Source organism: Bacillus sp. FSL L8-0528 (assembly GCF_038593085.1).
Classification (GTDB): domain Bacteria; phylum Bacillota; class Bacilli; order Bacillales; family Bacillaceae; genus Bacillus; species Bacillus paralicheniformis.
The window spans coordinates 1,144,297-1,371,048 of sequence record NZ_CP151961.1 but is presented as its reverse complement, the minus strand read 5'-3'; the positions used below and the strand labels follow the sequence as shown (position 1 = coordinate 1,371,048).

Below are 226,752 nucleotides of genomic sequence, written 5' to 3'. Positions count from 1 at the left end.
TTCCAAATAAGGAATAATTGACACTTGATCGCCAGGCATAAGCATTCCGCCGGTATCATCGATGCTGACAATTTCACCGGACAGCTCGTGTCCGAGCACTCTTGGATAAGAGAAAAACGGCTGTTTTCCGCAATAAGCGTGAAAATCCGTCCCGCAAATTCCGATTCGTTTGATGCGGACCAATGCTTCCCCATCCTTAAGTTCCGGCATATTCACATCCGTCATTTTAAAATGATAAGGCTTTTCACACACAATCTGCTTCATGTATCGGCCTCCCCTTTATCGCATGGTTTAGACACCGGCATAAGCCGTAAACCCGCCATCCACCGGCACTGTTATACCGGTAACAAATCCGGACATCTTCTCATCCGCCAGCCAAAGCAGCGTCCCCAGCAAATCTTCCGGGCTGCCGAAACGCTTCATCGGGGTGTGAGAGATGATCTTCTTTGCTCTATCGGTAAATTCGCCGTTTTGATCAAGAAGAAGCCGTTCATTTTGATTGGTTAGGAAAAACCCCGGGGCAATGGCATTGACCCTGATCCCCGTTTCGGCCAGATAGACGGCCAGCCATTTCGTAAAATTGTCGATGCCCGCTTTCGCCGCGCTGTAAGCAGGCACTTTCGTCATCGGGGTTTGGGCGCTCATTGAAGAAATATTGATCACGGATGCCCCTTTTTGGTTCAGCATCATTTTTGCAAATTGCTGTGTTGGAATGAAAGAACCGAGGAAGTTTAAATTGAGAACAGAACCGACATCATCGCAGTTCAGATCAAATAATGTCTTGATGTTGTCCTGGAAGAGGTGCGCGGAGCTGAATGTTTCATCTGATGTCGTACCATTGGGGTGATTGCCGCCGGCCCCGTTCACCAATAGATCACAGTTGCCGAATCGGTCGGCCACAACGCGCTTCGCCCGTTCAACGCTTCGTTGATTGATAACATCACACTCAACGGCAATCGCTGCGCCGCCGGCTTTTCGAATAGCTTCGGCCACAAGTTCTCCTTTTTCAACGGTTCGATTAAGAATGGCAACTTTCATACCCTGCCGGCCGAGCTCTCTCGCCATCGCGCCGCAAAGCACCCCGCTGCCGCCTGTGATGACCGCAGTTTTCCCCGCTAAATTTTCATGGATTTCAAGCATTGTGAAGCCTCCCGTTTTTCTCTATTAAGCGAATCCCATATGCCCCATAAATACATGATACCGAGCGCCCTGTCATACAGACCGTAGCCGGGCCTGCACTTTTCATCCCAGATGTGGCGGCCGTGATCCGGACGCACATAGCCTGAAAAACCTGTTTCATGATAGGCTTTGACAATCCCGCAAATGTCAACGGTGCCATCTTTTGTTCTGTGCGATGTTTCGATAAAATCGCCGTTTTCGTAGACTTTGACGTTGCGGATATGGGCAAATGGAATCCGGTCAGCATACGCATGGATCATGGCGGAAAGATCGTTTTCGGGATTGGCCCCCAATGAACCGCTGCACAGTGTCACGCCATTAGCCGGATGATCGACAAGCTGAAGCAGCCTTCCGATGCTTTCTCCTGAAGTCATGATGCGCGGGAGTCCGAAAACCGGCCACGGCGGATCATCGGGATGGATCGCCATTGTGATTCCGCAGCGTGCGGCGGTTGGAATGATGTGTTCAAGAAAATAGTGAAGATGGCTCCAAAGATCCTCCTCCGTCACATTTTGATAGGCTTCAAACAGCCTTGTCAGATGCTCCAGCCGCTCCGGTTCCCAGCCCGGCATCGTGAATTCGGGGTGATTGGCGATTTGATCGACAAGCGCAAAAGGGTCGATTGTGTGCACCTTTGCGTGCTCATAAAACAGAGCGGTGGAACCGTCTGGAGCCTTTTTGTATAAATCGGTCCGCAGCCAGTCAAATACAGGCATAAAATTGTAGCAGATCACCTTTACGCCGGCTTTGGCCAAATTTTCAATCGTTCGCTTGTATTTTTCAATATACAGATCTCTCGTCGGCAGCCCGAGCTTAATATCCTCATGTATGTTAACGCTTTCAACAACTTCAATGTGAAAACCGTGCTGTTCACACTGCCGCTTCACTTCTAAAATTTCTTCCAATGGCCATTCTTCACCTGGCGGCTGATGATGAAGCGCCCAAACGATCCCCTCTACACCGGGAATCTGCCTGATCTGCTCAAGGGTGACGGAGTCGTTTCCTTCTCCATACCATCTGAAAACCATTTTCATCACACTTCCTCCTCACCGATTCAATAAGATAAAATAATCTTTGTGACCTGATGGGGACAGTTTTTCGCTTTTTTCAACGCCTCTTCTATTTCCGTAAAAGGCATGATCTCAGTCACAAAAGACCGGGCTATTTCAGGGTTTTCATTCAAAAATTGAATGACGCCGGGAAATTGATTGACGCTGTGTTTAGTCCCGTAAATTTCAATGTCTTTCTTTGTGAGAAGAAGGCCCGGAATCGTCACATTCTCCCCCGTTAAGCCGACAATGACAATGCGCCCGGCGGCAGCTGCCAAACTGATTGATTGCTCAATCGTCGCAGGAATCCCGGCCGCTTCGAACACAATCCCCGCTCCTTCTCCGTCTGTCAGCTTCAGAATCATTTGCTCGGCATCCTCTTCACCAGGCTGTATAACGGCATCCGCACCGAATGCCTCGGCAAGCTCAAGCCTTTCCCGTACGGGATCAACAGCGATTACACGGACGTCAAAGCGCTTTTTAAGCTGTGCCAAAATCGTTAACCCGATCGGACCCATTCCCAATATGACAATCGTTTCTCCTGTTTGAATATCCGCCCGCCGAACCGCCTGCGCTCCGATTGAAAACGGCTCGCACAACGCGGCGGTCGCAAAATCCATTTGCTCAGGAATCGGATGGACATGCGTTTCCGGGACAATGATAAAATCAGCGAACCCTCCTCTGCGAACCGATCCGATCATATCGATGTTCACACAGGCGTTTGTCCTCCCTTTCCGACAAGGGTAGCAGCCTCCGCACGGAATAGCCGGTTCAATTACGACCCGTTCGCCCGCGGATCGCTCCCTCACCCCGGCCCCCGTTTTTTCAATGATGCCTGCGAGCTCATGGCCAAAAATCTGAGGGTACTGTGCATATGGATTTGAGCCGTCGTAAAAATGCACATCACTGCCGCAAATCCCGGCGGCCTTTACCTTGACAAGGACTTCGCCGCTGGCCGGTTCGGGACGCGGTATGTCGTGAAATTCAATCGAATAAGGCTTCGTCATCACCGCAGCTTTCACATCACCACTCCTTTTAAAGCGCTTACTTTTTGAAATAACCGGGAAACTCATCAATGAGCATCTGTTTATCGACGATCACCAGCTGCAAATGCTCTTCAGCAATTTTCTTGGCTTTCGCCTTCTGTTTTGTTCGAATCGCTTCTGTTAATGCTGCGTGCTGCTGATGAATGTTGTTCCAGTTAAAATCGGCGGCAAGCCTTAAAAAACGGATTCTTTGGAAGGGAACGTTCATCTGCTGAATCGCAGCCCAAACATTCGCTTTTCCGCAGCCTTCAAAAATCGTCTGATGAAAAGCTTCATCCAATTCAAACAAACTTTCATAGTTTTTCTGTGTGATCGATAATTCCTGCATCTTCACATTCTGCTCCAACTTAAACATAGCTTCCTCCGGAAAGTCTTCACACGCCAGTTCAGCTACAGCCTTTTCCAGGTTTTCCCGCATAAACCTCGCTTCCTCCACCAGATCAAGATCAATCAGCGATACGCGGGTTCCTTTCTGCGGATAGACTTCGAGAAGCCCTTCTCTCGACAGCTGCAAAAAAGCCTCTCTGACCGGAGTGCGGCTGACTTCATACCGTTCTGAAATCTCTTTTTCCGATATCAGCTCACCCGGCACAAGCCGAAACTTCATGATCTCTTCCTTCAGCATCTGATAGATTTGGTCTCTGACAGAACGCGGGTTTAATTGTTTCATTGTCATGACTCTCACCTCCTCTCTGCCATACTACCATACAAGTATGGTTGTGGGGTAGCTGTTTTTTGAAAATTTTAAAAATATAAAGGAACTTTCATAAGTTCCTTTATTTCAAGAGAGCCAGCATTTTCGCTTTTGTCTTCGGGCCGTATATCCCGTCCGCCCCCAAACCGTACATCAGCTGAAAACGTTTCACCGCGTTTGCCGTCTTCACTCCGTAGTATCCGTCGATCCCATGATTTTTGGCCCCTTTATCAGGGTAATAATAAAGAGCGGCAAGGGCTGTCTGAATTTGTGTGACAGCCGTTCCTTTCATCAGCGGGCTTTTCACCTTATAAATGCCGTCGGGAAGAGTCCATGTCTTGCTCTTGCCGCCCGCTGACGCTTCAGCGGCTGCGAGGGCTTTTTCGGTTGCCGGGCCGTAAATGCCGTCGGCTTTAATTCCCGCTTTCTTTTGTAAAGAAACAACCGCTTGCACCGTCTCGTCTCCGTAGCTTCCGTCCGCCCCGTATTTTGGCAGCGAAAAACCGGCCGCGATCAAGCGTGTTTGCAGCTTTTTCACATGAGCGCCTGACATTCCTTTTTTGAGGATAATGCCCGACGATGAACTTGTCTGGCTGGTGGAGGCAGCCGATACGGAAACGGTTTTCCTCCCCAAAAGGGAATCTACTCTTTTACGGAAAGCCGACAATTGGCCGGCATCTCTCACCCACGGGGTTGGACAGCTTTTGTTGGTGACATCGTAATGGCGGACAATCCGATCTGCGGACAAACCGTATGTCTTGCACAAATCCGCTACAAGCTCCGCCGCATTGCGAATCGTCTCTTCATGGATGGTACCGTCTTTTTCCACGCACATTTCGACCCCGAGCGCCGTAGTATTGGCATTCGGCTTCAGGAAGCTGACATAGCAGCGGTTTTGATCATGCGCATGATAAGCGACTTCCTGATCGGGGATAATATGCTGCGCCTCATGGCGGTCGACAAAATAGTGAGCCGACGCATAACGCTTGTCAGTTATGCAGGTGCCATTGAAATAATTGCGCTCATTCAAAGCCGAAGCCCCGGGCGTCGCCGTCCAATGCATGACAATGCCTTTGACTGCCGCACGCTTCAGCCCGGGACGGGTGTATTGATTGACTTTTACAAAGTTCTTGATGACTTTGACCAAACTTCATCATTCCTTTTCACATTCAATTCAGGAAGCCGCCTCAAAGACAGCTTCATTTCGTTAAACCTTTGTTCTGTAAAACTTCTTTTTGCATTTTCCCTTTGCTTGTCACATAGTTGTTCTTATACCAGGCAATCAGCGATGCAACGATCGTAAAAGCCGCAGACCCGGCCGAATAGAGGGCATCCGCCAATGTATGAATCTGATCTTCGGCGATCGGCAAAACCGGCTTTCCAAACATGATCAGCGTCTGATTGACCAGCGCAATAAAAAGAAGCACCGTCCTGACGACCGTGCCTTTGTCCATATGTTTCATAATCGTGTCCTCCCTTATTTCTGCAATAAATTATAAAAAACAGCGATCGCTCCGCCGATGATGCCGGTGCTGACCGCTGTAATGATCGCGCCTGTGATGCTGCGCTTGATCCAAGTTGTATTCTCTTCGATTTTGTTCAGCTTTTCGTTAATCGAGATGATTTGCTGATCGTGGCGGTCTGATGTTCGTTCGAGTGTGCTGACGCGCTGTTCGAGTGATTTTTGATCAGCCTTCATTTCCTGAACTTCTTTTTGGAATATATCCAGTTCTGGTGCTTCCGGCATCTTAATTCCCTCTTTCATTTTATTCAAATCATTTTTTAAAAATCTATGCGGCTTTAAAACTAAATCCAAAACTGATGTACTCATTTGGATTTACTGTATTCGAGCAGTTTTCGATCACGACATTACCATCAACACTCACTTGTAAGCGATGATACTGCGGAGTATTGGACATGCCAAGTTGAGATGCTACACCTACAAACTGAAAGGCGCGTGATGGCCGATAACCTTTCGGCAACACGAATGCAGGAATATTAAAACCAATCTTTCCTTTTGCAATTGCACCTTCAACAAATACCGTACCTGTGGCATCTTTTGTATAACGGGCTTTAGTGCTGTCCGCATAGTTAACCCATTCATTTAAAAGCGTTGGAAAGTGCCAAGTTAATTTTGTCAGCTTTGCCTCAAGACTCTCCACGGAAACTAATTCTGTCCAGTCAGTCCAGTTGCCCCCGGATATTGTTTTCCGATAGGTTCTATTTGCATTATCAAACGCGATCGCTTGACCATAGTTACCTAAAGCGTTGCAAGTCCAAATGCCTCGAACGGCCGCGCCTGGTCCGTTTGATGCTCCTGAAGCTGCCGTAAAATGTACCAGCCCGGTATACTGTGGGAGAACCGTTTGAAAGTCATCTTCAGCGCTTATATATACCTTTGCTTGTCCATTGTCCCCGGTAATATTAAAAATCTGACTTCCGTTCCATTTATCCCTTTCATCCTCAGTAACATGCCGTGTTTGATCGTTATGATGCAGGTCAAATTCATCTTTTGTGGCCTGCCTTTTGTTGATCACTTCCCCCAGGCCGACCTGGGATTTTGTTACACCATGGGGGTTATCCTTTTTCGAAATGTGCCTATCTGTATAGGCAGTTGAACGTTGTTCAGCTTCGGCGGCAAACTGTGCAATCGACTCATCATTTGTATTCAGCCGGTCGATAACCTGATTAAACAAATCGGCATGGGCTCTGTCCGACGTGCTGAAAGGCCTCGGTTTTTGGATATCCAATTTATATTAACCTCCCTCTATGAAAAAGTAATCTATTGATTTTGCTGCGCAGCCCTGAACTTAAATCCGAAAGTAATAAACTCGTTTGGATTTACGGTATTTGAACAGGATTGAATGCATACCCTTCCGTCAGTATCGATCAGTGTCCGGTGATTTTGCGGTGTTGACCCCGTACCTATGCTTGATGCAACACCAATAAAGTACATCGCTTGAATTGGGCGGAACCCCTCAGGCAGCGTAAACACAGGAATATCAAAACCTATCGTCCCGCCCGTTATTGCTCCAACGATTTCTACTTCACCAAGAACGTTTTTACAAAACCGGACTTTGTGTGACCCATACTGTTTCCATCCATTTGTCAACGTTGGGGTCTGCCAATCAACGTTTGAATCGGCGTTTGTGACTACTCTTTTCCATCCTCGAAACTGTCCATCTGTATGAACGGTTCCATTCCATAAAGTATTATCATAGCTCCGCCACGCATGGATGGTCTTTCTTCCGGCACCGGTTTCAATTACATCGTAATTGAACCAGGAGTCGTTGTTTTCTACAGGGTTGTTTTGAACAACATGGCCCATAGCATAATAAAAACCTGTCGGCAGCGTTAATAAATCCGTTCCATCCGGCAGTTTTGTGCGCGTTCCATTACTATCTGTAATTTTATATAACTGTGCATTGTTCCATTTTTCCCGTTCATCTTCATTCACATGGAGATTTGTATTTCGTTCATGAGCATCAACCTTGGCTTGCGCACCATTAGTCGTTTCCTGGGTCTGCCAAGGCGTCCACGTGGTTGAATCGGATTTTCTGAATCTAAAATACGACTGTGTCCCTTTGTACGATTCATAAGCTGCTTGAACCAAGGTATTGCCGAAACTCATCACAAGCAAAAATATCCGATTTGATGAAGGTGGTGAGTTGATTCCTTCATTATAGATGAGATACATGCCTGTCTCTGTCAAAGTGTTAAAATCTGTTGTTTCTGAACTGCCTCTGTAAAAGACTTTTCCGTTATTTTCGGTTAATTTATATAACTGCCCCGCGCTCCATTTTTCCCGTTCTTTGTCGGTGATGTGAATCGAATGGTCTCCGGCATGCTCATCAGTATACGTTTTAGCCTTTTCTTCAGCTTCCTCAGCCCGCTTTGCAATCCGTTCATCATTCACATTCAGCTGATCTATCGCTTCGTTAAACAAGTCGGCATGGGCGCGGTCTGTTGTTGCAAAGCGTCTCGGTTTTTGGATGTCCACCTTGTTTCAGCTCCTTTAATAAATGTCGTCGATTTCGAAGACGAACTCGATGTCGCCGTCTTTTTGCTTGTCTGTCATCGTTCTGACCGCTGTGAATTTTCCGGCTTCATCAACAAGGGCGAGCTCGTTGATCGTTTCTCCTGCCAGTTCGCTTTCTCTCAATGTGCATGTATAGCGGACTTTCGCCGGTTCCATGAAGACAAAGCCGTCGATGTCCTTTTGCAGGAGTTCGTTTTTCAGCGCTTGTTCGTTGCCCTGTAGCGCGATCGGTTCGCCCTTATCGTTTGTACCTCCGTTTCCGAAAGCCATCTTTGTGATTTTGGTGAGCTTGCCGCCCTCAGCCCGTGCTTTTGCCATTTGCTGTCTTGCATAAAGCGTTGTCACTGTTAATTGTTGTGCCATTTTGATTTCTCCTTTACAATGCGATTTTTTGTGCTGCTGCTGCCAGCTGCTTCGTTCCGTCGAGCAAAAATGCGCCGTTTAGCTTCCACCACTTCTCCCTCATTTCAAGCGCGCCTGCTTGCTTAAATTCATGCTCGCATTTGCAGCTGATTTTGAAGGATTGGATCTGTTTGTTTTGATTGGTAATGCCGGTTTTCATGCCTGCTTTTGTTTGCTGTTTCCTCCGGTTTTCAGCGGCCGCCTTTATCGTCAAGCACGAGGCGGACCGGATGTATTGCCGCTTCTTGTGGCACAGTGTGATCTGCTGTTTAAACCTGCGGGGCAGACCGTCGATTTCTCGAAAACCGTTCAAGTAGAATGAATCATCAAGCAGATACTGTCCGTCCAAATAAACCGGGATCGTACCGAAAAAACCGTTTTTGCTTCTTAAAACGAGCCTGTTATGAACGCTTTTCGGCGGCCGGCATTCATAATGAAACCCGCCCCGGAATGTATAAGCCAAATGGGCGGGCTTCATATGATTGACGGTTTCAATGATCGAAGGTATAAACTGCAGATCTTCACCGTTTACGCTCAGCAAAAAATGATACCGTCCGGCCGTCAGTCTGACGGATGCGGACGGCTGTTTTAAAAAAGCATTGACCGCTCGCTCGATCGAGCGGCTTGTAATCGGCGGAATATTGGACATCTTGGTTAACAGACGTGCCCTTCGAATATCAACACCGTCTGAAGCCTCACGTCTGACATTCAAAATCTTTTCCCACCTGTCCAGCCCCCATGTGGCCGTTGTGACGAAAAGCTGGTCCGTCATATCGAAAATCTCTTGATTTTGTTTCTCAAATTCGGGTGCCTCGGCCGTTAAAATGTCTTGGATCTCCCGGATTTCCGTCAAGTATGGCGGCAGATGAAAAGCCATTTCATCAATCTTGCTCAATGATGGTCACCTGCCCCAGCTTTGGAATTTCCGTTTCTGTCAACTGCAGATTTTTCGCTTCCCCGTTGATGAAGACTTCCGAATAGTCGCTGACAGAGGACGATTCATAGATCATGTTGTTGATCTGCGAGAGACGGATGACGCTTTCTTTAAAGGCCATTTCTTTAAACAACTCTGTGATTTTTTCTGCAATTTCCTGTTTGGCTTCATCGATCGTCCGGCCTGATTCAGGAATGATTTTTGCAGATATGCTCACGTCTTTCCACACCGCGCTTTCAACCGCGGTATAAGCTCCGATCGGCGCCATACCTTCCCCTTTGCCCGGATCGGGATCGATATACTGCTTGACTCTTTCGATTAATGCGTCAGAGGCAGGTTCCATTTTCGCGTTTGTAATGACAACCTTTACGGTTCCCTCGCCATTACACAGCGGAAAGATCTTCGCTTTACCCACGCCGTCCACTTCTTCGGCCCATTGTTTGTAATGCATCTGATTCGCGCTGACCGCTTCCCTACGGACACGGATCAAATATCTTTCATACAGGGATTCATCCGTCTCCTCGTCGCGGCCGGGAATTTCCAGGCTTCCCATAACCGCCTTTTCAAGCCCTGGAATGGTATCGAGCGGAAGCAAAGGCCGCCCCGAGAAATTGGCGTTTCCTTTTGTCCCGGCTGTTTCACATTCAAGCTTGCCGTCTTCGAGCATGGTAAAATATAAGTCTTCCAGAAAGAAGCGGGTTCCGGGGGGAACCGATACTCCATCCGTAAAGGCTGCTGACCAAATGGCTTTTGACGCCCGATAGCGCTCAAGGCCGGCCTCAGCCGCCCTTCTGTCCAAATATTCGCCTTCAGCCGTATCCGCATAAACCAAATTCAGCACTTGATCAAGCCAAATATAAGAAAGCGCCAGCTCGGCAGCTGCCGGGGCAAGCGCATTCCAAATGACGCTGTTTTCACGCTTGTCAATCTCATCTGAAATCCGCTCAAGCATGCGTTCCATGATCTCTTCAAATGTCTGGTTTTCAAACATCTTCCCCTATCACCTCCTCGATTTCCAATGTCCCTTTATCGGTTTCAACCGAAAAAGACACATGGAAGGCATCGCCTTGACGCTCAATATCGAAATCGGTTACCGCAGAAATTCGGTCGTCATATATGAGGGCTTCCTCGATCAGTCTCGGTATCTCCATTTCTTTATAAGCGTCGGTCGTTTCATGATCTGAAAGAACCTCCTGCAGCTCATTTCCGATGTTATGGCTGTAAACGGCGTATGTGTAGCGCTCAGTTCTCAGCGCCATGTAAACCATTTGTTCCACCGCTTCAAGTCCCGAAATCACATCACCCGTCATCCTGCCTGTTTCAAAATCAATTTTGTACGTTTTTGAAGTCTCAATCACGTCGCTGTCATCCTCGATATCTTCAAAAGATATTTCCGGTGAAAGAGCCATCCGAGCCACCTCCTACTCCTGCACTCTGTCTATCACGAAAAACGACTGCCCTCCAGGCATGGCCGCAATCATTACGTGGTCGCCGGCATGCAATTGATTGTAAAAGCGAATCGTTTTGTCTTCTCCGTCAATCCGGATCTGTTCCGTATGTTCTGTCAAATGCCTGGCCACCACCAGTAAGTCGGAGGGGATCACCAATTTATCATGATTGCGGAGCTTCAGCTTGAGCGGAGAAGCGGACACGACTTCCGCCGGCATGACATCAACAGGCGATTCAGCGTTTACGGCTCCAAGAGCCAGCTCTTTTATCGCATCGCTTAATTTCATGAAGTCGCTCCTTCAGGTATTGTATTTTTCGCGACGACATCAATCGTCATCACATGCTTTGTCCCTGTAAAATCGTGTTTATCTTTATCAACCCAATAGGTTTCTTTAATGCCCGCTTCCGGAATCGATATATAAACCGGCAGTCCGCTTTGAACTTCCGGTATGCCGAGCGCCTGTATGCTTTTCAGCTCTTTTTTGACGCCTTTCTTTTCAGCCTGTATCTTCTTCGCCCGGTCGCGCAGCTGCGCCTCGTTAATATCGTCCGAAACCGTTTCTGTGTATTGAAGAACGCCGAATCTTTTCATACCGGCTTCATCGCTGGCTGATGCGGTATAGGTTTTGTTATCTTTCTGCTTTCTCAGTTTCACCCGGGTTGCCGTTTCATCGATTGACGTACTGTAAGCGTAATCCGTAATGTTCACACCCGTTTCCAAAACCCAGATATCCTCCGGTTCGGGCCACGCTCGTAAACACAGCTTTCCTTTTTCGGCATACAGCTGATAGTTTTTTCCGGTTTGCTTTTTTGTTTCACGCAACGCTTTTAAGATGATGTCGTACAGGCTCGTATTGTCTTTAAAGACGAGTGATTTAATCGTATGTCCGGTACTTGCGATCGCGCCTTTGGGAATTTGAAAGTCGCTCGCAATTCGTTTGACAATGTCAGCGGCCGTTTTGTTCGAGAAAACATATACATCCTGGTTTTTCACCAAGTACTGAAGCATGTCGTACGCTTTAAACGTGAGCGTGTATTCTTTCGGCACCCTGCTGAAAACAATTCCGCGAAACAGTTCTTTTCCTTTCCATTTAAATAAAACGGTATCGCCTTCCTGCACGCTGTAATATTTGTGGCTTCCCTGCTTGATCACAATCGACGCTTCGATCGAACGAGGCGCCTGGTACCTTTCTCCTTCCAAGGTGACGCTTTCGGTGACAAGTTCATACCATTCGCTTTCTTTTATGACAAATAATTCGATCATCGCTATCCCCTGCTTTTGATTTAACAGAAAAACGCCGGTTCGCCCGGCGCTTCGTTTTATGGTATTTTCAGCTTTTGCCCAGGAAAAATCCAGTGTCCCGGCTGTTTGATATTTCGCTTGCTTCGTTTGATCATCGCCTGTTTGTTCGCGTTCCAAATTTTCCGCCATTCCTGGCTGTTTCCGTAAAAACGGCCTGCGATGTGCCAGAGCGTATCGCCTTTTTTGACGGTGTACATTTTTGGAGCCGGTTTGGACGGCCGTTTTTTCTTCGTTTTCTTTTTCTGTTTGATCTTCCGGGGTGATGCTGTTTGATACTCTTTTAATGTGAGATCAAAATCCCGGTCGCCGATATCCTTTTCACCCTCACGATGCGAAAAGTTTTCGATGCTGCATGTGAAATTGATCTTCGTGCCCGTCACGAGAAATTGAACCGGTTTTTTCGCTTTCATCCACTTCTCGATTTTGAGAATCGCGTTCTCCGGCGAAAGAAACCCTTTATATTCCGCAAGCGGAGAATACTTTTTCGGAAAATGAGACGAAAATGAAATCGTCTTTGCTCCCGGTTCATTGATAAATGTAACCTCGCCGAACTTTGACACCTTTACAGACTCGTTCGCAAGATTATTGCTGACGTCAAGCTGCTCGGGAAGCACAGGGAGGCGCAGCTTTTCCTTTCCTTGCGACAGCCAAAATTCGTACACGGATTTAGTCATAAGCTACGCTTCCTTTCGTCCCAATATGAATATCCCGTTCAAGCTCATCGACAAGAGCGCGCTTGATTTTCGCAATCAATGTTTCCTGGTCGCGCTCACTTTGGTAATGATTGTCTCCGGTAATATAAATGTTGACTTCTTTGGCGCCGTTTTCAGCCGGCTGCCCGGATCGGGCCCCGCCTGCGGTGGCTGCAGCCGCTTGACCGCTTGAAATGGAACCGGACCCTTCAGCGGGGTCATGTACTTCCATCCCGAGCGCGCCTGCAGCCCGTTGAAGCAAATATCTGCCGCGGATGCCGCGTTCTTCGGGAATGATCCATTCGCGCTTGCCGCCTTCGCCCACGCGGGCAATCTGCTCGCTCGTGATCAGGCCGCCGTTGGCATAGCCTTTATAAGCTCCGCCTCTTGCCATGCTTTTAATCCCCGGAGTGTTATATGGCGACCCGTATCGCGATTTGATGTAGTTGATGGCCGCTACCGCGTTGTGAACAGGATTGAAAATATCATTCATTCCTTTTCCTTTGTACGCATTAAACGTTTGACCGATCGTCTGCATCAAGCCTCTGCTCGGGTCCCCCCGCTTGGCGTTAATGTCCCAGCCGTTAGAGGCGCGCGGATTTCCGCCGGATTCCTTTTGAGCAATGACAGAAAGCGGCTGAAGCCACGACACCGGTGAACCGGTAGCCATGATCGCCTGCATCAGCCACGACTTTACATTTCCGCCGACGGCTCCGATTCCGGAAAACGCAGCGGCCAGTGAGCCTGCTTGTTTTTCCGCAAAACTTTTGACATCGACAGAACTTAAACCTTTGACAATCCCGACCGACGCAAAACGCCCGAGACTCATCATGACCCGGGACGGAGAATGAATATCTAGTTCTTCGCGGAACGCTTTTTCCACTTTTTTCGCCAAGTTTTTTGCAGCTTGAGAAACTTCGCTGCCTTTTCCATTCATGCCGCTGATAAAGTGTCCGACCATTCCTGAACCCCAGCCTGAGGCCGACTGTTTCGAATCAAGGAACGGCTTGTTGATATTTTTATCAACATACTGCGACGTCCCGGTCGGTGTTGTATTTTGCCCGGAAGCGAAGTTTTTGACTGTATTTGCGCCCCAGGAAGATGACGTCTTTACCGTTGTTTGATAAGGCGCATTTACTTTTGTTTGAAGAAAACCGCCCGTTCCGGTCGCGGAAGCATTTTGCCCGGAAGCAAACCCGGCAACCGTCTGTTTTCCGTAATTAGACGATTCTGCCGGCAGGCTGCTAAACGGCTTGCTGATGTTTTTTTGCTTCCATTGATCAAGGGAAGGAGCGTTTGAGCCGATCCCTTTGTCAAAGCCGCCGGTGAATTCCCGGCCGAAAGCCTGTGCCTCTGCCGCTATATTCCCGACACCGACAGCCGGCGACACAGAAGCCGAATACGAAGCGGTGCTTGAAACCGGAGAAGCAGCCCCCCCGTCTCCCGCCGCGGCCCCCATGTCGTCAACAACGCGCATGCCGAGCTTGGTCGCGGCCTGGGCAAGCAGCATCTTCCCGCGGCCCCGGTTGTTTTCCGTCGGGATGACAAATTCGTTTCCGGCTTCACCGATCCAGGAGATGGTCGGTTTTGTGATGTAGCCGCCTGTGGCATTTTTATCAGGATCTTCTCCTGTCATGAAGTTGATGACGGCATCAATACCGCCGCCAACTTTATCCCATATTTTACCTACCCATCCGAATGCTTTCTCAAAACCGTCGCTGATCAATCCGGCAATCTTTACAATTGGCTTTTGAATATTTTTCTCAAACCAGCCGGCGACGCCTTCCCAAATATCTGTTACCGTTTTTTTGGCCGCTTGAAATTTTTCTCCAATGGCTTCTTTTACGGTTGAGAACGTATTTTTTAACGGATTCCAAACCGTATTCATAAACCATGTGGAAACCGCGCCCCAAACTCTTTTGATCATGTTCCAGGTAAATTGAAAACGATTCCAAATTCCGGTTGCCACTTCAATGACTTTTGAAACTACGGGGTTCCAAACATTTTCCGCAAACCAGCCGGCGACCGCCGTGAATGTTTCCTGAATCAACGTCCAGGCTGTTGTCAGATGATTCCAGATTCCTGTTGCTACTTCAATGACTTTGCCCACAACCGGATCCCAGACATTCTCTGCAAACCAGCCGGCGACCACCATGAATGTTTCTTGAATCAACGTCCAGGCTGTTGTCAGCTGATTCCAGATCCCTGTCGCTACTTCGATCACTTTGCCGACAACCGGATTCCAGACATTTTCCGCAAACCAGCCAGCCACTGTCATGAATGTTTCCTGAATCATCGTCCAGGCCGTTGTCAGTTGATTCCAGATCCCTGTCGCTACTTCAACAACCTTGCCGACAACAGGATTCCAAACGTTATCTGTAAACCATCCTGCTATCATCGACCAGTTTTCTTGAATGGCTCCGAGTGCCTCGGCCGATTTATCTTTTATCGTATTCCACGCTTTCACGACACCGCCATTGTCATCGAACATCTGCCCGAAATATTCACCGATGCTTGAGCCGCCTAAGCTTCCGACCATACCTCCAATGGCACCGCCGATTGCCGTTCCCCCCACAGGGAGAATCGCTGTGCCAATTGCCGCACCTGCTGCTGCACCAGCTAAACCGCCGGCAATTCCTCCGCCTGCTGAACCGACTTTTTCGCCTGCGTTTTCTTTGTTCATATCCATTAACTCAGTCGCTGATAAAAGTGCTCCAGCATATGGGAGGGCTTTGCCTCCAACTTTCCCCACTTTTCGAAGACCTTTCATAAACTTGCCGCCGGATCTGTTTCTTCCCGATCCTGTTTCTCTATTAGTAGTGGTTTCTTCACTTCCTGGCCTGCTGCTTGTTGCAGGTTCATTGATTATAGAACCTCCGCCTCCCCCACAGCAGCAACAACCGCCTCCACTTTCTTCACCTTTAAACAACTTACCGAGGATGGCATCAAATGATTTGTCCCAAATCTTCTCCGGCAGCCCCTTCACCCAGTCAACAAATTTTTCTTTACCCCACTTTAGAATTTTAGTCCATACGGCCTCAGCTTTCCCATCCGAATCTTTGTTGTCTTCTTTTTGTTCCGTTTTTACAATTGCGTCAATTTTAAGGATACGTTTGGCCTCGATGCTGTTAAGCTTTTTTTGCAAAGCATTCAATTTCGCGGTCGCCTGGTCGTTAATCGTAAGGGTGGCTTGATATTCCCTTGCTAAATGATTTTTCAAATAGGAGGAAATCCTGCTGGCTGTCTGGGTGATTTTATCAATGACATAGAGCGTTGCAGAGTATCCTTTTTGCAATGCACCTTTCAGGTAGCCGGAAATTTTTTGAACAGCCGGGGTGACTCGGTCATTAACGGCTGCAGTTAAGAAGTATTCAGCTGATGACAATTCAGACATGATGCTTCTGATCTTTTGAATGCCCGGTGTTGCCTGATCATGTATTACAATTGAAAATTGATAGTTGTCAGGCAGCTTTTGTTTGAGCTGATTTGAAATATTGTCGATGGTTTTGCCGGCCTTATCGACTGCTGAAATTTCAAGCTGCCATGATTTCAGGTTGGCTTTAAAAAAAACATTAAGTTTTTTCAATGTTTTCTCTGCTGTTTTCGTTTTTATTTTCATTGCGAACGGGCGGCTGAGTTTTTTTCGTCTTTTTTCCAGGTCTTTAAACCCCTTCTGAATCCTCCGCAGCTTCTTAGACACCCGGTCTTCAAGTTCAAAGCGTGCCGTTAGTTTTGCCATGGATTATGTACCTCCTTTCCGCGCTTCTTTTTCCAGGATCTGAAGTTTGTAGCTGATAAGTCCGTATAAAAATGCCTTAAACGGTTTTGGGGCTTCGTACAGCTCCCGGAGCTGGGATGGAGAATAGTGAAGTTCGTGCATCGCAAAATAGAGATACACCGCTTCTTTATTCCCATCCTTGATTAGTTTTTTGCTTCTTCTTCCAGATCTTCAAGATCGTCTTCAAAGCCGTTGATTTCAATCGCTTTGTTGAGCCAGTTCGCATATTCCCCTCCGACGGACAGAACGCGTTTGGCCACTTCGACCGGATCGGCCGTTTTATAGGCTTCTCTTAATTCCTTTGAACGGAAATCAGGATAGATCGTTGATTCAATGGCGATTCGAGCGTAAAAGCGCTGGGTGTCGAGATCCTTGATGCGGCCTCTGCCTTTGATGTTTTTATAAGTCGTATTTTCTTTTTCAAGCTCGTCAATGCGCTCGGTTGTAATCGGCTTAAACACAAACGGAATGACATTGCCCTTTTTATCGACGAACCGCTTTGAGATCGGCACTTTGATTTCTTCGGCTTCAACGGTTTGTCCCGGCATAAAAAAGGATAAATCATATACTTTTTCTTCTTGTTTTTCGCTCATGTCTGCTTGCTCCTTTAACATTCAATTTTTAAATGAAAAAGCACCCTCGGCTTGACGAGAGTGCTTGGTGTTATATGTCCTGACTACTGAATCGGCTTCCTTCCGTAAAAAAGAAGAAATAGACCAGCCTTGGCGGTCTAGGTTTGAAAAGCGGGATAAGGCTCCTTTTTTAAAACGTATCTTTCAGTTTTTCAGGAACGTCAAAATCTTCAAATGTGAACGGCACTTCTTCTTCCAGCGCTTCTGAATCGACGTCAAGACCGGCGATTTTGGCTGAGTCAAAATTCACGTCATACAGTGTGACCCGTTCCGTTCCGCGGCCTGATGACTGGTCGTCAAGGACGGCCTGGAGCGTGAAATACGGATCTTCGCCTTTTTTCACATAGTTCATCATTAATGTGACAAATTGAGATGTGACTTTATAAAATGTCGCCGTTCCCGTGCCGTTTGCACCTGTTGTCTTGTGGCCCGTCATGCGGCGGCCCATAATATTGACTTCGGCTTTATTCTTTTCGACGTTTGCCTCAAATGTTTTGATGTGAGCCATCTCTTGTCCGTCGAGAAAAAGACGGCCTTCTTTTCCGGAAATCGTGTTTTGCGCTTTTAATGCCATATTATTTTACCTCCACATTAAAGTAGAATTTTTCTGCTGCATCAACCGGCTGAACGGCCAAATCGATTAAAAACCCGTCGCGGTCTTCATTCAGGGTGATGACAATATCGCTTTCAGAATCAAAACCGGTGATGCCGCCGGCTTCCTGAAGCGCCGTCATATACTGAATGATCAGCGTTTTGACGTACTGCAAACCGTCGTCAGATGCAGGGATATCGCTGCCGCTTGCTTTTCGCGCTTTGATTAAAGCCTTTAATTCGCGGGTCAAATCATTGTTAACTCCGTCAAGGACGCGGATGATTTTATTTTTCGAGAATTTTTTGTTTTTGTCGGCAGTGAAACTCGTTAAAGAGTTGATGTCTTTTTCGACACTGACCGATTGATCGCGTGCATCAAATGTAAATAAAAACTCGCCTTTTTTCAGACGTTCGATGACCTGATCTTCATCCAGACGGTTCAGAACATCAACAGCTCCTTCGTATTCGACAAATGTAAGAGACTGGTTAAAAGTCGCGCCTGCGCTTGCTCCTGCGACCCATGCCGTCGCTTTTTCAGGGGTGATTTCTGTGCCGTCTTCCAGCACAACGCCTCCCGTTACATTGATGATGCCTTCATAGTCTCCGGCATAATCAGCGACTACGCCTTGGACTTTCTGGCCCTGCTTGTCGCGAAGACGTTTGATGAAAGCGGCAAAAGTGGCTTTCAGCTGTTCATTGTCTGCAACCGGAAGTGCGATCGTATTGAAGTATTCCGTTTCGGCAGCATCTAAAAACGCGGTGTAATCGGCAACGCTTGCCGTTCCGTTCTCTCCGCCTTCCAGCTTTGTGCCCGCTGTCAGTTCAAGCGCGCCTTCCCCTTGAAACGCGACGTACGCATTTGCGGTAAGCTCTTCTGCCGTTTTGACGGTTTGTCGGTCAGCTTCATCTGTTCCGACAAAGGTTGTGACATCAAACTTTTTAGAATCGAGCACATTTTCGGAAATGCGGATCGAGATGTCGTTTCCTTTCTCGCCCCCGTATTTTGCCGTTACGCTCAGCGTTTCGCCGATTTGGGCTTTCGCCGGCGCTCCTGTGTTCAGACGATACAGCAAAACGGTTTGTGCGTTTTTCTTCGCTTCGCGGAAAAGCAGAAGAGACGGATCATCGATGTTCAATCCCACTTTTTTATTTAAATCTTCAATGCTGGAAATCGATACGAATGTTTTCGGCTCCCCCCAGCTCATGACGACAGGGAGGGCAACTGTGCCGCGTTCCCCGACGGAAACCCGTTCCTCTGCTGTCGTTTTAAAATTAAAATAAATGCCGGCACGATCTTTTTCTTTGCCTGGTGTAAATGTTCCGCCGTTCATTAATTCATGACCTCCTTGGCTAAAAATGTTTGAATAAGCTGACTTGCCTCAAGCTTTGAAATCTGCTCTTCTTTCACATGAAAAAGAGCACCGTCGAGAACTTCCGGTTTAATGCCGAAAAGCTCTTTCGCGTGCTCCCTCAGATCCTCGATGTAGAACAGCGCTTCTCGTTCCTCTAGAGGCGCCTTTTTTGCTTCGGTCTTTGTTTTTTTGCTGACTGTCAATTATTTCACCCCGTTTGTAAAATCAATTGTTTCCAGAGAAAGTTCGTTTTCCCGTTTGTACCAGTAGCGGCTGTTCCATTGAATAATAATGGACGCGGTGCCGGAATCCCCTATCCTCGTCTCAATCCGGCTGATCCTCAAGCTGTCCCCTGTGCCTTTACCCGACCGGTCAATGAGCGGGATGATGTGCCGCGCTTCCCTTACGGCGTCTGCAATGCGCTCAGCATGATCGTGGGCCTGCTGTGAATCATGGTGAAACAGTTTCACATTCAGGGTGAAGACTTTTTTAAATGTTGAAACCGTATCATTCTCATCAAAAACAGAAGGGGGAGGAAAATATAGCGACGGTATTTGAAAATGGTCGGGTATTTCCTTTTCATAATAGACGACAGGAAAGACTTGATAAAAGAAATTCATGACAGATCCCGTTTCGTCGTTCAAAGCTTCACCTCCTTAAAGGGAATTCAGCCATGTTTGCAGCCTTTCATGCAGGCGTTTTTCAAATAAACGCTCAAATATGTAAAGCGCATGCTCCCAATAGCCTGTTCCCTTTACCCATCGCCGTTTTAAGGCCATGCCGGACGATGAACCGGGATCATATTGAAACCGGCCGCTGTGCCATTGTCCCGGAATCCACCTGACTTCATCTTTTCCGCCTGTCCAATGGCCGTCATTTACGAATGAGGCGTACTCTAACTCCGTCCCGACTTCAAGCGTGAGTCCGCCTTTTTCGATTTCCCATCTGTTCCCTTCAGCCCCTCGCTTGAAAGAGTGCAAAAGGCTGCCGGTATCAATCGATCCGGCGCGTACGATTTCGTTGCGGACCAGATCCAAAAAATCGGTTCCCGCCTCTTCAAGCCACTTGGCAGCTTCAGTTCGAAAGCCGCTCTGCCCCGCTTTTTCCAGCGTCTGCGACAGCTGTTTCAATCCTTTGATTTTCATAGTTTTTCATCCCTGACCGCTAAGACTTCCAGGTGATGGCCTTTGATGTTGCGCGGCTGCTGGAGCGTGTAGCTGACACCGTTCCAGACCGCCTGATCGTGAAGACGCACATCTGCATCCGCCGGAAAATGGGCCAAATAGGAATGATAAATGACCTGTTCGGGATCTTGCTGGACGATCGACTGGTTTTTTTCCGTAAAATAGCAGGGAACGTTTTGAAGATCAGGTGTGTCCCCGTATGTGCGGATTGGCTGCAGGTCTGGCGCGGGAATGCCGTACCTTGCTTTCTCTGCATGGTCTTCCTTTAAATGATAGATATCGCAGCGGTCGCTTAATAATTTTTTGTAGCTCATAGCGGCCGCACCTTGAATCGAACAGATTCATAATCAAGAATAAATTCTTCGAGCAGTTTATAGACGTCGGGCTTCGCCAGGCCTTCGCTTCTTGAAAGCGTATAGGAGTAGTCACCCAATTTCTCGGATTTGTAGCCTTTCAAAAGCGATTCATCACCGTTTTTCAATGCAAAGTACTGTGCCAGCTGCAGCAAAGCGAGCCTTGCCTTTTCCGGCAGCGGATCATATTTTTCATCTGTAAAACGATGCCCCGTGATCTGCTCGGCTTCCGCTTCCGCTTCAAGGATATCCTGCCGCAGCAATTCCTGCGGCCGGTTTTTCACGGCTTCAATAACGGAATATTGGATGATATCGTCGGGCGTGATCAGCATGTTCATCACATCCTTCCAGAGCTTTTACCTGTTGTCCGGGGCGCTTTCGCTTTTGCCCGGACTCGTTCCCTGCCGATCGGCAATGCTTTCAGTGAAAACGTTCGGACTCAGGCATTACTCTTTTACATTGACGATTTTTGCAACCGCGTCTTCTTCTTCGAATTTGCTGTCCAGTTTTGCCGTCAGGACAATGATAAATTTACGCGCGCGAATGTCTTTATCGACTTCAATTCTGATATTGCGCGAGAAACCGAGAATGATATTTTTCGGATGCGTCAAAATAATGTCTGATGCTTCGGCGGCCGCATCTCCTTCTCCGTATGCATACGGCTGAATATTTGAGACCCCTTTAACAGGCACGCCAAAAGCGGTTGAAAGTCCGCCCTGTACGGCCGCATCCCCGAGAGTGGTTTGACGGTCTGCGACGCGGTCTTTCCATTCAATCTCCTGACCGAGCGATGTATAGAATCTGAATTCCTGCGGAACGCGCATATATTTTGCCGGAACAGCTTTCAGCCCCTGTTTGAAAAGCTGTCGGCTGATTTGCTCCCCGCCTGCATCGACGATGTGGGAGACCGACTGCTTCCGGATCCCGTCAAGCTGAGCAAGGTATGGATCTGAAGACGCGACATCGCCGTTGACGATCAGTTCTTCAATATCCACGGCAGCCCGTTCCGCCAGCATTTGCATCAACGTCTGTTGAAGGCCGTCTTTTTCAATGTTATTTTCGAGCGTGTCATAAGTAATGTTGACTTCGGCAATGACTTCTTTCGCATTCAGCTCGACCGTGCTGGTCACCGGTGCGGTTAATTGGTCCTTCGCCAATGCTTGACCTTCATCAGCCGCTCTTAAAATCCGCTGGCCAAAACCGATTTTTTCAAATTTTTGCGAGTCGTTTTCCATTTGAATCACGCGCGATTCGCTGAAAATTGTCGGCGTGTTTTGCACCATGCGAATAAATGCAGAAGCCTGCGCCGGATTCATTAATCCTCCGCTTTTCAGCGTCGCAAGCGACATCTCGGCTTTACGAATAATCTCTTGATTTCTCATTGTCTTCCTCCTCCAAATTAAAGCAATCCGCTCCAAATCGATTTTTTAACTTCTTCTTCCCCTTCTTTTTCAGCCGCTGCCTGCTTTGAGGCGCCTCTCATCTTTTCGAGCGCTTCAATGCGCGCAATCAGAGGGGCGAGCATGTCCTCGACGATTTCCTTCACATGTGCGTCCTGGTCTGTCTGCTGCTCTTTTTCGTCCGCCGCTTTATCCCCTTCCAAATCGTCAAGACGTTTGAGAAGCGGAGCCAAGACGGCTTCAATCGTTCCTTGAACTTCTGATCGTTTCATCTTTTTTTCTTCCTCTCCCGTTTTTTGTTTGTCGCCGGCAAAAAACTGCTTAAACAGCTGAAAGAAACTGCCGTGCTCATCGGTTTCAGAGCCGGCGCGGGGCGGGTGTTCGACCGTTTCGGCAGTGCCCGCCATGCTGTAGCCGGTGATGCTTCCTTTTTTAATCTGTTCCCAGATCTCATCGCCGGCTTTTGTCACCAGCACCCAAGAGCCTTTCACAATCGTTTCGCCGTTTACTTCAAAATCAGCCGGCGCAACATAGGACTCCACGACTTCTCCAACGCCTCCCTGGAAATTGTGATCCTTGTCGATCTTCCGGGCATTTTTCAGAAAACCGTGGGCGGCTTTTTGGATTTCGTCAGCCGTCATAAAATCGCCGTGGGCATCCGCAACGTCCGGCTCGTAGACTACGCCGTAGACGAGCTTCTTTTCATCCTCGGCTTTTGCAATCAGCTTGACTTCCTTTTGAAATGTCGGCGGTTCACTCGACTTCGTCATAAAAAATTTCTTTTTGTTCGCCGCTTTGTCGACATAACTGACGAAATTGATCTTGGCATTTTTAAGCTCTCTCGGCACGAAGTGTTCACCTCCTTTCAGTGATCTGCTTCAATGTCTCGACGGCTTCCTGCAGTTCAGGGAGCAGCGCTCCGGCTTCTGCTTCAGCACTCTTTGCGCTTTCCTGGTAACCGAGCGGTCTGCTGAATTCTTCCTCCGGCCATTCATCAAGCGTCTTGCCGAGCACTCTGCCGGCCAGGTCGCGCAGATCATTTGCAGATACCGCCCCCGCTTGAATAAAAGGACCGAGCACTTTTGCAATCTCAAGCGGATCGCGAAAGTCCGGTCCTTTCAATTGAAGCCTCGCGTGGAAAATGTTTAAATCGCGGAGAAACAGCGTATTCAGCTTGCCGATCAATATTTTCCGCTCCGGTTCAAAAACCTGTTCTTCGGTGATTTTGCGGGCGGTATCGGCTGTCGCCCTGTTATATTCATGGGCATCACCGGTATAGAGCGGTGGGAGCCTGAAGGAAGAGCGGATTTTATTTCGCGTTTTCTCGTCATATTCAAGAAACAGCGCATCTTCCTGCAAAATTTCGGCGAGGGATTTGATGTCCACTTTCACCGGCGTAATGTCCTGGCTGCCGTGAATGTCTTTTTCCTGGGCGATCCCCTCCGCTTCGATCAGCAAAAATTTGTGGGCATTTTCAACGCCTTCCAAGTCGTTCATGTATTCCTGCAGCTCTCTGTACGAAGCCTCTGAGAGCATGCCGTTTTCAACCGTAATGACGGCGGGTACGTGCCGGCCTTGTCTGAAGTACATATAATTCAGCTCTTCCGCTTTCCGCGCTCCGTACAGGTTGACGATATTTCCGATCCAGCGCGGAACGCCGTAGACGCCGCTGCCGATTTTAAAATGGATCGCTTCATTCGCGCTTCGTTCAGGCGGAGTCTGTCCGTTAAACGCACCGGTGGTCATATCCATGACGCGCGGATCGCCGTACTCTTTAAAGTACACCTTCCTGCCGTCAATCATCTGAACGTATTTGCGGAACCTTTTCTCCCTTTTGAACGTTTTCAGCGATCCGTTTTCCATGTAGGCGAATTCAACTTCGATCGGTTCTGTCAATCCGCATACGCGCATATTTTTGACATCGAGGTATTCAATTCCGGCCGGCTGCCCCGCACCGTTTCTGAGCACCTCCAAAAACCCGTTTCCCGTTTTTTCGCGGTCCTCTATCATATGGCTTAAAATCGTTTCAGCCGATTCATCGAAATGAAGATGGCGGCAAAAATCTTCAAGCCTTGTCCAATCGGTCTCAGCAGCCTTTTTCTGATCGGGCGTCACATCCGCACCATTAAAATCAAAAGCGTACTCGACATCAAGCCCGAACCCCGCAATATTCGTTTTATAGGCGTCAATGCACTGCTGAAGAATGGAAGAATATTCAGCAATGGCTTTCAGTTCTTTCAAATTGTACGGCGGTGCGATAATCTCATCTCCGTAGATCTCCGAAAATTGATCTTCATATATTTGTTTTGTTACAGGCTCGTGAAAACGGGATTTCATGACTTTCGCTCTTACCGTTTGCTGAGTGGACATACACTATCTCCCCCTTTTCCTGTTCGGACGTTTTCTCGCTTCCGGCTCAGCCTTCAAATCGGTGACTTCATAATCATCAAGCGCGTACCATAGCGCGGAAAGCGTGTGCGGATCAATTGTAAACTGATCCTCTTTCAGATTGCCGTCTTGATCCGTCGCATAGGTCAGCGGCTGCAATTCGTAGATCGTATTGGCACATCGGTCAGAACAGAATATTTTTTTAAACCGCTTGATTTTTTTCGTATATTGCAGGCGCGAGCCTTGGAACTTGCGGGCTGCGGTCATGTTGAAACCATTCTGCCTGAAAAACTGAATGCTTTTCGGCTCGGCCGGATCGGCTTTGATCAGCTCCTTCGTAACCGCGAATTCGTTAAGCTCTTCAGCCGTCTTGTCGTCTGTCATTTTATTTTTGTAGTACTCCCAATAAATATAGAGATATTTTTTGTCGGGATCGACGGCCGCCCGGACGACGGCATTGTATGATTCCTCAAATCCGAAGTCCATTCCGGTTCTCTTCAGCGGGTTGGAAATGGCGGAGATCCGCCTCATGACCTCCTCATGCTCCATCACTTCAAATTGCGGCAAAACCCTGGTGCCGTTTACCCCGAACCGTCCTTTTCTGGCAATCCGGTACAGGTCAGGGTCATATGCTTTCATATCATCAAGCTGTTTGAGGTAGCTTTTCGGCAAAAACAGGTTGTCATCAGCTGTGGAATGGTGGTAAAACGTATCACCGACGACAGCGACCCGCTTTTCATACAAAACCTCATCATCCAAAATAAACCGCTTGTTCCGCTCGTCCTTGAAAAAGTGTCTGTACGTCCAGTTTGACTGGCTGACGGGGTTTGTCGTCAACATCATATACAGCCTGTGATCAGGATGCCTCAGCCGGCCGATCAGTTCCTTGAAGCCTTCATACTTCACTTCCGAACATTCTTCGATCCAAATCAGCGAGATGTTGTTGACGGATTTCAATTTCGCCGGGTTGTCCATCCCTTTAAAAATAATCCGGCTGCCGTTTGCAAACCTGATGTGCATCGGTGAAGAAACCGCCTCGGCCGCCTTTTGAACACCCAGCTCATCGATAATGGTAGCGAATAAAGAAAAAGTCGAATCCCTGTGTGTTTCAAACACTTCCCTTACAACAAGAGCGGTGCGCTTTTCCTGCAGCAGCTTTAATACAACTTTTAAAGCAGTATGATAGCTTTTCGACGAACCGTATCCGCCGACAAGAAATTGAAACGTCTGATCCCAGTTAAACAAATAATCTTCAAAATGCGGATTGACTTCTTTCATGATCAAGCCGAATCACCTTTTCGGGTGATGACCACTTCAACGGATCCTGATTCCGCATCTTTGTCGGCTTTTTGTCTGGAGAGCTTCAGCTTCTCATTTTCAATTTTCCGCTTAAATGAATCAGGGAAAAGGTCGAAATACTGCGAGAGCTTCTCGAGCGCCTTCATTTTATCGGCCAGCTTGATTGCGATTCCTTCTTTCCCGAGTTTCGCTTCTGTGATAACTGTGCCATCGACGAGGTCGGAATGTTTCACATCGACAAAGCTGATCTCTTTCATAACCGGATTGTTTTCTTCATCAAACAGCGGTCCGGACTTTCCGACAGCCTGTACCTCTTTTTTGCCGAAAGTCACATAATCGGTGATATCGGCAAACGCGATTTTTACATAGACTTGGAGAACATCCATCGCCTCGACGAATATCTCCCCTACCATTTCTTTTTTGATCCGCCTGATTTCATCGGCCACCTTTTCGTTTTTCAGAAGCCGGCAGCCTGTCACATGAGCGCTGGCCGGGGAATAGCCCGCTTTTACCGCTGCTTGGGTGGCATTGAAGCTTTTCACATAATAGATGCAAAACAGCCGCTGCCGTTCATTCAGCCCTTCATTGCGGATGTCTGCTTTTCCTCGGCTCGTATCATCCCCGTTTACAGCCTCTTTCCAGCGGTCGCGGATTTTCCAAACGCTGACTTTTTTATTCGAAACGCCGAGTTCTCTTGCGATTGCGAGATTCGTAATGTTTCCCCCGTATTGTTGATAGAGACGAAAAGCTTCATCCCTTTTTGGATCCCTTTTCCTTGGCATTGTTCATCTTCACCGCCTCTCATTCTCGGAAACAGTAATATTTCATCGCTATATGAATCTTCCTTTATGAACAGGATGCTTAGTTATATATTTTTCTCTTTTCACTTATAGGTGGCAAACGTATGACAAAAGACAGATATATCGTTATGCCATACAATCGAGAGGCTTTTCGATTTGTTTTGTGATTTTCAGCTGCGCTCGTTTCACATTGGTTTGAACAGTAGACTTTTTGATGCCGAGCATGGCGGCAATCCGCTCATAGGAAAACTGTTCGACCTTATGTAAAATGAAGATTTCTTTTTCGCGTGCCGTAAGGGCAGACAGCGCGGTTTCAATCCGGGCTTTATCGTACGCTGACACTTCTTGAGCCGGTTCAAATGAAATCTGTTCTGAGAACGTGTCGATGATCAGCGGATCTTTCAGCAGCATCCGTTTATAAGCGTCTCGCCTGTCAATCGCCCGTCTGATTCCCGGCTCCCTTCCGTTTTCAAGCCAGTCGATCACATATTCCAAATCGGTCATCATGTTTTTGATCAGTTTTTATCTTTTAATTGTTCAGCAGTCAGCCCTTGTTCATCCTGATAGGCCCGATACAGCTTTTTCGTGTTTTTCAGCGCTCTTTTATATTCGAAAAGCAAATCTTCCATTTTGTGTACCTCCGTTTTTTGAAATAAAAAAGGACACCAATCAGCCGCACAGTAAGATGTGCATCTGATCAGCGTCCGCAGGCTTTCCGTCTTGGACTAATATTCAAGTTGTAGAGCTATAGCTTATAGCCGATTTCAAACTCGACCCTTGCGAGGTCTCCCTTTCTCGTTTCAATGACAGTTTTGCCGTGTTCAGGCGCCTCGGCCTGCCATGCTGTGCCGTTCATTCCGTCAAGAACGATTACCGTCACCTTTCCTTTTTTAAGGCGGCTTGCAAGCGTCGTATCGTTGATATTTGTTAACTTTGCCGGATGGTTCATCTTTTTTCCTCCTCTTCAAATTCCGCTTTTGCGACGACTTTTTCTAAAATATTCATCAATTGATTCTCAACTGAATCACTGGAAGCAGGCCGTTTTCGCTTCAAATAGGCAAGCGTGAGCTTCGCTGCGGTCAAAAGTTCGGGAGCCGCGGCGATTAAGCGGGCATTTTTTTCCTTGGAATATGCGCTGTAGTCGGCGACTTTGGCAATCACCCGCCCGCTGGAATAAGGAAACCGTTTCTTTTCGGCTTTGTTGTAAGCTGAGTAAATGTACAGGTCGCTATTTGTTCTGACGACGCGCCATGGTGACGGGCTGTACGTCGCACTTTCGTTCTTCACGTTTGTCTTCCTCACTTTCCGTCTTCTTCGTGCCATCGTTTCATTTGTGCGTCTCTTTTTGCCGCTGTCCAGATGATGAGAATCATCGCTTTTAAACATTTAAGCACCTTGTTTCACCCTTGTTTTCATTTTTGCAATCAGCGCTTCCAGATGTTTGATCACATCCGTCAAATCACCGCTTTCGGCGCGGCAGTTTGGACAAGCGCGGAACATCGTTCCGATCCTTGCGTCCTGATGGACTGATTTTCTCCCGTTACATAGCGGGCACATCAAACCATCCCCTCCAGTCTATGATTGATGCCGAAAGAGCTCCCGTTCACGATGACGAGAAAGTCCTGGCACATTTCAACCAGCCTCGTTCCGAGCGCTTCGTCTATGCTGACAATTTCTTCAACGCTTAGCTCGCTGGACAGCATGATCGGCTTATGGTTCAAATAACGGTAATTGACGACGGCATATGTCTGTTCGATCTGCCATTCTGTCGCCCGCGGCCTGCCTCCCACCGGTTTAAACAGGTCATCGAGAAACAGCACCTCGACTTGCTTCATCCGGTTCAGCTTATCCTCAAGCAATGAGAAATCCTGTTTTAAATCATTGAATCCTTCGACAAACGGAAAATAAAGAACGGGTACGAAGAGCTTCCTCATCAGCTCATTGGCGGCGGCCGTCAGCAAATGAGTCTTCCCTGAACCGGGTCGTCCCAAGAGCGCGATGCTGTTTTTGCGGCTTTCCCGAATGTCCCGGTAAGCTTGTACATATTCAACGGCGCATTCATACGCCTCTTTTACAGATTGGTGCTTTCCTTTCGTCTTGAACTGAGCAAAATTTAAGTTTTTAAATTGTTCGGTGATTTCGCTCGATTTCAACAGCTTTTGCGCTTTCCGCCATTCGCGGCAGGCGCATGATACCCATACTTCCATCGTGCCGCGGCGTTCGATAAAGCCGAGTTCATCTTTGCACTTCGGACAGTCATACCGTTTTGCGGCGGATTCTTCCGGTTTGTCCCCCTGTGATAGACGGCTCCTGTTTCTCAGTTCGTCCATGATCTCTTCGATTGTTCTTTTGGGCATTGTTCTCCCTCCTGACAGTTGTTTTCCCTTCCGTTTCAGCCAGCCGGCCGATCATATATTTTTCACAGTAGCTGAAGACCTTGATCGTTTCATGGCGGCTTCGGCGCCGCGCCTCATACTCTTCAAAGCATTGTTCAAGCCATTTGATTGTTTGCGGAAGAGACACTCCGCGGGCGACAATCCGGGCGATGGCCTTGTAGTCTTTTGACGAGAGATGGACAGGCCTGCCTTCCTGCAAAGACCGGAGGGCGGCAAATCGGTCTGCTATTGTTTTTATGGAACTCATATTATGTTTTGTGTTGATTTGTGTGATATCTTTAATTGATTGGACAAGGATGTCCGCACGGCCAGTCTCTTCTGTCCGAACAGAACTGCCTGATCGGACATGGCTGGCATAGGCAAATTTCTTTGAATGTCTGACTGACAAAATCATTCCGTAAGGCGCTCTTGTGACTGCAATATAGCCGTTTCGTTCAAGAAGAGCGAGCCACCTTCTAATCGTTTTTTCGTTGACGCCGAATTGAAGAGCCAGTTCTGCGGCTTTCAGCGGCTTGTTGCCGAGCACGATGCCCCATGTCATCCCATCGCGCTCGATTTCCTTTGTTGTTGAACTGATGCACCATAAAAACAGCCAAATGGCATTGCCTATTTTCTCGTAGTGCACAGGTGTTAAAAGCCCTGAGTAAACCGAAAAGGGATAGCTTTGATCGAGCGGACGGGACATTCATCTTCCCCCTTCCTTCTGCCTTTTGCGGTTCAGCCAGAGGTACCGTTCATATTGGCCTTTATGATCGAATTGGAAAACAGGCTTGCCGTCTTTCGTAAAAGCGATGAATCCCCCCGCTTTGCCGAGCCGCCATTGATCAAACCGGTCTGAGCTGTAGGAAATCACAATTTTACCCATGCTGCCTCCTTGTGGATATCCGGCGGGTCCGCCGTGTCTTCGCATTTGCTCTCTGTCGGCTTCCTTTGGATAGCCGTGCGTTCGAATGTGTGTGACCATCGGATGTTCAAGATTCATGACATCGCCTTCTTTCATACAGAGTTTGATCGATACCATATGTATCAACACAGACCTGAAAAAGATCGGGAAACAGCAATCGATCAGGCACTGAGTAAAGCATTTCGAATTTCAGCATCGTTTCTCTGCCGGGATTGCGTGTTCCCCTTTCGATTTTGCGAACATAAATCTCAGAGAGTCCAAGTCTTTCCGACACTTGCTTTTGGGACCATCCCTTCTTAGAACGCTCTTCAATTAACCGTTTTCGCACATGTTCTCCCTCCCTGTTTTCGATACAATCCGTATCTGATGATTTGATTATATATGATACACTTCTTATCATCAACACTTTTTTGATACTTTTTTTATCATATGTTTATTTCGATACATTTTGTATCTATAATAGAGATAAACATGCCGAATTGAGGAAGAGAGGTCATTCTATGTTAGGCGGCAGACTGAAGAGCCTGAGAGGAAAACGGACACAGGAAGAAGTGGCAAAGCAGATCGGTGTATCGCGGGCCCGCTACTCCCATTACGAAAACGGAAGAAGCGAGCCGGACTATGAAACATTAAAAAAACTCGCCGATTACTATAAAGTAACGATAGACTATCTGCTGACAGGAACGGAAAAGAAAAAGCCCATTGAAGACGAAATCGCAGATCCGGATCTGCAAATTGCATACCGCGACATGCAGGAATTTTCCCCCGAAAGCAGACAGCAGGCCATCGAATTTATTCAATACTTAAAAGAAAAAGAGAAGAAACGGAAGCCCGGAGATAAACAAAACGGATAAAAAAGGAATTTTTATTAAACATTACCTGATGAGCGCCGATTTAATAGTTAAGACGATAAAAAAGGGAAAGATTTGCTAAAGAGGCTGCTCATCGTATATGATAGATCTGCATGAAAACATGACAGCCCCTTTGACGGGCTTTTCTTTCCCGCTAAAAACAGAACATTTGTTCGAAAGGGTGTCTCGTATTGAAGTTTTACTTATCTCACCTAGAAGAATACGTCAAAAATATGTATCAAAAGTTTGGTTTTTTTGAACCCCACCACATTGATATGAATCGCATAGCCGCTCATTTTAACATTTGGATTCACTATGAAAATGTCAACAGCATGATGATTAAGCATGACGGCATGTACAGCATCATTCTCAACAGCAGCCTTTCAAAGGAAAAGCAGTGGGAGGATTTTGCCCATGAGCTGTGCCACGTATTAAAGCACGCGGGAAACCAGCTTTATATGAATCAGATGTTCAGGGAGCTGCAGGAATTCCAGGCCAATCAATTTATGTACCATTTTTGCGTCCCTACTTTTATGCTTTTAAAAATGGATTTTCCCCAGCTGCGATGCCAAGCCGCTAAAATGATCGCCGACCTCTTTAAAGTCACGGAATCGTTCGCTGTCAAACGGATCGAGCTCTTTGAAAAACGGCAAGCCGGGATCCAGTTTCATGAGGCGTGGATGGCGGGCCTTTCCCAAGAGAGCGAAACAGCGAATGCTGCTCGCCTTAAAGAAGAAGACGAACTTGCACGCTACCGCCGGGAAACCCGCCGCCCGTATGCAGCGGCAAACGGCCTCGGCAAAATAGTCGCGGCAGAAAGCCGGCCGGCGTATATGCTGAGAAAATAAAAAACAGCCGGCTCAGCTGCCGGCTGCACTCGTCCCATACGCGATGCGGGCTCCTTCCTTCAAAGCTTTGACATAGCGGATAAACACCTCATTTTGGGACGTTCGCCTGCCCTTTAATGTGAAGTTCTCAAACATCGCCTTCCGCTGGGCGGTGCTGATTTCAAATTGCACGCTTAACCCCGTTTGGCAGCGATTGTTGATGCTTGCAGGGTTTGTACCTGAAAGATAGCCCCTTTCAGCCGCCAGCTCCGCAGAAAATCCGTGCCTCTCCAATGTCTCCGCAAACATCAAGGCGCGCCTTCGATCTGTCCCCCCGATGAGCGTATGCCGGCGGAAAGGCTCGTCATATCCGTGGAGCGCCAGTATGTATCGATGTCCTGCAGCCATTCGCACGGCAAGCGGGCAGTCAAAATGGGCGCTTGTCACATGAAGACTCTTATTGCCGCGCTTTTTCAATCCTTCCAATAAATAAACCGATGAACCCTCTGCAAAAGCCCTGACAATTTCACTGATGCCCGGCTCGATCCCGCCCCCGTGGGGAGCCATCACAAGCAGTGCGCTCCCTGCATCCCGCGCAGCCACCGAATAATCGGTTCCTTCTATTTCGTTTTCTGCCATCTCTGTAAAGCTGCCGTATTGGTCAGTTAAAGCCTGCTTCATCTTTTGATTTTTTGCACCTGCCTGTCCTGTTTTTATGTAGTGTACCGGGAGTCGCGGCGGTTGTAAATATGTTGCCTCTATGAAAATGAAAATCTCTTTATGAGATTTAAAAGATTAAAGCAATTGAACCAAAATCGAAAATCACATAAGGCACGAAAATGATTCTTCGGTAAACACATCGGTTTTAGAACAAGCAAATACGAAATATGATTAACAAAGTGAGGTTGCCGGCTGGCAGCCTTTTTTATTTGGGATCCTATCCTCTAGATTGCAGCCCTTATGAAAACGCTCCAAATATAATATATGGTGATTAATTAGGTCTCGAAAAACCTATTAGGAATTTTTCAGAACGCTCTCTTCACTCCCCCCATCCACACAAACTTTAACCCCCAAATCTCATTTATAACTCACAACCGGATATTTTTCTGATATCATGAATATACACTGCATGATTAGGAATGAATGTTTAATGATTAAAAAAACTCTCGGTACCATGTTCGCAGTGACTATGATCTTTCTGTTGATCCTCACTGTGTTTACGCTCTTATTCGGGTCTTATTATTTCGGCGTCGCCGGTTTTTTCGCGATTTTCGGCGTGACATACGAATCGCCCTGGTCGCTCTTCTGGTATATCCTTTTATCCTTTGGCCTCGGCGCGCTGTTTGAAATCCCGGAAAAAATTTTGAGCTTTATGATCGGGCATAAAGCCGTGACCTTTATGATCGAATGTTTTTTTACGTGGCTTGCCATCCATCTTGCTGATGAATTAATGGACAGCATCACCATCCCGCTGGATGTCGAAATTATCGCCTGTCTGTTTTTATTCGTCATTCAGCTGGCATTTGAAGACAACAAAGAAAGAAACCGAACATACGAAGATTGAGAAACATTCCGGCGAAGGGAGAATAGAACTGTGGCGTTTATCATTTTAATGGCCGGATTGTTTCTTTTGATTCAACGCAAAAGACCGTTCCGAAGGAAAATGTTCGGCTATGTTTTTTTGGCCGTTTATTTAACAGTGCTCGCACTCTATACCATCAATTCCACTTTTGTTCACCTCATACCTGACAGCCTTTTGTCGATCTTGGCAGTGATCGCTGTGGCGCCGCTGCTTGCCGGCTTTCTGAAGCCTTCAGCGGATTCCCGTGAACCGAATATGGACAAATCGTCCTCTTTCTAAAATAGGCCTTCAAAAAAGGTCTTTTTTTTCGTTAAAATTATATAGACCGATCAGTATAAAACCATAGGGGAATGATAGAATGGCAGAAAAAATGAGCAGCCGCGACAAAATATTGCGGGCGGCTTCACGATTGTTCCGCAAACAAGGCTACCATGCCACAGGTCTAAGCCAAATCACAGCCGAAAGCGGAGCGCCGCGGGGATCGCTTTATTATTATTTTCCCGGCGGCAAAGAAGAGCTGGCGCAAGAGGCGATTCAATTAACCGGGGAAAGAATCAAAGCTTATATATTGTCAGCGATCAGCCGTGAAGCTGATCCTGTCAAGGCGTTTCAATCTTATATTCAGATGATGGCTGACGGAATCGAGGAATACATCATCGAAGAAAACGACGATATTCCGATCGTATCCGTCGCCGCAGAAACGTGGTCGTTCAGTGAGAAGCTCCGCCAAACGTGTGAACAGGTTTATCAAGACTGGCAGCTTGTCTATCAGGATAAACTGCTCCAGTCAGGCTATGCGCCGGAAACGGCCGAGACGCTGAGCGTCGCGATACAAGCGATGATTGAGGGTGCTTATGTGCTCTCAGTGACGAAAAAAAACGGCAGGCCCCTCAGTGCAGCCGCCGAACAAATTCCTTTTTTGCTAAAACGATCATAAAGGGTGGGAAATGCAAATGGAACATGCTAAAAAAGGCTCCTTCATGATTATCGCCATTTTAATCATAGGAAATTTTCTCGCTTTGATTAATGAGACGGTCATGAATGTGGCTTTGCCGAAAATCATCGACGATTTCGGCATTTCAGCGAATACGGCCCAGTGGCTGTCAACCGGATATATGCTCATGATCGGCATCGCCGTGCCGATTACCGCGTTTTTAATGCAGCGCTTTACGACAAGGCAGCTGTTTCTGTCTGCGATGGCGTTATTCACAGCGGGAACCTTTCTGGCCGGAATCGCCCCAGTCTTCCCGCTCGTTCTCGCCGGACGGATCATCCAGGGCTCAGGTACAGGTTTGATATTGCCGCTTGTCATGAATGTGATATTGACTTTGATTCCGCCGCAAAAACGCGGAACGATGACCGGAATCCTCACGCTCGTTATTTTATTTGCCCCGGCGATCGGTCCGGTCATCTCAGGCTATATTGTCGAGCATTATTCATGGCGCGTTGTTTTCTTCATGATGCTGCCAGTATCGGTCTTCATGATTTTTTATGCGGCGTTCCGCCTCAAAAATGTAACCGAACTGACGTATCCGAAAATTGACATGTTATCAATTCTTTTATCGACTGCCGGGTTTGGCGGAATCGTTTTCGGCTTCAGCAACGCCGGGGAAGCAGCGGGCTGGAGCAGTCCGAAAGTGATCATCGGACTGGCGGCCGGTGTCATCGGATTAATATTGTTCGTCATGCGCCAGCTCAAATTGAAAGTGCCGATGCTTGATATGAGGCCGTTTCAGTCAAAAATATTTTCCGTCTCGGTTATCCTGATGTGGATCGTGATGATGCTGCAGTTTTCGATGATGCTGATTTTGCCGCTTTACTTCCAGATGGCGCTTGAGCTGTCACCGCTTTATACGGGCATTCTTATGCTGCCGGGCGGCCTTGTCCTGGCGATGACATCCCTTGTTGCAGGACGCCTGTTTGATAAGCTTGGCTTTAAACCGCTGCTGATCACCGGATTGATCATTGTGATTGCCGTCCTTTCGCTGTTTACGAATATTTCAAGCGATACGCCGATGACGGCCGGAATGATGCTGTACGCCGGCTTCACACTCGGCGTCGGGTTGACGATGGCTCCGATCATGACGCTCGGTTTAAACCAGGTGCCAAAACCGCTGTACCCGCATGGCTCGGCGATTATGAATACGGTCAATCAAGTGTCAGGGGCCATCGGTCCGGCATTGTACACGACAATTCTGACGACCGTTTCGAATCGCTTTATCGCGCATTCTTCAGGAGCCAGCCGTCAGGAGCTGCACATGCAAGGCATGACAGAAGGCGTTCATATGGTTTATTTCGTAGCCATCGTCTTTGCAGCAGCTGCTCTTGTGATTTCGGTTTTTGTGAAAAGCAGTCGCGGGGAACATCATCCAGCATAAACATCGATCCATCAAAAAAATGCAGGAGGCATGAAACGCCTCCTGCATTTTTTGATATTAGTTTAAAATTTTGACCTTTACGGTTTTGACACCCCAATTGAAAGCGTCTTTTTTATCTGGAATAAATACGTCTATTTTATGGCCTTTAATGGCGCCTCCGGTGTCTTCAGCCGTCGCTTCGCCATAGCCTTCCACATATACTTTCGTACCGAGCGGAATCACGCTTGGATCAACCGCGATGACTTTTGCGTCACGGTTCGCATTCAGGTCGACTCCTGTTTTTGTGATGCCTGAAATGCCTCCGTCATTTGCCGTATACGCAGTTGCTGTCACTGTGATTTCCTTTTGCACGTTGACAGGCTGATCGTTTTGTTTTTGCGCAGACTCTTGTTTCACAGGCGCTGCTGCTGCTGCAGCCTCTCCTGCTTCTCCGTTTATCGCAATCGTTTGCCCTGCAATAATCAGGTCTGACTTCAGATTGTTCCGTTTTTGAAGATCGCTTACAGTCACACCGAACTCTTTTGCAATTTTTGAGAGCGTGTCCCCTGGCTGAACGGTGTACTGCTTTTCTTCAGATTTTTCTTCTTGAGAAGAAATGTTCAGCTTTTGACCCGGTAAAATCAGATCTGATGAAAGCTGATTCCATTTTTTTAAGTCCTTGAGGTTCATTCCGTAGTTTTGAGAAATCCCCCAGAGCGTGTCTCCTTTTTGAACTTCGATTTCTTTTGCTGAGGCAGTCGCTCCGAATGCAGTCGCCGACATAGCTGCGGCTGCAGCCAAGGACATGATTGTCTTCTTCATAAGTTAAATCCTCCCTTGTTAGCCCTTTTGAAACTAACAGGGAAAATCGTAACACAGCAAAATGTCACCGCTATGACAGATTGATGCGAATTTCGTTACAGTTTTTTTACTGGTGAAGTTTGATTTTATATAAAATTCTGATTTTTAACAACATTATTCCTTAATGTTTCAGACGTCCTCTTTCCTGCTTTTGACGCTGGTTCAAGCTGGAATTCTTTTTCAGTATAAGATGTTTTTTCAACATGAAGCTTCTGTGTTTATGGGAAGAGAAATTCGGGAAAAGGAATCAATAGACGCAAATTATTTTCCTGAACACATAACCCCAGTCGCTTTTATGTCGTCATATATAAGAAAACAGCGGAGGAAAATTTTTCTCGCAAACCCCTTGTAATCTATCTGTAATTATTGTAACATTTGTAACATAAGAGATATATTTAAGGAGAGAGGAACATGAAAAAGTTAATCGTTTGTTTATTAGCTGTTTTACTCATCTTACCTGCCGGAGCATCTCTCGCAGCGAAAAACCAAACATCAGGGAATTTAACAAATAAACAAGTCATGCAAATGACTTTGCAGGCACGTGAGCACTTTTGGAATACGATGAGCGGCCACAATCCAAAAGCGAAAAACTCAACTTGCCAAACCAAAACATTTGAATACCGCGGTCTTCCATATACGTATATGTGCAGTGAATTCAGCACAAAAGCAAAATTAACAGATTACTTGGCGCCGATTTTCACAAAAGACGCCATTAAAAAAGGATTTGAAAAATACAACATTGTGTCTTATAAAGGAAAAATGGCCGTTCCTGTCGGCGATGGGGACAACCTCTTAGGATGGGACAAGGCAAAAATCAAACTGATTTCTCAAAAAAACAATACCCGCACCTATGAATTTTCCGTACCGGCATTGGATGGATCAGTGACTGCGAAAAGAAAGATCACGTTTGTGAAAGAAGACAACAAATGGAAAATCAATCAGCTCGATGCTGCCATCTAAACGAAAAAAGCTAATGTCTAAAAACGGACATTAGCTTTTTTCCGTCAAACGGTCAGCTCAACGATGTTGCCGTCAGGATCCAGGATGACGCTTTCATAATACCCGTCACCTGTGACGCGCGGCTTTCCGGCAACCTGGTATCCTTCCTTTTCAAAACGGCTCGTCATCTCGTCAACCTCTTGCCGCGACCCTAAGGAAAACGCCATATGCGCATAGCCGGAAGCGTTTTCCTCTCCTTTTGCAAGGTCGGGACGTCTCATCAGCTCAAGCCGTGTTCCCGATTCAAACTGAATGAAATAGGATTCGAAATGCTTTTTCGGGTTGACGTATTTTTCATTCGCCTTTCCGTGAAAAAACCGGGTATAAAAATCTTTCATTTCCTCCAAATTGTTCGTCCATATAGCGATGTGTTCGATTTTCATAAAATTTCCCTCCCGTTACATCATACCATATAGACCCTCTGCCTATTTTTACACCTTTTTAAATTGATAAGTATTCATAAAAATCCCGATGCAGATCATGAAGGCGCCGATCAGGATGCTGATTGTGACCGGTTCATGCAGCTGCAGCCAGCCGAATAAAAGGCCTAATACGGGAACAAACATTAAAGCCATCGATGCTTTTGTCGCTTCGATTTGATTCAGGATCCAAAACCAAATGACGAACGTCAAAGCCGTAGAGAATAAACCGTTAAATAAAAGAGACAAGATCGCTTCATTTGACCAGTGAATCGGCCGGGACGGTTCCAGTATAAAAGAGAAGATCAATAACATCACCGCCCCTGTGAGAAGCTGCCATGCATTCATATGAATCATATCTGTATCCTTAAATTTCAGTTTGCTGTAAACATTGGCGATGCCCCAGCTGAGCGCTGCGATTAAAACACAAAGCTCGCCAAATATGACATTTTGATCAACATTCAGAATCCCTCCCCCTAATATAAATAAAAGACCGAGCAAACCGGAAAATAAACCGAGCATTTTATACACATTGATTTTCTCGTTTAATTTAAAATGACTGATGACAGTGACAAAAATCGGCATGGTGTACACCAAAACAGACGTTTTTCCCGAATCGACAAACTGCATGCCGTAAGTTAACACCCCCATATAACCTAAACCCATCAACAAACTCATCACCAGATAATGCTTGATATTCTCCTTTCCTATTGAACGCTTCCTTCCTTTGATCAAGAGAATCGCAAACAAAGGAACGGCTCCAATGAACAGCCGCAGTGCCGAAAATAAAACAGGGGGAATGTCAGTGATTGCGATTTTCATCGTCACCCAGGTATACCCCCAAATAAGCGTTACAGAGATGATCCCCAAAAGTACTTTAAACATAAACCGTCACCTTTCTTCTTTGTTTCATGTACAGTCTATGCTATATTGACTTATAACTGAAATACATTTTTATTATTGGAGGTATAACCATTTGGTTATGAACATGAACAGCCTTCACATCTTTGTGAAAGTCGCGGAGACACTAAATATGACAGAAGCCGCCAACGAGCTGTATATTTCACAGCCGGCCGTGAGCAAAGCCATAAAAACGATGGAAACGTCGCTCGGGGTCAAATTGTTGATTCGGGATAAACAAAACAAGTTAAAGCTTACTGACGCGGGAAAGGAAATCGTCGTACTGGCCAGACAGATGATCGTGATTGAAAACAAAATATACCAGGTGGCCGATCAAGAAAATCATCTGCTCAGGGGGAAAGTCAAAGTCGGCTCGTTCCCCGCCGTCTCTACGAATATTTTGCCGCAGGCTATCGCCTCCTTCAGGTCAAAGTATCCGCTCGTACAAATCGAACTGATCGAGGGAACCTCCGACCAAATCAAGCAATGGGTCGAAACACGCCTGGTTGATTTAGGCATCGTCGCCTCTCCCTTTGACGGTTTCGAAAGTCAAGTATTGTTTCAAGACCGGATGGCGGCCGTCATCCCTGAGCAATATCATCACTTAAAAGACGCACCATTCATTGATCTGAAAAAACATCAAAATGAATTGATCTTTTGCAAGGGCGGGCACGAAATTGCGGTATCTCAAATCTTTCAAAAACACCGCCTCGAATTAAAAGAAAATCTGACTGTGCAAAACGCGGAAACATTGGTCAATATGGTTCATAACAATTTGGGAATCGGCTTGATATCAAGCTTTTCGCTTTCCTCCGTATCCCATCGGTTGATCAAAAAAGACATCTCTCCTCAAATTATCCGCGAGGTCGGCATGATTACACCTTCATTTGCAGAAGCAACACCTGCGGCTGCCGAGTTTATGAAAATGATCATCGAATCGGAAACGGCCCGGTCATTTTCGTAAACAGAAAAACGCCTCAGCACCAATCAAAGGGCAGAGGCGTTTTTTTAAAATGACCATCAATCATGGAAATTCGTTCCGTCCGTCGTTTCTTTAACAATTCCGGCGCGGATGACGAAATCTCCGAAATGTTCTCCTTCATGGCGTTCTTTCGCATAGCGCGGAAGAATGTCGCGAAGTTCTTTTAAAATTTCTTCTTCACCGATGTTTTCCCGGTACATTTTGCTCAGACGGCTGCCGTCAAAAGCGGCGCCGAGGTACATGTTGTACTTGCCAGGGGCTTTTCCGATGAAGCCGATTTCGCCGAGCGCATGGCGGGCGCAGCCGTTCGGGCATCCTGTCATGCGAATGGTAATCTCTTCATTCTTCAAGCCGTTTTCTTCAATGATTTCATCAATTTTGTCAATCAGCTTTGGCAAATATCGTTCCGCTTCGGCCATCGCCAATCCGCACGTCGGCAGTGCGACACATGCGATCGAGCTGCGGCGGAGCGCTGTATAATGCCTGCCGTCAGTCAAACGAAACTGTTCGATCAGTTCGCTGATCTTTTTCTTCTTTTGGCTTGTGACATTGGCAATGATCAAGTTTTGATTGGCTGTGAGGCGGATATCGCCGGTATGAACTTTGGCGATCTCCCTTAAGCCGGTCATCAGCTTATAATCATCATAATCAGTGACACGGCCGCCCTCAATAAACATTGTAAAGTGCCATCTTCCTTTTACACCCTTTACCCAGCCGTAGCGGTCGCCGTTATGCTCGAAATGATACGGCTTTGCTTCAGCAAGGCTCCAGCCGAGGCGGTTTTCCAGCTCGTTTTTAACCGTTTCCAAGCCGAGGCGGTCAATTGTGTACTTGAAGCGGGCATTTTTGCGAACCGAGCGGTTTCCGTAGTCCCGCTGGATCGTAATCGTTTTTTCGGCGACATCGTATAACTGTTCAGGCTTGCAGAAGCCAATGACTTTGGCAAGCTGCGGATACGTTGCTTTGTCCCCGTGGGTCATGCCCATGCCGCCGCCGATCGCGACGTTGAAGCCGATGAGCTTGTCATCCTCCACAATCGCGATAAACCCAAGATCCTGGGAAAATACGTCGATATCATTTGACGGCGGAACGGCGATGCCGATTTTGAATTTCCGCGGCAGATACAGCGGTCCGTACATCGGTTCGACTTCTTCCGCATCAGGCGTGCCGGCCACTTTTTCTTCATCAAGCCAGATTTCATGATACGCACGTGTGCGCGGCAGGAGGTCATCACTCAACTTTTTCGACCATTCATACACTTCTCTATGGATTTCTGATTGATACGGATTGGAAACGCACATGACGTTCCGGTTAACATCGCCGCATGCTGCAATCGTATCCAGCATGGCTGAATGAATCGACTGAATCGTTTTTTTCATGTTCCATTTTAAAATCCCGTGCATTTGGAAGGTTTCCCGGGTTGTCAGCTTCAATGTGCCGTTTCCGTATTTCCTGGCAAGCTCATCCATGACAAGCCACTGCTCAGGCGTTGCGACACCGCCCGGCATCCGGACGCGCAGCATGAACTGATACGCCGGCTCAAGCTTTTGCTTTTGACGCTCATTGCGAAGATCGCGGTCATCCTGCAAATAGCTGCCGTGATGCTTCATCAGACGGTTGTCGTCATCGGAAATTCCGGCTGAAAGCGGCTCGAGCATCGATTCCTTCAGGGTGCCGCGCAAATAGTTGCTTTCTTTCTTAATGCGTTCTACATCGCTCGGCGGGCCTTCAGGCGCTTTTAATATTTCGTTCCCCATGTTGAAAAAGTCCCCTTTCAATCAAAATCAGTATACATCGCGCTGATAACGTTTTTGCTTTTTCATTTCTGCCAGATAGGCTTCAGCTTCCTCGCGGCTTTTGCCGCCTTCTTTTTCGATAATTTCAAGCAATGCGTTCTGAACATCTTTGGCCATGTTGTTCTTGTCGCCGCAAACGTAGAAAGCCGCTCCTTCTTCAAGCCACTCAAACAGTTCTTTGCTGTGCTCAAGCATGCGGTGCTGTACATACACTTTTTCTTCCGTATCCCGCGAGAACGCGACATCCATTTTTGTCAGCACGCCGTCACTCAGCCACTTTTGCCATTCTGTCTGATATAAGAAATCGGTGACGAAATGCTGATCCCCGAAGAACATCCACGATTTCCCCGATGCTCCTGTTTCTTCGCGCTCCTGCATAAATGACCTAAACGGCGCAACACCTGTGCCCGGTCCGACCATGATTATCGGAGCCTCCGGATTTTCCGGCAGCTTAAAGCTTTTATTCGGCTGAATAAAAACAGGCAGCGTGTCGCCAGGCTGAAGGCGTTCAGCACATAAAACCGAGCAGACCCCTTTTCGGTCTCTGCCGTGCGTATTGTAGCGGACAGCGCCGATCGTCAAATGCACCTCATCCGGATTTGCAGCGAAGCTCGATGCGATCGAATAAAGACGCGGCGGAATTTTTCGAAGAATCGAAACAAATTCCTGCGGAGCTGCTGCAATCGGACCGAAATCCTGAACAAAATCAATCAGGTCGCGCCCTGCGATGTACGCTTTTAATTGATCCGCGTTTTCCTGAGCGGCAAGCTCGCGCAGCTTTTCATGTTCAATGAGTTCTGCCGCCTGTTGAATGAATTTTTTTGTCAGCACCGTAATTTCAAAGTAAGAAGTCAACGCTTCTTTCAGGGAAAGGTTTTCCCCTTGATCAACAGTGATGGTAACATTCGGATCCCATTTCAGCTCGGCCAGCAGCATGTCGACGAGTTCCGGGTCATTTTCCGGAAAAATGCCGAGCGCATCGCCAGGTTCATAAGTCAAGCCTGAGCCTTCGAGCGATAATTCAAGGTGGCGCGTTTCTTTATTTGATCCGCGGCCGTTTAAATTCAAATTTTCCAGCACTTCCGCTCTGAACGGATTTTTTCTCGAATATACCGTTTCTCCTCCTGCGGCTTGCGGTGCTGCCATTTGAGCAGGTGCTGAGCTTGCGCCCTGTTCCTGTCCTTCGTTTAAGCTTGAGATGACGCCGTCAAGCCATGCTGCAGCCGGCTCATCATAATCGAGATCGCAATCGACGCGCGGATGGAGCCTTGTGCCCCCCAGCTCACCAAGCCGCTGATCGAACTCTTTTCCGGTCTGGCAGAAAAATTCATACGACGTGTCGCCAAGAGCCAGCACAGAATAACGGAGATCATCGAGCTTCGGAGCCCGTCTGCCATGGAGAAATTCATGGAATGACAGCGCGTTGTCCGGCGGATCCCCTTCTCCATGCGTGCTGACGACGATGAGAAGGTTTTTTAATTTTTTCAACTGGTTCGGCTTAAAATCGCTCATTGCAGAGACGGTGACTTGAAAGCCCCGTTCTGTAAGCGTCTTAGCCGTGTTTTCAGCAAGTCCCTGTGCATTTCCTGTCTGCGACCCGAATAAAATGGTCACTTCTTTGGAAACAGGCTGGGCCGGACTTACAGCCGGAACTTCCGCCGGCAATGTTTCAAGCGCCGCCGCTGCATCGGCGGTTTGCACAGCCGCCAGATAACCGCTCAGCCAGGCTTTTTGTGATGCCGTCAAAGTTGGCAGAAGGCGGTTGAGGAGCTCTGCCTGCTCCTGATTAAAAGGACTGTTCATTACCTGAAGTTGCAACGATATCCACCTCACTAAGGAATAAAAAAATTATGACTTGTTTGAAACGGAAAAGGATTACTTTCATCGTATATCCACTATTCCTATAAATCAAATCGGTTTTATTGACGCAAAACATCTGTCGATCACGGCTTTGCTGCAAAGAAATATTGTAAGCGCTCACTCACCACGTCCCCTTTGCCGCTCGGCGTCAGCCTGCTTCAAACCAAACATTCCTAAAAAAGATTCTAATTTAAAGTTTACTGGAATACTCAACATTAGTAAAATATATATTAATTATCACAGCTATTAAGATTTTTAATAAAGGAGAGATTCGTGTGCATTATGATGCGCTGAAGACATTCGTTACCCTTGCAGAAGTCAAAAATTTCACAAAAACGGCCGAGCTTCTTCTCATGTCTCAGCCGAGCGTGAGCATGCACATAAAAAATCTTGAAAAAGAGTTCCAGACGAAATTATTTGAACGCTCTCCGAAATATTTGAAAATCACGCCGACCGGTGAAATTTTATACGATCGCGCCAAACAAATGATCACCATCTATGAACAAACGCGGCAGGACATTCTCGATCACCACAACTCGATCAAAGGGGAGCTGAAAATCGGCGCAAGCTTCACAATCGGCGAATACATTTTGCCATCGCTCTTGTTCGACCTTCAAAAAGACTATCCTGAGCTCGAACTCAAGGCCGTCATTGGAAACACGGAAGAAATCGTGCAGTCCGTCCGCCTGTACAAAGTGGACATCGGCTTGATTGAGGGACAGACAAATGAAAAAGAGCTTTCTGTACACGCCTTTATGCAGGACGAATTGTTTATCACCGCTTCAAGTGATCACCCGCTTGCCGCCAAACAAGACGTGACAATGGCCGATCTGCAAAATCAAACGTGGGTAACGCGCGAAGTCGGCTCAGGTACACGCGAATACTTAAACCATGTCATCCGTTCAAACGGTTTGAAAGTGAAGTCGTTTCTGACGATCAGCAGCAACCAGGGGATCAAAGAAACGCTCATGACAGGCATCGGACTGTCTCTTTTGTCTAAAAGCGTCATTGAAAGAGACGTGCAGCATGGAAACCTTTCCGTGCTCCGGCTGAAAAATCAAACCTTTAACAGGACGCTTTCATATATATATTCGCCCGTCATGCAGGACAAAAAAAATGTGAAAACCTTTATTAACGCTTTGAACAAAAGAACGGCTTCGGGATGATGATCCGTTCTTCCTGCCGCTTCACGAAATGTTTGTTTTCGTTTGTCCAATGTGTGAATCATCACTGGAAACGTTTGACTGCCGGCTGATCATACCATATCCTGGAACTATCACATAGGAAAAGAGATGATGGTTATGAAGTGGTTTGGTAAAAGTTTAGTTGCTTCATCATTACTGGCGGGTATGCTTGCTGTTTCGGGAAGTCCCATGCATGTACAAGCCCAGGAACTCTCTAAAACTGAAAGTCTCTCTTCTCACGTATCTGTCATCGCCCCTCAGGCGATCGTTATCAACAGGCCGATGAAAGTCGGACAGGAAGATCAATACGTCGGCATTTCGAACGTCTCCTACAGCGGCAGCGCCATTACCGTCAGCATCACCTCGGACCGCGTGTACGTAAAAGCCGTCAGCCCAGGCAAAGCGACATTTTCGTATCTCAATTCATTGGGACAGCTGGTCATCAACAATATTACGGTCACCCGCTAGCACTTAAATCCGCGGGAGGAAACGGCTTCCGCGGATATTTTATATCTCCAGTCTAAAATAAAAACACCAATCACATCGAATTGGTGTTTTTGCTATCAACGTATTTGATGATTTTCGCCGGATTTCCGCCGACGATGGCATTGTCCGGCACATCTTTTGTCACGACGGCTCCGGAAGCTATCACTGCATTGTCGCCGACCTTGACGCCGGGATTGATGACCGCGCTGCCGCCAATCCAGACGTTCCGTCCGATGATGACAGGTATCCCGTACTCCGCACCGCTTATCCTTTCGGACGGATCGAGCGGATGGGTCGCCGTATAAATATGAACGCCCGGTCCGAGCATACAATGATCGCCTATCCTGATTTCGCATACATCGAGGAAAACACAGTCAAAATTGGCGAAGAAATTTTCCCCGACATGTATATTAAAGCCGTAATCACAGCGAAACACCGGTTCGATGTGGAGCGTTTCCCCTGTTGAACCAAACAGCTCTTTAATCAGCTTGGTCCTTTTATTGTCGTCGATTCCGTTCGAATTGTTGAACTCATTCGTAATTTTGCGCGCCCTGAGTCTGTCATGGCACAGCACCGGATCAGAAGCATGATAAAGCTCTCCGTCCAGCATTTTTTGCTTTTCTGTTTTCATTGGTTTTGGTCTCCTTGACTGCATTTTTATATTGGCTACATCAATTGCAACACTAGATTGAACACTTTTACAATAAAGTAGACATTGATGAGCAGCAAAAGCAAAATAACAGCCTTCCGCTTCTCATGTTTAATTTCATAAACGAATTTCCACATAAAAAAGATTGCTAAAAATACGATTAAAATACTATCAACACTTTTAAGTATCAGATCCATCCAATTCCTGCTCCCTTTTGACTTCTATATAAGACAATATTTTCATAACGCACGGCGTACTGCAAGACTCTTTCCCAGTTCTAAAAAAATAATCGAAAAACTGTTGACGAATCCATCTAATCTGCATATAATAGAACTTGTCAGCAAAACAAATACCCAGTGTTACATACCATGATTCCGTAGCTCAGCTGGGAGAGCGCTACCTTGACAGGGTAGAGGTCGCTGGTTCGAGCCCAGTCGGAATCATACCAACAAACCCTTGTATATCAAGGGTTTGTTTTTTTATGCATTATTACTTTAAATACACCCTGATGAATTGAATTGTTGGCGAATTGTTGGCAAAAAACTTTTTTAATCAATGACAATGATGCTACCGGAACATGTCAGCATGCTCCCCGAATTGGAGAGTAATCACAATAGAGTGAAAAGACCTGTCCTTGACATGGCCCAAGTAGAAGATATGGAAATGATCATAAGTGAAGCAATGGAGTTTAATAATCCAGTTCGGTTTTCTGTATTTAAGCCGCTGCCCATGCTTAACGGACCGGAAACCGGGGAGATCATTCAAACAGAGGGGCATATCCATTACATAAATCAACTGCGCAAGCTGTTCAATGTTTGTAGATTCAAAAGGAGACACTAATCTCATTAAATTTGAGGATGTTGTCGGCGTGGAAATGAAGTAAGCCCTTCTTTTGTTGGGAAGGGCTTCACTCATCATACGGCCGATATTTTTTCCGGCCGGCTTCAAGTTCCTGTTTTAGCTGCAAGACATCGCTACGTAAAAATAGAAGAACCCCCCTAATTTGGGGTTCTTGAGCTTAATTTATTTTAGCTTTCAACACTCTATAATCGCCACTTCCGTACAAGCCAATAACAAGTCTTGTAGTGTATTGAAAAGGTGTGTATTTCAGGGCTGTAAATGTTCCTGTACTTCTTATCTCCCATACACTTTTATCAAGTTTATAAGGTTCAGTCTCGTGTGATTTTCCATACAGGGGGCCTGTTAAATAAACATCGTAACTATTTGATTTTATTTTTCCTTTTTCATACGTAAATGTACCGGAGACTTTATGTTGAAAACCGGTTCCTAGCAATCCATTATACTTAACATACCCAGAATAATTCTTTTTGCGTACAGCTTGAGTGTCGACTTTGTTTTCCCCTTGTTCACCAACACCTAACTCAATAGTATCACCTTGGATATTTAACTTTTTGGTGGCTAAGGCATTCGTTACTCCTTTTTCTAACTGTTTATTCACATCTTTCATTGCTTCTTCAAGAGCCTTATTGGCAATGTCTACAGAAATCTTATTGTATGTTTGATCATCTAGGGTGGAAGTATGGCTTGATGAGGTTTTCGCATTGGCTGGGAGTGATAAAAAAATTAAAGACATCACAGTAATCGGAATCAAAACAGCCAAATAAAACAATTTTTTACGTAATGATACTAAACTCATATTGCCCATCTCCTCCAAACATGGTAAAGTACACTATGATAATATCATTACATTTAATGGTTTTTCTACTATATTATAAAATAAATGGAAATAATAGGAGGGAATCCCGCTTGTCTGGAGTTATTTTTGGAATCGTATGCTTCTTTCTTGTGTTTTATTTCCTAAATTATATTGGTCAAAAGTTAATTGCCGTAAAATCACCAGTAAATCACAAAGTCATTGTTTCAATTTCTTTTGTAGAAGCTTTTGTTGCTCTTTTGATGGTTTATTATAAACCACCGTTCTTATAACAACCAATTAACTTTTAGAAGAAGTCTTTTCGTTTCATGAAAAAATTAAAAAGGCTGCCGAGAAAATCAACAGCCTAAGCAGGCACTATGCCTGCCTTTTTTATTTCAATAATGATTCTAGTTTTGCTTTCGCCTTCGGCCCGTAAATTATCCGCAGAAAGCCCGTAATCAGCTGGAACCGTTTGACTGCAACAAAGTGAAAAAGGCCGCCTGCTTTCAAAAAGGTTCGTCCAGGTAGCTTTCTTTACTTCTGCTTGACTTCTACATATTTTGTAGAAGCTGTGATGTACAATCCAGATTTCAGCTTGTACATTTTTGATCCATTGACCGTGAGCGTCTTATCAATCGTGAACGCTTCACCTGGTTTCACCTTTTTATACTTAGCCCCCCAGTCCGGTTTGTTATAAACCCATAGCCACCCGTCAGCGTTTGGCTTCATTACAACCATTTTAACACCCTTTTCGACCGTTCCTTTTTTATCCATTTTCTTAAGTCCAACTACTTCTGCAATGCCCTCGGCATGTCCCCTGGCTAATAAATCGATAAATGATGCCTACTTAAGTAATGCCACATCATTTTTATTGTCGATAAAAAGGTTTTCGGTTAAGATTGCAGCCATTTTTGTCCCGCGAAGGACTGAATAGTTAGCCGATTTTTTCCCGCGGTCTTTTACCCCTTTACCTTTGATCTTGTTGAAAATAGCTTTATGGACAGCCGCCTGCTTTTGACCTGTTCCAGATGATACAGCCAACTTGTGAAAACGATATGTCTCAAATCCTGTACCTCCTCCAGCATTGATATGGATGGATACAAAGTAATCAGCACCCCATTTGTTAGCCATGGTTGAGCGGTCAGCCAATTCAATATAAACATCAGTGGAACGAGTAAGTTTCACTAATGTATCGTATTCCTTTTCAAGTATTCAGGATCTCCTGGCTGCAAATCAATGCGCGGATTATATGGGGCAGGGTTAATCTTTTCTACTGGTATAGTTCTAATATCCATGATGTATCGCCTCCAATAAAAAAACACCTTATTTAGTAAGGTGTATGGTACTTTTTTGTACTCTACTAAAATGTCTTTTTTCCGGTAATTCATCTAAACACTCTTGTAATAATCTTTTATAACCGCTTATTTTTCCAAGTCTCCCAGCTTCCATTTTTGATAGAATAGCCCATGCCCCTATTGAAACCAAAAATAAAAAAATTATTACGTCAGAAGCTAGAGCTAAATTGATTCTGTATTCTTTTATAATACTTAGACTGTGATCCATTGTACTTCCTATAGCCAAAGATATAATTGCAAAAAAGGCTGCGGTCAAATAACTGATTGCTTTTTTAATTTCAAACTGATCTTCAAGTCTTCCCAAGAACATTTGAATTTGCCTTTTATCATGGTGCTTTTTTATTTTTTCTTTAAATGCAATTTGTTCAGATAAGCTTTTTTTATGGACATCCTCTTTAACTTGTTCTAAATAACCAAGGACACTTTTGATCTCACCAAATTCAATTTGTTCATTACTATCATTCATGAAAATCACCCCCTGTATGTATCGGAAATGTTTTTACAATATTTAGGTGTATACGTTACCGGAAGAAGTTTTCTTACTACTGTTTTCGGCGAGTTCGCCCGCCTATTCTTTTGTATGTGTCTTTCCTGATGCCCATGATCTCTTCCCAATCCCGCCTCGTTACAGGTTCATCTGACTTCGTTGAAGGGCTTAACACTTTTTTAAGGTGTTGCTTCGCGTCAGCTGATAAAACATCTCTCATCTCCATACTCATTTCTCCTTACCGAATAAACACCACCTTGCGCTATTCGCTTTTTTGAATTAAACATGGCTCCGGCTAACCTCCAGGAGGACGCAAAGATTATATGGAGCCATACGAATCAGCTGCACAACATCCGTGTGCAAAAGATCAGTGTGCAGGCTCTCCGTCTTGGACTCGATATTCACGTTCGTTTTTCTTGTCTCTATCGTATGACAAAGTGAAATAGAAAAAATCCCCCATTTTATCCCCCTTTTTGTCGGATTTTTCTCGGATTTGAACATAAAAAAAGCACTCAATCAGAGATTAAGTGCTAAAACAAGTAATTGTCAGTTCTGTAGTTCCGTTTTATCTTTAAACATATGAAACGGATCCTATAAATTTAAAAGTATACCCATTGTTAACAATTTCATTTCTTTTCCCTTCATAATCAAAGTTATATAGTAAAATAGCAGAGTTTATATTGTTCGGAAGTTTTTTACCCTGAATAGCTTCAAAACGAGGTAAAAAGATTTCATCATATGAACAGCCACCTATTAATTCGTGCAACAATTCTTTATTCTGATCATGAACAACTTTTTCTATAAAGTCTTCATCTAAATCATCAATATCTATGAAAAAGTCTTTTAAAAACGCAGAAGGGAGGAAGTCACCTTCTTCTTCATCATACGGTAATTCAACGTATTCATTTAATTTATCATCAGTTAGAATACTACCAATCCATAATGAGACATAATTTTCTCGTTCCATTTTAAATCCTCCTATTTTTTATCCTTAGCCCCTCAGGCAAAGCTTCAACTCCACCTTTTAGTCAGTAATTGGCCCAATTGTTTAATCTTCGTACAAACATATTATAATCTTCGGATGAATCTATAATCTTTAGTAGCTAGTTGTGAGCAGCAGTAGAGCCTAGTCCACCGTGTTTTCCAGTCGGGTTAACAAATTCCACTTCATTTATTGCCGTCTCTCTAATTTGTTCAGCCGTTACTCCCCAGTGTTTAAAGGTTGGGGCTCGTGAAACCAGATGCCACTCATGCATTCCTCTCGGAGCTGCCTTTCTATGGCTCTTCTAATTTTTTTGTCACTCCAGAATTCATCTAATTGTTTAGTTGATAATGAATTAAACCATTTATTGAACTCCCCACTTTTAACAGTTGGTACAATGGTTTTCCGTACTTTTTTTACAGTCTGACCCGAAGTCCCTTTATTAGTGTTGAAAAGCACACTCTTCTTCTTATCCTCAACCAGCTCACGTATCAGAGGTGTATTCTTTACGTTAATAGAATTCGGTGCATCCTGAAGAATCGTCCCATATTTTCGCATGTAATACGAGATTAATTGTCTCAACCAGCTTAAACTTGCTTCAACAAGTAGGAGGCGAACAGTTTTTTGGCGGAATCTGTGGTTCCATAGACTTCCTCGCTCTGCCCGGCTACCTTTATCTATGACTAGTCATAAAAAAAGATCAATTAAGAATACTATATAAGTAAACTTAATTGATCTTATTATACGAATAGACTTCCCTTGAGCCCTGGTAAAGTTCATAGGGAAAGTCTATTTTAAAATGACTGAGCCAAGCCCTTGTTGGGCCGCTTTGTACACGCGACTCGACTGTTGGCGCAGTCGGGTCTTTTTTATTTTATGCATTGCTTAAAGAAAATATACACCTGAACGTTTGACCCGTACGTTGATGACGCACCTGTGGTCTTTTGCATTTAATTTTGACAGTCTATCTTGAATTTATATTACCAATTTCAACCCACTAAATCAACTAATAGTGTCATTCACCTTTCGGGATAAATGAAAATATTCGAGGTAAACCGTGCTTCATCTTCCAACGCTTTTGAACATCTCCATTATTTTTTTACGAACATCTCTAAGGTTTTAATAATTCACAGTATCCAAAATACTCCAAAGTAAGTCGAATTAATCACTTCCAATCCTTTAACATTCAGACGACAAAATGACTTTTGGTTGATTGTTTTTTTAATATGGATATTTTCTGGGTTTCATGCTTTATTTCAGGACTAGAAAACAAGTCCTTTGTCTGATTGAGAGAGACCGAACCCCTGCTAAAATAAAGTGCGTGTTGTTGGGAAATATTTCTCAAAAGGGAGGACCGATTGTTAAAGGACATCGAGATTTGAAAGGAGAACAACTGTGGCTAAGACTATTATTTCTGGTTTTATTTTATTTTTTCTGCTTATTTTTTCGGGAGCTGAGCCAGCATCAGCGGCTTTCTGGGATACAAAAGGAGACAACATTATTCATGATCCTTCCATGATTAAAGAAGGAAATACATGGTATACATTCGGCACTGGAATTGGCAATGGAATCCGCGTCATTAAATCGACAGACGGAAAAACGTGGAGCGCAACGCCAAGCATATTTGCAACTCCATTATCATGGTGGAAAAAGTACGTGCCAAACCATGAAGAAAACCAATGGACGCCTGATATCAGCTATTATAATGGACGCTATTGGCTTTATTATGCGGTATCCGCGTTCGGCTCGAAAAGTTCGGTGATCGGACTGGCTTCAACAGACCGACTCTCTTCCGGAAAATGGCGCGACGACGGGCTTGTCATCCGGACGACGACTTCGAACGATTATAATGCGATCGACCCTGATTTAGTCATTGATAAAGAAGGAAATCCGTGGCTGTCCTTCGGCTCATTTTGGAGCGGCATCAAGTTGACAAAGCTTGATAAAAACACGATGAAACCTACAGGGAAGATTTATTCCATCGCATCAAGGCCGAGCCATGGCGGAGCGGTTGAAGCGCCGTCTATCACATATAAAAACGGCTACTATTATTTATTCGTTTCTTTCGATAAATGCTGTCAAGGTGTGAATAGCACGTACAAAACCGCTTACGGCCGCTCTACAAAAATCACGGGACCTTACTATGACAAAAGCGGCAAGAAAATGACGGAAGGCGGAGGCACAATCCTCGATTCCGGAAACGACCGATGGAAGGGCCCGGGCGGTGCGGATATAGTGAACGGCAGCATCATCGTCAGACATGGTTATGATGCGCTTGACAATGGGGCGCCTAAGCTGCTGATTAATGATTTATACTGGGATTCCAAAGGCTGGCCGAAGTATTAGTTTTTAAACCGAGCAGATGTTTTTCTGCTCGGTTTTTTTCTGTTATTTATCCAGCTTTGCAAGAACTCCATCTAAAAAATCAAAAAATATTTAATCTGCCATATCTTCAAAGTATCGATCATTTTGATCAACTTTTTTAATAAATCCCTCTAGAGAGTCAGCTATTTTTTTATCAAAAAAGAATACCGATGACTTATCGGTATCATTTAAATCAAGCGTTAAATATACACCTTTATTTACCTCATAAAAAACAAGCCTGTCTTCATCTTCATATATATCATCTAAATCAGGGTCAAATTCGTAAATATCTTCCCTTAAAGTGATATCTGCGATAGTAGCGGGATCTAAAAATCTGTTTATTGCACTTTTATTCCCTCTTATAAACCCGTACCCAATCTCTAAATAAAATTCTCTGAGTTCTTTAGGAAATAGAAAACCAAGTCTATCTTCCGCTTTATTAGATCGTTTTCTTTTAACTCATAAAGCTCATGATGACTATTTTTTATAAAATTAAATTTGTTCAGCCTCATGAACCTCCTTATAGATGATGCACTTTTACCATGAATATCCGATTGGTGCACATTAGAAATTCAGCCAGGCTGATATCCCCACAACCTCGAACGATTAATTTTCTTCCTGACAGACAACAGAGCCAGGCCGCCAAACAATGTTCATACTTTGCTGTTTGATTCCACTATCCGCACCGCTTCTTCCTCTGCGCCATTTTCATAAATAATCAAGCGGGTTACCACACCATTCTCCAAAATAAATTCCACTTCAACAGACAATGATCTGAGGAAAAAGCGCGTTTCCGAGGCTGGAAATAATTCGAAACGGATCTGTCCGGTGATTTGCATATAAAGCCGGTCTTTATCAACTGTCACATCAGCGGCGGTGCCATCCTGAAGTGAATAACTTCCGACATATCTTTGGTAAATGGCCGGATCGATCTCTTTTTTCTTTTTATCGGCAGGGCGGTCAGGGATTTTGTAGGCCTTTTCAAACAGGATATTTTCAACGGCTTCAAAAATGGCCTGTTCATATTCATCATCCTGTTCCACATTGCTCAAATAAATGAAGGTTTTTCGTTGATCGATATATCGGATCATTACAGTTGAATAGCCTGGCCAGCTGCCGCTGTGACCGACAATTCGCCCTGTTTCAGGTCTGTCCCGAAGCACCCATCCACACCCGTAATCTACGGACTCTCCGTTTTTCAGAGACGCGGGAGTAAAGGCAAGCTCTTTTGAAACATGATTGATCAAACAATCTGTATATAAGGCTTGGTCAAACAAATATAAGTCATGAATGGTTGAGTTTACGGTTCCGTCCCCCTGGATCCCGTCAAGATAGGAGACATATTTTGTTTCTTCAAGGTCATCGGGCAGAACGTACTGTTCTGTATGCACGTCATACACATATCCATACGCATAGTTCTCAATGGTTTCAGGTTGAAGCCTTCTGTTATACACTCTTGAGTTCCGCATTTCCACCGGTTCAAAGATACTTTTTTTCATATATTCGGCAAAACTCAGACCGGATGCCTTTTCAATGATAACCGCAAGCAGCACATATCCCGTATTGCTGTACATCCAATCTTCACCCGGGGCAAAATAGCGTTGCGGCTGATGATTCATCAGCATATCAATGATATCTTGATTAACAGCAATCTTGTTATGATCCCAATGTTGTAAAAACCACTCCATATAATCGGGCAGACCCGACGTATGTGTCAACAAATCGTGAATCGTTATGCCCTGATAAGGAAATCCGGTTATCCATCGTTCTACGGGATCCTCAATATTCAATACCCCTTGCTGTGCTAATTGAAGGATGCCCAAAGCAGTGAACGGCTTGGATAGCGATGCTAATTCAAATAAGGAGTGCTCCTGCAATAAACGCTTATCTGCCAAGTTTGCATAACCGAAGGCGCCTTGATAAAGAATGTCTCCGTCTTCAGCGACTAATACCGCCGCGTTGATCTGATTTTTTTCATTTAACACACTAAACAGGTTAACAAGTTGTTCTCTTTTTTTCTGTTTCACTTTTCCACCTCCCTTTCTTTATACGCATATGGAAATAAGAGGTTTCAACTAAAAAAAAGACAAGACTGCTTCTTGTCTTTGAAATCACTGTTCTACAATTCTAATAAGTTTCAACATCCTTTTCGCAAGTCACTCATTGATCTACGGTGCGACCCATTAGCCCCAGCACAACCGAATGTCAAATTGACTTTTGATTGCGGCGAAAGAATGTTGCAAACAGCAATAAAACGTTGCTCAAAAGACTTGCCGCCCCTAACCAGACGAGCCATTCCGCATTTGTCCCCCAGGAATATCCGATGATGATCAGAGCAATGCAGCTTGAGAAAAAGGGCCCTGTCCTGTCTAATTTTGCGCCGCGGCGAATGGTTTCCTTTGTCTGCAGGAATTTATCTTCTGCATGATAGAGCTTCTCCTTTATTTTGATTTTAAAAGTTGTTGCTTTTACATAAAGATCATTTTTCATCATTTTCTCCTCCGTAGCGGCGTTTCTCAAATTCTCCGAGAATCTTTTCTGTATCTAACGGATTCCCCACGCCAAGCTGAATGTTTGCATTCTCCTCAAAACCGTCTTGTTCTTCACCGTCAAAACGGTAAAGCTTTTGCAGCAGCCGCCAAAATGTCGCAACCTCTTCAGCTGTAAACTGCTGAAACAAGTCGGCCAAGAAATAGACGGACCTTTCGGAACAATCCACCAGCGCTTTCTTTCCTTCAGCGGTCATTTCAATATTAATGGAGCGTTTGTCTTTTTGACTTGGCACTGATTTGACATAGCCTTTTTTGATCAGACCTGTCATCAGCTTGTTGGCGGTCTGTTTGGTTGTGCCAAGCTTTTTGGAGATATTCGTAAGCGTGGCAGTTTCAGTCGGCAAATGCGCGATGGCGATGAGCGCCATATGTTGCCTTGAAGTTAATATTTCCATGTATTCGTCACCTCGGGTTTGCACCTTATTGACAACTGAAAACAATGTCGCATAGCTTTGCTGCATCAAATGTAATTCGTTGATTAAGCCGTTGATATCCATTTGTTCTCTCCTTCGAATATAGTCAACATGCTGACAAATGTACAATACCCTCTTTCAGGAATTTTGTCAACATGTTGACTATTTTTTCGTGATTGATCAATTGGACATTCCGTTTTACACTATTTAATTATCTGATAATTAAAAATATAGGATGCGAATAGGGGGAGTGTAATGAATTCTTCACTCATTTCAGCGGATGATGCATGGGTGCTTTGGGGGTTTATTGCGGTGTGGGCGGCGGTGAGTATTTATTTGGAGCAGCGGTTTCGCTGGGCTGCGGCCGTATCGGGGGCCGTACTGGCGCTGGGCGGATCGATGCTGTTTACGAATGCGGGGATTCTTCCGGCCGAGTCGCCCGTCTATGATGCGGTGTGGTCCTATGTTGTTCCGCTTGCGATACCTTTGCTGCTTTTTCAAATCAATGTGCGGAAGATCCTGAAAGAAAGCGGCAGGCTTTTGATGATGTTTTGCATCAGCGCCCTTGGCACTGCGGCCGGAAGCGTGATTGCTTTTTTTCTGTTTAAGCAGCAGATTCCGCACCTTGAGAAAATCGGCGGGATGATCAGTGCCTCTTATATCGGCGGAGGCGTGAATTTTGCGGCGATGGCCGCGAAGTTCTCAACTCCCGGTGAGTATGTATCATCGACGGTTGTTGCGGATAATTTTATGATGGCTCTTCTTTTTTTCATTTTAATGGGGATACCGGCGCTTAAATGGTTTCAAAAACGCTTTGGCGTTCCTGAAGAGGCGGCCGGCCGCAAAAATCAGGCGGAAGCCTATTGGAAAAGAAAAGAGATGTCCTTACAGGACATTGCTTTAAACATCGGAACCGCCTTTGCGATCGTTGTTGTGTCTGTAAAAGCAGCAGCCTTTTTCAAAGAGTGTTTTTCTTCTGACGGCAGGTTTCAGTTTCTTGCCTTTGTCTTGGGTGACCAGTTCCTGCTGCTGACGACGCTGACAATTTTGCTGACAATCGCCTTCCCCCGCTATTTTGAACGGCTGCGCGGCACACAGGAAATCGGGACTTATTTGATTTATTTATTCTTTGTCGTCATCGGCATTCCGGCAGACTTGCGGATCATTCTCATGAACGCCCCGCTCCTCCTTGCATTTGTGTTTGTGGTCGCCATGTCCAACCTGCTCGTATCGCTCGTCGCCGGAAAGCTGTTGCGTTTTCGGCTCGAGGAAATTCTCTTGGCCTGCAACGCATCTGTCGGCGGTCCGACAACAGCGGCGGCGATGGCGATCGCAAAAGGCTGGCAGGGCCTCGTTGCTCCGGTTATGTTGGTCGGGACGTTCGGATATCTGATCGGCAATTATGTCGGCACCCTCTTGGGCACATGGTTTTCCACCCTGGTTTAAACGCAAAAAAAGCCGCAGATTCCCTGAAGAGTCTGCGGCTTCTTTTATGATCGGGCGAACGCTCCGGATACGGCTTCCAATGCACGGGCAAAATCGGCCTGCAAATCATCGGCATGTTCCACACCGACGCTCAGCCGCAGAAGGCCGTCGGTAATCCCCCGTTTTTCCCGCTCTTCTTTCGGCATGGCGGCGTGTGACATTTTTGCCGGATAGGAAAGGATCGACTCCACAGCGCCGAGGCTGACGGCAAAGACCGGAAGAGAGACGCGTTCTACAATCTTTTTCACAGCTTCTGCATTCTCCAGCTCGAACGAAAGGACGGCGCCGGCGCCATATGACTGGTGCCTGTGAACAGACGCACCCGGATGCGAAGATAGCCCCGGATAATACACTTGTTTGACGGCCGGATGCTTTTCAAAAAATTCAGCGAGCTGCTGAGCCGTTCGCGATGCTTTTTCAAGCCGAACCTGCAGTGTCTTCAGCCCTCTCAGCACAAGCCAGCAGTCTTGGACGCCGAGAACAGCGCCGAACGAATTTTGCAGTTTATAAAGTTCTTCCCCGAGTTTTTTGTCTTTCACGACGGCAAGGCCTGATAATACGTCGCTGTGTCCGCTTAAAAACTTCGTCGCGCTGTGCAGCACAACATCGACGCCGAGCTCGAGCGGCCTCTGGAGCGCCGGGGTCATGAACGTGTTGTCAAGAAACGTCAGACAGCCGTGCGCCTTGGCAAGCTTGACGACGCCTCTGATATCCGTAATGCCGAGCGTCGGATTTGACGGTGTTTCAAGGTAGATGACTTTTGTATTTTCCTTTATGTTTAAAGCAATTTCATTTAAATCCGTCATATCGACGAAATTATGTTCAATCCCGAAGCGGCTCAGCACTTCCGTAATCATCCGGTAAGTGCCGCCGTACACATCTTTTGTGACGAGCACGTGATCGCCCTTTGACAAAAGCAGAAAGGCGGTTGAAATCGCGGCCATTCCGGATGAAAAAGCAAATCCCCTCGTCCCTCCCTCAAGCTCGGCTATCGTGTCTTCAAGCGCCGTTCTTGTCGGTGTGCCTGACCGGCTGTAGTCATATTCGCCGAATTTGTCAAAAGAACCTTGATGAAAGGTTGAGGCGTGCTGGATCGGCACGCTGACGGCTCCGGTTGCTCCGTCCGTTTTATTTTGGTTATGAACAAGCCTTGTTTCAAGCGTCCAGTTTTCATGACTCATGCGAAACCGCCTCCCCTTTCACTTTTTCCAGCGCAGTTTTTAGATCCTGCTTCAAATCTGAGACGTGTTCGATTCCGACTGAAAAGCGCAGAAGTCTGTTGCAGACGCCGTTTGCAATTCGGATGTCTTCCGGAATATCCATGTGGGTCTGTGTCGCCGGATAGGTGATGAAGCTTTCGACTCCGCCGAGGCTTTCGGCGAAACAGATCGTCTTGAGATTTTTCAGAAACGGATTGACCCATTCTTCTTTTTGAACGCGGAATGACAGCATGCCGCCTTTTCCCGGATAAAGAACATCAGCAATTTCTTCCTGATCTTCCAAAAAGGCCGCGAGTTCCCGCGCGTTTTCCTGATGCTGTCTCATCCTGAGAGCGAGCGTCTTCATCCCTCTTATTAAGAGCCACGAATCGAACGGCGATAAAACCGCGCCGATGGCGTTTTGGTGCTGGAACATTTCCTCAGACAGCTCTTCGCCTTTTGCAACGACAAGCCCCGCCAAAAGATCGTTATGACCGCCCAAATACTTCGTCGCGCTGTGAATGACAAGATCAGCGCCGAGCTCAATCGGCCTTTGCAGAACCGGTGTATAGAACGTATTGTCGACAATGAGCAGCAAGCCGTGCTCTTTGGCGATTTGCGCGATTTTTTGAATATCGGCTTCCTGCATGAGCGGATTTGTCGGCGTTTCTACAAACAGTGCCTTTGTATTGTTCGTGATTTTCGACTTGATACAGTCTTCGTCTGAAAAATCGTCGTAGAAAAAGCGAAGTCCGTATTTCTTCCATTCGTTTTCAAAAAGGCGGTACGTTCCCCCGTATAAATCGGACGAAACGATGAGCTCATCCCCGCTTTGAAACAGAGCCATGATCGTCTGAATGGCAGCCATACCGGAACTGAACGCAAAGCCGCGCGTTCCCCCTTCGAGTTTCGCGATTGCATCTTCAACAAGCTGTCTTGTCGGATTTTTTGTGCGAATGTAATCAAATCCTGTGGATTCCCCAATCCCTTTGTGTCTGTACGCAGAAGAGAAATAAACGGGAGGATTGACAGTTCCTGTTATTTCATCACTGCGGTTGCCGATTTGCGCCAGCGTTGTTTGTACATGTTCAGTCATATGACACCATCCTTTAAAAAATAAAAAACCCCTTCTTCATAAGAAGAAGGGGGATTATGCGCTTCTTCTTATCTTCCAAGCATCTGCTTGCTGGATTTAGCACCTTGGTACACTGACATCGTCAGTGCAGACCGGTTGCTGAGGTTTCAAAGGGCCAGTCCCTCCACCTCTCATGATAAGAATCTCTTCAATTTTCTGATTGTTCTTTACTTTAACCTAATTCAAGACATTTTTCAAGGGTCATTTTTAAATCTTTCCTCATATTGAACATGGTATGATGAAACCAAATGACGGAACCGGAGGAATCAGATGCCAAAAACAGAGCGATTAATCGAATTGATGATGACCATTCATACAAAACGAAAATTTACGGCCGGGGAGCTCGCAGCAGAATTCGGGGTTTCCTACCGCACGATTCTCCGCGATCTGGACGAGCTGAGCGCGCTCGGCGTCCCAATCTATTCTGAAACAGGCGCGAACGGAGGCTATTATTTGCTGAATGAACCTGTGCTTCCGCCGCTCTTTTTTACACAATCAGAGGCGGCGGCTATGTTTTTCGCGTATCAATCTCTGCAGTTTTTCGGATCGCTCCCCTTTGATGCGGAAACGCGGATGGTTTTAAAAAAGTTCTACCGCCACCTTCCCGCGGAAACACAGGAGCGGATTGATGCGATGAAAGACAGAATCGTGTTCTGGAATCCGCATCGTCCCAAAGCCGCCGAACATTTAGAAACGCTTCTTGACGCAGCTATCAATCAATCCGTTTTGACAGTCGCTTATGACGGAACTGACGATTGCGCGGAGAGATCCATCCAGCCCATCGGCTTGTACAGCTGGAACGGCTTCTGGTACTGTCCGGCCTATTGTTTTAAAAGGCAGGCGTTCAGACTGTTCCGCGCCGACCGCATCCTTCGGGCGGAAAAAGCGGCCGGCCCGCTGGCCCGCCAGCTTCCCTATCGATCGGTTCTCAGCTGGATCAAACATTCGGAGAGCGAGTGCCCTGAACCGGTGCGGCTGCATGCGGAACTGACACGCAGAGGAGCCCGGCGGGCTGCGGCTGATGTGGATTTATTTAAGATCCTCACCATGCGGGATGACGGAACGGGGGCGATCGATGCCAACCTCCCCAGGTCAGAACTTGAGTATTTCGGGGAACTTTTGTGGAACCTCGGCACTGAGGCAACTGTCAAAGAACCCGCGGAAATCAAGCTTCAGCTGATACGGAAGGCTGCTGACATTTTAGCAAGGTACGACTGACTTTTTTTAAGAACCGTGACAAAGCCTGTCAGGATTAGGTGATACTTTTAAAATAAAGCCAAATGGAAAGGATGAAGCAAATGAATCAAGTTCAAGCCCTGCGGAGCGATTTGTTCCACGAAATGGAGACGGGCGTCCGCTCCACGTGTCATCTTCTGAAAAAAGTGAAGGAATCTGACTGGTCTTACCGGCCCGCCGACCGCATGCGAAGCCTGAAAGAACTGGCAAGCCATCTGACGGCCATCCCAGAAGCCGACTTGGCCATCATGCAGGAAAAGGAAGAGGCCGCCATCTCCCGGATTGAAAAGAAGTATAGTGCATTACAGTCGGCTGACCAAATGGCTGAAGCTATGCAGAAAGGATTCGCCGCTTTTCAAACGTATATGACTTCCCTCTCCGACGAGGAGTTTTTGACGAAAAAAACAAAGCCGTTTTACCTCGATGAAGGGATGACCCAAAGCCGCTGGCTGACGGAAACGCTCACCCACGTCTTTCATCACAGGGCCCAGCTGTTTAATTATTTAAAACAGCTCGGCTATGACGTCAATATGTTCGATCTGTATCTTTAAAAGGTGTTCATATGAAGCTGCCTCTGACAAAAAAAGAATGGTCAAACTTAAGGACAGCCAAGGTGAAAATAAAAAACACGGCATATATGGATCTGTCCGTCCTTGCGCATACGCTCGGTTCGTGTTTGGAGCGCGCCGCATACATCAAGGCGCTCGCCCAGTTTCAAACGGTTCCTTCCATCGGGCCGAAAATGGCGCAGTGCGCCGTTGACCTGGGCTACTATTCCCTTGGCGACATCAAGCATGAATCAGGTGCGGATTTGATCATCCGCCTCGAAAAACTGAAAGGCTACTGGGAAGATCCTTGTGCAGAAGATGCGCTGCGATGCATCGTCCATTACGCCAACGATCCCGAAAGCGCTAAAAGCTGGTGGGATTTCACAGCGGAAAGAAAAATGTACCGCGAGCGCTGCGGATACCCTCCGGATAGACCGTCAACACCCTGGCACGAAAAAAAACGGCCATAAAAAATCACGGCTGCCGAACAGTTCGGCAGCCCTTTTCGCTTCTTTCACAAGAGAATTTCGTGTTAAAATGAATGGAAACGTTCACAAACATTATTTCTGGAGGAATTCACCTTGGCTATGAAAAAAGGAGTCATTCAGGAGAAGAAGCTTTTTTCGGAAGAGCTCGGCGAGGAAATGGAGCTTCTCGTCTATTTGCCGTCATCCTTCTCGCCGCTTTACAAATATCATGTGATCATCGCACAGGATGGACATGATTATTTCCGGCTCGGGCGCATCAGCAGACAGGTGGAAGAACTGCTGGCGAACGGTGAAATCGAAAGAAGCATCATCATCGGTATTCCGTACAAAAACGTACAGGAAAGAAGGCTTACATACCATCCGGAAGGGTCAAAATTCGAAGCGTATAAACGTTTTTTGGCAAATGAACTCGTCCCTTTCACCGACAGAGAGTATCCGACATACCAAGTCGGATCAGGCAGGACGCTGATCGGGGATTCGCTCGGAGGAACGGTTTCCCTCATGACAGCGCTTGACTACCCGAATATGTTCGGGAACGTCATCATGCAGTCACCTTATGTCGACCGCCATGTTCTCGATAAAGTGAAACAGTCCGATTCCCTGCAGCTTATTTCAATTTGCCACCAAATCGGAGAGAAAGAAACCGCCGTCAAAACGACAGATGATCAAATTTTGGATTTCACCGGTCCAAATGAACAATTAAAAGAATTGCTTGAAGAAAAGCAGACAAACTACGATTTCAAAGCTTTCGACGGGGATCACAAGTGGACATACTGGCAGCCGCTTATCACCCCCGCTTTAAAAAAAATGCTGTAGCTCTCTGTATATCGGCCCATCTTTGATATACTAAACCATATCAATTGTTTAAGGAGGGAACAAAATGAAATACGGTATTGTGCTATTTCCATCAAAAAAACTTCAGGACATTGCAAATTCCTACCGAAAACGCTATGACCCGAATTACGCTTTAATTCCGCCCCACCTTACATTAAGAACACCTTTTGAAGTGTCTGAAGACGAGATCGCGGGCGTCGTAGGACACCTGAGGGAACTTTCAAAAGAGCTGAAACCGGTCACGCTGAAGATTACAAAATTCAGTTCCTTTGCCCCCGTCAATAATGTCATCTACATGAAAGCCGAACCGACAGAAGAATTGACGCAGCTTCATAAAAAAATGTACAGCGGCGTTTTGGAAGACAAACCCGAATACGCGTTTGTTCCCCATGTCACAGTCGCACAAAAGCTGTCAGATGATGAGCATTCCGACGTCCTCGGCACGCTGAAAATGAGAGACGCGTCACACGAAGAAGTCATCGACCGCTTTCACCTGCTTTACCAATTGGACAACGGATCATGGACCGTCTATGAAACTTTTATTTTAGGAGCGTGAAGAAAGCCAGTGGAAGCCGTCATTGTGAAGAATCAACAACAGCTTGAAGACGCCTTCTTTGTTAGAAAGGAAGTCTTTATCAAGGAGCAGCACGTATCACCGGAAGAAGAAATGGATCATCTCGATCAGGAATCTTCACATCTCGTCATCTATGACGGAAAAGAGCCGATCGGCGCTGGACGCCTCCGGCTTGTCGACGGCTACGGCAAACTTGAGCGAATCTGTGTGCTGAAAAGCCATCGCTCCCTCGGCATCGGCAACCTGATCATTCAGGCGCTTGAAGAGGCAGCCGCCAAGCAAGGCGCGGTTCAATTCATGCTGAACGCGCAGACACAGGCTGTTCCCTTTTACGAAAAACACGGCTATAAAGTCGTGTCTGAAGAATTTTTAGATGCGAATATCCCCCATGTCAAAATGGTCAAAAAGTAACCGTTCCGCTTTTTAAGCGGAACGGTTTTTCTTTTCCTCAGAAAACATTTCATAGTTTGTTCATCTTTTGTTTATCGTTTATTCAACATTGTCTATTAAAGTTGTTTCTAAGCTTTTACGAAGCCCTGCACAAAATAGACGGGAGGTAAACAGCCGAATGCCGTTATGAACAAAAAAAACATCACTACACTCGCCCGTTTCGGGATAGTCGGAGCCGGAAACACACTCGTTGATTTCGCCGTGTTTTTCCTCCTTACGTCCCTCCGCGTCTCCTACCTGGCCGCACAGCTGTTTTCCTATTCGGCAGGCGCAGCAAACAGCTATATCTGGAATCGGACATGGACATTTCAAGTAAAGGAAAAAGCGCATGGCGCGGAAATCGTCCGGTTTATCATAATCAATCTTGCAGCAGCGGGCTCTACATTTGTTCTTCTGTACATTTTTCAAAAAGCCGGCTTTTCCCTTTTTATCAGCAAGATGTCCGCAACAGTCGCAGGAATGGCCATCAACTTTATCGGAAACAAGCTTTGGGTGTTTCAAGAACCCGGAACAGATTCATAAAAAAGACCAGGAGTGAATAACCATGAAAGTAAAAAAAGCAGTCATCCCAGCAGCCGGATTAGGTACAAGATTTTTGCCGGCAACAAAAGCGCAGCCGAAAGAAATGCTGCCGATTGTCGATAAACCGGCTATACAATATATCGTGGAAGAAGCTGTTCAATCAGGAATAGAAGACATCCTTATCATTACAGGAAGAAATAAGCGTTCGATTGAAGACCATTTTGACCGCTCTGTTGAATTGGAGCAAAACCTGCTGGCCAAAGGAAAAAACGATGTGTTAAAAGAGATACGCGAGATCGCCGATATGGCGAATATTCATTATATCCGGCAAAAGGAGCCCCTCGGCCTCGGACATGCAGTGTTATCGGCCAAGCATTTCATCGGTGATGAGCCGTTTGCCGTCCTCCTCGGCGACGACATCATGGTGTCAGAAACGCCGGCGCTTCGGCAGCTGCTCGAAGTATTTGAAGAATATCAGACAGAAGTAATCGGCGTTCAGCCAGTTGATCCGGCAGATGTGAGCAAATACGGCATTATTCAGACGTCCGTGCAAAAGAACAAAGTGTATCAAATTGACGATCTTGTGGAAAAGCCGTCTGTCAAAGAAGCCCCTTCAAATATCGCGGTTATGGGCCGCTATGTGCTGAGGCCTTCGATTTTCCCTGTGCTCGAACAAACGAAGCGCGGTGCGGGAAATGAAATTCAGCTGACTGACGCACTAAGGGAAATCTGCCGGGAACAAAGCATGTATGCGCGCAAATTGGAAGGAAGCCGCTTTGATATCGGCGACAGGCTGGGCAGTTTTAAAGCGAGTACGGAAATCGCTCTTATGCGGGACGAGATGCGGCCAAAACTGCTAGCCTACCTGGAAAGCGTCTTAAAAAAAGAAGCGCAGAAAGAAGCATGGCAATGACATCCGTACTCGAATTAACAAAGCAAAACCGCTCCGTCGTCGTGCTTGACAATTTATCTGCCGGACACAGGGAGGCCGTCAGCGGAGTCAGCTTTTATGAAGGTGATATCGGTGATGCGGCACTTGTCAAAGCCATCATCAAACATCATGATGTCGATGCTGTCATCCATTTCGCCGCCAAAAGCCTTGTGTCCGAATCGATCGAAAAGCCTGAGATCTACTTTAGGGAAAACACGCTAAAATCTTGTGCATTCTTCAAAACGGTCATCAAGGAAGGCGTCCTTTTCGTCGACCTCCTTCCGCTCACCTGGCGGCCCTTGACGGGTTATATGAAGACAGACTGAAGCAAAATGTTTATAATGTAGGGACAGGGGCCGGACATTCCGTAAAAGAAATCATTGAAACCGCGGAAAACATGACAGAGCGAAGCATTGCAGCAAAAACGGACGAGCGCAGAGCGGGGGATCCGCCAGTGCTTGTGGCGGACAGCCGGACACTGCAGGAAGATACCGGCTGGAAGCCGCAATACAGCGATTTACAAACCATCATTCAAAGCGCGTGGCAATGGCACAGAGCGCATCCGGACGGTTTTTGAGATTCGTTTGTTTCCCGCGCGGCAGCGGCAGGGAAACGTCCCGGCGGCTGCTCTAACGTTCGGCTGATGAAATCAAAAGCAGGGAGAAAAAACGAAAATGGGAAGCATAGTGAATGATATTTTAATGTGGCTGACCGATCTTGGCTATTTCGGCATTGCAATCGGTTTAATGATCGAAATCATCCCGAGTGAAATCGTACTGGCCTACGGCGGATACTTGGTGTCAAGCGGCTCCATTACGATGACAGGGGCCGTGATCGCCGGCGTCATCGGGGGAACGATTGCTCAATTGTTTTTATACTGGATCGGCTATTACGGCGGAAGGCCGTTTTTATACAAATACGGAAAGTACTTATTGATCCAAAAGCATCACATTCAAACGGCCGAAAAATGGTTTGAGAAATACGGCGGAGGCGTTGTCTTTTCCGCCCGCTTCATTCCCGTGGTCAGGCACGCCATCTCCATTCCGGCAGGAATTGCGAAAATGCCGATTTTAAAATTCACGGGTCTGACCGTGCTGGCCATCATACCGTGGTCGATATTATTCGTCTACCTCGGCGTACAGCTCGGCAGCCGGTGGGACCATGTTGAAAATGCTGCGAGAACGTACACGACTCCGATTATGATCGGAGCGGCCGCTATGATTATTCTGTATTTCGGGCTCAAAAAACTGCGCAAAAAATAACGAAAACCCCGGTATAAAAGCCGGGGTTTGTTTCATCTCTCAAACGGACTCGTTAACATAGCGTCCGCTTTCCGCCTTTTCTGCAACACGGCGGTTCAGCGTTTTTTTTCGCTTCTTTTCCAGAACCCTCTTAAAAGCCGCAGCCTGGTTTTCCTCTCTTTTTTCGACTTCGCGGTAGGCGCGCTCGCTTGGGATATTGGCGGTTTTTTGTATATGCGCATAGTTCGATTTTTGGCTGATGCTGCGATTGGCGTACTGTGTATATTGATCATGATGGACAGGCGGCAAATATCCCATTCGATCTCCTCCTCATCAGCTTTAATTCCCAAAAATCTACTGTTTTAAACGGTTTTCATTTGATATGATAGACGTTGTCTCATAACACTAGACGATTACCCATTAATTGGAGGACCTCTTTTTGAAATGCGCCCGATTCAATAACCGAGACATTCATATACATACATATTCGAGAGAACACCTGCAATTCCTCTTTGATGAAGCAAGAAAAGACAGAATCACGTGTAAACATTGCGGCTTGCCGCTCAGACTGAAATTGTCGATTCATGAAGAACCACATTTTTCCCACCGGGAAAACGGGGATTTTTCTCAATGTGAGGCAGCTTGCTTAAGCGAGAAGACAGAGCAAACCAGACAGAACGACTATACAGAAAGCGGCGTGTTCCGTCTCCCGAAAGGCAAAGCGATCGGAGAAGAAAAGAAGGCGGATGCGGACTTCTGGACGCCGCCTCGCGAAGCTTCCATCCATTCTCCTTTCTCGCCAGCGGAAGAAACGGCTCCGGAACCGGTCTTTCCGAATGTGCCGCTCAATGAGAAACAGCTTGCCGCCGTGACGGCCCCCGAAGAACCCCTTCTCGTTCTGGCCGGCGCGGGAAGCGGAAAAACGCGGGTATTAACCGCGCGAGCGGCTTATATGATAGCCCGGCTCGATATCCCGCCTTCCGCCATTTTGCTCGTCACATTCACGACAAAAGCCGTGAAAGAAATGAAAGAGCGGATGGCCTCGCAGTACGGATTGCCGATGCAGACTGTGAACCGCCTCGTGACAGGCACCTTCCACAGCTTTTTTTACAAAATTCTTTATCACCATGATCCGGCAAAATGGAATGGCGAGCACCTGCTGAAATGGGAATGGCAAAAAGAACAATACATCAAAATGGCCCTTGCCGAAGAAGGGCTTGATGAAAAAGACTTTCCGGTTGACCAGGCGATCCAGCAGATCGGCTACTGGAAAAACGCTTATCTTCCGTGCGAACAGATTCCGCTTGAAGACGAATGGGAAAAGCGGGTTCACCGGCTGTACCGTCATTATGAAGAACAAAAAGCTGCGCGGCGCCAATTCGATTTCGACGATATGGCATCTGCATGCTGGCAGCTGTTTCAAGAACAGCCAGACATTTTAAAACGATATCAGACGCGCTTTCACGCGATTTTGATCGACGAATTTCAGGACATTAACCCTGTTCAGTATGCCATCATCAAGCTGTTGGCGAGCCCGGAAAACAACCTGACCTGTGTCGGGGATGATGACCAGTCAATCTACGCGTTCAGAGGCAGCAGCCCTTCATTTATACTCGATTTTGAAAAAGATTATCCGAAGGCGAAAACGGTCCGCCTCACGACGAATTACAGATCGAGCCATCCGATTGTGGCAAGCGCCGATATGGTCGTGAAGAAAAACAAAAAGCGTTTTCCGAAAACATTAAGCGCAGCGAGAGATGACCGCCAAAAACCGCTCTTATTTTATCCTTATGATGAAGAGGAAGAAGCGATTATGATCGTCTCTGATATCCAAGAAAAAATTGAAATGGGCGCTAAGCCTGATGACTTCGCCATCCTATACCGGACAAACAGCAGCGGGCGCGCAATCTTTGAACGTCTGCACCAGTCAGCTATTCCGTACACGGCTGAACAAGGCGTCCGGTCGTTTTACAGCAGGAGAATCGTCCGGCAGATGCTGGCTTATCTCTACTTAAGCCAAAATCAGGATGACGCGGAAGCCGTCAAACAGATTTTACCCGCCCTCTTTCTCAAGCAGTCCGCTTTAAATACGCTTAAAGCGCTATCGATTACAGAAGATTGCACGATGGTTCAGGCGCTTGAAAAACTGACCGACATCAAACCGTTTCAGCTTGATAAAATAAAGAAAATCGTTCCTTTTTTCACAAGCTTAAAAACGATGAAACCGGTTGAAGCGATCTCTTTCGCAGAGGAAAAAATGGGCTTTTCCGATTACTTGAAAAAGCGCGGTAACGAAGGAAACAAGCTCGAAAAAGGGTCTGACGATCTGCGGGATCTCAAAACAGCGGCAAAAAAATTCAAAACGATCCCCGAATTTCTTGAGCATGTCGATCATATGAGAGCCGCGGAAAAGCAAAAAGCCGACGGATACGGTGTTCAGCTTTTAACAATCCACCGTGCGAAAGGGCTTGAATTCAAAACGGTCTATATCCTGGGGGTGCAGGACGGATCGATTCCGCATGACTTTGCCCTGGAGACAGCAAGAAAAGGCGATGAAACCGCTCTTGAAGAAGAGCGGAGGCTGCTGTATGTCGCCATGACCCGGGCCGAGGACCGCCTGTATATCAGCGTCCCTTCCGTCAGAAGGGGCAGAACGGCATACCGCTCAAGGTTCTTGCAGCCTATTTTACGCCCGAATCCCCAGGTTCAGCTGCAATAAAAGACACCGTGCCCTCCTTTTATCGGAAGGCGCGGTGTTTATTTTTTGCTGTTCATCATTTTCGCGATCGTGTTGAAATCCATTTTTTCCTTGCCGCTTACAATCGATTCAACAATCTTATCTTCCATTTCCTGCGGAACCCGTTTGTTCGCCAATTTAGCGACGCGCTTAATCACGCTGCGGACCGTATTTTCATCCTTGAAGTTGGCATTTTGCAGCGAATTCGCAAGCTGCATGACGTCATTCATGCTGACGCCCGTTTTCTTTTCGATGTTTTTGAAAAATTGATTGTCCATACCTATGCCTCCTTTTTGGGAGTGATACGCTATCTTATGCATCTTTGAAAAGCCTTGTGCTTTTCCCGTTCAAAAAGAAGAGGGCCCGGCACACATGCCGCCGCCCTCTTCGCTTCAACTCAAAAACTAATATACAAAAGAAGCGCCGACAATAATTAGAAGAATAAACAAGACAACGATCAATACAAACGTTGAACCATAGCCGCCGCTATAGCCTCCGCTGTAGCCGCCGCCGTAGCCTCCGCCACAAAAGCCCATCTAAAGCACCTCCTTTTCTCCCTACACAATATGACAGTTGATAGGATTCGCTTGGATTGATGCATAGGGCTTCTGTGGATTATTTAAAAATGCCCGGCAGACTCCCGTCCTCTCCCAGCCATTTTTCGGCATTCTCTGCAAACGCTTCGATCTGCCTGCCGAACTGTTCGGCCGAGCGGTCAAATGTCTCCAGTTCCTTCTGGTGTTCAAAGAGCACCTTGTCATGGCCGGCTTGAGTTTGATCATGTTTGCGGTATATCGATTCAACCAGCTGTTCAAATAAATTCATCGCTTCCCCCCTTATGATGGTGTATGCGTCAGAAGAAAAATTGGCAACAAAAAAACCGGACTGTATCCGGCTTTTTTTGATATTAATAGGTTCTCTTTTTTTTGCCGCATCCGCAGCCTTTTTTCTTCACTTTTTTTGAGAAAGTGGACTGATGATTGCTGGAAGCGTTCGTTAATCGGCCTTGCTGCCTTCTTTTCACTTGTCTCATTGCATTCCTTCCTTTCTCATGCTTATACGCCATTATATGAGTCTTCTTTTCATAAGTTGCTAATGATAAATCCCCATTCAATCGAGCCATTTGGAAACGATCGTCTCCAGTACCCCAGCAAGGCCTGCGATGGCAAGCAGAAGAATCAGCCATTCGGCAATGGTCGGAACAAATGCGTAAAGAACAAGCAAAAACGCGGTACACCACACACCCGTGCACCAATAACAGCTCAACAGCTCGCCGATCCACACTCTCACGCCTTTTCCTTTCATGACAAGATACGTCTCGGTCTCTCCCGTTTTTTCGTTTTTTTCTTCAACCTCTTCGTGAAACAGGCTTCTAAACGGCGCCATAATCGTGTCAAACACGACCAGCCGCGTCAGCCGAAATACCGCGATAGAAAATAGAATATATAAAAGCCAGCTTTGTATCACAGGGCTCCCCCTTCCTGTTTCCAAATATATGCCGGAACCGCCTTCCCTAAAACAGCAAATTTGGGTGCTGAAATGTATGTTTTCCTCATTCCGCTAAGTTACCGGTCTGCATTTAATAAAGTGTGGATAAGAAAGGAGTGAAAGTTATGTCGTTTCATGAAAAAGCCGAAGCGCTGTACGCAGAAACATTTGACGAATTATCCCGGGAATATGACCAGCTCATTGAAGTAATTGATTCCGAACATGTCACAGTAAACACGGCAAACATAACAGCAGCTCTCTCTTTACAAGCCATTGTGATCTCTTTGACGATTTTATCGGCTCAGCTTGCGATCGAAGACGAGGATACAGCAGACATTGTCTCAGAACACGTTTTAGCCGTACACAGGCTGCAAAGCAGGAGAAGAGTCATCATCAAAGTCATCGGCAGCCGCAATGTCACCATTACGCTTTCCTCGCTGGAGATCCTGCTTTCCGTCCAAGTTTTAACCGAAGTGCTGATCGCGCTTATCACAGAGCTTGACATACTTTAAGCCTTCCTTTCTTTCTAATATTTTTTGAGAAATTGAGGTGAAAAACAATTGGCAGATCGCGAAAAGCTTAAAGCGGAAGTAAATCCGCTGACAAATACGCTTGTGCAAAATATCCTTAGAAAACACGGCGTTTCAAAAGACAATGTACGAACGCTGTCTGAGGAAGAAAAAGAAAACATCTTAAAAATACTCGAAGATTTAAAAGCGCAGTCCGAGGCTCTCATTCAGCGGCAGCAAGAAAAGAAGAAAGAAGCGAACAATGAATCATCATCACAATCCGAAGAACGCCCGAGACGAAGAAGAGAACGTTCAGGTAAAAATAAATTAAGAGAAAAGCTGAGACAAAGAAGGCAGCAGGAGAACACCGCCCAAACCGAAGAAAAAAATGGGGATTTGGAGTAGGGTATCTGCCATATACAAGTTCGAGCCTTCAAACATTTAATAATAGTAAATGGAAGGAGGAAAACAAATGGAAACTAGACCATATTCTTGGGTTGCGCTAGATCCAGAATGCGAGCATCCGGGAACTGAGTATTATCCGAGACATCCTAAGAAACACGTTTGTGACGATTACAACTGCAAATGCGGTAAACACGATGCATTTATCAATCAGGAGCTCGACCAGCTCAACCTGAACAAACAGCTGTCAGATGAGACGATTATCATCAAGGATTCTTGCGATATCCGAGTCTCTACAGAGGATACTCAAGTTGTCGCATCTGTTATGACTGCGGTGCAGACGGCAATTATTACAATCGTTCTGGCAATCATTGACGATGCTGAGCTTGCCGAGCTTGTATCACAAGATTTGCTGCAGGTAACAGCAAACAAGCAAACAAACCGTCAAAAATTAATTATCGACAATTCACGCGATGTCACAGTTACAACAGAAGATACCGATGTCGCCGTCTTGGTCTCTACAGCTGTCCAAACGCTTACCGTTGTTATCGCAACACTTATCGTCGGACTCCTTTAATACAAAAAAGCAGAGCCATCAAGCTCTGCTTTTCTTCATTTTTATAGACGATTACCCACACCAACAAGGGCACGGGTACATATGTTGTTAAAGACTAAAGTCAAATATCCCTATAAAAAGGAGCTGAAATCCATGAGCTGCGGAAAACATCATGGCCGGCATGAAAATTGTGTATGCGATGCAGTAGAACAAATTATAAAAGAACAGGATGCAGTTGAAGAAACATGTCCGACGAGCTGCTTCGGCAATCTGCTGAGTCCGACGGTTTCCGGTAAAGACACCATTCCGTTCCTTATATACGACAAAAAAGGCGGTTTGTTTTCAACATTTGGAAATGTCGGCGGATTTTCAGATGATATGCAGTGCTTCGAATCGATTTTCTTCCGGGCAGAAAATCTAAAAGATTGCTGTGCAACGCTTTCAATCCTGAGGCCTGTGGACATAAACGGCGACACATTAAGCGTCTGCCATCCTTGTGACCCTGACTTTTTCGGGCTTGAGAAAACGGACTTTTGCATCGAGGTTGACTTGACTTGTTTCTGCGCGATTCAATGTCTGTCACCTGAACTAGTTGATCGCGCAACAGACAAAAAACACAATCAGCACCACGGTTAAAAGGTGTCGGGCTGCATCAAGCCGGCCGTTATGATCGGCTTGATGCCAGTCTTTTCACGAAAGCTGCCGGCTTTCGGCAGCTCCTTTTACCAATAGAAAGCCAGGCCGAAAAACGAAATTTTATATCCTGAACTGGGAGGGATCATAACATGACAAAATGTTCAGCTGAAAATTGCGTGTGCGAAGCCGTTGAAAACATTCACGATCTGCAAAACGCCATTGAGGAAGAAGGCTGCCCGACAAGCTGCTTCAGCAACCTGCTTTCCCCTTCGAGGCACTTAGGCGACACCATTCCATTTATTATATACACCTCAAAGTCTAAGCCGTTCGTAGCGTTTGGAAATGTCGGAGAACTTCAGGCAGGCCCTTGCTTCAGCACTGTGTTTTTCAGAGTTGAAGACATTAAGGACTGCTGTGCTACATTAAGACTGTTGATTGCCTTTGATGAAAATCGCCGCGTTCTCGATTTCACAGAAGAAAAAGACAAAATTTGTGATGTGTTCCGCTTGGAAAAAACAAATTTCTGCGTTGAAGTGGATCTGGAATGCTTCTGTGCGATCGAATGCTTAAATCCGCAACTGATCAATCGTTCAAAATAAAAAGTCCCTGAATCGGGACTTTTTTTAATTTAAAAGCCAAGCGGGTGCAAGGAAGTAATACTCTCGATCGGCAGTTCCGCCGGATCCCCTTTGCTCGACGTTCTGACAAATACGGAACCGCCTTTCTTACCGGCGATCGTTCCTCTGTATGTCTTCCCGTCTGCTTCAATGAGACAAAGGGTTTTCGGCATATTGCCGGGAAGGCTTGCCAAAAAGTCGATTTTCTCGGCGATGGTCATCTTGCTGAGCGGCTTTTTAATCGGTTTGACTCCTTTTTCGGACCGATTCGCCTCATCGCTAAGCACCGCTTCGGCGATGTCTTTTTCGTCTGGCCGGACGGCTTCATCCTGCTGTTCCTTTCGCCGGGCTTTTTGTTCGGAAGCGTCGGGTTTTGCTTTCTTCTTTCTTTTAATCAGAATATCCTGCATGTTCGCCTCTGCCTTATCATAATCCGGCTGCACAATATACATGAGCGGCTTCTGCTCCGTATCGTTTTTTCTGCTAGACATCTTGATCCCTCCGATCTGTTCATGGTATATCTATATGCAAAAAAGGAGAAATCAGAAGAAAAGAAAAAGCAATCCTTTAGCGGATTGCTTTTTTAGCGTTATTTTATCGCGCGATGATATGGTAGCCTGAATCAACATGCAGGTTTTCGCCGGTCATGCCGCGGGAAAGGTCGCTGAACAGGAAAGCAGCCGTGTCGCCGACTTCTTCCGGAGTCGTTGTGCGGCGAAGCGGTGCGCGCTCTTCGATTTCTTTTAAAATCGAGTTGAAGTCGCTGATTCCTTTTGCGGACAATGTCCGGATCGGCCCTGCGGAAATGCTGTTGACGCGGATTCCGTCTTTTCCGAGATCGCTCGCCAGGTATTTGACGCTGGCATCAAGCGATGCTTTCGCAACACCCATGACATTGTAGTTGGATACAACGCGCTCGCCGCCAAGGTATGTCAGCGTGACGATGCTTCCGCCTTCAGTCATAATGCCGCGCGCCGCTTTAGCGACTGCTGTCAATGAGTAAGAGCTGATATTATGTGCGAGCAGAAAACCGTCGCGGGTGGTATTCAAGTATTCTCCAGCCAAGTCTTCTTTGTTCGCGAAAGCGATGCAGTGTGCAATGCCGTGGATGACCCCGACTTCTTTTTTGATGTCGGCGAAGCACGCTTCAATTTCCTGGTCATTTGTGACATCACAAGGAAGTACGATTGAATCGTTCCGCTCCAAAGAATCCGCCAGCTCCTTGACCGATTTTTCAAGCCGCTCACCCGCATACGTAAAAATCAGTCTTGCGCCTGCATTGTGAAGCGAGCGGGCGATTCCCCAAGCGATGCTTCGTTTATTTGCTACACCCATGACGACGATATTCCGGCCTTCCAGTGATAAATTCATATGTATGAAATCCTCCTAATGATTAACATTTTATTAGTACCTGATCATAATATATAGTATCACAATTAATAGCAGGCTGACAATTTCAGAATATAAAAAGCGGCAGAGACCGTTTTTGATGTCCTGCCGCGATATTGATTCGTTTTTATTGCGGGACTACAGTTCCAACCCTGCGTTGGATAACTTTTGATATGCAAAATGGTTGGTCGGTCCGTGGCCGGCTCCGAAATCAAGGCTGTGCACAACCGCTTCGTGGACGAAAGCCTCAGCGATGCGGAAAGCTCCTTGAATGCCGTTTCCTTTCGCTGTTTGCGCCGTTAGAGCGGCGGCAAATGTGCAGCCTGTTCCATGGGTATTTTTCGTCTTAATATAGGTGTTCGTTTTTTCTGTGAACACCTCTCCGTCGAAGAGGAGATCGGTTACTTTGCCGTCCTCGGGCTGATGCCCTCCCTTGATGATAATGTTGCGGACGCCCATTTCATGCAATTCACGAGCCGCTTTTTTGCGGTCTTCCATTGTTTGAATGCTTCTCCCTGTCAGCACTTCGGCTTCGGGAATGTTCGGCGTTATCGCATAAGCAAGCGGAAGCAGGCGCCGTTTTAATGTTTCAACTGCTTCCTCATTCAATAGTGAAGCGCCGCCTTTGGCGATCATGACAGGATCGACAATCACACGTTTAAGCTCGTATGTTGCAATTTTTTCGGCAATGATCTCAATCATCTCCGCGCTCCACAGCATCCCTGTTTTCACGGCGTCAGGTTTTAAATCTTCCGCCACTGCATCAATCTGGACGCCGAGCGCTTCCGGAGAAAGCGGGTAGACGCCGTGAACCCCTGTTGTATTTTGAGCAGTGACCGCTGTCAAAGCCGTCATGCCGAAGACGCCAAGCTCCTGAAATGTTTTAATGTCGGCTTGAATGCCGGCGCCGCCTCCTGAATCCGATCCGGCGATTGTTAATGCTTTATATATGCTCATGATGTTTGCACTCCCTTCGGCCTTTAGCCAATCCACCTGTGATATATCGTTTTCGCGCGATTGATATCGTTCGTTCCGTGAATCAAAGCGCGTCCGTCCCGAAAAATCACGAACTTAATATCCTCCGTACGGCAGGATAATAAATAAGGATTTCCCGTCACATCCAAACCGGCTTTTTTTAATCTGGCGGCAAGCGGCTCCAGCTCCGGCGGCTGTTCCGCGGCCGGCCTGATTTGAACCGTTTGTCTGCCGCAAAGAACGGCTGCTTTTGTTTCGTTTTCAGCTGAAAGAAACGGAAACTCACCTTTTCCGCACGTCGGACACGAGCCATGTTTAAGCGCGTCAGCCCGGACTTCAGACCGCTCATTTGTCCAAATATCAAATGAGCGAAGCATTCCTGACGGTTCATGCCCGGTCAGCAGCTTCAGGGCATCTGTTACCTGGTATGCGGCAACCTGCTGGACGACCGGACCGATCACACCTGCTGTGTCGCACGTCATGGTATTCGCGGGCAAATGCCCCAAAAGACAATGAAGGCACGGCGTTTTTCCCGGAATTACGGTATATGTGATGCCATAGCTTGCGACACACGCGCCGTACAGAAAAGGGATGCCTAATGTGACCGCCGCATCGTTCATAATCAGCCGCGTTTCAAAATTATCGGTCGCATCGACGATCAAGGACGCTTCCGCCGCAAGCTCGAGCGCTTTTTCCGCGGTAACATCCGCTACAATGCCGGTCACTTGAACAGAGCTGTTGATCAGGCGCAGCCTTTTTTCGGCAGCGGCTGCCTTTGGCATATGATCAATCACATCCTGTTCCGTATAGAGCTGCTGGCGCTGGAGATTGCTCCATTCCACATAATCCCTGTCGGCAATCGTCAGCGAACCGACTCCGGCCCTCACCAGCATTTCTGCGCTGGCTGCGCCCAAAGCCCCCGCACCGATCACGAGGACGCGGGCGCAGCTTAATTTTTCCTGGCCGTCCGGTCCGATCGGATGAAAAAGCTCCTGTCTTGAATACCTGCCGGTCAAATCGTCAACTTCCCTTCTTCAGGACTGCTGGCGATGCCGTAGTTCTTTTCCGGAATTCGTCCGGCAAGGTATCCGAGTCTGCCCGCTTCAACGGCAAGCTTCATAGCCTTCGCCATTTGGACCGGATCTTTCGCCCCGCTCACTGCCGTGTTCAAAAGTACTCCGTCAGCGCCGAGCTCCATTGCGTATGCCGCATCTTTCGGAGAACCGATTCCGGCATCCACGATTACGGGAACCTTAGCCTGTTCAATGATGAACGACAGGTTGAGCGGATTGACGATTCCCTGTCCCGAACCGATCGGAGAGGCCCCGGGCATAATGGCGTGTACGCCGAGCTCTTCAAGCTTTCTCGCAAGGACGACATCGTCCGATGTATACGGCAGCACAATGAAGCCTTCTTCAAGCAAGGCTTCTGACGCCTTCAGCGTTTCTACCGGGTCAGGCAGAAGCGAACGGTCACAGCCGATCACTTCGACTTTGATCATGTCGCAAAGACCGCTCGCTTTAGCAAGCTTGGCGATCCGGACGGCTTCCTCAGCCGTTTTTGCTCCGGCCGTATTTGGCAAAAGCGTATAACGGCTTAAATCGAGCTGCTCCAAAAAATTAGGCTGAGATTCTTCAAAAATATTCATCCGTCTGACGGCAAACGTCAGGATCTCCGATTCAGATGCGCTGACAGCCTCTTTTTGAATTTCAAATGACGGATACTTCCCTGTGCCGAGCAATAATCTTGATGAGAATTGACGATCTGCGATTTTTAACATAACGGTTTATCCCCCTCCGACAAAATGAACGATTTCGATGACATCGTGTTCTTCCAGTTTGACTGTTTGATATTGGTCTTTTCCGATAATCTGCCTGTTTCTTTCAACAACGACAACACGATTTTCCAAACTGTAGGATGCGAGCAAATCGTAAATCGTGCCGCCGTCATCTCTCCACTCTATTTTCCGGCCGTTGAGCTGAATGTTCACCTGTGCACAGCCTCCTTTCGCTCCGCTTTAAACGCCTCGGCCCACTCTGTTTTGACCGGATTGCCGAGGATCATGTCAGCTATCATCTCACCGGTTGCAGGTGCCAGGAGGATGCCGTTTCTGAAATGTCCGGCAGCAAACAACATCCGGTCATTTTCAGGGTGTCTGCCGATATATGGATTGCCATCCCCTGTTTCCGGGCGCAATCCGGCCCAGCATTGGTCGATTTTCATGGATTCAATCTCAGGAAGCATCGACTTGGCCTTTCGGATCAACTCCTCGATTCCGCCAAGTTCCGGCTGTTCATTCCAATCCCCGGGCTTCATTGTCGCGCCGACGACAAGCTTTCCGCTATGGCGCGGAACGATGTAGCAATGATCATGGTAAAGCGTCCTCGTCAAAGGGATGCCGTCATTCCACACAGACAGGCACTCCCCTTTGACGGGATAAAAGCTTTTGTCTATGCCAATCTGTTTAAAGAAAGCACCGCTCCACACACCGCTTGCAATGACAACGTGCTCCGCCTCCGCGGTGCCTGAAGCAGCAGTGACGCGGACGGCCCCCGCTTCAGATTCGATCGATAAAACGGGCGTATACTCGAAGACATCGGCACCGAGCATACGGGCCCCCCTGGCAAATGCCCTGCACACTGCAGCCGGTTCGACATGGATGTCGTCCCGAATGAAATTGGCGCCGAGAATCCCTTTTCCGGCATGCGGTTCCAGCTCATATACTTCAGCGGCTTCAAGCCATTCCACAGAATCCAGTGCAGCCATTTGCATCAGGTGTTCGCGGTCGCTTTCTGAAAATGCCAGCTTTAATATCCCTCCGTCATGCTTTCTAATATCAATGCCGCTGATGTCTCTCAATTCGCCCGTCAGCCGCTGATAGGCTTTTTGGCTGGCTCTGGCAAATTCGAAAAAGGTACCGGGTTTATCGCATTCAGCATGGGCGCCGAGCATGCCCGCCGCCGCGCTCGTCGCTTTTTTGCCGACTTCTCCGCTTTCAAACACGGCCGTTTTTTTCCCCGCTTTCACAAGATGGTAAGCGATGGATGTCCCGATGATGCCTCCGCCGATCACGATCGTATCATAGCGCTTTCTCATATGAATCTCCCTTCGCGAGACAGGCAAGCCGCGCGGCCGCCTCATCCGGTCTGTCATGGGAAAAGATCCCCGACATCACGGCGATGCCGTCTGCCATTTTGACTTCCGCCAGTCGTTGTTCGGTAATACCTCCGATCGCAATGACCGGAATGCTTACAGCCCTCTTCACTTCAGCCAGGCTGAGAGCCCCTCTTCCTTTGCGGCCCTTTTTACAGTCCGTTTCAAAAATGTGGCCGAACAGCACGTAATCTGCACCTTCAGTTTCAGCCTGAACCGCTTCTTCTGGCGAATGTACGGACTTTCCGATTTTCAAATGCGGAAAACGGCTCCTCACACTTTTGACGGAAAAGCCGTGTGAAGGCAGCTGCACCCGGTGAATGTGATGAAACAAAGCGATATCCACTCTGTCGTTGATGATAAGTTTCCGCTTATCAACCCCTTCTTCGGCCAGGCGGTCGATTAAACTTGATATTTCGCTTACTTTTTTTGACCTTTCCCTAATGTGGATAAAGTCAACGGCATTTTGAATCGAGATGATTTTTGCAGCTAGCTCTTCCACAGAGTGCTTGTCATCGGTGATCGCGTGCAGATGCAAGCTGATCCACCCCGCTTTTTGCCCAGCTTTCTTTTTGGTAGGCCATATCCCAGAAGCTGTATTCGTAGAAGCTGGAGATGACGAAGTTCTCCTTCATCTTCGCGCGCGTTTTCTCATCGGCGTTTTCAGCCAGCTCATCGAAGCGGTTGATCTGTTCCATCACATGTTCTCTAAACCAGTCGCCTCCGTATGTCGCGATCCATTCTTGATAAATCGCGCTGTCAGGCCTGCACGTTTTTAACGTTTCACCGACGTCATAATAAAGCCAATAGCAAGGAAGCAAAGCGGCCAGTATTTCCGCAAAGCTGCCGCTGACGACAGAACGGTACATATGCGATGTGTACGCATACGCTGTCGGCGACGGTTGAAACGACTCCAGTTCTTCCTTTGTGATTCCCAATAGATCGGTGAATTTCCTATGGAGCGACATCTCGGCTTCATATGTGCCTTTCGCGTGTTCAGCCATCCGGCTTGTCGTATATAAATCGTGAGCATATGCCGCACCAAAGGATTGGACTTTGGCAAAGTGGGTCAAATAGTAGGAATCCTGCATGACATAGTATTTAAATCGATCAACCGGAAGTGTGCCGTCTCCAATCCCTTGAATAAACGGATGGACAAAACTGCCTTCCCACCATTTTGCAGCGCTGTTTCGGCATTCTTCTGAAAACTTCATTTCGAGGCTCCTCCTTCGATTCTGAACATAAAAAAACCACTTTCCCGCAAGGAAAGTGGTTTGGAATTTGCATATATACATACTCAAATACCGTGCCACTTCCCTACGCAGGTTTGAACCTGTTCAGGTTATGAGGGTCTAAAAGTCACACTTTTATCTCAGCCCTTATCAAGGACTCCCCTAGTGGAAAACATTTCTTGTTCATTCAGTTTATACTTTTATCTTATCACGAATTGCAAAATGGTCAAGCATCAGTCTCCAAGCGTTTTTCTCAATTCCGCAATATATTCGCGCGAACCGGTGGCGATCAGCCTGTCACCCAATTGCAGCCTTGTATCCCCGTGGGGCACGATGCTGTCAACCCCGCGGAAAATCCGGACGAAGATGACATCTCCCGTAAACGGAAACTCCCTTAACAGGACACCGTCAAATCGCTCATTGCTCATATTGATCTGATACAGCGACGCATCCTGGTTCGTCAGGAGTTTCATAACGCCAGGCGCCTCGATAAGCGCGCGCAGCAGCGTTTTTGTTGAAAGCAGAATGGAGAATGTATCAATTCCGTTATCTTTCAGTCTGGATTCGGCGTCTGGAGAATCTGCGCTGGCGATAATTCTCGCGACTTTCTGCTCCTTCGCAAAAAGCGCGATCCCTGTATTGCGCTCTTCACTGCCTGTGGCGACGACGAGTATATCCGTTTGGAAAACACCGAATGATTGAAGCGTCTCGTATTCATAATCAGGCAAAACTTCAACATCAAACACCGGGTCCGCCAGCTTTTCTTCCTTTTTTTCCTGCCGGACATGCAGGATTCTGACGTGATAATCTTCCGGAGAAAGTTCGAGCGTGACCGGCAGCGTCATTTGATTTGCGCCGATAAAGGTGATCATCTTTTTCTCTTTTTCGTTTTCCGTTTTCGGCATTAATTTTTTAAAGCCGGTCGGTGTGATGATGCATGTAATGACAGCCACCAGAATCAGCGCGCCGGACATCTGCGCGTCAATGACGCCGATGCGCTCGCCGATCGTTGTCGCCGCGATCACCAAAGAAAGCGTGGAAGTCAGGAGAAAACCGGAAGCCAGCACGGTTTTCATGTCATACCACTTTTTCAAAAACAGCACCGGAATGACTTTGCTGATTAATAGAGCCACAAACAGAAGCGGGATCATCACTAAAATTTTCGGATTGCCAAACAGCGACCAAATGTCCAATTTGACGCCTGTCATCACAAAGAAGATCGGGATGAGGAATCCGTAGCCGAATGAATCGAGCTGCTGAACGAGCTCCTTGTTCGGTGAAAGCAGCGATACAAGCACCCCGGCTAAAAACGCGCCGAGTATGTTTTCTGCACCGAGCGACTCGGACAGCGCCACAAGTACGATGATCAGCGTAAATATCGCCCTTGTACCGATCTGGATCGTGCCTTTTGACAGCACTTCGACAAAAGGCCGCTTTTTAAATACCCTTCCGAACAGGTATAAAACGACGCCGGCGGCAAATAAGATCATCAGCAGCCACATATTGCTGTTTTCGTCGCCGTAGATTGAGGCGAACACTGCAAGCAGAATCATCGTGACAAGATCGGCAATAACGGCGACAAGCAAAATAATCTGGCCGATATTCGTCTTCATGAGACGCTCTTCCTTCAGCGTCGGAACGACAACCCCGAGCGAAATTGTCGAAATGATCAGCGTCATTAAAAAGGCGTTGTCAATAAATCCTGCCATGACAAAGCTGTAAGAAAGGCCGAGCGATAAAATAAAGACGGCAATAAAGATGACCGAAGCCGTTTTAAATGTATTCGGCGCTGCCTTTCCGCTCGGAAGCAGCTGCTTTTTCTTTCCTTTTTCAAATGCGGAAAAATCGATTTCAAGCCCGCTTAAAAACATTAAAAAGATAAATCCGAGCATCGATAAAGTTTCGAGCCATGTATCATGCTGGGCGACCAGATCGAACCCGCTTTTTCCGATAATAAGACCCATGATAATTTCAGCGACAACCACCGGTATGCTTAACCTGAAACGGTGCAGCAGGATGGGCGTTAAAAATGCGATAATCAGTACGACAACTAAAGATGAGACAGATGTGTGCTCCATAAACTGGTACCTCCTCTAAAACCGGTTTCCGGGTATGATTAGCGTTCCCTTTTTGAAAAATAAAAGGAACATCTTTTTAGACATTTTCACGTGGGAAAAGAACCGTCTGAACTCTTTTCTCACAGGTGTAAAAATCGATTTTAACAATGCTCGCTCAGAAAAAAAAGTAATATGCCTGATTTTCTCCGGCGTAGGTCGCTGAAGCTTTATTTATATATGGGATTGGGCAATGTATATACATACGCAGACAGGAGGCAGAAAACGCATGAAATACGATGTAATCGGTGATATTCACGGGTGCTATGACGAAATGATTGCGCTGATTGAAAAGCTCGGTTACTCGCTGTCATCGGGGTTTCCCGTTCATCCGGAAAACAGAACACTTGTCTTTCTCGGGGATTTAACAGACAGAGGGCCAAAATCGCTGGAGGTCGTTGAATTTGTAGGACGGGCCGTTGAAGATGGAGCTGTGCGATATGTGCCCGGCAATCATTGCAACAAGCTGTACCGTTTTTTCAAGGGAAATCCGGTGAAGCTGCAGCACGGACTGGAAACGACGGCGGCCGAATACAGAAACCTTCCGAAACAAAAACAGAAGGATATCAGAGACCTTTTCATGCGCCTTTACGAAAAGGCTCCGCTTTACGAGATCCTGCATAACGGCGAACTTGTCGTTGCACATGCCGGCATCAAAGCGGAAGACATCGGCAAAAAGCCTGTCGGAAAAGTAAAACAGTTTGTGCTCTACGGAGATATTACAGGGGAAACGCTGCCAGACGGACGGCCAGTGAGACGGGACTGGGCCGCTCATTACAGAGGCGAGCCGTGGGTTGTATACGGCCATACTCCCGTCAAAAACCCGAGGATGATTCATCATACAATTAATATCGATACCGGTTGTGTATTCGGCAACAGGCTGACCGCTTTCAGATTCCCGGAACTGACAACCGAATCTGTTCCCTCCTCTTTGCCTTATGATGAGTCTAGATTCCGCATGGAGCCATAAAAATAGAGAGCCTATTCAGCTCTCTATCAACTGTCTCATATCATTCGGCACCGGCGCTTGGAACGTCAGCTCTTCCATTGTGAACGGATGAAAAAATGTCAGCCTCTCACTGTGGAGCGCCTGCCGATTGATGAAGCCGCGGGTTCCCCCGTACAGCGTATCACCGCACAAGGGATATCCGATATGACTCATATGGACGCGGATCTGATGGGTTCGCCCGGTTTCCAGACGGATAGAGACATCCGTCATGCCGCTGAAACGCCTGTTCACCCAAAAATGCGTCACTGCTTTTTGCCCGTCCGGGATTACCGCCCGCTCGATGATGCTCGATGATTTTCTCCCGATCGGCGCATCGATCGTTCCCTGCTCTTCCGCGATCAAACCGTGGACGACCGCTCGATATTGCCGTTTGACGGCTCCCTTTTTTTGCAGCCCCGATAAAAGCGAGTGGGCGAAGCGGTGCTTGGCAACAAGCATGACACCCGATGTATCGCGGTCAAGCCTGCTCACCAGGTGAACGGTCGCGTGTACGCCCGTCCGCTGGTAATAATGAATCAGACCGTTCGCCAGACTGCCTGATGGATGCTCACGCGAGGGAATCGACGAAATGCATGGCTGTTTATTTAAGACGAGGACATGGTCATCTTCGAACAAAATATGAAGCGGCACTTCTTCCGGTTGCAAAGATTCGCTCATTTTTTCCGGAGGAAACTGAATGACGAGCTCGTCCCCTTTTTGAAGAACGTATCTGACCGTTACATGCCCGCCGTTTACCAAAAGATCGCCGCCTCCGAATTTGATGTCCGTCAGCATCCTTTTTGAAATGCCCAGCCGCTGGACGTATTCTTTCAAAAGAACCCCGCTGTCCTCTTCTGTTATGATCTGTTTCATCAAAAAATCGCTCACAGCAAACCTTCCTATTCTCCTTTTCCGATAAAGGAATCCTGGACCCTTTTCCAAAACGGAAACGGCCGAAAGCGGGCAAACCTGATATTTTCGTTTGCGACGCGGCATTGAATCGACTTGACGTCTTTATGCAGCAATGTCAAGTGGTCAATCGCGACTTGAAACGTCACATCATTTATCGGTTTAATTAAACAAGTGTGATGCTCAGGCAGAATGAGCGGCGATCCGACCGTCCGAAACACCCGGTTGTTGATCGACGCCATTTCAGCCAGCTGGATCGCCCTGATGGACGGATGAATAATCGCACCGCCAAGCGCCTTGTTATATGCCGTACTTCCGGAAGGAGTCGACAGACAAAGGCCGTCGCCGCGGAACGTTTCAAAAAGTTCCCCTTTAATCTCGACATCCGTCACAAGCGTTCCTTCAATGCTCTTGATCGTACATTCGTTCAGCGCCAAATATCTCGCTTCATCGCTGCCGTCATTATAGCGGACGATGACTTCCAAAACCGGATATTCAACAATTTGATACGGCGTTTTCGCAATCGCGATCACGAGCTTTTCAATCTCACTCGGGACCCAGTCGGCATAAAAGCCGAGATGCCCGGTATGAACCCCGACAAAAGCCGTTTTGTCGAGGCGGCCGCTGTATTTGTGAAATGCGTATAAGAGCGTTCCGTCACCGCCGACGGAAATGACGATATCCGGCTCTTCTTCATCGCATTCGAGACCGAAGTCGAGCAGATACGTCTGAATTTTGCTTTTCAATGAATCAGAAACCGCATTTCCTTTGGACGATACCGCAAACTTCATCATTCCATCTCACTCCCCTAACCGTCATCCTCATCCTTTTTCTTGCGTGAAAACGCCGCCTGAGCCTCCTGAATCTCGCCCCTGATCTCAGACATTTCCATATCGAGCCTTGATGCTGCTTCCGAAGCTCTCTGAAGCCTTAATTTTACTTTTTCCGGAATGTTGCCGCTGTATTTATAATTTAAAGAATGCTCAATCGTCGCCCAAAAATTCATCGCCAGCGTCCGGATTTGAATTTCAACCAAAATCTGTTTTTCCCCGTTGATTGTCTGCAAAGGATACAGCACGACGAGATGGTAGGAGCGGTAGCCGCTCTCTTTATGTTCCGCGATATAGTCGCGCTTATCCACCACCGTGAAGTCCTTTCTCGCCAAAAGCATATCGACGACAATGCGAATATCCTCAAAAAATTGGCACATGATTCTGAGCCCGGCTATATCTTGCATGCTTTCAATGTTGTGCAGAGGAATGTTTTTTCGCTTGGCCTTCTCAAGAATACTCGGCACAGGCTTCACCCGCCCCGTCACGAATTCAATCGGCGAATGCTCTTCCTCGTATTCGTAAAGGGTCCGGATCCCTTTCAGCTTCACCTTCAGCTCTTCAACAGCCTGCCGGTACGGCGCTAAAAACTGCTCCCATTGTTTTTCATCCATAAACCTTCCCCCAATTTCATCGCCTTTTTTTCTAGAGGAATATCCGTTTCACTCTCTCTTCCATTTCTTCGCCATAATTTGCATTATCTTTAATATTCTCTATTAAATATCCGAGCTCATCATGGAACCCGTTAAGCTCCAGCTCCGTGTTTCCGATATGTAAAAACACAGGAAGACCGGCGTCAAGGGCCGCTTTAAGATCGGACCAGATGCCTTCGTTTAAAATGACGTATTCAAAGGATTCGTCCTGTTCAAGTATGTATACAAATGCAAAATGATCGGAGTCTGTCAGCATGCGTCCGGCCGGCTTCCGCTCCGCTCCGTCATTGATTTCGCTGGTCAACACCAGCCGGTCGTTTCGCAGATTGGCTTCTGTAATCTCAATTCTGTTCTGCATAATGCTCTCCTTTACAATAAAAGTACAGATTCATTTTATCATATCAGCTTCAATATTGATAAACGTTCCTTCTCAAGAGATAATAAGGAAAATGCAATTTTACGAGCTGAGAGGATGAAAAAATTAAAGAATGAGCCAGGAACTTGAAATCGAATTTAAAAATATGCTGACAAAAAAAGAATTTGAGAAAATCAAATCATATTATCAATTTTCCTCCGAGCAATTTGTTATACAAAAAAACCATTATTACGATACGCCTTCCTTCTCTTTAAAAGAAAAAGGAGCTGCCCTAAGAATTCGCGAAAAGCAGCAGCGATTTGTCCTGACATTAAAAGAACCGGCGCCTGTCGGACTGATGGAAACCCACCAGGAGCTGACCCGGAAGCCTGAAATCGAAACGTTCATGATTCCGCATGGGCCGGTATACGATCGTCTGAAGCGTCTCGGCATTGAAGCGGACGAGCTCATCCTTTTCGGAACGCTTGCGACAAGCCGTGCAGAAAAAAAATTGCCGCAGGGCTTAATTGTTTTGGATCACAGCCGATACTTAATGGTAGAAGACTTTGAAATCGAATTCGAAGTGACGGATTATGAACGCGGAAAACGGGATTTCTCTGAACTGCTGAAATCGTTCGGCATCCCTGAGCGTGAAACCAAAAACAAAATCGTCCGATTTTATGAGCAAAAACTTAAAGATCAATAAGGTGGGAAAACAATGAACATCAACCATTTGGCCGCTCTCTTGGAACTTCAGGCGATACGGTCGTTTTATCCGGCTTCAGACAGCGGTTCCGAAGATGCGGGTTTTGATTTCAGCTCGATTTTAAACCAATATTTAAGCAATGTCGGCGGCTTGGAGTCTTCACAGCCCGCGGTTGCTCCGACTGTGTCGACAGCGTCTCAGCTTCAGGCCCCGCTGGCAGCTGAAAAGCCTGAGGCAATTGCGGCCGTCCCATCTGCCGCAGCGAAACCCGTCTCTTTCGGCGGCCAAAATCAGAACATTGACCAGATCATCAAAAACGCCGCAGAAAAATACGGGGTCGATGAGAAACTGATTCATGCCGTCGTCAAGCAGGAATCACGCTATCAAGAGAAAGCGGTCAGCCCGGCCGGCGCCATGGGCCTGATGCAGCTCATGCCGTCCACGGCGAAGGCGCTCGGCGTGAATAACGCTTTTGACCCCGTTCAAAATATAGAAGGCGGAACAAAATACTTAAAGCAGATGCTCGATAAATACAGCGGAAATGTGAAGCTCGCATTAGCGGCATACAATGCCGGACCGGGAAATGTCCAAAAGTACGGAGGCATTCCCCCTTTTAAAGAAACGCAAAATTATGTAAAAAAAATCACCTCAAATTACTACGCTTAAGCCGGAAAGGACGCTTTCCGGCTTTTTTTCCTGCATTTACCTCCTCTTTCATCCTCCCGGTATTAAAAATACACATTTAAGAAGCGAATATGATATGATATTTGAAACAAAACAGCGATTTTCGCCCGCAGGCAGAAGTCGGTTTGTTTGTAGAAATGGAACGAGGTTGCTAAAATAAGTATATACAATCGTGAAATAATAAATGATGCACAAGATAAATATTTTTTTGCAATAGGAATCGGTATATTTTCCTATTAGCCATATTAAAAGGAGTAGTCAACATGGGACAATCGTTTAACGCACCTTATGAAGCGATTGGAGAAGAGCTTCTATCGCAACTTGTTGATACTTTTTATGAACGTGTAAAGCGGCATCCGCTGCTCTACCCGATTTTTCCGGACGACTTAACGGAAACGGCAAGAAAGCAGAAGCAATTTTTAACGCAATATTTAGGCGGTCCGCCGCTTTATACAGAAGAACACGGACACCCGATGCTGAGGGCGCGGCACCTGCCGTTTCCGATCACACCGGAACGGGCGGACGCATGGCTTTCGTGTATGAAAGAGGCAATGGATCATGTCGGTTTAAAGGGCGAAATCAGGGAATTTCTTTTTGAAAGGCTGACATTGACAGCCAGACATATGGTAAATCAGCCGAAAATGGAGGATGGTTCACATTGACACTCAATCAGCGTGACCAATTTTTCTCCCATTGCCACGGACATCCGCAAAAACCGATGGAAATTTATATGTTTGTCGACCCTTTATCTCCCGAATGCTGGGCATTGGAGCCGGCGATCAAAAAGTTGAAAATCCGCTACGGCCGCTTTTTCACACTAAGGATCATCGCCGCATGCAGCATTACAGCGCTGAACGTTCAGAAACGCAAAAAGCGCCGGCTCGCAGAGGCATGGGAAAAGATCGCATGCAGGTCGGGCATGTCTTGCGACGGAACGCTCCTGCACGACAAAGCACTCTCTGCACCTTACCTTGCCTCGCTCGCTTTGAAAGCAGCGGAACTGCAAGGCAGAAAAGCAGGGCTGCAGTTTTTGAGATGCATGCAGGAAAGCTTGTTTCTCAATCAGCAGGATATCACTGAAGAACAGGTGCTTTTAGCGATTGCAGAGCACACGCAGCTCGATTTGGAGGAATTCAAAAGGGATCTTCATTCGCAGAGCGCCGTGAAAGCCCTGCAATGCGATTTAAAAATCGCTGCCGAAATGGAAGTGGCATCTGTTCCGACTCTTACGTTTTTCAACAGCCTCCGCGAAGGAGAAGGCTTAAAGGTAACCGGAAATTATTCATATGAAATTTACGAAGAAGTATTGTTTGAAATGCTTGGCGATGAGCCGAAGCCTTCACAAACACCTCCGCTCGAACTTTTTATCGAATACTTTCAATTTGTAGCCGACAAAGAGATTGCCGTCGTTTACGACTGGACGCTTGAACAGGTGGAACGGGAAATGAAAAAGCTCGCGTTCGCCCGCAAAGTCGAAAGAGTGGAAGCGAAACACGGCATGTTCTGGCGCTATATAAATGAACATCACGATGCCGGTCCGCTCTATCAATGCGAAAAATAGCACGGGTTTCTCCCGTGTTTTTTATCGCACAAAAAACGAACACACGTTCCTCTTTAAAGCAGTAAGAAACCGCGCCGGGATAAGCGCGGTTTCTATTATGTCTTAACGACAACAAAGGGGATGGGAGAAATTTTTCACGGTCAAACAAAGGGGTAAATGTTTGTTTGTGATCAATTTCACATCTTTATAATATCAAATCATGTCGAGTTTTGACAACTGATTTCATTAGTTTTCACATTTTTGTCACAAAAACATAAATAATAGATGTCCATCATATGATCAAAGTAACAAAGAAAACGAGCCCGACGCACGCTGCCAAACCCCGAATTATGCGGACTGGCGCCCGGTTTTGCCGGTCTTATTGCGCTTCGTCGCCCCCTTAATATTTTATCAGTCCTTAGGAGGGTTTTTATGCTTCAGATCATTTTGGGACTTGCATCAATTTTATTTTTTTTCGTCTTGAATATTTTAGGTTTGATGAATATGCTACCCCTTTATATTACGTCTCCCCTATTATTTATATCAATCCTTTTTACGATCAGCCGCCTCAACCACCGCAAAACGTTTAAAGGTTTTTGACATCATCGCGAACAAGGCTGCCGGTAGACCGGCAGCCTCTTTCATGCATACGCCTTTTATGAATGATTGACTTTTTGCAGGAGTTCTTCCATTTCATTCAGCTGCTCTTCAAACTTTTTGCACGCAGCTTCGATCGGCTCTGAAGACGTCATATCGACGCCGGCTTTTTTCAGCACTTCAATCGGATAATCCGAGCTTCCAGCTTTCAAGAACTCAATATAGCGGTCAACAGCCGATTTGCCTTCTTTTAAAATCTGCTGGCTGAGCGCCTGAGCTGCACTGAAGCCTGTCGCATACTGATATACATAATAATTGTAATAGAAATGCGGAATTCTTGACCACTCAAGACCGATTTCCTTATCAATCTCAATATTGTCTCCGAAATATTTCTTATTCAAATCATAGTATATGCTCGTTAACAGCTCAGGTGTCAGCGGTTCCCCTTCCTGGGCTTTGACATGGATCTCATGTTCAAATTCGGCAAACATCGTCTGTCTGAAAACCGTTCCTTTAAAGCCTTCGAGCATATGATTCAAAATATAGAGCCGCTGTTTTTCATCTTCGATTGTATTCAGCAGGTATTCTCCCAACAGCGCTTCATTCGTCGTAGAAGCAACTTCGGCTACGAAAATGCTGTAGTTACCGTACGGGTAAGGCTGATATTTTCTCGTATAGTAGCTGTGCACGGAATGGCCGAATTCATGGACGAGCGTAAACAGATTGTTGACGTTGTCCTGCCAGTTCATCAAAATATACGGATTGGTTCCGTAAGTTCCTGAAGAATAGGCGCCGCTTCGTTTTCCTTTGTTTTCATACACATCGACCCAGCGGTTGTTCAATCCTTCTTTCAGGATGGATGAATATTCTTCCCCCAAAGGCGCCAGACCCTTCAGCATATAGTCCTTTGCCTGCTCGTAAGTGACTTTCATTCCAGAATCCTTGACCAGAGGGGTATACAGGTCATACATGTGCACTTCATCAAGCTCAAGCACTTTTTTTCTAATCTCAACATAGCGGTGAAGAAGCGGGAGATGCTTGTTGATCGTGCTGACAAGATTGTCGTAGACTTCTTCAGGAATGCTGTTGCGCGACAAGGCAGCTTCCCGCGCCGATTTATAATGTTTAACCTTCGCATAAAAGTTGTCTTTTTTCACAGCTCCGCTGAGCGTGGAAGCGAGCGTGTTTTTAAAGCGGCCGTATGTTTCGTAAACCGCCTTGAATGCCGCGCGGCGGACATCACGGTTCTCGCTTTCCAAAAAGGTGACATAATTGCCGTGTGTGAGCTGCACCTTTTCTCCATTTTCATCGGTGATCTCCGGAAATTCCATATCGGCGTTATTCAGCATGCCGAACGTATTGGAAGAAGCTGAAAGAACATCAGACGCTTCGGCCAAAATCCCTTCCTCCTCCTCGCTCAGGACGTGAGGACGCTCTTTATTGATTTCTTCGAGAGCATGCGAGTAAAGCTTTAACTCCTCTTTTTCCAGCAGGAACTGCTGAAGCTTTTCTTCCTGAATCGATAGTATTTCCGGCACCATGTAGGCCGTCGCGCTCGCAGCCTGGGTATAGAGGTTGGCCGCTTTATCATTGAGACCTTGGTAAAAAGAATTTCCAGTATCCTGATCATAGCGCATGTGAGCGTACGTATACAGCTTCCCGAGACGCTCCATCACCTTATCCTGATAAGTCAGCGCTTCATATAATTCATCGGCGGAATGGCCGAGCCTGCCCTTGAATTCGGAAAGCTTGGGCAGCAGTTCTTTAACGGCTTGAAATTCCTCGTTCCAAGCGTCATCTGACGGGAAGATATCCTCAAGTCTCCACGTGTCTTCTTGCTTCACCTCTTCTCTTGAAGGCAGTTTCTTCGATTTTTTTTCTTCAGCCACTGTCAATCCCCTCGCTTTCTTTACTCCAAGTCCATTGTTGTCCAATAAACTTGTATTGTGTTTATCTTCTGTTTTTTCACCGTCTTTTGTCAAATCATATGCGAAAAAAAAGACGCAAAATCCCGCCGTTAAAAAATAAAATACATATCTTTTGATCTGAAACAGCCCGGACACCACCTTCCTTTCTTTAGGTTGAACGAAAGGCTTGATAATCATTCGGAAAAATAATGTTCATCTCTTTTTAAGAGCGCCTCCAGCCGCGGCTCCGGAACAACAGAACCCGCGGAATAATAAAATTCCTCTTTCCTCTCCAAAAATCCTTTTTTATGCAAAAAACAAATGTATTCGCAAACGGCATCAGCAGCCGTTTGCTGCCCGCTCCATCTCAGCTTCAGCCTTTTGCCCTTGACGAGCCAGTCCATATAATGAACCACAGACTGCAGGCGAAACGTATCATGCTTCGTTATAAATAAGAAAAGGTACCCTTGCCACACATAAACCGGATGGGCAAAAATATAGCCTGACGACACCGGGAGAAAGACTTCTGAGGGGAAAAACGGGAGCGGGAGCCGGTACTTTTCATAAAAGAGCGCGGCAATCTGCTTCGCTTCTTTTGATAAAAAACGCACGGCTGACATCCGAAAACTGAGGACATTTCTTTTCCAATCTTTAAGCTGGAGAGGCGAACAGTTTTCCCGCGCGGTTACATCATGCCAGCTTGCTTCAGCAAGTGGGAGAAAACGCAAGGATGCGGATGTTTTGTTTGTTTGAAAGGGAATCAAGTGTTCGAGGATGATGAAAGCCTTTTGTTCGGGGCAAAAAAACAGGAGCTTAGGAGGCTTTTCCCTTTTCTGAGCGAACTGCCAGTGAAACCTTGAAAGCTGAAAAAAACTCCCCGTCAAGCGTCTTACCCGGTTACCGCCCAGAATCCACAACGGCTCGATTCCCAGTTTGAGAAAGCCTTCCGTTCTTTTTCGGTACGCTGCAGCATCGAGATTCGCACATTGAAATTCAACCGCAACCTGGCGGGTTCCGAGTTTCAGAAGCAAATCGGGCCTTTGTCTGATCTCTTGCAAATACGGTTCAAGCACCGGACTGAGTCCTTGTCTGCCGAGCCATTCGTACAACAGCCGTTTTCCTTTCAGGTGATAGGAGCTCTCCGGTTCATGGGGCACCGGACATGCTGCACCCGGCTTATGAGCGAAGTGCGGGAGCTTGACGGGACCGACTTTCAGGTCGAGTTCACACCGGCAAACCGGACAGTAAAATAAATGTCGATTTCTCAATCGCTTGAGATCTTCGGTTTTGTATCCGTCGGCAAGACAGATGATCTCTTCTTGATCGATCATTGCACTGAACATTTTGTCTCTCTCCTTCCTGTTTGATCAAGTATTCAACATGCGCAGAAGCTTTCCTTTTTTTGAAAACGCTTCAAATTCAGGCCGATTTTATATAAAGTAGTATTATAGAACTCGAAATTTTTAGAAAAGGAGTTTTTGACATCAAACGGAAGCTGACCACCAAGCTCACATTGCTGATTCTCACCCTGCTATTGATCTTGCTTTCTGTTATGAGCGGCCTCTATTTAATCATTTTAGAAAATTCGTTAAAAATACAAATTCAAGCCAGAGCGCTCGATATGGCGAAAACGCTCGCCCAGATGCCTTCCGTCCAGGAAGCCTTTGAAACGGACGATCCGTCCCGAATCCTTCAGACAATTGCAGAAAACGCGAGAAAGCAGTCCGGTGCGCAATACATCGTGATCGGCTCGGCGGATGCGATCCGCTATGCTCATCCGGACCCAGGAAAAATCGGCAAACCGATGGTCGGCGGAGACAATCAGCGCGCTCTTGAAAAAGGAGAAGCATACATTTCGGAAGCCGTCGGCACGCTTGGCCCGGCCATCAGGGGCAAAGCCCCGATCCTTAATGAAAACGGCAAAATCGTCGGAATCATCTCAGTCGGTTTTTTAAAAGAAAATATTCAGGATATCGTCTCTCAATATCAGACAAAATTCATATTTTTATTGGGATTTGTCGTGCTGATGGGGGTTTTGGGAGCCGTCTATATTTCCCGCAATGTCAAAAAGTCCATTTTCGGTCTTGAACCTTATGAAATTAATCAATTATATACTGAAAAACAGGCAATTACAGAATCTGTGCATGAGGCCTTGATCGCCATCAACAAACATGAAGAAATCACGCTCTTGAATAGAAAAGCGTGTGAGCTCCTTCGCGTCGAAAGCGAAGATCAGTGGCTCGGCAAACCGATTTCCGAGCTTCTTCCGGATACGCTGCTCCCCGAAGTGCTGAAAACGAAAACGGCGCAAAAAGATCAGGAATTAACGATCGGTAACGAAGAATTAATCGTCAACAGAGTGCCGATTTTCGAAAACGAAAAAATCCGCGGGGCCGTCGCAAGCTTCAGGAGAAAGACGGACATTGACGAACTCTCCAAAAAGCTGGCGCAAACTTCGCAATATGCGGAAGGTCTGAGAGCCCAGACCCACGAATATTCAAACAAGCTGAACACAATCGCGGGACTGATCCAGCTGGAAAGCTATTCTGAAGCGCTCGAATTAATCCAAAAAGAGAACAAAAGCCATCAGGAAATGCTGCGATTTCTCATCCATTCGATTCCTGATCCGCTTCTTTCCGGGTTGCTGCTGGGAAAGGTCAACCGTGCAAAAGAGCTGCACATCAACCTGGAAATCGATGAAAGCTCAAAATTGGACGCTTTGCCGAACGAAATGGATAAAGGCAAATTCATTACGATTTTGGGAAATTTGATTGAGAATGCCTTTGATGCCGTTTCCCACAAAAAAGACCGCAGCATCCTTGTCTTTTTGTCAGACGGGGGAGATCACATCTTAATTGAAGTCGAAGACTCGGGAGACGGTATTCCCGAAGGGGAACAGGAGCGGATCTTTCAAAAGTTTTATTCGACAAAAGCGGCGAATCACCGCGGTCTCGGCCTCTTTTTAGTCAAAGAAGCCGTCAATGCGTTAAATGGACAAATCAAAGCGGATAAAAGCGACCTTGGCGGAGCATTGTTTACTGTCGTGATACCAAAATAGAGAAACGCTGGGGGACTGACCTATGAAAGCATTACAAGTGTTTATCGTGGAGGATGACATCAGGAACGCTGACATTCATCAAAAACTGATCAGCAAAATTGAAGGATTTTCTGTCATTGGAATCGCAGAAAATTTCCAAGATGCAAGGGATTTGCTTCCGGACGTGAAGCCCGACCTTGTCCTGCTCGACATTTTTCTGCCGGACGGCTCAGGGATGGAGCTTCTCTGGCTGACCAGACAAAAGCTCAGGCATACAGACGTCATGATGATTACGGCGGCAAAAGAAGTTGAATATGTCGAGCAGGCGATTCGCGCTGGAGCCGTCGATTATTTGATCAAGCCGATTATGTTTTCCAGGCTGAAAGAAACGCTGTTAAACTATCGGTCCTACCGGCTCAAGGTAAATGAAATGTCTTCAATCGATCAGACAGACGTTGACAGCTTGATGGCAAAAAGGCGAAGCATCATGAAAGAAAAACAAACCGCTGAAGCCGATTATCCGAAAGGAATCGACGGCCTGACGCTGAAAAAAGTAGCCGGCGTTTTAAACAAAAGCGAAAACAGCGCTGGCATCACCGCCGAAAATCTCGGGCGCACCATCGGTGTCAGCCGGACGACCGCAAGGCGCTATTTAGAATTTTTAGCTGCGGAAAAGCATGTAAAAACAGAACTTTTCTATGGAACCGTCGGACGTCCCGAACGGCGCTACAAGCCTGTGAAAAATGAAAGTCCGGAAACGTAGCGTTCCGGACATCAAAAGCTCAGCCTTCCAAATCGATCGACTTTTTATTTCTGTTCTTCATTGCCCGGGAAATCGGCGGCACGATGAGCGACAAAAGCGCCGTAATCAATAAACCGATTGTGACGGGACTTTCAAAAAACACGGACAGGCTTCCTGATGACAGCGTCATCGCTTGTCTGAATGATTCTTCCATCAAACTTCCGAGAATAAAAGCTAAAATAAACGGAGCCGCCGGAAAAGACAGCACTCTCATAAAATACCCGAGGATGCCGAAGAACACCAGAATATAAAGATGTACGACATTAAATGTCACAGCATAGACGCCGATCAGGCAGAAAACAAATATGAGCGAAATCAAAAGCTGCTTCGGAATCAGAAGAATTTTTGACAAGAAAGGAATTAACGGCAAATTTAAAATTAGCAGAAATAAATTGCCGATATACATGCTTGCGATCACGCCCCAGAACACGTCGGGATGATCCGTCAGCATGAGCGGCCCCGGCTGAACGCCGACGACCAAAAGGGCGCCGAGCAGGACGGCCGTTGTCCCTGATCCGGGAATCCCGAGTGTCAGAAGGGGGACGAATGCGCCGCTCGTTGCCGCATTGTTTGAAGTCTCAGGTGCTGCGACCCCTTTAATATTTCCCTTGCCAAACGTTTCAGGATGTTTTGAGATTCTTTTCTCTGTAATATAAGAAATAAATGATGCAATCGTCGCCCCTGCACCGGGCAGGATGCCGAGCAAAAATCCGATGACCGAATGCCTTGCGATCGGTCCCGAAATCTCTTTCATTTCGCCTTTCGTCACCTTCAGGCTGCCGACCTGAGACGCTCCCTCCGTCATCGGCTTGTTCCGCGTCTTGATTAAGAACGCAACTTCAGCAAGTGCAAACAAACCGAGAGCCACGATCAGAAAATCGATGCCTTCCAGAAGGCTTGCCGCACCGAATGTAAACCGTTCGGTCCCCGTCTGCGGATCAATTCCGATGGTAGCTGTCATAAAACCAAATGTCGCAGAAATCAGCGCCTTGACTGTCGATCCTTCGGAAAGGCTCGAAATTGCTACCAGGCCGAGCATCATCAATGCAAAATATTCTGTCGGTCCAAATGTCACCGCAATGTTTGCCATTGCTGGCGCGACGAGCATCAGCGCAACTACGGTGATCGTTCCGCCTGCGAAAGAGCAGATTGCAGCGATAGCAAGGGCTTTTCCCGCTTTCCCCTGCTTTGCCATCGGATAGCCGTCAAACGATGTCGCGACAGTGCCTGCTACTCCGGGGGCATTTAACAGAATCGATGACGTCGAACCGCCAAAGACCGCTCCGTAATAGACGCCCGCCATCAAAATTAACGCGGAGGCCGGGTCCATTCCATAACTTAACGGGATCATAATGGCAATCGCGGTAATCGGCCCGAGCCCGGGCAGCATCCCGATAACTGTCCCGATCAGCACCCCGATAAAAGCGAACATGATATTCTGCGGAGTCAGCGCCACCTGAAACCCGTATAATATACTATCTAACATGCACTTCCCTCCTTATGTTCGATTAAAAAGGCATAACCCCCTGCGGAAGCATGATGTTGAGCACATAATTGAATGAAAAATAAATTGTGCTGCTGAAAACCAGTGAAATGATCGCAGCCGTTTTCCAATTCCGATATCCCAACACCGCAGGCAAAACGACCAGCAGCAATACCGTAGAAAGCAAAAATCCGATGAATTCCAAAATCGAAATGTAGATCAACAGAGAAGCAACACAGAGCATCATGACCTTGACATCTTTTTTCTTCAGCTGAAACAGCTTTTTCACCGTTGTATCTTTTTGATCTTTTTCAAAAAACAGAAATATACCCAAAATGAGAAGCAATATGCCTAAACTTTTCGGCAGCACGTCCGCATCGATCACCGCGTACGGATAGCTGTCTAAATTAAAGCTGAGCGCCAGGTAAATGGCTGCCACAGCCAAAATGATGACAGAAACGGCCCGGTTTGTGATTCTCATGGTTTACACCAGCCTTTCTCGATTTCAGCTTGCCGGTCGCCGGCTGTGCCGGGCAAAGCTTTTAAGGCTTTCCCGTACCGGCAACCGCGCGGAGACCATTTTATTTGCCACCCAATCCGATATCATCAAGGAGCGCTTCCATTTCTTTATATTGAGCGTCAAGATAGTCTTTGAATTCTTGATGGCCCATAAAGTTATCCGTCCATCCATAGCTGTCCCGAATCGATTTCCAGCTGTCTTTTTCCATCATCTCTTTGATTTTTTCCTCATAGTATTTTACGGCGGACTCGCTCATTCCCGGAGGTCCCATAAATCCTCTCCAGACCGTAAATTCATCATCGATTCCCTGCTCTTTTAAGGTCGGAAAATCTTTGACGGTATCTCCTTTCATGCGCTCGGGAGCGGTGATGGCCAGCACTCTGACTTTTCCGGCGCGCGCCTGTTCGGCCGCTTCACCGACACCTGTCGAGTAGACGTCGGCTTTTTTACCGAGCAGCATGCTCATCCCGGCGCCGTCTTGCGCCGTAATGTATTTCAGCTCTTTCGCATCAACGCCAGCCTTTTGAACAGCGCTGACAAATTGCATATGGTCCATGCTTCCCGGAGAAGATGTCCCTACAATAGAGGCTTTTTTCGGATCTTTTTTCAGCGCATCCACAAGGTCTGTCATCGACTGATAAGGCGAATCTTTATGAACGACAAACGCTCCGTAATCGGCAATCACGCTTGCAATTGGCGTAAAATCGTTGTGGCCGTACTGGGATTGTCCGTTTAAAGGCACGAACAAAATCGGCGGTGATGTAACAAACAATGTATGGTTATCACCTTTTTTGCGGTGGACATACGACCATCCGGACGCTCCACCGCCGCCCGGTTTGTTGACGACAGCCATCTTTTCAATCAATTTTTCTTCACCTAAGATTTTCGAGATCGTTCTGGCCGTTGTATCCCATCCCCCGCCGGCTCCGGCAGGCGCAACGACCTCGATTGCTTTCGAAGGTTTAAAGTCTTTTTCGTTCGCGGCTTTATTTGAAGCTGTGTTTCCGCCGCATCCTCCCAAAATCAGCGCAAACACAAGTAAAATTGTAAAGCCGTAACATCTACCCCTCTTTGTCATGTTGTGCTCCCCCTTCATTGTAATCGCTTTCATCATAGCTTCCTCGACTTTTCGTGCACAGTTTAACTGCATAATATTCTTTTTGTTCATAAAGTTCACAAAAAACCTTCCCCGTAACGGAGAAGGTTAAAGCCGGCTTCAAAAGAAACCGGCTTTTTTATGCGAAGTGCTTTTTTATTGTATGAAGAGCATGATCCGCTGCAATCAGTGTTCCATACTCTTTCAGCATATGAATCGTCGTCTTTGATTCTGAGGCATACTCCAGCAGAATGCTCAGCTGGTTTTCCACCTCTTCATCAGGCAGTTCACTGAAATCCACGAATAAATAATAGCGGTTCTCGTGAGAGTACAATGTCGTTTGGCAGCCGCTGACAGACATTTTTGACAATGAGATTAAATCCTCAAAATCGTCAAACTTTAAAACAAACTGCAGTTTCTGCTCTTCTGCCTGCTCTTCTTTTTGAAAGTCGTCAAGCAAAGCATCAAGGCTTTCTTCTGCTACATGCTGTTTTTTATCTTCAGGAATCGGCAGTTCCAGCTTTTGTCCGTCTTTGGACAGCTGAGCTCTTGTCACAATGATTTCCAATCCCTTATCAAGGGCCTGCACTTGAATCCAAAGGGGGCCTTCAACGGCAAACTCTTCTTCTTCGTGCACTTCGTCCATCATTTCCCAAAAAAGCTCTTCACTGCGTTCTCGATTGTACCAAATTTCTTCTCTGTCAAACCCGCGGTCTTCGATATCCCCGTAGGAAATATAAAACTTAACCGTGTGTTCGTTTATTCTTTCGATTTCCATTTGCCAACCTTCCCTTCTTTGTAAGATGTTGAAGGGATAACTAAGCTCCCAATTAATTGTACTTTACTACACTTTACCCATTACGTCCACTTCTTAACCTTATCCATGATCAATCTTTATTTTCTATTTTATGATAAAAAAGGCGGAAAAGAAATAAAAACGCCTCCAAGGTCAAGCTAACATATTTTCCGGCCTGCTTCATATATTAGTTGTACAAGCAGCAGCTGTAGATGCGGGCGCCTTTTTAGGCAAGTCCCGATGCAAAGGCAAAGCGAGGTGCCAGTTGATGGAACACGATATACTGATGTCGTTCCTTGTGATCATCGGAATCGATCTCATACTTGGCGGCGACAACGCTGTTGTGATTGCAATGGCAAGCCGTCATTTGCCTCCCCGGCAAAGGCAAAAAGCGATCATCATCGGCACATTGATCGCCATCATGATGAGAATCGCGCTAACAATGGCAGCAGTGTACCTGCTCGCGGTTCCTTATCTGCAATTTATCGGAGGAATCTTCCTGTTGTACTTAGGATATCAGCTTTTGATTGAGAAAAAAGATGCCCAGCATGTCAAAGGCGGGACATCTTTATTTAAGGCGATCCGCATCATCGTGATTGCCGATTTGTTCATGTCGCTTGATAATGTGATTGCGGTCGCTGGAGCTTCGCACGGACGCCTGATGCTAGTCGTTGTCGGCCTGATGGTCTCCGTCCCGGTCATTATTTGGGGCAGCAGGCTGATTCAAGCGGCCCTTGCAAAGTTTCCGCTCTTCATATACGCGGGAAGCGGACTGCTCGCTTATACCGGCGGCGAAATGATCGTCAGGGAGCGGGAGTTGTCTTCCTTTATGGCGCAGCACAGCACCCTCGAAATGCTGCTGCCCGTCCTGACGGTGATTTTTGTGATTTTAGCCAGTATTTATTATGAACAGACGAGTGAAAAGCATTAAAAAAAGAAGGCTGAAAAATTCAGCCTTCTTTTAGTTTGCGAGACGCTGCGCTTCACGAAGCTGGAATGTGCGCACTTTGCGCGGCAGGAAGCGGCGGATTTCGTCTTCGTTGTATCCAACCTGCAGGCGCTTTTCGTCAATGATGATCGGACGGCGCAAAAGCCCCGGATGTTCATTGATGAGCTGGTACAGCTCTTGAAGCGGCATTGTTTCAAGGTTGACGTTCAGTTTTTGGAACACTTTGGAACGGGTTGAAATAATTTCGTCTGTTCCATCCTCCGTCATTCGTAAAATCTCTTTTATTTCATCAATTGATAAAGGCTCTGAAAAAATATTTCTTTCCGTATACGGAATATCGTGTTCTTCTAACCATGCGCGCGCCTTTCTGCAAGACGTGCAGCTTGGGGATGTATATAATGTAACCATATTGCTTCACTCCTTAAAAAGTAGAATGAAATTAGCGTATTCTTAAATTGAAATAAATCTAAAAAAGTAATCTTTATTGAGTATTATACTATAAAAAAGTAAGTGTGAACAGTCTGTAACAGAAATTTTTTGACAATCCAGCGACTTTTGCTTTTTTATGCCATCTGTTATTCTCATTTAGCTCAATTCATCGAAAATGTTCTTTTGTTTATGATCGTCAACAATCTTAAGGACGTCATCCACATCTTCATAAGATTCTCCATACCACTTCTCATCTTTGTATGTATGGATTTTTTCGTACGTTTCTTTCATCGCGTCAAACACTTCTTTCTCCGTGTTTGATTTTGGAGACCAATACAAAATCTCCATTTTGTTCACTTTGCCGGTTGCGAGTGACCGGCGGCGGTAACCAATCGACTCAGCGTGTTTAAAGTTTTCTTTTTGATAAAATTTAAGACGCTTCGCCGTATCAGCATCATCTTCATCCACGGGCTCGACTTCGAGGAGGATCGGTTTGTTTTTCTTTTTCAGCTTTTCAATCAGCTTGGAACCCAGTCCCTGTCCTCGCGCGTCTTTAGAAACGAATAAATAGTCGATGAAAATAAAAGAGTCGAATTCGGCGTACATCAACACATGATGACGGCCTTCTTCTTTATGGTAAATATCGTTTTGTTCCTTTAACAATGCTTCCATGTGCTCTTTTGATTTCATTTCTTCTATTGGGAAATACTCGCTAAGCTTCTCATACCAGTTCATTGATTTGCTCCTTATGGATGTTCTAATTTCACACTTTAGATATACCCGCTTTCTTTTTAGTTTAAACAAAATCTTTTTTAGAAAGGAGCTTCAGTGAAGCTGAGCATGTTACCTACATATACTAAGACGGTTGTCTACCGCGAAGGTTTCAAATTTTTTCTCAAAAAATTGCCGGCGGTTGTTCGGCATTAAAAAAAGACAGCCTTGTGACGGCTGTCTTCCTGCTTTTTTTATTTGGATTGATAGACTTTAAATTCTTCCTCTGTGCACATGACGAAATGGCCGGGCTTTACTTCGCGGAGCTCCATCTGTTCGTCGCCTTTCAGCTGATGGACGCTTGGATCATACGTCTTCCGCACGCGCGTGCGCTCATAATCCGGATCAGGCAGCGGAATGGCGGAAAGCAATGATTGTGTATACGGATGAAGCGGATTTTCATACAGTTCATCTGCCGGCGCCAATTCAACAAGCTTCCCGAAATACATGACGCCGATCCTGTCGCTGATATATTTGACCATCGACAGATCGTGAGCGATGAAAAGGTATGTAAGCCCTCTTTCCTTTTGCAAATCCTTCATTAAATTGACGACTTGCGCTTGAATGGACACGTCCAGAGCGGAGATCGGTTCATCGGCAATGATGAATTCCGGCTCGACCGCAAGCGCCCTTGCGATTCCGATCCGCTGGCGCTGTCCGCCGGAAAATTCGTGCGGATAGCGGTTCGCGTGCTCTTTATTTAAGCCGACGAGTTTGAGGAGTTCATGAACGCGCTCAAGCCGCTCTTTTTTCGTTTTGGCCAAACCGTGGATGTCAATTCCTTCTGCGATGATGTCGGCAACCGTCATCCGCGGGTTCAAGGAAGCATACGGGTCCTGAAAAATCATCTGCATCTTCCGGTTGAATTCGAGAAGGTCCTTGGCAGATTTTTTGTCGTGGACATTCTTTCCCTTAAACAAGACTTCTCCGGAAGTCGCTTGATACAAACGAATAATCGAACGGCCGGTCGTCGACTTTCCGCAGCCGGATTCACCGACAAGACCGAGCGTTTCTCCTTTGTAAATGTCAAAAGAGATTCCGTCAACAGCTTTCACAATCCCTTTCGGTGTTGAAAAGTGCTGTTTTAAATTCTTGATTTCGAGCAGTTTTTCTGCCACATCATTCACCTTCTTTCACTTGAACCGGTTTTTCATACTGATTTTTAAACTCCTTCATCTTGCTTTTGACAGCCGCCGGCGGCTCGACTTTTGGAGCGTCCGGGTGCAAAAGCCATGACTTCACGTAATGTGTATCAGATATTTTAAACATCGGCGGTTCTTGTTCAAAATCGATTTTCATTGCGTACGGGCTTCTTAATGCAAAGGCATCGCCCTTCGGCGGATTGGTCAAATCAGGCGGAGATCCCGGTATCGCCATTAATTCTTCATCACCGTCGTTGTCAAGGCTCGGCATTGATGCCAACAGCCCCCATGTATACGGATGCTTCGGATTGTAGAAAATCTCGTCGACCGTACCGATCTCCACAATTTGTCCCGCGTACATGACGGCGACTCTGTCTGCGACATTCGCGACAACACCGAGATCGTGCGTAATAAAAATGATGGATGTCTCGATCTTTTTCTGCAGTTCTTTCATCAGCTCTAAAATCTGCGCCTGAATCGTCACATCAAGAGCCGTCGTCGGTTCGTCCGCGATTAAAAGCTTTGGATTGGCCGCAAGCGCCATCGCGATGACGACGCGCTGCCGCATCCCGCCGCTGAATTCGTGCGGATACTGGTTGACGCGGCGTTCAGGCATCGGAATTCCAACCAGGCTGAGAAGCTCTACTGCCCGCTTATTGGCCTCTTCTTTTGAGATCTTTTCATGCTTAAACAGCACTTCTGTGATTTGACGGCCGACTTTCATCGTCGGGTTCAAAGAAGTCATCGGATCCTGAAAGATCATGCCGATCTCTTTTCCCCTGATTGACTGCATTTCTTTTTCCGTTTTCGGAACCAGGTCTTGTCCGTCAAATAAAATTTGTCCGTTTTTGAAATAGCCCGGCGGCATCGGAATCAGTTTCATAATCGCCTGCGAAGTGACGCTTTTACCTGATCCTGATTCTCCGACGATCGCAAGCGTCTCTCCTTTGTCAACATGAAAGTTGACGCCGCGGATCGCCTGTACTTCTCCGGCGTATGTTTTAAAAGAAATGGCTAAATCTTTCACTTCAAGTAAGTGTTTCATCTTTCTCACTCCTTTATTTACGCAGCTTCGGATCTAAAGCGTCGCGCAGTCCGTCGCCGATAACGTTGAATGCAAACATGGTCAGACAGATAAAAGTAGCCGGGAAGAACAGGCGCCACGGATAATACTCCAATCCCTGCACACCGTCTGTAGCCATCGTTCCCCAGCTTGCAAGCGGCTGCGGAACCCCGAGGCCGAGGTAGCTTAAAAACGCTTCATAGAAAATAGCCGTAGGCACGGTTAATGTCATGGTGACCAAGATCGGGCTCATGATGTTGGGCAGCAAGTGCTTTCTGATGATGCGCGAGTTTTTCGCTCCCAAAGTTCTTGAGGCGAGCACAAACTCCTGATTTTTAAGCTGGAGTACTTGTCCACGGACGATTCTCGCCATGTTGATCCATCCCGTAATAACCATCGCCACGATCATCGTGATCAAGCCTTTTCCCATCACTACGAGCAGCAGGATCGTCATTAATAAGGAAGGAATCGCCCATAAAATATCTGCAATTCTCATCATAATTTCATCTGTACGTCCGCCTCTGATGCCGGAAACCGCACCCCATATCACACCGATCAAAACGTCGATCAGCGCGGCAGCCAGTCCGATTGTCAGCGAGATTCGTGCGCCGACCCATGTACGGACGAATACGTCCCTTCCAAGGTCATCTGTTCCAAACCAGTGCTCACCGCTCGGCGGCTGGTTCGCATTCGTTAAATCAGTTTCTTCATATTGAAAGCTTGAGAATACCGGCGCAAAGATAGCCATCAGAGCGATCAGGATCAGAACCACCAGTCCAAACAGCGCCAGCTTATTTTCTTTAAATCTCAAGAATACGTCTGTCCAAAAAGAAAGGTTTTTCTTTGAGATCTTTTCGGCTTCGCTATGGTCAACAGCTGCAGGTTCAAACATGTCTTTTGGTATTTGCTGCATCCTATTACTCCCCTTTCTTAGCGCCAAACAGTTTAATGCGCGGATCAATTAAGCCGTATAAAAGATCGACAATCAAGACGCAAAGCAAAAGAATTGCCCCGAAGAAGACGGTAACACCCATGATCACCGTATAGTCTCGGTTCGTAATGCTGGTGACAAAGTGCATGCCGAGTCCCGGTATACCGAATACTTTTTCGACGACAAACGTTCCTGTCAAAATGGACGCCGCCATTGGCCCCATATATGTAACAACCGGCATGATGGCATTTCGTATCGCATGCTTAAACGTAACGGCCGATGTGCTCAAACCTTTTGCACGCGCCGTGCGGATATAGTCGCTGCTCAGCACTTCAAGCATGCTCGAACGCGTCAAACGGGCGATAAACGCCATCGGCATCGAGGAAACAGCGATTGCAGGAAGGACAGTGTGTCCCCATGACTCCCATTGTGCGACAGGGAACACGCCCAGCTTCATTGCCAGCACGTATTGGAGAAGTGCGGCCATGATGAAGTTCGGCACAGAGATCCCGACAACCGCAATGATCATCGCTGTGTAGTCCTGCCACTTGTTTCGCTTCAGCGCGGCGATCACACCGAACAAAACTCCAAATGCCAAGGCGAGGCAGATCGCTTCCAATCCGAGTGTAAAAGAAATCGGAAAACCTGAGCTGATCAAGTCGTTCACAGTTTGTCCCTTATATTTAAATGACGGCCCGAAATCCCACTTTGCTACCGATACTAAATAATCGAGATATTGTTTAAAAAGAGGCTGGTCTAAACCATAGTAGGAATTGAGACTGGCTTCAATTGCAGGGGGAAGTTTCCTCTCGCCTGAAAAGGGTCCGCCCGGTATCGCTCTCATCAGGAAGAAAGTAGCTGTGACGATAACCCAGAGAGAAATTAACATATAAACAAGACGACGGCCTAAAAATTTAATCAATTTTACACACCTCCGAATATTCAGTCTATTAACTTCTTTTCATAAATAAAAGTATATGGGGGGAAAGTCTAAGCCCCATATACTTTCATGCAATTTTATTCAAAATGCGCGGTTTTGAAATAGATCTCACCAGTACCAGTCAGAACAAAGTCTTTTAAGCTTTCATCATGAAGATACGGCATTGTGTAGAAGTAGATCGGTGCGACCGGCAGCTCATCCATGATGATGCTTTCTGCTTCTTTCATCAGCTCGATGCGTTTCGCTGAATCAGTTTCTCTCGATGCTTTATTCAGCAGCTCTTTATACTTTGCGTTTTCCCAGTTCGTATCATTGTTTCCGCCTTCTTTGTCGCGGTATGTTTCAAGGAAGTTCATCCCGTCGTTAAAGTCGGCGGTCCAGCCTAAACGGCCGATTTGATAGTTTCCGGCATGGAGCTTATCGATGTATACATTCCATTCTTCATTGCCTAATTCGACATCTACGCCCAGTTCCTTGTTCCACATTTCCTGAACGGCTTGAGCGACTTTTTGGTGCGCTTCATCCGTGTTGAAGGAAAGCGTGATCTTTGGAAGGTCTGATGCTTTTTTCAAACCGAGCTCTTTCAAGCCTTTTTCCAAGTATTCTTTCGCCTTATCGACATCATGGTCTTTGAAATAGTCTTTATTTGACTCAAAGCCGTGGACTGCCGGCGGCACTAATCCCATCGCAGGCAGCTGTTCCGCTTGCGTGATGTTTTTGACGATCGCTTCGCGGTTGATCGCGTATGTCAGCGCCTTACGGATGTTGACATTGTTCAGCGGAGCCGCTTCAGTGTTGAATTTGTACAGGTAAACCGATGCGAACGGATCAATGTTCAGGCCTTCTTTTTTCAGGCTTGGAATCGCATCCGTTGAAATCTGGTCAAGCGGCTGTCCTACAAAGTCAAGCTCGCCTTTTTTGTACATGTTCAGACCCGTGTTCGGATCGTTGACCATCGCCATATTGATTTTCTTCAGCTTAACAGCGTCTTTATCCCAGTACTGGTCGTTTTTCTCCAGTACGATGTTTCCGCCGTGCTTCCATTTCGCCATTTTGAAAGGTCCGTTAGATACGTAGTTTTCGTCTGCGTTTGTGTACCATTTCGCATTCTTCTCTGCTACCTTTTTATTGACTGGCATATATGTGTAGAATGCTGTCAGTTCAGTAAAATACGGTGTCGGTTTTTCAAGCTCGACTTTTAAAGTCTTATCATTAACAGCTTTAACGCCGACATCTTCAATTTTCCCTTTGCCGGTGTTCGCTGCTTCCCCGCCTTTTAAGTAGTAAAGCTGATACGCATATTGCGATTCGTTTTTAGGGTCGAGCGCCCATTTCCATGCGTATTCAAAATCCTCTGCTGTCACAGGATCTCCATTTGACCATTTCGCGTCGCGGAGCGTGAATGTGTATGTTTTTTGGTCGTCGCTGACTTCGATTTTTTCGGCTGCCGCTTCAACCGGCTTTCCATCTTTACCGATTGTCGTCAATCCTTCAAAAGTCTGACGAAGCACGTTTGCAGACACCGAATCGTTTGCGAGTCCCGGATGTAGTGAAAACGGTTCTGTTTTAATGTTGACATTTAATGTGTCTTTCCCTTTGCTGTCTTTTTTACCGCCGTCACCGGAGCTTGAGCCGAAGCCGCAGGCGCTGAGGACGAGTGTGAAAATGAGCATTAAACTGATAAATGACAAACGCTTCTTCAAAGAGAAACCCCCCCAATTTCTTGTTTTTTTAGTTCCTTACTCCTGAACATTCAGATTTATCATAAAAAAGTAATAGGCCCACTTGCCATACTTTTTCCTCTGTTTCGTCTTTTCTGAATATTTGTTATGTAAGAAACCTGTAACACCGAGGTGAACAAATTCATTATAATTAATAGAATAATTTATTGCAATATTAATTTTCAATTATTTTTTTATTCAAACTATTTATGATTGTCAGGTTTTCTGCCAAATGTACAAATACACTTCTCTGTTTTAAAGCGTAACCACATTAAAAGGAAAGTTTATGTTTTACAGGTTAAAACGTTTTACACGTATAACATTAACCATTCTTTATATCGAACCGCACGATGCCGCGCCAACTTTATTCAGCCCGGTATTCGTTTTCTTTTCCCCGACGCTGTCGACTTTCATTTAAAATTTATATATAATAAAATTATGAATAACATGCGATGAAGAAGAAGAGTACACATTTCTCCCCATTTAAAGAGAGTCCGCGGTGCTGGGAGCGGATAATGGCGAATGTGGAATGGGCTTCGGAGCAGCTGACCGAACACGGTTTAAGTAGGCTCAGCCGGAGAAGACTCCGTTACAAACGTCTAGAGCGATTTCATTTTGACCATAATGAAATAATCAGGGTGGTACCACGGTTCATTCGTCCCTTTTCTTTTAAGGGAAGAATGGGCCTTTTTATTTTGAAATGGAAAGAGGGATTCACATGAAAAAAACGATTTTTTCCGGTATCCAGCCGAGCGGCTCTGTCACCCTCGGCAACTATATCGGAGCGATGAAGCAGTTTGTCGACTTGCAGGATGACTACAACTGTTACTTCTGCATCGTCGATCAGCACGCGATCACAGTCCCGCAGGACCGGTTCGCGCTGAGAAAGAACATCCGGAACCTTGCCGCACTGTATTTGGCGATCGGCCTCGATCCGAAAAAAGCGACGCTGTTTATCCAATCGGAAGTGCCTGCACACGCCCAGGCGGGATGGATGCTTCAGTGTGTCTCCTACATCGGCGAGCTTGAGCGGATGACGCAGTACAAAGATAAATCAGCCGGAAAAGAAGCCGTCGTCTCCGGGCTTTTGACATATCCTCCATTAATGGCGGCGGACATTCTGCTTTACGGAACAGACGTCGTCCCTGTCGGAGAAGATCAGAAGCAGCATCTTGAATTAACCCGGAACTTGGCGGAGCGTTTCAATAAGAAATATAATGACATTTTCACGGTTCCGGAGGTTAAAATACCGAAGGTCGGCGCCCGCATTATGTCGCTTGCCGATCCGCTCAAAAAAATGAGCAAATCCGATCCGAACCAAAAAGCGTTCATCACCCTGCTCGACGAACCAAAACAGCTTGAGAAAAAAATCAAAAGCGCTGTCACGGATTCCGACGGAATCGTCAAATATGATAAAGAAAACAAACCCGGTGTATCCAACCTTCTAACGATCTATTCGATTCTCGGACAAGTCTCAATCGAAGAGCTTGAAGCAAAATACGAAGGCAAAGGCTACGGCATATTTAAATCAGACCTTGCTGAAGTCGTCATCGGCGCGCTGAAGCCGATTCAAGACCGTTACCACGAATTGATCGAATCTGAAGAACTGGACCGGATTTTGGACGAAGGCGCCGAACGCGCAAATCAAACAGCAAACAAGATGCTGAAAAAAATGGAAAACGCGATGGGGCTCGGCCGAAAAAGACGCTGATCCAAAAACACCTTCTGATTGTACGATAATCGGAAGGTGTTTTTCATAGAGAACAGCCGCAGCTCCGCATTCACTTGCCTCCGGATCACGATATTTCTATAATAAATGATTCAAAACACATGTCTCCAGTCCTTCATTGACCGCTTTGTCAGAAAGACAGCTCATATTTTTTATTTTTCAATATAGAATTTTTGCTTTTGCAAATAAAAAGACCGCCGCACTTCCGGCAGTCTTGATTCTTAATTTAGTTGACTTTAGACTCATTCTCAATTTCCCAAAGCTTTTCAAAAAACGGCTGTCCTTTAATCAAATTTTCACAAAAGTCCCTGTGTTTGTCTGACCATCCGTCGATTGTCTCATTGAAAAGCATGTCCCAAATTTCTTCAAATGTCATGCGCTTGATCTGTTCATACATATACGGATTCCATTCGGTGTACCAATAGGCGATCTCGGCCCGGTTTTGGAGCCCTTTGAGCTGATCGAGCGCCATGAACAGCAGCTGTTTGAGCTGGCGTTCTTTTCTCGTTAATCCTCTGACATGCTCCGGTGATAAAGATAAAATGTGGTATTCTTTGGAAGATTGCAGCTTCTCTGGTGCAAACTCGTAAGTTTCCGCTTCAACGTCCTTCACCATTTCATAAACGAGCTGCTCCTGTCTCGGGATGAGGCGGCTTTTTCTTACCGGTATTGTGTAACCGGCCGTATCGACCGCGAGAATACCAATGCCGTCCGTTACGACGAAACAATGATCAAGCTGTGTCCGCTCATGATTTTTGCGAATATACGCTTTTTGATGAACCTCGTTCAATAATTCGGCCGGAAGTTCTGACAAATCATTTTCTATGTAGTGAAACAAAACAGACGACACCCTTAACAAAGGCACCTGGTCAAGCAATTCAACACTGTCTTCCTTCCGCCATTCATGAAAGTGGCAGACGTTGTAGCCATTTTCTTCTCCCTCAAACCAATTCACCCACACATCATGAAGAAACAACATTTCTAACCCCTCACTTTTAATAAAAACTGTTGTCCACAGTATAGGCAAGGGGGAAGGAATTTATTCCAAGCGGATGAGATTATGGCAATCGCCATCAAAAAAAGCCAAGGGCGGCAATCCCTCAGCTTTTTATTTCACATTCTTCGGATCAAGCGCATCGCGGAGTCCAGACAATGGGCAAAATCATGATGACTGAATGAAGCAATTCACACATTATTTATTCAACACGTTTGTAAAAAAGCTGTATTCTTTAGCGTTTATTTTTTCTGATGAAGGAATTGATCTTAAAGAAGACTGAAACACCCAATAAACAGATACAAACAGCATTGCAATTCCTCCTATAAAGAAAACCTTATCGCTGCCGATCAATGACGCGGTAAACCCTCCCAGCAAAGATCCAAAAGGAGCTGCTATGCTTGTCAAACTTGCGATAAAAGAAAAAACTCTCCCTATAAACTCTTCCGGCAGTATGCTTTGCAAAATGGACATGAAAATGACGTTTGTCACGCCGATGGATATTTGAGACAAACCAAATAAAATAATCGATATGTATGAAGAGGTGGCGACCGCCGAAATACTCCATAAAACCCCTGAAATGAAAAATCCGTATATCGTAAGTGATCCTATCGCGAATCGACCAAACACTGTTGCTAATATTGAACCTAACAGTAAACCGCATGACATGGAAGCCAAATAATATCCATAGTATTCTTCTCCTCCTCTAATCGAAGAGAAGCTTGGCAAAATCACAATCGTCGCACTAAGCATGAAGTTAGAAATCATCGAGCCCAAGAGGATTTTTGGAATGAGGGAATGACGAATGAGTGTAAATCCCTCTTTTATATCCGTTGTATAATTGTGTATGACTTTTTTGAAGTGGAATCGGGGCTTATGTTCTATCTCATTTTTTTGTTCTAATTTTACGCACTTAAAAAACAGCGCCGCTAACAAAAAAGTGAAAGAATCAACTAAGTATATGCTTATAGCTCCTGCCGAAGCAATCACAATACCTGCAATACCAGTAAATATAATATCTGTACCCTGATATGAAAATGACATAAGTGAGTTTGCTTTAACCAGATCTTGACTTTTGATTATTTTAGGCAGTGCGGCAGATTGCGCAGGATAAGTAAATTGCTCAATGAATACGATAAGAGGCATAATCATCATGATGATCCAAATGTTCAAATATCCAATGAAATAAAAAAGCGGAATAATCAGCACCAAAATAGCTTGGATGAGTTGACTCCAAACCAAAACTTTATTTAATCTGACTTTATCAACAATCGGACCTGTTAAAAACTGCAAAACAGTTGGGAACATCGTCAAAAAACCAGCTAATCCGGAATAAAATGTACTTTTTGATAAATCAAACACAAGCCACATTGCCGCAACTGTATACATACTGTCCCCAATATTGGTTACCAAACGCCCCAATATCAAGAATAAAAAGTTTTTATTTTTCAATACGCTTAACATCGTTAAAACCTCTATTCATTTAACAAAGCGATTTATTTTTTTGCTACGGCGCCCATTTCCTCATCTAACAGTTCCGAGTTGGAAGACCTGCGAACAAAGTGAGAAGCCAAAGATTTACGAATGATGATTACCTTTGGTACATCACTCATCATTAACAGAAAGGGAAGATTCATTGAAAGCTAAATTTATAACCTTCCCTTTTGTTTAAATATTGCCCCTATAATACACTGCACAGATCATTTAATATTCTTCGGATCAAGCGCATCGCGGAGTCCGTCGCCTAAGAAGTTGAAGCACAGCACAGTGAGCAGAATCATCAGGCCCGGGAACAGCGGGTACCACCACGCCTGGATCATGATCGTAAAGTTCTGTGCATCCTGAAGCATATTGCCCCAGCTTGCCATCGGCGGCTGAACCCCGAATCCAAGATAGCTTAATGCCGATTCCGCAAGGATTACGGTACCGACGGAAAGCGTCGCAGCAACGATAATCGGCCCCATCGCATTCGGAAGGATGTGAGAAAAAATGATTTTGTAATTTCTTGTGCCGATCGTTTTCGCCGCCAAGACGAACTCCCTCGACCTCAAGGACAAAAATTCACTCCGCACAAGGCGCGCCGTCGTCGTCCATCTCGTCAAGGCGAATATTAAAATCAGTTTATCTATGCCCGGCTGGAAGATGGTGACCAGTGTGATTAACAGAAAGATGTCGGGTATGGATAATACAATATCCACCAGCCTCATCATAATGGCATCGATTATTCCGCCAAAGTAGCCGGCGATTGCGCCGACCACCGTACCTATCGTAATCGATCCAAGTACAGAGGCAAAGCCTACAAGTAAAGAAACCCGAGCCCCATAAAGTAAACGGCTGAAAATATCTCGGCCAAACTTGTCTGTTCCCATTAGATGTTCACCACTTGGCGGTTTTAGCTTATTCAGCAGGTTTTGCTGTTCCGGCGGGTATGGAGCGATCACCGGAGCAAAAATCGCTGATAGGATAATAATAGATAATAAAACTCCTCCAATTACCGCCAGCTTGTTTTTATAAAACTTTTCAAAAAAGATTTTTGTCATTGTCTCGGGCTTTGGTGCGACATTTTCCTGCAATGTGATCTCCGGCGAAGGTGTCGATGGATTTGGCTGTGTCATGAATCAATTCCCTCCTTCATTAATACTCAATCCGCGGATCGACCATTGCATAAAGAATATCCGCAACTAAATTCCCAATGACAACAAGCGTGGCTGAAATAACCGTCATTGCCATAATGACAGGATAGTCCCTCTGGAAAGCAGAGTCGACAAACAGCTTGCCAAGTCCTGGCCAACTGAAAATCTGTTCAGTAACGACAGCTCCGCCGATGAAAGAAGGAATCATCAGACCAAAGATCGTAATAACCGGAAGCAAACCATTTCGAAGCCCATGCTTGTACACGACACGATTTTCTTTAAAACCCTTTGCCCTCGCCGTCCGCATGTAGTCTTGTCTGAGCACATCAAGCATGCTCGATCTCGTGTAGCGGGTGAGTCCCGCCATATCTGCGGTCGCCAGAACGAATGCAGGCAAAATTAAATGATGAATGCGATCCCATAAACTAAAATCAGCATTTAGAGTCATAACGCCTCCGGTTGGAAACCATCCTAAATTGACAGCAAGAAACATGATTAGAATCAGTCCAAGCCAAAAATTTGGGACGGCAAGACCGATAAATGATGTGAATGTGATGCCATAATCCAATTTAGAATATGGCCGCCTAGCTGAAAGCACTCCAAGCGGGATCGAGATGAGGAGAGCCAAAATGGTTGAAACGAGCATTAACAATAACGTATTCGGCAGTCTCGCCATAATCAAATCGGTCACTGGCGTTCCTTTTCTGACGATTGAAGTACCGAAGTCGCCTTGAACCATATTTCCGAGCCACTTTAAATATTGAACGGGTTCAGGTTCATCCAACCCGTATTTTTCAATGAATTTTTCGCGGTCTCCCGCGCTGATGGTCGGATCCATCATCAATGCCATTGGATCTCCCGGCGCTGCTTTCATAATCGCAAATGACAAAATCGTAATGCCAAATAATATTGGAATCGACATGAGCGTCCTTCGAATGATATATGTAATCATTTTTTATCCCCTTTTTTAAAAGTCATTAAGAATGAAGGGAAGGAAGCTGCAAGCTACACTTCCCTCAAGGGATTCTCGTTATTTTTGATCCAGCCACCAGTCTTCGGCTTTATAGAAATCTTCTTTCGGATGGAATACGTAACCTTTCATATTTTTTGGCATCGCTCTATGGTAATTCGTATAATACAAGAATGTATACGGCTGATCTTCCGCCAGAATTTCGTAAATATCTTCATACGCCTTTTTATATTCTTCACGGTCCTTCAACGTTTTAGCTTCATCCAGAAGTTTATCAAGCTTTTTATTTTGATACCAAACATAGTTTAGTCCTTTTTCAGCTTCTTTCGAATGGAAAATGTTGCTCTGATCAGGGAACGTAGCAAGGCTCCAGCCCATGATCATCGCATCAAAATCCCAATTCGGCGGGTTCATTTGTTCAATTAAAGCGCTCCATTCAACAATCTGCGGTTTTGCTTGAATACCAATTTCTTTTAATTGCTGCTGAACAACAACCGCGAGGTCTTCACGTGTTTTGTTTCCTTGGTTCGTTTTAATAACGAAAGAAAACTTTTTGCCGTCCTTATCTAAAATCCCATCACCATCTGAGTCTGTCCATCCGGCTTCTTTGAGCAGTTTTTTTGCTTTCTCTGGATCGTATTCAAACGTTTTAAACTTATCTTTGTTATCCGGATAGTTCCATGAAAGCGGGCTTTCCGGGATGTTTGCGATTTCCCCATCTCCATCAAGAACTTGGTCAACGAGCGCCTGGCGGTCAAGCGCATGTGTTAATGCTTGGCGAACCTTTTTATCTTTAAACAGCTCATTTCTTTCGTTCCAGCCGATATACGTATAATTCAGACCTAAATCGGTTTCCATCTTCACATTGTTAAATTTCTCGGTCGTTTTATAGTCTGGTCCTGGCGTAACGACCAAGTAATCGACATCTCCAGCTTGAAGCTGTGACAGCGCTGCATTTGAATCCGGGATAATTTTATACGTGATCGAATCTAAATGAGGACGTCCGGCATAATAATCATCAAAAGCCTCTACCTTGACATATTGTCCTTCTTTCCATTCTTTAAATTTAAACGGTCCCGTTCCAACCGGATTCTTTCGATTAAATTCGTGTTCGCCAAGCTCGCTGATCGGTACATCTTTTAAAATGTGCTTAGGCAGAATACCGTAACTGGCAAGTGTAACATTGTAAAAATACGGATCCGGCTTCTTTAATTTAAACTGTACTTCATATTTACCTTTTTTCGTGACAGACTCTATCATTTTAAAGTTCGAGCCGCGTTCTCCGACGTAGTCATCACTCATCGGAATGCTGTAAGTAAATACGACATCATCAGCTGTCATTTCTTCACCGTCATGAAACTTGACGCCTTTCTTGAGCTTAACATCAAATGTTAAACCATCCTCCGATTCTTTTACTTCCTCAGCAAGCTGGTTCTCCACTTCAAGTTTCTCATTAACGTCTAACAAAGTGTTGTAGACCAGTCTTTCAATATCTGAACTTGCTGTATCAGTTGAATACAGTGAATTAAACAGCGTCGGTTCACCTGTGGATCCAGCAATCAGATCTCCGCCCTGCTGCGGCTTTCCGTCAGATTTGCCTTCTTTTTCGTCCCCTCCGACTTCGCCGCTGTTGCAGGCCGTTAGAAAGATCGATAAGATCAGCAACAAGCTTAAAATTGAAAATCCTGTTTTGCGTTTGCTCATTTTATGAATTCCCCCTTATTAAACTGTTGTCCTTCTTTCCACCCGATTGACCCCCGTTTTTTAAGAAGACATTCCCCCTCTCAAGGATTTAATATGTGACGCCCTTCCCCTTTATTCGTAAAGGTGGCACGCCGCGAAATGGTTTGTTTTCACTTCCTTGAAAGCGGGTTCGGCTTCCGCGCAAATCGCTTTTGCGGCCGGACACCTCGTATGAAAGACACAGCCTTTCGGAGGGTTGGCGGGGCTCGGCAGCTCGCCCTTTAAAACGATTCGCTCCCGCTTTGTCCCGCCTTTCTTCCTAGTGACGGGAACGGCGGACAGAAGCGCCTGCGTGTATGGATGTAGCGGGTTGTCGTACAGCTCATGCTTGTCTGTCAGCTCCATCATTTTGCCGAGATACATGACGCCGACCCTGTCGCTGATATGGCGGACGACGCTCAAATCATGGGAAATGAACAAATATGTCAGATTGAATTCTTCCTGAAGCTCTTCCATCAGGTTGATCACTTGAGCCTGGATCGACACGTCCAATGCGGATACCGGTTCATCGGCGATAATAAGCTCCGGATTTAAAGCCAGCGCCCGCGCGATTCCGATCCGCTGGCGCTGCCCTCCGGAAAATTCGTGGGGGTAGCGGTTCGCAAACGACGGGTGCAGCCCCACCTTAGCTAAAAGCTCTTCGGCTTTTTCGTTGCGCTCTTTGAAATTGTACATATGATGCGTGTTGAAGGGTTCTTTGATGATGGAACGTAGCGTTTTTCTCGGGTTCAGTGAGGCAAACGGATCTTGGAAAACCATCTGGATGTTTTTGCGGACGCTCTTTCTCAACGCTTCTTCCGACAAACTTGAAATGTCGCGGCCTTTGTAAAAGATCTGCCCTGCCGTCGGTTTATAAAGGCGGATCATCGTCCGTCCGGCGGTCGACTTTCCGCAGCCCGATTCACCGACAATGCCGAGCGTTTCGCCGCGTTTAAGCGAAAAGCTGATGCCGTCCACCGCTTTGACGTCGCCGATTTTTTTCTGAAATATCCCTGAGCGGATCGGAAAGTACTTTTTGACATCTTTCAGCTCCAGAAGGGATTCTTGCGGGCTCATTTCCTGTCCGGGCTGTAATCGTTCAGCTGATGAAGTCATCCCTTATTCTCCCTCCTCATATAAAAAACATCTGACAGATCGGCCGTCCGGACGCGTCTTCAAGCCCGGCTGCGCTCCCCAGCATTTGTCGACCGCGCTCGGACACCTCGGAGCAAACCGGCAGCCGGCCGGAAGATTGTCAGGCGTCGGCACATTTCCTTTAATGGCTGTTAATTTTTCAATGGAGCCTTCAATAACAGGGATGGAGTTTAACAGTCCTTTTGTATAGGGATGCAGGGGTTCGTCGAATAGTTCGTCTACTGTGGCATTTTCAACAACTTGTCCGCAATACATGACGATCACGCGGTCCGCAATTTCGGACACAACGCCGAGATCGTGGGTAATGAGAAGTATGGAGGTATCGAATTTGTCGCATAGGTCTTTCATCAGTTCCAGCACTTGGGCTTGAATGGTGACGTCAAGCGCTGTTGTCGGTTCATCCGCGATGAGCAGCTTCGGATTGCAGCTTAAGGCAATGGCGATCATCACCCTCTGCCTCATGCCGCCCGACAGGCGGTGCGGATATTCCTTCATCAGCTCGCCTGCCCTCGAAAAGCCGACAAGCTTTAATAATTCTACCGCTTTTTTGGCGGCTTCTTTTTTCGATAGCTTTTTATGATAGATCAGCACCTCTGTGATTTGTTCGCCGATCGTCAAAACCGGATTGAGCGAGGTCATCGGCTCCTGAAAAATCATCGAGATTTCATTTCCGCGGATCTTGCATAAATCTTGTTCTTTGTATGTAACGAGATCCCGTCCTTCGAGCTTGATGGAACCGTTCATGATCTTTCCGCCCGAGCCCTCGACGAGTCCCATGATTGACAGAGACGTGATGCTTTTACCGGATCCCGATTCACCGACCAGCGCCACGGTTTCTCCTTTTTTAATTGAAAAATCGACGCCGTCCACTGCGGGTATCGGCTGTTTTTTTCTGAAAAAATAAGTTTTTAAATCATTGACTTCCAGCAATGCGCTCATCCAGATTCCCCTTCCATAGACCAGAAGTTAAATATTACGAAAAACTAATATATTACTTTTTTAGAATTTTCTTAATATGACTGAATTGTCTTAAAATTTTATAGTTGTATATTATTACATAATCATTACAAAAGCAAGGAGTTTTTTGATTTTTTGTAATAATATTAATTTAATCCCATAATTTTAGTATTTTAAAGCGATAGCTTTATAAAGTCTTCTGACGGAAAGGATAAAACGTCGGCAACCTTCAAATTTCGAGCCGATAAATATTTTTTTACAATACTGTAACCGACAGCATATCCGAGCATGTCGGGGTAGTGCCCTTTTCCAAATAAAATATTGGAGAATAGTCGGCTATCATGTCGGCGCAGCTCGAAATGAGGCTTTACGAACCGGTCCTGGAAATGACGAAGCTGTTTTTCGGAGTAATATGACGTCCATGCAGCTGTTTCGGCTTCCCCCAACCGTTCGAAAACGGCATATTCCGCGATGCCTTCGAGAATGATTGTATCAAGCAGCGTCATCTTTTTTTCTTCTTTCGGCATATTTTCTAACCGGCAAACGTGATTATATTCGTGCGTCATGATCGCAGAAATCGATGACCGGGGAAGATCGGCTGATAAAAACAAAAATAATTTGTCGCTGAACGCGAGGCCTGATTTCGAGCCGAATTCGACGCGGATTTTGCGGTTTCTTTCATCGACCGGCAGGATGAAAATCGGAACATCCGGCCCGTTCCATCTTTTGCAGAGCAGCTGTTCTTCCCGTCTGACATGCTGAAATACGCCGTTTTTCTTAAGCTGCTTCATCGTACGCTCGCCGTCCGTCCACGAACGGAACATACCGTGGGTCTGCAGGTGGCTGACAATCGCCGCCGCATCCGCTTTTGAAGCGCCTTTAAAATACGGCAGGAGAAAGCTTGACAATTCCCGCACGGATGAAGCCTGTTCAAGCCATTCATACGTGCTTGCTATGCTCATTTTAGATCACACTCCTTTTTCATCTGTATGGTATGCACGCTAAAAAAAACGGCCACCATCTAAATGGCAGCCGTTTATATTGCGGTTATTCATATTTTTTGAAAATCAGTGTTGCGTTGTGTCCGCCGAAACCGAGCGAGTTGCTGAGCACGACATTCACGTCCTGGCGGCGGGCTTGATCCGGTACATAGTCCAGATCGCAATCTTCATCAGGCGTTTCGATATTGATTGTCGGAGGAATGATGCCTTCCTTAATGGCAAGGACGGAGAAAATCGCTTCGATGCCTCCGGCAGCCCCGAGCAAGTGCCCTGTCATCGATTTTGTCGAGCTGACGGCAAGCTTGTAGGCATGCTCTCCGAACACTTCTTTAATGGCGATCGTTTCAAATTTATCATTGTATGGCGTGCTTGTTCCGTGCGCATTGATATAATCAATGCTCTCAGGGGACAGACCCGCATCTTTGATCGCTTCTTTCATGGCTCTGACGCCGCCTTCCCCATTTGGCGCAGGAGCCGTGATGTGATAGGCGTCTCCCGTTGATCCGTAGCCGACCACTTCCGCGTAGATTGTCGCTCCGCGGTTTAACGCGTGCTCAAGCTCCTCAAGAACGACGATTCCCGCTCCTTCTCCCATGACGAAGCCGTCGCGGTTTTTGTCAAACGGACGGCTTGCCGTTTTCGGATCCGGATTAGTGGACAGCGCTTTATTGGCGGAAAAGCCGGCAAACGACATTCTTGTAAGCGGGGCTTCCGTTCCTCCGGAGATCATGACATCTGCATCGCCGCGCTGAATGACTTTAAAGGCGTCGCCGATTGAGTTCGTACCCGTCGCGCAAGCCGTCACTGTACAAGAGTTGACCCCTTTTGCACCGAGAGAGATCGAAATCTGGCCGGTCGCCATGTCAGGAATCATCATCGGTACAAAGAACGGGCTGACGCGCCGCGGTCCTTTTGTTAAAAATGTTTCGAACTGCTGTTCAAGCGTTTCAAGGCCGCCGATCCCGGAACCGACCCAGACGCCGACCCGGTCTGCGTTGCTCTCGTTAATGTCGAGCCCCGCGTCTTCCACGGCCATTTTCGCCGACACAACGGCATATTGTGTGAAGCGGTCCATTTTTCTCGCGTCTTTTTTATCCATGTAATCTTCTATCTTAAAATCTTTCAGTTCCGCAGCTACTTTAGCTGGATACTCGTCCGCGTTCACCCTTGTAATCGGGCCGATTCCGGAAACTCCGTTGACCGCGTTGTTCCAGCTCGTTTTGACGTCATTACCAAGAGGTGATAAAGCTCCTAATCCGGTAATGACTACTCTTTTACTATTCATAAGTTGCACCTCACCTTTCTTTTAGCGGCCCCAGCGCATGGCGATGGCTCCCCATGTCAAACCTCCGCCGAAGCCGACCATCACAATGACGTCACCGTCTTTTATTTTACCAGCTTCAAGCTCTTCCACAAGAGAAATCGGAATAGAAGCAGCTGATGTGTTTCCGTATTTATGAACCGTTTTAGACATTTTTTCGACTGGAAGCTCCAAACGTTCGCGCGCCGCTTCCATGATCCGGATGTTGGCTTGATGCGGCACCAAAAAGTCGACATCTTCTTTGGATAATCCGGCTTTTTCAATGACATTCACACTGGATTCACCCATTTGGCGGACGGCAAACTTGAACACTTCTCTGCCATTCATGATTGTATGATCTTTTTCATCCAAGTACAAGTGCTTTCCGCCTCTTCCGTCTGCACCGAGCTCAAAGGACAAAATCCCTTTATCGTCGCTGACAGGCCCGACAACTGCGGCGCCCGCACCGTCTCCGAACAGAACAGCGGTATTGCGGTCATCCCAGTCGGTAATGCTTGAGAGCTTTTCAACTCCAATGACAAGCACATGCTTATACGTTCCGGCTTCGATAAACTGTTTTCCAGTGACTAAACCGTACATAAAACCGGCGCACGCTGCGCTGATATCCATCGCACAGGCATTGAATGCACCGAGCTTTTCTTGAATCATGCAGGACACTGTCGGGAATGCCTGATCAGGAGTAACGGTGGCGACGAGAATCATATCAAGATCTTCCGCCTCGATCTTTGCGTCTTCCATCGCTCTTCTAGCGGCGGCCACAGCCATGTCGGATGTTTTCTCATCTTCAGCTGCGATTCTTCTTTCTTCTATGCCTGTTCTTGTACGAATCCACTCGTCAGAAGTTTCAACCATTTTTTCCAAGTCGAAATTGGTCAGCACCTTTTCAGGGATGTACCGGCCGATTCCAATAATTCCAGCTTTCATAGGAAAGACTCCTTTATTCATGATTTTTTCCAACTAATGTTATGAGTTATTATTAGTATCTGGTACTAATCCTACCCTATTTTTTTTTAGTTGGCAATATATTCGTCTAATCTAGCAGACCAAAACATTCATATAGTAGTGATATATATGAAAAAGGAGGGATGAAGAGTGGCGAACGACGATTTTTTCACAAAAATGATGTTTGGCGCAAACGCACCCGGCAGGCATGAAGAGACGGAGACGGATGCGGATGCGGAAACTGCCGAAGACGCTGAAGTTCCCCAGGAAGCCGATTACATGCACGTGTTGAATCAGGTTGGAGAAATCATGGATTCGATCGATGAGCTGAAGCCTGTGTTTAAAGAAATCGGCTCAATGGTCAGCGCTTTGAAAAATAAGATTTCCATATAAAAAAGCCACTTCTTCTGAAAAGTGGCTTTTTAAGCGTTTGCGGGCGTTTAAGTCAGGCGTCTGAACCGGCTTCCGCTTTACCGAGCTCGTAAGCCTCGGCCATCACTTTCGTAAACAAGTTCATGAACGGCTCAAGCATTTCCGGGGAAAGTTCGATTCCCGCTTTCTCCATCTCTGCTTTCGCTTCCGGAACGTACTTCATGGCAATTTGCAAAAATTCCATCGATTTTTCGTGCATCTTGATCACCTCAATGTTCGTTTGGCAGTTTGTTTGTTTTTTTGTATTCGTCAATCAGCCGATTCATCTTTTCTTGAAATGACTGATCGACAACAGGGCTGAATTCTCCCATTTCGATGACGCCGTCTTGAATGTCAAATGAGCGCTTGCCGCCTTTAAGCGTTCCTTTATTAAACTCATCGGCGGTGAGTTCATAAGCGTCGTCTACATGCTGTATGGTGCTTGTCAAAACGACATTCTCACCCAATTCCGACTGGTCGCTAACATAGCCGATAGCGTACAGCCCGTCCTTTTTGATTTGTTCAATGACAGGGACATTATACCCGTCCCCGGCCGGATACACAACATCCGCGCCCGCCTTCTTCATTTTTTCATACAGTTTGACGGCATTTTCGCTGTCGTCCCACTGGCCGACATATTCTGTCATCACCTCAATGTCCGGATCGAGGTATTTTGCCCCTTCGGCAAACCCTTCTACTTCAGGCTGCCATTTATACGTTGCGAGGACGCCGATTTTCTTTGTTTTTGACTGATGGGCCGCCGTCATTCCGCCGAAAAACCCCATCGCTTCACCTTCAAGCGATATGCTTGTCACATTTTGGTGGTCGGCTTTCGAGTTCATTAAAACAAAATGAATATCAGGATAATCTTTGCATATCTCATTAAAGGCTTTTTCATATTCGCTTCCGTGCCCGTAGATGAGGTTGACGCCTTTTTTATGAAAATCTTCTACAGCCATATTAATGGCAGCGTCATTATCGATTCCCTCTTTATAATAGACGTCGACATTATAGACGGATTGTATTCTTAATAATCCTTTATATCCTTTGGTTCCCCATACTTGGTCATTTATCGTATCAGGGACAAGCAAACCGACTTTTTCAATTTTCCCTTTCAGCGGCGATTGTCCGCAGCCGCTTAGCGCCAGGAGAATGAAAAAAATCGCGACAAGCCTGTACACCATGCCATGTTCAACTCCCTTTCGAAAAAAACAGCAATTCAAATCTATCTTTATTGTATCCTTTCAAGTGTAAATTAGGAAGATCTTTCTTATTTTTTGTCGAAAAATGTAGACATTTGTCTGCTCCATTCTTCAATGATCTCATTGGCTTTATCGGCTGGCGTCTCCTGTACAAACTGCAAATCTGAAAAATCTTTTTCAACAGCACAGGCAGCGGCTTGTGCGGCCGCGTCGTTCACAAAAAGCGCTCCGTCCCTGTTTTGTTTATCCTCTGCCCTGACGTCCCACGGACCGAACAGATCCGGAAGCACGATCAGTTCAACGCCCTTTTCCTCCATGCCGGCGCGTAAATCCTCTTCGAATTGTTCTTGATAGACAAACAGAATAACAGGCTTGTTTTCAACGCCGGCAGCCAGCGCTTCTTCCGGCACTGAGCCTGTGTATTGGATGAAGACTTGTTCGTACGGGGCTTCAAGCTCTTTTTCGATGAGACGGAAATGCTGGTTTCTTCCAAGCCACATCAGCCGCTCTTCGAGGTACATCAGCTTTTTTTCGTCGCTTGTCTGTTCCAGCTTTACATCGATGTCAACACCCTCTTCAAGTAGATGTTCACAAAATGAAAGGCCGAAGAACTCATCTGCTCCATATACAAGTGCCGGCTTCATTCGATGGACCACCTTTCGTTTCAGCTTTTTTAACCAAGCAAAAAACAGCCCTTTTCACCATTTTCGGGCTGCTATTATTCTATTCTCTATAAGACTTTTTCATGCGTTTTGAAAAAGTTCGCGATTGCTGAATGAATGCGCTGAGGATGTTCAGGCAGGTGCAGGGTAAGCCCCACGCTGTGACGGCCTTTAATCTGGCGCTCCTCAAACGTTTTGGCATGAATCATATACGGATACGGTGAGCCGTTCAGTCTTTGCCAAATATGAACGGGTACGAGATTGTGATAAGGGGAGATGCTTTTGAACGGATAATCGGCAGCCTCCCGCTCCGTAATTCCGTAGCTTTCGGCAATTTCTTTAATAAACTGTTTGTAGAAAAACTTGTTTTCTTTTTCTCGTTTATGATGAGCCTGAAGATCGAGGCAAGGATTAATCATCGCTGCAGAACGTATTTGGTTCGGGATCGAGCGAAGGAGCTCATCTGCAATGAGGGCGCCTGTGCCTTCCGCCAATAGATGAATTTTTTCATTTAAAATCTCTTGTTTGAACACGTAATGAATCAGCTGTTTAGCGTATGCAACCGCTTTTTCGGAGCCCCAGTGCCTGCCGAACAAATTGCTGTTTACCAGGGTGTAGCCTTTGTTGCTCAGGCTCGTTAGAAGCTGATTTCTCCCGTAATGCTGAAGCCAGAAGCTCGAATCTTCCCCGACGAAATGGTTCCGGTCGCCGAAAATGAACACCAGAAAACCGTTCGGCTTGTACGGAAGATGAACCACGTTCCATTCTGAATCCACTTGAAAAAAACGTTCGGTTATTTTCATCACTTGCCTGCCTCCTTCCTGCCGTAATCTGCTCATTATTTTATGTCGTACGTGCAGCAAACGAATAAGGAAAAGTCCCAGTCTTCATGATGAAAAATGAACTTTAATGAAATGTCCTTTCTGATATTTCTGAAAACAGAGGTTGAAAGCCCTGTCTTGTTCACTAAAATGTCTTTTCCAGCTGGCTATGTATATGGTATGATAAGTTTTAGAATTGAATGAGAAGGACGAGGTGGGAAACGTGCGATTTGTGGTCGCTTTTTTCTGGACATTTCTTTTGACGCAGATGGCCTGCTATATTGTCGGCGCCATGAACGGTGCTGGGTATGACCTTCAAACCAGTGTCATTATGGGCTTTATCATCACCGCAGCCGTTATTGTTCTTGGAGAAATTATGCCTGTTAAACAGGATGCAAGTCAACATTAAAAACCCGGCTTTTGAAAGCGGGGTTTTTTGCTTTAGACAGCCAGCCGTCCGAAAAAGACGGCTGTTTTTTAAGGCTTTCTTTTATAAGTCCAGAGCCGGTTATGGTTGGAGGTTTCAGGGAAGAACTCGCCGGCGCTCAATTTGATTTGCTGAGGGTTCTGAACCATGCTTCCCGTTTCGCCGATCTCCACATACACTCCATTATTGGGCGCTTTTTGGCCCGGCCGGAATTGACGCTGCTGTCCCATTTGCTTCACTCCCTTTTATGATTAGATTGCCCCACTCTCCCAAAAAACATGTCGATTTTATCTTTACATCTGTTTGCTTTGTGTAGTTTAATGAGAAAAGTATTCCGAAAATTGAAACGAACCGCCCGTTCATTCCGTCTTTTAAAAGGCGTCACAACTTGTGGGAAACGGAGGAGTATCATGGATTTTTTAATGTTGATCAAGTATATCCTTTTAGGGTTGCTTCAGGGGTTCACAGAACCGATCCCTGTTTCTTCAAGCGGCCACTTGGTGCTGGCACAGCACTTTTTAGGCCTGAACATTGAAGGCTTCAGTTTTGAGCTTTTGATGAATGCCGGTTCTTTAATTGCCGTATTGCTCGTTTATAAAAACGATATTTTCAGGCTGGCGGTAAACGGACTGTCTTATGTCACATCAAAAAATGAAAAAGGAAAAGCGGACTTCAGGTTTATCATCTATCTGATCATCGCCACGATTCCTGCCGGTGTCATCGGCGTTTTATTTGATGATGAGATTTCGGCTTTCTTTAAAGACGGCGTCCGGATTACCGCGGTTACTTTGCTGATCACGGGTCTGGCATTGTTTCTCATTCGCAATTTGCGCGGCCGCAAAAACGACGGCGAAATCAGGCTGAGAGACGCCGTGATCATCGGCTTGTCGCAAATGGTGGCACTTGTTCCCGGCATCAGCCGTTCGGGAGCGACGATCGTGCCTGCGATGGCGCTCGGCCTCAAATCTGAAACCGCGCTCAGGTTTTCATTTTTACTGTACATACCGGTCAGTCTTGGCGGGACCATTTTAAGCATTACCGATATTTTTCATGATCCGCGTTTAGGGGTGCTTTTCCTTCCTTATTTGTTTGCGTTCATCGCATCGATTATCGCTACATACTTTTCATTGCGCTGGTTCATGAATATTATGGCGAAAGGAAACTTGGTTTATTTCTCGATTTACTGCTTTGTCATCGGCATCGCCGTTTTGATATTCGCCTAGAAAAACAGCTGATCAATTGTGATCAGCTGTTTTTTATTTTAAGATAACAGTGCTTTTAATAAAGCTTTTTGGACGTGCAGGCGGTTTTCAGCCTGCTGGAATACCGCTGAATTCGGGCCGTCGATGATCTCTGCGGTGACCTCTTCTTCCCTGTGGGCAGGAAGGCAGTGCAGAAAGACGTAATCCGGTTTGGCATGGGAGACAAGCGTTCCGTTGACCTGGTAAGGAGCAAAGATATTCATCCGTTCTTCGGCTTCCTTCTCCTGGCCCATGCTTGTAAACACATCAGAATAGATGACATCCGCATGTTGAACGGCTGACACGGGGTCATTTGTGATTGTGACGGCCGCTCCGGACTCTTCGGCGAATCCCTCGGCCAGTTTTACCACTTCCTGATTCGGCTCATACCCTTCAGGCGAAGCGACCGTAATGTCGCATCCCACTTTCGCGCAGCCGATTAACAGCGAATGCGCGACATTGTTTCCGTCTCCAACATAAACGGCTTTCAGCCCTTTTAATGTTCCTTTCATCTCTTGAATCGTCAAGAGGTCACTAAGCGCCTGACACGGATGAAAAAGATCGGTCAATCCGTTGATCACGGGAATCTCGGCATGCTTGGCAAGCTCTTCGACTTTTTCGTGCTCGAATGTGCGGATCATAATCGCGTCGACATAGCCCGAAAGCACTTTCGCGGTATCTGCGATCGTTTCCCCTCTGCCCAGCTGCATGTCTTTACTGCTTAAAAACAGGGCGTTTCCGCCGAGCTGCGCCATTCCGGCTTCAAATGATACGCGCGTTCTCGTCGACGACTTTTCAAAGATCATCGCCAATGTTTTTCCTTTAAAGATGTCTTGAATTTTATTTTGCTTCATCTCTGCTGCCTCTTTCAGCAAATAAACGATCTCTTCTTTTGAAAAGTCTTTCAGGCTTAAAAAATCGTTGCCCGACAGATTGATTTCCCGGGTCGCCCCGATGTTTACAGTAGACATGTCTCCACTTCCTTTATATATAAATCTTTAAGGGACACGGCTTTAGTCGTTCCATGCCCGCTCGTCAAAAATGCCCGCACCGTCTCTTCCTCCGTCATCACCGCCACACCGTGGGTGACGGCTTCCATTCGCTGCTTGCTCGCTTCTTTTGATTCGGCTAAATGGATGTGCAGCGCTTTGTCTTTCCGTTTGATCCAGCCCGGAAAATCGTCCGACTGTACGGTGAAGCCCGCCTGTTCTGCGAGAGAACGAAGCTCGCCGGCCCCTTCCATGTAAATGCAGCCTTTCGTTTGCCAGATTCCCGCAAAGATTTTCTTCAGGGCGCTTTCCGGATTGAAGCCGACATACATGCCTTCTCCGGTCGATTTCATTTCCGGCCCAAGCTTCAAATCGACATCCTGGATAGCGTGCGATGAAAAGACCGGAAACTTCACGGCAACGCCGCGTGAATTTTTGGCGGCGGGCTTCAATTCTTTGAGTGACGAACCGGCCAACAGCTGCGCCGCAAGCGGGATCATCGGAACACCCATCACCTTGCTGACAACCGGAACCGTCCGGCTCGCCCTCGGATTGACTTCAAGGATGAGCAGTTCATCCGCATCCGCTATAAATTGAATGTTCATAATGCCCTTAAATCCGAGCTTGCGGACGATTTTTGCGGCAGCATCCCGCGCGGCGCTTTTCATCTCCGGAGTGACCGAAGGCCCCGGCAAAATCGCGTAGCTGTCACCTGAATGCACGCCCGCTTTTTCAATATGCTCGATATAAGTCGGGATATAAAGATCGTCGCCATCGCTGACAAGGTCGATTTCAAACTCTTTTCCCGATACGTATTGATCGATCAGAATCGGGTAAGGCATTTGCGATGCTCCGCCCAGCAGCTCTCTGAGCTCCGCCTCGGAGTGAACGATCATCATGCCCATGCCGCCGATCACATATGACGGCCTGATCAGCACAGGATAGCCGATTTCGTTCGCTTTCTGCACCGCTTCCGCTTTTGATGAAGCCGTTTCTCCTTTGGCATGGGAGATGCCGAGCTCGTCAAGAAGCTGATAAAATTGATCGCGGTCTTCAAGTATGTCAAGGGTTTCCGATGATGTACCAAGCAGGGTGATGCCCGCTTTTTCAATCGCTTCAGCCACATTGATGGCGGATTGGCCGCCGAATTGAACAATCGCAAAGTCGATGTCTTCCGCTTCAGCGACATTGAGAATATGCTCGGGTGTAATCGGTTCAAAGTACAGACGGTCTGCCATTTCATAATCCGTGCTGACGGTTTCCGGGTTGTTGTTCAGCATGATCGTTTCAAACCCGAGATTTTTCAGCGTCATGACGCCGTGCACGGCGCTGTAGTCAAACTCGACTCCCTGGCCGATCCGTATCGGGCCGGAACCGATAATCAGTGCGCGCTTATTCGTTTTTTGAGAAATGTCTCCGTCGCTTTTCCCGAAATACGTCGAGTAAAAATAGTTTGTCTTCGCATCAAATTCAGCTGCGCATGTATCGACGATTTTAAAGGATGCGGCAATGCCCATTTTCTTGCGGAGTGCGCGCACTTCTTCTTCCGTCTTTCCGGTGAGGGAAGCGATCGTAAAGTCGGTAAATCCCTTTTCTTTCACCTTTTTCAAAAGGCTGACGGACAGCGCGTCTCCCTGTTCCATCAACATGTTTTCCAGCTGAATGATGTTAGAAAACACATGAAGGAAATAGTTATCGATTTTCGTTTTCTCGTGTATCTCGCTGATGGAAGCCCCCCTGCTCAGCAGCTCCATGACCGCAAAGAAACGGCGGTCATCAGGGGTCTCAAGCAGCTTCCACAACACTTCTGAAGATACGCCGCCAAGTTCGGGCAAGTGGGTTCCTGACGTTTTCAGCTCAAGGGATGCGACCGCTTTTTGCAGGGCCGCTTCAAGATTGCGGTCAATCGCCATGACTTCTCCCGTCGCTTTCATTTTCGTGCCGAGCTTACGGTCGGCTTGTTTGAATTTGTCGAACGGCCAGCGTGGAAATTTGACGACGACATAGTCAAGCGCAGGCTCGAAGCTGGCGTATGTCGAATCTGTGAGCGGATTTTTCAGCTCGGCAAGCGTGTAGCCGACAGCCAGTTTAGCCGCCATTTTTGCGATCGGATAGCCGGTCGCTTTTGAGGCGAGCGCCGATGAACGGCTTACTCTCGGATTCACCTCGATGACATAATAATTTTTGCTTTCCGGGTCCAGGGCGAATTGAATGTTGCAGCCGCCGACAACATTGAGCGCGGAAATGATCTTTAAGCTGGCAGAACGAAGCAATTGATAATCCGCATCCGTTAATGTCTGCGACGGGGCGACAACGATCGAATCCCCCGTATGGACGCCGACCGGATCGATGTTTTCCATATTGCAGACGGTGATGCATGTATTGTTTCTGTCACGCATGACTTCGTATTCGATTTCTTTAAAACCGGCAATGCTTTTTTCGACAAGACATTGATGAATCGGGCTTGCGAGGAGGGCGCTTTCGATTAAAGGCAGGAACTCCTCTTTCGTCGCCGCGATGCCGCCTCCTTTTCCGCCCAGTGTATAGGCCGGCCGCACGATAATCGGAAAACCGATTGAGAGCGCAAAACGAAGCGCATCATCTTGATTGTCAACGATTTCTGAATCCGGCACAGGTTCGTTCAGCTCCTTCATTAAGGCGCGGAACTTTTCCCTGTCTTCGCCCTTTTCGATCGTATCGACAGATGTTCCAAGCAGCTTTACCCCGTATGTTTTAAGAATGCCGGCCTTTTCGAGCTCGACAGCTAAATTCAGCGCTGTCTGTCCGCCCAGATTGGCGAGCAGTCCGTCCGGTTTTTCGCGCTTGATGATTTGTGTGAGGCTTTCCACTGTCAAGGGCTCAAAATAGATTTCATCTGCAAAAGATTCATCGGTCATGATGGTCGCCGGGTTGCTGTTGACGAGAATCACCCGGTAGCCTTCGCTTTTCAGCGCCATGCAGCCCTGGGTTCCGGAGTAGTCGAATTCAGCGGCCTGCCCGATAATAATCGGCCCCGATCCGATAACGAGAATGCTGTTGATGGTTTGATCTTTAGGCATGGGCGATCTCTCTCCTTGCTTCGTTCAATTTCTGCAAATATTCGCCGAATATCCACTCGCTTTCAGCCGGTCCCGGATGGGCTTCCGGATGAAACTGAACGGAAATGACAGGCAGTGTTTTATGCATCAGCCCTTCTACTGAACCGTCGTTGACATGATGAAACCTGACGGAAAATTCATTTTCGCTGATGGTGTCCCGATCGACGACATAGCTGTGGTTTTGGCTTGTCATGAACACGCGTCCGGTCTCTTTGTCCATGACCGGATGATTAGCTCCCCTGTGGCCGAACGGAAGCTTATACGTATCGCTTCCGAATGCGAGCGCGATCAGCTGGTGTCCGAGGCAGATGCCGAGAGTCGGATAGGAAGAGATGATATCCCGGAGCACATCCATATATGGAAGGATCGCTTTCGGATCGCCCGGCCCGTTTGAAAGGACGATCCCGTCCGGATTCAGTTTTGAAATGCCGTCCATCTCTTGATAGGGAACGACAGTTACTTTGCAGCCCCGGTTTGCAAGCGATGAAGCGATCGACTTTTTATAGCCGAAATCGATCACCGCAATATGCGTATTGCCTTCCCCGAAGGCGCCGTTTTCGTTTTGTCCGGCAACCTGTGCCGCATAGTTTTCTAGCTGGCGCGGAGCCGGAATGCCGTCCTTTTGTTTCGTCAGTCTGGCATTCAGCGTCCCCTTTGCCCTGATATGCTGGACAACCGCTCTTGTGTCCACGTGCGATAAAAGCGGAACATCCCACTTCGCCAAGTATTCCCGAAGGCTTTCTGTCGCCTGATGATGGGAAAACCTGTCACACGCTTCATAGACGACAACCCCTTTTACCTGAGGCCGTTTGCTCTCCTCATCGCTTTTATTTATTCCGTAGTTGCCGATCAGCGGGTACGTAAAGACAATAATCTGACCTTTATAAGAAGGGTCTGTCAAAACCTCCTGATAGCCGGTCATGCCCGTAAAAAAGACGACTTCACCGGTGCAGCCGTCAAGACCGTCCAGTTCACCGCTGAAGGATGTACCATCTTCAAGAACTAAATATCCTTCCATCTTATGCCCACCTTTGATGAATAAATAATGATATTCATGAATTTTTATACTGATATATCGAAAAAAAATTACTGTTTTACAGCTGAATGATCTGCCATGACAGCCTTCAGCTTTTCCACGGCCGCTTTGATTTCGCTTTTCGCAACCGTCAATGGCGGCAGTAGTCTGATCACGTTCGGACCCGCGGGAAGAACGAGCAAGCCTTCCTTTTGAAGCGCTTCGATCAGCGGCTGCACAGGTTCTTTGCACTCGATTCCGGCGATCAGCCCTTTCCCGCGGATATCTTTTACAAACGGAAATTGAAGCTTATCTTTCAGCTGTTGATGCAAAAATGCTCCTTTGGCGCTCACTTCTTCAAGAAAGCTGCTTTCAAAAATGGTCTCCAACGTGGCGTGTGCCGCAGCCATCGCCAGCATGTTCCCTCCGAATGTCGTGCCGTGGGAACCCGGAGAGAACGCTTCTGAAAGCTCTTTTTTCCCGATGACGGCTCCGACCGGAAAACCGCTGCCCAGCCCTTTCGCGACGGTGATGATATCAGGTGACAGCCCTTCGTGTTCATATCCGAAAGCTTTACCGGTGCGGCCGATTCCGGTTTGAACTTCGTCAATGATAAGAAGAGCCTGCTTTTCGCGGCAAAAATCTTGAACGCTCTGCAGAAATTCCCTGCTCGCAGGGATGACGCCGCCTTCGCCTTGAATCGGCTCGAGCATCACCGCCGCGATATCTTTTTCATCCTGCAATTCGGCAAATGCTTTCGGCTCGTTGTAAGGTAAGTAGTGGAATCCTTCAAGCATCGGTCCGAATCCGAGCTTGATCTTTTCCTGTCCGGTTGCGGCCATTCCCGCATACGTGCGTCCGTGGAACGATTGCTGAAACGTTACGATTTTTGTTTTTTGCGTGTGTTTTCGCGCGAGCTTCACCGCCCCTTCATTCGCTTCCGCCCCGCTGTTGCAAAAAAAGACAAGATCGCCTGCACTGTTTTTGGCAAGAAGCTGTGCAACCTTTTCTTGAAGTTCATTTTGAAACAGATTGGAAACATGCCAGACATCATCAAGCTGTTTTTTGACAGCAGCTGTCACTGAATCAGGGCAATGCCCGAGATTGCAGACCGCGATTCCCTGGACGAAATCGAGATAGGCGTTCCCCTTCTCATCCTGAACGATCGTGCCTTTCGCTTTTTTAATATTGATATTCCAGCGGCTGTACGTCTGAAATAAATGACTCACAATACGGCCTCCTTTTGTTTAATGATTTTCGTGCCGATGAAATCGTCTTTCGTGAGGAAAGATCCTTTTCCGCTCACGATCATCACTTCATCCACTTCATCTGTGAGGGCTTCCTTTGCAGAATCCACTTTTGGTATCATGCCTCCCGAGATCACGTCTTCAGCAATCAGGCTTTCGATGTCTGCTGGCGTCAGCTCTTTCAGCATTTCTTCGTTTTTCATAATCCCGTTGACGTCTGTCACAAAGATTAATTTGTCAGCGCGCAAGGCTGCCGCAACAGCCGACGCCGCCAAATCGGCGTTCACATTCAAAGTCTCACAGTCATCCGTCATCGAGAGGGGGGCGATAACCGGAATAAACCCTTTTTCCATGAGCGCTTCGGCCATTCCGACGTTCACTTTTTTAATGCGCCCGACCTGACCGTATTCTTTTTCATTTAAATAGTCGGCAAGGAGCAGTCCCCCGTCTTTTCCTGATACGCCGACAGCCGGAAGGCCGTGCTTTGTCAGCTCGGCAACGAAAAATTTGTTGATCGAACCGGACAAGACCATCTCAGCAACTTCAAGAACCGCTTTTGTCGTCTTGCGCTGTCCGTTGACGAATTCGGTTCGAATATTGAGTTTCTTCAGCATCTTTGTAATATCGGGCCCGCCCCCGTGGACGAGTGCGATTTTCCAGCCGCTTTCAGTCAGCTCTTTCAGATTTTGAAAAAATTCGTCCGATAGTTCGCGGATGACGCTTCCGCCGCATTTAAAAACGATTGTTTTATCCATTGTGATCCCCTTTTTACGTACGATAGCTCGCATTGATTTTGACGTATTCATAAGTTAAATCGCAGCCCCACGCCGTACCCTTTCCTTCACCTTCCTGCAAGTGAACCTCGATTTTCACTTCGCTGTTTTCTAAATATGTTTTGGCCAGCTCTTCTGAAAAAGGCTGCGGTTCGTTGTTTTTAAAAAGGCATTGGCCGCCTAGGCGGATTTCCACCTTCTCCGGTGTCACAGCAGCCATGCTGTCCCCGATTGCGACAACGATTCTGCCCCAGTTCGCATCCGTGCCGTAAACCGCGGTTTTTACAAGGTTTGAGCCGACGATTTTTTTGGCGATGATTTGCGCTTCAAGATTGCTTTTCGCGCCGTTCACTTCAACCTCGATCAGCTTTGTCGCCCCTTCCCCGTCTCTCGCGATTTGTTTGGCGAGGTCTGTGCAGACAAGCTGCAGGCCTTTTTTGAAAATCGGCCAATCTTCGTGTTCTTCATGGAGGCGCTCATTTCCGGCGCATCCGTTCGCCATGACGAGCACCATATCGTTCGTCGATGTGTCGCCGTCGACCGTTATCTGGTTGAATGAAACGTCCGTAATTTCCCTCAATGCCCTTTGCAGCGCGCTTTCTTCGATGGATGCATCTGTTGTGACAAAGCCGAGCATCGTCGCCATATTCGGGTGGATCATCCCCGACCCTTTTGCCGCTCCGCCGATCGTCACTCTTTGACCGCCGATCATCAGTTCATAGCACGTTTGTTTGATCACCGTGTCTGTCGTTAAGATCGCTTCTTCGAAATCGCCTTCGGCAGGCTCAGTCTCGGCGAGAAGGCTGATGCCTTTTGTAATGCTCGCCATATTGAGGTATTCGCCGATGACGCCGGTTGAGGACACGGCCACCAGTTCCGGCTCGACCCCAAGCATATCAGCGCTTTGACGGCGCATCTCATATGCATCTTTTAAGCCCTGCTCTCCCGTGCATGCGTTGGCATTGGCGCTGTTGACGATGACGGCTTGCAAATGCGCGCTTTTTTTGAGACTTTCCTGCGTCACCTTGATCGGCGCAGCCTGAAAGTGGCTTTGCGTATAAACGGCGGCGCTCACCGCCGGTCTTGAGCTGATGATGATTCCAAGATCCTTTTTGGAATAGCGGAGGCCGCAGTGAACTCCTTTTGCCAGATAGCCTTTAGGCGAAGCGACGCTTCCGTCTGTTTTTTTTATGCTGTCTTGACTCACCTGAATCATAAGTTTGTTCTCTCCCGTCTTATGGATAAATAGGCGTAAATTCAAGCCCGGCGGTTTCGCTCCAGCCGTTCATAATGTTGAAGTTTTGAACAGCCTGACCCGCGGCTCCCTTCATCAAGTTATCGATCACTGACACAATTGTCACTCTGTTCGTCCGTTCATCAACGGTAACGCCGATATCGCAAAAATTGCTGCCGTACACCTCTTTAGTCGCAGGGAATGCACCGGGTTCTCTCACCCTGACAAAGTATGAATCTTTATAAAATTTAGAAAAAATAAGTTGGAGCTGTTCGGCATCTATGCTGTCTTTCAGCTCTGTGTAGATGGTCGCCATAATGCCCCTTGTCATCGGAACTAAATGCGTGCTGAATGTGATCGGTTTAAATGCGGAGTCCCATTGTTTAACAGTCTGCTCGATTTCAGGCGTATGCTGGTGTTCGTTTACCTTGTATATTTTGAAATTGTCATTGACCTCTGAAAAATGAGTGCCCATCGACGCCTTTCTGCCTGCTCCCGATACCCCTGTTTTCGCATCGATGATGACAAAAGATTCGTTGATGCTGCCGCTTTTGACGAGCGGCGCCAAGCCTAGAAGAACCGCTGTCGGAAAACATCCTGGATTGGCTATGTACTGCGCCGTTTTAATGTCTTCCCGATTCAGCTCAGACAGTCCGTATACCGCTTTTTGAAGCACGTGTTCTGGCGTGGCTTCCCTTTTGTACCACTTTTCATAGACGCTCGGGTTCTGCAGCCTGAGATCGCCGGACAGGTCAATGATCGGTATGTCATATGCATTAAACTGTGGCGTCAGCCGGCTGGATACCCCCGGAGGCGCAGCCATAAATAAAAAATCGATTTCATTCGCAATCTTCTTTACCTCGATTGGTTGCAGGTGTTGATCTGTCAGTTTCATAAGGTGCGGGTATGCGGCATCATAGCGGGCTCCCTCATCACTTGATGAATACAATATGCATTCATCTGCATAAGGGTGAGACTTCATAATCCTCATAATCTCTGCCCCTCCATAGCCAGTAGCACCTATAATACCTATTTTCAAAACAAGTTCACCTTCTTGGTCTTCGTGAAATTATTTAACATTATAACATGAATAAAAATTAATTCAATTGTATATTTAATATTTTTTCATTCACCTTTCATATTGGTTCTTTCCTCCCGCTGGCGGTCCTTTCGGCGGCTTGGTCGTGCTCCGTTCCCATCTTCCCGGATTCTCCGTTTTTCAAACCTGAGAATGTGCCGACTGGCGTTTTTGCAATAAAAAAAGAACGCCTTATTACAAGCGTTCTATTTATAACAGGAGTGGCGATCTGCCAGGATACGCCCGCGTATCTATTTCGGCGGCTCCCTTTTCGAAAAAGAAAGAGCCTGTCAACGAATGAGCAGGCTCTGAAAATGTTTATTGGATGCCAAGTGCGATTTTCGCATATCGCGACATTTTGTCCCGTGTCCAAGGCGGATTCCAGACGATTTGAACATCAACTTCCTTGACTTCTGGAATATCTGCGAGCGCTTTTTTGACTTCATCTACGATGATCGGCGCCAGCGGACAGCCCATTGAAGTTAAAGTCATGGTCACGTCTGTTTTGCCGTTCTCATCCATATCCACGTCATATACAAGGCCGAGATTGACGATATCGACACCCAGTTCAGGGTCAACGACCTGTTCAAGGGCGCCCATGATGTTCTCTTTTAATGCTTCATCCACTCTTCCTCACTCCTTTTTTCATCAGTATAACGCACTTCGTTCATTTTCTAAAACGATAGCACTTAAAGGTGCGCTTCAAACCATTCGACTGTTTTCAAAAGGCCTTCTCTCGATACTTTATGTCCGGCCCGCTCATCTTCGATAAAATGCAGCAGATCAGGCTGAGCTTTATACAGCGGAATCGTCGATTCATAGAAGCGGCGCGCCAAAGCAAACGGAACGGTGCCATCCTGTTTGCCGTGCCAAAATAAAAGCGGCCTCATTTTCAATTTGTCCGGCTGCAGACTCAAGTCAAAACGCTTCAGTTTATTGCGCTGCTGTTCGATTTGTTCTTCTGTGAAAGGAAGTTCAATTTTCTTTTCACGCATAAAAGCGAGCTGTTGATCAAAAAATTCTACATAGGCGGGACTGCCCATTAAACTGACGGCAGTTGTAATCCATTCGTATTGGGTCAAAGCGCCGAGCGTGACAATGCCGCCCATCGAAGTTCCGGCGGCGCCGATACGGCCCTTTTCAATCAGGTTTTCCTGTTCAAAGTGGTTTTTCAGCACTTCGAGCTCTTTGATTTCATTCGTGACGATCTCCCAAAACCTCGGGGCGAGCTCTTCCTGAGTGAGCTGTTCATCCCTCTCCCCGTGACAAAGAGCCTCAGGCAGGATCACGCGCATTCCTTTTTCGGCAAGCAGATATGCGAAGTGAAGGTTATGCTCTTTTGCGCTTGTAAACCCATGTATGAAGAAAACAAGAGGAAGAGCTTTCTCTTTTTTCTCCTCTTTTACAATATGCAAAAGAGGAATGTTTGAAATATGTTGCTTCTCGATAATGATCACGACTGTTTCTTCCTCCTTTTAGGATGTCCATCATCATAAGTTTAACATGTAGACAATAAAGAAGGTAAAAAGATACACTATAGGTAAGCCAGAACTTTCAAATTCACAACAAAGGAGCATTTATGGAGACAAAACCATATTTAATTGCATTGGACTTAGACGGTACATTATTAAAAGACGACAAGACCATCTCGGAAAGCTCCAGCGACGTCATCCGCAAGCTGCGGGAAGATGGACATTACGTGTGCATTTCTACGGGAAGACCGTTCCGAGCAAGCTCCGTGTATTATGATCAGCTCCAGCTTGATACGCCGATCGTCAATTTCAACGGGGCGTTTGTCCATCATCCTAAAGATCAAAGCTGGGGACGCTTCCATACATCTCTTGATCTCGAGGTGGTCAAACAGATCATTGAAGTCAGCGAGACATACAACGTACATAATATCCTTGCTGAAATTGTCGATGATGTTTATTTTCATTATCATGACGAAAAACTGATTGATGTCTTTACGATGGGCAGCCCGAATATTACGGTCGGAGATTTAAGGACAAACCTCGGCCAAGATGTGACAAGCGTACTGATCCACGCAAAAGAAGAGGATGTTCCGGCGATCCGCTCCTACCTGTCAGACGTTCACGCGGAGATGGTCGACCATAGAAGATGGGCAGCCCCGTGGCATGTGATCGAACTGATTAAAAGCGGCATCAATAAAGCGGTCGGCTTAGAGAAAATCACAGACTATTACGGGATACCGCCAGAGCGGGTCATTGCCTTCGGCGATGAAGACAACGACCTTGAAATGCTTGAGTTCGCGGGCTGCGGCGTGGCGATGGGCAACGGCATCGAAGGGGTAAAAAGCGTTGCAAACAAGGTTACAAAATCGAACGAAGAAGACGGTATCGCAGTCTTTTTAAAGGATTACTTCGCTTTATAATTTTATAATTTGCCATTCATAAACGGCTTTTCAAAACGGCAATACTATGAGAAGACGGCCGCACCGGACCGTCACTCGTGTTAAGGGGGAATTTTAAGATGGGTAAACGCAGCAAATCAAAACGGTTTATTCAGCAAGGCAAGGATTCGCTTAAACAGCATGCCGCCAGGTTCCCTTACCGCTCCACATTAGAAGAGGCTGAACAAAAGAGCGGCCCGACGGAATGCGGAGGGCTGTAACATGAGAAACGAACTGTTTCAAATGGCCAAAGCAGCCGTTCATGAAGCTGAAGCTTCGACGGATTCAGGTGAAAAGGCGAAAGCCGTTGCAAGAGCCAAAAACGCCCTTTCCTCAGCATTTGCCAATTCAACTGATGCCGAACGGCGCCAGCTTCACAATCTTCAGGAGCAGCTAGATCAACTATCATAAACACCCACCGGCTTTTTTCACAGCCGGAAAGGAGTCTGTGCCATCGGCACGGCTCCTTTTTTATGTTTCTAATTTCAAAACATAAAAATTTGACATCGGAAGCAAAAGGAAGTACATTATAAAAGGCGAACATTTTATATTAAAAACAAATAAATATTCGTTTTTGGGGGTTTTTATATTGGAAAACGTGTTTGATTACGAGGATATTCAACTAATTCCTGCAAAGTGCATCGTCAAGAGCCGCTCTGAATGTGATCCGTCCGTGCAGTTCGGCGGAAGAACATTTAAACTGCCTGTGGTGCCCGCCAATATGCAGACCATTATAGATGAAAAGCTGGCTGTTTCATTAGCGGAAAACGGTTACTTTTATGTGATGCACCGCTTTGAGCCGGAAACACGGATCGATTTTGTGAAAGACATGAAGGCGCGCGGTTTGTTTTCTTCAATCAGCGTCGGAGTCAAAGATGACGAATATGCGTTTATCGAAGAGCTGGTGAAAGAGAATCTCACGCCTGATTACATCACGATCGATATCGCCCACGGTCACTCGAACGCCGTCATCAATATGATTCAGCACATTAAAAAACTTCTTCCGAACAGCTTCGTGATCGCAGGAAATGTCGGAACGCCCGAAGCTGTGAGAGAACTTGAAAACGCCGGCGCCGACGCTACAAAAGTCGGCATCGGTCCCGGAAAAGTCTGCATTACAAAAATCAAAACCGGTTTTGGAACGGGCGGCTGGCAGCTGGCTGCGCTGCGCTGGTGTGCAAAAGCGGCGAGCAAGCCGATCATTGCAGACGGCGGCATCCGCACCCACGGGGACATTGCCAAATCGGTCAGATTCGGGGCGACGATGGTCATGATCGGTTCGCTGTTTGCCGGACACGAAGAATCGCCCGGGGCAACGATCGAAAAAGACGGCAGGCTCTACAAAGAATATTTTGGTTCCGCTTCTGAGTACCAAAAAGGTGAAAAGAAAAATGTCGAAGGCAAAAAAATGTACGTGGAGCATAAAGGCGCGATCATGGATACGCTGACAGAAATGGAACAGGATCTGCAGTCATCCATTTCTTACGCGGGAGGAAACAAGCTCGATGCGATCCGCAACGTAGATTACGTTATCGTTAAAAATTCTATTTTCAATGGGGATCAATATTAACGGTCACAGGGTGGTGTTCAGGCAGCCGCCGTCCCTTCCTGCCTGACAGCATACAAAAAAGGCATCCTTCCCGGGATGCCTTTTTTGACGGCTATTTCACTTCAAATGTTTTGCCGGCCCTCAAAGTTGCAAACTGTTCCGATCTTCCCAAAAATGTCACGTTTACTTCATACGTGCCGGGTTCAGGCACCTCTTTCCATACATCAGTAAAATCGTAAGACTCTTTCGGATTAAGCGTCATCGTCTGGAACGCCTGCGTAAACATTTTTCCTTTCGAATAGCGGTACCTTTCATTCCCTTCTTTGTCGCTGACGATCAGCTCAAATTTCTGTCCGCTGCTGAATTCAAACTCTGCCACGTCATCCGTATGGTTGACAACCGACATCCGAAATTCGATTTCTCCCTGCTTCTGGACGGGTTCAACCGTCAATGTCACACTCCCGTTATCCACTTCCCCTGATACCTCCTTATCGGGGACTTGATCCCCGTTTTGCCCGCATCCACCGACAAACAGCAACATTACAATCATGGAAATCAGCCGCATTCATTCACCCTTTCATTAATCTTTGCGGAAAAACCCTAAAACCTGCGTTGTCTGGACGACGTTTGTGAAAGCATTTGGATCCACTTCATTAATGATTTTTTCCAAGTCGTATAATTCGTACCTTGTGATGACAATGATCATCATTTCTTTCTGTTCATTCGTAAAGGCGCCTTTCGCTGGAACTGTTGTAATGCCGCGGACCATCTTTCCGTAAATCGCTTCTTTGATCTCCTCCGCTTTCTTTGTGACAATCATAACGGTGAGCTTGGCGTGGCGGGTGTGGATGGCATCAATCACCCTGGTTGTCACATATAGTGTAACGAGCGTATATAATGCTTTCTCCCACCCGTTCAATAATCCTGCTGTTAAAATGATCGCACCGTTTAAAATAAAGAAATAGGTACCGACCGGTTTGTCTTTCCACTTCGCCAGGATCATCGCGATAATATCCAAACCGCCCGTTGAAGCCCCGTATTTAAGGGTCAGGCCGATTCCGACCGCAGAGATCACTCCGCCAAAAACGGCATTCAGCAAAATATCGTTTGAAAGGCTTGTTTCCGGCAGCATGCCAAGGAACACCGTTGTCAGCGCAACACTTAAAACACTGTAAACCGTAAAAGAACGCCCGACCTTCAGCCACCCCAAAATGCCGACGGGAATGTTTAAAATAAACAATAGCGTCCCCGTTGAAAAATAAATCGGGCTGTACTGGTCAAGCGCACTCGATAAAAGCTGCGCCACCCCCGTAAAGCCGCTGGCGTAAACATCGGCGGGAATCAGAAACAGATTCAATCCGATGGCATTTAACAAGGCGCCGATGATGACAATGAACAATTTTTTTGCTTCAGCTATGACCATATTTAGTTCCTCCGCTACTTTCGTATATATTTGGTTTACCCTTAAAACAATATTTTGAAAACGTCAATGTGAAAATATATGATATAGTTGACCTAAAAAACGAAGTATACCGAAGGACAGCTTGGCGTCCTTTTCAACCATTTTTTAGAAAGAAGGGGTTCAAATGAACGTTCACCTTTTAGCAGACAGTGCGGCAGATTTGCCGAAATCTTTTTATGATGAACATCACATCTCATTTATTCCGTTAAGGGTGCTGCTTGATGAAAAAGAGTACGATGACCTTCTGACGATTCAGCCTCTGGATGTTTATGAAGCGATGCGCGAAGGCAAAGCGCCGAAAACGTCCCAGCCGTCCATGATGCGGTTCAAAAATGCATTCAGCGAGCTGGCCGGCGAAAACAAACCCGCTCTCTATATCGCCTTTTCTTCAGAGCTTTCCGGAACATACCAGACGGCTGTGATGGCGGCAAACGAAGTCAAGGAAGAGTTCCCTGATTTCGATTTGCGGATCATCGACTCAAAATGCGCTTCATTAGGCTATGGGCTCGCAGTCAAGCACGCCCTTAAACTCGCAACTAACGGCAATACAATACAAGAAATTGAATCGTCTGTAAAGGACTTTTGCGAACATCTTGAACATATTTTTACCGTTGATGACCTGACTTATTTGGCAAGAGGCGGAAGAATCAGCAAAGCATCGGCATTTGTCGGCGGTTTGCTGAATATTAAACCGCTCCTGCATGTTGAAGACGGCAAGCTTGTCCCCTTGGAAAAAATCCGGGGCAAAAAGAAGCTGCTCAAACGGATGATCGAATTGATGAAAGAAAGAAGCGTCGATTTGAGCGGACAGACGGTCGGCATCAGCCACGGAGATGACGAAGAGACGGCCGAAGAGGTCAAACGGATGATCGAAGCCGAATTTCAGCCGGGGGAAATCGTCATCAACATGGTCGGTTCAGCGGTCGGCGCCCATTCCGGACCCGGAACATTGGCGGTCTTTTTTCCGGGGAAAGACAAAAGATAAGGTAAAACAGAGGCCTGCTTGATAAAAGCAGGCCTTCTTCGTCAGCTGTCTTCGGTGACTGTTTCTCCATCAGCGGCAGGTGTAAGCGCTCCACCAAGAAAGCCGGCAGCCGCTGTCGCGACATCAGGACCTCCAGACCCTTCGACCACTTTTTCCATTGTGATCGGACAAATTTTGAACGCACCGCCGAAATTGACGACTCCTCCTGCCGAGACACGTTGAATGTTAACTGAACAGCAATGTTTCATACCAAGTCTCCTTTTTTGAGTCTTATGATATGTGTATGCTGGCGGTACAAGAAGGCATAAACTTCCCGGCAAAAAACATCGCGGCTGGGAGAGTACATAGTTTCGCCGACAGTGTGCAAGCTAAAAGCGACATTTTGACAGGAGGTGCTTCCTCATGAAAGATGATGATAAAAAGCCGGTTGACAATAACGCCGTCAACCAGCAGAAAAACCGGCTCGCCGAAAAGAACAGACAAGCCGGTAAACACCAGGAATCAAAGAAGACTGATCACCTGTAAAAAACCGGCGGCGTCCTCATCGGAACGCCGCCTTATATTTATTTTTTCTCGTATGTCCAGCCCTCTTCCTGATAGATTTTATCCTGTTTCATCAGATGGCCGAGCGCCCTTTTAAATGCTGCTTTGCTCATGTTGAAGCGCTCTTTGATATCCTCCGGGTCGCTTTTATCCCAAAACGGCATCGCGCCGTTTCTCGTTCTCATATAAGTCAAAATTTGTTCTGCATCAACCGACAAGGCATCCTGCTTTCTTGGCAGAAGCGACAGATTAACAGAACCGTCTTCTTTTACTTTGATCACCCTTGCGGTCAGCTTTTCGCCGAGCCTCGGCTCTTCCTTTCGCTCAGAAGAATGGATAAAGCCTCTGATGCCGGTTTCGGAAATCATAAAAGAGCCTGATGCGATCAAGCGGTAGATCGTCCCGGTGAGCTCTTTATTCATCAAACCGGGTGAAGCTTCAGTAAACAGCTCGCTGATCTTATCCTCCGGCGCCGGTTTGGCAAACATCCTTCCGTGCCCCGTGATTTTCAGCATACAGTACAGCCTGTCCCCTTTTTGCGGCCATACTGATTCATACGGCGGGAGATGCTCTGTCGCAACGAGGGCGTCCTTGGAGAGCCCGACATCGACGAAAACCCCCATGCCGCTGACGGCATCAACGACTTCCACCCAGCCGTACTGTTCAGCGCTGATGATCGGCTTTCTCATCGTAGCTGCCAGGCGATCTTCATGATCGACATATAAAAAGACATCGACCTCCTCTCTGTCTTCAATATCCTCGGTGATCTCGCTCTGATGCAGAAGGACCGCCGTTTCGCCGTCCGTCAAAAAGTAACCGTAATCGGCTTTATGATCTATTTTCAATGTTAGCTGCTGTCCTGGTTTCATACTGTTTCTTCCTTTCTTATCCGCCTGTTTTTCTTTTTCTTATTATTCCTCCAATGTTCAAATTATTGCCGGATCGCGGCCAGACAAACCGCTCGATATTGGAAGTTTCACCTTATTCTACTATAATTGACTCATAAGTAAAATGGATGGAGGTTTTTCACATGGCGAAAGAAAGCTCATTTGATATCGTCTCAAAGGTTGAACTGCCTGAAGTTCAAAACGCAATCCAGACCGCTCTTAAGGAAATCGGCACACGCTATGATTTCAAAGGGTCAAAAAGCAGCATCACACTCGAAGGAGACGAGCTCGTTCTTGTATCGGACGACGAATTTAAAATGAACCAGCTGAAAGACGTGCTTGTCGGCAAACTGATCAAGCGGAACGTCCCGACGAAAAACATCGAATACTCAAAGCTTGAGAACGCTTCGGGCGGTACGGTCAGACAGCGCGGAAAACTAGTTCAGGGCATCGACAAAGAAAACGCAAAAAAAATCAATAACCTGATAAAAAAATCGGGTCTGAAAGTTAAATCGCAAGTGCAGGACGATCAAGTCCGCGTAACCGGAAAAAATAAAGACGACCTTCAGCAAATCATTGCGATGGTGAGAGAAGCCGACCTGCCGATTGATGTTCAATTTATAAATTTTCGATAAATTCTTAATTTACTGTTGATTATTCCTCCGATTTTCGGTAAATTGAGTAAAAGTAATCAATAGAAACTGAATAGCTGTTCTTATCAAGAGAGGCAGAGGGACTGGCCCGATGAAGCCTCAGCAACCGGTGAATGAATATTCATGACCAAGGTGCTAAATCCAGCAAGCAGTCTGCTTGGAAGATAAGAAGACGGACAAATGTCGATGAAAAGTCTTCTGCTTCACAGAAGACTTTTTTGTTTATCAAAAATGCTTAAGGGGGAAAACGATGGGTTTTTTGGAGGATATAAAAAGCAAAACGTTAATTGCGGACGGCGCAATGGGCACACTTCTGTATTCCTACGGGATCGACAGGTGTTTTGAGGAACTGAACATCTCCAAGCCCGAAGAAGTGAGACGCGTCCACGAAGCGTATGTACAGGCCGGCGCCGATATCATTCAAACGAATACGTACGGCGCAAACTTCATCAAGCTGTCCAGATACGGACTCGAAGACGAAACAAAACAAATCAACGAAAAAGCGGTCCGTCTCGCCCGCTCCGCCGCCGGTTCTGCTTATGTTCTCGGTACGCTCGGCGGAATCCGGACGTTCAACAAAAACTCGTATTCTCTCGAGGACATTAAAAGAAGCTTCCGCGAACAGCTCTATCTTCTGTTAAATGAGCAGCCGGATGGACTTCTGCTCGAAACCTATTACGATTTAGAAGAAGCGCGCGAAGTTTTAAAGATTGCCAGAAAGGAAACCGAGCTGCCGGTCATTTTGAATGTCTCAATGCACGAAGAAGGCGTTCTTCAGGACGGGACCCCGCTTGCGAACGGCCTGAAGCAGCTGGCATCCCTCGGCGCAGACGTCGTTGGCATCAACTGCCGCCTCGGCCCTTATCATATGATCAGAGCGCTTGAAGAAGTCCCGCTTTTAGAAGACGCCTATCTTTCCGTCTATCCGAACAGCAGCCTCCCGTCCCTTGTCGAAGGCAGGCTTGTTTATGAGACGGATGATGAATATTTCAGGGAAAGCGCGGAGGAATTCCGCAATCAAGGCGCACGGATCATCGGCGGCTGCTGCGGAACGACGCCGAACCACATCAGGGCGATGGCTGAGGCGGTCAAAGGGCTTCCTCCAGTCACCGAAAAGCGCGTGAAAATTAGAAAGAAAGCGGCGCTTGCCGTTCAAAATGAAAGGACAGAGCCCGTTCTTGACGATCTGGCCAAGCAGAAACGGTCCATTATCGTCGAGCTCGATCCTCCAAAACAATTAAACTTTGATAAATTTTTGCACGCCGCTGAGGAACTTCAATCAGCCGGAATCGATGCACTGACATTGGCGGACAACTCGCTTGCCACACCGAGGATCAGCAATGTCGCCTGCGGCGCGCTCTTAAAACAGCGCCTCGATATGAGGTCGCTGATCCATATCACATGCAGAGACCGCAACCTGATCGGCCTGCAGTCCCATCTAATGGGGCTCGATACACTCGGGCTGTCAGACGTGCTGGCGATTACCGGCGATCCGTCGAAAATCGGCGACTTTCCGGGAGCGACTTCCGTCTATGACCTGACATCGTTCGATTTGATTAGCCTGATCAAACAGTTTAACGAAGGCTTGTCATATTCGGGTAAACCGCTCGGCAAGAAAACAAATTTCTCAGTGGCGGCCGCCTTCAATCCGAATGTCAGACACATTGACAAAGCGGTGAAACGGCTTGAGAAAAAAATCGCCTGCGGCGCAGACTATTTCATTTCCCAGCCTGTCTATTCAGAGGAGCAGCTCATCAAAATCCACGAGGAAACAAAGCATCTTGAAACACCGATCTATATCGGCGTCATGCCGCTGACCAGCAGCCGCAACGCGGAATTCATCCACAACGAAATCCCCGGTATCAAGCTGTCCGATTCAATCCGCGAAAAGATGGCGCTGGCTGGAAATGACAAACAAAAACAGGCCGAGGAAGGGCTCGCGATCGCCCGCTCCCTGCTTGATGCGGCGTGCGACCTGTTCAACGGCATTTATCTGATCACACCGTTTTTGCGGTCTGATTTAACCGTCGAGCTGACGGCATATATCCACCAGAAAGAAAAGGAGAAAACAAATGTCTAACATCAATGACCAGCTGAAGAAAAAAATCCTCGTCCTTGACGGTGCGATGGGAACGATGATCCAGAATGCCGGTTTGTCCGCCGCTGACTTCGGCGGCGAGGCCTATGAAGGGTGCAATGAATTTCTAAGCATCACGGCACCCCATATCATTCAGAGCATCCACGAAGCCTATCTGGCCGCTAAAGCCGATATCATCGAAACCAATACATTCGGAGCCACCCGGCTTGTTCTGGACGAGTACGACCTCGGGCAGCGCGCCTATGAAGTCAACCTCGCTTCAGTCAAACTCGCCAAAGCGGCTGCCGAAAAGTTTTCAACACCTGAATGGCCAAGGTTTGTCGCCGGCGCGATGGGTCCGACGACAAAAACCCTTTCCGTCACCGGCGGCACGACCTTTGACGAGCTGATCGATAACTATGAGGAACAGGCAAGAGCGCTGATCACAGGGGGAGCCGACCTCTTGCTGCTCGAAACGAGCCAGGATATGCTGAACGTTAAAGCGGGCTTTATCGGCATCAGACAAGCCTTTGAAAAAACCGAAAAAACCCTTCCCCTCATGGTATCAGGCACGATCGAACCGATGGGCACGACACTGGCCGGCCAGGATATCGAATCGTTCTATATCTCACTCGAGCATATGAAGCCGGTCAGCGTCGGTTTAAATTGCGCGACGGGCCCGGAATTTATGACAGATCACATCAGAACCCTTTCTTCCCTTGCGAGGACGGCCGTCAGCTGCTATCCGAATGCCGGCCTCCCCGATGAGGAGGGACAATACCATGAATCACCGCAATCGCTGGCGAAAAAAATCAAGGCGTTTGCAGAAGAAGGCTGGCTGAACATTGTCGGCGGCTGCTGCGGAACGACGCCCGCCCATATTGAAGCTTTGGCCGATGAAGTAGCCTCGCTGCCGCCGAGGACGGTCCCTTCGGAAAAAAAGCCGCACACCGTCTCAGGGATCGACGGACTAATTTATGAAGAAACGATGCGTCCCCTTTTTGTCGGGGAGCGGACAAATGTCATCGGATCGAGAAAATTCAAGCGGCTGATCGCCGAACAGAAATTTGAGGAAGCATCCGAAATCGCGAGAGCCCAAGTGAAAAACGGCGCCCATGTCATCGACATCTGCCTTGCAGACCCGGACCGCGATGAAGCGGAAGATATGGAAGGCTTCTTAAAAGAAGCGATGAAAAAAGTAAAAGCCCCGTTTGTCATCGACTCGACGGACAAAACGGTGATCGAAAAGGCGCTGAAATACTCACAGGGAAAAGCGATCATCAATTCGATCAACCTTGAAGACGGCGAAGAACGGTTCGCTGACATCCTTCCGCTCGTCAAACGGTTCGGAGGCGCACTCGTCGTCGGCACGATCGATGAAGAGGGAATGGCGGTCACCGCGGAAAAGAAGCTGGCCGTCGCCGTCAGGTCGCATCAGCTTCTCACCGAAAAGTACGGAATACCGGCCAGCGATATCATCTTCGATCCGCTCGTCTTCCCGGTCGGAACAGGTGATGAACAATACATCGGCTCAGCTAAAGAAACGATTGAAGGCATCCGCCTCATCAAAGAGCGGCTCCCTGAATGTTTAACGATTCTCGGCGTCAGCAATGTCTCATTCGGTCTTCCGCCAGTCGGCCGGGAAATCTTAAATGCTGTATTCTTGTACCACGCAACACAGGCCGGGCTCGATTACGCGATCGTCAATACGGAAAAGCTTGAGCGGTTCGCTTCTATTCCTAAAGAAGAAGTCGAAATGGCTGAAAAACTTCTGTTTCACACTGATGACAAAACGCTCGCATCCTTCACTGACTTCTACCGCGGAAAGAAAAAAGCGGACAAACAGCCGAAAACATCTCTTTCCCTGGAAGAGCGCTTGGCTGAGTACGTCATCGAGGGTACGAAAGAAGGCTTGATTCCCGATCTCGAACAAGCGTTGAAAAAATTCGCCGCCCCGCTCGACGTGATCAACGGTCCGCTCATGGACGGCATGGCGGAGGTCGGACGGCTGTTTAACAACAATGAGCTGATCGTCGCTGAAGTGCTCCAGTCGGCAGAAGTCATGAAAGCTGCCGTTTCCTTTCTCGAACAGTATATGGAAAAGAAAGACGACAGCGGCAAAGGAAAGATCATTTTGGCAACCGTTAAAGGCGATGTCCATGATATCGGCAAAAACTTAGTCGACATCATTTTAAGCAACAACGGCTACAAGGTTGTCGATCTTGGGATTAAAGTGACACCACAGGAATTAATCGAAGCGGTCCGTAAAGAGAATCCCGATATCATCGGTCTGTCCGGCCTGCTCGTCAAATCGGCGCAGCAAATGGTCGTTACAGCGCAAGATCTCGACAAAGCGGATATTTCCATCCCGATTATGGTCGGCGGAGCCGCGCTTTCAAGAAAGTTCACGAACATGAAAATTTCGCCTGAATATAAAGGGCCGGTTTTATACGCGAAGGACGCCATGGACGGCTTATCGCTCGCCAATCAGCTGCGGACGGACCCGTCGCAGTTTCTCGAGAAAAAAGAAGCCGCTGCACCCGCCGCCGTCGCGGAAAAAAAGCAGACGAAAGCCGTGATTGAAATGCTTGAAAAACGGGCGCACGTTCCGCAGGCGCCGGTCTTTCAGCCGGAAGACTTGAAGCGGCACTATTTGAAAAACATCGATCTTTCTTATATCGTGCCGTATGTCAATGAACAAATGCTGCTCGGCCATCACCTCGGCTTGAAAGGAAAAGTGAAAAAACTCCTGGCTGAACAGCATCCGAAAGCACTGGAGCTGAAAGAGCTGATTGACGAGTTGCTGAGAGACGGGAAAGAGCACGGCTGGTTCGATCCCGCGGTCGTCTATCAGTTTTTCCCTGCGTACAGCGACGGGGATTCGCTCCATATTTTAGACCCCGGGAACAAAGACAGCATCCTTGAAACGTTTGTTTTTCCTAGGCAGGGAAAGCTTCCGTACCGCTGTATTTCCGATTATGTCCGACCGAAAGGAGAGCTTGATTATGTCTCGTTCTTTGCCGTGACAGCGGGCAGACATGTAAGAGCAGCCGCCAACCGCTTTAAGGAAGAAGGCGACTACTTGAAAAGCCATGCGGTACAAGCGCTCGCTCTTGAGCTGGTCGAAGGACTCGCCGAACGGACGCACCAGGTTATCCGCGACCGCTGGGGCTTCCCTGATGCACCAGACTTCACGATGGAACAGCGTTTTCAGGCGAAATACCAAGGACAGCGCTATTCCTTCGGATACCCGGCCTGTCCGAATCTCGAAGATCAGGAAAAACTCTTCAGACTCATCCAGCCCGAAGGAATCGGCGTTCATTTAACAGACGGCTTTATGATGGAGCCCGAAGCTTCCGTATCAGCGATCGTTGTCTCCCATCCGGAAGCGAGATATTTCAATGTTCATTAACCCGAAGACCCTGCCTGCCGTTTGCGGCCTGCAGGGTCTTCTTGTATGTTCGTAACATATGCCGCGAATATTTCAGGATTTATAATGAGCAACAATGGATTCAGCCATGTTGAGTATCTTCCCGTGCAGTTCTTTAGGTTCAATGATCCTTATATGCTCTGCGAATCCGAGTATATACCTTTTCGCTTCTTCTTCCGTATCAAAAGATAATGTAACGGGTATCCATCCCTCCTGATCGACCTCATTTGTTTCGATGATCCGCACAAAATAATTGGTAAACGACAGCCTCGGCAAGATGGCCTGCGCCGCCTTCACCCGCACTTCATACGTCGGCAGCCTTTCGATAAATTCCTTTGTTGAAGACTGCCATACGTGAGCAATATCAAAGTTTTCGGGCCTTTCAAATGTTTCGCGAACAGGAATGGCAGATTGAATGCGTGAAGCCCTGTAATTTCGAATCTCCCCATTTTCTTTAGATGCAATCAGATACCAGTTTGACCCTTTAGCTACCAGTCCAAGCGGTGCTACAATTCGATCAGCCGTTTGTCCATCCGCCCGCTGATAAACGATTTTTAATTTTTGATCTTTCCATATGGCGTCTTTCAGCACTTCAAAGGATGCTGCTTTTTCTTTCTTATGGCGCCATGCACGGGTATCAATATATATTCGGTTCCATACGTCTTTCGCGTTTTGACGATATACCGAAGGCAGCGAGGCTATCAGTTTATTTCGGGCTTCTTCGGATATGCGGGTTAATCCGAGATCGTCCAGCAATTGTTCAGAAAGCGGGACAAATAATGCGCGTATTTCCGATTCTTTTAAACCGGTTAAAGTGGTTTGGTAATCATCAAGCAATGACCAGCCTCCGTTTATCCCGCGTTCAGCCACAACGGGAATCCCCGCTCCGCTTAACGCTTCCATATCCCTGTAAATCGTCCGCTCCGAGACTTCCAGCCTTTCCGCTAATTCTTTCGCCGTCATTTGTCCCTGTGCCTGAAGCATTAAAAGAATAGATATCAGTCGATCTCCTCTCATATGACCACCTTTTTTATCAATGGATGAACTTATTTAATAAAATATGACAATGGTTGTCAAGATTCAGCTTTTATAATGAGCATATCTTTTATGATGAAAGGAATGGGATGAATGAAACCGCTGAAAGGAAAAACCGCTCTCGTAACAGGCGGAAGCAGAGGCGCCGGCCGCGCCATCGCTGTCGAACTTGGAAAAGCCGGTGCAACCGTGTATATTACAGGGCGCAGCATCAGGGGGGCTTCCACGAATCAATGGCCCGGTACAATTGATGACACCGTGTCACAAATTGAAGCTTCCGGCGGAAAGGGTATTGCTGTAAGATGTGATCATACGAACGATTCAGAAACAGAGGCTGTCATCGCTAAAATTCGCGAAGAACAAGGAAAACTGGATATCTTGATCAACAATGTATGGGGTGCGCACGATCTGGGTGTCGAGGCAAAGCCTTTTTGGGAATTGTCATTAAAAAATTGGGATACGATGTTCACCGCAGGGGTGCGTGCCCAGCTGGCGACGAACCACTTCGCCGTGCCGCTCCTTCGCGAAAATAAACAAGCTCTTATCATTCATACGACCTTTTGGGATGAGAACAAATACACCGGACAGTTTTATTACGATTTAGCCAAGAACGCAATCGTCCGCATGGCGTACGGTCTCTCATTGGAATTAAAACGGGACAACATTGCCGTTCTTGCCGTTTCGCCGGGATTTATGAGAACCGAACTTGTGCTGAAGCACCATGAATCAGATGAGGCGCATTGGCAGGAGTCAGAAGATTTAAGGAAAACCGAAACGCCTTATTATGTCGGACGCGGAATCACAGCATTGGCCAAAGATCCGGATGTGATGGAGAAAAGCGGACGTGCGTTAAGAGTTGGTGATTTAGCCAAAGAATATCAGTTTACAGATGTGGATGGACGATATATTCCGCCATTTACGATATAGGGATTAGGGATCGCCTCCCGGGGGAAATGATTCTTTAAAGGCAGATCAGATGAAGGTGTTCATCCTGCTTTGATCGTTTCCGCCAGCGTTATATAATGGAATGACAGTCATGATTTCAACAGCACGCCTCATCTGAACTGCAACTGAAGGAGGAATCATATGATTGAAGTCAAACCAATAAACGCGGAAGATACGTATGAGATCAGGCACCGCATTCTCCGGCCGAATCAGCCGCTGGAAGCATGCATGTATGAAACCGATTTGCTCGGGGGCACGTTTCACCTCGGCGGATATTATCGGGACAGGCTGATCAGCATCGCCTCCTTTCATAAAGCCGAACATTCAGAGCTTGAAGGCCAAAAACAGTATCAGCTGAGAGGGATGGCGACACTTGAAGGGTACCGCGAGCAAAAAGCGGGCAGTACGCTTATCCGCCATGCCGAAGAGCTTCTTCGGAAAAAAGGCGCAGACCTTTTGTGGTGCAACGCCAGGACATCTGTGAGCGGGTACTATAAAAAGCTCGGCTTCAGCGAACAAGGCGGGGTCTACGATATACCGCCGATCGGACCTCATATTTTGATGTATAAGAAATTGACATAAAAAACCCCGCCGGAAGCGGGGCATTCTCGGCCGCATGAGCATTACAGCTTTGCGGCCTCTTTTTTAAATTGCGCAAGCGCGTTTGTCACTTTTCCGAATTCGGAGGCGTGCGGACGGTCATCGCCGTCCTTATAGCCGTAGTCGACCATCCGGTTTCTGTTGAGGCAGAGCTTCGTCAATTCCGGCTTGAATAAGTCGAACAATTCGAAGCGCTCATGCAGTTCAGGGAATCTCTGCTGATAATCCAAAATCGCATCAGCCAAAGCTTTCCACAGGCGCTTTTCAGGAAGCAGACCGTCATTTTCCAAAATGTTGGCCACATAGCGCAAATGGCAAATGAAAAGCCCTGTAAAGATAAACTGCACAAGCCCTTCCGGCGGCTCGCTTCTGAGAACGGCTTTTAAATCTTCTGTCAAACCGCTCAGTTCAGGAAGCGGCTGGTCGCTGATATTGACGTCATCTACAAAATCTTTAATCGCCAGCCTGTGCGGCTGATGATCTTTTAAGACAAGAATCGTATTTTGTCCGTGCGGCGAAAATACGGTTCCGTAGCGGTACATGAAATGCAGAAGCGGCGGCATCACGATGTTAAACAGCTTTCCGATCCACTCCTCCGCTGACAGCCCCGACTTTTCGATCAGGCGCCTGATAAACGGCACGCCGTCTTGATCAATGTATGTTAAAGAAGCGAGCGTAACAGGCTGCTCTCCATCTTCCAAATACGTATAAATGCTTTCTCTGAAAATAGCGCCGAGCATTTCCAAATATTGATACGGGGCTTTTTCAAGAGCATGATAGTATTGGTGATCAACGTTCAGACTGGCATTTTCGCCCGGCAGGATCACCCTGCATTCGTCTTTTAGAAATGTGTCTTTTTTGGCGATCCCTTTAATATGCTCAGTAATTCTCGGCGCGATCACCGTCCGCTCCGCCGGCAGTCCTCTGTATACAAGCGTATTTAAAATGCTCATCGGCAGTTTAATATGATGCTTGTGTTTGTTTGTGATGTTTGTAAAGGTCCTGATCGACTGCTGCGGCAGGTAGTCGTCTCCGCCTTCCCCTAAAGGAATGATCGCTTTTGAAGCAATTTCTTCCGGAAACTGCTGAATGATCGTATTTGTCCACTGCCATTCGTGGACGGGCAGATAATAATAGTCTTCACTGGCTGCGCCCTGCTTTTCTATCACTTTAGCGAACTGCCTTAAAGTCAGCTCATCAAGCTCCTTATGAATCAGCGTTTCATAATCGAGTCCTTCAACCGAGTGGAATGACGCGGTCTCTTTGTGTACAGCGATCCACAGCAGCCGTTCGGCCCTCTGATTTTCCGGTGCAAACCGGAGGTAGTCATCATAGCCAAAACCGATTCTTCCTTTGTTGTAGACGATCCACGGATGGCCTGTCATCTCGCCTTCAATGACGGCATAATCGGCTTCAGTCAGCTCGTCAGCCGTAAGCGCATCCTTTGCCAAAAGGTGAGCATCCGCCAGCATCGTATGGTTGAACTCCTTGATCAAATGCCCCGCTGTTTCCGGACTCATCGGGATATGCGGCTGGATATCGAGGAGAAATTCAATCGCGCTCACTTGTTTTGTCCATTGTCCGCTCTTGAAGACTTCAATCGTCTCCGGCACCGCGTCAAAACTGTCAAACATGCGGGGTTTGGCGGCAAACCGGTACACCTTATCCTCCGCCGTTCTCAGCTCATACCGGTTGATCCCGTCTTCAGTTTCAATGAAATCGGGCTTGATGATATCCTCATACATATATTCAGAAAGCATCTTCGCCAGCAATCGCCGATTGACTTCTGTCCACCTGTCCGGATTGAGGACCCTCTTTAATTCATCTTGAAACAACATGAAAATGCCTCCTTTATTAGCCGTTTGGCACCGCCGTTTTTTCCGCGATTCCTGTTCCGAATGTCTGAAAAACCGTTTTGTGGCTGACGTTGTATATTTCTCTCCCGGCTAGCTGATTGATGATCACCGAGTTCCGGTAAGCGCCGAGTCCCAGGTCAGGCGCTCCGACACCGTGCGTGTGCAGCTCTCCGTTTTGAACGAAAATATGGTTTTTTGATGTTGCAGCTGTCATCAGTCTATAGTCGCGCGTAATGACATAGCGGCCGCCCGCGTCCTTTTCAATCAGGCTGTCAACAGGTGCCAGACACTCCGGCAGCCTCTCTTTATAGCCCGTCGCCAAGACGACCGCATCTGCCTGCCGCTCAAACCGTTCTTCATTCACCCGGTTTGCGCAGTGCAGAATCAGCGTTTCCCCATGCTGTTCGATCTGCTCGACTTCTGTCATGGACTGAAGATCAAAAGCCGCTTCCCGCCCTCCGCAGGTCCGCTCATACAGAAGATGATAAATATCGCTGATCGTCTTCGCGCTGATTCCTTTATAAAGCAGACCCTGCTGTGTTAGCAATTCATCTTTTTTCCACTGCGGAAGCTGATAGAAAAAATCGATATAGTCAGGCGAAAAATATTCGAGCCCGAGGTTCGAATATTCCATCGGGAAGAAGCCTTTTGAGCGGGTGAGCCAGCTGACATGCTCCGCTTCATCTTCACCGACCAGGTCATAAAACACCTCGGCCGCGCTTTGACCGGAGCCGACGACGGCCACCCTTTTCCCTTTAAATCCGCCGGGCTTTCTCATTAAATACTCAGCTGAATGGAACACCGAGCCCCCCAAAGCGTCTGAGAGCGTTTCGGGAACGTGCGGGCCCGTCCCAATGCCAAGCGCAATATGCTTCGCGTAATATACGGCTTCCCCGCCGTTTTCCCGATTCGCGGCCCGCACTTTAAAAAGTGCCTCCGGATTCGATTCAATGAGCGATATGCTTTCAACATTCATCCCGAAGCGGCACGAGTCGAGCTGTTCTGCCACCCAGCGGCAGTAGTGGTTGTATTCCTTTCTCGGAATATGAAAGTCTTCCAGAAAATAAAATGAATACAGACGGTTATGCTGCTGGAGATAGTTTAAAAAGCTGTATTCGCTTGTCACATCGGCCATGCTCACCAAGTCGGCCAAAAACGGCACCTGCAGTGTCGTCCCTTCAATCAGCATGCCGGGATGCCAGTTAAAGCTTTCATTCCGTTCAAAAAACAGCGCATTAATTTCAGACACGGAATCGGCTAATGCGGCAAGACCGAGGTTAAACGGCCCGATGCCGACGCCGATGACATCATATACATCAGTGGGTCTCTTTGTAGAGTTCATTTTTTTTCTCCTTTTCAAAAAAACGTTCTCGTTCGCAAAACATCAATAATCCGGTTTTATCAGGGAGATTCACAGGTTTAATCGGGCGGAACCCGCATTTTTCAAAAACATGAATCATTTTTTTGTTGCGGATATCCGGCTCTGCGATGACCTTTTTTGTCTTAGGCTCGGCAAATTGCATGCAGACCATCGCTTTTAAAAGCGGAAGGGCTAGCCCTTTTCCCAAGTACTCTTTTTCTCCGATCAACAGGTGGATGCCCTGGTCAAAAGGTTCATTGTCATAGTGGTGTTCAATGACGTCCCCCTTGACCCAGTACGACTCCCAGTAGCTCATCGGCACACCGTCGATAGAGCCGATGTACAGCGTTTGGTGGGGGTCTGTGATGGCCTTGTGAAAATGGGCTTCAAATTTTGCAAACGGCATGTTTAAATGCCAAAACGGGATGACATGCTCCTCCTGCATCCAGCGGTAGACGAGCGATACGTCTCTTGCATAGTCCGCTTTTTGAAATGTGATCCGGTCAATCATTGGACGGCCGCCGCCTCCTTTAACAGCGGATTGCCGACAGACGTATAGCGAGACTGGGTTTCAAGCGAGCCCGTCAGCTCATCCATGTCGTAAAATCTCGTCAGCAGATTGGCCTTACACGGAAGCTCCGAAAACCGAAGCAGGCTGTCCGTCAACTCAGTGATGCCGTAAATTTGTTCCGCTTTTTCAAGCCGCTCTCTGATCATGGACAGGAGCGTTTCTTCCCGGATCAGCCCTTCGCAGCCAAAGCCGTTCACCAGCCCAAACAGATGGTTGAAGAAGAAATAATAGCGCAATCTCTCAACAGCCACGCCGTCCGAGCAGATCGTCTCGCTCCTTTCGCTTAAGCCTTCGATCAGCTTGGAAAGAATCCCGGCTTTTGATTCGCTGTAGTAATAGCCTTGGTTATCCCTGTAGTAAAACGTCTCCGGATAGCCGTTTTTTAAGCGGATAACGGCGTTTTGCTGGTGCGCTTCAATCGCCAGCCCGTATGTTTCAAACAGCCATAAAACAGGCTCAAGCGAAATGGATAAATATTTGTCAAACCAATCGATGCTCACTTCTTCCGTCGTCCGCCCTTCTTTTAATGCAAGCCCGCGGATAACAGAGGACAGCCGTGACTCTTTCCCAAAGGCGTGATCTTGACAAAGCCCGGCGACCAGACTGGCAGAACGGTCATCTTCATAAAACGGATTCTCCCTGATCACGACTTCAAAGCCGGACTCCCCGTTCTCCCCCCGAATCGAGATGTAGGCAGGATCTGTGATAACGCGAAAGCCCGGAAACTCCTGTTTTAACCTTTGACCGAGTTCTGTCTGAAGCAGCCGGGCCATTTCAACACCTCTGTCCAATTCTTTCTGCTTGTTCACACGAAGCGAATTCGTGATTTTGATCGGGACCGAGAATTTGTACATATAGCGCGAGTGCTTACTGTAAACCGTGCGGACGGAGGATGTCGCCGTGAACGTCCGGCCCTTTGCACCGAGATATGTAAGGAGGCCTTGATCGATCAATTTTTGAACATACGGCTCCTCCAGCAGGGCTCTCGCCTGGAGCGGGTGTGCGGGAAGAAGCGCAAAATCCGGATCGGCCGTTTGCTCGTCCAGCCACGCGTTATCAATCATCGAATCGTTCTTCAATTCCTCTTGGATGACTAGCGGCGCTTTTGTTCCTGTACTTGAATCGTGCAGAACGAGCGAGGCATGCGCCTTAAAGTAATGAAGCTGAAACTCCCCTTTCAATTCAGGTGAGAAAATGTTTTCCTCTTCAGGTTTCATGCCCTGCCTGCTTTTTGGCGTCGGGTGCATCAGATGGCCGAGCAAGAGCGACTGCTCCGCTTCGATAAACGTAAAATCAGCGCGGCTAAGCTCATTTTGATCACCGGCCCGTTCTTCAACATAACGGCTGATATTGCGGCAGCTCAAAATGACTCTGAGCATGAATTCATCCTCGGCACCCCCGCGGTTTTGCTGAAGAAGCAATTCTTTTGAAGCGAGGGAGACGAGCGTGACATAGTCGAGCGGAAGCGGCTTGTTTTGGGTTGTTTGATAGTAAAGCGGAAATGAGAAAAGGTGCCTTCCCGTCTTCGACCAGTACTTGATCGGAACGATCAGCTCGATTTGCTGGCGTTTTAGCGGGACAATCAGCGTTTTTTGAGAGCCGTCCGCGATCTCACGGGTTTTGATGCCGGTTTCACGCAAATAGCAATTTAAAAAACTTTGAATCGTAGCGTTTTCTGCTATTTCTTTAAATGAACTCATCTTGTTACCCTCCTGCTATTCGTATAAAGACTTGCCAGCTCTTGAATCCTGCCGAGAATGTCGTCAAGATCCGAAAGCGTCGTCCGCGGATTCAGCAGCGTGAATTTTAAATACGTTTTCCCGGCTGCTGCCGTCTTGGCGATCACCGCCTGTCCCGTTCTGAACAATTCTCTGTGGATACATTTATTCAAACGGTCGTTCTCTGCGTCCTCTTCTGAGGCGAGGCAGCGGAAGACGACAGCGTTCAGTTCAGGGTGCGGATTCAGCAGTTCGAACCGATCGCTTGCGGAGATTTTTTCCGCTGCCGCTTCGGCCAATGCGAATGTCCAGTCAATCATCTCGGCGAATGTATCTTCTCCAAGCACACGCAGCGAGACAAACAGCTTTAAAGCGTCAAAACGCCTCGTCGTCTGAATCGATTTATTGACGAGATGAACGATTCCCTCCGCTTCATCCTCTTCAGGATTTAAATAATCGGCATGATAACCAATCAAGCGGAAATGCCTTCTGTCTTTGACAAGAAAAGCGCCGCAGCTGACCGGCTGATAAAACTGCTTGTGGAAGTCGACGCTGATGGAGTCGGCCCTGTCGATCCCGGCCAATTTATAGCGGCGGGTTCTGCTCAAAATCAACGCCCCGCCATACGCGGCATCAACGTGAAGCCAAAGCCCGCCGGCATGCGCGGCATCCGCAAGATCGGAAAGCGGATCAATGCTTCCGAAGTCTGTCGTACCGCATGTGGCAACAATCGCAAATGGATGTAAGCCCGATTTCTCCAGTAGCGCTGTTTTTCGCTTTAAATCGTAAAGGCTCATCCGCTTTTCATCATCTGTATCGACGAGTACGACGGCGCGCTCTCCGAGTCCGAGCTGGGAAGCCGACTTTTTCACGGTAAAATGAGCATCCTTTGAACAGAGGATCCGCAGCCTGTTCGCTTCCGGCGGCAGTCCGTCCTTCTGTACGTTCCAGTTCCACTGCTTTTCACAGAAAGCATCGCGAGCCAACAGAAGCCCCATGTAATTAGACTGTGTGCCTCCGCTCGTAAATGTTCCGTCAGCATCCTTTCCGTACTCGAACTTTCGGCAAAGCCACTGCACCATTTCTTCCTCGATCAATGAAGCCGCTCCGCTTTGATCAAACGAATCCATCGACTGATTCAGCACACTGATCAGCATCTCTGCAGCGAGTGCCGGGATGAGCGGCGGACAGTGCAGGTGTGCGGCGCATTTTGGATCTTCAACATGAATCCGGTGCGGCAAATAGGCTTCTTTCAGATCCTTAAGAACATCCGAAAGCGGTTCCCCAGCTTCCTTAAACGAAAACAAGTTTTTAATTTCGTGCTTTAATTCATTCGGCATCTTCCCGCTGTAGGGCTTCGATTTATTCTTCCAATCGGCCCACAGCGTCTCTATAGCGGCCTCGGCCGCGTCACGGTATGCTTTGATCCCCTGTTCACCGTTGTGCATAAACAGGGAATCAAAGTTTTTCTGTTTACTTGACTGCTTCATAGACGGCCTCTCTGAAGATCGTGATGATATCGTCGATTTGCGCCTCTGTTACGATGAGCGGCGGCAAGAAGCGGATCACGCTTCCGTGGCGGCCTCCCGTTTCAACGATCAGTCCTTTTTCAAAGCATTTTCTTTGAATCACGCTTGCAAGCTCCGCATCAGCCGGATAGCTGCCGTTAGCGTTTCGTTTTTTATGCGGTGCGACAATTTCGGCGCCGATCATCAGCCCCCGTCCCCGGACATCGCCGATTTCAGGAACGTGTTCCTGAATGTCTTGCAATTCCTGCATGAGCTTCGCGCCGACTTTTTCTACATGTGATAGTACATCGTGCTCTTTTATATATTTTAACGTTGCACTTCCGGCCGCCATCGCCATCTGGTTCCCTCTGAATGTACCGATGTGCGCTCCCGGTCCCCACTGATCAAGGTCTTGATCATAGATGACGACAGACAGAGGAAGGCTTCCGCCGATCGCTTTTGAAAGGACGATGACATCCGGTATAATGCCGGCGTGCTCGAACGCAAACATTTTTCCGGTTCTGCCGATGCCGGTCTGCACTTCATCAATGATCAGAGGGATTCCGCGTTCTTTTGTGATTCTTCTCATTTCTTTTATCCATTCAGCCCGAGCCGGAACTGAGCCTCCTTCTCCTTGTACGGCTTCAAAGATCATCCCTGCCGGCTGTAAAACTCCGCTTTCCGGATCATCCAGCATATTTTCGATATATGCGCTCGACAGCTTGTGGCTCGCCTCTCCTCCTCTTCCAAACGGGCAGCGGTATTCATACGGATATGGCAGGAAATGCACATCAGGCATGAGTCCCTGGACATTTTCCTTTGGTGATAAATTACCGCTCAGCGCCATCGTTCCGTGAGTTGCTCCATGATAGGCGCCGTGAAACGACAAGATGGTTCTTCTCCCCGTTGCCGTTTTGACAAGCTTGAGAGCGGCTTCGATCGCATCACCGCCGGTCGGACCGCAAAACTGGATCTTCGCCCGTTTGGCAAACGCCTCAGGAAGGCTTGCAAATACTTCGCTGACAAACTCTTCTTTGATTTCCGAAGTGATATCAAGGGTGTGCAGCGGGCGTTTTTCATCAATCATTTTTTGAATCGCTTCAATCACAACTGGATGATTATGACCAAGCGCAAGCGTCCCCGCTCCTGCCAGGCAGTCATAATATTGCTTTCCATCCGCATCAGTCACCAAGACGCCTTCCGCGGTTTGCATGGCGAGCGGAAATCTTCTCGGATATGAACGCGCATTAGACTCTCTTCTATTTTGCTGCTCCAAAAACACTTGATTTTTAGAACTCGTTTGTACAGGCATAGAAAGCATTCCTCCAATTGATAAAGATTATCATTTTCAATGACAAAAAAAGTGTATATTTTGTGACACCGGCATGTCAATAAGATTCAGAAAAATAGGACGTTTCTCACAATGAGGCAACATGAAGATTTTCTCTGCCGCAAATTCATCTGCTAATATGAATCAATAGTTTCTTGAATGATATGTTAATGGAATTTTTTGGACTGTTTTTAAATAACCCGAGGCCTGAAATAAAGCGGGGCGGCTGCTGAACGTCGGTTTCAGCAGCCGGTACAGCCGGAACTCACATGAGCTTCCCAGCGAGTTCTGCGATCGTTTGAATGCCGTAGCGAAGCTCTGGCAAAGAGGCGTACGAATAGGACAATCTGATGCTGTATTTGGCTTCTTTATCGTAGAGGGTGCCGGGATTGATGAGGATGTTTTTCTGTAATGCTTGTTCGAACAAAACGCTGAGCGAGAGCGGCTTTAGAAATGTGACCCAAATGTAAAACCCGCCTGAAGGCTTTTCCCAGCGGGCGATTCCTCTGCAATAGTTCTCAAGACACCGGAGCGCCTCATCCCGCCTTTGTCTCAGTTCGCCTTTGATCCGGCTGAGATTTTCATCATAAAGTCCGCTTGAAAGCCATTTTGCAGCCGCCCATTGCGACAATGAACTTGATCCGTAGTCAGTCTGCATTTTAATATCGGCCAGCCTCTCGATGACGGGCTCCGGGCCTGCGACCCAGCCGATGCGAAGGCCGGGGCTGACGGTTTTCGATAGTGTACTGACATAAAGAATGCTGCCTTCTCTGTCCATGGCCTTCAGCGGCGATGACGGCGGACCGTCAAGCCGCAAGTCGCCGTATGCGTCATCTTCAATAACCGGGAGCGACAGCCGCTTGCTCATTTGAATCAGCTCGCGCTTCCGGTTTTCCGACATCAGTTTGCCCGTCGGATTGTGAAATGACGGAATCGTGTACAGCAAATCGGCGCCATGCCGTTTTTTTTCCGCCGGAATGACGGACGGGTCTAATCCCCCGGCATCCATGGGAAGCCCGCAAAGCCGCATGTCCATCGATTGAAAAACGTGCAGCGAGTATAGGTATGACGGCTTTTCCGTCAACACGACGGCTCTCCGCTTCAAAAGGCTGATCGATATGAGCTGCAGCGCCTGGAGCGCTCCGGAGACAATCAGAATCGAGTCGGCCGACACACGCACACCCTTCCGGCCCAGATGCTCCGCCAGCACCTCTCTTGTATAGCGGCTTCCTTTCGGTTCTTCATACCCGAGCATCAGCCTATCAGATGCAGCGCCGTGAAGAATCTCTTCCATCTGTTGATAGGGCAGCAGTTCAGGCGCCAATTCACCTGTGCCGAGCCTGATGATCCCTTCTGTAAACTCCTGCCTGTTAATTTCCTGAACCGTCATTGAATTGGGACGGTGAATCCCCGAACGTACATAACTCGTCCAGTCAAGCGGCGGCCCCGCCGTCAATTGTGACCATGTTTGATTGGCCACCTTTGTGCCTCCGCCCCGGTTGCCTTCAAGAAATCCTTGGGCTGTCAGCTCGTCCAGAGCCGCGGTAACCGTGCTTCTATTCACTTGAAAGATGGAGGCCAGCTTGCGTTGTGAAGGGATTTTCGTCCCGGCCGGCCATTCGCCCTGTAAAATCTTCTCTTTTATGATCTGTTCGATTTGCTGGTATAACGGAACGTCTGAATGTCTGTTCAGCTGTCTGCGCACTTCATGTTCAGCTCCTTTTTTAAAAGATAGCATTTGGCTGGGCAATTAGACCAGCCAAATGGCCGGAGACATTCCCCGCTTCTTGCTCTACAATAAAACGGATGTTTTGAATGAAAGGGGTTTTTGCAGTAATGAACGCAGCTATTCACGGAATGATTCTCGCTTTTGGACTGATCTTGCCGCTCGGCGCGCAAAATGTCCTGATTTTTCAGCAAGGGGCCGCATCATCGAGCATTTGGCGTGTCATGCCGCTTGTGATCTCCGCCTCGTTGTGCGATTCTCTCCTGATTATACTGGCAGTCACAGGTATTTCCGCGGCTGTCGCCGGCCTTCCCGAAGTTAAATTTGTCCTTTTGACCGGAGGATTTCTGTTTCTCATTTATATGGGATGGATCACATGGAGGAGCAAACCGGCGGTAGGAAACGCGTCCGAAGCTATGCCGGCCAAAAAGCAAATCGCTTTTGCTGCGGCCGTATCGCTCTTAAATCCGCACGCCTTGCTCGATATCGTCGGCGTGATTGGCACGAACTCTTTAGCGTATGAAGGAGCGGATCTTTGGCTGTTCACCTGTGCATGCATGATCGTTTCGTGGCTATGGTTCCTGGGACTTGCCGCAGCGGGAAGACTTCTCAAACAGCTCGATTCGCAAGGGTTCGTAATGACCTTGTTCAATAAAGGATCGGCGGCTGTCATGTGGGGGCTTGCCGCCTACCTCGGCGCCTCGCTGTTTACCTGATCCTGTGGGAACGCGGCTTCTGTCCGCATAAACCTGAGAAGCAGCGAGCACAATAAGGACATCCGGTAACCCGGCATTGATCAATCGCTGATGAGGGATGTCCATGTTTCGAAAATATAAAAGAAAGGGAGCCGGATTGCGAAGCGCTCCCATTACGAAAGATGCCCTTCTTAACGCCACCGCCGGTATGGCTGATGCGGTGATCGAAGAGCATGAAACAAAAGGCGGACAAAAAGCAGTATTTTACTATTTACATACCATCATTGATCGGGTCATGCTGCAGCAATCGATCATCAGGCCTCTGATCATGAGCGCCGAAGAAGAGTCAATATATCGCTGTTTAAAAACCTTTGTTTTGCACGTTGAACCGATCGTATCTTTAGAAAGCGCAAAAGAGTGGCTGATGTCCGGTTCGATCATCATCCATGATCCGGACAGGCAGCAGTGGTTTGCAATCCCGCTTGAAAATCGGGTCGGCCGGCAGATCGAACCGTCTCAAACCGAAACGGTGATGTACGGTCCGAAAGACAGTTTTACCGAACAGCTCGACGTCAATCTTTCTTTGCTGCGGCGCAGGCTGCCTTTAACCAATTTAAAAGCGGAAAGGCTGACGGTCGGTTCGCTCAGCAAAACATCTGTTGTTATCGTTTATATTGCCGGATTAACCAATCCGGAATTGATTGAGGAAGCCAGAAAAAAAATCGCGGAAACCGATTTTGACATGATCTTCGATTCCGCACAGCTCACTGAATTGATTGAAGATCATCATCATTCGATTTTCCCGCAGTTCCAGCAGACCGAGCGTCCCGACATTTCCGCATACAATTTAAGCATTGGCAAAGTCGCCATTTTGGTCGATCAGACCCCGTTTGTATTACATGCGCCGATCACGTTTTTTCACCTTTTTCACTCCGCTGAAGATTATACGACGCGCTGGCCGGTTGCCAGCTTTTTTAGAATGCTGCGCTACGCCAGTTTTTTTCTGTCTATTTTGCTAATTCCTTTTTATGTGGCTTTGTCGACTCATCATTATCATATGTTTCCGCTCCAGATCCTTTATGTGCTGATCGAATCAAGGAGCAAAGTGCCGTTCACCCCGTTTTGGGAAGCGGTCCTTATGCTGCTCTCATTGAAATTATTAAGGAAGCCAGCGTGCGGATGCCGACAAAATCAAGTTCAACATTGGGGGTTATCTCGGGGATAGTGATTGGAGAAGCGGCGGTGCAGGCCGGCTTTGTCAGCAAAGTACTGATCGTTTTGGTCGGTATCTCAACGGTCGCGTCATTTTTGGTGCCCAACTACATCGTAGCTAAAGGGCACACTTTGATTCATTTTACGATGCTCGTGTTCTCCGCCTGCCTCGGTTTTTTCGGATTGATCTTCGGCATGATTGGGCTGTTTGTTCATTTGAACGGGCTCACTTCTCTCAAGCAGCCTTATTTTGCGCCGATTACTCCGTTATATTGGCGCGATTGGCTCGATCTTTTTATACGAAGTCCTTTGATCTGGCTGAAAAAGCGCCCCGAATATCTGCATCCCCTGCAAAAGTGGCGGTACGTTAAAAGGAGATGAAACGGCTTGAGTTCTTTTCAATTATTTCACAAGACACGGCCTCTCGGCGGAATTTACATCACCCTTATCGCCAATCGTATGCAAGTCCTTTTTTTCATCTTGGTTCTGCCGATGTATCTCGTTCATCCTTACATGATGTTCGTTATGCTCGCTGTCGGAATGCTGTCACAGTTCAACTTGTACCTGTTGTCCAAATGGATGTCTTCTCCAGCGGCCGCAAAAGGCTATGAAGGCTTCGCCGCTCTCTTCGGCGAACGCAAGCTGCGCTTTTTTATCCTGATCGGCTTAATTCAGCTCGCGTTAAAGATCGCGATCATGATCACAAGCTACGCCGAAACGGTGAGACACTTCATCTTTCCCGCCATCAATATCAACTGGCTTGTGATCTTGATTCTGGTGATCAGCGGATATGCGGCCTCCCGCGGCATGGAAAATACGATGCGCTTTGTCATCATTGCCTTTATGTCATCATTTTGGATCGTGTTCATTTTTATCAGGTTTTACATACCCCCGATCGCTTCCTTTTATATCCGTTGATTCCTTTTGACTGGACTGAACATTCTTGGAAGGCGCTGCTCGTCATGTGGTCTTCTTTTTCCAGTCCCGAGTATTTGATTTGTCTGGCTCCGTGGTTCAGCAAGGAAGCTAATGTGCTGAAATGTTTATCGGTCGGTAATGCGATTTCACTCTTCGAATATTTGTTTTTGTTTATCGGTGCATTATTTTTCTACGGCTCCTCTTATTTGCGGGAAACCGTTTTTCCGGTGATAAACATGCTCCGCTATTTGCAGTCGCCGATTTTGGAGCGGATCGATACGTTTCTTCTGTCTGCCCATATGTTTCATTTTGCGTTTGTGATCGCGATTTTTTTGCTCTGCTTTTATGGAGGCCTCCGCATTTTGTTTAAAAGGATGGCCAAGCCTGTGACGCGAAGAGGATTTCTGTTCAGCTTTATATTTCTCATGGGATGTTCGCTCGTGTTAAGCACCTGGTTTTGGCAATCCGGAAAGCAGCAAGATATGTGGTTTTTGATCGAAGTATCCATCGGAGCCGTCACTTACGCATTGATTCCGGCTATTCTTGTCATCGCCGGAAAACGAAAGGGGCGCATGCAATGATCAGCGGAAAACGCCTCATATTAAACTGCTGTATCGCACTTGTAATTTTCATGACGATTGAGGGCTGCTCTCCATTTGTTGAAAACAATGAGATTGAAGAAATCTCACCGGTTACCTTTTGGTACATCAAAGAAGGAAAAAAAGGAAAGATCTCAATGAGCACCACCGTCCCTCCGGTGGACCTTGAAAAAAAGCGGCTGTTCAGCACCGAAGTCGATATGATCAAACAAGTCGGCAAGCGGTTTAATTTAAATTATTACAACGAGCTGAAAAACGGGCAGCTGAGAATGGTGATGATCGAAGAAAATCTCGCCGACAAAGGCATACTTCCGATTATCAACACGCTTCTGTCAGACCCGAAAATCGGCCCCCGCCTTTATCTCATCGTCGTCAACGGCGATTTTGACAAATATATACTGAGCGAATTGAAGCAAAGCGAGAATTTTGACTTTTATCTTTATCAGACGTTAAGGCATTTTGAAAGAGCCAACCAGGGTGAAATGAGCATCGTCAACCTGCATCAATTCAAAAACCAGCTGTACACCCACTATTCAGATCCTTACGTACCTGTTTTCAGAACCGATGGTAACCAGTTCACATATGAAGGAACAGGACTTTTCCGAAACGACAAATTCGTGAAGACACTGACCGGCATAGACGATCAAATTTTTCAGCTGATCAACAATAACAGGTATCTGAAGTTCCTCACGATTCCCAGCTTGTCAATCGTAATCGGCCAAGCCCGCTCAACCGTCACATTTGACTTGAATCAAAACAATACAGCTTTATCAATGAAAGTCAGCATAAACGCGGGCCTTGAAGAATACACAGGCGACAAAAACCTGCAGGATCAAAGCGAGTTCAGCGCACTTGTCCATGATGTGGAATCCGAATTGGAAAAGAAAACAGCGGACATGATAAAGGACATGCAAAACATTCGGGTTGATCCGCTTGAAGTCGGCGGTGAAGCGCTGTTTCCGTTTACAAAGCCGATAAGCGACAAAGCGTGGCTGAATCGTTGGGAGAAGATGGATGTCGAGGTGGACTATCAGGTGAATCTGAGACCGAATGTGAATGTGCAATAAGGGCGCGCGGTTGATTGAAAACGCTGAGAGAAAGGCGGCATCGGGCGGAGAAACACTTCCTTCCGCCCTTCTTTCTGTTGATCCTATTGACCACAGGATGATCTCCGGCATACTTTGTCTTTATCACAGCCCGTTTCATACCGTAAGCTGTTTCGTCTGATACTGAATCTTGACGGTCTTGCCTGTTGACCAGGATTCTGTGGCCGCAAGCGCGATTTCCAGATTGACTGCCGCATCCACTTCAGTCACAATCGGTTTCGTTTTGTTGCGAACACACTCGGCAAAGTGCTGCAGCTCTAAGCAGTACGCTTCATGGAACCTCGCCTGGAAATCCGGAATGATATTATAGCTGCTCCCCTGTCCGGTCCGCACGGTAACCGCCGGGTTCCGCAGCGTCCCGATGAAGATGCTGCCGTCCGTCCCGATAATTTCGGCGCGTATATCGTGGCCGTAAGACGAATTGCGGCTTGCTTCCGCATCACCCGTCGCCCCCGAATCAAACTCCATATAGGTGAGCGCTTGATCGACATCATGGCATCCCGGCATGAACGCGTGCTTCAAAACCTTTCCGTGGCCGGAAACCGCAGTAATTTCAGCCCCCATTAAATAACGCGCGATATCATAATCGTGAATCGAACAATCGACGAAAATACCGCCGCTTTTTTTAATGAATTCGGCCGGAGGAGAGCCAAAATCGCGCGTGAACCCTTTATAATAGATCGGTTTGCCGATCTCTCCGGCATCGATCCTCCTTTTGGCATCCGCATAAGCAGGATCAAACCGCCTCATAAACCCTACCTGGCAAATCACGCCCGTTTCTTTGACTTTAGAAATGACTTCAATCGATTCTTCAAGATTTAATGTCAGCGGCTTCTCGACGAAAATCTGTTTGCCGCATTCGGCCGCCTGTTTGATCACTTCGGCATGGGTAGATGTCGGCGTCACGATGACGACGGCATCAATTTCTGGATCGCGGAGACATTCAAACGGATCTTCAAACCACTTTTCAACACCCAGTTCAGCGGCAATCTCCCTCGCCCTTCCCTCTGCCGGATCGGCCACAGCGGCGAGCAGGGCCCCGGGCACCTCGGTTTTGAGGTTTTTTGCGTGGTAATAGCCGAGCCTTCCGAGCCCCAATACGGCGCATCTCACTCGTTCTGTCATTTTCTTCTCCCCCTTTGCATCTCATGAAAGCGCTTTATTAATTAGAGAAAGCGCTTGCTCATTTCAATTCTGATTTTACCCTTTATTTATTTTATCTGCAATATTTTTTAGGTTTTCATCAGGTCAAGCGCTTGCTCTTTATAAACGAAAAAAGAGCGTTTTTCTATTAAAACCCGCTCTTTTCGGCATATGCTTCTTTTTTAAATGGAGGGCCCGTCGACTGTCTGACGACAAGTTCAGGCATGAGAATGATTTTGCTTTTCGAGCTTTTCTTACCGCTAATTTCTTCGGCCAGCAGCTCGGCCGCACGGCGGCCCATTTCTTCAATCGGCTGCGACACTGTCGTAAGCGGCGGATCGGTCATTTCGGCTAAAAACGTATTATCAAAGCCGATGACAGATAAATCAGTTGGAACTTGGAGCCCCCATTCCCTTGCAGTCTGAATGACTCCGCACGCGAGCACATCATTCATGGCGAAAACGGCGGTCGGAATGTTGCTTTCGAAAATCTGAGCGGCTGCTTTTTTGCCGCATTCCAAGGAAAAACCGGTTCCGGCGATGAGCGATTCATCCACTTTGATGCCGGCTTCATCCATCGCTTTTTGGAAGCCTTTCAGCCTGTCTTTTTCTCCGGTTGTCGATCCGTCGCCGGCGATGCAGGCGATTGTCTTATGGCCGAGGGAAATTAAATGCCGCGTCGCTAAGTATCCGCCCATAAAATCGTCAATGACCACGACATCCAGCGGAACAAGGGCGCGATCCTGAGAAATCATCACGAGTGGTATGCCCTCTTTTGCAATATCCTCGAGCGCATCCATGCTCTCCTGATTTTCGATGCCAGTCGCAAAAATGATGCCGTCGACGCTTTTTTGCTTGAGCACCGAGAAATACGTTGTCTCCTTTTTCGGATCGCGGTCGGTACTGCATATCATCATGCTGAAGCCAAGTTCGCCCGCCCGCTCTTCAACGCTTTTGGCAAGCTCTCCGAAAAAAGGGTTTGCAATATCGGGCGTCAACAGGCCGATAATGTTCGTGCGCTTTCCGGTAAGCGCAGAAGCGTGAACATTCGGCTGATAATCGAGTTCTTTCATGACGGCATGCACTCTTTGCCTTGTCGACCTGCTGATTCTCCCGGTATTGTTGATTACCCGGGAAACCGTGGAAATCGAAACGCCTGCCGCTTCCGCTACATCATAAATGGTTTTTTTCATTTTGGTCCCCTCTAGTCCGCTGATGAAAGATATCTAATATTACATTATAGAGCGTGTCAGCTACCGCCGCAAATCAGCTCCCACTCCTCCCGCAATATTCCGTATCTGATTGAATCATAATAGACTCCGTCATAATATCTGACTTTGCGAATCCGGCCTTCCATCTTAAACCCGGCTTTTTCGGCGCACCTCATCATCCGCCTGTTGCCGGACCACGTCGTCATTCCGATTCTCGGCACATCGACGTTTTCAAATAGGAAGCCGACCCATAATTCTACGGCTTCCGTGCCGTAACCTCCGTTCCAGAACCGCGGATCATAGATGCCGATCCCGCATTCCAGCCAGCGTGTCGGCCGGCACTCCCAATAGTAAGAAACTGTTCCTTTCAGCTCTCCTTCGATCTCAATCGCCAAATAGCGCGGCGGTTTTTCTTTTAAAGCCGGCACAAAAGAGTCGAGAAAATATTGAAACGGTTCGGGCTGAAGCGGAAAATAAGGGGCATCCCATTTTTTCCATTCAGGGTTTCGGGTTCCGTAAATCATTCTCCATAATCCGGGCAGGTCATCCATTGTGATCGTGCGCAGCTTTACTTTTTCACCATTGATGGATGCCAAACTTTTCTCCTCCTATGCTTTGAAAATATCACTCAATATTTCTCTTCATCATCTTTCTATACTCAACAGGCGAAATCCCTTCTATTTGTTTAAACAGCTTTGAGAAATAAGTCGGATCATCGATTCCGACTTGTTCGGCAATCGATGACATTTTGTCGTTTGTCGAAGAAAGGAGCCGCTTCGCTTCAAAAACCTTCGCCTTATTGGCGTATTGGCCCGGTGTGATGCCGAACGCCTTTTGCATGCAGCGGGTAATGTAGTCCTGGTGATAGTGAAGGGCAGCCGCAAGCTGCTCCATGCTGAGCTTCTCCTTATAGTGGCGGTCGATGTAATGCTGCGCTTCGGATGCCACACGCTCACTCGCCGAAGGAATGTGGAACGCCTCCTTCTGCAGGTGAATCAGCAGCTCTTCGAACAAGAGCTGCTTCCGAAGAGGCAGGTCGGAATTTTGGGCGGAATCGTCAATCAAACGCCTAAACTGCTGTTCAATAAACGCTTTTTGGTCGATCTTTCCCTTTCTCGGAATCTTTAAATGATATAATGTCGGCGTTTCAAACGTCCCCTTCTTCAGCTTGAGCTCGGTCCAGTTCTCACCTCCCTGCTGTGCGAAGCCATAAGACGGCTCCTGAAAGTGCAGCCAAAAATAGCGGGTATCGTCTTGACAGCCTTTGTGTCCATAATGCTCAAGCCCCGGTACAAGGATGATGTATTCCCCTTCCCGGATCTGATGGGGGTCGCCGTCCTCAGTCAAAAATAGTTCCCCCTGTATTACATATAAGAGATCAAACACGGAATATTCACGCCTCACATGCTTTTCCCCTTTTTTGAACAGCCCTTCTCCGCCGGTAATCAACACAGGGAGCGGCGGAATTGTAAAGATGATATGTTCCATGTTCTCTCCCCTTTTTCATCAAGTCGGATTTCTCCAAGAAGTATCGGTTTCGTCTCTTCTTATTATAAGAAAATGGCGTTACACTATAAAACGGAATTTTAAAAGAAAGGGGTCAAACGCCATGAAAAAAACAGCACCTCAAAACCTCTCTTTATTCGCATTGACTTGGCCTATCTTTATCGAGGTTTCATTATATATGTTAATGGGCAACGCAGATACCCTGATGCTCAGCCAATATTCCGACGACAGCGTGGCAGCCGTCGGCGTCAGCAACCAAATGCTGAACTTGATCATTGTGATGTTCGGTTTTATCGCAACAGGAACAACCGTCATTATTTCTCAATTTTTAGGGGCGCGGCAAAAAGCCGAAGCAATGGAAGTCGGCTATGTTTCCATCAGCGCCAATTTTATCATCAGTCTATTCATCAGTGCGGCGATTTATATATTTGCCAAACCGCTTTTATTGATGATGGGCCTTTCCGCCAACCTGCTTGCTGAAGCCGGCATCTTTCTCCAGATCGTCGGCGGGCTGTCCTTTGTCCAAGCGCTCATTATGACGTTCAGCGCCATTTTGAAAAGCTACGGGTATACAAAGGACACAATGGTTGTAACCATCGGCATGAATATCCTGAACATCGCCGGCAACTATCTTGTCATATTCGGACCGTTCGGCTTTCCGGTTTTAGGCGTGGCCGGCGTGGCAATGTCCACTTCAATCGCGCGCATCATCGGCCTTTTGGCGATCGCTCTGCTCGTCAAAAAGCGCGTCGGCATGCCGCTGTTGTCCAAACGGCTGTTTGTCTTAAAGAAAAGTCACCTGAAAAAACTGCTGAAAATTGGGATTCCTTCAGCAGGGGAGCAGCTGTCATATAACGCGTCACAGATGATTGTCACCTATTTTATCACGCTGATGGGCGCGCAGGCGCTGACAACAAAAGTCTATACCCAAAATTTGATGATGTTTATCATGCTTTTCGGCACAGCGATCAGCCAGGGAACGCAAATCTTAATCGGACGCCATATCGGCGCGAAGCAATTTGATGAAGCATACAGCCGCTGCCTGAAAAGCCTGTGGTGGGCTCTGGCCATTACAACATTTACTTCCGTTCTCTTCGCTGTGTTTTCCAAACAGCTGATCGGCATTTTCAGCAGCAATCCCGATATTATCGCAACGGCCAGTATACTGATCCTTTTGACGATTATCCTGGAGCCGGGCCGCTCGTTTAATGTGGTCATCATTAATTCTCTCAGAGCTGCTGGAGACGCGAAATATCCGGTTTATATGGCAATTGTCTCAATGTGGGGAATCGGCCTTCCGATCGCTTATATTTTCGGTATTCAGCTCGGATTCGGCCTGGCTGGAATATGGTTTTCCTTCATCGCCGACGAGTGGGTCAGGGGAATTTTGATGTACAGAAGATGGAGATCTAAAATGTGGCTACAAAAAGGCTTTGCGGCATAACCTGCTTTCAACTGAAAGCAGGTTTTTTCATGTTAAAAAACATCACAAGAATTTCATTCTATGAACACAAGCCTTTCAAAGAATAGGTCTAATAGATTAATTTTTTTGAAAATTCGTATTGATTTTCAATTTGATATTACGTATGATAATAAACATAACAATACACGTAATAAAACCTTACACCAAAAGGAGGATATACATTGTGAAAAAAATCGAAACGATTATACGCCCTGAACAGTTTCCCCGCCTCCGCAAAAAGCTTGAAGAGGTTGGCATAAACGGATTAACGGTCTCAGAGGTTGCCGGCTGCGGGCAGCAGCGCGGGAAACAGGCTTTGTTTCGCGGCACCTCCTACGAAATCAGGCTGCTGCCTAAAGTGAAAGTCGAAATGGTGATTGAATCGGAGAGCGTTGATGAAATTATCCAAATCATCGAAAGCACATGTTCGACAAATACGGTAGGCGACGGAAAAATCTTTGTGCTCCCGATTGAAAATGCGATTCGAATCCGGACAGGGGAATCCGGAAAGGAAGCGATTGTGTAAAACGACCGGCTCCATCCCGCCTCTTTTAGCCGATACTTTAAGAAAGGGTGATTCTTATGAAAACCAAGGTATCTGCCGTCCTGCTCCTCAGTTTTTTCTTCACAGCATCAGCTCTGGCCGCCGAACCGACGGCGCAATCGGTCAATGACTCGGTCAACATGACATGGGTAGCCATCGGCACTCTGCTCGTCTTTTTTATGCACGCCGGTTTCGCGATGGTTGAATCAGGCTTTACGAGAGCTAAAAACACGTTAAACATTTTAATGAAAAACTTCCTGACGGTCTCTATCGGCTCCATCCTTTATTTCTTCGCCGGATACGCATTCATGTTCGGAGACAGCGCCGGCGGGTTCATCGGCACAAGCGGTTTTGCTTTAGCGGGTGATCAGGATGTCGGATTTTTCGTCTTTCAGGCCGTGTTTGCCGCTACGTGCGCCACCATTATTTCCGGCGCTGTCGCTGAACGGATGAAGCTTGGCAGCTACATGATCTTGACGCTGTTTATGACCGGTCTCATCTATCCGGTTGTCGGCCATTGGACTTGGGGGGAAGGCTGGCTGTACGACCTCGGATTTGTCGATTTTGCCGGATCTTCAATCGTTCACTTGACAGGCGCTGCGGGCGCAGTTGCGGCTGTCATGTTTCTCGGGCCGCGGATCGGAAAATATACAAACGGCAAGGTCAACGCCATTCCAGGGCACAGCATTCCGCTGGGCGCTCTCGGCGTCTTTATCCTGTGGTTCGGCTGGTTTGGGTTCAACGGCGGAAGCACGCTTGCAGCTGATCCCGCCGCCGTCCCGCACGTCATCACCACAACCCTTTTAGCGGCATCGGGCGGAGTCGTCAGCTCGGCGCTGTTCACTTATTTCCGCTACGGCAGGATCGACCCTTCCCTGACGCTGAACGGCGCGCTTGGCGGCCTTGTCGGAATTACCGCGGGCGCGGACGGCGTTTCATTTACAGGCTCGATTTTAATCGGATTCATCGCCGGTGTCATTTTAGTTGTCGGCGTTCAGTTTATCGATCAGGTGCTGAAGCTTGACGATCCCGTCGGCGCCATTGCCGTTCACGGTATTTGCGGTGTTTGGGGGACGCTTGCAGTCGGGCTTTTCAATACATCGAGCGGTCTCTTTTACGGAGGAGGAGCCGCACAGCTCGGCGTTCAAGCCGTCGGCATTTTGGCGATCGCAGCCTGGACCCTCGCTGCCACATCGGCTGTCACTGCGGTAATGAAAGCTATCACTCCGATCCGGGTATCAAAAGAAGAGGAAATATCCGGACTCGATTATGCCGAACACGGTTCTTCGGCGTACGAGTATAAAGAAAGCTACATCGATCAGGGCGATGTTGACGTCAGCACCGCTTTCGGAACGGATCTTGTCTCACGGCTCAACAATTTAAAGCCGGGACCGTCTTCCAAAACAGAACAGGTTTGACTCTCATCCATCCGGCTCGCCGGCCGATCATTGAAATCAGCGGCGGTGTTTAAAAAACGCAGCCGTTTCTTTTTGTTTTCAGCGTGTCGACAAACCCTCATATCCGTTGTCAGACCTGCAAGGGTTTCGGGTCACGCAGAAGGAATGACAAAATCGCAAAACAAAAAGCCGTTTTGCGATTTTGCCAACAATCTGGAACACCCGGCTTATGCCGGGTGTTTTATGTTATTCCTCGATATCAATTCGATAATTCTCAAACCAAGTATGGATTTGGGCAAGGTGCGCGATCAGCTGCGGTCCCTTCATCAATTGTCCGTACCAGGGAACTTGAAATGATGCGCCCTCCGTCTCAATCAGCCGCTTCAGTTTTTTCTTGTCTAAGAAAACATAAAGCGCCGAGTCTTTTTGTTCCAGCAATGACTCCAGCCAACGAATGACGGTTTTCGTATAGGCCGGGTGGTGCGTTTTCGGATATGGACTTTTTTTGCGGTACAGCACTTCATCAGGCAAAATGCCTTCAAGCGCCTTGCGGAAGATGCCTTTTTCACGGCTGCCATGCATTTTGACATCCCACGGAATATTCCAGACATACTCGACAAGCCTGTGATCCGCAAACGGAACCCTGACTTCGAGGCTCGCCCCCATGCTCATTCTGTCTTTTCGATCCAAGAGCGTTGTCATAAACCAGAGCATATTTAAGTAAAACAGCTCTCTCCTTCGTTTCTCCGCACCCGTTTCTCCTTCAAGCAGCGGTGTTTCTTTAACCGTTTCCTCGTATTTCGCCTTCACATATTCGCCGAGGTTCAGTTTTTTCTGCCAGCCGTCCTGCAGAAGTCCGATCCGTTCTTCCATTGATCTCATCCATGGGAAACCTTTCACATCTTCTGCCGAATGGAACCAAGGGTAGCCGCCGAAAATTTCGTCCGCGCATTCCCCGGAAAGGCTTACGACAAAATCCTTTTTAATCTCACGGCAAAACCACAGCAGAGAAGAATCGACATCAGCCATCCCCGGCAAATCCCGGACCAGTACGGCTTCTTCCAAATAAGCGGCCAGCTCCTCCTGGGAAATCACGCAGTTGTGGTGAACCGTTGCGAATGCATCGGACATTTTTTTAATCCACGGGCCGTCGGCGTTAGGCTGAAATGAGCTTGACGTAAAATATTGTTCATTGTCTTCATAATCGATCGAAAACGTATGAAGCGGCCCCTTCCCTTCTTCCTCAAAATGCTTGGCGGCCGTTGCGGTAATGGCGCTCGAATCAACCCCGCCAGATAAAAACGTGCATACCGGCACATCAGACACAAGCTGCCTTGTGACGGCGTCCTGAAACAGCGACCGCACATTTTCCACCGTTTCCTCAAAGCTGTCCGTATGCTTCTCGCTTTTCACATTCCAGTAGCGCCAAACCGTTAAACCGTCTTTTGAGAAAATCATCGCATGCCCCGGGCGGATCTCTTTTATTCCTTTAAAAACACCGCTCCCCGGAGATCGCGACGGACCGAGGCCGAAAATTTCGGCCAGCCCTGAACGGTCGACCTTTGCTTTCACTTCAGGGTGAGCGAGAATCGCTTTGATTTCAGATCCGAACAAAAATGATGAGCCCTGTTCCGTATAAAAGAACGGTTTAACGCCGAGCCTGTCGCGTGCCGCAAAAAGAAGATCGCGCTTTTCATCCCATACCGTAAATGCAAAAATTCCGTTCAGCCTGTCGATGCATTCCTCTTTCCATTCCATGTATGAATGAAGCAAAACCTCTGTATCTGAGTGGCTCTTGAATTGATGCCCCCGCTGCCTAAGCTCTTTCCGCAAATCCTCCGTATTATAGAGCTCGCCGTTATAGCAAATCGTATAATCGTATCCTTGGTGTGTGCGGGTCATCGGCTGTCTGCCGCCTTCCAGATCCACAACTGCCAAGCGTTTATGTCCGAATAAAACATGGCGCTTTCCCCAAATATTCGTATCATCAGGTCCTCTGTTCGAAAGCGTCTCAGTCATTTTCTCCATGATGGACTGCTCCCGGACAAGCGGCTTCTTAAAATCGACCCACCCCGTTATTCCACACATTGTCGATCAGCTCCAATTCTAATGTTCTTCCTCTGCTTTAGGCTTCACTTCCTTTGTCACTTTACCTATTTTATGCACCTTAAAATAATAGTTGAATTGTCCAACAGAGTCTTGTATGAGACAAGCCCGTTTTGGAAAAAACGAAATAAGAAAGGAGACCGCCTATGGACACCGAACGCCAAAAACGAATTTACGCGGAAAAGCGCAAATGGATTTACGGCAAAATTTTAATGGAAGACGGGATCTGCCTGATTGAAAACGAAGAAGGAGATTTATTTTTGGTTGAAAGCCTGAACAGTCCCGGAGTTTTCATCAGCATAGACGGAGAATGGCAAAAAGCCGAACTGTTTGATCAATTCGCCGTCACGGAAAAGCCGGAGACCGTGAAGCTGACAGGCGGAGAATCGATCCGTTATCTAAAAACGGTAAAACAGGCATTTCTCGAATTTTTGAACGATCTGGAAGACGGACAGTTCTATTCTTTTTTGGATCAGCTGAACAGTCTCGGCTTTTCCGTCTTTGACTGCGTCTTCGCCTATAACGGCTTGAGCTTTTGGCCCGGGAAAAAGGATGTGAAGGGCGTTTCGTTTTATCAGTTTTCTCATGATATGAAACAATGCGCCCTGCAGCATCATTACGAACGAAAAGAGGAATGGAAGGACAGATTCGAATGGACTGCTTCAGACGGGGAACGAATCGTGATGATTTCAACCTTCAAGCCGCCGACATAAAAAGACACCAGTTCTCATCAAGAACCGATGTCTTTTAATTAAAACACTTTAAAGCCGAGTGGAAGCCGGAGTCCAAGCACAACCGTCAAGAGCAGAACGACAATAAAGCCGATCCAGATCCCGGTGGCCGCTTTTCCGTTTTTCCTGCGAATTAAAAGCATTTCCATGAATCCGATGGTGATGAGGCCGAGCAAGGCCTTCGCTATGTATTCTCCGTTCCATGCCGTGAACTTTAAAAATAACTGCGCCCCGGTAATGATAACGATAATATAGAATAAGCGGAGAATCATATGTGTAATTTTTGCGCCTTTGCTGTTTCCAGATGAGTAAAGTCCGTAAGCAACGAACACTAAAATGAGCGCGATCACCCAAGACGTGATATGCATATGCGTCATCTTCATTTTTCCCCCTATCAAATCAGGTATCGTTCTTATCTTATCATGAACCGGTCCATTAAACAAAACAATGTGAACGCTGTCATTTTCGCAGCAAAAAAGACGCTGAAACCATTCATCAGCGCCTTTTTCATTTATTTGTGTTTGTTCTTTTTCATGCTTTTCGTTATCTGTTTCCACCGCTTTTTTTCCTGCTGTGCCGCCCGTTTATCCGTTTTTCTTTCGAGGTATTCAAGCTCTTTTTTTAATTTCAGGTAGCTTTGGAACCGGCCGGCATCGAGTCTGCCGTCAGCCAGCGCCTCCTGCACGGAGCAGCCGGGTTCTGTTTGATGCAGGCAGTCTGAAAATCGGCAGTTTTTCGCAAGCTGGTCAATATCGCTGAAGCTCTGTCTGAATCCTTCTTCCGATTCCCAAAGCTCCAAGGCCCGCATCCCCGGCGTATCGATTAAAAGTCCGCCTTCAGGCAGCAAAAACATTTCCCTGTGTGTCGTCGTATGCCGTCCTTTGTCGTCATCTTCACGAACGGACTGCACCGCCTGCCTGTCTTCGTTTAGAAAAAAGTTGATGATCGTTGATTTGCCGACGCCTGACGACCCTAAAAGGGCGACGGTTTCTCCTTGTTTCACATACGCTTTCAACTCATCCATCCCATTGCCTTCGTGAGCGCTGATGACATGAATCGGCACCCCGAATGCCACGGATTCCGCCTGGCGCACCTTTTCTTCAATCCGATCAGCGATGTCGGCTTTGCTCAAGACGATGACGGGATTGGCTCCGCTTTCCCACGCCAGCAGCAAATAGCGTTCGATTCTTCTCACATTAAAATCCAGACCGAGCGCATTGACGAGAAAGATCGTGTTGACGTTTGCTGCGGTGATCTGTTCCTCCGCAGGCTCCCCCGCCGCTTTGCGCGAAAATTTGCTGAATCGGGGAACGATCTCCGTGATCATTCCCTTCTTTTCGCCGCCGCGGGGACGCATATACACCCAATCGCCGACAGCGGGGTAGTCTCCGCGGCTTTCCGCTTCAAACCGCAGCCTGCCTGAGATTTCTGCCAGCCATTCTCCATCTTCCGTCCATACCCGGTACAACCTTTTATGCTCAAGGGCGATCCTTCCTAAAATCAGACCTTCCTCGTCCTTTAAAGCTTCCATGATATATTTGATACCTAATGCAGATAAATTCAATGTGGTTTCCTCCTAAAGATCTGATGATTTTTCAAACAAAAAAAGAGCCGCAAATACACGGCTCTCTCAACATATAAACACTCCATGAGCCGCTTCGACAGCCCATGGATATATCACCAGATCCATTTGAAGAATACCAGTCGAAATATTACATGGGCTGTGTAATGATCGTTTGTTGGGCAAAAAAGACAATATCCATTCTCATCACACATCCCTCATTTCTAAAAAATTTGACAGCTTCATTATATGCTAAAGCCATCCTTTTGACAATCCTTTATTTAACTGGATTGGAAAGCGTTCCGATCGGTTCGATCGTAATGTCGACTTGATCGCCTTTTCGGAGGAACTTCGGCGGATTGAAGCCTTTGCCGACTCCTGACGGCGTACCGGTTGCGATAATATCCCCCGCTTCAAGCGTCATTCCTTTGGACAGCGTTTCGATCATTTCCGCAATCGGAAAAATCATATCCTTTGTGCTGCCCGACTGGCGGAGTTCGCCGTTCACTCTCGTCTCCACCCTCAAGTCGCCTGCGTCTTCAATCATTGATTTATGTACAAGAAACGGCCCCATCGGGCAAGTCGCATCAAGGCTTTTGCCGATAAAAAACTGCTTGTGCCTCTTTTGCAGGTCGCGCGCCGTCACATCGTTAATGATCGTATAGCCGAACACATAGTCGAGCGCTTCAGCTTTCGGGATGTTCTTTCCCGTTTTGCCGATGACAACCGCGAGCTCGCCTTCATAATCGAGCGCCTCTGTCACGCCTTCGTGGGCATCAATCCCTTCCATGTGGCCGATAACCGAAGTCGGCGCTTTTGTAAACACCATGATATGTTCGGGAATATCTGCTTCACTACCCATTTCAATCGCATGATCCCGATAATTTTTTCCGATGCAGATCACGTTTTTCCGCGGTTCGGGAATCGGCGCAAGCAAATCAACGTCTGACAGCGGATAAATATACGAACCGCTCTCTTCGCTGTTTTTCTTTTTTGACCATTCCACTAGCTGTTCGACATGGCGGACAAACTTCTCTCCCTCGCTTACGCATTCGATAAGCGTTCCAGGTATCGTTTCAAGCTCAAACAGCTTTTTTTCCGCCTTTTGCAAATCCATTATCTTCTCACCCATGACAAGCCCTACAAATGTACGGCTGTGTAGCTTTGCTGTCGCAAACTTCATAAATATTCCCCCGCAGTATGATTTAAACTATTCTACATATTCTCTAAAAAAACGAAAATTCCTTTTCGCTTTCTGCAAACAGCTTCGAAAGTCCCGGGCGTTCCTTCCCGGAAAAGAAAATGGCGGCTCACCATGCAGTAAGCCGCTTCTCTTATTTTTTCCGGTAGATGACTTCGGTCAGATTTCCGTCAGACCATTTTGTAATGGTTTCATAGCCGCCTCGTTTGTGATGGTGAGTTTTCTTGCAGCGATGATGGTCGGGGCGTTTGCTGCCGCATTTATCCCGTTTTTTGCAATCGTGAGGCTTTTTGCTTTTATCCGGTTTTTTACAGTCGTCGGGTTTCTTGCTTTTGTCAGGCTTTTTACAGTCATCGGGTTTTTTGCTTTTATCAGGCTTTTTGCAGTCATCGGGTTTTTTGCTTTTGTCGGGCTTTTTGCAGTCATCGGGTTTTTTGCTTTTGTCAGGCTTTTTGCAGTCATCGGGTTTTTTGCTTTTGTCAGGCTTTTTGCTTTTGTCAGGTTTTTTGCTTTTGTCAGGCTTGCTTTTATCCGGTTTTTCATGATCGTCATGCTTCTTGCTTTTATGATGTTTTTTGCTTCTGTCCGGCTCGATCCCCCACCAAAGATCCCAAATGTTATGCGGACGCCGCTCTTTTCCCGAGCCGGCGGATTCTTCGGGTTCCCGGTCTAAATAATGGTCTCTGCCTTCGCTCTTCAGCTGATCTACCGCCTCTTTAATGTCATGATCATGGACACCACTCATCTTGTAACCTCCTGTTCTTCCTTTTTTATGTCCTGATTTATCATACGCACCGTAAAGACGAGTGTACTGAGGCAAATGACTGTTTTTGTTCAAACTTAGGCGGTCCGCTTCCGGGACTAGCTGTTTTCACATATGATATGTCAGCTGAAAAAGGAGGAAATGATGATGAGTGCCACTGCCTTGCCGGCCTTCAGGCTGCACATTCATCCGAAGCATCTGCTTGAGTTGAAAAAAGACGTCTGGAGTGATGAAGCTGTTCCTGGCATGCTCTTGACCGGTTCAGCAAAGACGCCTGTCGCAGTGTCATACAGAGGGGCCCATACCCGCAAACTGACAAAAAAGTCCTATTTCATTCAATATCCGGACAGAAAAGAAAAGGCTGAAGAGGCTGCGCTTCATTTGAACGCGGAATATCACGACCCGTCTTTCATCAGAAACAGGCTGTCCTTTCATTTTTTTGAACAAATCGGCGTTCTTGCGCCGGCAGCATCGCACGTTTTCCTTTATCTCAATGAAAAAAAAGAAGGCATCTATTTAAAAATCGAATCTGTTGACGATCATTTCTTAAAGAGGAGAAATTTAGAAAGGGGGGCCATTTATTATGCCGTTGATGACGATGCTAATTTTTCTCTGCTGAGCTCCTTCGATAAAAAGGCTAAGCAAAATCTCATGCAGGGATACGAAAGAAAAACGGGTTCAAGCCGCCACGATGACTACCTCCAGGAGTTTATCTACTTTATCAATACCGCCAAAGACGACATATTTGAAAAAGAAATCAAACGCTATCTCGATGTCAAACAATATTTGCTGTGGCTCATCGGCGCCGTCTGCACCCAAAATTTCGACGGCTTTGTCCATAATTACGCGCTTTATTTAAACGGTCGCACAAAAACGTTTCAAATCATTCCATGGGATTATGACGCGACATGGGGACGGAATATTCACGGGGAAGAAATGGAGCACAACCGGATTCCGGCGAAAGGCTATAATACGCTGTCTGCAAGGCTGCTCGACATCCCGGCTTTTCAATCCCAATACTTTAATTTAATGAAAAATGTCTTGCACCGCCAATTTACAATCAGCCGGCTTTCGCGGTATGCGGTAAACTGGCACGAGACAATCGCGCCTTTTCTTGAACATGATCCTTATACAACCGTCACATACAGCCGGCTCGAAGATGAGCAAAAACAAATTTTTCATTTTATCGATCAGAGGAAGCGGTTCCTGCTTTTCGAGCTTTCCCGATAATAGACTGTCGCTGTCCTCCGAAAAAAATGTCACATTTTTTTTCATATTGGCGAAAAAAATCCCTTTTACACAAAATAAGGTATACTAGCAATATCAAGGACATCAATGCGCTGAATACCTGAAATTACCGACTCAAAATACAAATCGAAAGTTGGAGACTGCCATGATGAACAATAAAATTGAAGCAAAAAGACTGGCCTTATTTGAAGCTGCCGAAAAGTTCGGCATCAACTCCAAAGAGGCCATTCAATGCAGTCAGGAATTGGACAACTTGCTGAACCAACGAATGCAAAAGGATGAAAACTGCGTGATACATGCGGAAGAAAGAAAAGGCCGCCACACGTCATGACCTCCGACTGCAAGCTGCGCCTGATGCCCGGCCTTCCCTCTCCTCCGTTTCATCATCCGTTGATTTCAGGACGCAGCTTTGGCTATTCGGTCATTGTTTTTTGAACATAAATTATCGTGCACACACCGTAGGCAAGAATGACTGAAGGCGTAAAGGACTCTTGATACGGGATATAAACAAACCCGTTCAAGAATAACAAAAATCCGCTGTTTAAAAAGAAATACCCTGCGATTTTGGCCAGCTTATCCTGATCCCTTATCTTTTCCCGGCGAAATCCCCGCAATATCCAAGTTTGTTTTTTGATTCCGACTGCATAGGCTGCTGAAAAGAACAGCAGGGCTGCAGTGATTGACATCGCATTCCATTGAAAATACATACGTCTCCTCCCCTTATCGCACCGTTTTCTTATTCATACGTTTTCCCATCTGATGCGTTTCACCCGCATGTGATCAGCACTCACGGAAAAACCTCTTTTTTTATCACAAAAGTGCCCATACAACATAGGATATGGTGTATAGCCCATAAAAAACGTTTGATCACTTAAAGGGTGTGCCATCATGCCAGCTATTGTCGGAGCTTTTAAAGTAAATGCCGTCGGTACGAGCGGCGTTGTTCATGTCGGAGACTGCATCACGATTTCTCCTTATGCAGAAGTTAAAACATTCGCAGGCGCCGGCAGTTTCAATACCGGAGACGGACTCAGCGTCTACAACCAGAACAGCATCACCAACACATATGACAACGATATGATTGATCAGCCGGTCGCAGGCAACCTGTAAGGAGGTGGGGGCATGAATTTTTATATCAACCAATCGATTCAAATCAACTATTTAAGAGTCGAAGGCATCAGCAACTCTTCCGTCTTGCAGATCGGGAGCGCGGGCTCCATTAAAACACTTGCCAACCTTTATAATACAGGGAGCTACACGGAAGCAGCCCCACCTGTCACCGGCGAAGTTTTCCAAGAGGCAGAGGGGCCGCAGTCGACCTTCGTTCCTCTCATGGCTCCATCTGTTACAACAGGCTAAACGGGGGTGTGATCACTTATGCAGCAAAACAATCCCTCCTATTCTCAAAACTGGTACAGCTATGTGCAGCAGCAGGCTGCTCTGATTGAAAATCTCGAAAGGCGAATGGCCGTATTACAGGCAGAATTGAACAACCTGAAAGAAAATCCCGGCACAAGGATTGACCGGATTGAATACAAATTTGACCAGCTGAAGATCGAGCGTCTTGAAGGAACGCTCAACATCGGGCTTAATCCGACAGATCCTGAACAGGTGGAGAACTTTGAAATCAGCCAGCAGCCGCCGGGTATCGGAATGCTGCAGCAGGAGCTCGACGGCCAGCTGATGCAGCAAACGAGACAGCTTGTCGATGCCTACTTAAATGAAGAAACTCCTCATTTGCTGGAACAGCTGGAAGACCGGTATGACAGTAAATTGGACGATACAAACCGCCACCACATTATCGAAGACATCAGAAAGCAAATCGACAGCCGCATCCGCTATTACGTCAAACATGTGCAGCCTGGCGAAAACATCCAGCCCCGCGAGCATGCAGAACGGCTGGCCGATTATGTAAAACGTGATATCGCCCGGGCAATCGAGCACTTTCTCAAATCGATTCCTGACGAAATGAAAGGAAATGAAAACAAATGAATTTTACCGTTGTGAACCGCTGTTTCGATGTAGGCAACATTAACATTACCGCGGTTTCAAGCTCATCTGTTTTTTTAATCGGAGATACAGAATGCATTTCCCTGTCATCAATTTTTGATACACCGCCTGATTCTCTCATTGTCGGGCCGTTTGTCCCGCTGGCGCCGGAATCAAGATGATCAGAACATCAAAAGTAAAGTTTTTGAAAGTACAATCAGTAGGGATCACCAGCGCCCTGCAAATCGGGGATGTCGAAGAGATTGTTCCTAAAGTGAAAATTCTCGCTGTCCAGCGCTACCTTTCACTTTTTTTCGGAAATGAAGGCTCATTTAATCAGGAAGATTTCCCTCTTTTTCAGCAGCCGATACCACAATTATTACCGGAAACCGGCGTCTCATCAGCGTTTTTCCATGAGGTTCCCGTCATTCGAGTCAGAGCTGTAAAAATTGCCGGGGTTTCCTCTTCTTCAGTTTTTCAGGTTGGTTCGACGCGCCGAATCATTGCTGAGGCGAGAATCAAACATATCAGAAAGCTTCCTCCTCCAAGGAACTCACAATAGCAGCCCGCCCGACATATACTGGTTCAGAGACTTCTATAAAGGATGTCGATCAATCATGCCAGCCATTGTCGGACCCATTAAAATCAATGAAATCTCAGGAGGAGTAGTGAATTTCGGCGATTCTTTTTATCTATCTCCAAAAAGCTCTTCAAAGTCTGCACTCGGTTCTGGTGCTGGTAATACTGGAGATTTCCTTATCGTCAACAATGGTATAAACGCGACAAATTATATAGACCCGGATGTAAGCGACCAGAATGTTGTCGGAAATGCATAAAGCAGCCTCTTCCTTTAGGAGAAGGCTGCTTTTTGGTTATCAGGTTAAATCATTTCAAGCGATACGGCTGTACCTTTGCCGCTTGGCTCAGCCGGATGGACGATCAGCTTCTTCGGCAGCCTGGCCCGAAGTTCCTGAACGTGGCTGATCACACCGACCGACAGATTGTCAGACTGAAGCTTCTCCAATGCGGTCACGACCGTATCCAGCAAATCCTGATCAAGCGTGCCAAACCCTTCGTCCAAAAAGAAGAATTGGAGCGGATACTCTCCCCGAAGCTGGATCTGTGCCGAAAGTGCAAGCGCAAGCGCCAGTGAAGTCAGAAAGGTCTCCCCGCCTGACAGACTCGTAACAGGGCGCTTGACCCCGCCGTTGGCATCGTCCCTCATCACAAAGCCGCCTTCGGAGTCGACTTCAATCGCATACCGCTGTCTTGTCAGTTCGCCGAGTCTTGCAGATGCGTCTCTTGTGACGCTTTCAAGCTGCTCTTCTGCCAAGTATTCAACAAAGCTGTTTCCTTTAAAGACGGCTTGGAGTTTATCAAGGCGGTCGATGTATGTCTGCCATTCAGCCAATGATGCTTCAAGCTCCTTAAACCTTTTATGGTTCTCGCGGATGACGGCGAGAGCTTTGCCGGCCGCTCCTCTTTCCTCCAAGGCTTTGCTGAATGCCTCCTCCGCCTTGTCCTTCGTGACGGCGGCTTTTTCCCAATTCTCCTCAGAAACCGATCTCCCATCAAGCTTTTCCGTAATCCGCTTGATATTGGACTCGCACTGCTTTGTCTGATCCCAATACATTTGAATGTCTTCTTTCAGCCGGGCAAGCTCATCGCGGTCTAAAATGCTCGCTTTCACTTCAGAACCCTTTTCAAAAGGTGTACCTCCGGCTTTTTCCTGCCAAATGTCCTCCGCTTTCGCAAGCCTTGCTTCAGCTTCACGCAAAGCGAGCTCACACCCTTTTGTCTGTCCTCTTAAACGGCTGACCTCGGATTCGGTCTCTTTGAGCTGTCCGTAAAGCGTCTGTTCCTGCTCATGCAGCTTGGCCAATTGCGTTTTCACGTCTTGAAGCTTTTTGTCGATCGCGGCTGTATCGGGATAGCCCATCAGCTCTTTTTGATAATCGTTTATTTCTTTATTAAGGCTTTCGACCGCATAGCGAAGGTCGAGCTTTTCTTTATCAAGCGCAAACAAGCGCTCGGTGAGCTTCTCTTTTTGCTGTTCATGTTTTGTGAGAAAGTCGACGCTCGTTTCGATACGCTTTTCGAATGCCTCTGCGGCCAGATCTTTTTCTTCAATCGTTTTTTGCCATTTTTCAGCCTGTTCATAAGAGAGGCCGTCGAATTGTTCGCCGAAGCTTTTTCGGCGTTCATTTAACTGGTCATTTAAATCGCGGACGCGGTTTTGAAGCCTGTTACGCTCCTTTTCTTCATGGCTGAGGCGCTCGCTGATTTGATCGTGTTTCTTGCAGAGCTCTTTATATGTGTGAAGGAGCTTGGACATCCGGTTTTTTGTCTCGGCGAGATCCTGCCTGATTCCTTTCCATTCAAAGCTGATGCGGTTGTACCGTTCGGGAATGGTGCCTTCTTCCAACGATGCTGCGGTTTCAGGCAGTTCATGTTTGCTTTTCACTAAAAACGGGCATTCGCTCACCAGGTGGTCGGACTGCTGTTCGAGTGCCACTTTGGCGGAAAGAAACTCCTGAGCCAGCGCGCCGGCTTCGGCGATGATGGCTTCCGTTTTCTCCAGTTCGGATTCCGTCTCTTTAAATGACAGGCTTTCTGTGCCGACGCGGGCGGGCATTTCATGATGTACAGATCCGCAGACCGGACAAGGCTCCCCGTCTTTGAGCTGCTTTGCCAGTTCGATTGCCAGCTGATCACGGTTTGCCTGTTCCCGTTTTGCCGCAATCTCTTCTTTTTTTTGCGACGCGAGACGGATGGTCTCAGAGAGCGATCTGTCTGTTTCGCAAACGAGCGCGTACGCTCGTTCAACAGCGGCAAACAATGCCTCGATACGTTCGGTTTCAGCCTTTACTTTTTGATCTACTGCTTGCTGTTCTTGCTGGAGCTCTTTGATCAGCGTCTCCTGCTGATCAAACCGTTCCTTTTCTAGAGCGGCATCGTTGTTAAGCTGCTGAATGTGAAAAGCAAGCTGATTGGCATTTCGGCAGTTTTTACGCTCTTCGCTAGATACCTGGACAGATTTCAGCTCCGCTTTCAGCTGATTCTGCTTGGCTGTCCCGCGTTCAAGCAGGCTTTTCACCTTGGCCAGCTCGTCTGCCGTATGCTTGATTTCCTCTTCTTTCAAACGCTGTTCGCGCTGCTTTTTTTCGGCTTCGGCCTGTGCGGCTAGCCGCTTGTTTTCAATTTCCTTCAAAGCGGTGAGCTGTTCTTCTTGCTTGAGAAGCTCCGGTTCCTTTTCATTTTTAAGACGCCTGAAATCCTCGTACTCGCGTTCTGTTTTTTTATGAAGCTCTTCATATTGTTCTAATTGTTCCCGCGCTTGTTTTTCTTCCCGGCGTGCGCGTTCGGCATCTTCCCGCGCTGCCAGAAAGGCGTCAGCATAAGGCTTGAGCGTATTTGCCGTTTCGGCGAGGTGCAGGCGACTTTCTTTTTCCCGAATCTGTTCCTGTTTCTTTAAAAGCTCCGCCTCTTTTTTTAGATAGCTTTCTTTTTCCTGCTGCAGGTTCCAGATCTCCTGATACTCCGCAAAGCGCTGTGCTTCTGCGTCTCGTTCGCGCTTCTTGCTTTGCAAAAGGCTTTCGGCTTCTTCAAGATGCTGTTCCGCCTGTTTCAGCGCCTCTTTCCCCGCATCGCCCAATCCAGCCTGCTCGGCAAGCATCTCATTTTTTCTGGCCTGCGCTGTTTGCGCCTGTTTCTTCAGTTTTTTGACGAGCCTGTCCCCGTATTGTTCGAGGTTGAACAGGCGCTGAAGCATCTGCCGCCGCTCCGCTCCTTTTAAGGAAAGAAATTCGGCGAATTTCCCTTGCGGCAGGACGACTGCCCTTGTAAAATCGTCGATCGTCAAGCCCAGCAGCTCTTCGATTTTCCGGTTCACTTCATTCGCTTTATCGGCCAGAACGATTTGTTCCTCTTTCATTTCAATGAAGCGGCAGATCGACGTCTTGACCTTGACGGCATCTGTCCGCTTAAAGACCCGTTCCACTTTATAAGCCGTCTCATGGCCTGTCTGCAGCTTAAACGTAAACGATACGGCAAGCTCATCTTCGGCATGATTCAAAATACCGTGCGTATTATTGGCGGCCCGCTCCACTTTCCCGTACAAAGCGAGAGTCATCGCGTCAAGAATCGACGACTTGCCGCTTCCGGTCGGCCCGAAGATGCCGAACACACCGGCATCGCACAGGCGCTCAAAATCGATTACCTGCTCCTGCCTGAAACTGTGCAGCCCCTTAATAGACAGGGAAATCGGCTTCATGTTTCATCACCCTCTTCCTGTTCCGATCCTGCGGCGAGCTCCAGAAACAGTTTGACGGTTTCCTCATCGGGAACCGCCCCGCCGGTTTGTCTTTCATAAAACGCTATAAACCGTTCTTCAATCGGAACGTTTCTGGACCGGATCTTCTCTTCAACCGAGGCGGATTCCTCAAAAACCGGACGAATATGGATGATGCCTTGATGCGCTTTTCTCAAACGGTGAATTTCTTCAATCGACAGCTGGTCTGTCAGATGGATTTCAAGATCGATCCACGCGTTTTTGTCCCGCTCTTCCTCCAGCCAGCTGTACACTTGGGATATCCCTTTTTCCGCCTCCCATTTGACGAGCGGTTTTCCACTCGTCAAATGGACCTCTTCCCATGATGCTGTTTGACCGGGTGCGGCTTCGACAATGGTGACCGATTTTGCGTATCCCGCTTCGGAGAAGCTGTAGGCAAGCGGTGAGCCTGAATATCTGGCAAGCGTTCGTGCCCTTTTGATCGTCTGCGGGCGATGAAGATGCCCGAGTGCGACATAGGCGGCGTTTTCCGGCAGGCTTTCCGCAGCCACCGTATATGCGCCTCCGACTTCGATCGGCCGCTCAGAATCCGTCTGGCTGCCGCCCGCCACATAGATATGGCTTGCCGCAATCTGCACCGCATCCTTTCTCGCCTTGCCGCACATACGCTGAAAGGTCTGCTTGATTTTCTCATCATACTGGTCGCGCAGCAGTTTTTCGTCAAATGTTTCCGACAGCACTTCATTCAGTCTGGACTCGGAAGGATAGGCGAGTGCTGCGACTGACAGGATCTCCCCACTAGAAGCGACTTCTATATCAACTGGCTCAGTCTTCGGGTACCCGATCAAGTGGATGCCATGGTCTGTCGTTAACGGAGAGGCCGCGGAAAGGCGGTCCGGATTATCATGGTTGCCGGCAATCACGACGACCGGACGGTTTCCTTTGTCAGACAAGGCAGAGAGGCTTTCATAAAAAAGCTGTTCAGCCAGTGCAGGCGGATTCACTGTGTCAAATGCGTCTCCGGCCATGATAACGGCGTCGATCTTTTCATCTTTTACAATCCTTGTGAGCTCTTCAAGAAAGTCCGCCTGTTCCTTCAAGCGGCTTCTCCCTTCAAGCGTTTTTCCCAAATGCCAGTCCGCTGTATGTAAAATTCGCATGTGTGCCTCACCTCTCTTTTCATTAAAGCTCCCCCCCGAAATCGTCAGGGGGAAGCCGGTTTCATATTAAAATAAGAGCACGTGTCCTCCGTCAAAAAAGTACAGTGCACGCCCTTTGAGCGGCATTTTAATCATCGTTTCAACGGCTCGTGCATAAAGCTGAATTTGTGTTTCGTAACGCTTCCTTAAAATCGGTTCGGCCCCTTCGAAGCCGTTTCGGTACTTTCCGTGTATCCGGTCGGTTTTGTAATCAAGAAGGTAAAAACCGTCCTCCGTCTCGAATAAACAATCGATAATTCCCTGTATCAATACAGGTTCGTCGGCTGACTCGAGATCCGGGTAAACCTCTTTGGCGGACAGCGTCATGTTAAAGGGAACTTCCCGTTCGACGCGGCGGGCGCCGAGAAGCTTTTGTCCGATTTCCGTATCAAAGAATGCGAGAATATCGTCTTCTTCAATCGCTGCCCGCTGGTCTTCTGTTAACAGCTCTTTCTCAACAAGTCTGTCAAGGAGACGGCTGAGCTCATTTATTTCAGGCGTACGGGTCAGCGGAATATGCTGCATGACGGTGTGCATCGCCGTTCCCCGTTCGGCCGCGGTCAGGCCTTTTGCCATCATAAAGGACGGCCGATTAAACAGGAGAGCCTCCTTGGTTGGGCGAATCAGCGAGCGGTCGCCGTACTCATCCTCATATTCCTTCTGCCTTTTCATTTCTGAGACAGACTGTTTTGTTCGGACTTTGGCGGCGTCTTTGTATGGATATGACCATGTCAGTCGTTCTCTGACTTGTTGCTCATACTCAAACGAACCGTCGATCGGAAGCCCCATTTGAATTTGGGAGAGCCGGCCGTGTCTTTCTTCACCGGCCTGATCAATATCCTCTGCTTGAAGATCTGCGGCGGACAGCCAGCTGACCTGAAAGCGCGCCGGATGTTCGCGGATCTCATCAATCACCTGCGGCGCGCCGGATTCATCCATATCTCTGTGTCTCATCAAAGCAGGTCCGATGAAATCCAGGTAAGATTTCGCCTGAAACCGTTCATAATCCGGGAGCAGCCACTCAGACCCGGCCGCTTGTGACCGCCAGTCGGCAAGCAGCTTTTCTTTATCCTTCGCCGTCCCGACCAGGTACAGCTTTTCCTTGGCCCGAGTAAGAGCGACATACAAGACGCGCAGCTCCTCTGATAAAAGCTCGCGGCGGAGCTTTTTCTTCATCGCGATTAGCGGCAGTGTCGGATAGCTGATCCGCCACTTCGGATGAATAAACTTCGTTCCGAAACCAAGTTCTTTATCCAGCAGATAAGACTTGTTCAAGTCCATCATATTAAAATTCCGTCCGAGACCGGCGGTAAATACGACAGGAAATTCAAGCCCTTTGCTTGAGTGGATCGTCATCAGCCGAACAACGTCTTCCTGTTCGCTCAGAGCTCTTGCCGTTCCGAGATCATCACCCCGCTCCTGCATCCGCTCAATAAACCTTAAAAAGCGGAACAAACCGCGGAACGATGTCGCTTCATAGGATCTCGCCCTGTCGTAAAGCGCGCGCAAATTGGCCTGCCGCTGTTTTCCGCCCGGCATTCCGCCGACATAATCCAAATACTTCGTATCCCGGTAAATTTCCCAGATCAGCTCTGCCACAGAGTGGTTTTTCGCATACGCTCTCCACTTTTTGAGCAGGGCGTCAAAGCGGCGAAGCTTTTCGCTGAGCCTTTCATCGCCGTCTGCTGCAGAAAGGTATGCTTTCATCGCTTCGTAAAACGGCGCTTTTTTATCCTTGATTCTGATCAAGGAAAGCTCATTTTCGTCAAGACCTACAACAGGCGATCTGAGAACGGACGCAAGCGGGATGTCCTGATAAGCATTATCGATGATTTTTAATAAAGACAGTGTGACCGATACTTCTGTCGCTTCAAAATAACCTGTTGAGAGGTTCGCGTATACGGGTATTCCCTGCTGTTTAAACTCGTCCATAATTTGAGGCGCCCAAGGCATCGACCGCAAAAGCACCACGATATCACGGTACTGGATGTTTCGCGACGCTTTCGCTTTGGCATCATATACTTGAAATTTTTCTGTAATCAGCCTGCGGATTTGCCCGGCCATCGCTCTTGCTTCAAGCTGGACCGCCTCAAGCTCTTCAGCCTCTTCATCCGGCGCGCCGCTCTGGTTTTCGATGAACAGAAGCTCCGTTTTTGTCGCTTCGTTCGGCGGGTAAGAAGCGCCAAGCTTCAATTCTGCTTGTTCGTCATATTCGACTTCCCCGACCTTTTCTCCCATGAGCTGTTTGAATAAAAAGTTCGTACTGTCCAAAATATCTGAACGGCTTCTAAAGTTTTTATTTAAATCGATTTTCTGGCCGGAACCAGAGCCTTCATCTGTAAAGCGTTTATATTTCGAGAGGAACAAAAGCGGTTCTGCCAGGCGGAACCGGTAAATCGACTGCTTGACATCGCCCACCATAAACAGGTTCCCCTCATGCTCCTCTTTGGCGACGAGCTTTAAAATCGCTTCCTGGACCAGGTTCGTATCCTGATATTCATCAACAAGCACTTCATGGAACTGATGGCGGTAAAACTTCGCCGCTTCGCTCGGCACGGCTTCGCCGGCTTGGTTTTTCCCGGATAAAATCGCAAGGCAGTCGTGTTCAAGGTCTGAGAAATCGACGATCGCTTTTTCCTTTTTCGCGTCCGCAAACCGCTTGCCATACTCCAACACTAGCTGGACGAGCGTCTGAATGACCGGCTTCATTTCCCTCAGGCTCTCAAGGTGCTGCTCGGGAGTTCGCGTAAAATAATCGCTTTTCAGCTTTTCAAGTTGCTTTTTCGCGCTGTTGCGGAGGTCTGCCGCCTCATCAACCAAGCGAGGATCGTACGCATCTCCTTTGCACGGCTTCAATCTTTGAAACGAAACGGCAGGCACAAGCTCGTACAGGGCCGAAAAATCATTCTGCTGCTGAATCAGCCTGTCAATCTGCGCTAAATCATCGAGGAAATTTTCGGCGCGCGGAGCAGGTCCCCCGGGCTGCTTTGTCAAATCAAGCGCACGCGTCAGCTTTTGCCGCATCCCCTCCAGAACGAGTGCGATGTCTTCTTTAATGTAAGAATAAAACGGCAGAGCCTCAACTTTCGTATCTGAAGCAGCGTCATACAGATCAACAAATGTGTGAAGCCAGCCCTCCGGATCGGGATGCGAACGGGAAAACTCGTAGACCCGCTTGACAAGATGCTGCAAATCGAGGTCATGACGGTCTGTCGTATATCTGTCCACAAGTTCAAAAAAGGCCGGATCTTGCTTTTTGTATTCTTCTTCAAACAGCTCGTCCAGCACCTCATCGCCAAGCAGCTCGCCTTCCGTCTGATCGGCGATCCGGAAAGCCGGATCAACATCGATCAAATAATAGTATTTGCGGATGACTTGAAGACAGAATGAGTGCAATGTTGATATGCTCGCTTTGTTTAATAAAGCAAGCTGTCTGCGCAAATGAAGCGATCCCGGATTTTCGGCAAGCTCTTTTTCGAGCGCTTCGCCGATCCTGTGCTTCATTTCAGCCGCAGATGCATTCGTAAAGGTGACGACGAGCAGCCTGTCGACATCTACGGGACGTTCCTGATCCGTTATTTTCCGAATGATCCGCTCAACCAGCACGGCCGTTTTTCCGGAGCCGGCCGCTGCCGCAACTAAAATGTCCCGGCCGGATGAGACGATCGCCTTCCATTGGTCATCAGTCCAGTTGCTGCCCTTCGGTTTAGAAATCTCCATCTGTCTCATCCTCCTTTTTCAGCCGCTCCAAAATCACGTTGTCTTTTTCGGGTTTTAATATCCGGTATTCGTTTTCCTCAAGCGATTCGTCAAACTGGCAGAATGACCGGTATGAACAATATGTGCACGGTGTCCGGTCTTTTAGCTTGTAAGGCTCGATCGACACTTTGCCGTCTGTGATCTCCTCGCCGGCCTTCTGAAATGTCCGGCGGATATGGCGCCTCAACACATGAAAATCCTCTTCTGCAATAACGTCAGAATCCGAACGGAGCGAGCCGTCTTTTTTCAAACCGGCGCTGATCATGTTCGACCTGCCTTGTTCCAGTGTGGTATCCATCAGCTTGACCGCTTCCTGGTCTCCCAAGAGCAGCCCTTTCATCTTGAACTTTTTGAAAATCTCTTTTTCTATTTCATCAAGGCCGAGCGGCACCGAAGCCTGGATCATCGGATCGTGCACATGGAAATAAAGCACGCCTGCCGGGGATGCCTTCATGCCGAGCCAATCGGTTGAATGCGTGATCGACAAATCGAGATATGTCAGCATTTGCAGGGCGAGGCCGTAATACACCTCGGCCAAATCGAGGCCTTTATCACTTGATTTATAGTCGACAATCCTAAGCAGCAGCCCTTTTGAGCTCTCCGCTTTATCCACTCTGTCGATCCGGCCGACAAGCTCCATCGTGCAGCCGTTCTTCAAGGTAAAACGCATTGGAGGAAGCGGACCTTTCCCCCCGAATCCGAGCTCTATGCCGACGGGGGCAAAGCCGCTTGCTTTTGCATGCTCACTTAAAATGCCCGATACCCTGGCAATGATTTTTTGCAGCTTCTGCTTCACATAATGATGACGGTTCGAACTGAGCAGAATCTCCTTTTGCAGCTTTGGCGCGAGCCGTTCAACTGCATCGCTTGACAAAGTCTCGCATTGGGCTTTCGTTAAGTCGCGCCAATCCAGTTTAAGCTCTTGAAGCCGGTCTGAAATCAGCTTCAGCGCCGAGTGGAACAGCTGACCGATATCCGGAGCTTCAAGCTTGAAAAATTGGCGTTCCTTCAGCTTTAAACCGTGCGAAGCAAAATGGGAAAACGGACAGGCTTTGAACGTCTCCATCCGCGACACGCTTCCCTGAATGTGCTCCCCATATAAATCGCGGCTCACATGCCGGTTCAAGTTTTCGACCTTGTTTCTGAAAAACAGGCTGGACAGGATATTTTGAGAAAAAATGCGGTCAGGTTCATTCATTAAAAAGTTGTATGTACTCCACCATACATCGCTGATCGCATACTGCCTCGTCCAGATGCCGAGCTGTCCTGCCAAATGGCTCAAGGCGGCGCCTTTATTCACGAGAAATTCAAGCTGGGCTTCATCGTCCAGCTGCTCGGGTTCATGAATCAGCATCTTCTCTTCGCCGTCCGGGAACAGCTCATTCAGCCGTTTCACCACTGTTGAAGGAAGCAGCGTCTTCCCTTCCGAATCTGCGATCGGATAGGAGACATAGAGCTTTTCAGACGGGCTGGAAAGCGTCATGTAGATCAGAAAATTCTCATCCAAGAGCTGCTCTCGCCCCGTCGCCGCCAGCTGTGCGCCGTTTCGTTTCAGCCACTCTCTGTCATCGTCTGAAAGCACGCCGTCGTCCGCAGGCCTCGCCGGTAGTATGCCGTCGTTTACACCGATGAGAAATGTGCATTTCGTGCCGTACATCCTTGAAAGGTCCATATTGCCGATAAACACTTGATCAAGAGCGGGCGGAATCAGCGCGAATTTCAAAGACTCCAAGCCGGTTTCAATCATTTGCTGAAATAAAGCAAACGATATCCGCTCTGTGCCCATCATTTCAACAAACTCGTCCAACAGTTGAATAACGGCATCCCATACTTGCTCATGCTGGCGCGACTCGGCAATCCTACCGCTTTCTTCGGCCAGCCGCCTTTCCTGTTCAAGCTTCATCGGAACATTGGCTTCTTCAAGATAAAGGTAGACGGCTTCGGCCATTTCCCTGACGGTTTCAGCTTTTTTCAAGCGCTTCTGCAGCCTGTGGACCGGCGGAACGATCCAGCCCTTTAGTTCATTGAGCATATTTTCCGTTTCAATCTCTTTATCTGTCTTGGCGAAATCCTCATCCAGTGAAGCGTATCTTCTGTAAACAAACGGATCTTTGCTTGTCCATCTGTCTCCTTTAATGCCATACGCAATACAGTAGTTTTCAAGCTGGTCAATCTGTTCGCGCAGCCGTTCCTTCGGCTGTCCCTCCGGGAATAAAAGCTCCGTTTTGACACAACGGAACACCGCTTCATACCGCCAGTTTCCTTTAATGATATCAAGCGTCGAACGAATCAGCTCAATGAGCGGATGATTTTGCATCGATTCCTTGCCGTCTATGAAAAAAGGAAGTTCGCAGTCTTTAAAAACTTCTTTTATCGTATCTTTATAATCTTCGACATTGCGGGCGATGACGGCGATATCCCTAAGCCGGAACCGGCCCTTGCGGATTAAAGAATGAATCTCGCGCGCAATTCCTTCAATCTCGGTTCTTCTGTTCGACGCCTGCATGATGCGGAGCGATTCCGTCCGTCCGCGATACGGTTTCGCAGGACGCTCGTCAAAATAGCGTTCAAGGTGCCGGAGCTCCGGATGTTGCTGGTGCCGTTTCGTCTCTTCCAGCCGCACTTCAGACGGATCAAGGCCGAGTTCCTTCGCCTTCTGGTAAAGGTCATAGTACGCCTTCCCGGTCATCCTGAACAGATGGAGCTCATTCGGGCTGTTGGCCGTAAACGGCTTATCCGCCGTCAGCGAAAACGTGATCTCTTCCGCATGTACCATCAGCTGTTCCAGCACGTTCATCTCCTGTGGCGTAAATTGGTGAAATCCGTCCACGTAAACGGCAGCGTTTCTAATCTCATCCTCATACGGAATCTGCTCGGCCAAAAGCGTCAAATAATCCTCAGATTGAACATATTGATTCTCCAGATTTTCCTCAAGCTTGCTGTACAAAATATATAAGTCGTGCAATTTATCAGAAAGGATCCGTTCATCTTCGTATTCCGATTTGCCCGTCCCCTCTATCATGTCCCGGATGCTTTCAGGCGGCAGACAATGCCGTTTAAATTCGGTCAGCATCCGTTCCACTTGCTCCGTAAATCCGCTTTTATCGCTTGCGTTTTGATAGACTTTAAACTCGCCCTTATGCTCTTCAATCAGTCTCCGAAGCAGCATCTGAATGCCCGTCCCCGTCAAAAACGGCCGGTTCATGCCTCCGGTGTGCTGAAGCACTCGCCAGGCAAGCCTTGAAAAACTGTACACTTGGGCGCGGATGGTACCGCCCAAATCGGGTGTTTTGCTAAGCTCGTATTCCATTAAAAACGTCATTTGATCCGGGACTAGAAAAATGATCGGTTTTCCGAGCGGTTCATCGCGAAGTTTTTCTCTGATTTCATTCAGGATAAAGGTCGTTTTCCCACTCCCGGATCTGCCTGATAAAAATACTGCTCCCACTAAGCCCGTCTCCTTTCTGTTTCTTACTCTTTATTCTATCGAAACATCTGCAAAATAACCATTCTCCAAAACTGGGAAAAAACCGTATGAGCACTTGCACCCCATACGGCTATTTTTGCTTGAACTGCACAAAAAACAGCATCAAAAACGAGATGATCGCGATAGAGGCGACCCACATCCACGCAAGCGTCATATTCCCAGAATCTATCGCCAAGTATATCGCCGTCGGCACCGTCTGCGTCACCCCCGGGATGATACCCGCAAACATCAGCGTTGCGCCAAACTCGCCAAGCGCCCTCGCAAAGCTGAGCACAACCCCCGTCATGATTCCATTTGATGCAAGGGGAACGGTGACAAAGAGGAACACCCTCCATTCGCTTGCGCCGTCAACCCTCGCGGCATCCTCGATGTCGCGATCGACAGCCAGAAATCCCGATTTTGCTGACTGATACATTAACGGGAACGCGACAACCGCAGCGGCGATCACGGCTGCCCACCAGGTAAAAATAACCGGTGCTTGAAATACGTTTTCTATCAAGCGTCCGATCACGCTCTGCCTTCCGAAGATCACGATTAAAAAGAATCCGACAACGGTCGGCGGCAGTACGAGCGGCAGCATCATCACCGTCTCGATAACGGACTTGCCTTTAAAGTTTCGATTCGCCAGGAGCCTCGCTGCAGCAGTTCCAAGCAAAACAGCGATGATGCCCGCTGCAGCTGATACTTGAATCGAAATTTCAATTGGGGAAAAGAATTCCTCAAGCATAACGGCGGTCAGCCCTTCTTAAATCCGTACTTTTCCATTGCCTTAACGGCTTCGTCGCTTTGCAGGAATTGATAAAATTCCTCAGACTGTTCCCTGTGCTTTGTATTTTTTACAATTCCGAGCGGGTAGACAATCGGTGTATGCAGATCACTTTTCGCCGTCTCGACGGTCTCAACCTGATCTGATGAAAGGGCGTCCGTCCGGTAAACGATTCCGGCATCCGCGTTGCCTGTTTCGATATAAGAAAGGACCTGCCTTACATCTTTGCAATAGACGATTTTAGATTGCACTTTAGACCATACGTCAAGGTTCGTCAACGTTTCTTTTGCGTATTTTCCGGCTGGCACTGATTCGGGTTTACCGACCGCAAGCTTTTCGATTTTGCCCTCCGCCAAATCTTTGAAGCTGTTGACATGCTGATTTTTCCCTTTCGGAACGATCAGCACCAGACTGTTTTCGACCAGCTTGACAGAGTCTTTTTTGTCAATTAAACCTTGATCAACTACTCTATTAAATTTGTCTTCAGCAGCAGAAAAAAACAAATCAGCAGGAGCGCCCTGTTCGATCTGCTGCTGCAATGCACCCGATGAACCAAAATTAAACTTTATGGAGACATTCGGATGATCTTTCTCATATACGGAGGAAAGTTCCGCTAATACATCTTTGAGACTCGCAGCCGCGGAAACCGTAATTTGAACTTTTTCAGACTTCCCCTTGGCTGATCCCCCTTTTTCCGCCTGGCAGCCGGCGAACAACACAACCGACATCAAGACGGCCACGGCCGTCAATATTACCTTTTTCAATAGTCTCACTCCATTTTGATATGTATATCACCAATTCGGCACTAACAACCATTTTACGTCAAACTTCATTTTTTTAAAATAGATTGTACTCACCGCACATCATTTTGACACATGTTCGAGGCTCAAACTTTACCATAGGCACATGCAAGCCATCACATACATATAATGGCAGGACGTCAAATATAAAGTGTTGAGGTGAAAAACATGTGGTATGTTCAGCCGTATCTTCCCGCATATCCCGCCAGGCAAAACGACAGGCTGGTCAAAGATCTTGAAAAAGCGATAAACGGAGAGCACAGCGCGGTCGTCTGCTACCAAAAAATCGCCCAAAAGGCGCCGGATTCCGAAACAAAAAAGCAGATTTTAGAAATCAGAGAAGATGAAATCCGCCACTTTAATGTGTTCCTAACATTTTATACGTCTCTTACCGGCCGAAAGCCTGACATTTCCATTACGGAACCTTGTCCGGAACAGTATCGAAACGCGCTGGAGTCCGCATTTAAAGACGAACAAGAAACGGTTGATTTTTATTTGGACATCGCAGACTATGTGAAAGACCGGGCGATACGGGAGGCGTTCAAGCGCGCGGCAGCTGACGAACAAAACCATGCAGTCTGGTTTTTATACTTCTTGTCAAAGAGGTGATCCCGTTCCTCCCGCCTTGATCAATATACCCTTATAGGGTATATTTTTTAAGTAGCGGACTTTTATTTTGACTAAAGAGGTGCTAAAACATTGAACGTGCTGCTTGTAGATGATGAAATCCGGATGCTCGATCTGCTGGAGCTTTATTTAGAACATTATTCATGCACAAAAGCCGCCACCGGAAAAGAAGCCCTGGATTTAATAAAAATGAGCCATTTTGATCTTGTTATTCTCGATATTATGATGCCTGAGATGGACGGATGGATGATTTGCCAAGAGATCCGAAGATTGACAAGCGTTCCGATTATCATGCTCACCGCTAAAAACGGGCAGGATGACATTGTGCGCGGACTGAACTGCGGCGCAGACGATTATTTAACAAAACCGTTCAGCGAAAAAGTGCTGCTTGCCAGAATAGAAGCCGTCCTGCGCAGAACCCGCCGGTTTCATGAAATCCGGTTCCGCGGTTTAATCTGGAATAAACAGCATCATACCTTGCATGTCAATCAACGGGAAATCGGCATTACGCCAAGTGAATTCGATCTGCTCGGAACGCTCTTAAACCACACGGATCAAGCGCTTTCGAGAGACCAATTGATTGAGAACATCTGGGGGTTCAACTCTGATATCGAGGCCCGAACCATCGATTCGCACATGAGAAATTTGCGAAACCGATTGAAAAAAGCGGGCTTTCCGGTTGAAGATCATCTCCGGACCGTCTACGGCGTCGGCTACAAATGGACAAGCAAAGTAACCGGCGCATGAAAAAGATTTCATTTAAGCTCGCAGGTTCATTTTTCATTTTAATCCTTTTCATCGAAGCCATCCTTTTTGCGGCGCTGTATACAACGATTATCAACACAAGAATAAACGAAGAAATCCGCGCGCTCCAACTAAGGGGCAACAGCCACAGAGACGTCCTCGAAAAACATTTTGACAAAAGGACGATAGACCACGTCACCCTGATGGAAACCGAAGCCCGGACAAACGTGATCATAACGGACCAAAATAGACGCGTATTGGCGCAGTCTGCCCCGGGAGACATGACGGAACACCTTCATTTCGAAGAAAAAAACATCCCGAGGAAAGGGACCGCTTTATCGTCCCATTGGAATACATCAAAGTACATTTGTACGATCAGTCCGATCATGAACGGGCGGAAAACGGCCGGCTACGTCTTCATGTATTTGGAGACCTCCTCGATAAAATCCTTGGTGACAAGCATTACGAAGCGGTTTTTCCTCAGCTTCGGCTTAACCGGCGTCTTAACGGCCGCAGCTATTCTTTGGTTCAGCCGTGTATTAGCGAAGCCGATTATTAAACTGAAGGAGGCAACCGAAGGCATCAAAAACGGTCAAGCTTCGATTCCGCTTGATATCAAAAGGAACGATGAACTCGGCGAGCTCGCCGCATCGATCGAAAGCCTTTCTTCAAATCTCAGCAGGCTTCAAAAAGAACGAAACGATTTTCTGTCAAGCGTCGCTCATGAGCTGCGGACTCCGATCACATATATAAAAGGTTACACAGATGTCGCGATGAGAGATAAACTCGATCCACAAGCCAGAAATCAGTATTTGTCGATCATCAAAGAGGAAGCGGACAATTTAAACACCCTTGTTGACGATTTATTTTTGCTGACAAAACTGAAACAGCCGGGATTTCAAATCAGTAAGAAACAGGTTCACCTGCACACATTCATAAAAAAAGAAGTTCAGAAAGCGGCGGTCGCTTTTTCAGAAAAACGAATCAGCCTTTCATTCGACATCCCGACGGCTCTTTATGTCTCAGTCGATGAAGTCCGTTTTTCACAAGTGGTCTCAAATTTGCTGAACAACGCCCGCCAATACTCCGATCCTGATTCAACAGCGGTCGTCACCGCAGCAAAAGCAGAGGACCAGGTCAAGATTACGGTAGCGGACGAAGGCTGCGGCATTCCGGAAGAAGAACGGGATTATATTTTTGAGCGCTTTTACCGGGTCGATAAGTCGAGATCCAGACAAACCGGCGGTACCGGGCTGGGCCTGGCCATCGTGAAAGAAATCATCGAGCTTCACGGCGGGCAGATTGCAGTGAAAAACAGAACCCCGAAAGGAAGCGAATTTATCATCACGCTGCCTTCTAATGTGTAACAAATGTCGAGATGTCTGCACCAGTTTTGCACATTTCCCGGGTATACTACTCAGTAATCTGAACCAAAAAGGAGGAAAACACCATGAAATTGAAATCCGGTTTACTTTTTGTCATGCTTGTTTTCGCGCTTCCGCTCGCAGCATGCCAAAATTCCGGCTCGGGAAACACGGGCGGACATGAGGAGCATCATACGAAGAATCATTCGGAGATGAAAGAAAAAGACGCCGCTTCTCTTCCGAATGATTTCAATAAGCGGGCGGAAGAAGGGCTTCTGGTGAAAAACACAAAGAACACGACAAGACTTGACGCAAATACACCGGAAGAAATGAGCATCAAAACCTCTCAAACGATATGGCCGGCCACTCATAAACAAAACAGGCCGGGCGCAGTGATTTTAGTTTCGGGCGGATCATGGCAGGCAACTCTTGCATCAGCTGATCTGATCCATCACCCGAATAACGGACCTGTTTTAATCGCAGAAAAAGGGAAAATCTCCGGGCAGATTCAGAATGAAATCAAGCGCTTGAACCCGACGGGCACTTCAGACGGAACGCAAATCATGGCTGTCGGAGAGTTCGAGTCAAAAGCGCTTCAAGCTTTGAACTCTTTTAAAATAAAAGAGCTGAAAGGGAAGAACGAGGCTGATCTGGCAAAAGAGATTGACAAAGAATACGCGGATGCAGCCGATGAGTATCCGAAAAGCGTTATCATCGGATCATCTGAGGAAGATGCGGAACTTTATTCGCTCCCGGCTGTAAACTGGATCGCCCACATGCCTGAGCCGATCCTGTACGTGAACAAAAAAGGCATTCCCGAAGAGACGGCCGCAGCATTAAAGAAAAGGGACGGCAAAGCAAACATCTATATTCTCGGCCCTAAAAAAGCCGTTTCAGAAAAAACGGAGGATGCATTAAAGGAATATGGAACAGTCAAAAGAATTTCCGGAGATACGCCTGTCGCAAATTCGATTGCGTTTGCGAAATTCAGCGATAAAAACACCGGTTTTGGGTGGGGAATCACAGATCCGGGACACGGACTGTCGTTCGCATCAACGGCCGCGCCCGAGCTGGCGCTTGCCGGAGCGCCATTTTCCCATTTGGGAAAACACGCTCCTCTGCTTTTACTCAAAAATGGACAGGCAGACAGTACGATGTACAGCTATTTATCCGAGATCGAGCCTTCTTTTCGGGACAGACCGCAGGACGGCCCTTATAACCATGCATTCATTCTCGGATCAGAAAATGAGATTTCATTTCGAACGCAAGGCGTTCTTGATGACATATTGGAAATTAAGTCAGTGGATGGAGGACATTCCGGTCATTAAGAAACACAATGGAGGGGCTCTTACAGAAGAGCCTCTTTTTTGTACCAGATGCCGTAAAAATCAATCCATCCTTCTTCGTTAAGCACAATGCCTTGAATGGCTTCCCCCGCTTTAACGCGAATATTGTTTTGATATAGCGGAATCGTGTAAACCTCTTCTGCCAAGGCGCGGTCCGCCTCACACAGAAGGCTGATCCGCTTGGAATGCTCATCAATGAAACGAAGCTGATCCCTCATCAAGGCGGACTTCCTCTGCCATTCCCCCGGCATATGGACGTGTAAAAAGCTGTTTTCCGTTAAAAGGAGGTGAAGCCAGCTCATTTCTTCCGAACGTCCGAATGTCGCACTGTCGTGAATCAAATCGGCTTTTGCGATCACTTCTTCCTTCATGAGCTCATCCGCTTTCATATAACAAACCTCTAGTGCGATGCCGTACCGCCTGCACCTCTTTTGGATCCATGACGCATCCTCCCGGTGATCCGGTTCGGAAAACGTATAAAGCCGAAGCGGATCGCCTTTGTAATGGCCTTCCATAAGCAGCTTGCCGATGTCGTCGTCCCCGTATTCAGGCGGAAGATCCCGGTTTAGAAAGCCTCCCGCCGGAGCCGTCCGTTGTCCGGCTAATTCACTGACCATATGTGAAGGGGAAATGATTTGCCGCAAAGCCTTCCTGAACGCCTTATGCTTGAGAGGCCCCGATTTGTTTGCATTCACCGAGATGTACTGAACATTCCTTTCCTCGTGCCATTCATCGAAAACCTGACTTTGTTCTTCTTTTTCCATATAAAAACCGTAGTCGACAAGAGAAAAATTGCCATCCATATACCATAGTTCGATCCGGTCTAAAAAAGCCCGCCCTTGAAAATATCGCTCATGCGCTTCAAGCGCGAGAATCCGGTCATCCCGGCGGACAAGTCTGAAAGGACCCGTCCCGATCAACAGTCCGTCATTCTGATGGCGGTTTAAAATAGACAGCCTTTCATCGCAAAGATGATGCAAAAACAGCGAGTTTTTTGCCTTTAAACAAATATCAAAACTATATTCATCCCTGACCGCAACATTTCCGATATCCTCTGCGAGCCATTTGCATTTATTTTCATCATCCAGCATAAAACGCTCAAACGAGTATTTAACATCCTCAGCTGTCAATGTTGTGCCATCATGGAAATAGATCCCTTTCCTCAAATAGAACGTCCACGTTTTTTGGTCGGCGTCACATTCCCAGTGGTGGGCAAGATGCGGCATAAAACCTCCTTCCTTTTCATTAAAACGGATCAATGTATCACATACCTGCTTAACGACATGGCTCTCTGAACGCAGATAAATACGGCACGGATCAAGACGCTTAAAATGCTCTGGCTCCATCGCGGTCATGAGCCTCAGCACATCTTTTTGCTTGCTGCCCTCCGATTCGGTCTGAAAGCCGAAAACGCGCTCAAGCCACTCTTTATATGACGGCAATGCGTCCGGACACGAATGCTGATATGCTTCGAGAAGGTGTCTCGCCCGGTCGATTTTACCTTCTTTCGTATCATTTTTCGCCGTTTCAAGCAGCAGTTCACAAGGTTCTTTTAAAAAGCGGATTTCTGATTTGTTTCCTCTCCCCCTTCCCCTTTTCCAAGCAATCCACTGCAAACCTTCAAGTTTCGCTAAAATCAGTTTTGCGTTCCTCGGTGTGCAATACAGAATATCCGCGATTTCACTGACTGAAATCTCTTCTGCCTCCCCTTCGCTTTCGCATTTAATTCCCGCGGTAAGTTCCATGTAATGTTCGATCGATTTCATCTCCGTTATCCCCCTCTTTATAAAAGGGGAAATTTCTCCCCTGGTTTTCTGTCCTTTTTACTGATGATTTTCCATTTTACACTAATTGCACTGCTATGTTGAAGGAGGATATGAAATGAACCGTTTAAAACAAAGGTACGGTTCTCCCGTGCTGATTTGCTTCTTCGGAGAGTTCCTGACCGGAATAACGGGAGCCATGCTGGCCCCTTTCCTCCTTTTTTATCTGTATGATGTGCTTGGAACCGGCATATTGCCGGTGATGCTCGTCATCGGAGCAAGACCGCTGACCGAGGTCGCGGTGACGCTTGCCGCAGGTGGACTGACGGATCGGATCGGAAGACGGAAGGTGATCCTGGCGGCGCTCGCCTTTCAGACCGTCTCTGCCGCCGGTTTTATGATGGCAGATCACATTTGGCTGTTCGCTCTTTTTTATGTGCTGAACGGCATTGGGGGAGCTTTGTACATCCCTGCGCAGCGGGCCCAAATAACGGACAGCACCGAAAGCGGGCGTCGCTCTGAAGCGTTCGCTGTCCTTCATGCCATTGAAGGGTTGGGCGCAGCGGTCGGTCCGGCCGCCGGACTTGCAGTCTATTCCTATCAGCCAAGCCTGATGTTCGGCTTTCAGGCATGTGCGTTTTTTCTGTATTGGCTTGCTGTTTATTTTAAAATGCCCGAGGTATGGCGGTCAAAAAGGCAAAAGGAGATTTTGGAGAGGGAAAAACTTCTTTCCGCAAAAAAGGTATTTTTTCAGCACCGTCCGGTTCTGTCCTTGATGTTCTTGTCGGTCCCCGTCAGCCTGTTCTATGCTCAACTGGAGTCAAACTACCGCCTTTATCTCGAAACTCTTTTTGAAGATTTCCTATTCACCTTGACTGTTTATACAGTGTGCCGCGCCCTTCTTAGCATTACGATGCAAATTCCGCTTGTCAAATGGACGGAAGGACTGAACATCCAAACGGTCGTTTCCATATCATATGTATGCTACGCTGTGGCAGCGATTGGTTTCGCTTTTTCATCATCGATCTTTTGGCTGCTCTCGACTGCCGTTTTATTTACGGCGGCAGAAAGCATGCTGCTGAATCACATGCAAACCTTTGTCTCGCGCCTTGCTCCCGATCATATGCGGGGCAGATATTTTGCATTTTTCGGCCTGCATTGGGATATTTCCCGGACAATCGGTCCTTTTTTAGGCGGGATGATGTTCATCAAGTTCGGCGGGGCAGCGCTATTTCTTGCTATTGCAGGAATCGTGGCTGCCGGCGGACTTGCACAATACCGAACAGTATTAACATTATCTTCCTGGCTAAGAAAAAACTAATTCTTTATAGTACCTGGTACTAGAACAAAGTGCTATAATAGAAACAGTTTTTATTCGGGAGGCAAGGAGGCATTATGATTACATTAAAAAAACAAACGATCGGCGGGCTTTTAAAATCAACCGCCGGCCGGTTTCCGAATCATGAAGCGGTTGTATATTCTGAGCTCGATTTAAGATATTCGTATCAGGAGCTTGTTGAAGAAACCTCTAAAATTGCAAAAGGGCTGCTCGCGCTCGGCATTCAAAAAGGAGAGCATGTCGCCATCTGGGCATCCAATATACCGGAATGGATTCTGCTCCAGTTTGCGACGGCAAGAATCGGCGCTGTGCTCGTCACCGTCAATACAAGCTATCAGGCGAGAGAACTTGAGTACTTATTGGAACATTCCGATTCCACCACCCTCTTTCTAATGGACGGCTACAAAGGGACATCCTATATCGATATGGTCGACGAGATCATAAAAAATCCGGAAAAGCTGCCGAAGCTGAAAAATCTCGTCTACCTTGGCAAGAATAAAGTCCCTGAACATATGACGGCTTTTGCCGACATCGCCAAACTGGGCGAAACGGTCTCTGATGCCGACCTTTTCGAAAGAGAGCAATCACTCACACACGATGATGTGATCAATATGCAGTATACGTCGGGAACAACAGGCTTTCCAAAAGGTGTTATGCTGACTCACTACAATATCGTCAATAATGCGGCGATCGTTGCCGACAGAATGGGGCTGACGAGCGAAGACAGGCTGTGCATTCCGGTTCCTCTGTTTCACTGCTTCGGCTGTGTGCTAAGCACGCTTGCCTGTGTCGCGTCAGGCGCGGCCATGCTGCCGATCATCGAATTCAAACCGGACATCGTCCTGCAAACGGTCGAAAAAGAGCGATGTACAGGACTGCAGGGTGTGCCGACAATGTTTATCGCCGAGCTCACCCACCCCGATTTTGCAAACTATGACCTATCTTCATTGCGGACCGGGATCATGGCAGGCTCCCCGTGTCCTAAAGAAGTGATGAAAAAAGTGATGAAGCAAATGAATATGACGGATATCACAATCGCATACGGACAAACGGAGTCTTCACCCGTGATTACGCAGACAACGGTCACCGACACGATCGAACGCCGCGTTGAAACCGTCGGTAAAGTGCATCCGCATGTAGAAATGAAAATTGTGGATCCTGACACGGGGGAAACGCTCGGCCCGGACGAGCAAGGTGAACTGTGCACAAGAGGATACCTCGTCATGAAGGGATACTATAAAATGGACGAAGCCACCAAAAAGGTCATTGATGAAGACGGCTGGCTCCATACCGGCGATTTGGCCGAAATGGACCGGGACGGATACGTGAGGATTACCGGCCGCTTAAAAGATATGATCGTCCGCGGCGGTGAAAACATATACCCGCGTGAAATAGAGGAATTCCTTTATGAACATGAGGATATTGTCGATGTACAGGTTGTCGGCGTTCCTGATGAAAAATACGGGGAAAAAACGGCGGCCTTTATTAAATGCAAACCGGGCAAAAAGCTGACGCTTGAAGATGTCAGAGATTTTTGCAAAGGACAGCTTTCATATTACAAAATTCCGGAGTACGTATTTCTGATCGACGAATACCCGCTGACCGCTTCCGGAAAAGTCCAAAAGTATGTGCTTCGCGACCGCGCAGAAGAGCTGCTTGCGAGCCCTGTGCAGTAAACAAAAAGCCGAAAATACCAATCGTATTTTCGGCTTTTTGCTGTTTAAAATACTTTTTTACTGTCGCGCTCTTCCTTCAAAATTTCGACAGCTTCGCGGAAGCGCTGTGAATGAACGATTTCCCTTTCCCGTAAAAATGCCAGCCCGTCATTTAAATCCGGATCATCCGACATGTCAATCAGCCATTGATACGTAGCCCTCGCTTTTTCTTCAGCCGCTATATCTTCATATAAATCGGCAATCGGATCGCCTTTTGCCTGGATGTATGTAGCGGTGAACGGAACGCCGGCAGCGTTATGGTAAAACAGGGCTTTGTCATGGTCTGCGTAATGATCGCCGAGCCCGGCTTCCTTCATCTGTTCGGGTGTCGCGTCTTTTGTTAATTTATATACCATCGTCGCAATCATTTCAAGGTGAGCAAACTCTTCCGTACCGATGTCCGTCAGCAGTCCGACGACTTTGTCAGGAATGCTGTAGCGCTGGTTCAAATAGCGAAGCGCCGCAGCCAATTCGCCGTCCGCTCCGCCGTATTGCTCAATCAAAAATTTGGCAAGTCTCGGATTGCATTCTCTCACCCTAACAGGATACTGCAGTTTTTTCTCATAAAGCCACATGAACCTGACTCCCTTCCTCTATTAAACTTGCCACGGCCAGGGACTTTTTTTCCAGCTCCAATAGGATTCCGTCTGATCCGGGCTCCCTTGCGTCAAAGGGCCGTATTTTGATTCAAACTTCGCTTTCAGTTTTCTTGAATATCCGGCATACTGGTTGTATTGTCTGATGGCGTCGGTATCATCGGGATGTGTATCAAGGTAAAGCATCAGCTCAACGATGACAAAATCGACGGCCTGAATTTCATGGAGCCTTTGATAATAGTCTTGCGGTAAAGAGTTCGTCACCCCCCTTACCTCCCATCTTCATACGGATTTTCATAATGATCGTAAAATACGGGCCAAAGCGTCCCTTTTTGCAGCGCCTCCATCGGGGAAAACTGCGGAAGGCCGCGGGGCTGAAAACCTAGATATAGATTTGGAGGGGTTCTGTAATATCTTTTACCGATCGGAGGACACGGATCAAAAGCGCTGTGAAACGGACGATACGATTTGACTTTGGTGAATGATTCCTTGGAATGTTTCATATCGGTTCACCTCTATTTGTGATCGAATCTAATTTAATGTATTCATATGTTCCATCTGTTATGTTCAAAATGAACGATCAGTTTTTCTTATTAATCTTTTAAATAAATTCGTATTTTACCAATCACTAAAATTATTATATAGTGATATATAGAAATACTTTACTTAGTGAACAAAATGATTGCAGTAATCAGGAAGAAGGTTTTTCATTTGAGGGAAAAAAGAGATTTCCTTCGGGATATATTATTGATATTAATCAGCAGTTTTGGGGGATTTCTTCTCTCTTTGACCGGCATGACGATCGGCTGGATGGTCGGCACAATGACAGCAGCCGCTTGTCTGTCGCTGTTTCGCCCGTCACCGTTAAAGGCTGCTGTCAGACAAAACGGCATCCATCATGGCTGGCTTCAGTTCGGCCAAATGCTATTGGGAATTGAGCTCGGCCAGAAAATCAACATGTCCGTGATTTCGATCTTTAAGGAAAATTGGCTGATTGTCGGCGTCATGCTCCTCCTTTCCGTCGTGTTCGCCATGCTGTCAGGCTTTGTCTTGTGGCGGTTCAGCAAGACCGATATGCTGACGAGTTTTGTGGGAACGGCCCCCGGCGGGCTTTCCGCGATGCCGGGCATCGCTCAGGAAGTGGGAGCGAACACGGCAATCGTCAGTCTCGTGCAGATGATACGTGTGCTTCTGGTCGTCATGACCGTTCCCTTTTTCGTTTTTTTCATAAATGCGAAGCAGCCTGACGCCCATGCTGCCGGCAGTCAAGTGATCGCCGCGGGAACATCGGCATTTGAAGCGCCTCATCTCGCTTGGACTGCGCTGATCGTGCTGGGCGGATTCGGGGTATGCAAAGCGATGAAAGCACTGCGGTTTCCGGCGCCATGGCTGCTCGGAAGCATGACCGGTGCGGCCGTTCTGCAAATCGCAGGCGCTTCAATGACCGGGCTCAGCGCAACAGCCTGGTGGCCCCACGGCTTTTCAGTGCTGTCGCAAATTTGTCTCGGCGCGACGATCGGTTCAAAAATCAGCAAAGAAATGTTTATCGGCGTCAGAAAAACGCTGATCGTCGCACTTGCCAGCTCCGTCGGACTGATCATTGCGATGATTTTAAGCGCCGCCGTCACCGCTAAAGCGGCAGGCATTTCGCTGACAACGGCCATATTGGCATTTGCTCCGGGGGGAATCGCGGAAATGGCGACAACATCTGTCACGCTTCACGCCGACTCTACGTTCGTCGTCGCCGTCCAAGTGTTGAGGGTGGTGCTCGTGATCGCAATGCTTCCTCCATTCTTCCGATTGCTTCATCAAAAGTCGGAAAAATATTCACACCCCCGCCTGAAAAAAGCCCGAGCTGAAGGCTGATCCCTTCGCTCGGGCTTTATTTTTTTATTCAAATTCCGGCAGCCAGTCGCCGTGTGCTTCGATCAATTCATCGCACATGCTTACGATATCATCCATCGATAATTCCGCAGCGGTATGCGGATCAAGCAATGCAGCATGGTAAATGTGCTCTTTTCTTTTTGTTATTGCCGCTTCAATCGTTAACAGCTGTGTATTGATATTGGTGCGGTTTAAAGCCGCCAGCTGTTCAGGCAGCTCGCCCGCGGCGCACGGAGTGATCCGGTTCCGCTCAGCGACGCACGTCACTTCAACGACGGCTTTTTCCGGAAGGTTTGTAATCAATCCTTTATTCAAGACATTTCCGCCGAATGTAAACGGCTGTCCGGTTTCCATCGCTTCGATGATTCTTGAGCCGTATTCGTTTGACCGCTCGTGGGTTAAATGCCGGTTGCCGACGATTTCGCCGCGCATCTTTTCCCAGTTTTGAATCTGCTTCTCGCACCTTCTCAAATATTCGTCAATCGGAATATTCAGCTCTTCAATCAGTTCGGGATAACGGCTTTTGATAAAATAAGGGTGGTACTCCGCGTTATGTTCGGACGATTCGGTCACATAGTAGCCGAATTTATCCATCAGTTCAAACCTGACCATGTCACCATGTTTCGTTTTCTGTTTTTCTTTTGCCCGTTTTTTAATTTCTGGATACAAGTCTTTTCCGTCTTGCTTTACTTCAAGAAGCCAAGCCATATGATTGATGCCGGCGATTCTTTCTTCGATTCGTTCATGCTTCATGCCGAGGGATTTGAAAAGGTCTTTTGTGCATACTTGTACGCTGTGGCAAAGACCGACCGTTTTCACGTCCGTGTATCGAAGCAGCGCACCGGTTAAAGAAGCCATCGGGTTTGTGTAATTTAAGAGCCAGGCGTCGGGCGCCGCGCATTCGATGTCTTTTGCCATATCCAACAAAACGGGAATCGTCCGCAGCGCCCTGAATATCCCGCCGATTCCGACCGTATCGGCAATCGTCTGCTTGAGGCCGTACTTTTTCGGGATCTCAAAATCGATGACTGTGCCCGGTTTATAGCCGCCGACCTGAATGGCATTGATCACATATTTCGCCCCCGCCAAAGCTTCTTTTCTATCGTCATAAGCACGGATCGATACCGTGTTATTATAGCGGTTTTTTAAATGCTCGAGCATTTCTTTAGATTCTTTGAGACGCTGCGGATCGATATCATACAAAGCAAATTCAAATCCGTTGACCGCCGGAACCATCAGGCAGTCCCCCAGCACATTTTTCGCAAAAATCGTGCTTCCAGCTCCGATAAAAGCAATTTTAGTCATTCATATCTTCCTTTCCCCGAGAAATTTCCGCTAACCTTTTAGCGCTCCTGCTGATAATCCTTTTATAAAGTACTTTTGCAGGAATAAAAATAGAATCGTCATCGGCAGCATCGCCATCAGCGAAGCCGCAGCCACCAAGTGCAGGTTGTTCGCATTTTGCCCAAAGAAGCCGGCAATCGCCACAGTCAAAGTCTGCACACTTTTGTCTTGAAGGAAAAAGATCGAAAACTGATAGTCGTTCCAAATGAATACACAGGCAATAATGCATATCGTCGCAGTCACCGGTTTTAATAAAGGAAAGACGATTCTGAAGAAAATGCCCGCCGTGCTCGCCCCGTCGATTCTTGCCGCCTCTTCAAGCTCTTTCGGAATCGTCGAGCGGATAAATCCGGCATACAAAAAAATCGTCAAGGGCATATAAGCCGCCGTATTATTCAATATCGCGATTTCGAGCGTATTCAGCATGCCGAGCTCCACCACCATTTTGTATAAAGGAACCATGGATGTCAGCGGCGGAATGATCATAATGCCGATAAACAGGAAGTAAACGGCTTGATTGAGCTTTGTTCTGCGCCTGGCGAGCGGATAGGCCGCCAGAGAGCCGATCACAATCAACAGAGCCGCCGAAGCAAAAGTGATCACAGCGGTATTGAAAAACGAGCCGGCCAGACCTGCTTTATCCCATGCTTCTGCGAAATTACCGAGGCTGATTTCGTCAGGAAACTTCCATTTCGAGCTGAAATCCCCCTTTGCTTTCAGCGCGGTCGTCAGCAAAATATAAAATGGAATCAGGTGAAAAACGGTAATACATACGGCCAGCGCCGTCCACAGCGCCCGCTTCTTTTTCTCTTGGCGATTCATCTAGGCTTCGACCTCCTTGCGCTTAAAATAAATAAGAGCCGTAAAGCTGATCAGCAGTATCAACGCCGCCATGAAAACCCCCTGAGCGGCTGCATAACCTGCATCCTGCCTTTTAAAATACAAATCGTACATAAAAGTCGACATCGATTGCGAAGCATTTCCCGGACCGCCGCCTGTCAGCGCTAAAATGACATCAAACAGCTTCAGTCCGCCGATGATATTGATGACCATATTGATTGTGACAGAAGGCATCAACAGCGGCAGCGTAATCTTCCAAAACTGCTGAAAACCGCTTGCCCCGTCGATTTGCGCCGCTTCATAAAAATCTTTCGGAATGCTTCCGAGACCAGCTAAATAAATGACCATCGCAATACCGACAAACTGGTATGAATTGACAAATACGATGATCCACGGATTGATTTCCGGGCTGCTCAAGGCGTTTACAGGACCTGCCCCGAATAATTTCAGCACATCGTTCAAGGCGCCTCCTTCATAGGTGAAGAAAAAATACCAGATATACCCCATGATCAGCGGGCTGATGATGACGGGCAAATAGACAACCGTACGTGTCAGCGCTTTCATTCTGATGCTTTTAAACAGCAGGAGGGCATAGAGAAGACCGATGACATTTTGCAAAATCGTACTGCCCAGTCCATACAGCAGGGTGTTTCTGACGACAAGCCATGTGGCCGGGTCGGCCAGCATCCGTTTATATTGGACAAAGCCGATCCAGTCATACGACTGTGAAAAACCGTTCCAGTTCGTAAACGTGATTTTTATGCCGCTCGCAAACGGATAAATCATAAAGATGGATACAAGCGCCAAGGCGGGAAGATACATCCACCAGAGCGATCCGTTTTTCTTCACAAATCCCCTTTTACTTTCCGCAATAGTCAGACTTTTTCCTTTAGCTAATTCGCTCATCATTTCACCCTTCTTTTTTCATCATGATGATAACGACCCTTTCTATTGTTCTTGTAATCTGCTGTATTCCTGTTTCATTTTTTCCGATACCTGCTTCGGCGTTAACGTGCCGGCCAAAAGTTCCTGTCCCGTCGTCCCCATGACGTCCCACATTCCGCTCGGGAGGTAAACACGGTCAAAGTACGGTTCGATTTCGATTTCTTTATATTGATCATAAAACTTAGAATAGTAGTTTTCTGCTTCTGTGTTGGTTAACGCTTGAGGAAATGAGGTGGCTTTGGCGATCTTTTTCGCATATTTGGGCTGTGCGGCGAATTCAATAAACCGCTTTGCTTCTTCGAGGTGTTCTGAGTCTTTCCAGACAGCAACGGTATGGCGCTCTCCTCCAATCCAGCTCGGTTTGTCGCCTTCAAAAACGGCTGGCGTCGGCATCACGCCTAACTGGATATCGGGGTTGACTTCTCTCGTATCAGGGCCGATCGATGTGACCGAGAGGGTAAAGCCGATTTTTCCTTGTGCCATTAATTCGACCAATTGCGACGGTTTTGCCGTTAGGACATCTTTATTGATCAATTGCTTTTCCTGCATTTCTTTAAAGGTTTCTGCGAGAAGTGTGTAGGCGGACCAGTCGAATGTGCCGTTTTCCAAAGCTTTTTTTTCATTGCGGCGATCATCTGTGATGAGAAGCGGGGTGGCAAACTGATCATAAAACTGAGCTAAAGCGCCTTTATCTGAACCGGCGAACCAAAAAGGAATGACATTCCCATTGCTTTTTTCTTTGATCGTTTCCAGCGCGTGCATCAGTTTGTCCAACGTGTGCGGAGGCTTGAGACCGTATTTCTTCAACAAACCGGCATTGTAGACGATCCCGTCTTTTGCCTGATTGAAAGGGTAGGCATATACTTTGCCTTTTTCATCCTTCAAAATCGGATCGAGGTTTGGATCGAGATGCTTCACCCAATCCATGTCTTTTAAATCTGCGGTGTATTCCCCGTAGCGGATTTTTGCCCAGCCGTGCGTATCGAACAAGTCAGGCATGTCATTTGCCGCCATTTTGACGCGCAGCATATTTTCATAGTCCGGGCCGGGGAAGCTGATATCGATTTTGATGCCTTCATTTTCTTTTTCAAAATCATCTGCGATGCTTCTGAGCGTGTTTTTTTCACTGTCGTTTGTCATTGTCGAAAACATTGTAAGTGTGACCTCTCCGTTCTTTCCGGCATTCTTTCCCGAGCAGCCCGCTGCTAGTGCAGGCAAAATGATCAGGAGAATAAAAGAGAAAATGATTTTTTTCATCAATTTCACTCCAATTATGAAATTTTGGGCGGTGGATAATGCGCTTTCATCATTTACTATAATTTAGTAAACCTGTTTGCCTCACCTCCTTGAAAAGCGCCTGATCCTTACCATTAGCTCCGCTTGCTGAATCCGCAGCTTTCCCGAATAATCAGCTCTGAAGGTACGGTCACTTTCAGCGGGAGTTCCCGTCCTTTCATTCTGTCGAGCAGCAGTTTCACACCCGTCCGGCCCATCTCTTCTGTATGAACCTTTACGGTAGTCAATGGCGGATTAGCAAATTCGGATGCTTCAATGCCGTTGAAGCTGACGATGGCAACATCTTCGGGAACCTTGAGTCCCGATTCTCGAAGAGCCCGGAGCGCGCCGATGGCCATTGAATCGCTGGCGATAAAAAAAGCTTCGGGAACGTTTTTCTCAAGAAGCGCTTTTTTCATCAGCTCATAGCCTTGCTGCATCGAATACTCGCCGACATAAATGTGCTTCGCGTTTTCCGAACCGGCCATCTCCAGAAACGCAGTCAGCCGTTTGTCTTCGATTTCAATGGCGCTTGTCTCCTGATCGCTGATTCGAAAGTGCTCTTTTTCTCTTCCGCCGATATAACCGAGCCTTGTATAGCCGAGCGATTTCAAATGGTTCAGCGCCCTCCCCGTCGCCTTCTCAAAATCGACGACAACCGAGTCGCGCAGTTCTTCATTGTCTGTATGGTTGATGTACACGACGTTGTTGAGCGCCCCCATGCACTGCTGCAAGCCGGCAAAATCGATCCTTCCGATGACGATTAAGCCGTCGACATCGCCTGCAGGCTGATTTGAGCGGATGCTGCTCAGCTGAAAAAACTTCGTAATAAACGCTCCTCTATCAAAACACTCGCTTTCAATTCCTTGCCTGATGGAATAAAAGTATGGATCGTTCAGCTCTTCTTCCTGTGATTGGCAGACAACAATGCCGATTCGCGGGCTTTCCCCGCTTTCTGTGGCATATACGTCGCGGCGCCTGCGCGTGCTTTTATAGCCGAGCCGGTCTGCTATATCCAAAATCCGCTGCCTTGTTTCAGGAGCCACTGCTAATGACTGGTCATGGTTCAAAACCCTTGAAACCGTTGTGCTTGATACTTTAGCCTGAAGCGCAATTTCTTTAATCGTCGCCATTTTCATCCCGTCCTGTCTTTAGAATCCATATTCACTAAACTTTACTAAAGACATCATAACAAACAAAGAAAAAGTTTTCAATATTTTAAAAAAATCAGAAATTAGATTTCTCTACAAAAAAACCCGCCCCTTAGCTCAGGAGCGGATGTTCAAAATTCATTCCGGGTATCCGATTTAACCGACCATCTTTTCAGCAATCTGCATGTCGCCGGATGGCGAATGAGTTTCTGCCGCAAACCATCCCGAACATACGACGGCAGCAATCGCAGCAACAATGAACAGTTTTTTCATCACATTCCCTCCACTTTTTTCATTTTTTCTTCCGCTTTAATCGCTTCCAAAAAGAAATGTGCGGCCTCTTTATAAAGAGACTTTGATCTGTAAACATTGGCCGTTAAGAGTGAAAGTTCTCTGGCACTGTCGTAATGCTTTGCTTGAAAGAGGATTTCTATGTTGTCTTTGCAGTCTTTAACCGCCTGTTCACCACCTCCAGCATAAGCCGCATATAAAATATCGATTTTAGCGTCAAATATTTCATTCGCCGCAGATTGCGACCTTTCCTTCCCTTCTTTGTAAAAGGCTGCGGCGCGTTCATAGTCTCCGGTTTTAAACAGCTCTTTGATCATTAAAAACACGGCATTGAAATAATAATCCGATGCAGCATATGCATGATCATTCAAAACGATGTCTAAAAATTGAATGCTCTTGTCCGATTTGTCCATCGCCGCATAAAGCAAGGCAAAATTATGAAGGAGCTGCATTTCTTTAAAATGGTCGCCGGCTTTTCTGACAGTATGGATTGCTTCTGTTAAATATTCTTCCGCCTCTGTATATTTCCCCATCTCGGTATAATTTCCGGCCATTGTAATATAAGTTGAGACAAGGTTCATGTCATGGTCGCCATGTCCTTTGAAAATTTCCATCGCCTGCCGGGTATGGTTTAAAGAGACGATATTCTGGCCCAAGTAATAGTAGAGCTTTCCGACTTTATCGTGAAATTGGGCAACTTCAATTTCATCATGTACATGAGCAAGCTTCTTCTCGGCAATTTTATAGAAGCTGATTGCCTGCTCATAATTTTTTTTATACACTTCATAAGCTCCTGAAAACAGGTAGTAGTAATAGGATGTCATATGTGATGCAGCACTGTCGCCGGCCGTTACGTCGTGCTGCTCTATCTTTTTGCCTCTCGCATCGTAGAGCATAATTTTATGCCGCAGTTCCAGCAAGGAATAGTAGATCAAAACTTCCTGATCTTCCTCCATGTCTGCCAGCAGCGGTTTGATTTGTTCAAACAGCCTGATCGACTGTTCAGCATCGCTTCTTCTAATTGCGCGGTACCATGTATTGAGCATGTTGGCGACTTCTTCCGCGGCGATTTTGTTCATATGGAGCTCCTTTCTGCCGATATTCAATTTTTTTGTATTTTATTCATTTCTTATCATACTATATTTTTCCCCTTATATAAATTAATAGTAATAGTTCATTTTGCACAGTTTTTTTGAATCCCCCACTGTTCCCGCTCCTTTATTAGGTCAAATGACTCTTCAAGAGATGAGAAACCGGGACTGATAAGACAGCAAAAAGCACCCTTGCTGAAAGGGTGCTTTCATACACTGCTGCTTCAATATGAATACGAACTTATATAGGCATAAGCGAGGGTTCCGCTTGATGGATGATAATATTTCCACATCGCATATGAAGAACGCTGATCGAGAACATAAACCATCGATTTGTCTGACCAGGGAGCACTTTTCCGTTTCCTCCAGCTGAGCTGCAGCTCAGTTCTTTTCCGTCTGTGTTTCTTTTCACATATGCATTTGCCTCCAAGCCTGAGGGCGCTGCTTTTCCCAGCGTCATTTTAGCCCATGCTGTTTTGCAGACGTTGCTGAATTTTAAAACCGCGCTCCCGAATTGTTTATTATTTGCATCTATCAGTCTGGCTGTCGCCTTTGTTATGCCGCTTGAAGCGCAATTACAGTGAAGAAGTCATAAGCTTTTACTGACTAATGATCTTTAGCTGCTTTATCTACAGAGGGCAAATTACTTTCATCTATTAAATATGTTGCAATCAATGCGATGACTAACAGAGCTGCCGCAAAATAAAATCCTATATTCATACTTCCTGTATTGTCTGTAAGCCAGCCCGTAATATATGGAGCTAAAATGGAACCTAACATTCCAACAAAGTTGTAGAATCCAAATGCTGTACTTAATGACTGCTTTGGTGCATTATTTGCTACAACAGCAATTAAAACGGGGTTAACGCTAATTTTCCCTACAATTCCATACACAATTAGTGTCATATACAGAATTGGTAAGCTATCAAAGTAAACAATTGCAGCTGTTGATAAAATACCAAATGGCAACATCATGAGCAATACTGGTTTGCGCCGGCCTAACTTATCTGACAGCCAACTAAAAAATAATGAACCTGGAATTGCTGCCCATGGAACAAGTGATGCAACAAAGGCAATATTTCCTCCGGTTAAACCGCGTGCTGTTTCTAAATAGTATGGCAACCAAGTAATAATCATAAAGAATCCGTAAATAGAGCAGAAAATAATAATATATGCCAAAATTAAGTTTCTATTAAATAAAGATGAAAACTTAAACGGTTCAGCGCTCCTTTTAACCTCTTTATCAGTTTTTGGTTTGTCTTTAATTACAATTGCCATTGCGATGCCGATAAGTACAACCGGCACTGCGATGGCAAAAAATGGGGTTCTCCATCCGAATCCCCATTCTCCTACAACATAACTGGAGATATAATAGCCAATTGAAGTACCAAAAGCCATCCCTGCATTAATCACAGCACTGCCTAATGTTAGACGGTTCTTCGGGATAATTTCGGATGATATTCCATATTGCGGCCCATAATATACCCCCTGAGCCATACCAACCATAAGCCATGCAGAGATAAACAGAAAGAATGTGGGCATCATCCCTGTAACTGCTGCAAGCGAGCCAAATAGAATAACACCTGGAACCAACACTCGTTTTTTCCCAATTTTATCTCCTAATATTCCTGCAGGAACATTCATACCAGCATAACCGATGAAAAATATACTCATAATTAAGCCAAGTTGTGCCTTGCTTAATGAAAACGCTGATTCAATATCCCCCATAATGGGGTTTAATATTGTTCGCGTTGCATAAAGAGCCACCCAACCGAAGAAAAATACGATAACAACTTTTACCCAATAGGGAACCAGTGGTTGTTTTCCTTTACCTTCAACTGATCCCGCCTCTTTTGTCATCAAACTTCCTCCTTCAACTTTTAAATGATCCATTATTCCCCACTCATCCTTGACTTTCGATTTAGACTTCATAGATTGTTTCTTTTCGAAATCTGTCTGCGCAGCATTAAGAGAAAGTTTTAAAGTAAATGACACATCAAATGCGGTCGCATCTGGAAAAAGGAGGAATTTTGTCTTTTATCCTCCTTATGAACAACACGGATTGTCTTATTTTGTTATGCGCGTCCCCGCTTTTCCATCTAGCGCAGCTACCGCTTGATCCAATGAACAGATCATTGCCTCTTTACCTGACTTTGCAAATTCTATAGCCGCTTGGATCTTTGGCAGCATACTGCCAGCAGGAAATTGCCCTTCTGCCACATATTGTTCTGCTTCTTCTACTGTTATTCGGCTTAGTTTTTGCTCATTTTCTTTGCCAAAATTGATAAATACATTTGGTACGTCAGTCAACATCATGAAAACATCGGCATTTACTTGTTGTGCAAGCTTTAATCCTGAACGATCTTTGTCTATTACTGCTTCAAGTCCGTGTAATAGACCGCTGTCGTCACGATATACAGGTATACCGCCGCCAGAGGAGATAACAATCGTTTCATCAATTAAACGCCGAATCTCTTCTATCCCATGGATCACTTTCGGTTCCGGGGAAGGCACAACTCGTCTGTAGCCTCGCCCTGCATCTTCTGACATCGTAAACCCTTTCTCTTCTAATTGCTTCGCCTCTTCCTCTGAATAAAATACTCCTATTGGTTTCGTTGGTTTTTCAAATGCTTTGTCATCCTTGTCAACTTCAACCATTGTTAGAAATGTAGCTACATTCGCAGCAATGCCCCGTTCTTTAATATGGTTTTTTAAAGATTTCTCCAGCATATAACCAATGAATCCCTGTGATTCTGCGTTACAGGCATAGATTGGCAGTGGTTCAACAACATTTTTGGCAGCTTCGTTTTGAGCAATAATATTCCCCACTTGCGGACCATTGCCATGTGTAATCACAATTTTATGTCCTGCTTCTTTTATTTCAATCATATGACGTGTTGCAGAGATTACATTTTTGAGTTGATTGGCATAAGTTGCTTCTTGTTTTGGCTGTAAAATTGCATTACCTCCTAGTGCCAGTACTACTCTTTTCCCCATTTCTTTCACTCCTCTGTTAAAGCCATATAAATTCCGTATAAAGTATCCATCCCAGAAGAAGAACCTACTTTTATAAGGCTTTTCATACTTTTTAAAGATGGATCATGTTGTAATCTTGTAATTTTCGAACTAAATAAACCTTCTATAGCACAAGTTAAAAAGCGCGTGCTAACAAGTGTTGTTAAGGGTTTTTTGATTAAATTCCCTAATGTTTCAAGGTGTTTTTGTGCGATAAAAGAGTTGATAAAATGTCCATATAATATACCGACCAGTATATCGTCACCTGTTGGCGTTAAACCTTGGCCTCGTCCGATAAAGTAACGAAACTCCTCTTCCAAATTTTCTGTTGGATCGTGTAATTTTTTTATCAAGTCCGACACATGAGCTGTTTCAAAATCAGTAGATTCATACGATTTAAATGAAATTTGTTTCACGTTTTCTTTTAATTTATTGATGTTTGCATGTTTAAAATCCGTATATAACGGAAGTATTTTCGCATTAAAATTGAGTTTAAAACAGTTGTGGGAAAGATGGTTATTGCGAACGTGTAATGAATCTCCCACCTCAAGACCTGCTTTTAAAGTTTGCTTCGTTTGTGAGCCAAGCAAAATTCCAAATGGAAAGGTCCCATTTTCATTTGTGCCGATAAATATCAATTCATCATTCTGATCAACAATATTTAAACCTTTTTCAAAAATGCTGTGCACAGTAAACGTTTTTCCCTCAATTAATAGCTGAAGTGCGATTGAACCAATCGCACTTGCCTGTAAAATCATCCTTGAAAACCTAGTTTTTCAGCATATGCTGTGATTGCTTTCTCAAAACATTCAATTGGAGGATGAACTGTACCAGCACCAATTTGCCCATAGCCCGCAATTTTATGTGCAATACCTGTGTTGATTACCGGCGTGATGCCTGTTTCAACAACTTTACGTGCATCAATACCTAAACACGCACCTTTGAAGTTCCACGTCGGAATAACAAAGTTCGGATTTTCTCCAACACAGATTTCAGTCATTTGATTGCTTGTTTCAAGCGCATCATTAAATCCGCCTGTTCCAACAAAACGTGTTACTGCAGGGGCAGCAATCATTGCTATGCCGCCAACACCAATTGTTTCTGTAATCGCTGAATCTCCGATATCTGTGTTTGCATCTTCCGCTGAGTAGCCGGTAAAATATAACCCTTGCGGTGTATGAACAGGTGCTGTAAACCACTCATCTCCCATACCTGCAATACGGATGCCAAAGTTTTCACCGTTTCGGCACATTGCGGTAACGACTGTACCATGTTTGATTGTACGCGCTGCATCCATCATTGCTTTTCCTGTCGCCATGGCAATGTTTAAGAAAAATTGGTCTGTATCAGCTAAAAATTGGATCACTTCTGTACTTTGTTCGTTTTCAACATCATCTAATGCTGCAATTACTGGAGCAACTTCTTTTAAAAACACCAATGACGCTGCAATATTGCGCTGGTGAAATTCATCCCCCATTGCAATAGCTTTAGCAATCAATACATTAACGTTTAAGCCTCCATCAATTTTTCTTAATGCCTTACTTAACACCGGACCCAACACATCTTTCATCCAGTGCAGGCGATTGATTACCTGCTCATGATAAGCACCGAAGCGTAATACTGCACCGATGCCTTCGTTCATTTGACAGTACGCCTCGTTGCCGCTCTCTTTGTTAATCACAACAAGAACCGGCATATTAGGTGATGTAATGCCTCCCATTGGTCCAACTGCATTCACATGATGACATGGAATAAATGTAATCTTATTGTTTTCAAGCAGTTCACGCGCTCCCTCTTCATCTTCTGCCCATCCTTCAAAAAGAATCGCTCCAACACAAGAGCCTTGCATAGGATCTGTCATATTTTCATATTTAATTGGAGGCCCGGCATGTAATAACACATAATCTTCTAATTCAGGAATCACAGACTTGGCAGGTACAACATCCGTTAAGAATGGTTCAGCTGCTATGATCTTCTGGATAACAGCTTCGTTCGCTTCATTTATTGTTTTGTACCCCATTAGATTGTCTCTCCTTCATAGTAGTTTAGAAATTGAAGTACTTTCATTAACTTTTCATCACCGCCAGCAATTGGACGCCAGTTAAATTGAACACACTCTGATCCGCTGTTCTGAACAGCTGCTGTAAAACTTTTCAGCCCAATATTGATGACACTTGGTTTCGTATTGATTAAGGACACAATTTTTTCGTCTACTGTTAAGTCTTCTTGGGTATGATCAAATTTTTGTATATCAAGGACTGGCTGTTCCACTTTTCCTCCTGCCAGTTTAATCGCTGTACGAACCATTTGGTCGTTCGTCTCACAAATGATTGCACCACTTTCTTTTAAGGTTTCAATTTGCTTTTCATAACCTTGAGGGTCTTTATCTGTACCTACAACTGTTACAAGTACTGCAAGTTCGCGGCCTCCCTGATGTGCATTGGCTAAAATACGTTTAATAGCCGGTGCTAATTCACTTGCCATATCATCATGACTGCCATAGCCAATGACGTTATCAATCATGATGACTGCTGTTTCAGGATCGTTTCCAGATGTTTCAAGCATTTCGATGCGCTTTTCAGGATCAATCATCGGGTGCGGCTTCCCTTGGGTATACATATCATCGCCTAAGTCAATAATTTCATGATGTTTTGTTTTTAGGATATAGGCTTCTTTCTTCTCTTCAAGTACTTCCTCTTTGAATGCCTCTTTCAATAACATAGCTGCTTCAGATGCCAAAGTACCGCCTGAGTAATAACCTTTAATACCAACTTGTGAATCTTTTAACGACACGTTTACATCTTCAGCCACTGTCGGTTTAAAATTCGGTTTGTCACCATTGGATAATTGAACAGATACAACCGCTGCTTCTTCAAGTGTATACGCATGATAAATACTTTCTTCCTGATAAGTTGGTTTATCTCCTAAAAATAATGTAACAACCGGTTTTTCAATATTTCTTAATACGTTTAATACTTTTTGCTGCACTTCCTCTGCAGGTGGTTTGGAAATTACTGTAATCACTTTTACTTTTGGATCTTGATTCAATGCTTTGATACTATCTAAAACCGTGATAGCACCAACCTCTGTTGATAAATCCCGACCACCTGTACCAATTGCGTTTGTTACACCTTTACCATAACGGTCAATGATGCTTGTCACTTCCTGAATCCCTGTACCTGATGCACCCACAACGCCAATATCTCCTTCATTCACGATATTTGTAAATGCAAGTGGCACACCATGAATAATTCCGGTACCGCAGTCTGGTCCCATTACTAATAATCCTTTTTCATGCGCCTTTTGTTTCAACTTAACCTCATCTTCTTTAGATACATTGTCGCTGAATACAAATACATGTAACCCTTCATTCAATGCATTTTCCGCTTCCATTGCTGCATACTGACCAGGAATTGAGATCAATGCCAAATTAGGGTTGTTCGCAAGCTCCATTGCACGCTTCCAATTATGTGCTTCTTGGTCTTTAGATGTGTCTTGTGAAGCGGAATCACCTTTTAAAGCTGCTTCTACTTCTTCTTTCACTTCCGACACTTTTTCTTCTTGATTTGTATCTATAACGATAACGATGTCATTTGGGTTTGCTTTTTCCAATTCATCTGTGCCCAAACCCGAAGATTTAAAAATATCTTTGTTAGCTGGTGTTCCCATCATGATCGATACTTTGTTTACACCATCTATTGCAGATAACTTGTTTGATAAAAGCATTAACACGATAGAATCTTGATAGGTGTTTTCTTTTATAATTGTGTATAACATAATGATCCTCCATTTTGTTATTCTGCAAATCTATTCTTTCCATGATAGCGATTGTAATGAACATCGCCTGAAACGAGGTAGTTATAAATATCGTCTACAATTTCAATTCCTTCTTTATCATATTTGGCACTTCTTAATTTACCGCGCTCACCCGGATAATAAATTTCTCCATAGCCTTCTGCTGCCGGTTGTGCTTTTAATTCATCGAGCATCGTCGAAATCTGTTGTTTAAAAGCAGTTAAATCTGTGAAGTATGCTGGATTGATAACAATATGAATTTGCCCTAAATCGCGGCCTTTTGTCAGGTCTTGATACATGGAGGATACATGTACGCCATGAGGTAATCCCAGAAGACTGCCCGATAAAATATCCACCATCATCATCAATCCATAACCTTTTGGACCAGCAATTGGCACAAGTGCATGAACATCTCTTGCATTCGTTGTTGGTGCACCGGCTGCATCTACTGCCCATGTTTCCGGGATCGATTCATTTTTACTTCTTGCATCCAATACTTTTCCCCATGCCTGAACAGTTGTCGCCATATCAAATGTGATCATGCGTTCATCAGCCGATGGTGCGCTAAAAGCAATTGGATTGGTGCCAAAGTATGGTTCTGTTCCTCCAAACGGTACGACCATTGGATCTGATTGGCACATGCTTAAAGCAACCATGTCCTGTTCTGCTGCCATTTCAACAAAGTAACCCAATGCACCACTATGCGAAATATTCTTCATGCCTACAACAGCAACACCTGAATTTTTTGCCATTTCGATTGCTTTTTCCATCGCTTGTTTTGCTGCTTGGTGACCTGGACCATTATCTCCGCTAAAGACGGCGGATGCAGGTCCTGTTTGTTCAAATGTGTAGTTTGGGTTTGCTGTAATACCGCCTTTTGCGATTCGTTCGGCATAGTATTCCACACGTACTGCACCATGGGAATGGATCCCTCTATGATCGGCGAATGTCAATACATCTGAAACATCGTGTGCGGCTCCTTCGTTTAATCCAGCTTTGATCAGCTTCTGTTTGATTAAATGAAACAGCTCCTGCTTAGATACGCGCATCTGCTTCCCCCTTCATTACATGATTAGTAAATTTTGTCTGACTCTAAATAATCTAAAATTTCCTTTGTAACTGGGATACCTGTTTTTTTATACTGTTTCATCACATCTATTTGAATTTCACCGGGATAATACACTTTGTTAAATCCTTCAGCAGGTGGGTTGTCATGTAATTCTTCAACCATTTGAGATATTTTTTCCAGGAATTGCTCCTTCCCACCAAAGTATTCAGGATTGATTACGAGATGAAGCTGCCCTAATCGACGGTACTCCGATAAATCTTTATACATAGAAGTGACATGCTTGCCAAATGGCAAGCCGAGCAAACTCCCCGATAAAATATCAACCATCATCGCTAACCCGTATCCTTTAGGCCCAGCCATTGGTAATAATGCATTTACCTTAAACGGGTCTGTTGTTGGCGCTCCATTTTTATCCACTGCCCATGAGTCTGGGATAGATTTGTTTTTACTTCTTGCATCTAAGATTTTCCCCCAGGCTTGTACCGTTGTTGCCATATCAAAAAGGATTGGACTACCGTCTTTTCTAGGCGCACTAAAAGCAATTGGGTTGGTGCCAAAGTATGGTTCGGTGCCGCCAAATGGCACGACCATGGGATCAGATTGACATACTGTTAATGCCGCCATACCTTCTAATGCTGCTTGATGTGCATAATAACCAATAGCACCGCTGTGTCCCATTTCTTTAACACCGACAACACCGATCCCTGATGTTTTTGCTAATTCGATTGCCTTTTTCATTGCTTGATAACTCACATAATGCCCTAATGCATTATCTCCGTGATAAATCCCCGATGCAGGGCCCGTTTTTTCGAAGCTTAAGTTTGGTTTCAGGTTATATCCACCTTTTAATGCACGTTCGGAATAGTATTGCATTCTTACTGCACCATGTGAGTGAACACCTCGTTCATCTGCAAAAATGAGTAAATCAGCTGTTTTATCCGCTTGTTCTTCAGGTAAACCTGCTTTCACTAATTTATCTTTCATTAGCTGCCGGAGACGATTACGTTCTACATACACTAATGGTTCACTCATTAAAATTGCCCCTCTTTATAGATTAATATCTCTATTCGCATCCTTAGAATAAATATACGAGAATGGTTCATCCAAACCAATTGCATAGGTTGCTTGCGGCGTATAAGCTCCCATAAAAATATAGTCACCTTTGTCAACTGGCATCCACTCGTTGTCCAAGTTGTAAACACCTCGTCCACTTAATATATAGGCACCGTGTTCTTGAACGTGCGTTTCAATGTAACCATGCGAAGCACCTGGCTCGAATGAAAGAATATGAATGTTCATGTCATATGCGATTTCTTTTGGCAGTAAATCTTGAATTAATACTTCTTTCATACCTTCATAGGCTTCTTGTTTAATGTTATTCACATTACCTGCAACGATTTCTGGTGTATGTCCTTCAAGCGGCTGATAGCGCTTTTTGTATAAAAACAAACGGCTGTCCTCACCATTATTATTATTTTCAAATGTCAATTGTAAGTGTGGAGGCACATATAAGAATCCGCCTTTTGCTAATTCGTATTTTTCACCATCCGCAAAAGCGTTGATTTTACCATATTCAACGTACACAAATGATTGGATACCATCACCGGCAAAACCTGTTTTGTTTCCGCCCTTGTTTTTAACTGTTACCAAATAATCTACAAACCTTGCACCTAAACGCGGGGATCCTAAAATCGTTACATCACAATCTTCAAAGCCAGGTACAACATTATTAACCAAGCCATCAGGTGTGATTACCGCATAATTATCCTTTTTTATTACTGAACGTGTTTCTAATAAACCTTCTCTGTATCCTTGATTATGATTTAAGTAACTCATGAGTATCTGGCTCCTTTTCATTATTATTCCTTATAAGCTAGTTCAAACAATACATCTTTCAATACTTCAATCCCCTTCACAAGGTCTTCTATCTTCGTTTCTTCATTGGTATTGTGGCTAATTCCGCCAATAGAAGGTACAAACAGCATTGCTGTTGGGACAAAATCCGCAAAAATTTGCGCATCATGACCTGCACCAGATGGCATCAATTTATAGCTGTCCCCCACATTGGCCTTAGCTGCTTGTTCAATTATTTTAATGATTTCTTTATCCATCAATGACGGTGCTTCATCCATCCATAAATTAATGTCATAAGTCATGTTGTTTGTTTCTGCAACCGCTTTAACTTTATCTTCAATTTCTTTCGCAAAATTATTTAATAGTTGTTGATCAATATGACGACAGTCTATCGAAAAAGTAATTTCTCCAGGGACGACATTTACCGTGTTTGGAACAGGAGTGACATGTCCAAACGTTAATACAAGAGGCTCCCCAATTTCTCTAGCTCGTTTCGTTAAGTCTGTTACAATTTCACTATATGCAACAACTGTATCCCTTCGTAATGACATCGGTGTCGTGCCAGCGTGATTTGCTTCACCTTTCAAGTTAATTGTGTAACGTTTTTGGCCAACAATCCCAGTTACAAACCTATCGCTTTATTTTCCGCCTCTAATACTTTCCCTTGTTCGATATGTACTTCAACAAATGCTTTAATATCGTCACGAACATGATCTGTTTTACGGTAATCAAAACCCGATTCGTGCATTGCATCTTCAAATTTAATTCCATCAGCATCTTCTATTGTTTCAACATCCGATTTTTTGGCTAAGTTAAAGAAGTTTTTACTTCCCCAAAATGTATATGGGAATCGGCTTCCTTCTTCTTCTGCGAGAGATAGTACTTCTATTGTTCGTAATGGTTGACCATGTTTTTCTTTTAAATATTTCACAGCAACCAATGCAGATAAGATACCGAATTGTCCATCCAGATGACCGCCTTCTACAACTGTATCGATATGTGATCCTGTTAAAATAGTTTCTTCAGGATACTTACTTCCAACAAGGCGACCAGATAAGTTTCCAACATCATCAAAGCTTACTTCTAAACCTTCTTCCTTGAATGTCGCTTCCAGTTCGCGAACTGCAGCAATCCATTCAGGAGAGTATAACAGACGCGTAATACCCCCTTGTTCTAAACCGCCAAAACTTGTGAATTTCTTATCCAACGTTTCAAAGGTTGATCGAATATCTATTTTTTTCTCCTCCTTTCTCTATTTACTTTCATCATAGAACCCTGTTTACGACCATTCATTGACATAACCAACAATAATAGAAAAGCATTTTATGCACTTTTAACAAAGACACCTTTTAATCAATTTACGGTATCTAAATAATGGGCTAATGCCAGAGATAAAAAGAAACTGTTGGCTTTCGATTACATAAAAACTCAAAAAATAACAAATTAAATTTGCATCGAATTTCTCCTAAAGAAAATCACAGATCGCTCGCTTAAAAATTTATAGATGGGAGCGACACATCTCTCCTACCCATTAATAAATAAGGTGCAAATAAAAAAACTTCCCTATAAATCAATAAAAAACATTGATTTATAGGGTAGTTTAAAATGATATGCCAAGAGTCAGAATACATACGAGCAGCAGCAATTCTAAGCTGTTAGTGTATATTGGAAATTTTTTACTCGTTTTAATTTGATTAACAGCTGCTGCTGTAATAGCGAGAGATTGCGGTGAAGTCACTTTACCATGCTCACTTCAGCTGTATAGCCGCCATAAGAAATGCTGATGACACACTGATTTGCGAGTGTAACACAATCTCAGGTCGCCTTCACATCTTCCTATGCCTCAAATTCCTGACGGGATGGCTATTCCGTCACTTAAGGAATAAATCTTCCTACTTTTTCATTTGAAATTCCTTTTTCTTTATCATAGATTTCGACACCGCGAAGGATTGTTTTCACTACCTGAGCACCAATTTTGCGGCCAATATACGGACTAATTTTGTGTCGATATGCTAAG

At 46.8% G+C, this 226,752-nt stretch carries 241 protein-coding genes, 1 tRNA gene, 8 pseudogenes, 3 riboswitches and 1 other annotated feature (2 of these 254 cut by a window edge); of the genes and pseudogenes, 80 read left to right on the top strand and 170 right to left on the bottom strand.

The genetic code is table 11. The annotated features are described in order from the left end of the window. The 40 genes and pseudogenes from MHI30_RS07000 to MHI30_RS06805 all read right to left on the bottom strand — a co-directional run. Window positions 1-264, bottom strand: the 5' end (the start) of a protein-coding gene (locus MHI30_RS07000) for a zinc-binding alcohol dehydrogenase family protein (protein WP_145699683.1). It extends 750 nt beyond the left edge of the window; 264 of the gene's 1,014 nt are visible here — the first part of the coding sequence; it begins with the start codon at window positions 262-264; its stop codon lies off the left edge, out of view. A gap of 27 nt (window positions 265-291) precedes the next feature. Beyond that, window positions 292-1,140, bottom strand: a complete 849-nt coding sequence (locus MHI30_RS06995) for an SDR family oxidoreductase (protein ID WP_075753243.1) — start codon at window positions 1,138-1,140, stop codon at window positions 292-294. Further along, on the bottom strand, window positions 1,116-2,213 hold the full coding sequence (gene uxuA / locus MHI30_RS06990; protein WP_075753245.1) for a mannonate dehydratase: 1,098 nt from the start codon (window positions 2,211-2,213) through the stop codon (window positions 1,116-1,118). Before uxuA ends, MHI30_RS06995 begins: the two co-directional genes overlap by 25 nt. Window positions 2,214-2,233: 20 nt before the next feature. Continuing rightward, complete coding sequence (locus tag MHI30_RS06985) at window positions 2,234-3,250, bottom strand: zinc-binding alcohol dehydrogenase family protein (protein WP_075753247.1); 1,017 nt, start codon at window positions 3,248-3,250, stop codon at window positions 2,234-2,236. Window positions 3,251-3,272: 22 nt separating this feature from the next. Further along, a complete protein-coding gene (locus tag MHI30_RS06980) occupies window positions 3,273-3,950 on the bottom strand; it encodes a GntR family transcriptional regulator (protein ID WP_075753249.1) in 678 nt (225 codons plus the stop codon). A gap of 100 nt (window positions 3,951-4,050) precedes the next feature. After that, window positions 4,051-5,115 (bottom strand): N-acetylmuramoyl-L-alanine amidase, encoded by a 1,065-nt coding sequence (locus tag MHI30_RS06975; RefSeq protein ID WP_075753251.1) that lies wholly within the window; start codon window positions 5,113-5,115, stop codon window positions 4,051-4,053. A 52-nt stretch (window positions 5,116-5,167) separates the two neighbouring features. Next, complete coding sequence (locus MHI30_RS06970; RefSeq protein ID WP_075753253.1) at window positions 5,168-5,431, bottom strand: phage holin; 264 nt, start codon at window positions 5,429-5,431, stop codon at window positions 5,168-5,170. A gap of 14 nt (window positions 5,432-5,445) precedes the next feature. Beyond that, on the bottom strand, window positions 5,446-5,715 hold the full coding sequence (locus tag MHI30_RS06965; protein ID WP_011197809.1) for a hemolysin XhlA family protein: 270 nt from the start codon (window positions 5,713-5,715) through the stop codon (window positions 5,446-5,448). A 43-nt stretch (window positions 5,716-5,758) separates the two neighbouring features. Continuing rightward, window positions 5,759-6,718 carry a hypothetical protein gene (locus tag MHI30_RS06960; RefSeq protein ID WP_075753255.1) on the bottom strand — a complete coding sequence of 320 codons (960 nt, stop codon included), beginning with the start codon at window positions 6,716-6,718 and terminating at the stop codon, window positions 5,759-5,761. 32 nt (window positions 6,719-6,750) lie between these two features. Next, window positions 6,751-7,968, bottom strand: coding sequence for a pyocin knob domain-containing protein (locus tag MHI30_RS06955; RefSeq protein ID WP_075753257.1), 1,218 nt, complete (start codon window positions 7,966-7,968; stop codon window positions 6,751-6,753). A gap of 15 nt (window positions 7,969-7,983) precedes the next feature. Next, window positions 7,984-8,370 (bottom strand): phage tail protein, encoded by a 387-nt coding sequence (locus MHI30_RS06950; RefSeq protein WP_075753259.1) that lies wholly within the window; start codon window positions 8,368-8,370, stop codon window positions 7,984-7,986. 472 nt (window positions 8,371-8,842) lie between these two features. Further along, a pseudogene (locus MHI30_RS06945) lies at window positions 8,843-9,304 on the bottom strand (putative phage tail protein); the annotation flags it as partial. Then, the gene (locus MHI30_RS06940; protein ID WP_154495644.1) at window positions 9,291-10,334 is read right to left on the bottom strand and encodes a baseplate J/gp47 family protein; all 1,044 of its coding nucleotides are present in this window, start codon (window positions 10,332-10,334) and stop codon (window positions 9,291-9,293) included. The pseudogene MHI30_RS06945 and the gene MHI30_RS06940, both read right to left, overlap by 14 nt. Then, window positions 10,327-10,752 (bottom strand): DUF2634 domain-containing protein, encoded by a 426-nt coding sequence (locus MHI30_RS06935; protein ID WP_075753264.1) that lies wholly within the window; start codon window positions 10,750-10,752, stop codon window positions 10,327-10,329. The genes MHI30_RS06940 and MHI30_RS06935 overlap by 8 nt, the downstream gene beginning before the upstream one ends. Window positions 10,753-10,764: 12 nt before the next feature. Further along, on the bottom strand, window positions 10,765-11,079 hold the full coding sequence (locus tag MHI30_RS06930; RefSeq protein WP_075753266.1) for a DUF2577 domain-containing protein: 315 nt from the start codon (window positions 11,077-11,079) through the stop codon (window positions 10,765-10,767). Beyond that, window positions 11,076-12,056, bottom strand: a complete 981-nt coding sequence (locus MHI30_RS06925; RefSeq protein WP_075753268.1) for a phage portal protein — start codon at window positions 12,054-12,056, stop codon at window positions 11,076-11,078. The genes MHI30_RS06930 and MHI30_RS06925 overlap by 4 nt, the downstream gene beginning before the upstream one ends. 56 nt (window positions 12,057-12,112) lie before the next feature. After that, the gene (locus MHI30_RS06920) at window positions 12,113-12,769 is read right to left on the bottom strand and encodes a LysM peptidoglycan-binding domain-containing protein (protein ID WP_075753270.1); all 657 of its coding nucleotides are present in this window, start codon (window positions 12,767-12,769) and stop codon (window positions 12,113-12,115) included. Beyond that, the gene (locus tag MHI30_RS06915) at window positions 12,762-16,526 is read right to left on the bottom strand and encodes a transglycosylase SLT domain-containing protein (protein WP_154495642.1); all 3,765 of its coding nucleotides are present in this window, start codon (window positions 16,524-16,526) and stop codon (window positions 12,762-12,764) included. Before MHI30_RS06915 ends, MHI30_RS06920 begins: the two co-directional genes overlap by 8 nt. Window positions 16,527-16,529: 3 nt before the next feature. After that, window positions 16,530-16,667, bottom strand: coding sequence for a hypothetical protein (locus MHI30_RS06910; protein ID WP_095290311.1), 138 nt, complete (start codon window positions 16,665-16,667; stop codon window positions 16,530-16,532). Between the two features lie 41 nt (window positions 16,668-16,708). Next, entirely contained in the window at window positions 16,709-17,158 is a 450-nt protein-coding gene (locus tag MHI30_RS06905) for a phage portal protein (RefSeq protein ID WP_075753274.1), read from the bottom strand. A gap of 169 nt (window positions 17,159-17,327) precedes the next feature. Further along, window positions 17,328-17,771 carry a phage tail tube protein gene (locus MHI30_RS06900; RefSeq protein WP_020451024.1) on the bottom strand — a complete coding sequence of 148 codons (444 nt, stop codon included), beginning with the start codon at window positions 17,769-17,771 and terminating at the stop codon, window positions 17,328-17,330. A 1-nt stretch (window position 17,772) separates the two neighbouring features. Beyond that, window positions 17,773-19,119: a phage tail sheath family protein gene (locus tag MHI30_RS06895; protein ID WP_075753276.1), complete on the bottom strand. Its 1,347-nt coding sequence runs from the start codon at window positions 19,117-19,119 to the stop codon at window positions 17,773-17,775. Next, window positions 19,119-19,343: a hypothetical protein gene (locus tag MHI30_RS06890; protein WP_020451022.1), complete on the bottom strand. Its 225-nt coding sequence runs from the start codon at window positions 19,341-19,343 to the stop codon at window positions 19,119-19,121. Before MHI30_RS06890 ends, MHI30_RS06895 begins: the two co-directional genes overlap by 1 nt. Next, window positions 19,344-19,784 (bottom strand): phage portal protein, encoded by a 441-nt coding sequence (locus tag MHI30_RS06885; protein WP_075753278.1) that lies wholly within the window; start codon window positions 19,782-19,784, stop codon window positions 19,344-19,346. Between the two features lie 12 nt (window positions 19,785-19,796). Next, window positions 19,797-20,285 (bottom strand): HK97 gp10 family phage protein, encoded by a 489-nt coding sequence (locus MHI30_RS06880; protein WP_075753280.1) that lies wholly within the window; start codon window positions 20,283-20,285, stop codon window positions 19,797-19,799. Continuing rightward, the gene (locus tag MHI30_RS06875) at window positions 20,282-20,638 is read right to left on the bottom strand and encodes a YqbH/XkdH family protein (RefSeq protein ID WP_075753282.1); all 357 of its coding nucleotides are present in this window, start codon (window positions 20,636-20,638) and stop codon (window positions 20,282-20,284) included. Before MHI30_RS06875 ends, MHI30_RS06880 begins: the two co-directional genes overlap by 4 nt. Further along, window positions 20,635-21,009, bottom strand: coding sequence for a DUF3199 family protein (locus MHI30_RS06870; protein ID WP_075753284.1), 375 nt, complete (start codon window positions 21,007-21,009; stop codon window positions 20,635-20,637). The genes MHI30_RS06875 and MHI30_RS06870 overlap by 4 nt, the downstream gene beginning before the upstream one ends. Before the next feature lie 114 nt (window positions 21,010-21,123). Then, on the bottom strand, window positions 21,124-22,059 hold the full coding sequence (locus MHI30_RS06865; protein WP_075753286.1) for a phage major capsid protein: 936 nt from the start codon (window positions 22,057-22,059) through the stop codon (window positions 21,124-21,126). Window positions 22,060-22,076: 17 nt separating this feature from the next. Next, window positions 22,077-22,925, bottom strand: coding sequence for an XkdF-like putative serine protease domain-containing protein (locus MHI30_RS06860; protein ID WP_075753288.1), 849 nt, complete (start codon window positions 22,923-22,925; stop codon window positions 22,077-22,079). Between the two features lie 7 nt (window positions 22,926-22,932). Then, the gene (locus tag MHI30_RS06855; protein WP_048350215.1) at window positions 22,933-24,447 is read right to left on the bottom strand and encodes a phage portal protein; all 1,515 of its coding nucleotides are present in this window, start codon (window positions 24,445-24,447) and stop codon (window positions 22,933-22,935) included. A 3-nt stretch (window positions 24,448-24,450) separates the two neighbouring features. Beyond that, on the bottom strand, window positions 24,451-25,749 hold the full coding sequence (locus MHI30_RS06850) for a PBSX family phage terminase large subunit (protein WP_048350214.1): 1,299 nt from the start codon (window positions 25,747-25,749) through the stop codon (window positions 24,451-24,453). Further along, window positions 25,746-26,546 (bottom strand): terminase small subunit, encoded by an 801-nt coding sequence (locus tag MHI30_RS06845; protein WP_075753290.1) that lies wholly within the window; start codon window positions 26,544-26,546, stop codon window positions 25,746-25,748. Before MHI30_RS06845 ends, MHI30_RS06850 begins: the two co-directional genes overlap by 4 nt. A 144-nt stretch (window positions 26,547-26,690) precedes the next feature. Continuing rightward, a pseudogene (locus MHI30_RS06840) lies at window positions 26,691-27,193 on the bottom strand (sigma-70 family RNA polymerase sigma factor). A 116-nt stretch (window positions 27,194-27,309) separates the two neighbouring features. Further along, window positions 27,310-27,513, bottom strand: a complete 204-nt coding sequence (locus MHI30_RS06835) for an XtrA/YqaO family protein (RefSeq protein ID WP_048350211.1) — start codon at window positions 27,511-27,513, stop codon at window positions 27,310-27,312. After that, window positions 27,510-27,851: a hypothetical protein gene (locus MHI30_RS06830; protein ID WP_048350221.1), complete on the bottom strand. Its 342-nt coding sequence runs from the start codon at window positions 27,849-27,851 to the stop codon at window positions 27,510-27,512. The genes MHI30_RS06835 and MHI30_RS06830 overlap by 4 nt, the downstream gene beginning before the upstream one ends. 99 nt (window positions 27,852-27,950) lie before the next feature. Next, on the bottom strand, window positions 27,951-28,121 hold the full coding sequence (locus MHI30_RS06825) for a hypothetical protein (RefSeq protein WP_165583463.1): 171 nt from the start codon (window positions 28,119-28,121) through the stop codon (window positions 27,951-27,953). Further along, window positions 28,121-28,921 carry an ATP-binding protein gene (locus MHI30_RS06820; RefSeq protein WP_075753292.1) on the bottom strand — a complete coding sequence of 267 codons (801 nt, stop codon included), beginning with the start codon at window positions 28,919-28,921 and terminating at the stop codon, window positions 28,121-28,123. The genes MHI30_RS06825 and MHI30_RS06820 overlap by 1 nt, the downstream gene beginning before the upstream one ends. Next, complete coding sequence (locus MHI30_RS06815) at window positions 28,821-29,645, bottom strand: phage portal protein (protein WP_075753294.1); 825 nt, start codon at window positions 29,643-29,645, stop codon at window positions 28,821-28,823. Before MHI30_RS06815 ends, MHI30_RS06820 begins: the two co-directional genes overlap by 101 nt. After that, window positions 29,646-29,942: a hypothetical protein gene (locus MHI30_RS06810; RefSeq protein WP_075753296.1), complete on the bottom strand. Its 297-nt coding sequence runs from the start codon at window positions 29,940-29,942 to the stop codon at window positions 29,646-29,648. Beyond that, window positions 29,932-30,192, bottom strand: a complete 261-nt coding sequence (locus tag MHI30_RS06805; RefSeq protein WP_075753298.1) for a helix-turn-helix transcriptional regulator — start codon at window positions 30,190-30,192, stop codon at window positions 29,932-29,934. Before MHI30_RS06805 ends, MHI30_RS06810 begins: the two co-directional genes overlap by 11 nt. A gap of 172 nt (window positions 30,193-30,364) precedes the next feature. On the opposite strand from MHI30_RS06805, the gene xre reads away from it, so the two are divergent. Together xre and MHI30_RS06795 are read left to right on the top strand one after the other, a co-directional pair. Then, window positions 30,365-30,718, top strand: coding sequence for an HTH-type transcriptional regulator Xre (gene xre / locus MHI30_RS06800; protein WP_075753300.1), 354 nt, complete (start codon window positions 30,365-30,367; stop codon window positions 30,716-30,718). Window positions 30,719-30,906: 188 nt separating this feature from the next. Continuing rightward, a complete protein-coding gene (locus MHI30_RS06795) occupies window positions 30,907-31,563 on the top strand; it encodes an ImmA/IrrE family metallo-endopeptidase (RefSeq protein WP_075753302.1) in 657 nt (218 codons plus the stop codon). A gap of 12 nt (window positions 31,564-31,575) precedes the next feature. On the opposite strand, the gene MHI30_RS06790 is transcribed toward MHI30_RS06795, so the two are convergent. Next, window positions 31,576-32,223: a poly-gamma-glutamate hydrolase family protein gene (locus MHI30_RS06790; protein WP_075753304.1), complete on the bottom strand. Its 648-nt coding sequence runs from the start codon at window positions 32,221-32,223 to the stop codon at window positions 31,576-31,578. Window positions 32,224-32,692: 469 nt separating this feature from the next. On the opposite strand from MHI30_RS06790, the gene MHI30_RS06785 reads away from it, so the two are divergent. The 4 genes from MHI30_RS06785 to MHI30_RS06770 all read left to right on the top strand — a co-directional run bounded on the left by MHI30_RS06785 (window position 32,693) and on the right by MHI30_RS06770 (window position 35,502). Then, a complete protein-coding gene (locus MHI30_RS06785; RefSeq protein WP_020451002.1) occupies window positions 32,693-33,106 on the top strand; it encodes a regulatory YrvL family protein in 414 nt (137 codons plus the stop codon). 30 nt (window positions 33,107-33,136) lie between these two features. After that, window positions 33,137-33,403, top strand: a complete 267-nt coding sequence (locus MHI30_RS06780; RefSeq protein ID WP_252606688.1) for a hypothetical protein — start codon at window positions 33,137-33,139, stop codon at window positions 33,401-33,403. A gap of 79 nt (window positions 33,404-33,482) precedes the next feature. After that, on the top strand, window positions 33,483-34,061 hold the full coding sequence (locus MHI30_RS06775; protein WP_075753306.1) for a TetR/AcrR family transcriptional regulator: 579 nt from the start codon (window positions 33,483-33,485) through the stop codon (window positions 34,059-34,061). A gap of 16 nt (window positions 34,062-34,077) precedes the next feature. Then, on the top strand, window positions 34,078-35,502 hold the full coding sequence (locus MHI30_RS06770) for a DHA2 family efflux MFS transporter permease subunit (RefSeq protein ID WP_075753308.1): 1,425 nt from the start codon (window positions 34,078-34,080) through the stop codon (window positions 35,500-35,502). Window positions 35,503-35,559: 57 nt separating this feature from the next. Here MHI30_RS06770 and MHI30_RS06765 read toward each other — a convergent pair whose 3' ends face one another. Next, on the bottom strand, window positions 35,560-36,303 hold the full coding sequence (locus MHI30_RS06765) for a 3D domain-containing protein (protein WP_075753310.1): 744 nt from the start codon (window positions 36,301-36,303) through the stop codon (window positions 35,560-35,562). A 450-nt stretch (window positions 36,304-36,753) separates the two neighbouring features. Here MHI30_RS06765 and MHI30_RS06760 point away from each other — a divergent pair, with 450 nt between their 5' ends. After that, the gene (locus MHI30_RS06760; protein ID WP_075753314.1) at window positions 36,754-37,302 is read left to right on the top strand and encodes an IseA DL-endopeptidase inhibitor family protein; all 549 of its coding nucleotides are present in this window, start codon (window positions 36,754-36,756) and stop codon (window positions 37,300-37,302) included. A gap of 44 nt (window positions 37,303-37,346) precedes the next feature. On the opposite strand, the gene MHI30_RS06755 is transcribed toward MHI30_RS06760, so the two are convergent. Together MHI30_RS06755 and MHI30_RS06750 are read right to left on the bottom strand one after the other, a co-directional pair. Next, a complete protein-coding gene (locus MHI30_RS06755) occupies window positions 37,347-37,724 on the bottom strand; it encodes a VOC family protein (RefSeq protein WP_023856701.1) in 378 nt (125 codons plus the stop codon). Between the two features lie 48 nt (window positions 37,725-37,772). Beyond that, window positions 37,773-38,645, bottom strand: a complete 873-nt coding sequence (locus MHI30_RS06750; protein WP_075753316.1) for a DMT family transporter — start codon at window positions 38,643-38,645, stop codon at window positions 37,773-37,775. A gap of 91 nt (window positions 38,646-38,736) precedes the next feature. On the opposite strand from MHI30_RS06750, the gene MHI30_RS06745 reads away from it, so the two are divergent. After that, the gene (locus MHI30_RS06745) at window positions 38,737-39,624 is read left to right on the top strand and encodes a LysR family transcriptional regulator (protein WP_075753318.1); all 888 of its coding nucleotides are present in this window, start codon (window positions 38,737-38,739) and stop codon (window positions 39,622-39,624) included. A gap of 56 nt (window positions 39,625-39,680) precedes the next feature. On the opposite strand, the gene cysI is transcribed toward MHI30_RS06745, so the two are convergent. Next, window positions 39,681-41,399: an assimilatory sulfite reductase (NADPH) hemoprotein subunit gene (gene cysI / locus MHI30_RS06740; RefSeq protein WP_075753320.1), complete on the bottom strand. Its 1,719-nt coding sequence runs from the start codon at window positions 41,397-41,399 to the stop codon at window positions 39,681-39,683. Between the two features lie 27 nt (window positions 41,400-41,426). Beyond that, on the bottom strand, window positions 41,427-43,256 hold the full coding sequence (locus tag MHI30_RS06735; protein WP_075753322.1) for an assimilatory sulfite reductase (NADPH) flavoprotein subunit: 1,830 nt from the start codon (window positions 43,254-43,256) through the stop codon (window positions 41,427-41,429). A 317-nt stretch (window positions 43,257-43,573) separates the two neighbouring features. Between MHI30_RS06735 and MHI30_RS06730 the strand changes: the two genes are divergently transcribed. Then, window positions 43,574-44,464: a LysR family transcriptional regulator gene (locus tag MHI30_RS06730; protein WP_075753324.1), complete on the top strand. Its 891-nt coding sequence runs from the start codon at window positions 43,574-43,576 to the stop codon at window positions 44,462-44,464. Window positions 44,465-44,599: 135 nt separating this feature from the next. After that, the gene (locus MHI30_RS06725; RefSeq protein WP_237562664.1) at window positions 44,600-44,950 is read left to right on the top strand and encodes a hypothetical protein; all 351 of its coding nucleotides are present in this window, start codon (window positions 44,600-44,602) and stop codon (window positions 44,948-44,950) included. Between the two features lie 70 nt (window positions 44,951-45,020). On the opposite strand, the gene MHI30_RS06720 is transcribed toward MHI30_RS06725, so the two are convergent. Beyond that, window positions 45,021-45,599 carry a maltose acetyltransferase domain-containing protein gene (locus MHI30_RS06720; RefSeq protein ID WP_075753326.1) on the bottom strand — a complete coding sequence of 193 codons (579 nt, stop codon included), beginning with the start codon at window positions 45,597-45,599 and terminating at the stop codon, window positions 45,021-45,023. Between the two features lie 35 nt (window positions 45,600-45,634). Beyond that, window positions 45,635-45,814: a hypothetical protein gene (locus tag MHI30_RS06715; protein WP_011197793.1), complete on the bottom strand. Its 180-nt coding sequence runs from the start codon at window positions 45,812-45,814 to the stop codon at window positions 45,635-45,637. Between the two features lie 173 nt (window positions 45,815-45,987). On the opposite strand from MHI30_RS06715, the gene MHI30_RS06710 reads away from it, so the two are divergent. Next, window positions 45,988-46,060, top strand: a tRNA-Val gene (locus MHI30_RS06710). A 118-nt stretch (window positions 46,061-46,178) separates the two neighbouring features. After that, a pseudogene (locus MHI30_RS06705) lies at window positions 46,179-46,500 on the top strand (YolD-like family protein). A gap of 24 nt (window positions 46,501-46,524) precedes the next feature. Here the strand turns inward: MHI30_RS06705 and MHI30_RS06700 are convergent. The 8 genes and pseudogenes from MHI30_RS06700 to MHI30_RS06665 all read right to left on the bottom strand — a co-directional run. Further along, window positions 46,525-46,623: pseudogene (locus tag MHI30_RS06700) on the bottom strand (DNA-binding protein); the annotation flags it as partial. Between the two features lie 12 nt (window positions 46,624-46,635). Then, window positions 46,636-47,274, bottom strand: coding sequence for a hypothetical protein (locus tag MHI30_RS06695; protein ID WP_075753328.1), 639 nt, complete (start codon window positions 47,272-47,274; stop codon window positions 46,636-46,638). A gap of 534 nt (window positions 47,275-47,808) precedes the next feature. Beyond that, the gene (locus MHI30_RS06690) at window positions 47,809-48,048 is read right to left on the bottom strand and encodes a DUF5776 domain-containing protein (protein WP_237562663.1); all 240 of its coding nucleotides are present in this window, start codon (window positions 48,046-48,048) and stop codon (window positions 47,809-47,811) included. A gap of 69 nt (window positions 48,049-48,117) precedes the next feature. After that, a complete protein-coding gene (locus MHI30_RS06685) occupies window positions 48,118-48,459 on the bottom strand; it encodes an N-acetylmuramoyl-L-alanine amidase (RefSeq protein ID WP_256700683.1) in 342 nt (113 codons plus the stop codon). 23 nt (window positions 48,460-48,482) lie between these two features. After that, window positions 48,483-48,569, bottom strand: a pseudogene (locus MHI30_RS06680) (transcriptional regulator); the annotation flags it as partial. A 28-nt stretch (window positions 48,570-48,597) separates the two neighbouring features. Continuing rightward, window positions 48,598-49,095 (bottom strand): hypothetical protein, encoded by a 498-nt coding sequence (locus MHI30_RS06675; RefSeq protein ID WP_075753330.1) that lies wholly within the window; start codon window positions 49,093-49,095, stop codon window positions 48,598-48,600. Between the two features lie 76 nt (window positions 49,096-49,171). Continuing rightward, window positions 49,172-49,342 (bottom strand): hypothetical protein, encoded by a 171-nt coding sequence (locus MHI30_RS06670; protein ID WP_167564568.1) that lies wholly within the window; start codon window positions 49,340-49,342, stop codon window positions 49,172-49,174. Between the two features lie 345 nt (window positions 49,343-49,687). Continuing rightward, a complete protein-coding gene (locus tag MHI30_RS06665; RefSeq protein ID WP_075753332.1) occupies window positions 49,688-50,083 on the bottom strand; it encodes an immunity 22 family protein in 396 nt (131 codons plus the stop codon). A gap of 1,422 nt (window positions 50,084-51,505) precedes the next feature. Between MHI30_RS06665 and MHI30_RS06660 the strand changes: the two genes are divergently transcribed. Then, window positions 51,506-52,444 (top strand): glycoside hydrolase family 43 protein, encoded by a 939-nt coding sequence (locus tag MHI30_RS06660; RefSeq protein ID WP_256700690.1) that lies wholly within the window; start codon window positions 51,506-51,508, stop codon window positions 52,442-52,444. Window positions 52,445-52,534: 90 nt separating this feature from the next. On the opposite strand, the pseudogene MHI30_RS06655 reads toward MHI30_RS06660, so the two are convergent. The 4 genes and pseudogenes from MHI30_RS06655 to MHI30_RS06640 all read right to left on the bottom strand — a co-directional run bounded on the left by MHI30_RS06655 (window position 52,535) and on the right by MHI30_RS06640 (window position 55,511). After that, a pseudogene (locus tag MHI30_RS06655) lies at window positions 52,535-52,968 on the bottom strand (SMI1/KNR4 family protein). A gap of 147 nt (window positions 52,969-53,115) precedes the next feature. Then, entirely contained in the window at window positions 53,116-54,489 is a 1,374-nt protein-coding gene (locus MHI30_RS06650; RefSeq protein WP_075753336.1) for a serine hydrolase, read from the bottom strand. A 178-nt stretch (window positions 54,490-54,667) separates the two neighbouring features. Next, on the bottom strand, window positions 54,668-54,955 hold the full coding sequence (locus tag MHI30_RS06645) for a hypothetical protein (protein WP_342409982.1): 288 nt from the start codon (window positions 54,953-54,955) through the stop codon (window positions 54,668-54,670). Then, complete coding sequence (locus tag MHI30_RS06640; protein WP_075753340.1) at window positions 54,942-55,511, bottom strand: MarR family transcriptional regulator; 570 nt, start codon at window positions 55,509-55,511, stop codon at window positions 54,942-54,944. The genes MHI30_RS06645 and MHI30_RS06640 overlap by 14 nt, the downstream gene beginning before the upstream one ends. Before the next feature lie 171 nt (window positions 55,512-55,682). Between MHI30_RS06640 and MHI30_RS06635 the strand changes: the two genes are divergently transcribed. Continuing rightward, window positions 55,683-56,873, top strand: a complete 1,191-nt coding sequence (locus MHI30_RS06635) for a DUF819 family protein (RefSeq protein ID WP_075753342.1) — start codon at window positions 55,683-55,685, stop codon at window positions 56,871-56,873. A gap of 44 nt (window positions 56,874-56,917) precedes the next feature. On the opposite strand, the gene metC is transcribed toward MHI30_RS06635, so the two are convergent. Continuing rightward, window positions 56,918-58,093: a cystathionine beta-lyase gene (metC, locus tag MHI30_RS06630; protein WP_075753344.1), complete on the bottom strand. Its 1,176-nt coding sequence runs from the start codon at window positions 58,091-58,093 to the stop codon at window positions 56,918-56,920. Then, window positions 58,083-59,207, bottom strand: coding sequence for a methionine biosynthesis PLP-dependent protein (locus MHI30_RS06625; protein WP_075753346.1), 1,125 nt, complete (start codon window positions 59,205-59,207; stop codon window positions 58,083-58,085). Before MHI30_RS06625 ends, metC begins: the two co-directional genes overlap by 11 nt. A 65-nt stretch (window positions 59,208-59,272) precedes the next feature. Beyond that, a riboswitch (SAM riboswitch) is annotated at window positions 59,273-59,389 on the bottom strand. Window positions 59,390-59,516: 127 nt separating this feature from the next. On the opposite strand from MHI30_RS06625, the gene MHI30_RS06620 reads away from it, so the two are divergent. The 11 genes from MHI30_RS06620 (at window position 59,517) to MHI30_RS06570 (ending at window position 66,091) form a co-directional block, all read left to right on the top strand. Then, on the top strand, window positions 59,517-60,464 hold the full coding sequence (locus MHI30_RS06620; RefSeq protein WP_075753348.1) for a YafY family protein: 948 nt from the start codon (window positions 59,517-59,519) through the stop codon (window positions 60,462-60,464). Between the two features lie 80 nt (window positions 60,465-60,544). Next, a complete protein-coding gene (locus MHI30_RS06615) occupies window positions 60,545-61,033 on the top strand; it encodes a DinB family protein (RefSeq protein WP_075753350.1) in 489 nt (162 codons plus the stop codon). Window positions 61,034-61,044: 11 nt separating this feature from the next. Further along, window positions 61,045-61,500, top strand: coding sequence for a helix-hairpin-helix domain-containing protein (locus tag MHI30_RS06610; protein ID WP_075753352.1), 456 nt, complete (start codon window positions 61,045-61,047; stop codon window positions 61,498-61,500). Between the two features lie 111 nt (window positions 61,501-61,611). Then, a complete protein-coding gene (locus MHI30_RS06605; RefSeq protein WP_075753354.1) occupies window positions 61,612-62,334 on the top strand; it encodes an esterase family protein in 723 nt (240 codons plus the stop codon). Window positions 62,335-62,398: 64 nt separating this feature from the next. Then, the gene (locus tag MHI30_RS06600) at window positions 62,399-62,908 is read left to right on the top strand and encodes a YjcG family protein (RefSeq protein ID WP_075753356.1); all 510 of its coding nucleotides are present in this window, start codon (window positions 62,399-62,401) and stop codon (window positions 62,906-62,908) included. 9 nt (window positions 62,909-62,917) lie between these two features. After that, window positions 62,918-63,337, top strand: coding sequence for a GNAT family N-acetyltransferase (locus MHI30_RS06595; RefSeq protein WP_075753358.1), 420 nt, complete (start codon window positions 62,918-62,920; stop codon window positions 63,335-63,337). Window positions 63,338-63,502: 165 nt separating this feature from the next. Further along, a complete protein-coding gene (locus MHI30_RS06590; protein ID WP_075753360.1) occupies window positions 63,503-63,898 on the top strand; it encodes a GtrA family protein in 396 nt (131 codons plus the stop codon). Between the two features lie 16 nt (window positions 63,899-63,914). Next, window positions 63,915-64,811 (top strand): UTP--glucose-1-phosphate uridylyltransferase GalU, encoded by an 897-nt coding sequence (gene galU / locus MHI30_RS06585; protein ID WP_162009197.1) that lies wholly within the window; start codon window positions 63,915-63,917, stop codon window positions 64,809-64,811. Beyond that, window positions 64,802-65,155 carry an NAD-dependent epimerase/dehydratase family protein gene (locus tag MHI30_RS06580; protein ID WP_237562662.1) on the top strand — a complete coding sequence of 118 codons (354 nt, stop codon included), beginning with the start codon at window positions 64,802-64,804 and terminating at the stop codon, window positions 65,153-65,155. The genes galU and MHI30_RS06580 overlap by 10 nt, the downstream gene beginning before the upstream one ends. A 71-nt stretch (window positions 65,156-65,226) precedes the next feature. Beyond that, the gene (locus MHI30_RS06575) at window positions 65,227-65,406 is read left to right on the top strand and encodes a hypothetical protein (protein WP_237562661.1); all 180 of its coding nucleotides are present in this window, start codon (window positions 65,227-65,229) and stop codon (window positions 65,404-65,406) included. Window positions 65,407-65,503: 97 nt separating this feature from the next. Continuing rightward, window positions 65,504-66,091, top strand: coding sequence for a DedA family protein (locus MHI30_RS06570; protein WP_075753364.1), 588 nt, complete (start codon window positions 65,504-65,506; stop codon window positions 66,089-66,091). 39 nt (window positions 66,092-66,130) lie between these two features. On the opposite strand, the gene MHI30_RS06565 is transcribed toward MHI30_RS06570, so the two are convergent. Next, window positions 66,131-66,388: a hypothetical protein gene (locus tag MHI30_RS06565; protein ID WP_075753366.1), complete on the bottom strand. Its 258-nt coding sequence runs from the start codon at window positions 66,386-66,388 to the stop codon at window positions 66,131-66,133. A gap of 121 nt (window positions 66,389-66,509) precedes the next feature. Between MHI30_RS06565 and MHI30_RS06560 the strand changes: the two genes are divergently transcribed. Further along, window positions 66,510-68,789, top strand: a complete 2,280-nt coding sequence (locus tag MHI30_RS06560; RefSeq protein WP_075753368.1) for an ATP-dependent helicase — start codon at window positions 66,510-66,512, stop codon at window positions 68,787-68,789. 38 nt (window positions 68,790-68,827) lie between these two features. Here MHI30_RS06560 and MHI30_RS06555 read toward each other — a convergent pair whose 3' ends face one another. The 5 genes from MHI30_RS06555 to MHI30_RS06535 all read right to left on the bottom strand — a co-directional run bounded on the left by MHI30_RS06555 (window position 68,828) and on the right by MHI30_RS06535 (window position 70,274). After that, window positions 68,828-69,085, bottom strand: a complete 258-nt coding sequence (locus MHI30_RS06555; protein ID WP_075753370.1) for a stage VI sporulation protein F — start codon at window positions 69,083-69,085, stop codon at window positions 68,828-68,830. A gap of 126 nt (window positions 69,086-69,211) precedes the next feature. Next, window positions 69,212-69,343: a YjcZ family sporulation protein gene (locus MHI30_RS06550; RefSeq protein WP_075753372.1), complete on the bottom strand. Its 132-nt coding sequence runs from the start codon at window positions 69,341-69,343 to the stop codon at window positions 69,212-69,214. Between the two features lie 79 nt (window positions 69,344-69,422). Continuing rightward, entirely contained in the window at window positions 69,423-69,632 is a 210-nt protein-coding gene (locus tag MHI30_RS06545) for a hypothetical protein (protein ID WP_075753374.1), read from the bottom strand. A gap of 82 nt (window positions 69,633-69,714) precedes the next feature. Beyond that, window positions 69,715-69,840 (bottom strand): hypothetical protein, encoded by a 126-nt coding sequence (locus MHI30_RS06540; RefSeq protein ID WP_254926386.1) that lies wholly within the window; start codon window positions 69,838-69,840, stop codon window positions 69,715-69,717. Between the two features lie 77 nt (window positions 69,841-69,917). Beyond that, window positions 69,918-70,274, bottom strand: a complete 357-nt coding sequence (locus MHI30_RS06535; protein ID WP_075753376.1) for a DUF1360 domain-containing protein — start codon at window positions 70,272-70,274, stop codon at window positions 69,918-69,920. Between the two features lie 146 nt (window positions 70,275-70,420). Here MHI30_RS06535 and MHI30_RS06530 point away from each other — a divergent pair, with 146 nt between their 5' ends. The 5 genes from MHI30_RS06530 (at window position 70,421) to MHI30_RS06510 (ending at window position 72,997) form a co-directional block, all read left to right on the top strand. Then, window positions 70,421-70,807 (top strand): spore coat protein, encoded by a 387-nt coding sequence (locus tag MHI30_RS06530; protein ID WP_075753378.1) that lies wholly within the window; start codon window positions 70,421-70,423, stop codon window positions 70,805-70,807. A 48-nt stretch (window positions 70,808-70,855) separates the two neighbouring features. Then, a complete protein-coding gene (locus MHI30_RS06525) occupies window positions 70,856-71,209 on the top strand; it encodes a hypothetical protein (protein WP_003180698.1) in 354 nt (117 codons plus the stop codon). A gap of 67 nt (window positions 71,210-71,276) precedes the next feature. Next, on the top strand, window positions 71,277-71,783 hold the full coding sequence (locus tag MHI30_RS06520; protein WP_075753380.1) for a spore coat protein: 507 nt from the start codon (window positions 71,277-71,279) through the stop codon (window positions 71,781-71,783). A gap of 132 nt (window positions 71,784-71,915) precedes the next feature. Continuing rightward, entirely contained in the window at window positions 71,916-72,398 is a 483-nt protein-coding gene (locus MHI30_RS06515; RefSeq protein ID WP_026579896.1) for a CotY/CotZ family spore coat protein, read from the top strand. A gap of 149 nt (window positions 72,399-72,547) precedes the next feature. After that, complete coding sequence (locus MHI30_RS06510; RefSeq protein ID WP_075753382.1) at window positions 72,548-72,997, top strand: CotY/CotZ family spore coat protein; 450 nt, start codon at window positions 72,548-72,550, stop codon at window positions 72,995-72,997. 29 nt (window positions 72,998-73,026) lie between these two features. Here MHI30_RS06510 and MHI30_RS06505 read toward each other — a convergent pair whose 3' ends face one another. The 10 genes from MHI30_RS06505 to MHI30_RS06460 all read right to left on the bottom strand — a co-directional run bounded on the left by MHI30_RS06505 (window position 73,027) and on the right by MHI30_RS06460 (window position 81,842). Beyond that, entirely contained in the window at window positions 73,027-73,506 is a 480-nt protein-coding gene (locus MHI30_RS06505) for a CotO family spore coat protein (RefSeq protein ID WP_075753384.1), read from the bottom strand. A 103-nt stretch (window positions 73,507-73,609) separates the two neighbouring features. Continuing rightward, window positions 73,610-74,386, bottom strand: a complete 777-nt coding sequence (gene fabI / locus MHI30_RS06500; protein WP_003180687.1) for an enoyl-ACP reductase FabI — start codon at window positions 74,384-74,386, stop codon at window positions 73,610-73,612. 156 nt (window positions 74,387-74,542) lie between these two features. Next, window positions 74,543-75,361 carry a bifunctional hydroxymethylpyrimidine kinase/phosphomethylpyrimidine kinase gene (thiD, locus tag MHI30_RS06495; protein WP_075753386.1) on the bottom strand — a complete coding sequence of 273 codons (819 nt, stop codon included), beginning with the start codon at window positions 75,359-75,361 and terminating at the stop codon, window positions 74,543-74,545. 23 nt (window positions 75,362-75,384) lie between these two features. After that, window positions 75,385-76,395, bottom strand: coding sequence for a thiazole biosynthesis adenylyltransferase ThiF (locus tag MHI30_RS06490; protein WP_075753388.1), 1,011 nt, complete (start codon window positions 76,393-76,395; stop codon window positions 75,385-75,387). Further along, complete coding sequence (locus MHI30_RS06485) at window positions 76,392-77,159, bottom strand: thiazole synthase (protein ID WP_020450957.1); 768 nt, start codon at window positions 77,157-77,159, stop codon at window positions 76,392-76,394. Before MHI30_RS06485 ends, MHI30_RS06490 begins: the two co-directional genes overlap by 4 nt. A 6-nt stretch (window positions 77,160-77,165) precedes the next feature. Continuing rightward, on the bottom strand, window positions 77,166-77,369 hold the full coding sequence (thiS, locus tag MHI30_RS06480; protein ID WP_020450956.1) for a sulfur carrier protein ThiS: 204 nt from the start codon (window positions 77,367-77,369) through the stop codon (window positions 77,166-77,168). Continuing rightward, window positions 77,366-78,475, bottom strand: a complete 1,110-nt coding sequence (gene thiO / locus MHI30_RS06475; protein ID WP_075753390.1) for a glycine oxidase ThiO — start codon at window positions 78,473-78,475, stop codon at window positions 77,366-77,368. Before thiO ends, thiS begins: the two co-directional genes overlap by 4 nt. Further along, a complete protein-coding gene (gene tenI / locus MHI30_RS06470; RefSeq protein ID WP_075753392.1) occupies window positions 78,459-79,070 on the bottom strand; it encodes a thiazole tautomerase TenI in 612 nt (203 codons plus the stop codon). Before tenI ends, thiO begins: the two co-directional genes overlap by 17 nt. Next, window positions 79,045-79,746, bottom strand: a complete 702-nt coding sequence (tenA, locus tag MHI30_RS06465; RefSeq protein WP_075753394.1) for a thiaminase II — start codon at window positions 79,744-79,746, stop codon at window positions 79,045-79,047. Before tenA ends, tenI begins: the two co-directional genes overlap by 26 nt. Window positions 79,747-79,829: 83 nt before the next feature. Then, a riboswitch (TPP riboswitch) is annotated at window positions 79,830-79,938 on the bottom strand. A gap of 59 nt (window positions 79,939-79,997) precedes the next feature. Further along, complete coding sequence (locus tag MHI30_RS06460; RefSeq protein ID WP_075753396.1) at window positions 79,998-81,842, bottom strand: monovalent cation:proton antiporter family protein; 1,845 nt, start codon at window positions 81,840-81,842, stop codon at window positions 79,998-80,000. Window positions 81,843-82,107: 265 nt separating this feature from the next. Here MHI30_RS06460 and prpE point away from each other — a divergent pair, with 265 nt between their 5' ends. After that, window positions 82,108-82,848: a bis(5'-nucleosyl)-tetraphosphatase PrpE gene (prpE, locus tag MHI30_RS06455; protein WP_075753398.1), complete on the top strand. Its 741-nt coding sequence runs from the start codon at window positions 82,108-82,110 to the stop codon at window positions 82,846-82,848. A gap of 15 nt (window positions 82,849-82,863) precedes the next feature. Here prpE and MHI30_RS06450 read toward each other — a convergent pair whose 3' ends face one another. The 4 genes from MHI30_RS06450 to MHI30_RS06435 are packed head-to-tail and all read right to left on the bottom strand — an operon-like array spanning window position 82,864 to window position 85,616. Further along, entirely contained in the window at window positions 82,864-83,754 is an 891-nt protein-coding gene (locus tag MHI30_RS06450) for an RluA family pseudouridine synthase (protein WP_003180665.1), read from the bottom strand. An 11-nt stretch (window positions 83,755-83,765) separates the two neighbouring features. Continuing rightward, window positions 83,766-84,566: an NAD kinase gene (locus MHI30_RS06445; RefSeq protein WP_025805638.1), complete on the bottom strand. Its 801-nt coding sequence runs from the start codon at window positions 84,564-84,566 to the stop codon at window positions 83,766-83,768. Between the two features lie 17 nt (window positions 84,567-84,583). Next, window positions 84,584-85,219, bottom strand: coding sequence for a GTP pyrophosphokinase family protein (locus tag MHI30_RS06440; protein WP_009328818.1), 636 nt, complete (start codon window positions 85,217-85,219; stop codon window positions 84,584-84,586). A gap of 31 nt (window positions 85,220-85,250) precedes the next feature. Next, entirely contained in the window at window positions 85,251-85,616 is a 366-nt protein-coding gene (locus MHI30_RS06435; RefSeq protein ID WP_009328819.1) for a hypothetical protein, read from the bottom strand. Between the two features lie 130 nt (window positions 85,617-85,746). On the opposite strand from MHI30_RS06435, the gene MHI30_RS06430 reads away from it, so the two are divergent. From MHI30_RS06430 to MHI30_RS06410, 5 genes are all read left to right on the top strand, one after another. Next, window positions 85,747-86,319, top strand: coding sequence for a CYTH domain-containing protein (locus tag MHI30_RS06430; RefSeq protein WP_009328820.1), 573 nt, complete (start codon window positions 85,747-85,749; stop codon window positions 86,317-86,319). A 12-nt stretch (window positions 86,320-86,331) separates the two neighbouring features. After that, window positions 86,332-86,985 (top strand): lytic transglycosylase domain-containing protein, encoded by a 654-nt coding sequence (locus MHI30_RS06425; RefSeq protein WP_009328821.1) that lies wholly within the window; start codon window positions 86,332-86,334, stop codon window positions 86,983-86,985. A 281-nt stretch (window positions 86,986-87,266) separates the two neighbouring features. Then, window positions 87,267-87,665: a thiol management oxidoreductase gene (locus MHI30_RS06420; RefSeq protein WP_003180652.1), complete on the top strand. Its 399-nt coding sequence runs from the start codon at window positions 87,267-87,269 to the stop codon at window positions 87,663-87,665. Then, window positions 87,662-88,564 (top strand): protease adaptor protein SpxH, encoded by a 903-nt coding sequence (spxH, locus tag MHI30_RS06415; protein ID WP_009328822.1) that lies wholly within the window; start codon window positions 87,662-87,664, stop codon window positions 88,562-88,564. Before MHI30_RS06420 ends, spxH begins: the two co-directional genes overlap by 4 nt. 411 nt (window positions 88,565-88,975) lie before the next feature. After that, window positions 88,976-89,143 carry a hypothetical protein gene (locus MHI30_RS06410; RefSeq protein ID WP_009328823.1) on the top strand — a complete coding sequence of 56 codons (168 nt, stop codon included), beginning with the start codon at window positions 88,976-88,978 and terminating at the stop codon, window positions 89,141-89,143. A gap of 56 nt (window positions 89,144-89,199) precedes the next feature. Here the strand turns inward: MHI30_RS06410 and pepF are convergent, their stop codons facing one another. After that, window positions 89,200-91,029, bottom strand: coding sequence for an oligoendopeptidase F (gene pepF / locus MHI30_RS06405; RefSeq protein WP_305954531.1), 1,830 nt, complete (start codon window positions 91,027-91,029; stop codon window positions 89,200-89,202). Window positions 91,030-91,241: 212 nt separating this feature from the next. Continuing rightward, entirely contained in the window at window positions 91,242-92,390 is a 1,149-nt protein-coding gene (locus MHI30_RS06400) for a competence protein CoiA family protein (protein WP_075753402.1), read from the bottom strand. Window positions 92,391-92,560: 170 nt separating this feature from the next. On the opposite strand from MHI30_RS06400, the gene MHI30_RS06395 reads away from it, so the two are divergent. Further along, window positions 92,561-94,105 (top strand): sensor histidine kinase, encoded by a 1,545-nt coding sequence (locus MHI30_RS06395; protein WP_154495634.1) that lies wholly within the window; start codon window positions 92,561-92,563, stop codon window positions 94,103-94,105. Window positions 94,106-94,127: 22 nt separating this feature from the next. Continuing rightward, complete coding sequence (locus MHI30_RS06390) at window positions 94,128-94,847, top strand: response regulator (protein WP_075753406.1); 720 nt, start codon at window positions 94,128-94,130, stop codon at window positions 94,845-94,847. Between the two features lie 19 nt (window positions 94,848-94,866). Here MHI30_RS06390 and MHI30_RS06385 read toward each other — a convergent pair whose 3' ends face one another. From MHI30_RS06385 to MHI30_RS06365, 5 genes and pseudogenes are all read right to left on the bottom strand, one after another. Further along, entirely contained in the window at window positions 94,867-96,372 is a 1,506-nt protein-coding gene (locus MHI30_RS06385; RefSeq protein ID WP_075753408.1) for a tripartite tricarboxylate transporter permease, read from the bottom strand. Between the two features lie 22 nt (window positions 96,373-96,394). Next, window positions 96,395-96,850 carry a tripartite tricarboxylate transporter TctB family protein gene (locus tag MHI30_RS06380; protein WP_075753410.1) on the bottom strand — a complete coding sequence of 152 codons (456 nt, stop codon included), beginning with the start codon at window positions 96,848-96,850 and terminating at the stop codon, window positions 96,395-96,397. Between the two features lie 100 nt (window positions 96,851-96,950). Then, on the bottom strand, window positions 96,951-97,967 hold the full coding sequence (locus tag MHI30_RS06375) for a tripartite tricarboxylate transporter substrate binding protein (RefSeq protein WP_075753480.1): 1,017 nt from the start codon (window positions 97,965-97,967) through the stop codon (window positions 96,951-96,953). 157 nt (window positions 97,968-98,124) lie between these two features. Further along, window positions 98,125-98,763 (bottom strand): adaptor protein MecA, encoded by a 639-nt coding sequence (gene mecA, locus MHI30_RS06370; RefSeq protein ID WP_075753412.1) that lies wholly within the window; start codon window positions 98,761-98,763, stop codon window positions 98,125-98,127. Further along, a pseudogene (locus MHI30_RS06365) lies at window positions 98,745-98,870 on the bottom strand (hypothetical protein). Before MHI30_RS06365 ends, mecA begins: the two are co-directional and overlap by 19 nt. A 179-nt stretch (window positions 98,871-99,049) precedes the next feature. Here MHI30_RS06365 and MHI30_RS06360 point away from each other — a divergent pair. Then, entirely contained in the window at window positions 99,050-99,712 is a 663-nt protein-coding gene (locus tag MHI30_RS06360; RefSeq protein WP_075753414.1) for a TerC family protein, read from the top strand. 30 nt (window positions 99,713-99,742) lie between these two features. Here the strand turns inward: MHI30_RS06360 and spxA are convergent, their stop codons facing one another. From spxA to MHI30_RS06325, 7 genes are all read right to left on the bottom strand, one after another. Then, window positions 99,743-100,138 carry a transcriptional regulator SpxA gene (spxA, locus tag MHI30_RS06355; protein ID WP_003180621.1) on the bottom strand — a complete coding sequence of 132 codons (396 nt, stop codon included), beginning with the start codon at window positions 100,136-100,138 and terminating at the stop codon, window positions 99,743-99,745. A 177-nt stretch (window positions 100,139-100,315) separates the two neighbouring features. Then, a complete protein-coding gene (locus MHI30_RS06350; protein ID WP_075753416.1) occupies window positions 100,316-100,894 on the bottom strand; it encodes a GNAT family N-acetyltransferase in 579 nt (192 codons plus the stop codon). A 230-nt stretch (window positions 100,895-101,124) separates the two neighbouring features. Continuing rightward, complete coding sequence (locus MHI30_RS06345) at window positions 101,125-102,048, bottom strand: ATP-binding cassette domain-containing protein (protein ID WP_075753418.1); 924 nt, start codon at window positions 102,046-102,048, stop codon at window positions 101,125-101,127. A gap of 1 nt (window position 102,049) precedes the next feature. Beyond that, window positions 102,050-103,126 (bottom strand): ABC transporter ATP-binding protein, encoded by a 1,077-nt coding sequence (locus tag MHI30_RS06340; protein ID WP_162009196.1) that lies wholly within the window; start codon window positions 103,124-103,126, stop codon window positions 102,050-102,052. 4 nt (window positions 103,127-103,130) lie between these two features. Then, window positions 103,131-104,048 carry an ABC transporter permease gene (locus MHI30_RS06335; RefSeq protein ID WP_075753422.1) on the bottom strand — a complete coding sequence of 306 codons (918 nt, stop codon included), beginning with the start codon at window positions 104,046-104,048 and terminating at the stop codon, window positions 103,131-103,133. A gap of 4 nt (window positions 104,049-104,052) precedes the next feature. After that, window positions 104,053-104,988 carry an ABC transporter permease gene (locus MHI30_RS06330; protein ID WP_075753424.1) on the bottom strand — a complete coding sequence of 312 codons (936 nt, stop codon included), beginning with the start codon at window positions 104,986-104,988 and terminating at the stop codon, window positions 104,053-104,055. Window positions 104,989-105,083: 95 nt separating this feature from the next. Next, window positions 105,084-106,709: a peptide ABC transporter substrate-binding protein gene (locus MHI30_RS06325; protein ID WP_075753426.1), complete on the bottom strand. Its 1,626-nt coding sequence runs from the start codon at window positions 106,707-106,709 to the stop codon at window positions 105,084-105,086. Between the two features lie 461 nt (window positions 106,710-107,170). Next, window positions 107,171-107,393, top strand: a binding site (T-box leader). 52 nt (window positions 107,394-107,445) lie between these two features. Between MHI30_RS06325 and trpS the strand changes: the two genes are divergently transcribed. After that, on the top strand, window positions 107,446-108,438 hold the full coding sequence (gene trpS / locus MHI30_RS06320) for a tryptophan--tRNA ligase (RefSeq protein WP_075753428.1): 993 nt from the start codon (window positions 107,446-107,448) through the stop codon (window positions 108,436-108,438). A 244-nt stretch (window positions 108,439-108,682) separates the two neighbouring features. On the opposite strand, the gene MHI30_RS06315 is transcribed toward trpS, so the two are convergent. The 10 genes from MHI30_RS06315 to MHI30_RS06270 form a co-directional block, all read right to left on the bottom strand. Further along, a complete protein-coding gene (locus MHI30_RS06315; RefSeq protein ID WP_003180605.1) occupies window positions 108,683-109,435 on the bottom strand; it encodes a YjbA family protein in 753 nt (250 codons plus the stop codon). Between the two features lie 213 nt (window positions 109,436-109,648). Then, complete coding sequence (locus MHI30_RS06310; RefSeq protein WP_075753430.1) at window positions 109,649-110,914, bottom strand: MFS transporter; 1,266 nt, start codon at window positions 110,912-110,914, stop codon at window positions 109,649-109,651. A 236-nt stretch (window positions 110,915-111,150) separates the two neighbouring features. Continuing rightward, window positions 111,151-112,065: an oligopeptide ABC transporter permease gene (gene opp4C, locus MHI30_RS06305; protein ID WP_075753432.1), complete on the bottom strand. Its 915-nt coding sequence runs from the start codon at window positions 112,063-112,065 to the stop codon at window positions 111,151-111,153. 19 nt (window positions 112,066-112,084) lie between these two features. After that, window positions 112,085-113,035: an ABC transporter permease gene (locus MHI30_RS06300; protein ID WP_075753434.1), complete on the bottom strand. Its 951-nt coding sequence runs from the start codon at window positions 113,033-113,035 to the stop codon at window positions 112,085-112,087. A 78-nt stretch (window positions 113,036-113,113) separates the two neighbouring features. Beyond that, window positions 113,114-114,757 (bottom strand): peptide-binding protein, encoded by a 1,644-nt coding sequence (locus MHI30_RS06295; protein WP_075753436.1) that lies wholly within the window; start codon window positions 114,755-114,757, stop codon window positions 113,114-113,116. A 111-nt stretch (window positions 114,758-114,868) separates the two neighbouring features. Continuing rightward, on the bottom strand, window positions 114,869-115,852 hold the full coding sequence (locus MHI30_RS06290) for a dipeptide ABC transporter ATP-binding protein (protein ID WP_178388312.1): 984 nt from the start codon (window positions 115,850-115,852) through the stop codon (window positions 114,869-114,871). 42 nt (window positions 115,853-115,894) lie between these two features. Continuing rightward, the gene (locus MHI30_RS06285; protein WP_075753440.1) at window positions 115,895-116,869 is read right to left on the bottom strand and encodes an ABC transporter ATP-binding protein; all 975 of its coding nucleotides are present in this window, start codon (window positions 116,867-116,869) and stop codon (window positions 115,895-115,897) included. Window positions 116,870-117,060: 191 nt separating this feature from the next. Next, window positions 117,061-117,849: a DUF2268 domain-containing protein gene (locus MHI30_RS06280; protein WP_075754996.1), complete on the bottom strand. Its 789-nt coding sequence runs from the start codon at window positions 117,847-117,849 to the stop codon at window positions 117,061-117,063. Between the two features lie 85 nt (window positions 117,850-117,934). After that, window positions 117,935-119,173: a beta-ketoacyl-ACP synthase II gene (gene fabF / locus MHI30_RS06275; protein WP_065643384.1), complete on the bottom strand. Its 1,239-nt coding sequence runs from the start codon at window positions 119,171-119,173 to the stop codon at window positions 117,935-117,937. A gap of 21 nt (window positions 119,174-119,194) precedes the next feature. Then, the gene (locus tag MHI30_RS06270; RefSeq protein ID WP_075754994.1) at window positions 119,195-120,133 is read right to left on the bottom strand and encodes a beta-ketoacyl-ACP synthase III; all 939 of its coding nucleotides are present in this window, start codon (window positions 120,131-120,133) and stop codon (window positions 119,195-119,197) included. Between the two features lie 168 nt (window positions 120,134-120,301). Between MHI30_RS06270 and MHI30_RS06265 the strand changes: the two genes are divergently transcribed. Beyond that, window positions 120,302-120,544, top strand: a complete 243-nt coding sequence (locus MHI30_RS06265) for a hypothetical protein (RefSeq protein WP_075754992.1) — start codon at window positions 120,302-120,304, stop codon at window positions 120,542-120,544. A gap of 52 nt (window positions 120,545-120,596) precedes the next feature. Here MHI30_RS06265 and MHI30_RS06260 read toward each other — a convergent pair whose 3' ends face one another. The 4 genes from MHI30_RS06260 to MHI30_RS06245 all read right to left on the bottom strand — a co-directional run bounded on the left by MHI30_RS06260 (window position 120,597) and on the right by MHI30_RS06245 (window position 123,229). Continuing rightward, window positions 120,597-120,782, bottom strand: coding sequence for a ComZ family protein (locus tag MHI30_RS06260; protein ID WP_011197761.1), 186 nt, complete (start codon window positions 120,780-120,782; stop codon window positions 120,597-120,599). Window positions 120,783-120,792: 10 nt separating this feature from the next. Then, window positions 120,793-121,746 carry a BMP family ABC transporter substrate-binding protein gene (locus MHI30_RS06255; protein ID WP_075754990.1) on the bottom strand — a complete coding sequence of 318 codons (954 nt, stop codon included), beginning with the start codon at window positions 121,744-121,746 and terminating at the stop codon, window positions 120,793-120,795. Window positions 121,747-121,832: 86 nt separating this feature from the next. After that, a complete protein-coding gene (locus tag MHI30_RS06250) occupies window positions 121,833-122,408 on the bottom strand; it encodes a hypothetical protein (protein ID WP_075754988.1) in 576 nt (191 codons plus the stop codon). 86 nt (window positions 122,409-122,494) lie between these two features. Next, window positions 122,495-123,229, bottom strand: a complete 735-nt coding sequence (locus MHI30_RS06245; protein WP_075754986.1) for a hypothetical protein — start codon at window positions 123,227-123,229, stop codon at window positions 122,495-122,497. Between the two features lie 232 nt (window positions 123,230-123,461). Between MHI30_RS06245 and MHI30_RS06240 the strand changes: the two genes are divergently transcribed. Further along, on the top strand, window positions 123,462-123,656 hold the full coding sequence (locus MHI30_RS06240; RefSeq protein ID WP_009328851.1) for a YjzD family protein: 195 nt from the start codon (window positions 123,462-123,464) through the stop codon (window positions 123,654-123,656). 68 nt (window positions 123,657-123,724) lie between these two features. Here the strand turns inward: MHI30_RS06240 and MHI30_RS06235 are convergent, their stop codons facing one another. Beyond that, complete coding sequence (locus tag MHI30_RS06235; protein ID WP_003180573.1) at window positions 123,725-123,904, bottom strand: YjzC family protein; 180 nt, start codon at window positions 123,902-123,904, stop codon at window positions 123,725-123,727. A gap of 180 nt (window positions 123,905-124,084) precedes the next feature. Between MHI30_RS06235 and MHI30_RS06230 the strand changes: the two genes are divergently transcribed. Further along, a complete protein-coding gene (locus MHI30_RS06230; RefSeq protein WP_075754984.1) occupies window positions 124,085-124,897 on the top strand; it encodes an undecaprenyl-diphosphate phosphatase in 813 nt (270 codons plus the stop codon). A gap of 38 nt (window positions 124,898-124,935) precedes the next feature. Here MHI30_RS06230 and argF read toward each other — a convergent pair whose 3' ends face one another. From argF to MHI30_RS06185, 9 genes are all read right to left on the bottom strand, one after another. Continuing rightward, a complete protein-coding gene (gene argF / locus MHI30_RS06225) occupies window positions 124,936-125,886 on the bottom strand; it encodes an ornithine carbamoyltransferase (protein ID WP_075754982.1) in 951 nt (316 codons plus the stop codon). Further along, window positions 125,874-128,963, bottom strand: coding sequence for a carbamoyl phosphate synthase large subunit (locus tag MHI30_RS06220; protein WP_075754980.1), 3,090 nt, complete (start codon window positions 128,961-128,963; stop codon window positions 125,874-125,876). The genes argF and MHI30_RS06220 overlap by 13 nt, the downstream gene beginning before the upstream one ends. Next, on the bottom strand, window positions 128,956-130,020 hold the full coding sequence (locus MHI30_RS06215) for a carbamoyl phosphate synthase small subunit (protein WP_075754978.1): 1,065 nt from the start codon (window positions 130,018-130,020) through the stop codon (window positions 128,956-128,958). Before MHI30_RS06215 ends, MHI30_RS06220 begins: the two co-directional genes overlap by 8 nt. A gap of 68 nt (window positions 130,021-130,088) precedes the next feature. Further along, entirely contained in the window at window positions 130,089-131,246 is a 1,158-nt protein-coding gene (locus tag MHI30_RS06210) for an acetylornithine transaminase (RefSeq protein ID WP_075754976.1), read from the bottom strand. Then, window positions 131,243-132,019, bottom strand: coding sequence for an acetylglutamate kinase (argB, locus tag MHI30_RS06205; protein ID WP_075754974.1), 777 nt, complete (start codon window positions 132,017-132,019; stop codon window positions 131,243-131,245). Before argB ends, MHI30_RS06210 begins: the two co-directional genes overlap by 4 nt. Before the next feature lie 13 nt (window positions 132,020-132,032). After that, window positions 132,033-133,253, bottom strand: a complete 1,221-nt coding sequence (argJ, locus tag MHI30_RS06200; RefSeq protein WP_075754972.1) for a bifunctional ornithine acetyltransferase/N-acetylglutamate synthase — start codon at window positions 133,251-133,253, stop codon at window positions 132,033-132,035. Between the two features lie 19 nt (window positions 133,254-133,272). Further along, on the bottom strand, window positions 133,273-134,310 hold the full coding sequence (argC, locus tag MHI30_RS06195; protein WP_075754970.1) for an N-acetyl-gamma-glutamyl-phosphate reductase: 1,038 nt from the start codon (window positions 134,308-134,310) through the stop codon (window positions 133,273-133,275). A 357-nt stretch (window positions 134,311-134,667) separates the two neighbouring features. Continuing rightward, window positions 134,668-134,976: a metal-sulfur cluster assembly factor gene (locus MHI30_RS06190; protein WP_075754968.1), complete on the bottom strand. Its 309-nt coding sequence runs from the start codon at window positions 134,974-134,976 to the stop codon at window positions 134,668-134,670. Window positions 134,977-135,038: 62 nt separating this feature from the next. After that, entirely contained in the window at window positions 135,039-135,806 is a 768-nt protein-coding gene (locus MHI30_RS06185) for a prolyl oligopeptidase family serine peptidase (RefSeq protein ID WP_075754967.1), read from the bottom strand. Window positions 135,807-135,928: 122 nt separating this feature from the next. Between MHI30_RS06185 and MHI30_RS06180 the strand changes: the two genes are divergently transcribed. From MHI30_RS06180 to guaC, 4 genes are all read left to right on the top strand, one after another. Then, window positions 135,929-136,741 (top strand): Cof-type HAD-IIB family hydrolase, encoded by an 813-nt coding sequence (locus MHI30_RS06180; protein WP_020450916.1) that lies wholly within the window; start codon window positions 135,929-135,931, stop codon window positions 136,739-136,741. Window positions 136,742-136,839: 98 nt separating this feature from the next. After that, window positions 136,840-136,980: a hypothetical protein gene (locus MHI30_RS06175; RefSeq protein ID WP_003180548.1), complete on the top strand. Its 141-nt coding sequence runs from the start codon at window positions 136,840-136,842 to the stop codon at window positions 136,978-136,980. A gap of 1 nt (window position 136,981) precedes the next feature. Beyond that, entirely contained in the window at window positions 136,982-137,170 is a 189-nt protein-coding gene (locus MHI30_RS06170; RefSeq protein ID WP_075754966.1) for a DUF3813 domain-containing protein, read from the top strand. Between the two features lie 178 nt (window positions 137,171-137,348). Next, window positions 137,349-138,329: a GMP reductase gene (gene guaC, locus MHI30_RS06165; protein ID WP_075754964.1), complete on the top strand. Its 981-nt coding sequence runs from the start codon at window positions 137,349-137,351 to the stop codon at window positions 138,327-138,329. A gap of 91 nt (window positions 138,330-138,420) precedes the next feature. Here guaC and MHI30_RS06160 read toward each other — a convergent pair whose 3' ends face one another. Next, window positions 138,421-138,873 (bottom strand): BsuPI-related putative proteinase inhibitor, encoded by a 453-nt coding sequence (locus MHI30_RS06160; RefSeq protein ID WP_075754962.1) that lies wholly within the window; start codon window positions 138,871-138,873, stop codon window positions 138,421-138,423. 15 nt (window positions 138,874-138,888) lie between these two features. Next, a complete protein-coding gene (locus tag MHI30_RS06155) occupies window positions 138,889-139,731 on the bottom strand; it encodes a YitT family protein (protein WP_154495632.1) in 843 nt (280 codons plus the stop codon). Between the two features lie 163 nt (window positions 139,732-139,894). Here MHI30_RS06155 and MHI30_RS06150 point away from each other — a divergent pair, with 163 nt between their 5' ends. Beyond that, window positions 139,895-140,755, top strand: coding sequence for a DegV family protein (locus MHI30_RS06150; RefSeq protein ID WP_075754958.1), 861 nt, complete (start codon window positions 139,895-139,897; stop codon window positions 140,753-140,755). A gap of 41 nt (window positions 140,756-140,796) precedes the next feature. Here MHI30_RS06150 and MHI30_RS06145 read toward each other — a convergent pair whose 3' ends face one another. Further along, entirely contained in the window at window positions 140,797-141,003 is a 207-nt protein-coding gene (locus tag MHI30_RS06145; RefSeq protein WP_075754956.1) for a spore germination protein, read from the bottom strand. Window positions 141,004-141,157: 154 nt separating this feature from the next. Here MHI30_RS06145 and MHI30_RS06140 point away from each other — a divergent pair, with 154 nt between their 5' ends. Next, complete coding sequence (locus MHI30_RS06140) at window positions 141,158-141,280, top strand: DUF3941 domain-containing protein (RefSeq protein WP_075754954.1); 123 nt, start codon at window positions 141,158-141,160, stop codon at window positions 141,278-141,280. Window positions 141,281-141,318: 38 nt separating this feature from the next. Here the strand turns inward: MHI30_RS06140 and MHI30_RS06135 are convergent, their stop codons facing one another. Continuing rightward, window positions 141,319-142,167 carry a S1 RNA-binding domain-containing protein gene (locus tag MHI30_RS06135; RefSeq protein WP_075754952.1) on the bottom strand — a complete coding sequence of 283 codons (849 nt, stop codon included), beginning with the start codon at window positions 142,165-142,167 and terminating at the stop codon, window positions 141,319-141,321. A 161-nt stretch (window positions 142,168-142,328) separates the two neighbouring features. Here MHI30_RS06135 and MHI30_RS06130 point away from each other — a divergent pair, with 161 nt between their 5' ends. The 3 genes from MHI30_RS06130 (at window position 142,329) to metH (ending at window position 148,327) form a co-directional block, all read left to right on the top strand. Next, window positions 142,329-142,820: a YajQ family cyclic di-GMP-binding protein gene (locus tag MHI30_RS06130; RefSeq protein ID WP_003180528.1), complete on the top strand. Its 492-nt coding sequence runs from the start codon at window positions 142,329-142,331 to the stop codon at window positions 142,818-142,820. Window positions 142,821-142,897: 77 nt separating this feature from the next. Further along, window positions 142,898-143,009: riboswitch (SAM riboswitch) on the top strand. Between the two features lie 79 nt (window positions 143,010-143,088). Then, window positions 143,089-144,918: a bifunctional homocysteine S-methyltransferase/methylenetetrahydrofolate reductase gene (locus MHI30_RS06125; RefSeq protein ID WP_075754950.1), complete on the top strand. Its 1,830-nt coding sequence runs from the start codon at window positions 143,089-143,091 to the stop codon at window positions 144,916-144,918. Then, window positions 144,911-148,327, top strand: coding sequence for a methionine synthase (metH, locus tag MHI30_RS06120; RefSeq protein WP_145699674.1), 3,417 nt, complete (start codon window positions 144,911-144,913; stop codon window positions 148,325-148,327). Before MHI30_RS06125 ends, metH begins: the two co-directional genes overlap by 8 nt. Before the next feature lie 72 nt (window positions 148,328-148,399). Here the strand turns inward: metH and MHI30_RS06115 are convergent, their stop codons facing one another. Next, window positions 148,400-149,362 (bottom strand): YafY family protein, encoded by a 963-nt coding sequence (locus tag MHI30_RS06115; protein WP_075754948.1) that lies wholly within the window; start codon window positions 149,360-149,362, stop codon window positions 148,400-148,402. Window positions 149,363-149,473: 111 nt separating this feature from the next. On the opposite strand from MHI30_RS06115, the gene MHI30_RS06110 reads away from it, so the two are divergent. Then, window positions 149,474-150,307: a dehydrogenase/reductase SDR family member 1 gene (locus MHI30_RS06110; RefSeq protein ID WP_075754946.1), complete on the top strand. Its 834-nt coding sequence runs from the start codon at window positions 149,474-149,476 to the stop codon at window positions 150,305-150,307. Window positions 150,308-150,466: 159 nt separating this feature from the next. Continuing rightward, window positions 150,467-150,907 (top strand): GNAT family N-acetyltransferase, encoded by a 441-nt coding sequence (locus MHI30_RS06105; protein ID WP_075754944.1) that lies wholly within the window; start codon window positions 150,467-150,469, stop codon window positions 150,905-150,907. Between the two features lie 41 nt (window positions 150,908-150,948). Here the strand turns inward: MHI30_RS06105 and MHI30_RS06100 are convergent, their stop codons facing one another. The 7 genes from MHI30_RS06100 to MHI30_RS06070 form a co-directional block, all read right to left on the bottom strand. Next, entirely contained in the window at window positions 150,949-152,763 is a 1,815-nt protein-coding gene (locus MHI30_RS06100) for an IucA/IucC family siderophore biosynthesis protein (RefSeq protein WP_075754942.1), read from the bottom strand. A 16-nt stretch (window positions 152,764-152,779) separates the two neighbouring features. Further along, on the bottom strand, window positions 152,780-154,123 hold the full coding sequence (locus MHI30_RS06095; protein ID WP_075754940.1) for a lysine N(6)-hydroxylase/L-ornithine N(5)-oxygenase family protein: 1,344 nt from the start codon (window positions 154,121-154,123) through the stop codon (window positions 152,780-152,782). Next, window positions 154,098-154,652, bottom strand: a complete 555-nt coding sequence (locus tag MHI30_RS06090; protein WP_075754938.1) for a GNAT family N-acetyltransferase — start codon at window positions 154,650-154,652, stop codon at window positions 154,098-154,100. Before MHI30_RS06090 ends, MHI30_RS06095 begins: the two co-directional genes overlap by 26 nt. Continuing rightward, on the bottom strand, window positions 154,649-156,412 hold the full coding sequence (locus MHI30_RS06085; RefSeq protein ID WP_075754936.1) for an IucA/IucC family protein: 1,764 nt from the start codon (window positions 156,410-156,412) through the stop codon (window positions 154,649-154,651). Before MHI30_RS06085 ends, MHI30_RS06090 begins: the two co-directional genes overlap by 4 nt. Next, window positions 156,409-157,920 (bottom strand): aspartate aminotransferase family protein, encoded by a 1,512-nt coding sequence (locus tag MHI30_RS06080; RefSeq protein WP_075754934.1) that lies wholly within the window; start codon window positions 157,918-157,920, stop codon window positions 156,409-156,411. Before MHI30_RS06080 ends, MHI30_RS06085 begins: the two co-directional genes overlap by 4 nt. Further along, complete coding sequence (locus tag MHI30_RS06075; protein WP_075754932.1) at window positions 157,904-159,250, bottom strand: aspartate aminotransferase family protein; 1,347 nt, start codon at window positions 159,248-159,250, stop codon at window positions 157,904-157,906. Before MHI30_RS06075 ends, MHI30_RS06080 begins: the two co-directional genes overlap by 17 nt. Before the next feature lie 283 nt (window positions 159,251-159,533). Further along, window positions 159,534-161,006 (bottom strand): PLP-dependent aminotransferase family protein, encoded by a 1,473-nt coding sequence (locus tag MHI30_RS06070; RefSeq protein WP_075755006.1) that lies wholly within the window; start codon window positions 161,004-161,006, stop codon window positions 159,534-159,536. 98 nt (window positions 161,007-161,104) lie between these two features. On the opposite strand from MHI30_RS06070, the gene MHI30_RS06065 reads away from it, so the two are divergent. The 6 genes from MHI30_RS06065 to MHI30_RS06040 all read left to right on the top strand — a co-directional run bounded on the left by MHI30_RS06065 (window position 161,105) and on the right by MHI30_RS06040 (window position 165,485). Next, window positions 161,105-161,710: a LysE family transporter gene (locus MHI30_RS06065; RefSeq protein WP_075754930.1), complete on the top strand. Its 606-nt coding sequence runs from the start codon at window positions 161,105-161,107 to the stop codon at window positions 161,708-161,710. Between the two features lie 103 nt (window positions 161,711-161,813). Beyond that, the gene (locus MHI30_RS06060; RefSeq protein WP_237562659.1) at window positions 161,814-162,914 is read left to right on the top strand and encodes a spore germination protein; all 1,101 of its coding nucleotides are present in this window, start codon (window positions 161,814-161,816) and stop codon (window positions 162,912-162,914) included. Further along, a complete protein-coding gene (locus MHI30_RS06055) occupies window positions 162,869-163,282 on the top strand; it encodes a spore germination protein (protein ID WP_237562658.1) in 414 nt (137 codons plus the stop codon). The genes MHI30_RS06060 and MHI30_RS06055 overlap by 46 nt, the downstream gene beginning before the upstream one ends. Window positions 163,283-163,288: 6 nt before the next feature. Beyond that, entirely contained in the window at window positions 163,289-163,819 is a 531-nt protein-coding gene (locus tag MHI30_RS06050; RefSeq protein WP_237562657.1) for a hypothetical protein, read from the top strand. A 44-nt stretch (window positions 163,820-163,863) separates the two neighbouring features. Further along, window positions 163,864-164,400, top strand: coding sequence for a GerAB/ArcD/ProY family transporter (locus MHI30_RS06045; RefSeq protein ID WP_237562656.1), 537 nt, complete (start codon window positions 163,864-163,866; stop codon window positions 164,398-164,400). Continuing rightward, complete coding sequence (locus tag MHI30_RS06040) at window positions 164,397-165,485, top strand: Ger(x)C family spore germination C-terminal domain-containing protein (protein WP_075754928.1); 1,089 nt, start codon at window positions 164,397-164,399, stop codon at window positions 165,483-165,485. Before MHI30_RS06045 ends, MHI30_RS06040 begins: the two co-directional genes overlap by 4 nt. Window positions 165,486-165,620: 135 nt before the next feature. On the opposite strand, the gene MHI30_RS06035 is transcribed toward MHI30_RS06040, so the two are convergent. The 4 genes from MHI30_RS06035 to MHI30_RS06020 all read right to left on the bottom strand — a co-directional run bounded on the left by MHI30_RS06035 (window position 165,621) and on the right by MHI30_RS06020 (window position 169,365). Further along, window positions 165,621-166,649: a Gfo/Idh/MocA family oxidoreductase gene (locus MHI30_RS06035; RefSeq protein ID WP_075754926.1), complete on the bottom strand. Its 1,029-nt coding sequence runs from the start codon at window positions 166,647-166,649 to the stop codon at window positions 165,621-165,623. Window positions 166,650-166,815: 166 nt separating this feature from the next. Continuing rightward, window positions 166,816-167,859 (bottom strand): LacI family DNA-binding transcriptional regulator, encoded by a 1,044-nt coding sequence (locus MHI30_RS06030; RefSeq protein ID WP_075754924.1) that lies wholly within the window; start codon window positions 167,857-167,859, stop codon window positions 166,816-166,818. A 56-nt stretch (window positions 167,860-167,915) separates the two neighbouring features. Further along, window positions 167,916-168,473 (bottom strand): GNAT family protein, encoded by a 558-nt coding sequence (locus tag MHI30_RS06025; RefSeq protein WP_020450889.1) that lies wholly within the window; start codon window positions 168,471-168,473, stop codon window positions 167,916-167,918. Between the two features lie 28 nt (window positions 168,474-168,501). Beyond that, window positions 168,502-169,365 (bottom strand): AraC family transcriptional regulator, encoded by an 864-nt coding sequence (locus MHI30_RS06020; protein WP_075754922.1) that lies wholly within the window; start codon window positions 169,363-169,365, stop codon window positions 168,502-168,504. Between the two features lie 85 nt (window positions 169,366-169,450). Here MHI30_RS06020 and MHI30_RS06015 point away from each other — a divergent pair, with 85 nt between their 5' ends. The 3 genes from MHI30_RS06015 to MHI30_RS06005 all read left to right on the top strand — a co-directional run bounded on the left by MHI30_RS06015 (window position 169,451) and on the right by MHI30_RS06005 (window position 172,807). Continuing rightward, entirely contained in the window at window positions 169,451-170,827 is a 1,377-nt protein-coding gene (locus MHI30_RS06015; protein ID WP_025805600.1) for an MATE family efflux transporter, read from the top strand. Window positions 170,828-171,029: 202 nt separating this feature from the next. Then, window positions 171,030-171,371: a P-II family nitrogen regulator gene (locus tag MHI30_RS06010; protein WP_075754920.1), complete on the top strand. Its 342-nt coding sequence runs from the start codon at window positions 171,030-171,032 to the stop codon at window positions 171,369-171,371. A gap of 56 nt (window positions 171,372-171,427) precedes the next feature. After that, entirely contained in the window at window positions 171,428-172,807 is a 1,380-nt protein-coding gene (locus MHI30_RS06005) for an ammonium transporter (RefSeq protein WP_075754918.1), read from the top strand. Window positions 172,808-173,032: 225 nt separating this feature from the next. Here the strand turns inward: MHI30_RS06005 and asnB are convergent, their stop codons facing one another. Continuing rightward, window positions 173,033-174,874 (bottom strand): asparagine synthase (glutamine-hydrolyzing), encoded by a 1,842-nt coding sequence (asnB, locus tag MHI30_RS06000; RefSeq protein WP_075754916.1) that lies wholly within the window; start codon window positions 174,872-174,874, stop codon window positions 173,033-173,035. Between the two features lie 164 nt (window positions 174,875-175,038). Between asnB and MHI30_RS05995 the strand changes: the two genes are divergently transcribed. Continuing rightward, window positions 175,039-175,605, top strand: a complete 567-nt coding sequence (locus MHI30_RS05995; RefSeq protein WP_020450883.1) for a DUF2777 domain-containing protein — start codon at window positions 175,039-175,041, stop codon at window positions 175,603-175,605. A gap of 38 nt (window positions 175,606-175,643) precedes the next feature. On the opposite strand, the gene MHI30_RS05990 is transcribed toward MHI30_RS05995, so the two are convergent. The 4 genes from MHI30_RS05990 to MHI30_RS05975 form a co-directional block, all read right to left on the bottom strand. Beyond that, a complete protein-coding gene (locus MHI30_RS05990; protein WP_011197750.1) occupies window positions 175,644-176,000 on the bottom strand; it encodes a YisL family protein in 357 nt (118 codons plus the stop codon). 134 nt (window positions 176,001-176,134) lie between these two features. Beyond that, on the bottom strand, window positions 176,135-177,187 hold the full coding sequence (rsgA, locus tag MHI30_RS05985; RefSeq protein WP_075754914.1) for a ribosome small subunit-dependent GTPase A: 1,053 nt from the start codon (window positions 177,185-177,187) through the stop codon (window positions 176,135-176,137). Between the two features lie 274 nt (window positions 177,188-177,461). Beyond that, on the bottom strand, window positions 177,462-178,367 hold the full coding sequence (locus MHI30_RS05980) for a fumarylacetoacetate hydrolase family protein (protein ID WP_075754912.1): 906 nt from the start codon (window positions 178,365-178,367) through the stop codon (window positions 177,462-177,464). A gap of 151 nt (window positions 178,368-178,518) precedes the next feature. Then, the gene (locus MHI30_RS05975) at window positions 178,519-179,130 is read right to left on the bottom strand and encodes a hypothetical protein (protein ID WP_075754910.1); all 612 of its coding nucleotides are present in this window, start codon (window positions 179,128-179,130) and stop codon (window positions 178,519-178,521) included. A gap of 165 nt (window positions 179,131-179,295) precedes the next feature. On the opposite strand from MHI30_RS05975, the gene MHI30_RS05970 reads away from it, so the two are divergent. After that, window positions 179,296-180,378 carry a CotH kinase family protein gene (locus tag MHI30_RS05970; RefSeq protein ID WP_075754907.1) on the top strand — a complete coding sequence of 361 codons (1,083 nt, stop codon included), beginning with the start codon at window positions 179,296-179,298 and terminating at the stop codon, window positions 180,376-180,378. Between the two features lie 166 nt (window positions 180,379-180,544). Next, entirely contained in the window at window positions 180,545-180,727 is a 183-nt protein-coding gene (locus MHI30_RS05965; protein WP_020450876.1) for an aspartyl-phosphate phosphatase Spo0E family protein, read from the top strand. A gap of 82 nt (window positions 180,728-180,809) precedes the next feature. On the opposite strand, the gene MHI30_RS05960 is transcribed toward MHI30_RS05965, so the two are convergent. After that, window positions 180,810-181,103, bottom strand: coding sequence for a DUF3784 domain-containing protein (locus tag MHI30_RS05960; protein ID WP_075754905.1), 294 nt, complete (start codon window positions 181,101-181,103; stop codon window positions 180,810-180,812). A gap of 181 nt (window positions 181,104-181,284) precedes the next feature. Here MHI30_RS05960 and MHI30_RS05955 point away from each other — a divergent pair, with 181 nt between their 5' ends. The 6 genes from MHI30_RS05955 to MHI30_RS05930 are packed head-to-tail and all read left to right on the top strand — an operon-like array spanning window position 181,285 to window position 183,221. Further along, on the top strand, window positions 181,285-181,506 hold the full coding sequence (locus MHI30_RS05955; protein ID WP_075754903.1) for a spore germination protein: 222 nt from the start codon (window positions 181,285-181,287) through the stop codon (window positions 181,504-181,506). 12 nt (window positions 181,507-181,518) lie between these two features. After that, window positions 181,519-181,755, top strand: a complete 237-nt coding sequence (locus MHI30_RS05950; RefSeq protein WP_075754901.1) for a spore germination protein GerPB — start codon at window positions 181,519-181,521, stop codon at window positions 181,753-181,755. Between the two features lie 18 nt (window positions 181,756-181,773). After that, the gene (locus MHI30_RS05945) at window positions 181,774-182,388 is read left to right on the top strand and encodes a spore germination protein GerPC (protein WP_075754899.1); all 615 of its coding nucleotides are present in this window, start codon (window positions 181,774-181,776) and stop codon (window positions 182,386-182,388) included. Beyond that, complete coding sequence (locus tag MHI30_RS05940; protein WP_075754897.1) at window positions 182,385-182,567, top strand: spore gernimation protein GerPD; 183 nt, start codon at window positions 182,385-182,387, stop codon at window positions 182,565-182,567. Before MHI30_RS05945 ends, MHI30_RS05940 begins: the two co-directional genes overlap by 4 nt. Then, complete coding sequence (locus MHI30_RS05935; protein ID WP_065643359.1) at window positions 182,564-182,947, top strand: spore germination protein GerPE; 384 nt, start codon at window positions 182,564-182,566, stop codon at window positions 182,945-182,947. The genes MHI30_RS05940 and MHI30_RS05935 overlap by 4 nt, the downstream gene beginning before the upstream one ends. A gap of 55 nt (window positions 182,948-183,002) precedes the next feature. Next, window positions 183,003-183,221: a spore germination protein gene (locus tag MHI30_RS05930; RefSeq protein WP_016885923.1), complete on the top strand. Its 219-nt coding sequence runs from the start codon at window positions 183,003-183,005 to the stop codon at window positions 183,219-183,221. A 44-nt stretch (window positions 183,222-183,265) separates the two neighbouring features. Here MHI30_RS05930 and sbcC read toward each other — a convergent pair whose 3' ends face one another. The 6 genes from sbcC to modA form a co-directional block, all read right to left on the bottom strand. Next, window positions 183,266-186,658 (bottom strand): exonuclease subunit SbcC, encoded by a 3,393-nt coding sequence (sbcC, locus tag MHI30_RS05925; protein ID WP_075754895.1) that lies wholly within the window; start codon window positions 186,656-186,658, stop codon window positions 183,266-183,268. Further along, window positions 186,655-187,836 (bottom strand): exonuclease subunit SbcD, encoded by a 1,182-nt coding sequence (sbcD, locus tag MHI30_RS05920; RefSeq protein ID WP_075754893.1) that lies wholly within the window; start codon window positions 187,834-187,836, stop codon window positions 186,655-186,657. The genes sbcC and sbcD overlap by 4 nt, the downstream gene beginning before the upstream one ends. Window positions 187,837-187,902: 66 nt before the next feature. Beyond that, on the bottom strand, window positions 187,903-191,595 hold the full coding sequence (addA, locus tag MHI30_RS05915) for a helicase-exonuclease AddAB subunit AddA (RefSeq protein ID WP_075754891.1): 3,693 nt from the start codon (window positions 191,593-191,595) through the stop codon (window positions 187,903-187,905). Continuing rightward, window positions 191,582-195,082 (bottom strand): helicase-exonuclease AddAB subunit AddB, encoded by a 3,501-nt coding sequence (gene addB / locus MHI30_RS05910; protein ID WP_075754889.1) that lies wholly within the window; start codon window positions 195,080-195,082, stop codon window positions 191,582-191,584. Before addB ends, addA begins: the two co-directional genes overlap by 14 nt. A 109-nt stretch (window positions 195,083-195,191) precedes the next feature. Beyond that, window positions 195,192-195,848, bottom strand: coding sequence for a molybdate ABC transporter permease subunit (modB, locus tag MHI30_RS05905; protein WP_075754887.1), 657 nt, complete (start codon window positions 195,846-195,848; stop codon window positions 195,192-195,194). A gap of 8 nt (window positions 195,849-195,856) precedes the next feature. Next, window positions 195,857-196,651 carry a molybdate ABC transporter substrate-binding protein gene (gene modA, locus MHI30_RS05900; RefSeq protein ID WP_075754885.1) on the bottom strand — a complete coding sequence of 265 codons (795 nt, stop codon included), beginning with the start codon at window positions 196,649-196,651 and terminating at the stop codon, window positions 195,857-195,859. Window positions 196,652-196,855: 204 nt separating this feature from the next. On the opposite strand from modA, the gene MHI30_RS05895 reads away from it, so the two are divergent. The 4 genes from MHI30_RS05895 to MHI30_RS05880 all read left to right on the top strand — a co-directional run bounded on the left by MHI30_RS05895 (window position 196,856) and on the right by MHI30_RS05880 (window position 200,750). Beyond that, window positions 196,856-197,296: a ferritin-like domain-containing protein gene (locus MHI30_RS05895; protein ID WP_048350704.1), complete on the top strand. Its 441-nt coding sequence runs from the start codon at window positions 196,856-196,858 to the stop codon at window positions 197,294-197,296. Window positions 197,297-197,386: 90 nt separating this feature from the next. After that, window positions 197,387-198,061, top strand: coding sequence for a response regulator transcription factor (locus MHI30_RS05890; RefSeq protein ID WP_075754883.1), 675 nt, complete (start codon window positions 197,387-197,389; stop codon window positions 198,059-198,061). Then, window positions 198,058-199,425, top strand: a complete 1,368-nt coding sequence (locus MHI30_RS05885) for a HAMP domain-containing sensor histidine kinase (protein ID WP_048350705.1) — start codon at window positions 198,058-198,060, stop codon at window positions 199,423-199,425. Before MHI30_RS05890 ends, MHI30_RS05885 begins: the two co-directional genes overlap by 4 nt. Before the next feature lie 83 nt (window positions 199,426-199,508). Continuing rightward, complete coding sequence (locus MHI30_RS05880; protein WP_057957832.1) at window positions 199,509-200,750, top strand: cell wall-binding repeat-containing protein; 1,242 nt, start codon at window positions 199,509-199,511, stop codon at window positions 200,748-200,750. 20 nt (window positions 200,751-200,770) lie between these two features. On the opposite strand, the gene MHI30_RS05875 is transcribed toward MHI30_RS05880, so the two are convergent. After that, window positions 200,771-202,534 (bottom strand): ABC transporter substrate-binding protein, encoded by a 1,764-nt coding sequence (locus tag MHI30_RS05875; RefSeq protein WP_075754881.1) that lies wholly within the window; start codon window positions 202,532-202,534, stop codon window positions 200,771-200,773. Between the two features lie 115 nt (window positions 202,535-202,649). On the opposite strand from MHI30_RS05875, the gene MHI30_RS05870 reads away from it, so the two are divergent. Both MHI30_RS05870 and MHI30_RS05865 read left to right on the top strand, forming a co-directional pair. Continuing rightward, window positions 202,650-203,852 carry an MFS transporter gene (locus tag MHI30_RS05870; protein ID WP_048350706.1) on the top strand — a complete coding sequence of 401 codons (1,203 nt, stop codon included), beginning with the start codon at window positions 202,650-202,652 and terminating at the stop codon, window positions 203,850-203,852. A 74-nt stretch (window positions 203,853-203,926) separates the two neighbouring features. Beyond that, complete coding sequence (locus MHI30_RS05865) at window positions 203,927-205,546, top strand: AMP-binding protein (RefSeq protein WP_057957833.1); 1,620 nt, start codon at window positions 203,927-203,929, stop codon at window positions 205,544-205,546. 44 nt (window positions 205,547-205,590) lie between these two features. Here the strand turns inward: MHI30_RS05865 and MHI30_RS05860 are convergent, their stop codons facing one another. The 3 genes from MHI30_RS05860 to MHI30_RS05850 are packed head-to-tail and all read right to left on the bottom strand — an operon-like array spanning window position 205,591 to window position 206,684. Further along, window positions 205,591-206,160 (bottom strand): manganese catalase family protein, encoded by a 570-nt coding sequence (locus tag MHI30_RS05860; protein WP_023856600.1) that lies wholly within the window; start codon window positions 206,158-206,160, stop codon window positions 205,591-205,593. Between the two features lie 21 nt (window positions 206,161-206,181). Beyond that, window positions 206,182-206,445, bottom strand: coding sequence for a spore coat protein CotJB (locus MHI30_RS05855; protein WP_020450859.1), 264 nt, complete (start codon window positions 206,443-206,445; stop codon window positions 206,182-206,184). Between the two features lie 5 nt (window positions 206,446-206,450). Continuing rightward, window positions 206,451-206,684, bottom strand: coding sequence for a spore coat associated protein CotJA (locus MHI30_RS05850; protein ID WP_020450858.1), 234 nt, complete (start codon window positions 206,682-206,684; stop codon window positions 206,451-206,453). 208 nt (window positions 206,685-206,892) lie between these two features. Here MHI30_RS05850 and MHI30_RS05845 point away from each other — a divergent pair, with 208 nt between their 5' ends. Then, window positions 206,893-208,047 (top strand): AbrB family transcriptional regulator, encoded by a 1,155-nt coding sequence (locus tag MHI30_RS05845; protein WP_075754877.1) that lies wholly within the window; start codon window positions 206,893-206,895, stop codon window positions 208,045-208,047. 24 nt (window positions 208,048-208,071) lie between these two features. Here the strand turns inward: MHI30_RS05845 and melA are convergent, their stop codons facing one another. From melA to allB, 18 genes and pseudogenes are all read right to left on the bottom strand, one after another. After that, entirely contained in the window at window positions 208,072-209,370 is a 1,299-nt protein-coding gene (gene melA, locus MHI30_RS05840; protein WP_048350670.1) for an alpha-galactosidase MelA, read from the bottom strand. Window positions 209,371-209,400: 30 nt separating this feature from the next. Beyond that, complete coding sequence (locus tag MHI30_RS05835) at window positions 209,401-210,231, bottom strand: carbohydrate ABC transporter permease (protein WP_048350669.1); 831 nt, start codon at window positions 210,229-210,231, stop codon at window positions 209,401-209,403. Then, complete coding sequence (locus MHI30_RS05830) at window positions 210,232-211,155, bottom strand: sugar ABC transporter permease (protein ID WP_075754875.1); 924 nt, start codon at window positions 211,153-211,155, stop codon at window positions 210,232-210,234. It lies immediately after the preceding gene. Between the two features lie 42 nt (window positions 211,156-211,197). Beyond that, window positions 211,198-212,451 (bottom strand): extracellular solute-binding protein, encoded by a 1,254-nt coding sequence (locus MHI30_RS05825; protein ID WP_048350667.1) that lies wholly within the window; start codon window positions 212,449-212,451, stop codon window positions 211,198-211,200. Between the two features lie 113 nt (window positions 212,452-212,564). Continuing rightward, window positions 212,565-213,602 (bottom strand): LacI family DNA-binding transcriptional regulator, encoded by a 1,038-nt coding sequence (locus MHI30_RS05820; RefSeq protein WP_048350666.1) that lies wholly within the window; start codon window positions 213,600-213,602, stop codon window positions 212,565-212,567. Window positions 213,603-213,776: 174 nt separating this feature from the next. Continuing rightward, window positions 213,777-213,893 (bottom strand): hypothetical protein, encoded by a 117-nt coding sequence (locus MHI30_RS05815; protein ID WP_020450851.1) that lies wholly within the window; start codon window positions 213,891-213,893, stop codon window positions 213,777-213,779. Further along, entirely contained in the window at window positions 213,893-214,990 is a 1,098-nt protein-coding gene (locus MHI30_RS05810; protein ID WP_048350665.1) for a Rap family tetratricopeptide repeat protein, read from the bottom strand. The genes MHI30_RS05815 and MHI30_RS05810 overlap by 1 nt, the downstream gene beginning before the upstream one ends. 253 nt (window positions 214,991-215,243) lie before the next feature. Next, a complete protein-coding gene (locus tag MHI30_RS05805) occupies window positions 215,244-215,537 on the bottom strand; it encodes a DUF2690 domain-containing protein (RefSeq protein WP_241494249.1) in 294 nt (97 codons plus the stop codon). A 71-nt stretch (window positions 215,538-215,608) separates the two neighbouring features. Further along, complete coding sequence (locus tag MHI30_RS05800) at window positions 215,609-216,862, bottom strand: MFS transporter (protein ID WP_154495626.1); 1,254 nt, start codon at window positions 216,860-216,862, stop codon at window positions 215,609-215,611. Window positions 216,863-217,069: 207 nt separating this feature from the next. Further along, window positions 217,070-217,999, bottom strand: a complete 930-nt coding sequence (arcC, locus tag MHI30_RS05795) for a carbamate kinase (protein ID WP_075754872.1) — start codon at window positions 217,997-217,999, stop codon at window positions 217,070-217,072. A gap of 5 nt (window positions 218,000-218,004) precedes the next feature. Then, window positions 218,005-218,775 (bottom strand): DUF2877 domain-containing protein, encoded by a 771-nt coding sequence (locus MHI30_RS05790; RefSeq protein WP_075754870.1) that lies wholly within the window; start codon window positions 218,773-218,775, stop codon window positions 218,005-218,007. After that, window positions 218,772-220,037, bottom strand: coding sequence for a DUF1116 domain-containing protein (locus MHI30_RS05785; RefSeq protein WP_075754868.1), 1,266 nt, complete (start codon window positions 220,035-220,037; stop codon window positions 218,772-218,774). Before MHI30_RS05785 ends, MHI30_RS05790 begins: the two co-directional genes overlap by 4 nt. Beyond that, window positions 220,037-221,794: an acyl-CoA synthetase FdrA gene (locus MHI30_RS05780; RefSeq protein ID WP_075754866.1), complete on the bottom strand. Its 1,758-nt coding sequence runs from the start codon at window positions 221,792-221,794 to the stop codon at window positions 220,037-220,039. Before MHI30_RS05780 ends, MHI30_RS05785 begins: the two co-directional genes overlap by 1 nt. Window positions 221,795-221,811: 17 nt before the next feature. Then, the gene (gene allD, locus MHI30_RS05775) at window positions 221,812-222,861 is read right to left on the bottom strand and encodes an ureidoglycolate dehydrogenase (protein ID WP_075754864.1); all 1,050 of its coding nucleotides are present in this window, start codon (window positions 222,859-222,861) and stop codon (window positions 221,812-221,814) included. 23 nt (window positions 222,862-222,884) lie between these two features. Continuing rightward, window positions 222,885-223,913, bottom strand: coding sequence for an ureidoglycolate dehydrogenase (gene allD / locus MHI30_RS05770; RefSeq protein ID WP_003180374.1), 1,029 nt, complete (start codon window positions 223,911-223,913; stop codon window positions 222,885-222,887). Between the two features lie 15 nt (window positions 223,914-223,928). After that, complete coding sequence (gene allE / locus MHI30_RS05765) at window positions 223,929-224,717, bottom strand: (S)-ureidoglycine aminohydrolase (protein ID WP_003180370.1); 789 nt, start codon at window positions 224,715-224,717, stop codon at window positions 223,929-223,931. 23 nt (window positions 224,718-224,740) lie between these two features. Next, a pseudogene (allC, locus tag MHI30_RS05760) lies at window positions 224,741-225,969 on the bottom strand (allantoate deiminase). Window positions 225,970-226,610: 641 nt separating this feature from the next. Beyond that, on the bottom strand, window positions 226,611-226,752 hold the 3' end of the coding sequence (allB, locus tag MHI30_RS05755; RefSeq protein WP_016886145.1) for an allantoinase AllB. Its footprint extends 1,223 nt past the window's final position; the window shows 142 of its 1,365 coding nt (coding positions 1,224-1,365); its start codon lies off the right edge, out of view; its stop codon occupies window positions 226,611-226,613.

Excerpts from the sequence above, each read along its gene's own strand:
- MHI30_RS06080 (WP_075754934.1), bottom strand. The coding sequence starts at position 157,920 with ATGAAGCAGTCAAGTAAACAGAAAAACTTTGATTCCCTGTTTATGCAC.
- MHI30_RS06180 (WP_020450916.1), top strand. The coding sequence starts at position 135,929 with ATGGAGACAAAACCATATTTAATTGCATTGGACTTAGACGGTACATTA.
- MHI30_RS06150 (WP_075754958.1), top strand. The coding sequence starts at position 139,895 with ATGAACGTTCACCTTTTAGCAGACAGTGCGGCAGATTTGCCGAAATCT.
- MHI30_RS06980 (WP_075753249.1), bottom strand. The coding sequence starts at position 3,950 with ATGACAATGAAACAATTAAACCCGCGTTCTGTCAGAGACCAAATCTAT.
- MHI30_RS06870 (WP_075753284.1), bottom strand. The coding sequence starts at position 21,009 with ATGCTGATCACGCCCGACGATATCATCCAATATTCCGTTATTGAAGCC.
- MHI30_RS06625 (WP_075753346.1), bottom strand. The coding sequence starts at position 59,207 with ATGACTGAACATGTACAAACAACGCTGGCGCAAATCGGCAACCGCAGT.
- MHI30_RS06310 (WP_075753430.1), bottom strand. The coding sequence starts at position 110,914 with ATGTTAAGCGTATTGAAAAATAAAAACTTTTTATTCTTGATATTGGGG.
- MHI30_RS06295 (WP_075753436.1), bottom strand. The coding sequence starts at position 114,757 with ATGAGCAAACGCAAAACAGGATTTTCAATTTTAAGCTTGTTGCTGATC.
- MHI30_RS06765 (WP_075753310.1), bottom strand. The coding sequence starts at position 36,303 with ATGAAGAAGACAATCATGTCCTTGGCTGCAGCCGCAGCTATGTCGGCG.
- MHI30_RS06580 (WP_237562662.1), top strand. The coding sequence starts at position 64,802 with ATGGCAATGACATCCGTACTCGAATTAACAAAGCAAAACCGCTCCGTC.
- MHI30_RS05835 (WP_048350669.1), bottom strand. The coding sequence starts at position 210,231 with ATGAATCGCCAAGAGAAAAAGAAGCGGGCGCTGTGGACGGCGCTGGCC.
- asnB (WP_075754916.1), bottom strand. The coding sequence starts at position 174,874 with ATGTGTGGAATAACGGGGTGGGTCGATTTTAAGAAGCCGCTTGTCCGG.
- MHI30_RS06070 (WP_075755006.1), bottom strand. The coding sequence starts at position 161,006 with ATGCTATCTTTTAAAAAAGGAGCTGAACATGAAGTGCGCAGACAGCTG.
- MHI30_RS06905 (WP_075753274.1), bottom strand. The coding sequence starts at position 17,158 with ATGAGCGAAAAACAAGAAGAAAAAGTATATGATTTATCCTTTTTTATG.
- metH (WP_145699674.1), top strand. The coding sequence starts at position 144,911 with ATGTCTAACATCAATGACCAGCTGAAGAAAAAAATCCTCGTCCTTGAC.
- MHI30_RS06635 (WP_075753342.1), top strand. The coding sequence starts at position 55,683 with ATGAATTCTTCACTCATTTCAGCGGATGATGCATGGGTGCTTTGGGGG.
- MHI30_RS06600 (WP_075753356.1), top strand. The coding sequence starts at position 62,399 with ATGAAATACGGTATTGTGCTATTTCCATCAAAAAAACTTCAGGACATT.
- arcC (WP_075754872.1), bottom strand. The coding sequence starts at position 217,999 with ATGGGGAAAAGAGTAGTACTGGCACTAGGAGGTAATGCAATTTTACAG.
- MHI30_RS06100 (WP_075754942.1), bottom strand. The coding sequence starts at position 152,763 with ATGTTGTTTCAAGATGAATTAAAGAGGGTCCTCAATCCGGACAGGTGG.
- MHI30_RS05995 (WP_020450883.1), top strand. The coding sequence starts at position 175,039 with ATGGACACCGAACGCCAAAAACGAATTTACGCGGAAAAGCGCAAATGG.
- MHI30_RS05860 (WP_023856600.1), bottom strand. The coding sequence starts at position 206,160 with ATGTGGCTTTATGAGAAAAAACTGCAGTATCCTGTTAGGGTGAGAGAA.
- MHI30_RS06045 (WP_237562656.1), top strand. The coding sequence starts at position 163,864 with ATGTGGTCTTCTTTTTCCAGTCCCGAGTATTTGATTTGTCTGGCTCCG.
- MHI30_RS05935 (WP_065643359.1), top strand. The coding sequence starts at position 182,564 with ATGATCAGAACATCAAAAGTAAAGTTTTTGAAAGTACAATCAGTAGGG.
- MHI30_RS06645 (WP_342409982.1), bottom strand. The coding sequence starts at position 54,955 with ATGATGAAAAATGATCTTTATGTAAAAGCAACAACTTTTAAAATCAAA.
- MHI30_RS06460 (WP_075753396.1), bottom strand. The coding sequence starts at position 81,842 with ATGGAGCACACATCTGTCTCATCTTTAGTTGTCGTACTGATTATCGCA.
- MHI30_RS06430 (WP_009328820.1), top strand. The coding sequence starts at position 85,747 with ATGAGCCAGGAACTTGAAATCGAATTTAAAAATATGCTGACAAAAAAA.
- MHI30_RS06925 (WP_075753268.1), bottom strand. The coding sequence starts at position 12,056 with ATGATCGAATTATTTGTCATAAAAGAAAGCGAATGGTATGAACTTGTC.
- MHI30_RS06670 (WP_167564568.1), bottom strand. The coding sequence starts at position 49,342 with ATGGAGATGAGAGATGTTTTATCAGCTGACGCGAAGCAACACCTTAAA.
- MHI30_RS06485 (WP_020450957.1), bottom strand. The coding sequence starts at position 77,159 with ATGTTAAAAATCGCAGATCGTCAATTCTCATCAAGATTATTGCTCGGC.
- MHI30_RS05810 (WP_048350665.1), bottom strand. The coding sequence starts at position 214,990 with ATGAACAAAATCGCCGCGGAAGAAGTCGCCAACATGCTCAATACATGG.
- MHI30_RS06135 (WP_075754952.1), bottom strand. The coding sequence starts at position 142,167 with ATGAAACCAGGACAGCAGCTAACATTGAAAATAGATCATAAAGCCGAT.
- MHI30_RS06280 (WP_075754996.1), bottom strand. The coding sequence starts at position 117,849 with ATGAGCATAGCAAGCACGTATGAATGGCTTGAACAGGCTTCATCCGTG.
- allD (WP_003180374.1), bottom strand. The coding sequence starts at position 223,913 with ATGAGTGAACCATTAGTGTATGTAGAACGTAATCGTCTCCGGCAGCTA.
- MHI30_RS06260 (WP_011197761.1), bottom strand. The coding sequence starts at position 120,782 with ATGCACGAAAAATCGATGGAATTTTTGCAAATTGCCATGAAGTACGTT.
- MHI30_RS06615 (WP_075753350.1), top strand. The coding sequence starts at position 60,545 with ATGAATCAAGTTCAAGCCCTGCGGAGCGATTTGTTCCACGAAATGGAG.
- MHI30_RS06040 (WP_075754928.1), top strand. The coding sequence starts at position 164,397 with ATGATCAGCGGAAAACGCCTCATATTAAACTGCTGTATCGCACTTGTA.
- MHI30_RS05930 (WP_016885923.1), top strand. The coding sequence starts at position 183,003 with ATGCCAGCCATTGTCGGACCCATTAAAATCAATGAAATCTCAGGAGGA.
- MHI30_RS06900 (WP_020451024.1), bottom strand. The coding sequence starts at position 17,771 with ATGGCATTAAAAGCGCAAAACACGATTTCCGGAAAAGAAGGCCGTCTT.
- MHI30_RS05885 (WP_048350705.1), top strand. The coding sequence starts at position 198,058 with ATGAAAAAGATTTCATTTAAGCTCGCAGGTTCATTTTTCATTTTAATC.
- MHI30_RS06995 (WP_075753243.1), bottom strand. The coding sequence starts at position 1,140 with ATGCTTGAAATCCATGAAAATTTAGCGGGGAAAACTGCGGTCATCACA.
- MHI30_RS06055 (WP_237562658.1), top strand. The coding sequence starts at position 162,869 with ATGCCGACAAAATCAAGTTCAACATTGGGGGTTATCTCGGGGATAGTG.
- MHI30_RS05990 (WP_011197750.1), bottom strand. The coding sequence starts at position 176,000 with ATGACGCATATGCATATCACGTCTTGGGTGATCGCGCTCATTTTAGTG.
- MHI30_RS06030 (WP_075754924.1), bottom strand. The coding sequence starts at position 167,859 with ATGAAAAAAACCATTTATGATGTAGCGGAAGCGGCAGGCGTTTCGATT.
- MHI30_RS06420 (WP_003180652.1), top strand. The coding sequence starts at position 87,267 with ATGGGACAATCGTTTAACGCACCTTATGAAGCGATTGGAGAAGAGCTT.
- MHI30_RS05850 (WP_020450858.1), bottom strand. The coding sequence starts at position 206,684 with ATGAAACATTCCAAGGAATCATTCACCAAAGTCAAATCGTATCGTCCG.
- MHI30_RS06035 (WP_075754926.1), bottom strand. The coding sequence starts at position 166,649 with ATGACAGAACGAGTGAGATGCGCCGTATTGGGGCTCGGAAGGCTCGGC.
- thiO (WP_075753390.1), bottom strand. The coding sequence starts at position 78,475 with ATGAGAAAGCGCTATGATACGATCGTGATCGGCGGAGGCATCATCGGG.
- fabF (WP_065643384.1), bottom strand. The coding sequence starts at position 119,173 with ATGAATAGTAAAAGAGTAGTCATTACCGGATTAGGAGCTTTATCACCT.
- MHI30_RS06380 (WP_075753410.1), bottom strand. The coding sequence starts at position 96,850 with ATGAGAATCACAAACCGGGCCGTTTCTGTCATCATTTTGGCTGTGGCA.
- MHI30_RS06315 (WP_003180605.1), bottom strand. The coding sequence starts at position 109,435 with ATGTTGTTTCTTCATGATGTGTGGGTGAATTGGTTTGAGGGAGAAGAA.
- sbcC (WP_075754895.1), bottom strand. The coding sequence starts at position 186,658 with ATGAAGCCGATTTCCCTGTCTATTAAGGGGCTGCACAGTTTCAGGCAG.
- MHI30_RS06075 (WP_075754932.1), bottom strand. The coding sequence starts at position 159,250 with ATGCCTGTACAAACGAGTTCTAAAAATCAAGTGTTTTTGGAGCAGCAA.
- MHI30_RS06760 (WP_075753314.1), top strand. The coding sequence starts at position 36,754 with ATGAAAAAGTTAATCGTTTGTTTATTAGCTGTTTTACTCATCTTACCT.
- MHI30_RS05870 (WP_048350706.1), top strand. The coding sequence starts at position 202,650 with ATGAACCGTTTAAAACAAAGGTACGGTTCTCCCGTGCTGATTTGCTTC.
- MHI30_RS05950 (WP_075754901.1), top strand. The coding sequence starts at position 181,519 with ATGAATTTTTATATCAACCAATCGATTCAAATCAACTATTTAAGAGTC.
- thiD (WP_075753386.1), bottom strand. The coding sequence starts at position 75,361 with ATGAGCATATATAAAGCATTAACAATCGCCGGATCGGATTCAGGAGGC.
- MHI30_RS06020 (WP_075754922.1), bottom strand. The coding sequence starts at position 169,365 with ATGGAACATATCATCTTTACAATTCCGCCGCTCCCTGTGTTGATTACC.
- MHI30_RS06610 (WP_075753352.1), top strand. The coding sequence starts at position 61,045 with ATGAAGCTGCCTCTGACAAAAAAAGAATGGTCAAACTTAAGGACAGCC.
- MHI30_RS05980 (WP_075754912.1), bottom strand. The coding sequence starts at position 178,367 with ATGAAGTTTGCGACAGCAAAGCTACACAGCCGTACATTTGTAGGGCTT.
- MHI30_RS06530 (WP_075753378.1), top strand. The coding sequence starts at position 70,421 with ATGTCGTTTCATGAAAAAGCCGAAGCGCTGTACGCAGAAACATTTGAC.
- MHI30_RS06230 (WP_075754984.1), top strand. The coding sequence starts at position 124,085 with ATGGATTTTTTAATGTTGATCAAGTATATCCTTTTAGGGTTGCTTCAG.
- MHI30_RS06445 (WP_025805638.1), bottom strand. The coding sequence starts at position 84,566 with ATGAAGTTTGCGGTATCGTCCAAAGGAAATGCGGTTTCTGATTCATTG.
- MHI30_RS05960 (WP_075754905.1), bottom strand. The coding sequence starts at position 181,103 with ATGTATTTTCAATGGAATGCGATGTCAATCACTGCAGCCCTGCTGTTC.
- modB (WP_075754887.1), bottom strand. The coding sequence starts at position 195,848 with ATGCTTGAGGAATTCTTTTCCCCAATTGAAATTTCGATTCAAGTATCA.
- MHI30_RS06835 (WP_048350211.1), bottom strand. The coding sequence starts at position 27,513 with ATGAACCATCCGGCAAAGTTAACAAATATCAACGATACGACGCTTGCA.
- MHI30_RS06105 (WP_075754944.1), top strand. The coding sequence starts at position 150,467 with ATGATTGAAGTCAAACCAATAAACGCGGAAGATACGTATGAGATCAGG.
- MHI30_RS06245 (WP_075754986.1), bottom strand. The coding sequence starts at position 123,229 with ATGAAAATAACCGAACGTTTTTTTCAAGTGGATTCAGAATGGAACGTG.
- MHI30_RS06155 (WP_154495632.1), bottom strand. The coding sequence starts at position 139,731 with ATGGTCATAGCTGAAGCAAAAAAATTGTTCATTGTCATCATCGGCGCC.
- MHI30_RS06755 (WP_023856701.1), bottom strand. The coding sequence starts at position 37,724 with ATGAAAATCGAACACATCGCTATATGGACGAACAATTTGGAGGAAATG.
- MHI30_RS06335 (WP_075753422.1), bottom strand. The coding sequence starts at position 104,048 with ATGCAGCAAATACCAAAAGACATGTTTGAACCTGCAGCTGTTGACCAT.
- MHI30_RS06220 (WP_075754980.1), bottom strand. The coding sequence starts at position 128,963 with ATGCCTAAAGATCAAACCATCAACAGCATTCTCGTTATCGGATCGGGG.
- MHI30_RS06250 (WP_075754988.1), bottom strand. The coding sequence starts at position 122,408 with ATGAAGCCGGCACTTGTATATGGAGCAGATGAGTTCTTCGGCCTTTCA.
- MHI30_RS06060 (WP_237562659.1), top strand. The coding sequence starts at position 161,814 with ATGTTTCGAAAATATAAAAGAAAGGGAGCCGGATTGCGAAGCGCTCCC.
- MHI30_RS06005 (WP_075754918.1), top strand. The coding sequence starts at position 171,428 with ATGAAAACCAAGGTATCTGCCGTCCTGCTCCTCAGTTTTTTCTTCACA.
- prpE (WP_075753398.1), top strand. The coding sequence starts at position 82,108 with ATGAAATACGATGTAATCGGTGATATTCACGGGTGCTATGACGAAATG.
- MHI30_RS06690 (WP_237562663.1), bottom strand. The coding sequence starts at position 48,048 with ATGGATAAAAAAGGAACGGTCGAAAAGGGTGTTAAAATGGTTGTAATG.
- MHI30_RS05865 (WP_057957833.1), top strand. The coding sequence starts at position 203,927 with ATGATTACATTAAAAAAACAAACGATCGGCGGGCTTTTAAAATCAACC.
- melA (WP_048350670.1), bottom strand. The coding sequence starts at position 209,370 with ATGACTAAAATTGCTTTTATCGGAGCTGGAAGCACGATTTTTGCGAAA.
- MHI30_RS06255 (WP_075754990.1), bottom strand. The coding sequence starts at position 121,746 with ATGGTGTACAGGCTTGTCGCGATTTTTTTCATTCTCCTGGCGCTAAGC.
- MHI30_RS06695 (WP_075753328.1), bottom strand. The coding sequence starts at position 47,274 with ATGAGTTTAGTATCATTACGTAAAAAATTGTTTTATTTGGCTGTTTTG.
- MHI30_RS06215 (WP_075754978.1), bottom strand. The coding sequence starts at position 130,020 with ATGGAAGGATATTTAGTTCTTGAAGATGGTACATCCTTCAGCGGTGAA.
- MHI30_RS05955 (WP_075754903.1), top strand. The coding sequence starts at position 181,285 with ATGCCAGCTATTGTCGGAGCTTTTAAAGTAAATGCCGTCGGTACGAGC.
- MHI30_RS06575 (WP_237562661.1), top strand. The coding sequence starts at position 65,227 with ATGACAGAGCGAAGCATTGCAGCAAAAACGGACGAGCGCAGAGCGGGG.
- MHI30_RS05825 (WP_048350667.1), bottom strand. The coding sequence starts at position 212,451 with ATGAAAAAAATCATTTTCTCTTTTATTCTCCTGATCATTTTGCCTGCA.
- MHI30_RS05790 (WP_075754870.1), bottom strand. The coding sequence starts at position 218,775 with ATGATTTTACAGGCAAGTGCGATTGGTTCAATCGCACTTCAGCTATTA.
- MHI30_RS05830 (WP_075754875.1), bottom strand. The coding sequence starts at position 211,155 with ATGAGCGAATTAGCTAAAGGAAAAAGTCTGACTATTGCGGAAAGTAAA.
- MHI30_RS06235 (WP_003180573.1), bottom strand. The coding sequence starts at position 123,904 with ATGGGACAGCAGCGTCAATTCCGGCCGGGCCAAAAAGCGCCCAATAAT.
- MHI30_RS06590 (WP_075753360.1), top strand. The coding sequence starts at position 63,503 with ATGAACAAAAAAAACATCACTACACTCGCCCGTTTCGGGATAGTCGGA.
- MHI30_RS06270 (WP_075754994.1), bottom strand. The coding sequence starts at position 120,133 with ATGAAAGCTGGAATTATTGGAATCGGCCGGTACATCCCTGAAAAGGTG.
- MHI30_RS05945 (WP_075754899.1), top strand. The coding sequence starts at position 181,774 with ATGCAGCAAAACAATCCCTCCTATTCTCAAAACTGGTACAGCTATGTG.
- MHI30_RS06095 (WP_075754940.1), bottom strand. The coding sequence starts at position 154,123 with ATGAACTCTACAAAGAGACCCACTGATGTATATGATGTCATCGGCGTC.
- MHI30_RS06920 (WP_075753270.1), bottom strand. The coding sequence starts at position 12,769 with ATGACTAAATCCGTGTACGAATTTTGGCTGTCGCAAGGAAAGGAAAAG.
- MHI30_RS06140 (WP_075754954.1), top strand. The coding sequence starts at position 141,158 with ATGAAAGATGATGATAAAAAGCCGGTTGACAATAACGCCGTCAACCAG.
- MHI30_RS06090 (WP_075754938.1), bottom strand. The coding sequence starts at position 154,652 with ATGATTGACCGGATCACATTTCAAAAAGCGGACTATGCAAGAGACGTA.
- metC (WP_075753344.1), bottom strand. The coding sequence starts at position 58,093 with ATGAGTCATGAAAACTGGACGCTTGAAACAAGGCTTGTTCATAACCAA.
- MHI30_RS06965 (WP_011197809.1), bottom strand. The coding sequence starts at position 5,715 with ATGCCGGAAGCACCAGAACTGGATATATTCCAAAAAGAAGTTCAGGAA.
- MHI30_RS06895 (WP_075753276.1), bottom strand. The coding sequence starts at position 19,119 with ATGAACGGCGGAACATTTACACCAGGCAAAGAAAAAGATCGTGCCGGC.
- MHI30_RS06300 (WP_075753434.1), bottom strand. The coding sequence starts at position 113,035 with ATGATTACATATATCATTCGAAGGACGCTCATGTCGATTCCAATATTA.
- spxA (WP_003180621.1), bottom strand. The coding sequence starts at position 100,138 with ATGGTTACATTATATACATCCCCAAGCTGCACGTCTTGCAGAAAGGCG.
- MHI30_RS05820 (WP_048350666.1), bottom strand. The coding sequence starts at position 213,602 with ATGGCGACGATTAAAGAAATTGCGCTTCAGGCTAAAGTATCAAGCACA.
- addA (WP_075754891.1), bottom strand. The coding sequence starts at position 191,595 with ATGGAGATTTCTAAACCGAAGGGCAGCAACTGGACTGATGACCAATGG.
- tenA (WP_075753394.1), bottom strand. The coding sequence starts at position 79,746 with ATGAAGTTTTCAGAAGAATGCCGAAACAGCGCTGCAAAATGGTGGGAA.
- MHI30_RS06750 (WP_075753316.1), bottom strand. The coding sequence starts at position 38,645 with ATGTTTAAAGTACTTTTGGGGATCATCTCTGTAACGCTTATTTGGGGG.
- MHI30_RS06400 (WP_075753402.1), bottom strand. The coding sequence starts at position 92,390 with ATGTTCAGTGCAATGATCGATCAAGAAGAGATCATCTGTCTTGCCGAC.
- MHI30_RS06940 (WP_154495644.1), bottom strand. The coding sequence starts at position 10,334 with ATGTTTGAAAACCAGACATTTGAAGAGATCATGGAACGCATGCTTGAG.
- argB (WP_075754974.1), bottom strand. The coding sequence starts at position 132,019 with ATGGATAAAACAATCGTTTTTAAATGCGGCGGAAGCGTCATCCGCGAA.
- MHI30_RS06390 (WP_075753406.1), top strand. The coding sequence starts at position 94,128 with ATGAAAGCATTACAAGTGTTTATCGTGGAGGATGACATCAGGAACGCT.
- MHI30_RS06910 (WP_095290311.1), bottom strand. The coding sequence starts at position 16,667 with ATGCACGAACTTCACTATTCTCCATCCCAGCTCCGGGAGCTGTACGAA.
- MHI30_RS06410 (WP_009328823.1), top strand. The coding sequence starts at position 88,976 with ATGCTTCAGATCATTTTGGGACTTGCATCAATTTTATTTTTTTTCGTC.
- MHI30_RS06620 (WP_075753348.1), top strand. The coding sequence starts at position 59,517 with ATGCCAAAAACAGAGCGATTAATCGAATTGATGATGACCATTCATACA.
- MHI30_RS06810 (WP_075753296.1), bottom strand. The coding sequence starts at position 29,942 with ATGAATCTTGAACATCCGATGGTCACACACATTCGAACGCACGGCTAT.
- MHI30_RS06435 (WP_009328819.1), bottom strand. The coding sequence starts at position 85,616 with ATGCAGAACAGAATTGAGATTACAGAAGCCAATCTGCGAAACGACCGG.
- MHI30_RS06570 (WP_075753364.1), top strand. The coding sequence starts at position 65,504 with ATGGGAAGCATAGTGAATGATATTTTAATGTGGCTGACCGATCTTGGC.
- MHI30_RS06145 (WP_075754956.1), bottom strand. The coding sequence starts at position 141,003 with ATGAAACATTGCTGTTCAGTTAACATTCAACGTGTCTCGGCAGGAGGA.
- xre (WP_075753300.1), top strand. The coding sequence starts at position 30,365 with ATGTTAGGCGGCAGACTGAAGAGCCTGAGAGGAAAACGGACACAGGAA.
- MHI30_RS06820 (WP_075753292.1), bottom strand. The coding sequence starts at position 28,921 with ATGCCCAAAAGAACAATCGAAGAGATCATGGACGAACTGAGAAACAGG.
- MHI30_RS06640 (WP_075753340.1), bottom strand. The coding sequence starts at position 55,511 with ATGGATATCAACGGCTTAATCAACGAATTACATTTGATGCAGCAAAGC.
- MHI30_RS06555 (WP_075753370.1), bottom strand. The coding sequence starts at position 69,085 with ATGGACAATCAATTTTTCAAAAACATCGAAAAGAAAACGGGCGTCAGC.
- MHI30_RS06175 (WP_003180548.1), top strand. The coding sequence starts at position 136,840 with ATGGGTAAACGCAGCAAATCAAAACGGTTTATTCAGCAAGGCAAGGAT.
- MHI30_RS06880 (WP_075753280.1), bottom strand. The coding sequence starts at position 20,285 with ATGAAAATCAAAGGATTGAAACAGCTGTCGCAGACGCTGGAAAAAGCG.
- MHI30_RS06715 (WP_011197793.1), bottom strand. The coding sequence starts at position 45,814 with ATGGATCTGATACTTAAAAGTGTTGATAGTATTTTAATCGTATTTTTA.
- MHI30_RS05875 (WP_075754881.1), bottom strand. The coding sequence starts at position 202,534 with ATGAAATCGATCGAACATTACATGGAACTTACCGCGGGAATTAAATGC.
- MHI30_RS06290 (WP_178388312.1), bottom strand. The coding sequence starts at position 115,852 with ATGAGCCCGCAAGAATCCCTTCTGGAGCTGAAAGATGTCAAAAAGTAC.
- MHI30_RS05785 (WP_075754868.1), bottom strand. The coding sequence starts at position 220,037 with ATGGGGTACAAAACAATAAATGAAGCGAACGAAGCTGTTATCCAGAAG.
- uxuA (WP_075753245.1), bottom strand. The coding sequence starts at position 2,213 with ATGAAAATGGTTTTCAGATGGTATGGAGAAGGAAACGACTCCGTCACC.
- MHI30_RS06970 (WP_075753253.1), bottom strand. The coding sequence starts at position 5,431 with ATGAAACATATGGACAAAGGCACGGTCGTCAGGACGGTGCTTCTTTTT.
- MHI30_RS05815 (WP_020450851.1), bottom strand. The coding sequence starts at position 213,893 with ATGAAAAAACTGTTCATTGTTGCTGCGATTGCTGCCGTCGTATGTTCG.
- MHI30_RS06115 (WP_075754948.1), bottom strand. The coding sequence starts at position 149,362 with ATGAGAGGAGATCGACTGATATCTATTCTTTTAATGCTTCAGGCACAG.
- MHI30_RS05800 (WP_154495626.1), bottom strand. The coding sequence starts at position 216,862 with ATGACAAAAGAGGCGGGATCAGTTGAAGGTAAAGGAAAACAACCACTG.
- MHI30_RS05965 (WP_020450876.1), top strand. The coding sequence starts at position 180,545 with ATGAACAATAAAATTGAAGCAAAAAGACTGGCCTTATTTGAAGCTGCC.
- opp4C (WP_075753432.1), bottom strand. The coding sequence starts at position 112,065 with ATGACACAGCCAAATCCATCGACACCTTCGCCGGAGATCACATTGCAG.
- MHI30_RS06545 (WP_075753374.1), bottom strand. The coding sequence starts at position 69,632 with ATGAATTTATTTGAACAGCTGGTTGAATCGATATACCGCAAACATGAT.
- MHI30_RS06065 (WP_075754930.1), top strand. The coding sequence starts at position 161,105 with ATGAACGCAGCTATTCACGGAATGATTCTCGCTTTTGGACTGATCTTG.
- MHI30_RS05880 (WP_057957832.1), top strand. The coding sequence starts at position 199,509 with ATGAAATTGAAATCCGGTTTACTTTTTGTCATGCTTGTTTTCGCGCTT.
- MHI30_RS06770 (WP_075753308.1), top strand. The coding sequence starts at position 34,078 with ATGGAACATGCTAAAAAAGGCTCCTTCATGATTATCGCCATTTTAATC.
- MHI30_RS06425 (WP_009328821.1), top strand. The coding sequence starts at position 86,332 with ATGAACATCAACCATTTGGCCGCTCTCTTGGAACTTCAGGCGATACGG.
- MHI30_RS06790 (WP_075753304.1), bottom strand. The coding sequence starts at position 32,223 with ATGAAGCAGGCTTTAACTGACCAATACGGCAGCTTTACAGAGATGGCA.
- MHI30_RS05895 (WP_048350704.1), top strand. The coding sequence starts at position 196,856 with ATGTGGTATGTTCAGCCGTATCTTCCCGCATATCCCGCCAGGCAAAAC.
- MHI30_RS06285 (WP_075753440.1), bottom strand. The coding sequence starts at position 116,869 with ATGAGCGCATTGCTGGAAGTCAATGATTTAAAAACTTATTTTTTCAGA.
- MHI30_RS05970 (WP_075754907.1), top strand. The coding sequence starts at position 179,296 with ATGAGTGCCACTGCCTTGCCGGCCTTCAGGCTGCACATTCATCCGAAG.
- MHI30_RS05780 (WP_075754866.1), bottom strand. The coding sequence starts at position 221,794 with ATGTTATACACAATTATAAAAGAAAACACCTATCAAGATTCTATCGTG.
- MHI30_RS06125 (WP_075754950.1), top strand. The coding sequence starts at position 143,089 with ATGGGTTTTTTGGAGGATATAAAAAGCAAAACGTTAATTGCGGACGGC.
- MHI30_RS06855 (WP_048350215.1), bottom strand. The coding sequence starts at position 24,447 with ATGTCCACTCAGCAAACGGTAAGAGCGAAAGTCATGAAATCCCGTTTT.
- MHI30_RS06675 (WP_075753330.1), bottom strand. The coding sequence starts at position 49,095 with ATGAATGATAGTAATGAACAAATTGAATTTGGTGAGATCAAAAGTGTC.
- MHI30_RS06865 (WP_075753286.1), bottom strand. The coding sequence starts at position 22,059 with ATGAGAAATCAAGAGATTATTCGTAAAGCCGAGATGTCGCTTGCGACG.
- MHI30_RS06160 (WP_075754962.1), bottom strand. The coding sequence starts at position 138,873 with ATGCGGCTGATTTCCATGATTGTAATGTTGCTGTTTGTCGGTGGATGC.
- MHI30_RS06930 (WP_075753266.1), bottom strand. The coding sequence starts at position 11,079 with ATGAAATTAAGCGATGCGATAAAAGAGCTGGCTCTTGGAGCCGTAAAC.
- fabI (WP_003180687.1), bottom strand. The coding sequence starts at position 74,386 with ATGAATTTATCACTGGAAGGCCGGAATATCGTCGTCATGGGTGTAGCA.
- MHI30_RS06565 (WP_075753366.1), bottom strand. The coding sequence starts at position 66,388 with ATGGGATATTTGCCGCCTGTCCATCATGATCAATATACACAGTACGCC.
- MHI30_RS06950 (WP_075753259.1), bottom strand. The coding sequence starts at position 8,370 with ATGGCACAACAATTAACAGTGACAACGCTTTATGCAAGACAGCAAATG.
- MHI30_RS06170 (WP_075754966.1), top strand. The coding sequence starts at position 136,982 with ATGAGAAACGAACTGTTTCAAATGGCCAAAGCAGCCGTTCATGAAGCT.
- MHI30_RS06550 (WP_075753372.1), bottom strand. The coding sequence starts at position 69,343 with ATGGGCTTTTGTGGCGGAGGCTACGGCGGCGGCTACAGCGGAGGCTAT.
- MHI30_RS06915 (WP_154495642.1), bottom strand. The coding sequence starts at position 16,526 with ATGGCAAAACTAACGGCACGCTTTGAACTTGAAGACCGGGTGTCTAAG.
- MHI30_RS06665 (WP_075753332.1), bottom strand. The coding sequence starts at position 50,083 with ATGGAACGAGAAAATTATGTCTCATTATGGATTGGTAGTATTCTAACT.
- trpS (WP_075753428.1), top strand. The coding sequence starts at position 107,446 with ATGAAAAAAACGATTTTTTCCGGTATCCAGCCGAGCGGCTCTGTCACC.
- mecA (WP_075753412.1), bottom strand. The coding sequence starts at position 98,763 with ATGGAAATCGAAAGAATAAACGAACACACGGTTAAGTTTTATATTTCC.
- MHI30_RS06875 (WP_075753282.1), bottom strand. The coding sequence starts at position 20,638 with ATGAGCTACAAAAAATTATTAAGCGACCGCTGCGATATCTATCATTTA.
- MHI30_RS06785 (WP_020451002.1), top strand. The coding sequence starts at position 32,693 with ATGATTAAAAAAACTCTCGGTACCATGTTCGCAGTGACTATGATCTTT.
- MHI30_RS06775 (WP_075753306.1), top strand. The coding sequence starts at position 33,483 with ATGGCAGAAAAAATGAGCAGCCGCGACAAAATATTGCGGGCGGCTTCA.
- MHI30_RS06515 (WP_026579896.1), top strand. The coding sequence starts at position 71,916 with ATGAGCTGCGGAAAACATCATGGCCGGCATGAAAATTGTGTATGCGAT.
- MHI30_RS06845 (WP_075753290.1), bottom strand. The coding sequence starts at position 26,546 with ATGCCAAGGAAAAGGGATCCAAAAAGGGATGAAGCTTTTCGTCTCTAT.
- MHI30_RS06350 (WP_075753416.1), bottom strand. The coding sequence starts at position 100,894 with ATGAACTGGTATGAGAAGCTTAGCGAGTATTTCCCAATAGAAGAAATG.
- MHI30_RS06385 (WP_075753408.1), bottom strand. The coding sequence starts at position 96,372 with ATGTTAGATAGTATATTATACGGGTTTCAGGTGGCGCTGACTCCGCAG.
- argF (WP_075754982.1), bottom strand. The coding sequence starts at position 125,886 with ATGTCTACTGTAAACATCGGGGCGACCCGGGAAATCAATCTGTCGGGC.
- MHI30_RS06725 (WP_237562664.1), top strand. The coding sequence starts at position 44,600 with ATGAAGTGGTTTGGTAAAAGTTTAGTTGCTTCATCATTACTGGCGGGT.
- MHI30_RS06130 (WP_003180528.1), top strand. The coding sequence starts at position 142,329 with ATGGCGAAAGAAAGCTCATTTGATATCGTCTCAAAGGTTGAACTGCCT.
- MHI30_RS06825 (WP_165583463.1), bottom strand. The coding sequence starts at position 28,121 with ATGTGCCCGCTATGTAACGGGAGAAAATCAGTCCATCAGGACGCAAGG.
- allE (WP_003180370.1), bottom strand. The coding sequence starts at position 224,717 with ATGAGTTACTTAAATCATAATCAAGGATACAGAGAAGGTTTATTAGAA.
- MHI30_RS06505 (WP_075753384.1), bottom strand. The coding sequence starts at position 73,506 with ATGTCTAGCAGAAAAAACGATACGGAGCAGAAGCCGCTCATGTATATT.
- MHI30_RS06540 (WP_254926386.1), bottom strand. The coding sequence starts at position 69,840 with ATGAGACAAGTGAAAAGAAGGCAGCAAGGCCGATTAACGAACGCTTCC.
- allD (WP_075754864.1), bottom strand. The coding sequence starts at position 222,861 with ATGCGCGTATCTAAGCAGGAGCTGTTTCATTTAATCAAACAGAAGCTG.
- MHI30_RS06720 (WP_075753326.1), bottom strand. The coding sequence starts at position 45,599 with ATGAAAACAGAAAAGCAAAAAATGCTGGACGGAGAGCTTTATCATGCT.
- MHI30_RS06510 (WP_075753382.1), top strand. The coding sequence starts at position 72,548 with ATGACAAAATGTTCAGCTGAAAATTGCGTGTGCGAAGCCGTTGAAAAC.
- MHI30_RS06110 (WP_075754946.1), top strand. The coding sequence starts at position 149,474 with ATGAAACCGCTGAAAGGAAAAACCGCTCTCGTAACAGGCGGAAGCAGA.
- MHI30_RS06935 (WP_075753264.1), bottom strand. The coding sequence starts at position 10,752 with ATGGCTCTTTCACCGGAAATATCTTTTGAAGATATCGAGGATGACAGC.
- MHI30_RS06375 (WP_075753480.1), bottom strand. The coding sequence starts at position 97,967 with ATGACAAAGAGGGGTAGATGTTACGGCTTTACAATTTTACTTGTGTTT.
- MHI30_RS05975 (WP_075754910.1), bottom strand. The coding sequence starts at position 179,130 with ATGAGTGGTGTCCATGATCATGACATTAAAGAGGCGGTAGATCAGCTG.
- MHI30_RS06815 (WP_075753294.1), bottom strand. The coding sequence starts at position 29,645 with ATGTCCCGTCCGCTCGATCAAAGCTATCCCTTTTCGGTTTACTCAGGG.
- MHI30_RS06360 (WP_075753414.1), top strand. The coding sequence starts at position 99,050 with ATGGAACACGATATACTGATGTCGTTCCTTGTGATCATCGGAATCGAT.
- MHI30_RS05940 (WP_075754897.1), top strand. The coding sequence starts at position 182,385 with ATGAATTTTACCGTTGTGAACCGCTGTTTCGATGTAGGCAACATTAAC.
- argJ (WP_075754972.1), bottom strand. The coding sequence starts at position 133,253 with ATGATTCAGGTGAGTCAAGACAGCATAAAAAAAACAGACGGAAGCGTC.
- sbcD (WP_075754893.1), bottom strand. The coding sequence starts at position 187,836 with ATGCGAATTTTACATACAGCGGACTGGCATTTGGGAAAAACGCTTGAA.
- cysI (WP_075753320.1), bottom strand. The coding sequence starts at position 41,399 with ATGGGGAACGAAATATTAAAAGCGCCTGAAGGCCCGCCGAGCGATGTA.
- MHI30_RS06085 (WP_075754936.1), bottom strand. The coding sequence starts at position 156,412 with ATGAGTTCATTTAAAGAAATAGCAGAAAACGCTACGATTCAAAGTTTT.
- MHI30_RS06520 (WP_075753380.1), top strand. The coding sequence starts at position 71,277 with ATGGAAACTAGACCATATTCTTGGGTTGCGCTAGATCCAGAATGCGAG.
- MHI30_RS06440 (WP_009328818.1), bottom strand. The coding sequence starts at position 85,219 with ATGGATGAAAAACAATGGGAGCAGTTTTTAGCGCCGTACCGGCAGGCT.